We start from the raw sequence: 216,747 nt of genomic DNA on the forward strand, positions 1-216,747 counted from the left end.
CAGTGATCACGGGTGTTTAACCTCGGTGGTTAATAAGGCAATGCCAATCATCAACCAGGCAATTAGTAGCAGTACTAGCCCAATTATTATCGGCGTCAGTACGGCACCCACTATATAGAGTGAACCGCCAATTCTGACGTAATCACTACCCGTATATGTATAGGTCCTCCTGGCAATACGGTACATGAACACCGACGAAGCAATTAGTGGTATAGACGCGAAGATGCCCACGGCCATTATCAACTCCATAAACTGTAGAAACTCAGTGAACGGAGTATACACAAACCCAGACACACCATTACGCCCATAATACACACCAGGCACGCCAATGGCGTGGGTTATAATCATAACAAGCATGGAGAAGGTGGGGGTTATGAATGAGGAAGAGCAGGAAAAAGCTAAATTATGAATACGGCGAATGCCACAACGGTTAATATGAACCAGATAATCGCATTATTCCTTAATGAATTATCATGAAGATTATTGGCGACCTCAATAATTCCCACCAGGAATATAACCATACCAACAACACCCAACACGCCATAGCCAAGAAAACCAACACAAGCAAGTATCGCACCAACTCCTGCCATAACCCTGGCACTACCCAAGTCCATGACCATTAATGACACAGCGAGCCATTATTTAAGCAATGCATTAATCATATATTTGATAAGGCTAAAATACATGAAATGCTAAGTAATTAAAATATGGCAATAATAGCTATGCCTAATTGAGATTGCGCGTAGTCCTATCTATATGTAATTGAAATAAAGCCCTGTGTGAGTAGGTGCGGGCGCGCGCATTGGGCTATGGCATAAATACTATATGTATAATTATTGATTAATTAAATAGATTATTTATTGATTAACTAATCGAGAGCCTGAACTGTAATTTCCACGGGATATATAGACCGCAGCCAGATAGAGCGGTTTAGTCGCTCTTAGCTTACTTACACTGTGCTAGGTCTATGAATTCCTCCTTAACTAGTTCCCGGTATATGGTTGCCATGTCACTTAGAAATTTACAGATGAATTCCTTAGCATCATCATCGCTTCTAAATACGCTGAATATACCCTCCCTATCAGGCCCATTATACTGATACCTATGTAATTCAAGGGACGCCAGGGTTAGGTATGGCATCAAGGGATTGAGGGCGCTGAGTATCTTTGATACTTCAAACATCCTAATCGTTGGCATGAAGGCAGCAACATACAGTGCCTCATTAATCCTTTCCCTCAATCCCCCCTAACCTTAACCCTACGCCTATACACCTTGCTCAATTCATTAATTTCGCCTGCAGATATTGCCGCGAGAAATGATTTCCATGCCTGAAATGCCTTACCGGCGGCGTTTCTGACCAATCCCTCTCTAAGCATGCTAATCGCTATCTCAGCCTCGTACTTAGTCTCAAGAAGTCTCGTCCTCCTATAACCATCAACGTCAAACCAGGGCTTTGGAAGCTCCATGGCTAAGCATTAATTAGTCTCATGAACTAATAAACTCTATGCAATGCCAGCAATAGCTAGCACCAGTTATAGTGTCTGATCACTCAATCCGCGTTTATAACCAGGTCCGTAGAAGCCATGAATAATGCACTATAGAGTCCTGGGTCGTACCGGCATTAAGGTTTCGGAGGTTAGCTTTGGCGCCTGGGTCATTGGTACGGGCATGTATGGAGTGCATGACCGCAATCATGACATGTCCCTAATAAGGATGGCCCTAGACCTCGGCATTAATACCTTTGATACCGCGGACATGTACGGCGATGGACTTAGCGAGAAGATACTCGGCGAGGCTCTTAGGGTTATGACGTTAATGTATTCACAAAGGTTGGTTATGAGGTTGGTAAAATAATTAATGGTAGGCACATCCAGAACTTCAGCGTTAATTACATAATCAACGCTGTCAGGGAATCCTTCAATAGGCTGGGTAGGAGGATAACACTCCTTCAACTCCATAACCCACCGATCAATGTAATTAGGGATAGGGAGTTGCATAGGGCTTTGCTAAAGCTTGTGGAGGATGGGTACGTTGAGCACGTGGGCATCGCCCTCGGCCCTGAAACGAACATACTCGATGAAGGCTTGGCAGCTATTGATGAGGGTTATGAATCAATAATGTTCGTATTCAATATTCTGGAGCAGGAACCCGGCAGGACATTGATAAGGCGTGGTGCTGAGAGATCTATTGGCTTAATAACTAGGGTTCCGCATGCCTCAAACGTATTAACGAGTAGGCAGGACATAAACTTCAGGCCAAATGACCATAGAAACCTAAGGGATAGGGGGGGCTGGTTAATTAAGGCACTTAATTTCACGAATACGAGGATTAAGCCCATAGCCCAGTCCCTGGGCATGGACCTGGAGACCCTAGCCATTAAGTACGTGCTTTCTTACCCAATAAGCACGGTAATGATTACAGCAACAAGCATTGAGGAATTGATGAAGTACGTGGGCGCCGCCGACGGCAATTACCTAAATGATGATGCTGTAAGGGCCCTAGAAAGCCTTTACGCGGAATTCACGAAATCGCTCAATGAGTGAGGCATCAAGAACCCAAGTTCCTCATCACTCGCCATCAGTCATGGCGGTCATCTTCACACGGTATATAACCACCGCAGCATTTATATCCATTTCTAGCTGGGATCACGCATTACCACGTATTACGGCATCAACGAATTCCCTAAAGCTAATGGCGTTACTCGTTGACTTAAGCATCTGCTATCCTCAGTCACCAATACCAAGCCCATGCTCTCCGCGGCATATACATAGCTCGCATCGTAAAAAGTCAAACCTCTACTTACTGACAACCTTAGCACCTCGGCAATTGGCGGATCGGCAAGTATGTTAATCTGTCCTAAAATCTCCTGAATCAACTCAGCGGCTTTATCAAGGTCCTTAATGCGCTTGAATATATATGCCTCCTTCCATAGCACATTACCTATTTCATATATTGTTAAGTGCAGTATGTAAATATTCTTAATTATCCCTCCCTGAGAAATAATATCGCCCCCCCGTTGAATCAATAGGAATAAGGCTGAGGCATCGAGTAAGTATTTACCTTGCATCCCTATCCTCCCTTATTAACCTAACAACCTCCTCCTCACTAATACCACTAAGCAATTCCCTAAGCTCATCAGCCATTCTCCTCAACCTCTCCCTCTCCTTCTCCTCAATCGCTTCCTCAAGCGCTCTCTCGACAACCTCCCTAATATTTATACCAAGCCTCTCAGCTCTCTCCTTCAACTCTCTCCTAACCCTAACGGTGAGAATAACGGTAGAGCCCACGTATGTAATACCGAATACCATAATATAAATCTTTCGTAATATTAAATTCGTAATACGAAAACCAACATATTAATCCTCCTCTGAACCACAGATCTCGTCAATCACCTCATTAATGTCACCATTAGTCTCAAAGTCAATAATCTCAGGCTTATCACCACCAAGCAGCGCATAAGCCATGCCGTCACTACTCAGTAACACGTATGTGCAGGACTTAATGAGTATGTAATCACCAAGCTCTACATAACCCATTGTGTAGAGAGCCTTCCTATAATTATCCTCAACAAACCTAATCAACTTCATGAAGGACTCCACATCACCATCCTCAACACCAACCAACAAATCCTCAATCGAGTCCTCCACAGGCTAGGAAACCCAAAACAAAATATAAAACTCACTCTAGAGTCGATGACCAAACATTTAAAGGAAACTAAATGATGAAGGAATTCTAGTAATCATTATCGTATCAATACTCATAGGCATAAACTACGTATTTGCGACGTCGGCTATGTATGTAGGGAAGGGTCCATGGTCACTGAGGGCACGCTTTGGACACCAATTGCATTACTGAATTCCCCCCCATACAATGGATATGCAAGCGTGCAAGGCGCCTACACGGCCACCTACGTATTTAGCTCAGGTCCCCCCCTAATCCTAACAAGTCAGGTCTTGTCTCAATCATTTACGGTTATTTACGCAAGTAATGGTTCAGCAGTTGGTCTCTTCAGGCTGGATAAGTGGGCCATCCATAGTACGAGGATGGTCCCAGTTATTGGTGGTTGGTACGAACCATGCACGTAACAATATGTCGCTCAAGACCTAGGCCCTGTCTTAATAAACAATGCACCATATTATAAAATCATTCCGGTATTACCGCCTGGAACAATCTCAGACCAAAATGAATCACGTCAGGTATATGCAATGATCCTAAACGGAACCGGTTATTACTCGGTGATCTTCAATAATGGCTTCAGTAATAGCAGCGTAATTGATGTAAGGTACATGTGCAATGCCTCATCACAAATAGGTTACTATACGGTAAATTACTACATTAAGTCGCCGATACTATTGATTACGAATATCACAGTACCGATAAATGGGTATGTAAGTAATGGCCTCGCTATAATATGGACGAGCTATACAAAGATCACACTTAATTACACGTTATTACCTGGGTACGTATATGTAATATCGAGGGCAGGTGGTCAGGGGCCGGCATACGCCTTTGCGGCAAAGCCCTGCTCAGGATAAGTGATTACTAGCTATTACTGGGTCATAAAGTTGAGCCGCAATGCTAAATAAGATCAAAGGCTTCATTATCTTGTTCATGGATTCCTCAAGGTTCATAGGGCTTGTGCTGGACTTGCATAATAGGTACGGTAGTGCATTGGGCATTAGTGATGTCTATGCCTACAGCGCCCTGGGCAGGGTGATTAAGGCGGTGGGCACGGTAATAATATCCCCCCCAAACTCACCGATACTCCTCACTAAGACCCCCCCAAGGACGATATCAATGTACCTACTGGGCAATGGCTCAATCCTCGCGTTGGCCGACCTACCAATAAGTGTGGAGGTGCTCAAGAATTGCGTGGGCGAGAGGGTTGAGGTTACGAACGACCTGTATAAACCACCAAGCACCTTAACAGCCATCAACGTTACTAAGTGCCAGGACGCCATATACAGGGCTGTTAAGGATGTTGGTAGGAAGTACGGCATCAACCTAGAGGTTTGGATTACGAGTGAGTTGGGGGGGATGGAGGGCATTAAGGTGGTTTATAGAGGTGGTATCAAGGATTTAAAGCACTTGGTTAGGCTCATCATTTTAATGGCTGCCTTAACGAATGTGAAGAGTGACGGTGATATTGAACCCGTGACTAAGTTAATAGGTGATTTAATGAGGAAGTACTGAATCACCAAACCTCCTTCTCCCTGAGTATATCCTCGATGTTAACTATTGTCGAGCCGTCAGGACCATAGAGCGGGCTCAGGGCTGGCGGCGCCTTTAGGTAGTTGGGCATTTGCTCCGTAATTCTCTCCTCATATGTTGGTACGTACTCATTCTGGTAGAATATGCCAATGGGTATCTTATCACCCCCCCACTCCATGCCCCCCCTAAGGAAGGCTTGCGTGAGCTTCTTCGTAACCTCCTCCTCACTCGGACTCCTAACCACGGGGGGGTCCCAATCCGGCTCATTCTCAAGCTTGTAAATCCTAGCCTCATACCACTCCTTGGTATTCACATCATTATACGTTGGGCACGGCTGCAGTATATCGATGAATGCGGAGCCTTATGCCTAATGGCCTCCCTAATTAGGTATGCGAGGTGCTTAACATCGTAGGCGTAGCCCCCCCTGGCCACGAACGTGAAGCCCACAGAAAGCGCCAAAACCACTGGGTTAATCGCATCATAAATATTCGGCCTGGCAAGGGCCTTAGTCTTAACACCTCTCCTAAGCGTTGGGCTCGCCTGACCCTTAGTCAGGCCGTAGACGCCATTATCGAACATCAGAACCGTCAAATCCACATTACGCCTACCGGCATGCACGAGGTGCTCAGCGCCAATACCCATTAAGTCGCCGTCACCACCAATCACTATGACCTCAAGGTTCGGATTAGCCAATTTAATGCCGGTCGCGTATGGTATGGGCCTACCATGGAGTGTATGGGCACCATTAGCATTGACATAGTGAATCGTCTTAGCAGAACAACCAATACCGGAAACCAGGAACACGTTGTGCGGGTCAAGATTTAAATCGGCCAAGGCTGATAAAGGGCTTGGAGTATTCCATAATCGCCACAGCCAGGGCACCAATCAGGTCTCCTCCTTTTCTCAACGTAGTCCATCGGCGTCCTCTTCACCGTGATCTTGACGGTGTTAGACACGATACAAATGTCAAATGAACCAGCTTATAAAGCTTTTGTGAGGCGCGTAAGATATAGGCTAATTAGTCCTAAACCTGACACTTCCGCTCACCCCCCCACAATACGCAGACCCACCAGACTTTCCACAACCATGCCATACCAATACACCCACTTAGTCATACTGCAATCTTCACCCCCCCCATGCTCTCACCCTTCCCCCCCTAATAATTAACTAAAAACTAAGTGGGTAATCACCCACATATGCATCATTATTTCAACAATAACGCTGCGAAAAGCATTAGATTATTACCCAGTGGGTTAATCCGTGGGTTACTTCTACGGAGTATTCGTTAAGGATTTAGACATAACGCCACTGATTAAGGCATTACCCGTGATACCCATAGAGAGGGATAACATGCACATAACCATTGCATACATTGGCGATAGGAGACCAAGCCAAGAGGTTGATGATAGGGTTGGGATAAGCCTAAGCTCAATACCGTGCTTTCGGGTTAAGCTCGGGCAATTAATGCTGCTGCCAAGCACCCTCAAGCCCAGGTACTGGCTGTGAAGGTGATTAGCAATGGGCAATTGTGTAGGCTTAGGTCGATCATAATTAGCATACTGAGGGATTCAAGCGTCACAATGAGTGACAAGTACTCAGGTGAGTTTAAGCCACACATAACGATAGCCTACATAAAAACAAAGAAGGTGAATCCCCCAGGAAATACTTGAGACGGCCCGTGAAATGGGGGGGATTGAAAGAGAGCTTCAGGATAGGCCACTGCTAATCAACAACGTATCCCTAATACTGGCTAGGGAAAATAATTATAGGGAAATCTCAAGACATGAATTACAGTGCCCATTCCAATATTAAGTCATGAAAGCCTAATCACAGGATCAGCATTGCGAAACCCCACAACCCTAACCACAAGGCGCGTATTAGCCAGTGGACCCAATAAATAACGGCAGTCCTTGAAGGGACAAACACTGGACTTATGCCTCCTCAATTTATCATCACCATAACTCTCAGTCCTAATAAGCAATAAATCCCCCCCATCACGCGTATAAATAACCCTATACGGGTAATGAATAAAGACACCACTCACTGAATCCCTAATCACCAACTCCACGTAGTCAGCCATGGATAAATCAACAAATAACGAAGTATTACTACCCTTAACCTCATCCACGCGGTGCTCCCTAATCACCAGGTTACAATTATTGGCTCCCCTGACCAACCGCATGATTACTCACCAGGGAGACCCTAAATGATTCCCAACCCCCCCTCAACAACTCATTGAATTCTGCGATCAAATTCCTAAGTCTAGCCCTTCGATAAGCCCTCAACTCATACCTCAAATCCTCACTTAGGTAATTTATCCTAGCCCTTATCGAATTAATTATCGAATCCACAATACGCAGAGCATCATTAACGTTCACATATATTGGGTAAACACGAATGAAGGCATTGCCATACCTCGAAAAGACCTCCCTCCACCTATCCACGTTAAAGCACACCTCACGACCAATCCACGCATGGCCATACTTCGCAAAGCACCTCCTAACCTCCCTATGAAACTTCACGGATATACCCACGTCATTAGGAACCCTAAACTCAAGGATATACAACACAACACTACCACCATTACCAGGAGACACCCTACTAATTAATTGGTTAAATAAGGCGGGCAAGAATCTGGCGCCGTCACCACCAATATTAACGTCCACGATGTACGGCCTAGAATTAACGAAGTAACCCTTAACAACGGCATAATCACCACCCATCACCTGAGCTCTAACAACATTACCACCCTCGATAACCCTGACACCTTTGACATCATAAATCGCGATAAACGGCTTGTAAGAACTAAGATAGGGCAGGACAAACTCTACATACTGACCACTCCCCCCCGAACCAACGAGCCCCCCCAACTCCATAGTAAACACAAAGGAAAGGAATAATTTAAGCATAACAAACCGTGCGCACACACGCAAAATACCGTGCGCAGAAAATGCACTAAAAAAGGCGCAATAACAATCCATAAGGGGGGGAGAACCATGATAAGAGCACCAAACACGGTGCATTGAGAAATTAACGAGAACCACCACTTAAAGAGGTTTTAGGCATAATTAATAACGGTGATTGAGCATGTAGCCCTAACATGGCTTAACCGATGCATGAACCGCGAGGGAAATCCCCCCCAGGGTTAAGCCCTGGGGAAACCCTCGTAGGCGATTTAGGCGGTGAGCGACCCCCCCTGAAGTCGGGAGTTGAGTATCGATAAGAAACTAATGAAAATATTACTCGATCTAGGCGATAAGCATTAATGGTGATTGGCCCGCCAAGCTCTGGAAAAACCACGATAATCACTACATTGGGTTTAATGAGGCGTAAGCTCATGGGTTCATCAATAACCTACATGACTCATAAATTATCTGATGCCATTGGGGCTATGGCGAAGCCGCAAATACCCTGGAAATGCGTACGTGACAACCTATTCCTAATACTTGACTCATATGAGGAGCTAAGCACGAGACCTGGAATCTCGCTGTTAGTATCCACAGCATACAGGTTTAGAACCTATAGCAATTACGTTAGGTACCTTAGGTACCTCGCTAGAAACCCACGTAACGCCCACGCACTATGGCTTTTAGAACGAATAGCACTGCTACGCGACATCGTAACCGATCAAGACACTAACAATGAAGTTAGTAAGGTAACCACAATACTAAGTAGTAGGGATATTAAGGGGGGGACATACTTAGCAACTGCTCTAATAATCAACAGCATGTGCCAACAAGGAACAAATAACCTATTAATATTAGACGACATAACAATATTACCCATAAGAGAGGACGTACTACTAAGGGTTACTAGAATGGCGAGAGGCTTTACGAACATTTGGATGGCAATGCACAGCATAGGTAAGCTGAACCTTGAAGACCTAAACACACCAACGATAATAACAAGCCACAGCGGCCCCCCGCTAAATTATTATCGAGATTAAAAGACGTATTAAGCCGAATAAAACCAGGCGAAGCGCTTTACATGGGCGTTAACGAAGAACTGAAAATAAAAATAAACGAAACAAGAGAACTACGCAATAAACTACTTAACGAAAGCAATAACGGCACATAACCGTCACATCCACGGCAGGCGAACCCGTTAAAATCCCCCCCCTTCCTCTTTTCAATCCCCCCCCTATGCAGGGGGGAGGAGGAAGGGAGGATGATGGGCACGAGAAACCGAGCCGTTGGTTCGGTCCTCGGACGCCCTGAGTTCATAATGATGAATCCCCATAAAATGATTAATGATTAAATCGGAGAAGCTGATTAAGCCCATCACCTGGGTACCCGCGGGGGGGCGGGCCGCCCCGCCATCGAACTTAAACGAGGGGGGGCGGTGACTGTGGAAATCCACAGTCCCGCCCCGTGGGTATCTAGGTGATGGGTATGGGTAGGGATGGGGGGGGAAATAAGGATGGGCATGTGCCTGCCGTGGATGTGACGGTTGTCGGTGTTGATGTTGGTGCTAGGCGTTCTGTTGTGGCTTTTGTTGGTGTATGGGCTAAGTTGCTTAATGATTTAGCTGTGGTGTATGCTAGGCAAAATGGTGTTTCGTTAGTGCCGTTGGGTATTTATGATGCCATGACTAGGGCATACGTGGTTGAGGTTAATTATCCCGGAGTTGATAGATATAGAGGCAATGAACTAACAAGCAGCATAATTAGTAAGGCATTGGGTGCCGTGGTTAGGGCTGTCCATAGTGTTCAAAGGGTTCATAATGCGTTGGTTGGCTTGGCGTTTGAGGACCTTAGGTTGTTTAATGAGCGTAAGCGTGACTTGGCTAAGGCTAGGGTGGTTTGGGAATTGATTGTTAATAGGTTTGGTGAGGTTGTGAGTAAATGCCCTGCCGTTAAAACCTCCTGGTTCTGGATAAGCTATAGGGGGGGTGAGGTGGTAGTACCAGTTAGGGATTTCATACCTATAGTGCTTGTTGAGCCTGAGTACACAAGTAGTATGTGCCCACGATGCGGCGCCTATTTAGGTAGGGCTAGGGGGGGTAAAGTGACGTGTAGTTACTGTGGTTTTGAGGGCGATAGGGATGTTATTGGTGCTATGAATGTGGCGTTACGTGGTTTCTTAATACTCGTGAAGTGCGTTAGGGAGGGCGTGATTGGGGTGGCCCGAGAACTTCGGGGGTCGGCTCACCGCCTCTTTAGTTGATCTCCTTACTGGTTTTGTGTGGTGTAGGTTTTGTATGCCCTTGTTAATGCTTCATGTACTGCGTGGGTTATGGCTTTGCCTATCGTTGTTGCCAGCCCTGCATATGGTTCCTTATTGCCGCTGGTTGGCGTTATTATTGCCACCGCGTCTGATGTTGTTCCGTGCATTCTATTTCCAGTTAGCTCTGCCAACGTTAACGCCTTTACCTGCGAGCTTAGTGCAATGGCGTCTATCATTACCTGTAACGTCAATGGCTTACTTATGATTATCGCCATGTTTATTGTTGATTCGTGAAGGCCCCACGTCTCTATATTACCCCCTGTCTATCTTATATGGATTCGTCAATCCTATAGTTATTGATACCTCGATTTCTATGCCGTAAATTGTCTCTCTGTGTATTGTGTGGTTTCTTGGTAACTCTGTGGCTGTTAGGAAGGTTATTGCTTCATTATCGCTTATCAGTAGTTCCCTGTGCGTTTTAATTGCTTCCTTAATTGGGTCGTTATTGAAGTTCCTGGGGGACTTGGTGGTGTATTATGTATTTGATGCCGTTTCTTAGTCCTCCGTCTACGGTGTTGGCTAGTGCCGTTGTTTCCTGGTTTATTGTGATTATTATGTTTCCGTTTAGGTACTTTATGTCCTGTATCATATTATTTGGGAGGGTTTCATAGATTATAATTATTTTTGATTTTGTTACTATTATTGATAATTGTGGATATTTAGGGGGGGCGTGTCATGGTTGTAGACGTTGAGTGTGTTAAGGGTGAATAGGTCTCCATGGTTAATACGGATGCCAATGAGGTCGTTGCTGGGCGTGGTGAGTCTGTGAACTGTGGCATAAATGGGCTTGTTTATGAGGAGTTTTATAGGGCTGTGAACGCGGGCATAAAGGGCGTAAGTAGGAGGTAGGTTTGAAGGGGGGGCGTGAGGTTAAACCTGGTTTCCTAGGCATTATCTGCTCATGAATGGGTCATCACTTCCTCAGCTAACTCTGACCTCTTCACTCGTTTTGTTGCCGGGGGGGCACTTCTTTAAAGGGGGGGTTTTGCCATTAGCGCTTTGTGCTATTAATTAGGGAGTTTGAGATTAATGAGTTGGTTTCGTTTGATGATGCCATAGGGGGGGCTGTGGAGGATGGCTTTAGGTTGTTGGGTAGTGGTGGTGCGGTTAACCTGCCTAGCGTAGGGCCATCGTTAGTGGCGCCGTGCTTCACGTACTTCAGGGCATGGTTCTTGGGAATTATAGGGTTGCTGGGCTTAAGACGTACCTGAGTACGAGGCATGGTACTAGGTTTGTGGTTGTCTTGTTTAGCTCGATAGTGGTGAGTTGTTGGCTGTCATTGAGGCTGATAGGCTTGGACAGCTTAGGACTGGGGCTGCGTCTGCCGTGGCCACCAAGTACATGGCCAGGAGGGGGGGCTCGTCCGTGCTCGGCATCGTCGGCGCTGGTACCCAGGCTAGGGCCCAGTTTGAGGCCTTGAGTAGGGTCTTGAACCTTAAATTGGTTAAGGTCTTTAGTAGGACTCGTGGGCATGCCGAGGAGTTCGCCAGGTTCATAATGTCTAGGGGCTTCGACGCAGTGGTTGCCAGTGATTATGAGGAGGTTTGTAGGGATGTCGATGTCTTGGTCACGGCCACTAATTCGAGGGACCCATTCATACGTGGTTCGTACCTGAGACCTGGGATGCACATTAACGCTATCGGTAGTAATTGGGCTAATAGGCTGAGTTGGCGCCTGATGCGGTGCTTAGGGCAGACGTTATTGCGGTTGATGACGTGAGCCAGGCCAGGGAGGAGGCTGGGGGGGACTTGATAATGGCTGGCGATGCCGCTTGGTCCAGGGTTGTCCCGCTGGCCGACATCGTGGTTGGTAAGATTAAGGGCAGGCGGGGGGGTGATGACTCAGTAACCATCTTCAAGTCCCTGGGCATTGCTGTGGAGGATTTGGTGCTCGCCAAGTTGATCTATGATAGGGCTGTTAGGGAGAGGAGGGGGGGCGTTGAGGTTGAGTTTAGAGGCGTTTTTAGGTAGGAGTGGTTATGTGGTTCATGAGCACTTGCTGGTGCCATATATAGCGTTATACGTACTACCTAAGGGGGGGTAGTTAATTGATAGTTTTGACGGTCCAAGGCGTGCCCAGTTGGTACTCGAGTATGAAGTAAACGACGCTACTAAAAGTACTCTCATGGAGGCCGTAGCATTTAATGCTTTAAACCGCAGCTATGGCTTTCTCGAGCATGAATGTTTTATATGAATTTTCGCTGATTATGATCACTAGGTCGTTCTTACCCGTTGGAGTCTTTAGCGTCCTTGCTTGTTCATTACGACTCATGCATAGCGTCTTATTTGCATAGTTTTAATCAATTGTTATAGTCGAACCATTAGGCGTAGAGGATAGTTCGTTAGGATTAACGAGATTGATCTTACTTGACGGCACTTTCTGTTCTATCAGGTTGTTAATTAATGATTGAGGGCCTATCGTAAAGACGTGAGTGCCTGATAGTAGTGAGAGGCAGGCTGATTAGTACTAGGGATTCGCTATGTCTAAATGTAGGTATGTATTAAAGTAGGTAGCCTCCCTCTGGCCCTATTTCCTCGAGCTCTCCAGTCCTTGGATTCACCTTAAATCCAAGTGATTCTAGGGCGTATACGCCGAGTAATGGTGTTGGCGTCTTTAAGGCGGCTATCATCACCGGCCCTCTTCTGCCCTTGACCTCGGCTTCGCCCACGTATATTCTCGCCTCCTCTCTAGTGCCATTGGCCATTATTAATTCCACGGTGTATGGCGTTTCAACTAGGCCGAGTTCCCTGGCTAGGTCTGGGTCTAGGACTATGTACGTTGAGCCTGTGTCTACGATCATCCTAAGGGTCCTTGAGCCTGCCCTACCCTTGATTGTTACGTCAACGTATACGTGGCCCATATCAAATGTTATTGGTGTAAGTTAAATATAAGTCTTCATGTTGTTGTCTTTCTTTGGCTTTTTCTATTCCCTATGCTTTTTAACCCGGCGCAGGTAATTATTGTTATGCTTAACCGTGGACTTATTAGGTTTGGGCTTATTCTGGAGTTCATAGCTGAGTTCCTGTACTTCATACTCATCCTGTTCCCGAGGTACTTTGGTCTTACTTTCACCCTGTTGATCATGCTGACTTACCTATTGTCGTCAATAATGATGTACCTGGGCTTCAATGAGTATTTCCCCCCCTCGCCGGGTGTTGGGTCTATTGGCGCTGCCTTGTTAATGCTTGGTTCATTAGTAATATTGTTAACGCACGTAGTGTCAACGCCATACTTAATCTCCATGGTTGGTATGGGCATCGCCTTCCTTGGGGGACATCTCTATTTCCCTATTCTTCTGGAGAGCTACGCAGCGAGGGTTCCTCATTAGGGTTGGTGCCGTGCTTAATGCAATCCCAATCATAACGTTCATTGGAAGCCTATTACTGGCTATTGGTATTGACCATGTTGAGGATCCTGGCCAGGTCACTCGCCGTGTCTATGTCGATTAGGACCTCGGGACCACACTCCACAGTGCACACGTCAGCCCTACCCCTCAATATCTCCCTTGCACCAACATCACCGCTTAACCTCATTAATTCCGGGAATAGGGTCCTATGAATCAGCACTGGATTCCCCCTGACGCCATTGTGCGTTGGCACAACGGCACTGCATCCATCGCGGTACGCACTCACTATCTTTGATACCACCTCGTTGGTTATTAGGGGGCATGTCCGCGAGCACTATGAGTACCGCGTCGTAGTCCTGAAAGAAGCGTAGGCCGAGCCTTATTGATGTGCTCATTCCATCTTTATAATGTGGATTATAGATGACGACCTCATTGGATAGGTGGGGGGGCATTAACTCACTGGCGTAGGCTCCAACAACGACGACCCTCTCAAACCCACTTAACGCCCTCAAAACCCTCAGTATAACTGGCTCACCACCGACCCTAACCAATAATTTATTACCACCAAATCTCCTGCCCTCGCCGGCGGCAAGCACTATGGCGCCAATCCTCATTATTCAATCAATATCATTAATGAGTAAGCAAAATATTGATTTCGCCGTAATTCATGTTCATGAGTTCATTATTTACATCAAAAGCGCCATGATTAACTATGGTGGTTATGATTAGTGAGGCATCGCCGTACTGCTACCGTGCCGTTACTGCCATGATTAGTACCGTGGACGTAATTATATACTTACTGATCCTACATCAGACATTGTGCATGTGGATATGTTAGTTGGCTTAATTGGAACATTGTACGCTTGAATAATACACAGCATACTCCGCACAACCCTTATTAGGGCCTTGCCAGTCTCGTCAACGATGCTTGAGTACGCGTTTAAGGGACATACGGTTATGCCCTGGTGTTTACACTGATGGTTCTTGAGGGTATGTCGCTACCAATACCCAGCGAGGTCGTTATGCCATTGGTTGGTTATTACGCGTCGCTGGGCTTCATAGATCCCGTGCTCGGCGTGTTGATCAGCACGTTTGGAAGTTTGATTGGTTCATTAATTGATTATTACATTGCTTACTACCTCGGGATACCGTTCCTACTTAGGTATGGCAGGTTATTCGGCCTTGATAAGAGGAGACTTAATTCATTGAATAGGTGGTTCAGTAGGTATGGTGCAGCGGCCGTGTTTGGCTTTAGGTTTCTGCCTGGCTTTAGGGCGCTCATATCATTCCCGGCGGGCCTAGCTGGTATGAGGGTTGTGAGTTTCATTGCCGTTACATTCCTCGGGCATTTGATCTGGGACTCAATCCTCGTGTATATTGGTTATGAATTTGCAACTCAGTGGTCGTTAATTATAGGATTAATCGATAAGTATTTGTACGTCGTTGCCATTATGGTGGCGATTATAATAGTAGCGTACATAGCGCTGAAGCTTCGTACAAAGCCAGGGTATAGTGATTCAGCCGAGGTATAACTTGTTATTACAGCCGTTACTCGCCTGACGTTCCAATACTTTCCTCCCTGCCGTGTCTCACAATCCTTATCCTGGTCCTCAATGGCACGTGGAGTCCAACCCTCTCGAGTATTTGGTAGAGTTCGTAATCCTGAAGCTCACTCAACCGGCCATTTAAGTAAAGCTCAACCAACTGCTTGAATACCTGGACCGCGGTGTCACCATATAGTTGCAGGGCGTTGTCTATTATCTCGCCAGCTCTATCACCCTTCGTTATCTCCCTAATCACTTGGATGATTTCATCACGGGTAAGCTCACGCTTGGCAACTTTCTGCTGTGTTTTATTCATTAATTCCATCATCATCTTCATCATTATCCTCCTCCTCTCTGCTTCATCAATATCAATGCTCATCGCGGTCACTAAATTACTTATTGGGCTTAAAAAGCTTGGTTCCTTGCTCATTATCGATAGTTTTATTAATTAATCCTGCATTATCGATGTTGTGGAGCTACTCATTAGTGTTAAGCCCATTAGGGACCTACCCAAATTGAATACGCAGGCGGAGCTCGACATTAGGGGCTTCCCAGACGTTGATAAGTTCCTGCCAGCCCTAGCGGTGGAGCTTGAGGATCTTGGGCTTAGGATTAGCCAGGTTAGGGTTGGTTACCTAAGGAGGAGGGGTGATGCGGAGAGGTTTATGGCATTGCTTGATTACCTTAACGTGGATTCCATGGTAGCCAGGCCCGGCATTAATGATGTCAATACCCTAGCGGAATTACTTGATGAGGCTTCAATGTACGGTGTCAGGGTTATCTGGGAGTTTGGTGTTGGGGGGGACTTCCTGAGGAGTCCCGGTGAGGTCACTGAGCTTGCTAATGAGGTTTCACCACATAGGCTTAGCCTTGCCCTTCACGTGGCTAGGGAGAGGGGGGGTTTGAGGGATTTCGTTAGGAGGTTTGTTGAGTTGAGTGGTTATGTTAAGGCTATTTACTTTAGTAATAAGCGGGGGGGTGGTTCCTTTGGTTTGCCCATATTCGAGGGCTCGATAGACTTCCTGAAGCTAATGAAGGTTCTCCAGGTGCTTAGGTATGACGAGAACGTAGTCCTTCACTACCTACCGAGTTATTACGGCAGGTATGGCGTGGACCTTGAGGTTCTGAACTCCTTCATTAACTCCCTGGGTGGTGGCGGTGCTGATAGGAGGTTGGTCAAGTCGATAGAGAGGATAGTTAGTGAGGTGCTTGGTCAGGGGGGGCAGGAGTAATTCTATCCTCGCTGCTATGACATGAGCGCCTTAACCTGCGCGTTGCGCTTAATTGTTCCTTAACTTATTCTTACTCATTACCGCTTGATTAAAGGCTTAATAACTAACCCGGGGGGGGTTAGTAACTAATGGGGGGGGAGTTAGTCATGCTATTCAGCGTGGAGCCTAAGACAACTAGAAGGGATCTTTATGATAGGGAGGTTGAACTCGATGAACTAAGGAATAGCGTGCTTAGGGGGGGTGATAAGCTCATCGCTGTTTATGGTATTAGGAGGATTGGTAAGACGAGCCTGGTCAGGGCTTTCTTAAGTGATCTCCTTCAACCATACGTACTTGTTGATGTGAGACAGATATACTTCATTGATGGTAATGTTAATGTTGGTAACCTAGTTAGGCATATCCTCAACGGATTTAGGGAATTCATAGAAAGAGGCGAAAGGCTTTGGGAGAGCCTTAAAGACGCGTTGAGGGGCATAAGCTGGGTTAGGGTTGGCGCAGGTGGTATTGAGGTTAGGCTTACCAGGAGGTCGAGAATAGATCTGGCGGGGCTGTTTAACGCAATTGATGAGTGGTGTTGGCGTAATTCCACGAGGTTTATACTGGTGTTTGATGAAGCTCAGTACATGAGGTTTTCAAACGTTAGGTATGATGGTGTGTTGGCGTGGGCTTATGATAACTTAAGTAATATCACTTTTATAGTGACTGGGAGCGAGGTTGGTGTTTTGAGGGATTTCCTGAGAATCGATGATCCGGAGGCACCACTTTATGGTAGGTACATCAGGGAGATTTACGTGGACAGGTTTAGTAGAGAGGTGAGCCTGGACTTCCTAAGGAGAGGCTTTACTGAGTTGGGAATTAACGTTAATGTGGGTGAGTTGGATGAGGTTTATGATAAGTTGGACGGTATTGTTGGTTGGTTGACGTTATACGGTTACTTAAGGGGGGGTATCGATAAGTTGAGCACAGGGAGGCCTTGGACAAGGTATTCAGTGATGGTGTTAAGCTGGTAATCAGTGAGCTTGATGCCGTTGTTAAGCCATCAAGGGCTAGGTACCTGGCCATACTTAATGCTGTGGCTCGTGGGTTAAATACGTGGAGTGAGATTAGGAGGTATGTTGAGGTTAGGACGGGTGAAGTCTCTGATGCAGTGTTTAATAGGCTTGTGAAGAATCTCACTAGGTATGGCTACCTGAGTAAGATCAACGATACGTACGTCATACCTGACCCAGTCGTTGCTAGGGCCGTTATGGAGGTTCGCATCGGTTAGAAGGGTTTTTATGGCTGGAGGGGGGGTTGTAGTTAACTAAAGGGGGGGTTGTAGTCATGCTCCTTGATGAGAGGCCGAAGACGAGTAGGGCTGATCTCTATGATAGGGACGAGGAATTGAATGATATCCTAAGCAACATTGATAAGCCCTTGATTGTGGTTACCGGCATTAGGAGGATTGGCAAGACGTCAGTGATTAATGTGGCGTTGAATGAAGTTGGCGTACCCTATGTATTAATTGATTGTAGATCATTGAGGGATAACTATGGCAGATCTGATCTTTATCGATTAATATCCAATGCCCTATCATCGAGTCTTGATAAACTTATTGATATTCTAAGAAGGATCAGGGGGGGTATTTCAATCATGGGTAATGCCGTCGAGATTAGGTGGAGGGGGGGTAGGGAGCAGATCAACCTCGCTGAGTTATTTGATAGGCTTAATGAGAGGAGGATTGTGATAGCATTTGATGAGGCTCAGAGGTTAAGGGGGGGTCCGTTGTCGGGTGAGGTGCTTAATGCCCTAGCCCACGCCTATGACTTTGATAGGAACATAACGTTTATACTCACGGGTTCCGAGGTTGGCTTGCTTTATGACTTCATCGGTGTTGAGGATCCAAACTCACCATTGTTTGGTAGGTATTTCCATGAGGTGAGGATTGATAGGTTCACCCGTGATGAGTCTATAGACTTCCTGAGGAGGGGATTTAGGGAGTTGAACATCGATGTTCCTATGAGTATTATTGAGGAAATCGTGAATGCGTTTGACGGTATACCCGGTTGGCTTGTTTATGCAGCCAACGCCTACATTAGGGGGTGTTGGGGATCTATCCATGATTAGGGAGGCAGCAATTAATGAGGCCTTAAACGAGCTTGAGAGACTCATAAGGGCTAGGGCGAATTATTCAGTCATTAACGCTAGGAGAACGGCCCTGGTACTTAGGTGCATCGCTAATGGTAGCAATACGTGGTCTAGGGTGACCAAGTGCGTGGAGGATGTTGAGGGTGTAACGGTGTCACCGACATCACTGAGTAATGTAATAAGGACCCTAGAGAGATTAGGCGTAATCAGGGATTACGAATTCCTTGACCCAATGTATAGGGAGGCGGCCATGAGATTAAGCGTCCCTAATTACTAAGGGTTTATTTTTAAATTCGCAATGATGTGAGTGAGTGAGTAGCGGGTGGGTCACGTATTTGTTAGCATTCGCTTTAGGGGGGGTAGGGATGAGTTCACAATGGAGAGGGTGCTAGTGGATACAGGAGCCTCATTCACGGTAATGCCCCTGGAATTGGCTAAGGAACACTTCATAGAGACTCCCTTCGAGGTTGAGGTTAGGCTGGGTGATGATAGGATGGTGAAGGCTAGGGTGTTCATTGCTGAGGCTGAGATTGAGGGTAGGAGGGGGGGCCCGGTCAGGATACTCGCGTTCAGTGGCGCAATGCCCGTGATCGGCGTTGATACCTTGGAGACCCTTGGGCTCAGGGTCGACCCAGTGACTGGTAAAATTGAGAAGACGGAGTACTACATGCTATTTGTATGATGATTTACGTGAGTGCTAGGGTCATCACCATCTAATTTAGGCATTACTTAGGAAGTCCTCCTCGGAGAGAACGTTATTGATTGGTTCACCCTCACGCATTAGGAATTGTATGAGACTTTTATCCCTGGTTAATAACTTTAAATCCCTGGTGACGGCTGTGGCATATAGAAGCAAGTCTATCAAGTCATTGAATCCCCCCCTGCGCTTAAGCTTGAGGGCCTTAATGTAACCATCAATTGTTGGTTCAGTAAGTATGAATTCATCACTTATGATTTTTAACCCTCCTCACCACGGTATCCTAATCATAATTAAGTCTGGAGAGCTTACCCAGGATCTCAATAATGCTGTACTGCGTATAATAAAACTCAGCCCTAAACCTCTTCCTAACCCTTGATAGTGCAATTAATACCTCATCCACACCCTTAACATTAACACCCACAATAGGTAAGAGATAAGTCGTATCAAGAAGTATCCGAATCCCCCCCGCCCCCCCAATACTCATTCTGCAACTCCTCGGACTCCCTTTCAAACTCCTCAAAGGTCACCTCAGCGAACTTTTTAAACTTCAATGCATACTCAAATGGATCCTCAACACGCTCAATGATTATCCTACCACCATCAACCCTTAAAACAACGTAATCACCCTCAGAAATACCCACCGCCTCAGAAATTGCCTTGGGTATGTAAATAGTATTCTTCCTAGAAACCCTAACCCTAACCTCCAGCATACCTTAGCTATTAATAACTTAAGCCTTAAATTATTTCTCACAGAAATAATTAAGTCTCAGGTACTTATTAAGCCCTGTACTGCCCAAGCAACCTCCTTAACTCACTAACCTCCTGTTCTAGCCTCTCGTCCCAGACGTCTAGGAATAACTCCTTAATCGTTAAGACCCAGTTAACGATCTCGGTGATGTCATCCTTAACCTCATCAGGGTCCCTATAATCGACTAAGTTCGGGTCGAAGCCGTTGTAGGAGAATCTATGAAGCATCAATGCGGTTTTTACTATGACTTCCACTTCTATGCCCAGTCTCTTCAGGTCCTTAGAAATACCTACTAACCCAGTGGTTGGTGCCGAGTAACCCACGTCCTCATACCAAGCCCTCCTCCTCTCATCAACCCCCCCCTCTATGATCTTGACGAAATTCTTAACAACCAATGCACTGACTATAGACTTAACGCTCATGAACGCCTTAGCCGAAGCATTCTGAATCATGCCCCTACCCAGCATCTCCAGCGCTAGTCTAGCCTCGGTTAAGCCGTCAAGGACCTTGGCATAGACATATGCCCTGGGGGGTCCCTCTTATAATCTAAGTAACCAACCTCCACATTGAAAACACCGCAAATTACTTAATAACGCTTTTTAGAAATTCTATCCCTAAACACCCTATAATACACATGATCCAAGTCGGACTCACCCAGAATCCTCACGTACATGTGGGCGATCAACCTACGTGCTAGCTCCCAATCAATGGCGTAAATGGGCACGCCATCCCTTAAAACCACGTACACCAACTCATTGGGTGCCCTGCCTAGGTCTACGAGGTCCACCTTATCCACAGGTACACCGAGCGCGTCAGCTAAATCCTTGACCAAGCCAACAACCTCCTCATGGTTAAGCGGGTTCTTTGCGAGAACCGCAATATCGTAATCACTATCCTCCCTAGCGCTACCCCCCCTGGCGCGACTACCAAAGAGAATCGCCAACACCACGCCATACTTAACGAAGACCCTATTAAGTAACTCATTAAGTGTTGGCGGGTCAATACCACTCCTATCAATTAACGATAACAACTGATTCACCAAAGTGGGTATATTCCTAAGAACCAAGCCCTCAAACCCAGCAGTTCATCCCTGCTAAAGGACCTATATGCATGGGCAAGCATATTCCTATTAACGGCGACACCCTTAATTAACTCCCTAACCTCATCACTTATTAACCCACGCTCATAAAGGACATCAGCCAAGCCAGCATAGCTAGGGGGGGCTTCCTAAGACCAAGCTCGGCAACCACCATGGCTAGCACGTCAAGCACATCCTGATGCACCGCGTAGAGCAACCACCTAATGGCATACTCCTGAAAAACATCGTTAACTTCAGCTAACCTACTCAAGTCATTCAACTCCTCAGAAATTCTGGAGATCAAAGCCCTAATCTCCATGTTAGATTATTAAGCCACGGACCAGGTAATAAATACTTCATATCATAATGCTAGTTTAAGGAGTCTAAGGTTTATAGGCTATGAGTCCTAAGTCAACTCGCAGCATAATTAACTAAGGGAGATTAAGAGTATCTATGAAAACCTGTATTTTATTTTACTTAAGGTTATTGCCTCCATGGTTCTACTAAGCCAAACCTAAGGTATCTCCAAAACGCATTTGATAACATTAATTTTAAGCTTAAAATGGGAAAAATTATTTATTTTTTAAGGTAATAATCTGAGTGAGCGTTGAACAATGATGATAATCTCGAATTAGCCCTGGTAGTTAATGTAGGTGGTGGCCCAATTAGCGTAATCGCCTTTTTCTGTTTCGGCTTCAATGCCAAAGGCGTACAATTGATTTGGGGGGGTGAAGTAATAGCTCGTTAATTGATAACTGAAGTAGGATTCCTGGCCATTATTGAGGTCGATGGCGTAACCAATAAAGGTCTTGTTGCTCGGGTAGTAAGTGACGCAGATGAGTATGTAATCACCAGGGCTGGGCTTTACAACACCGGTACCCGTTAAGACATGGGATTTTATGTTTCCATCCCACTCCTGGATAACGTATACAACCCATTGATGGGGATTTCCCTGGGGTGTCCATTGAATGACAACGTAGTAATTACTCACACCGCCGATTACCGGGTTCAGCATGCCATACAGTGTTGGGCCGGTATTCCCCCCCGCTATAGTTCCTGACTTAAATGACGTATTCTTGCTTGTATAATTAACTGGATGCCAATTCTTTGATGCCGTGTTATTTTCCATTACGAAGAAGTATGTGTAATAGCCCGTACCTGGTGGTGAAGTACCTGAACTATACGTGCCCAGTATGGTTATGGTCACGGGATTACCCGCGTAAGTTTCGTTCCAAAACATACCAGCAGCAACGTCAGGTGTTGTCGGGGGGGTTAAATCAAGCACTGGTTGAGTGATACTGCTCGTACTACCCCCCCAGTAATTACTTGTGCTCCCTGGCCCGTAATAAGTGGGGGGGTAACCCTTCGTATTAGTCACGTAATAATGCGTGACGTGCCAAGTCTGCTGTCCATTTAGTAGGTTCATTACGTTTGATGTGGGTGGGTTTATGGTTTCTGTGAATCTGTAGTAATAAGTAACCCCACTGGTTGGTGAGTAGCTGTATTGACCGTTGAGTGTGATGGTGCTCGTTACCGGACTACTTAGCACGAGCTTCTGTATTAGCAGGTTTTGACCAGTCCTTAGGTTTATGCTTCCCTGGCCTGGGTATATCTGTGTGCCATTAATGTAGTCGTAGCTCACAATGGTGTTTGTGCTGAGGGTCATGGTTATGTTACCTGCCGTGCTCGCATTTAGTACCACAAGTGGTGTGGTCAATACGTAACCACTCGTTGTGCTCATGGTATACGCGGTTATTGTGGAGGAAAATCCGCTTGAAGTTGGGCCCCCCATGACACACTACCACATGGATTTGAGCTGCTCAATGCAGTTATTGGGGATTTTATGGGAGTTGCACGTACGGAGTTATTGTATAATACTATTACGTCGGCGAGTACTGACATACTCAGTATAAGTGATAGTAATATTATTACTAAGGTCAATGGCACTTTCGTGGAAAGGGCGTTATTCCTCCTCATACTCACTCGCCTGAGACATTATTGGTGAATTCCTCAACCCGGTCCTAACCAACTCCGCGATAGCATCCTCAATGCTAACCTCCCTCCTCTCTATCGACTTACCATTAGTCTTTATCAGGACTAACTTACCATCATCCATAAGTACCCGTGCATTACCAACGCTTAAGCTACTATCTTCCTCAACGTAATAAACACCGACGCTCCTCAATATAGCCTTAACCGTGATTAATGGATTCTCATTAAGTGCATGCCTATGCCTCACCATAATTACTACCTGTAGATCGAGCCAATGGGCCCTAGTTACCGCGTTCATGATTGTTAATGCCATAAATATTAACAGTAAGTATAGCGGAGGTCCCCATATAACCCTGTATGGTATTAAGACGTAGTCATAGCCATTTGGCGTCGGAATTATCATGTACCCACGAAACACTAAGTATCTCTCCTGGAACATAAATGTGGCAATTAGGAGGGTAATCACGATAACCAGGAATACCAGGGATAAATAAAGGGAATACACAGTCCTTCTATGAATAATGGGGGGTGACCGTGCTTGCGAGCGTGAACGCTACCACACCCCCCAAGTTAGCGGCAGCGGAATTAATGAAGATTCGCCGAATAAAGTTGTTACGAAACCCCCCCAGGGCATTAATCTCATTGAGTAATTAAGACCCTTCAGTGCCCAAATCGGTGTGAAAAACCACAGGGCGATGAAGGCAATCCCAAGCACCAGTGTTATTAGGACCTCAAGTCTCATTAACCATCACCCTGCATAATCGCATTACCTAATTGCACGTATTGCGTGATATTTCCACTTGGAAATACGTAAGTTAAGATGCTGGGCATGTAAAGCACGTAAATAAATCCCTGCTTAAGGTTACAGGAATGTACTTGATTTGTGTATTTCCTAATTGGTATCGTAATGTTGATGGTGCCGATACCCTGAGGTATGTAGATGGTAATGTTTGGATTTACGGCATCGAACACTAGGTAGCCAGGTATGGTATTTTTTGTGAACATGGAAATTGATTGAGGTTTGATTATGGCTGGGGGTCAATGTTGAGTAATTAATACCTATTGTTAAGTTGCAATCCTCATAATGTGCATAGGCAATAGTTACATTATTAACAACGTGGATCGGTGTAACGTCAAAGAACGCGATGTAGGCAGGATTACCATTGAGGTATCCCCTGATTAAACCCCTAACACCCGTACCCGATAAGGATAGGTACTGTGGGATTAATGGGAATTGAATAATTATTGTTCCATTATTGGCTATTGTCAAATTACCCACCTGCCCGGTACCGAGTAGTTCCACCCAACCATTAATTGGTGTGAAGTCCCAATTGCCAGGATCAATAATTTTAATGATCACCGTCACACCACTCGCCTGCGCATTTATTGATTCAACCTTAGCATATGGGGGGGCATCCTCCAACGTCCTATAATGCACTAGGGATGGGGCTAGCTGAGACGTGCCCCCCCAAATTAGGATTAGGGCAAGGATGATAGAGAGTATGGAGATAAGGAGGAAGATTTTAAAGGGTGATTTTAAAGCCACAACATGATCACCTTACGGTACCGGTACGGTGGCGTTGGATATTACGTTGTAACCAAGTAACACGTTAACAGTCTCGCTTGTTGTGCTTGTTATTGGGGCGTTGGGTATTACGTACATACTAATGCCATAGTTAGTATTAGCGCTTAATGAGCATGGAGCATTACTACTTGGCGTGCTGCCTGGCGCCACGTAACCATTGTAGTAATACGCTGTCCAGGTACCAGTGCTTGTTGAGTACGTAAGTACTATGGTACAGACTATGGCGCTGCTGCTCGTGATGTCCGTGTTATTTAGGTATATGTATAGCGAACTTATTGCTGAGGAGCCCGTGCTCGATACTGCATTACCACTAAGTGTTGATGGAACGTATAAGTACCCACTTGCAAGTGCTTTAGTACGCCAATATTCACGAAGTACGCACCACTTGAGTTGGTGAGCTTTATGTTAACCTGAAAACCCGCATAGTACGGGCTACTACCTGACGTTAATGGTAGGTCATTACCCGTGAAGGTTACGTAGGAGTTATTACCGTTAGGTCCTGTCAGGAATTTCAGTGGCACAGTTTGTGAGACATTTATCTGGCCCTGATAAACAAACACAACATCAGCCAGCGCCACGCCTGTCACTATGGCGAACGCTATTATTGCTAGCATTGCTATTCTCCTCTTCTGCATTCTACTCCCTAACTTCATACCTTTCTCTATTTTTTAATTCTGTTTAAAAGCCTTTCTTTCAATCTAAAATAATAACCCACACGAATTATTTTATCAATGAGGAAAGAATTAATGAGGTAATTAACCAATTATCTAAGAAATGCCGTGTAAATCCTCGTAATGAAGATCGTTAGGTTATCCAAGTTATAGGTGTACTTTAAGACAAAGCTTAAAATGCCCAGGTTGTAGTGGGTCCTGTGGTCATAAAGATTAAGCCACCAAGGGGGGGAACGCTTGCCGAGGACATTATTTATCATGCGAAGGCATTAATCACGGGTTTTAAGGAGGCTGTGGAACCGAATAGATTGACGATACAATACCCGCGCGAGATTAGGTGGGTTCCTGAGAGGTTTAGGGGTTGGATAATGCTGGATATTAAGAAGTGCATAAGCTGCTTCCAGTGCGCCTGGGCCTGTCCCGTGAACGCAATCCAAATGTATAGAGCTCCTAACGGTAAGTTTTACCCAGGTATTAGGTATACGGAGTGCATACTGTGTCACTTCTGTGTTGATGCGTGCCCAGTCGGTGCCCTGATCCCCCCCACGCCTATTCATGACATTGCCTACGTCGACTTTGATGAGGTTAAGTTTAAGCCCGAGGATATGTCTAGGCCTCCTGAGTATGTCTTTGATGAGTCTGAGAGGATTATTAAGTATGAGATTAAGAATGGCAAGTTGCTAAAGATAGCCCTTCCCAAGGATGAGATTAAGAAGAGACTTGAAGAGCTTGATAAGGTTATTGAGCAGTCTGGCGGTGCTACCGCCGCGGCTGAGTCATCAGCGTGATCAATGCATCGCCCCCAGTTTAGAGAGTAATTAGTTAATACCTTGTTTTTTATTTTCTCAATTAATGAGTATTAAGGTTAGGGTTGGTATTAGGGTTCCCAAGTTCCCCCAGCGTCATTAGTGGTGGTATTCGTATACTCAGTGAGTATAACTTTGACTTTGGTGTTCAGCTTGATAGGGCTAAGCTCCTCAAGCTCATTGCCTTTGGTGTGGCTAGCCCTACGGAGCTTATTAGGAGGTTGAACATGCCCAGGGCCAGGGTTTTCAGGTACTTAAACGCCCTCATTAGGCGTGGTTGGTTGGTTAGGAAGGATGGTGGTTATTACCTGGCGGCCACGATATTCCTAGTCTACAGGGTTAAGGAGCTTGGTGATTACGCGGTTCTCGAGGTTCTCAATGATAAGGGGGGCAATTGTTGATCAGAGGGCTGGGCTTGTAATTATTAATGGTAAGGAGTCACCAAGGGCCTGCCCAAGGTGCCCATTACTCCAGGAATGCACCAATAATATTAAGAGTATTAGCAGGTCGTTGGGCGTTACCATCAAGTCCATAACGCCTGCCGATGCGTACCTCGAGTTAATTAGTACAATAATTAATGAGGGTCTTGTTAAGATTCTTCTGAATGATTATATTGATCTTCACGTTAATAGTGATTCAACGTAGTTTTTATTTGATAAATATGGTAACTTAGTGTGTTTTAACGTATGTACTGCTTGATTAGTTTAACGACTTCGGTGGGCGTCTTGGCAACGGGGACGTTAACCTCCTGGAATGCCTTAACCTTGCTTTCGTAGGACCCCCCCATTCCCATGCTAACGATGGCTCCAGCATGCCCCCCCATCCTCTTACCTGGTGGTGCTGTCCTGCCCGATATGTAGGCCACCACAGGCTTCGTGACCTTCCCAGACCCTATGTACTGAGCGAGTCTCTCCTCCATTGTCCCGCCTATCTCGCCAATGACCACTATGTACTTCGTCTCCGGGTCCTCCTCGAACATCTTCACGACTTCAAGCATGTCCGTGCCAATTATTGGGTCTCCGCCGATACCGACGACAGTTGACTGCCCAATCCCCGCCTGGGTTAGGTGGTAGGATATCTCGTAGGTTAGGGTGCCGCTCCTCGATACGATACCGACGGGCCCAGACTTCGTGTATATGTGGTTTGGTAGTATCCCAACCTTAGACCTTAGTGGGCTTACAACTCCTGGGCAGTTGGGCCCTATTATCGTGACTCCCTTCCTTTTTGCGTAGTTTACGAATTTCAAGGCATCATGTATTGGTATGTGCTCTGTAATAATCACTATTAGCTTAATTCCAGCGTCAATTGCCTCATAGACGGAGTCAGCCGCGAATTGTGCTGGTACGAAGATTATTGACGTGTTTATGTCGGGGGGGAACTTCCTCAGTGCCTCCTCAACTGTGTCGAAAACAGGTACTCCGTGGACCGTCTGACCACCCTTACCTGGTGTGACTCCAGCCACAACCTTAGTGCCATACTGAAGCATGTACTGCGTATGTCTTGAGCCCTCCCTACCTGTTATTCCCTGGACCAGTACCTTCGTATTCTCATTCACGAGTATTGCCATGCCCATCACCTCGCCAGCGCCTTTGATAATGCATCCATCGCCTCCTCAGCGGTTTCATAGGTTTTAAGCCCTATCTCAGCCAGTATCCTCCTGCCCTCCTCCTCATTAGTGCCCTTTAGCCTAATGAATATTGGCTTGTTAGTCTTAACTTCATTCAATGCCTCAACAACTCCCCCTGGCAACCTCGTCGCACCTAGTTATTCCGCCAAATATGTTTATTAAAACGGCCTTTATCCTGTCGTCAGTTAATAGCATCTTCAACCCCTCCCTAACCGAGTCCTTACTAGCTCCACCACCAACATCAAGGAAGTCGGCTGGTTCATGGCCGAACTCCTTAACTAGGTCCATGGTTGCCATCGTTAAGCCAGCGCCATTGGCCATGATCCCCCCCACGTAGCCTGTCAACTCCACGTAGTGTAACCCGTACTTCCTTGCCTCAAGCTCCTCCGTCGTGTAGTCACTATCTTCAACGCTAATGTCCGGATGCCTATAGAGTGAGTTATCATCGATCATGACCTTAACATCTAAAGCCACTAGCTGGCCATCGGTTGTTAGTGCGAGTGGGTTTATCTCCACGAGCTCAGCATCGTATTCCGTAAATACCCTGTACATGGCCTTAGCTACTGTTACAAAGTCTTGGGCGGCGGAACCCTCCAAACCAAGCTTCTGAGCTACTCCCCTGATCATGTAGTCCCTAAGTCCCTCGTAATCATCTATGTAAAGCCTAATTATCTTCTCAGGGCTTCTCCTGGCCACCTCCTCAATATCAATACCACCCTCTGTGGACGCAAGCATTAGATAGCCCCCCCTATTCTCCCTGTCCAGGGTTATGGATACGTAGAGTTCCTTGGCCACGTTAACCCCCCCCTCCTCAAACAAGACCTTCCTAATTGGGTAGTCTTGAATCACCTTACCCAGGTAATCCCTGGCGGCGTTCTCCGCATCCTTAATTGTATCAACTCTCCTCACTAAACCCATCTTGGCTCTTCCTGCAAAGGGTACCTGGGCCTTGGCGAATAATGGGAATTTAAGGGTATTGAGTATGTCTATATCGTCAAGGCTCCTAACTATAGCACCCCCCCTGGGTATCTTAACGCCGTATTTATTCAGTAATTCCTTACCCTTATACTCAAGGAGTCTCACGTTAAACTACGCAAAATAGCCTTAATTTAAGCATTTACATTATTTATAAACGTGACTGAGAATTATGATTTCCTAATTAATTTCATAAACCTCGTGAACGCCTCATCAACCTCATCCCTCTTAGGTACGGCAATCACAATGGAAATTCCAGGCATTGAAAGGGCGGCATTCCTTGCCTTACTTAGATCCGTGAAATCAATTACATTACTGCCGTGTATTACGAATACCTTACCACCAAACCTGTTGGGGGGGTCCATGTATCTATTGACGTACTCCTTAATCGCGTCCTCGAGCCTACCCATGGCTATACATCAATCATTACTAGCTTAATTTTTATTTTACCTCAAAGCTTCATTAATTTAATGAGCTCAATGAATGAGTTAGTAAAGGAGTTAAGGGTTAATGAGATAATCAATGCATTAATAATGGCGTTCAGAGCAGGCAATAGGGATTACATATCATATACCGCAGAACTCCTACATGAGGAATTCACATATACGGTCTCGGAATCAACGGAGCTGAAAGGTGATATCCTCAAACGCGCGTCCACACTTCACGCACTATACTGCTTAGGCCTTGGCCTTCTCAGGTTAATGAGCAATGAGGCCTTAACCGCAAACCCAGGTGAGTTATTGAGGGTGGCTGTGAATGACGGAGATTTAACAAGCCTAACACAGTCATTAATTACCGCGTCAGCCCTGCTCGTTAAGGGCGATACGTCATGGATTAGGGACTTCAATGAATTAACCCAGGGAATCAATAATGAATTGTTCAGAGGCATACTCTCGTCATTTCTCGAAGTAATTAATAGCGTTAAGGCTGTAGGTCCCTGATCAACGTGACCATGTTCTTACCCTCAACCTTAGTGATCCTGACAAGGCCTAAGTCCTCAAGTCTTCTGACGCTCCTCCACACGGTAGTCCTTGGCATGCTAGTCCCTGGAAATGTCAATCTCAAATGCAGAGCCGCCCCCCCTGGACTTTAAGTACTCTAATATTGATAATTCGTAATCATTAAGATTTAGTGCCATTTGAGGTGTGGGTCCCTTCTTCGTAATCCTTCTTCGCCCCATCACTAATACGTATGATGCGGATGCAATTATGATAATGGCAATGATAATTGCCGTAATGACTTCGAAATTAACAGCATGAGTCGTCACGGTCATCATATGCTTTGTCGCGGGCATCGGCATTATTGTATATAGGAATTCGCCTGGTCCCCTAGCCGTTATTATTAATTCATTATCCACCATACTCATGCTAATTAACGACAATGTTATGTTGGCTATGAGTATGTTGCTAGGTATGACTATCTCAACCGTGGAGTTGCCCACGCTCATTCCGACAAAGTTGTTTTTCACGAATACCTTGGGTACATAAACTATGGACACATTCGCAGTGCCTAGGACTGGTATTATGATTGACGTACCATTAATCATGTACGCAGTTATGGAACCATTAACGAGAACCTCGACGTATGATTGAGGTTGCACGGGTAGTTGTAGTGTTACGAATTCGCCGGTTAACGTGGTATTTAGGCTAACGGTTGATGTACCATTGCTATACAGCGTTATTATCCAGATTAGCATTAATGGTGTTACTACCATTTTAATCAACGGTTTGATTAATACCCTATAAAAGTTTTTTCCTTATTAGCCTATGTACCGAGACCCCAACTACTTATGTAGCGCCTCTGCTCCTCGGTTAATTGGTCAATCCTTATGCCCATGGTCTCAAGCTTAAGCCTTGCAACCTCCATGTCGAGTTCGTCGGGTAACTTATGAACACCAAGCTGCAGCTTACCCCCCCTATTCTTGACTATATACTCAACGGCGAGCGCCTGATTACTGAAGGACATGTCCATGACCTCGCTTGGGTGCCCCCCCTCCGCAGCAACCAGATTGACGAGCCTACCCTCAGCGAGTAAGTAAACGCGCTTACCGTTTGGTAACCTATACTCAACCACGTAATCCCTAATCCTCCTCTTCTCGGCTGCAACCCTCTCGAGACCCGCTACGTCGATCTCCACATTGAAGTGACCGGCGTTGGCTAGGACAGCCCCATCCTTCATCTTAAGTATGTGATCCAGGGTTATTGCATTTATGTCGCCGGTGGCCGTTATGAATATGTCACCTATCTCGGCAGCCTCGCCCATCGGCATTACCTCAAACCCGTCAAAGACGGCCTCAAGCGCCCTTACGGGATTTACCTCAGTGACTATGACCCTACGTGCACCAAGCCCCCCCTTAGCCCTCATGGCTATTCCACGGCCAACCCAGCCATAACCCGCGACGACTACGACCTTACCCGCAACCAGGATGTTCGTAGCCCTAAGTATCCCATCCCAAGTTGATTGGCCTGTCCCATACCTATTATCGAATAGGTACTTGGTGTATGAGTCATTAACGGCAATTATTGGGTACCTAAGAGTTCCCTCTTTAGCCATTGCCCTCAACCTGATGACGCCGGTTGTCGTCTCCTCAGTACCGCCGTAAACACCGCTTATTAATTTAGCGAAGTCCCTGTCACCAGCCGTCTCCAACGCGTAACTTACCTCATTGCTCTTAACACCAAGAGCCAACTTATGTAGTGTCACTGTTAGGTCGGCACCATCATCCATTGTAACAACAGGCTCCTGGGATATCGCAAAACCAATTGCATTATAGTACTCCTTCTCATTCATTCCCTTCCACGCATACACGTGAACACCATCCTCAGCCAATGCGGCCGCCACCTCGTCCTGAGTGGAGAGTGGGTTTGATGGCACTAGGGTTACCGTGGCCCCACCAGCAATTAATGTCCTGACTAAAACGGCGGTTTCCTTAGTCACGTGTAGGCTAGCTGATATCCTAATGCCATCGAGTGGCTTCTCCCTGGCGAACCTCTCTCTAATCTTCATCAGAACTGGCATGTGTTTCTCAGCCCACTCAATAAGTAGGCGTCCCTTCTCGGCGAGTGATATGTCCTTAACCTTATACGTCATTCAGGTCAATACGTTGACTCACTGAAGTATTAAAATTTTAACAAAAGTTATTAACCATATAGTAACTTCTCTGTTTGCTTATCGAATATCTTCATCTTACGTGAATTGAAGTATACATGCACTGGCTCACCAAGCTCGAAGCTCGTTGACGAGACCACCTTAATCTCAGTACTTTGCAGCTTAACCATCACGTTGAACTTACCACCAGCAAACTCCGAGATCTCCACAATACCCTTGCCAACATAGGTAAGGTCATTATTGTTAATGACCTCCTTAGATAGCACTACATCCTCAGGCCTTATACCGAGAATTACACTCTCATTACCCTGTATGCCAATGTTCTGTGGTAATTGAACCTTCACATCACCCCCCCCATCGAAGTAGGTCTCATTACCCTTACCAACTATTGAGCCATCGAATAGGTTTATGTCACCTATGAAGTTCGCCACAAATACGTTGGCTGGCTTATCATAAATCTCATTGGGTAAGCCTATCTGCTGAATAACGCCTCTTCTAAGCACGGCAATCCTATCGGCTAGTGTCAATGCGTCGGCTGGATCGTGGGTCACGAGTATCGTGGTTATCCCGAGCTTCCTCTGGATGTCCTTCACAAACGCCCTAGCCGTAACCCTAATCCTAGCGTCTAAGTTACTGAATGGCTCATCCATGAGGAGCACCTGCGGCTCCTTAACCAACGCTCTCGCAATAGCAACTCTCTGTTGTTGGCCTCCGGATAGTTGCCTTGGATACCTATCCAGCGTTTCAGCAATGCCAAGGACCTCGGCTATCTCCCTAACCTTCTTCTCAATCTCGTTCTTCGGCATCTTCTTAATCCTGAGTGGAAAGGCTATATTATCAAAGACCTTCATGTGCGGGTAAAGGGCCCAGTTCTGGAATACCATGCCAACATTCCTATCCTTTGGGGGGGTATGAAGATGCCCTTCCTTGGCGATGCAACGAGGGTATCGCCAATCCAGACCTCACCATCCGTCGGCTCCTCAAGGCCAGCCACGACTCTAAGTAGCGTTGTTTTTCCATGGCCTGATGGACCCATTACAACCATGAACTCGCCAGACCTTACCTCAAGCTCCACCTTATCCAATGCCACTACACTCTTTCCGAATATCTTCGTAACCTCATGCAGGTAAACCCTCACCATGCCCCCTACAGTATTACTGGACTATTTAAGCAAAAATAAATTTTTCCAATAAGGCCGGGTATAACGGGTGCTAACTTCAATAATGGGTTGACTCATCATTACTTATTGTCAAGAGAACTTATTAAAAATGCTCAAATGAGTATGCCCTGAGCTGGGATGAGTCACGTTAGTAAACGATTTGAGCATGCGGCTAAGATGTGGGGGGGTAGGGATGTGGATAAGTTCGTTGAGTCGGCAATTAATGGGTTTGGGAGTTCCATGTTCATAATGGGTCTGTATTACAGGAGGCCTAATTGGGCCTGGCCGAGGTGGTTAAGACAACAGCTAGAGCCCGTGGGTAGGGGGGGCTTTGAACCTGCCCAGTTAATGCCGTTTAGGAACATTCACTTTAAGGATTGGGGGATGATTGGTACTGTTCAGGGTGTTAATGAGGCCGTAATAGACCCTGCCATGTTATTCGTTACGAGGAGAAATACGGCATTTGAGGTGTGGATTTACGATGGATCGAGATTATACACTCCAGGCCTGCACGGATCGTTTAGGCAATACCTCGAAAGACCTGGCTACCCAGTGATAATTAATGAGTGGGATTTAGGCGCTGTAAGGGTTGTTACTAGGTCGGTGGTCGCCAGTAAATCGGGGGGTTGACGTGTTAGTTACTGATCTCAGGCTGGTTGGATTACCAGGTAGTTACATTGTTTACCTTGTTACGAGGCCCTACAATGTTGATCACATGGTTGAGGTGAGAAACGCGGGTGTTGAGGGTGATGGATGGTTCATAACGGTAGATGGTGAATTGGCCCTAACTACAGATAGGGAGCCGACACAGTTTGGTTCGTACGATGCAAATAAGGATGCGAGTGAGGATGCGGCCCTTGGTAGGCTTAACGGCGAGCTTTACGTCAATGATGAATTGGGCTGGGCCCATGCAGCCCTTGGTTTTAATGCCATTATTAATGAGAGTAATGAGTGGAGACTCAGGATTAAGGCACCGATGGACCCCCTCAGGAATACCCCCGCATAATAGGGCCTTAGTCAAGGCCGTCAGCGATGATGACGTAGTTGCGGAATTACGTAATTGGGACTCAATAAATGGGAGGTCATTCTCGGTATTAATAAACGGTAGTGTCATTGGCGATATTCTCCGCCAATCAATCGCGAACCTGGTAATGCTTTGGGATGGGGGGTAAGATAACGCCGGGTCCATTGATATATCACCTCTTCTGGATAAGGGATGGTTCGTACATGGCCACAGCCCTCGCAATGTCGAACCTAGCAGACATGGGCAAAGCGTTATCGAGGAATTACTAAGGAGAGTTGACGCAAGTGGTTATTTCAGGGCTGTGGATTTCGAGGTGAGGGAGTATGATGCCAACGGGCAGGTCTTATGGGCTGCGAGTAAGTATGTACAGCTAACGAAGGATTACGATGCATTGAGGAGGTGGTACCCAGTGATTAGGCGTGGGGGGGTTGAGTGGTTGGAGACGAATAGGGAGATGGCTGGCGATGATTCGATAAGGGGGGGCTTGTTACCGCCATCCTGGTCTGCTGAGGACACAGGGCCCATGGACCACCATTACTGGGATGATATGTGGGCCATAGCTGGGTTGAGGGAGTTGGGCAGGGTGCTTAGGGATGCGGGGTCATGAGGATTATGAGTGGGTTGAGAAGTTGCATAGGGAGTTCGTGGATGCATTGATTAATTCGATAAATGTTGTTAGGGCGAGGCTCGGCGTTGATTACGTAGTGCCTGCGCCAGAGAGGGTTGCTGATTCGGCAATGACTAGGGTTATAGCGGTTGTGTGGCCAACAATGGCATTACCACTCGATAACCCATTGGTCAGGAGAACGCTTGAGGTCACTGAGGAGTTGTATGGGCTAAATGGTGGTCTAGTGAATACCCACCAGTGGGGGGGTACCTACGGTAGTTACCTAACGATGAACCTAGCGCACTCCTGGGCAATATTTGGTGATAGGGAGCGGGTGGGTAAGTACTTAACATGGATTGTTAATCATGCATCACCAACCTACGGCTGGGCTGAGGGAATATCAATAATAACCGAGAGGGGGGTGGGCAGGGCGATGCACCACATGGCTGGGCTGCGGCGGACTTCATAATGCTAATCAGGGACTTAATAATAAATGACTTGTTTGAAGCACCAATACTACTCAGGGGCATGCCCGCGGATTTACTAAGGCGTGGAGTTACGGCTAGCAATATATTGACAATACATGGGTTGGTTAAGAACGTGAGTGCATTAATGAAGGGTAAGGAGTTCGTAATTAATTACGAAGGACCAGGTAAGCCCATTGGGAATGGGCAGTACGAATTATTAATTGATTCACCAATTACACCCAGGGAGGTTCAATGCGGTGACTGTAGGTATGAAATGATATCAAGCAACACTATTAGGGTTATGCATAGTGGTAAATTCACCATTAAAGTAATAGGTCCATAGCGGTATTTCGCTCACTTTTTCGAAGAAACCTTTATTAAATTAGCTGTTGACGTCTTGGTGGGTTCCTTGACCTGGTTCAATCGGGATGTCATAAGCGTGTTAGATTTCGGTAGGGAGGATTTTGAGGCTTTGTTTTCTGAGGCTCTTAACATGGAGAGGTATGCCAAGTCTAGGCTTGACATCCTCAGTGATAAGGTCCTTGCCCTGGCCTTCTTCGAGCCGAGCACTAGGACTAGGCTTAGCTTTGAGACCGCCATGCTTAGGCTTGGTGGTAGGGTAATTGGCTTCAGCGGTACTGAGGCTACGTCAATGGCTAAGGGCGAGAACCTGGCTGACACGATTAGGATGCTTGATTCTTACGCAAACGCCATAGTGATTAGGCATAGCCTTGAGGGTGCTGCTAAGTTCGCGGCTGAGGTTGCGGAGTCGCCGGTGATTAATGCCGGTGATGGTTCCCAGAACCACCCAACTCAGGCAATGCTTGATCTGTACACTATTTGGCGGGAGTTTAAGGTTATTGATGGCCTATCCATCGGGATACTCGGCGACCTTAGGTATGCTAGGGTCGTCAACTCCCTGGTCCAGGCCCTGTCCTACTACAGGGTTAAGCTTCACTTGATATCGCCAGAACTACTCAAGCCTAGGCAGGAGCTTGTTGAGTTCATGAATTCTAGGGGGTATGAAGTATGACTGGACTGATGACCCGTACAGCGTGATTAATGACTTAGACGTGCTTTACGTCGTCAGGATTCAGAGGGAGAGGTTCCCTGACCCAATGGAGTACGAGAAGGTTAAAGGCGCCTACAAGGTAACACCTAAGTTAATCGAGAAAGGAAAGCCAAACCTAGTAATCCTCCACCCGCTACCAAGGGTTGATGAGGTTGACTTCGCCGTCGATAACATGCCGCAGGCCAGGTACTTCAAACAAGCCAGCCTAGGTGTTCCCCCCCTGCGCATGGCATTGTTAAAGCTCGTGCTTGCGGGTGATAAATCATGAGTAGTAAGAGGGAGTTGATAATTAGTAAGATTAGGGATGGCGTGGTGATCGACCACATACCAGCCGGTAGGGCACTTTTGGTGCTTCGGCTGCTGGGCATAAGTGGTCGTGAGGGGGGGTTTAGGGTGGCGTTGGTTATGAATGTGGAGAGTAGGAAGCTGGGCATTAAGGATATCGTTAAGATCGAGGGCAGGGAATTAACTAAGGATGAGCTTAATCTAGTGGCTCTTGTCGCACCGACGGCCACCGTGAATATAATAAGGGATTACGAGGTAATCAGCAAGTTTAAGGTGGCGATACCGGACGTTATTGAGGGATTACTCAAGTGCAAGAACCCGAGGTGTATAACGAATCAACAAAGGGAGCCAATAAGGAGTAGGTTCCGGGTACTGTCTAGGGAGCCACTAAAGCTTGTATGTGATTACTGCGGCACAATACACGAACTCAACGACATCGAGAAGTACTTTGGACTGGCGTGATGGCGATGCCAAGCGATGAATTGGCAATAGGTCTTTACAGGATAGGCGCAATCAAGTTCGGGCGATTCAAATTAACCAGCGGTATTGAGAGCCCATTCTATATTGACTTAAGGCTTGCAATAACCCACCCAGGCATTTATAAGCAGTTGGTTAGGTCTATGGCTAATTTACTATCGGGCTTCAACATTGATGCTGTGGCGGGTATAGAAACGGCGGGTATACCCTGGGCCTCGATGGTTGCTTATGAGCTTGGTAAGGGCGTGATATACGTTAGGAAGGAGGCTAAGGAGCATGGTATGGCGAGGCTTGTTGAGGGCGATTTGAGGCAGGGTATGAGGGTTGCCGTAATCGATGACGTAGTGACCACGGGAGGCTCGATAATTAGGGCTATTAGGGCTGTTAGGAGTCACGGTGGTGATGTGGTTGTGGCGGCAGCCTTCATTGATAGGGAGCAGGGCGGGCTTGATGCAATCAGGAGAGAGGGTGTTAACGCTGTTGCCCTACTTCGGATTACAGAGGTGATTGACATCCTCGTTAAGAATGGACTAATCAGTGATGAGTTACGTAATTCAATAATCAATTACCTGGTGAGCACGCGTGTTAATCCGGGTACTCAAACTACTTAATTACCTGCCTCCTGAGCTCACTTACGAGACCTCACATGCACTCATTAGGAGTGGTATTGTTAATTACCGTGGTTATGAACTTGAAATGCCCGTTGAGGTTAATGGTAAGTCCATTAAGAATCCGCTAGGGCTTGGTGCGGGTATTGACAAGGATGGATTTCTAGCTCCATGGATTGCGCGGGTAGGTATTGGCTTCATAACCATTGGCTCAATCACGCTTAAGCCACGCCCTGGTAATCCCAAGCCGCGCATCGTTAAGTACCCTAGTTTTAAGGCAATGGTTAATGCCATGGGTTTACCATCGAGGGGCTTCATAGACTTCATAAGTCGATTACCGAGTATTCTCAATAGGCTGCGCGGACTCGGTACTTACGTAATTATTAGCCTGGCGGGATTCTCAATTGGTGAGTTTATGTACATGCTTAACAATTTGAGGGGGGTATGGTGTTGACGCCGTGGAATTAAATATTAGTAGCCCTACTTACCGTGGCTCATGGATATCGGATAGGGAGTACCTAGGTGAATTGCTTAGGGGTGTTGAGGCATTTCCAGGTACGTTGTTCATAAAACTGCCCCCCCTTGGGGTTAATATTGAGTTTTACAGGTGGATTGTGAACATGGCTGGTAAGCGTGGGTTTGGATTAACGATAGCCAATACCCTGCCAACTAAGGAGCCTGGGATTTCCGTTGGCTATGGCGGATTAAGTGGCTATCCAATCTACCCAATTGTTAAGTCATTGATTGTTAAGGTTAGGAGGTGGGGGGGCTTTAGGAACCCGATCATTGGGCTTGGCGGCGTCTTTCATGGGTGGCAAGTGATCGATTTAATGAGGAGTGGTGCGAACATTGTTGGTGTGGTTACGGCATTTGCGTACGAGGGTCCCTTCGTGTTTAATAGATTGTTTAAAGAGGTATTGATGGGTCTGAGTGAAAGACTTTAATAATTATTTAGTCAGTACGTTTCGATGGGCCTTAATTACTATTGGGGGGGTGGTGGTTATGGAGTGCCGTTTAGGCCGTATAGACATGAGGTTAGGGATATCGTGGTTGCCTTAGTTGCAATGACGATAGCATTCGCACTACTCTTTAATACGTTACTTAGTATTGGCGGTTTAGTGGCGACATTTATCGCAGTGTTGACTGGATTCCTCGGCCATGAGCTAATGCATAGGGAGGTGGCGAGGAGGTTGGGTTACATAGCCTATTTCAGGGCTTGGTGGATAGGCTTATTGCTGGCTCTCGTTACGGCTTTAACGAGGTTCTTCATAATAGCCACGCCTGGCGCCACGGTAATAGGCCCAAAGGTTTGGGGGGGTTACCCATCAAGGAGTGATGAGTTGAAGATAGCCCTTGCCGGTCCAGCCACAAACATAGCCTTCGCAGTGGTATTCCTGCCACTTTGGTTATTACTACCCAGCCCCCCCTTCTCCTTCTATGCCAACATAATATACGCGACTAATGCATGGCTCGGCTTCTTTAACATGCTACCGCTCGCGCTACCGGGTATTATGCTTGATGGTTTTAGGGTGTTTAGGAGGGACATTAGGGTTTGGGTCATAGCCTTTATAATATCTGTTGCGTTATTGATACCCAGCTTTATCCTGTAATGCCATGGCAAGGATTATACCTAGCTCACTGTTGCGGTAACTGTGAAGTTTAATTATGAAGTAATTAATGAGGAATCCAACATAGCCATCGTAACCCTCTGGAGCAGTGTAAACCAGGTTAAGGGGCTTCTCGGTGATTCAATAAGCCTTGTTGGTGTTATAGGCAATCTATACACGCCAGTCGGCATCAATTACATGATAGCCACCCTAGCCAGGATGAATTGGATCGATACGTTGATAGTCTATGGCCTTGATTATAATGGCGTTGGTGATTTATTAATTCGTTTCTTTAGGGATGGTGCATTAGACGTACTGCTTGTGAGTAAGGATGTTGCGGATAGTGTTAGGTCTACGGTGAGGGTGATAGACCTTAGGGAGGCATTTAAGGTGCGTAACGCCGACTTATTAATAAGGATCGTCCATGAAAACTATAGGTCTGGGCGTAGGCCTGTTAGACCATTGATGAACGTGGAGGTTCGTGAAAATGAGCATGGTGGTGGTTGGGTGTTACCGTTGGTCGGCGGTTTCATTTATGAGAGGGACACCTATAGGTCCTGGGTTAAGCTCGTTGATTTAGTATTAAATTATGGCTTTGATAAGGGTGATTATAGGGAGTTGATAACGCCGCTCGTGGTCATAGATTCGATGGGTAAGCCGCACCCATTCAGGAGACTCAACGAGGCTGGGCTTAGGGGGGGTTTTGAGCCTCCTGCCGAGGTGGTTGATGCCATGGTCAGGGAGTTGAGGATTAATCCGTATTCGATCAACGCTGTTTATTACGGAAGTGATTACTTGGTTCAGGGTGTTATAAGTGGCGACTATTATAATCAAGTGGTTTATTTGAGGAGTGTGGACGTGCTCAATGACTGGTGCAGGCAGTTATATAGGTGGTGGTCTCTTGCGAGGAGAATCGTCGAGACCCTGAATAGCGAGTTCAATGCCTGGTATAGCGTGGGTTCCATAGCCGTAATGCCGTTCTCAGCCAGGATATACGCCAAAGACCTAAGTAGGGCTGAGGAGTTCGTGAGGAGAAACGCCAATGTGTTCAGCGAGTTCGTCGAGGATCCAAGGGGTAACTTCCTGGTTATGAGGGAGGGCGAGTCCGTGGTTGTTGAACATAGGTTGCCAATCACTAACTCACTACATAGGAGATTCTCGTTTAAATCCCTTGAGGAGGCATATAACACGCTCAAGAACAGCAATCACTTCACTAATTACTCACACGCAATGTACCTCGGCAAGGAGTTGGCGAGGGCGTTCCTTCTCAGGAATTATGAGCAGGATAAGTTATGAGAGAAAAGTTAATCCGTACCTATGCAACGATGAGAATATGGTTAGGAAGAAGCCATACCCGCATAACAATGACATACTAAATGCAATGCTTAGGGTGTTTTCCAGGGAACCCTTCGTAAAGCCGATAGACTTTCCGGACAAGGTCCGTGAGGAACTTGAGAAGGAGGGCTTCTACGTAGGCCTTGTTTCTACAAAACGCATCTGGAGGATTTATGAGGAGGCGGTCAGGAGGGGGGGCTTAATCTATGACTATCTAGGCGTGGTAATTGGCTATGGTGAGTACTGGGAGGAATAGGTATTACGGTGATGCCGTGTTAATAGCCATGGTTAGAAATTTCTAAGTGAGGGCTAGGCGATGTGTTGTTTCATGGGCGTGATTTAAACGTAATCATCTCTATTGACCTTATTCATGGGCGTCTCTCCCCCCCTAAGGTACCTAATTACGTTCTCCACGGCCCTAATCATCGCGTACTCAGCAATCTCCCTCTGAGCCCCCCCACCAGCTATGTGTGGTGTACCCAGGAAATTAGGTAATGCCGTCAATGGCGTCCTCGGTGGTATTTCCTCATGCCCATCATGTACCCACCAAACATCAGTGCCAAACCTAATGTCCTGCCTCTCCTTAAGAACCCTGTATAGGTCCTCCTCCTTAACCACGTCACCGCGGCCGACATTCACAACAATGGCGCCACGCTTTAATGCCCTAAGCTCCCTCTCGCCTATTAAGCCTTCGTATGCTTATTCAGTGGTAACGCTATTGCACTATGTCAGCTCTTGGCAGTACATCGAGTAATTTACTCGTTGGGTAGACCTCATCAAAGTATTCGGCTGGTCTACCGCTTCTATTAATTCCGATATTGTAGGTCCTGAACCCCCCCTCCTTACCGATCCTCGCAATCTCCCTACCAATACCGCCAGTGCCGAGGACGAGCAGTGTTGACTCAATGATTTTGCGCGGGCTCGTTAATTCATTACTTAGGTACTCCCTGGCATTTAGTACGGGCTTGTGCAATCCCTTGGCAAGCGTTAGTATCATGGCCCATGCATGCTCAGCAACGGGCACCGAGTAAGCCCCCCCTGCGTTGCTATAGATCTCTACATTGCTTGGTATTGCGGTGAATGGTAGGTGGTCAACACCTGCTGAGAACGTCTGTATCACCCTTAGCCTAGGCATGGATTTAATGTTACTAGTCAGGTCAAACTCCCTACCGCACCAGCACATTAGTATCTCGGCGCTGGATAACGCGCTTGATTGTTCGTCCTTACCCAACTTCGGTAGTTCGTAGAGGTTGACATTATAACTCCTTAGCATTTCCCTAGCCTTTTCAGGTAATTCCACCGTACTGACTATCGTTGTTGTCATTTAAATTGAGGCAGATTGCTAACTATTTAATTTTTCACGGGCAAAAATACTTTTAACTGGGCTTTCTTCCGGTAACGCGAATGGCGAAGATAAAGCCACCTAAGGAGCGTAAGTATGGGAGGGCCGTAATTAGGTGTCAAAGATGTGGTACTCATGAGGCTGTCATTAGGAAGTACGGGCTTTACTTATGCAGGAGGTGCTTCAGGGAGGTGGCACCGCAACTAGGGTTTAAGAAGTATTACTGAGTATTCATACTCATTACGATTGCTTAGGGATTATAAGCACCAATGCGACTAATTAACTATGGCTAGGATACCCGCAACACTTAACCTGGACAAAATTATCGAAGTAGCCAAGGCACTGGCATCGCTGGACCTGCGCAGGTCCAACGCCTTCGATCCAAGGTTTTACCCGCCTAAGGATGCGGATATTGAGGCCACGTACAATTACTTCCTGGCGATGGTGGCGATCGACCATAGGACGAATATTGGAGATTGGCAATTCATTAGGCGAGTTGGCGATGAGGTTTTCACGGGCTCCGACCTACTTTGGAGGTTGGGTATGGAGATGTTTAGTAGGGATAGTTCCTTCTTCAGCCCAGCCAGCCTAAGGAGGCTTGATCCCACGGTGGTTAAGGACTGGCTCGTTGGTGATTATGGACCCGTTTGGGATTATGGTGTTAGGGCTTACCTACTTAGGGATGTGGGTTCTTACGTGCTTAGGAATTATGGTACAACGATTAGGCTTTTCCATGTCTCAAACGTTGAGGAGTTGATTGATAGGTTATCCGGTATGGCAGCCTATGAGGACCCCCCCGTAAAGAAGAAGGCTTACCTATTGATTAAGTTCTTGGTGCTACGTGGGTTGCTGAAGGCCAAGCCGCAGGAAATTAAGCTACCAATTGATAATCACCTCACGAGGATTGCCTATAGGCTCGGCATCGTAAGGCTTGAGGATTGGGTTCTCGAGTTAATGAGACGTGATGTGCACTTTAGTAGGGAGCTTGACGTTGAACTTAGGTTGACAGTTCGTGATGCTTGGGACGCGGTGATTAGGATTGGTAAGCTAGACCCAATAGCGTTGGATGACTTCCTATGGAGGTTTGGAAGGACTGTATGCATTAGGGACAAGCCGCAGTGCGATAAGTGCCCATTGAAGGATGTTTGTAATGCGTATGCAAGGGGGGGTTCGTTTATTAACGAGCACAATCACTACCTAACATATTATTACTAATTAATGACAATACTTAAATGAGAATAGGCCACTGCTAAGTTAATGATTATTCGCGCAGTTACGTTGTTTTATCCCGTGGAGAATGGCAGGGTTAATGCCGATGAGCTTAGGCAGGAACTGGTTAAGCTACGTAATGTGGTAAGCAATGTTAGTGGCAGGAGGGGGGATTGAGATAAGGACCTGGAGGGTTACACTACCCTTCACCGAGCCGTCCTGGGACTTCGAGGAATTATCAACAATAATGCATAAGGTAAGTGCCGACCTTGGGTACATTCATGCATCGCTAAATATAGCCATGGAGTCAAGGTTCGAGTTAAATAAGTTGGTTAATGCATTCATTGAGTCGGGGAGTTACCTGAGTATTTGGGTTGGTAATTTCAATGAATTGAATGAGTACAACACTGAGTTATTTACGAACGTGCTTAAGAAACTTGTGGAGCTAAATCAATGGGCTCTATCCAGAAGGATCGCCGCATTAATCGGCGATGCGATACTCACGCCGTACTACCCAGACTCAATAAACCTCGGCAATAACCATGGTATAGCCCTATCAATACTATACCCGAGCGAATTAAGTAATGAGCGTAATCTACGCAATGACCTCACCAGGGTATTTAGGACTGCCGAGGACATTGGTAAGGAAATTGCAAGTGAATTGGGCATTGATTACCTGGGTATCGACGTCTCACTATCACCCTGGGGGGGTGAGGAGTCCGTTGTCAATGCCATTGAGAGGATTTATGGGATTAGGTTCGGCGGGCCTGGCACGTTAAGTGCCATTTATAAATTGAACAAGGCCATTTGGGAAGCATCCAATCAATTTAAGGTAACAGGATTTAACGAGGTGATGCTGCCGCTTGCTGAGGATGAGCAGTTGAAGGCGAGGGCTAGGGAGGGCTTAATCACATTCTCCAAGCTTGTTAAGTACACGATGACCTGCGTAGCCGGTGTTGACATGGTACCAATACCAAGCAGTCAATTATCGCTCATTAAGGCTTAATCAATGATTTACATGCGATAGTCAGTATTAAGCGCAGGTCGATTGGGCTTAGGTTAATACCATACCCAGGCAGTGAGGCTGAGGTTGACCTTGGAGACTTCGGTAAGACACCGGTACTTGACATGGTGAGGTGATTTTCATGCCAATACACCTAAGGGTTAATCCTGGGGGGGATATTGCCGAGAGGGTGGTAATAGTCGGTGACCCAGAGAGGGCGAGACAATTAAGTGAGTTACTCGTTGGTGCGAGGCTCGTTAATGAGAATAGGGGGGTTAATAACGTACACAGGCAAGTACAATGGTGTCGACATCACGGTGGCGACCCACGGAATCGGAGCCCCCATCGGCCGCCATAGTGATTGAGGAGTTGATAAGCATGGGCGCCAGATTCATTGTTCGCCTTGGAACCGCAGGGGGGGCGCTTAGGAGGGAGATAGGCATTGGCGATGTGGTTGTACCCACAGGCTCTGCATACAACTACGGAGGAATATACACGCAGTACCTGGGCAGTTTCATAGCTACCCAGCAATACCTGATTACCACCTAATGAGTGAGTTAGTGAGAAGTCTCGAATCGATGAATATAAAGCCCTGGGTTGGTCCGGTGTATAGTAGCGACGCATTCTATGCGGAGGAGGATCTAGTCAACGTACTTGGTTCGAGGGGCTTCCTGGGCGTTGAAATGGAGACCGCAATACTATTCCTACTGGGCCTTATGAGGGGGGGCGTAAAGACGGCGGCCGTGCTCATAGTAAGTAACAACCTGACCGAGGGCAGGGCTGGAAGGTTCTTAATAGCGAGTGAGTTAAGGGATGCCGTGCTCAGGGTTGGTAGGGCTGTGTTAAATGCGTTAATTATGGTTAAGGATTAAGCACGGTATCATAGTACTGAGTAAGTCTTGGCTTAAAGTCCAGGAACTCCCTAATAGTCTTAACTTCAAAGTCAACCCTTCTTTCTGGATCCCTATCAAAGATCAAGACACCCTTGCTCACAACTTCATACGCCAGTAACAACGGCGCTTTATTAAGATGTACGAGATCAACTCTCAACCCTAACGAGTCCTCTAGGTCCATTGCCATGCTCACGAGTTCCTTCCAACTTAATTCCCTGCTAGTGAATATGGCGATATCCACGTCACTCCCTGGGGGGGACGGCTTACCAATTACCCATGAACCAAATACGTAGGCGAATAGCACAGAGTTAGATCTCTCTAGTACCTGCCTAGCCCTATTAATTATGTTAATAAATCCTCTATCGCTGGTAATAAATTGATTATTATCGGGATCTATTGACCTATCCCTGACAAAATTACTAATCTCATTAATTACCCTATCTAACTCATCGATTTCATTTAAAGCCTCAATCAATCTCTCGGGATCTATCACGGCATAGCCGTGGACAAGCACATTCCTAAAGCTAATCCACAACTCGAATAACTTACCAGTTTCATCACTAAGGACATTGGCGCTCACCAATATTCTCGCAACATCCCTATACCTCTCGGGTTTACTAAGATTAAGAATTGAGCACAGTCTCATACCAACATCAATGAGGGATTCAACGGCTAAGTGTAGGTAACGCTCAACGGCACCCCTAAGCACCAAATCCCTACTTAAATCATCAACAGTCCTCGCTCTATCCCTAATCGACCTTAGAATATTTACATAACTCCTAGCCATCGCCAATTTATCATTAATTATCACACTACCACGCCAAAATTGTACACTCCTTACCCAAACTAAAAACCTTGCACATATTACCTACAAGGACTTAACGAAGACGCATCAGCGCGCAGGTCTTGGGTCCTCACCCATCAGATCCGTCCCCCCCGCTTAACATCATCAAAGCATGGTCTACTAACTTGTTAATAACCCTTAACATGTAATAGGAAACCGCGGGTTAGGGCTACAAGCCCTTTTCATTGGGCCAACCAGCCATTTTCATTACATGCTGTGCCTTATCGCTAGCCGTACACATACTATGGCGGTTCTTAGGGACTTAATTTTATAATGGCTTCTGTAATTAAACCGTGAACATAATGAACAATTCCAGCGTCATTGACCTACTGATTAGCGCTAATCCCGTGGAGTTAGAGAAGGATTTCGACTCCAGGGTAATTACTAACATTGTTAAGCCGCCGATAGTCGTTAGGCTTGATGGGGGGGCCGGCTTTGGTAAGGCACTTAGGGACTTTAACTGGCCCAGGGATGAGAGGGTTCATAGGGCATTGATTAAGGCTGCCGTTGAGTTAATGAGGGTCTTCTCCGGTGAGTACGCGCTCGTGATTAGCGATGAGATTAATGTCTTCCTCCTTAGTTATGTGCCGTTTAATGGGCGTGAGTATAAGCTAATTAGTTCAATGGCTGGCCTCGCATCGGCCATTGTTAGTAATGCCCTTGGTAGAGTCCTCTACTTTGATGCCAGGGTTATTCCGCTTAATGATGATTGCCGTGATGTTGCCAGGTACATGCTTTACCGCGTTAGGGTTGGTTTCAATAATTATCACGTTGAGGTAGCCCAAAGGAGTAGGGTGGTCCCGCCAGAGAGTACTCCGCACATAGGTGACGTAATAAAGGCCTTGGGCGGTCCAAGGCTTACCTGGGAATCCCTTGGTACATGCCTGGTTAGGACTAGGGTTGAGCTTGAGGGCATTGACAGGAGGAGTGGTGAAAGGATTAAGTATGTTAGGAAGAGGATTGTTGAGAGGAACCCAATCGATGTCATTAACGAACTTAGCAGGTGCGGTCCTAATGCTCAATAAACTTGTTAATAATATTTAATAACCAGATAATTGCGAAATTAAGCATATGGTCAATACCCACGAGAAGCTCAGGGAATTAGTGGGTGACTTATGGAGTAAATATACTAGGCATGAATTCGTTGAGAGGCTCAGATGGTTCATTACCAATGGACGTCTTTAGGTATTACCTAATTCAGGACACGAAGTACGTGAGAGAAATGCAGAAGGCCGTGATTGAGGCTGCGAGTAAGGCTCCGCTTAATGAGGCCATTGACGTGTTAACAGCGGTATTCAGCAATGTGGAGAGGGGTGCGGAAGTTCATGAGAGGTTATTCCGTGACTTATCAATAACGGAGGAGGAAGTTAACAATACAGGGTTCAACCTAGTTAATTACGCGTACACTAGGCATCTACATTACTACGCATCATTGGGCTGGCCCCAGTTCCTCGCGGCATGGGCACCATGCATGTGGGGGGGCTACCACGAGATTGGTAAGTACGTTGTTGGTACTGGCAACGCCATATTCAATGCATGGGCCGAGTTCTACGCATCGAGCGATTACTGGTCTAGGGTTGAGGCCATCCTAAGGACGCTGGATAAGTACGGGGGGGTAACGCCTGATATGGAGAGGGCATTTAAGGACAGCGTTAATTTCGAGATAATGTTCTGGGAAGCCTCGCTCAGGAAGGACCCAACAATACTTTACTAAATGCCCACGTCACGGGGCATAATCAATTACGTGCTTCACATATTGATTACCACCTAACGATTTCACTAATGTATCATCAGCCGTGTACATAACTGTGTTAAGTCTCATGGCTAAGTCCACGTATATTGGCGTCGTATATCGAAATGCCGTACTTAATGGATAGTTCGCTTGCACTAATTATGGATTCCCACGTAATGCCATAGATATTTAATAGGCTATCCTTCAGTAGGTTTAATGCCCTCCTTAAGTAATCCTCACTTATCAACCCACGTAGGTAATACTTCCTTAGGGCATCAGCCACTTCGGCAATCGCTATTGATGGAATAACAACCGTAATACGACCATTGAGGCAATCAATACGTATTCTCTCAGCGTAGTCGCTGTAATCCTCCTTAATAACCCACTTAACTATAACGCTTACGTCACATACGATCTGCCTACCTGGCATTCCTATTCTCCCTAATGAATTCTACGGCAAGGTTACCCCCCCTTATCAGCGGTGAATCCCTTAAAAGCTCCTCATACCTAGCCTCAAGCCTCTTCGCCAATTCCTCACGAACCCTCCTCTCAAGGAATTCTCTAATCTCCCTCGAGTAGTCAATACCAAGCCTGTCCAACTCCTCCTTCAACCACCTGGGTATCCTAACGGACAGTACTACGCTCATTGTAAACTATTAATCGAATACAATTATAAGCTTACTGTAAATAAATACTGCAGATATATTCGTTATTCAAAACGCACTAAAAATAAGGTTTAAAATTAAAGCTTAAGGCCAACTTAATGAGTATGGACCTAAGCGAGTTAATGAGCCTACTCCTCAGTAAGGGTGTGGACTACGTTATTGCTCAATTACCCAATTGGATTAGTAGGAAGGAGGTCTCGAGGGAGGATGCGGAGTTAATACTCATGTATGCAATGATGAATAAGCTTGACGAAATGAGTAAGAAAATTGATGATTTACGCAAAGAAGTAGATAGTATGCATAAAGAGATGATTGATAGGCTCGACTTCATAAGTAATCAGTTGAGGGTCCTGAACTCAAACATAGCCGCAACATACGAATTGACGTCAAAGGTAATGACCAAGTTAATGGAGAGCAGTATCGCACCTGCACGTACATAATGCATAAGACGAGTATTAACCACCGTAGAGCTGGTTCACGTATTGGTTCTTAAAGCCCATTACCTGGACTCCGGAGCTTAGGAAACCGCTGGGATGTTTTGTGTTGGTTGTTTATTGTTGTTTTTGAGTGTGGGTTTCGTGGTTATTGCGTAGGCTGTGTGGTTAAGTAAGGATAAACTTGTTGGTGAGGTTTGTTCGTTGAAGTTATTGTTGTAAAGGGCTATGCTATGCACAGAGACACGGCCAGATCCATGATTACCAAACACCCTCACTGAAACGTGAAAACCTACTAATGTATTAAACCTAAACAAAGCAACTAACATGAACATTGATTAAATAATTATTGTTCAATACTAATCCATAAACCTGTTGAAAATGATGCGCTTTGCATATTCAGTAAAGCGATCAACGTTATTATTAGGACCATGCCGATGGCAACGAGTACCGCGGTTAGGTCCTTAATGCTCATATCAACTTGTAGTTTATGGTTAAACTTGGTATAAGTTTATTTCTTGCTGACTATATCCTTATTAACGTTAACGTTTTTATTGTTGGTCGTGACTTAATTTTATTAAGAATAATGTTTATTAAGGGGGGGAATTGAAACTTAATAAACACGATGAGTGAGGGGTTGAGCGATACAATAACGACAATAATACTCGTGGTAGTGGCAATAACATTAACCATAGCAATAGTAATTTGGGTATTTGGGATAGCCGGCAATGCATCAAGGTCATTTGGCGTTAGAGTAATGATAGAAGGCCCAAGCATGTCACAGAATAACGCGACATTTATAATCATTAATTCAGGCACGGAGTACGTAGAACTGGCGTACATAGTAATCAACAATGCCGAGTTCACGCCAAACAATAGATGCGTCATACCGCCTGGGAACTCAGCGTTATTAACCATAATTAGTAATGGGACGCATTACGTAGGTGCGGTGCTGAGGGTTGGGAATTGTACCGTGAATTACAACGGCGATTCGAGGATCTACGGTATAAATACTGCAGAGGTTGTATTCACAAACGGTCAGCGGGTTCTTTACGAAACACTGAACTTACAGGGTCAATAAGGCTCGCTAGGCCCTTAACTGCGATATTAAGACGCCAGTGAGCGTTATCGCCGAGCCTATTACCTCCATCTCCGTGGGTACCTTACCAAGTATTAATAAGGCGAATAAGTATGCAGATGCGGGTACAAGTATTGATATTGAGCTCGCCGTTACGGGACCGAGGTCCCTAACACCTAGGAACCAAAGTAGGAAGCCCATCACCTGGGCCACCAACGCGACGGTTATGCCCCCCACGCAACGGCATTCAATGTTAATTCCATGTGTGGGTTTATGATGAGTGTTGGTGCTGCTATTAGAGTCGATATTACTGCCATGGAGGCATTCAACTTAATGAGATCCTCATGAACAAGGTTCCTCCTGTAGTAATGAGTGCCTAACGCCCAAATGAAACCACCAAGTATCGCAATGGCATCACCAACGTCAAAGCTGTACACGCCAACCGCAATCAGCAATCCGATAAATGCCATTGCGATACCAATTACCTGCAAAATGGTTGGTTTCTCACCGTAAAGCACTATCGAGAGTATTAGTACAAAGATTGGTTGTGTATAGACGAGTACGGAGACCAGGGCTGGGTTTGAACTATACTTAATGGCGAGGTTTAGGAAGACCACGAATAAGGTCCCATTAAGTAATGCGTTTATTACGTACTTACGATTTATCACTAAGCCCCCCCTACCGATTAGGTACAGCAGTAAACCGCCAAAGCCGAACCTATACATCGTGAGTACGAAGGGGGGGGACATGTAATACATGGCAACCTTAGAGATGGAGTAGGATGAGCCCCCCCAGGCGGCTAGGACGCCAATCATTGCTAGGTAACCGCGGAGTTTACTATTCATAACCTGCCACGTGGTTAAGTATGGAGTGTTATAAGGATTACTATGTGCAACTTATTTAATTTAAGGAATTTAAGTATGCCTCAGGGGTGCATTTGTAGTATGGATGTGGATACGAAGATGCTTAATAGGCTTGTTTGGTTTTATGTTGGTTTTGTTATCGTGAATTTTGCGTCATTGCTATGGCTTTTCATAACTAGTTACCTAACCATATACACGGACATACCGCTGCCATACTTCATGCTATACATACCCAGCAACATAGCCATACTAGCCCTAATAACCCTGGCATTAATACTGGGCCTATACACTTACCTAGGTATTGTACTCATACGCGACGGCCTTGAGAGGGGGGGCTACGTACCTGCAGCTTTTGTAGCCGCGATAATCATCGGCATAGTCCTACTATTCACTAAGCAGTTTATGGCCTCAGTGATATTCCTAATAATTGCCCTGGCACTCATGGTCGGCGTATACGCAGTGCTAACGAGCATTGCAACGCATAGGGCATCGAGGTACATGTGGTTAGCAAGTGCCTTGCTCATCATAGTGGCCGTGATATTGGCATTTGTAAGTAGGCTGGTCGTAAACTACGTGGGAGCTACAATACAGTCACTGTCAATACTCGCCTGCGCAATTGAGGTGTGGTCAATAATGGGTAAGCCAAGCAAAGGGCAGGGATCCTAATGCCCACCGTGGAGGTAATAGTCGTTGGGCCTCTTGAAACCAACTGCTACCTTGTATGCAATGGTGACTCCTGCGTAATAATTGACCCTGGGGGGATGAGGCTAAGACCATACTAAATGCCCTAGGCAGTAGGAGGGCCTTAGCCGTAGTTGCAACGCACCTACACTTTGATCATGTGGGCGCAGTTAAGGAGTTAACCGAGCACTTAGGCGTTCCATTCATGGCGCATAAGCTTGATTGGGAATTGAAGGAATTATTTAATGAATTAGCCTCAGGGTGGGGGGGATTCGCGAAACCGGAGTTGCCGGAGCCCGTGTTCGTTGATGAGGGGGGGTCACAATTACCGCTTAACCTGAGGGTTATGCACACTCCAGGGCATACGCCGGGCTCAATATCGATAATCGGTGACGGCTTTGTAATCACGGGAGATACGCTCTTCGCGGGTAGCGTCGGTAGGACAGACCTACCTGGAGGTGACATGGATAGGCTCAGGGATTCCGTGTGCAGGCTATACAGGGAACTACCCGATAACTTCATTGTCTATCCAGCCATGGGCCATCAACCACGATTGGCGAAGAGAAGATAAGCAACGTAGTGATTCCAATGGAGGCTTGCCCGAATGAGGCAGGGCGCATTAGTTATGAAAAGCCGAAGTAAAAAAGCCCATGATTAAGGTAACCACTATGCCCAGGCAGGTAGGCAGAGCACGCATAATCACCCTGGCAATACTCTCAATAGCGGTCCTCTCAATAGCCCTAGCAGTCCTAGCCCAAACACAGGCCCAGCCAAAGCCATTCATGACAATCACGGGCGAGGGATCACGCATAGATTACTACAACGTGAGTAGCACCACAGCACCGGCACTAGTAATACGCGCATACCTAAATAACACGCCCGTACCAGTGACGGTGAGCCTATTCGCATTCGCACCAACGAAGATATACACCGTGGGTTATTACTACGGAATAGGCATGGTAAGTATAAACCTAACAAGCCCCTTAATCAAGGAAATAGCCGGAGAATGGCAAGTGACTGGACTATGGCCATCACTACTGGCATTCATCACGTACACGTCCAATGAGACGCGCACGATTAGGTTCATAATACTGGCAATACCCTACAACCCAAGGTGGATAACAAGCAATGAGCACATAGCGATAATAGCAACAGTAAACCTAACAATGGCAAGGCAACTACCAATACCGAGAAACCTAACGAAATCAACAACCACACAAATAACCAATACTAAGATAAACGTAACAGATCTATACGGATACACCTATGTGGGTTCATGTATGGGAAATAATGTTGTTCTAAATAATCCGCCGGGACTACCTGGTGCATCATCGTGGCAATTAGAGAGTTGTTATGAATTTAATGGACCGGTACCATTTTTCTTCATAAGTTGGGGCTCGGGAGTGTGGAATAATGGCGTTACTAGTATCGGCTTTGTTATTGAAAATGCCATAGCTCAGGCAAATAGCGGACTTTACGCGACGTACGCAATATATAATTACTCAAATGATAACTATATAACTACGATAACATCCGCATCGCCTACAATTATATTCTCAAATCAAATAAACATGGTACTTAGTAATTCATACTGTGGCGTGGTAGGTGGAGTTGAGGTTAAGTATGGTTCATCATTAAGTATTGGTTGTTCCTCTAACGATATTATATATTACGTACCTGGTAGTTCTGGTACAGTGTTTGTAGGGCCCGTTGATAATATTGCTGCTGTTACATTTTACGACTGCTTATATCAAAGTGGTTCTTGTATACCAATTTATGTGGCTAATGGTACTATGGTACTAAGTCTAAGTGGATTATCGTCAAGTTCCTTAGTTATTTATCCGTTCATTGATTTAGGTAATGGCTCAATAACAAATACATTAACATTACTAATAAATCAAGGTTTAGCAGGTGAAGCATTCACAGTACTCGATGGCCAATATTTTTCGTATAATCCATCCACCGGGTCAGTGTCATATTCATCTGCTTGTAGTAATTCACCAACCCCCCCAGCAAGTGTGGAACCTTATAGGGTAGCTTATTATCTCAGTAATGTAATTACAACTTATAAAGCCGTCTTACCTGGTTGGGCACCAGATGTTGGTAGTGCAATTGCTGAGATAATAGCTGATTTTATCACTGATGATCCGATAATCTCACACTTCATTGGTTTTGGCATATCCTATTTGCTTCAACAATATGCCTCAAGCAGTAGTATTTACCAGTCATACATAGTGGGAATTGAAACTAATGATAACGTTGCATGGCAACTCTACACAACATTTGTGGGTACACCAGCTATAGAAACTACACAAGATGTTGAATCTTACTGGCCAATGGGTATTGTGATTAATGGTAGTGGTTATTACCTGGATTATCTGCCCTATCTATATCCATGGCCTGGTGCTACCGTGTGCCAGGGCTGAGCATTACTGAGTAGGTTCATTGTCTGATTAAAACGTTCTGAGTAATTCCTTAACCTTACTTATTACCTCTTCAATGTTGGTTACTGAGCCCTGGCTTAGGATTAGCCATAACTCCTTCACCATCGGTAGTTTATCTGATAACCGCATTACGGCGCTCGTCACTAACCGACCTGTTCAACGACCTATCCTCACTGCATCCTAAACCTCAGGTAGCCCTCCCCTAATTGCCAATGCCTTAACTGCATAGTTGAATGCACTCCTTAAATTATCAATTGAATAGGCGCTAGTCCTCGCCATGTCCAGCTCGTGCTTCGCATTGAGTATTAGCGCGTCTGCGTCGCTGCTGCGCTGAGATACTTTGTGGTTGAGCTGTAAGCGAGTAGTAACCTATAGACATTGGGTAAACGTAAATACTTTAAGTATGTATATAATCCTTAGATTGAGTTTAATGCTTGATAAATCAATAATTGGCAAGTTGAGGATGTTTTCATGGGGGGGTAGCTACGGTATTTACTATGCGGTTCTCTTTGGTTCCATAGTTAGGAGGGGGGGTTTTGGTGAGGATGTTGATATTGCGGTGGAGTTCATGGGAGGCCTTGACCTAGGTAGGTATTCACGGTTACTCTTTGACCTGTTTGATTACCTGGGTACGGATAAGGTGGATTTGGTGCCCATTGGTGACAATACTGATTGTTACCTGATTCATGAGGTTTTTAGTGATGGTGTGATACTGTACATGGCCGGTGATGATGCTTGGTTGAGGATGCATAGGAGGGCTTCTATTTGTGAGGACTTCCTTATTGATGCCAGGAAGTTGGACCTAGTGGTTAATGCGGGTAAGGCGTTGGTGATGAGATGGCGATCCTAAATAAGTTGCTTAGCATTATTGAGGATATGACTAGGAAGCTCGATGAATTGGTCGACCATGGCTATGACCTAAACAATTGGCGAGACCAACTGGCATCAATACATGCACTCCAGGTTCAGGCCCAGGCCTTCATTGACCTGTGCCAGCGATTATTATCAAACATGGGTATTGCAGTTGAAGCTACTCGGGAATTGCCAAGAAGTTAAGGGAGAAGGGCTTAGTGACGGGTGAGGAAGAGGCCCTAGTTAAGTCGTTGGTGGCTTTAGGAACGTGGTGGTTCACGGTTACGCCAACTTAGACCTCAACGTGGTCGATAAGATACTCAAGTCGAGGGATTATAGGAAGGTCCTCGAACTAGCCCTGGCACTTAGGGATAGGGCTAGGCAGTACTGGGACCCTTAACCTCAGGGTATTGCATTTAAGGCATTGCCAAATCACTGATTAATGCGTTGGTGGGAACTCACCTGGCCTGAGTTCGAGAAGGTGGATAAAACAGTGGCCTTACTACCGACGGGTATTGTCGAGGCTCACGGACCACACCTACCACTGGGCACTGACGCGTTAATGGCTACCTACATAGCCGAGGAAGCCGCCAAGAGGGCCAACGCACTCCTACTACCCACTGTTTGGTATGGGAATACGTACGTACTCGATAAGTTCCCCGGCACAATATCCATAAGCAATGAAACACTCTATATGCTATACAGGGATATATTCAGGGAAGTTGCCAGAAACGGCATTAAGTACCTAGTCGTCATTAACGGGCATGGAGGAAACACGGACGCCCTAAACATGGCGGCTAAGGACGTGGCTAAGGAGACGAACCTAGTCATAATAATCATAAACTGGTGGATAGACCTGGCCAAGGAAGCCAGGAAAAAGGTTTTGGAAACGCCGGAAGGCCACGCTGCCGAGGATGAGACAAGCGAGGTCTGGGCAGCATACCCAGACCTAGTCAAGTGGATACCCAGGGATGGCTCTGCTGATGAGTGGGTTGAGGCGAGGTTCAGGGTATATGGTAAGGAGCCTACGCAATGGAGTACACGAAGGCCGTACAGGGATACCCATCAAGAGCAAGCCAGGAAAAGGGCAGGACAATACTGGAGGCAGCAATAAGCGAGGTCGTTCAATTGATAAATGACCTAAGGAATGGGAAACTACCAATAACAAAGATTAAGTGAAGGTAACTTACGAATAGTATCGATTGCCTTTAAACCAATCATCCTGACCGTGAAATGAATACCACGCTTTTAGTTAGTAAGTCATTAATTAATCAATGGCCTATAAGCGTTAAACCGTGAAGGTAACCCTACCTGCTCGTTTCACTCCTCTTAATACCCAAAGAAAGAAAAATCTGTGGATAAGAGGTTATGTGAGGATTATGGGTCTGGGTTTGAGGTGGTTGGTGGCTGTGTTGGTTGTGGCGGCTCTGGTTGTTTCTTTCCTTGTTATTAAGTTTGTCCTTATTGGGCATAGCCACGCGTCTGTTGGTGCAAGCTCTTCGAGGCATTTACCCGCACTTCCCGTTCCTCAGTTCATTTATTATGGTGGGTTAGCGTGTAATGGTGGTGTTGTAATTCCAGGCAACTCACTCATTGTGCTTGTTTATCATGTTCATGGAAACATGATTATCAATTACGTAAACATACCCATTGATGTACCACTCACAGTAATCAACTACTCACTGCCAGGCCCGTCACAGCCTGGCATGGTTATGGGTATGGGTGTTTACTTAAACGGCACCTTAATAGCCACGAGCACAGCCTCGCCAACACTGACAATAGCCACCATCGTAAACACGGCATACCCACTCGGCAATAAGACCCTAACCTTCTGGCAGTATGCCAAGGCTATGAATTGGTCGGTAGTGCACACAGGCTTTGTGGCTGTGTTCCCACCAATTAATGCCACGCCAAGCGACGTGATAGAGGTCGCCATATACTCATCAATACCATACATCCTACCATCATGCAACGTGAGCAGTGAGGGTGAGGAGGTTGGGTTAATGGTTAATAATGATTGGATTGGGTTCGTACCCCCCAAACCGAATGCAACGCCAACCGCGGAACAGCTTTACATGGAGGGTACTTACATAACCGAGGAGCCAATAATCTACATAGCCATGGCCCAGGGGGGGCTACCCAGGGTTATAAACATGAACAACTTAACAATATTCATGAAAAACACAGCACCAGACTACATAATATCACGCTACTGGTAATTAACGTAGTGATTAGGGACCTGAAAGTAGCAATAGTGAACCAAAACCTCAAGCCCTGAACAAAAATCCCAAACATCCAGGAAACAGAAAGCACTATAATTCACTACCGAAGCAATCATAAATTAATCCCAAGCCAACGATCATGCAAAGAGACAAAACCCACAAAACAAACCCCCCCAAATCATAACAAGGATCAATACCCTGATGGTGCCCCCCCGGCCGGGATTTGAACCCGGGACCTACCGGTCTTCAGCCGGTCGCTCTCCCAGAGCTGAGCTACCGGGGGGTCGTTTTTTGTTCTTCTTGTCGGGGGGGGATTTAAGTTTTTTGTCCTGCTTTATGATTTTGGTAGATCGTTGATTTTTCTTGGGTTGGTTTTGGTTGTTATTGATATGTTTGCGTATTTTTGTTACGTGTCTGTGCTTATTTGTGTCATGTTAATATTAGATTAATGACCATTATCTTCTATCTAGCATATTTCTTAAGAATATTATATTATTAATAGAGATTCTGAGGAAAGCTAAGGAGAGTGGTTATCTGTAAGTGAATTGATCTCAGCTTCAGCAGCAAGTCTCTTAAGCCTTTGCCACTTTTCAAAAGAAAGTATATCCAATAAATCTTTCATTAATGGTGGTATCGCTTCAATAATTCTTTTAGTGAGAATTGCTGCATTACCTCTAAATACTATTGTGTCGCCCTCTTCCTTCCAGCCATTCAGCTCTTTTAGTACACTTACCCACCACTTACGTTTAGATTTTGCGACAAGGTATATCGTTTTTTCCTTTTCTATTTTCTTAACAGTACCATCGCCTAAGATTCCACCGAATAACGTTAAAAGAATGGTCTTCTCATCATTCGTGTTAAGGACGGCATCTTTTAATGAGCAATACTGCGTCGTGTGTAATCACATAGTTAATGTGATATTCGTTTTATTTAAGTTAATACTTTGTAATGTTATGTGTATTGAACCAGGATATAACAGAGACCATATTAACCACTGCCAAGGTTGTGTACTTGCCATATATGGGTAGCATTTAATCCTTCCTTCATCAGAATGCGCAAAACCATACCTAATTGGTATTATTTCATTATCATTGAATAGTGCTGGCACACTAAGATCAACTCCTCCAAATCCTCTAAATGAAATCTTTAATATACTGCCTTTTCTTAGTTTTTGCTCTCTGAAAACAAAGTTTTCGGTATAGATTGATACTACGGTATTGCTATATTTTATTTGCAATATATTAGAACGCTCTTCGATATGCTTTATAAGGAAATTCATCCCATCATTAAGATATTGTAAAATATCATTGATTATTTCACTAACCTGCTGTAATTGTGAATTTCTAGCATTGATATTAAGTCTATATCTCCAAAGTTCATTTTTATATTTATTAAATGTATTAATAATATTATCAAGGTTTAAATTTAATCTTTTGATGATTTCTTCTGTTATCTTTTCTTCGTTTAAAGTAACAATCGTATTATTAAATGGCTTAATCAACATCTTACTAGCCTTGTTATTCTCTGGGCTATATAGGCTTCCCGTTATCGAAATCAAATACTAAGGTCATATTACATTATGGTGTATGTTAATTTAGTTCTTAATTTCAGTTGTCTAATCTTAAGGTGAGAAGGTTAATGGGTTCCTACTATTTAACGTATTGTATGTTTTAGCTAGACAATGTTTTTAATAATCATTTTGCTTATCCTTGTCCTTATTGCTTCAATCAGTTTCCTAATGTCTATTAGTGCGTCTTCATCGTTTCTGTATATGGATGGTGCTTCCTCTGGGTCTGGTCCGTTGTGCTGATACCTATGGAGTTCCAGCGCCAGTAACGTGTTTGTGTATGTGCCGGGGGGGTGCCTTGTTTCGATTATTCTGGCTATTTCCCTCATCCTAGTGGTTGATATTAGGGCTATTACATAATCGACCTCCTTAATTACCCTATTCTCAAGCTCGACATCTCTATTAAACACCTTGGCCAGTTCATCCCTAGTATCAACGGCTAGGGCCCAAGCAGCGCCTTCCATGCTTGGAACGCCTTACCTGCGGCATTCCTTATGAGCCCAATTCCATGAATTTCTCAGCCAGTTCGACCTCGGCGGTTGCCTCCTTGATCCTGACCTCCCTGTACCTGTTTAAGTCGATCCAGGGCTTAGCCACCGGATTTAATACCTCATCAAGCCTTAAATACTTGCCTTAACTCATTAATTTGGTGATTTGGATCTCGAGTGCTGAGTGCCGTGATGATGGCTCGCAAAGATGATCTCCTCATACCCTGCTGGTTACGTAGCCGTATTGCAGCGCCTTCCTGTTTATCCACACGGCGAGCATGGTCAGTGGCACCAGGCTTATCTTTACCGAGAGCTGTGAAGCCATCAATAGTAGCAGTACGTTGTTTGGCACAACGCCGTAGAAGGCGATTGGTATGAATACCAGGGTGTCGATGGTCATCGCCACCGGGTCCGAGTAACCAACCCTCCTAAGCACACCACCCCCTAGCCTACTCACGAGGAATACGTCGTAGGTTTCCGAGATTAGGAAGGCAGTTATTGAGGCTATGGCAATCCTCGCTGACTGACCCATTATGCTCGTGAAGGCACCCTGCAAGTTCCAGAATGGGGGGGCTGGTGGGTACACTATGACCAGCCAGTTTATGATGAATACCAACGCCTGCAGGTAGGCAGCGAGCCTCACAATCCAATAACCAACCCTCCTACCGAACCTAAGCGTTAGGAAGTCGAGCATGGCAACGCTGGCGCTGTATGTGAAGACGCCCATGGGTATCACCAATGGCCCCACGAACGCGCCGATCTTCGATGCCGTGTATTGGCTAATTGTGAGGAGGAGCATATAATTCATTGCAGCAACAGGGAGTAGCAAGTCATCCCTACCAAACCTATGCAGCAACCACAGCACACCGGCGATGGCTATGTACGTTAATAGGGCATAGCCATAAAGCTCAGGCATGCCTGTCAGGTTATTCAGAATCATACAGGTTATTCCTGACTGGCAGGTATTAAAGCAATACCACAATGCACCAAATTAAGTGCGTTGCCGGGTTTGATTTATTGGGGGGGGATTGATCGGTTGACCTCATCATGATTAATACGGCACTACCCAACGTTGTTTAGATAAACACTTTTATATCCGTGCGGAGGTTAGTTTACTGTTGAGTAACGGGGTCTGTGATTGGTCCAGTCATTGATAGGGCTTTAGATGCTGTAATGAAGAAGGTGGAGAGTGGTAAGAAGTTAACGACTGAGGACTTAGTGGTGCTGATGCTAGGCATGTTCAGGGAGACCAACAAGAGGATTGATGACTTAAATAGGAGGGTTGACACATTATTCGAAGCGCTCAGTAAGAGGATCGATGTGCTGGAGAATGAGATTAATGAGAGGTTCAATGCGTATGATGAGAAAATAGTGGCACTCGATAAGAAGATTGATGATAGATTCGCAATACTTGATAAGAAGATAGACGAGAAATTTGCAATATTAGATAATAGAATTAATGAATTGAATAAAAAGGTTTATGAGAAGGTTAGTGAGCTGATGAGGAGGATTGATGAGATGGATGGTAAGGCTGAGTCACGTAGTAACTCATTAAGTGCTAGGATTGACTCAGTAAATGCCAGGATTGACGCAATATATAGTGAGTTGAGTAGACGCATGAACGAGTTGAGTGATAAGATGGATGCCGGCAATAAGGCGTTAGGCGAGAGAATCGATAGGCTTTATGAGTTGTTGGGCAAGATATACGAGACCCCAATTAAGCAGGCAAGTAATGCATAAAGTCAATACAGCATCTCCCGTGGATCACAATTACTTCTTGCTGTTGAGTCGAGCCTTTAGCTCGCTAAGTAGTGGTATTTCCCTGAGCATTTCGTTCGTGACGAAATCCCAGTAAATACCGCGTGGCTTGGGATCAACCCTCTTAACCCTAATCACCCTACCTGGAGTGACTATTACGTCTACAGGTAGGTCAAAGGGTTCCTTAGGTATCTCATCACTCACCAATTGTAGTTCGTGAACGGTGGTTACCACCGGTGTATCCTCATTAACCTTACCCAGGGCGCTGGCTATTCCCCACTCAATCTCCGCATAACCATGTGACTTACCCAGCCTACGCCCATTGCTTGGGTTGACGGCTACCGAACCTATTATGACAAGGTCTATGTTAGGCATATCCCAGGCTTAATCGGCAAACCCCCCCACTTAAACGCGCCTCTTATGGTCGAAGCCTCGCCATAGTACTGCCTCGGTATTCTACTCGGATCAAGCATTAGGAAGCCCTCCTTAATCCTAGGCGTGGGCATTATCAGTAACTTCCCATTGATCAACGTTAACTCCCTACACCGGCGTTGTGGGCTGTCAGGGTTTATCTTTACTACGCGGGCCTTAACGAACTCAGTAAGCGCTGTCATTAACTCGCAGGCCTTATCCGCACCTACGAAGTTAGGTATCCTGCCATAGACAGGCCTTGGGAATGACGCTATGTTCTTCTCCTCAAGCAATCTCCAGATTCGCTCCCTAATTAATTGCTTTGTATCCTTAATGCTCTTGTTCATAATTATTGTTATTTGTTTTCGGGGGGTGTTTTATTTATTTAAGCAATAAGGTTATTTATGAACAATACCATGAGTAGGCAGTATCTGCATTATAACTATGTATTCGTGATTTATGTCAACGGCACGGCTATTTTAATGAGCTATTTAATCAGTGGTACATTCATTGTGGCTCATCATGTCAATGGCGTCTTCGGTTTTATAGACAATATTTACTATGATAATTGCCTAGGCATTACGCCACTTGGTTTTAATAACGATAGTGTCGTCCTAACGAGCCCATTAATTGGTTCATTGCTTAGAGTGAGTAAGTATGTTGGTTTGAATAATTCAATTGTTCAATTAATGAATGAGGTTGTTTCTGAGTATCGTTAAGTATATGGGGGGGAATTTGGTTTTTATAGGGATTTGTTTTTGATATCGATTGTGCCTAATTGGGATAGGGATGTTTGGTTGCTTCTTGTCTCTAGGGGGGGATTGAGGAGTGTGGCTGGTGGTGCGCTTGGTGTGGTGACGGGCTTTACCTGTATTATTACCTGCACCTAACATTAACTGATGTTGGCGTTTTCTTCGGTGTTGGTGCATTCACGGCACCCCCCCTTCTTTCGCTATTGTTTGGTAGGTTGGGTGATAAGTATAGTAGGAAGGCGGTTCTATTACTGACGCTTGCCTTTCTGCCGATAGCCACGGCAATACTCCTAATCACTAAGTATTACCCATTGCTCCTACTTGCAGCCGCATTAGGCGGTTTCGGTACCGCTGGGACGTTAGCCAGTGGTAGTGTTGGTGCTGTGGCTGCACCAGTCCAAACGGCGATATTGGCTGATAAGACGGAGGACATGGATAGTCCATAGTATACGCAATATTCAACTTGGTATCTGGAACGGCATCGGCAATCGGGGCATTACTGGCTAACCTCAGCTATCGAGACGCATTCTACGCGGCCCTTGCATTATCAGCGGTTAGCCTATTCGTGGTATTACCAATTAGGGAGGAGCATAGACCCAAACAACGCGTTAATGATGATCCAAACACTAATTCTAAGGCCATAGCCCAAAAGGTAAGGAGGGATTTAACGTACATAAAGAGGTTCGCGATTGTTGGTGCATTAAATGGCACAGCCCAGGGATTAATAACGCCATTTCTACCTATAATATTTAAGATGGTCCTCCACGTGAGTAATGGCGTTGTTGGCGACATATTCTTCATCGGCGGTCTTGCAGCAGCCTTCGCATCGCTCACGGCGCCAGTCCTCTCGAGGATTTTCGGGCTTAGGGATGCCATAATTATTCCAAGGGTAATATCGACGATCGCCTTAATCCTCATACCATTCTCAACAACCCTTTACCTAGCCGCAATAACGTATGTTGTTTACGTGATGTTTAGGGTATCATCACTGGCTCCACAGCAAGCCTTAATGATGGAGCTCGTGGGCAGGGGGCAGTAGGTCAACGGTCTCTGGGGGTTAACCAAGCGGCGCGATTGTTGCCATCGGCAACGGCGACGATGGCGGCAGGCCCAATGCTCGACTACCTACCAATCCCCCCCGTACCGTTTACCATAGCCTTCATCGTGAATGTTATAAACATAGCCCTTTACAGGAGGTTCTTCCCTAACCCAAAGCCAACGCGTGGAGGAGTAACGGTAATTGAGTAATGACTAAACAACTTCAGAAGCCCTAACCTCAACACCCAACTCCCTAGCCAACTCAAGAGCCCTCCTCCTAATTACCGGACCAACAATGAGCAACCTCGGCTTCACCTTATTAACCCTCTCGTAGAGGACTCCCTCCCTATATAGTTCAGCCACGTCACCACGGTCAATACTCGCCTTATACTCAACGAGTACGTGCTCATTATCCCTAACGAGAACATCTACATCAATAACCGAGGGGTGACCGAGTACTACGCCGTCATTGTCGTAGTACGTCCAACGCCTAACCTCATAAACCTTAAGCAGGTCACTGACGAGGTACTTAATGGACTCCCTGAAGGCTTTTTCCGCGAAAAGCCCATACCTATAGCCCAACGCCGTTACTGAGGATGTTAACTTCTCAATGCTGGTCTGCATAACGATTATGACCTCACCATGCCTCCTAACGTCTTCACTCAACGTCTCTACAATCTTCTTAAGCTCATCATGAGATTTAACAAGTGCCTCCACGGCTTTCCTTAATTCGCCTATCTCCTCGCCCTGCCTGGCAACGATATTCTTCAAATCAGATATGGCCTTAACTAGGTTGTCCACTGAGGACTTAAGGTCGCTAATGCCCAATAGTCCCATTACCGCATACCTGAATTCCTCATCCTCCTTAAGTAACCTCAAGAGTTCCTTCCTTAGATCAAGGCCCATAACCTATTTGAAGTTCGCACCTAATTATTTAAATCCACCCATGGCAATGCTTTATTAGGGGGTTTGAAGCTTATCCTTAGGATGGTTTCGTGGGAACTCGTGTTTAGAGCCTCGGTGTTTATTGCTGAGGAGATGGGCGTTGCTCTGCGTAGGTCGGCCTTCTCACCAAACATACGTGAGAGGATGGATCACAGCTGTGCGATAACGGATTCGGAGGGTAACATTGTGGCTCAGGCGGAGCACATACCGGTGCACCTGGGCTCATTCAGGGTGGGCGTTAAGAATTTACTCAATTGGCTTAGTAATGAGGGTGTTGAGCTTAGCCCTGGCGATGTAGTGATTCTCAATGACCCATACATATCCGGTACGCACTTAAATGATGTCATGGTCATGGAACCGATATACGTAGGTAATAGGCTCATTGGCTACGTCGTTAATAAGGCTCACCATGTGGACGTTGGCGGGCCTGTGCCGGGTAGTATTAACCCCCCCAGCGCTAAGACGATTTATGAAGAGGGTTTGGTAATACCACCGGTTAAGGTTGCGATTAGGGGTGAGTTACAGCGTGACATACTAAATATGATACTCAGTAACTTCAAGACCCCGGAGACCGCGATTGGTGACATAACGGCTCAACTCGCCGCGAACAGAGTTGGAGTTGCCAGGGTTAGGGAGTTGGTGGAGAAGTACGGCGTTGATAACGTCGTTAATGCGTGGAGAGAGGGTATTGAGTACGGCAGGAAGTTAGCCCTGATGGAGATTGGCAAGTGGCCCAGGGGGGGCATTTACGACGCCGTGGACTACATGGAGCTTGGTGATGAGTTATTACCAATTAAGGTGTCTATTGAGATAGGCGAGGAGGGTGTTAAGGCCGACTTCAGTGGTACGCATGAACAGGTCGAGGCGCCAATAAACGCTGTTTATGGCGTGACATTCTCAGCCGTATCATTTGCGATAAGATCATTGATGCAAAGTGACATACCAACCAACGAGGGCTTCTATAGCGTTATAAGCGTCATGGCGCCCGAGGGCACGCTCGTTAACCCAAGGAAGCCCGCACCAGTGAGTGGCGGTAATGTCGAGACGACGCAGAGAATTGCGGACGTGGTCTTTAAGGCATTGGCTAAGGCACTACCTAATAGAGTACCGGCGGCTGGGTCTGGCACTATGATGAATGTAATGATAGGCGGGACATTGCCCAATGGCGGTTACTGGGCATACTACGAAACAATTGGCGGCGGGACTGGCGGTAGGCCAGGCAAGCCTGGTGTGAGTGGTGTTCATGTGAACATGACGAATACGTTAAATACCCCCATTGAAATCGCCGAGAGACAGTACCCACTGCTATTCACGGGTTATAGGATTAGGGAGGGGGGGAGTGGTGGTGATGGACTATACCGAGGCGGTGATGGCATTATTAGGTCATTTAAGGTGCTGACTAAGGCGAGGCTATCGATAATGGCTGAGAGGTTTAGGACAAGGCCGTGGGGGGGTCTATGGGGGGGCGGTGGTGATGGAGCGCCAGGTAGAGTCACTATTAGGAGGGGGGGTAATGCTGTGGTCATTAATTTACCGAGTAAGGCGACAATAGACCTGGAGCCAGGTGATGAGGTAATAATTGAAACGCCGGGGGGGGTGGGGGGGGATACGGCTCAAGAAGGTGATTTTTATTAAATTCTTAGTGAAAAAAATTGTTAAATAAAGTAAATGAGCACCAGGGAGGAAATCAATACGCTAATTAGGAGGGCCAGGGACTTCTTAAGGACGGCAAATTTTCAGATGGAAAATGAGATGTATGACTTAGCCGTTTTCAACCTTGAACAAGCCCTTCAATTATTCTTAAAAGCGAAGATTCTTGAGTATGGTGCTCAGTATCCACGGACACACAGTGTGCGCTACTTACTTAAGTTTTTACGTGATGTCGTGCCAGGTGATAAAAAAGCAAATTGTAAGTGAGTTGTTAGACAGGTATTTATTTGAACTAGGCGTGCTTGAAGATGCTTATATTGGTGCTAGGTATGTGCCAAGGGAATATACGAAGGAGGAGGCTGAAAGGTTAATTAAGGTTGTTAGTGAAATAATGAGCAGTGAATTATGATTACTTAATTGAGGATGCCAGGAGGAGACAGGATGTATTTAGGAATCTCAATAAATACTTACGCATTATTAAGGAGGTTATTAAGTCCTTAGATCCTAATGCCGAGGTTTATTTATTCGGTTCTGTTGCTGAAAATAAGTACGCATTATCGAGCGATATTGATGTTTTGGTGATAACCAGTGTTGATCCAGGGATTGTTCTCGAGAGACTGTGGAGAGCAGGTATTGGACCTCCCTTTGAGATCCATGTGAGAATGCCGGATAAGCTGGCTTATTATAAGAGGTTCAGTAAGTTGATTAGGGTGTGAATACTTCATTCCGCATAATATCTACTTTTATCCTTATTCATGAATAAGGTTCCTGTGTTCTTAGATAAATTAAGGCCATTAGTATTTTGAATGGGTGCTATCTTTAAAAGTTCAGGGATAAGAACTTAACTAGGAATGAGGTTTCTTATGAATACGGGTTATGGTTTACGGCAGTTATTAATTGTCTCAGCAATTACCGTAATAATCATTAGCGTTTTATTCATCATAACCCTACCGAGATCATGTACAAAACCTTCAATGGCAAATGCAATTAATAATACGAGAAACATAAAATTAATAATCAATGCTCAGGGGATTAACGAGCCATCAATGGAAGTTATTAAATCCCTTAATTTCACGTTATCATTAACTGAAGGGCAGATAACAAAAGACCCAAGCGATTTATGTTCTTACCTGGGCTTTGTGCTTCTGGGACCTACGAATCGACCAATTAATTTTAATGGTACGTATATAATCATTTATGGTCAACATGGTTACAGCGACTCACTTGGTAATGTTGTGGTTGATTTTTGTCTCATATGGAATGGATTAGTCTATAGAGATTTGAATGGTTTCTCAGTGGGTTATGCTCAGCTTTATAGTGTGGTTGTATATGTTCCAGGGTCCGGCGCGTATATTAAATACTTAGAGTTGTTCCAAGATGCCTACGCCTCATACGTGGCTTATGAATATGAGATGAATAAGATAAGCGCTTCGCAATTACCTGGAGATGTTAAATGGGTAGTAAGTGGTAATAATTATAGTGTGGGTTACTGGACGATTGATTATTATACGCCATACCCAATGCAGTGCATGGCGGTAAAGAAGTATAGGACCACCTTAACCCTAGGCTATGCAATCCAAGCGCCCTCGATCTCCTCTACATATTATTGTTCACAAAACACAATATCATTATCAGTAAAGGCATCTAGCGTAATAACGCCGTTGAATTTCGCCGTGTATAATATAACATGGGTCTTTAAGCCCATGAGTAGGTATTGGGCATCTCAGGAAGTAATGTATGGTGTTGAGAGTGAGGGTTATACGTATATGGGTCCTGCCAATAACCCGCAATCATTGATGTACGTGATTCCTGTGGGTGTCTCGGTTGTTGCCTATAAGCCGTTTGGGTGTACGTACTACTTGCTCGGCTTCATACCAATACCTGGCGTATTAGTTGGTCATATTGTTTACGATGTTGATTGGTACATATGGGTGAACTCTAATGGATCAATGGGCATTCAAAGCCACGGCATGTACATACCACCGCCAGGTATAAACAAGGACTGGAAAGAAAGCCAAAGCCCATACATGGGACTCCAGGGATTTTATTACACAACGCAATGTCAACCAATCTGGTGGCTATGGTGGTAAGCATTGTTAAATGCGGGATTATTTATTTTATTTGTTTTCTTAATTAATGGCTCATAGTAATTCAATCATTGATAATGTATAGTAGGTTTGGGTTTATTGATAGGCCGTTGAATCCAAGTGGAGTTCCGCCTATTGAGCGTAGGTACTCGCCGGTGGGTTTTGAGGGTGAGCTTGAGAGGGTTAAAGCTGCGATCAATGCTTTCCTTAGGGGGGGTAGTGATAATATTGCGGTTGTCATTGTTGGGCAGTATGGTTGGGGGGGTAAGAGTGAGTTGCTCGATGCCGTGGAGGCCGTGGCGCAGGGCCTTGGGCTCAAGGTTCTTAGGCTACCGCTTACCTTTGGTCTTGACATTAACGTGGTCATAAACTCACTGCTTAAGGCGCGTGGCAATTCTAATGAGCCTCTGCTCCTGCTTATTGATGAGGCTGATGAGGTTAGTAGGGCTGTTGAGCTTAGTAATGCGCTTAGCCCTGGTGATGCTGGTAAGGTTAGGGACTTGGTCATTAGGCTCGGCTCACTAATTAGGGCCTTGATTGAGCCCAGGAATTATAGGGATGTTCTTGGTGTTGATCCAAGAGGCTTGGCAAGGTTATGATGGTCCTAGCCTTCACACCGCAACTCTACTATAACATACTCAAGAACATGGTGCCTGACGTATTCGACATAACGAGGGGGGGTAGGGTATACATGGAGATAGTGCTTGATGAGAGGATGCCCCCCCTATGGCTCTACGAGGCAATGCTACTGCAGCGCTTCAATGCCTACTCCACGGATGAAAGGCTTGACTTAGTAAGAAAGGGCTTGATAAATGGCCTTCACCCACTGAGGCGTGAGTACCTGGCCACGCTTTATGAGTTAGTGGCTAACACTGAGGGTGGTAAGGCTTCGCCGAGGGCCTTGGTTAAGTTCACGTCTAAACTCCTTGATATGGTTGTGGAGAGGGGTAAGGAGCTTAATTACGAGTTATTTGAGGAGTTCCTGAAGAGCGAGGTCTCCAGCGGTGAGTTGAAGGCATACCTTGACGTGATTAATGAGGGACCTAATGATGAGAGAGGATCCAGGGTATTTAAGGCATTGTTACTATCAGGCATACCAAGAGGTATTGGTGATTTAAGTTCAGAGCTTGGGTTTGATGTTACATCGTATATCAATGCGATGGTTAAGGCTGGGTTAGTTGAGGAGGTTCAAGTCGCTAGGTTTAGGCTTGATAATGATGGATTAGGTAGGGTCAATAATGAACTGATTAAGCTAAGCATGGCGCCTATTGAGGGTGATCTTAGGGATATATCGATAAGCTACGGCTCGTATTACACGGCGTATGAGGGTGAGCCCATAATCTACGTGGTATTTCCAAGTAATGCTAAGGTTTCATCAACCACAAGCATAACTAAGGCATACCAGGTATCGCCCAGGTTACATAGGATGCTCGTTTTTGGTAAGGAGCCTGAGGAGGTCATTAGGGCTAAGGAGGAGGTTGGTAAGGCCATAGGCATTGTTAATGCGTTTCGTGAGGACTTGGCAATGGAGATAGTTAGGGCTGCGCTTGGTTCGCAAGTAACGCTTTATCCATTATCAGGTGCTTTGTTTGGCGTTATTGAGAATCCGCTCGATGTTAGGATTGGTGTTATTGTGAGTATGGATGGAGAACCCAATCAACTCATTAAATTGTTGAGTAAGGTTGTTAATGAGGGCATAATTACGGTTAATGGTCAGGAGAGGGTTATTGACTCGTTATTAGTCATTGTAATATCCAGGACTTTACTCACCAATGATATAGCGAAGAACGTTGTTGAGCCTATCAGTAAGTTATCCTGGAAGCTCGTGCTTGGTCCAGCGACTGACTTTACGTACTTCTCCATATTTGGTTCTGATAGGATTGATGAGCTTAGGTCCATAGTAATTGGTTCCAGGCTTGAGAGGTTGGATAGGGTTCCTAGGGAGTACTCGGTCTTTCTCGAGAGACTTAATGACTATAGGGATGAGGTGTTGGCGTTTAGGGATAGGGTTAGGCAGAGGGTTCTTCAGTACACGATGGCCATTAGGCGCGGCGCTAAGGAGTCAAAGGATGCCGTGATCAGGCATATCGTTGAGGCTTGGGTTAAGGGTGAAGGTCTTGAGGATCAGCCTGAGGTTTTTAGGGATGAGAGTGGTAAGGCTAGGGTTAGTCCTGTTGAGTCGAGCTTCATAAATTACCTAAGGTCATTGGGTAAGCAGAGCTTTACGGTGAAGGAGCTTGAGTATCTCATAAGGAGGTTATACCCTACGCACCTGTGGAGGGAGTTTAAGGAGGGCGATTTAATTAAGTTACTAAGTCTTAGGGGATTATTATTGCCAGTTAATGATAACCTGACTGAGTATGCCCCCCCATACTCACCCGAACTCGTGCCTAAGGTACTAACCATACTCAGTGAGCATATGGGGAGACTTAGTGAGTCTCTCCGTAAGCCATTATCGATAAGCATTGATGAGTTGAATATGAGTATTGAGGTTCAACTTGGGATCAATGTTCAGGATAGCGAATGCGAAAGGGCATTTACATTGTTGAAAGCCGTGCCTGAGACATCAAGCGAGTTCCTAAGGAGGTATTCATTATTTATGCTATGTATTGATAGGTTGGAGGGTGAGGTTGATCAGAGACTTGAGGAATTGAATAAGGAATTATCGGCGTTATCATTATCATTAAACAATACGATTAAGGACATATTGAGTAAATTAGGCAGTGCAGGAAGGGCATTAATGAGTATTTACCTGGGCTTTCAAACGAAATTGACTCAAGAATTAACAACTTAATCGAGAGGGTTAAGTCATATATTTTGAGACTCAATGGTCTTGAGTTGGAGAATATTAAGGAGAGCTTACCAACAATACTCGAGACAATTAACTCCGAGGTTAATGGCATGATTGAGCTAATGAATATTCTGAGAGGTATTGAGGATAGGATTAAGGAGTACGTAGAATTAACGGGCATATTAAGAAATGCATCAGTCATAGTGGGTAAGGGCATTCCTGAAATGACCATTGAGGACTTTGTAAACGACTTGTTACCATTAATAAGGCATGGTTCATTGGACCTATTGAATAATTACTTAAACGAACTAACGCGCATCGTTGAGTTAAGGCGTAAAGAGCTTAGTGAGGTTCTGGGCAATGTTAATGCGTTGATTGATAAGTACGCTAGGATAACTGCATGGCTTAAGAAGAGAATCAGCAATAAATTGGTTAGCAAGTTATTAGGTGATAGTGTTCCCGAGATTCCAAGCCCATCACCCACATTCGACAATGCTAAATATATCAGCGATGCAATTAGGAGCATCGATGAGGTAATTAGTGGGATTGGTAAGGAGCTTAACATACCCAGGGACTTACTCATTAAGGTTGCATCGCTGGGACCTAATGTGGGTATTGACGAGGAGTCCATAGCCAGGGAGCTCAATATTGATACTTCCACGGTTAATAAGTACCTGGAGAGTATGTGGAGGGCAGGTCTAATTGATAGGAGGTATGTAACGTGAGGTGGTGCTCATGAAGATTGCGATTCTCGGGCTAGGGAGGAATTGCATACCCAATGAAGTATTTAGTTGCGAAGATACTAACGATGCGACTGTAATCATTGACTTAATCGGTGGTCTTAGGTCATTGAATGTTAAGGCTCAGTTAATAGTCTCATCGAACCCTGAACCTCTCGTACCGGTTAAGAGGCGTGTGTTGATGAGATTGCGATTGGTAATTCCGTGTTACGGACTTTAATAGGTCTTGGAGAGCTCGATGGTGATGCCGTTATTAAGGGTGTTAGGGGGTGAGGTATTTGGTGTTTCAGTGAGTGGTAAGGTCGTACTCTTCGCAAGGCCATTACTCATATACCTAATTCATGACCCTGAACCATTTATTAATGAGCTGAAGTTACTGCTTAGTAATGCACCACCTAGTGTTAGTATTGAGGATGTGGTTAAGGAGTTGGCGTCCTTAATAATTTCTGAGAGACGTAGTAAGAAGGTTTCGCGCACGTTGGCTTACCTGGAGGAGTTTCTCCAAGACAACGATGTCGGTAAGTTACCGCCATACATACTCGACTTACTGACTAGCGTTGGTGCTGTGCAGGGTGATAGGGTTAATAGGGAATTGATTGAGAGAATAATAAGCGAGGTGAAGGCCAGGATATACCGAGGAGGGGGGCTAGGATGTTTAACGACGTAATAGTAGACATGCTCGAGCTCATTGAGACCAGGATAGCCCAAATGAGGGATAGGGCCCTAGAACTACTTAACAATGCCGGTAATTACATGGACTACGTAATTGAGGTTGCACCTAACAGGGAGTTCACGAGGTTCATAGCCGTTGATTCTGGTTTCACCGAGATAACGTACTTAGGTTTTAGAATAGCCGTTATCAACGTGGCCCTATTAATGAATGTTGATGGTAAAGGACACGTAATAAATAGGTTCGACGCATTACTTGGAATTTCCAGTGAGGAATTGGAGAGAATGGCGCTGGACATGGAGGCTCAATACGCCTTGGAATACTCAAGGTCCTTTCCCGTGGATATCGTATTGCTTGATGGAGCGTTAATAGGGAGGAACTACGTAAATAGATTCACCATTCCAATACTTGCTCATGCTAAGGATGTTAAGGTCAATAGGTATTCGCAGGGAATAACCAACGATGAGTTTAGGAATTATGTTGATAGGGCGTTGCAGATAATGGAGGAACCGTTGGTGATGCATATGATTATGGAGACTTACAGGGCGAGGAATAAGTCGGTTAATGCTCTGATCACCAAGCCTTATGTTGTTGGTAAAGTTGGTGATAATGAGGTTTATGGGTTCTACGTTCAATACCTGCCAGCGACATTGCCAATATACACCGAGTACATGGGTGAGCCTGGCATGATTCGGCATGTGATATCGCGTATAGCCCCCATTATCGACAATGCCGAGACTTGGTTATCCAGCCCCCCCACTGTACATTGTTGATAGGGTTGCTAAGGTGAATGCGGACTTCAGGGGATGGTTAGGTTAATAATGGAGAAGTTGGGCGGTGAGGTCTTGAGCGAGTTAAGGGGTATGTACTTAAGGATTGGGCTTAATGAGTATGTGAAGAGTAAGTGATGAAGTTACTTAATGCCGTGGTGAGGATTGTCATCCCGGGTTCATCTCATCAAAGCAGGTGCTCAGCAGCGTCCTAGACCTAATCATCAAATGTGATGTATTTTTCCAGTAATTTAACTCTTTATTTCCACAATGACCATTAAGCAAATAAAGTGCTAAAGGCTTTGTTTGTTGGATGTTGATTTACATTGTGCGAGCCATGAATGAGCTTAGGAGGTGCCTAGCTCTCTATGACGAGTTTGAGTGTTCGGCATACCTTAATAGGACATATGGCACATGGATGGTTAGGCTTAGTAGTGATGAGGCCAATTCAATACTTAACGAGGCATCGAAGGCATGCACGCAGGTTGAGAGCAGCTTTCTATACTGTATATTTTGTGTTGGCTCACAGTGCAGTATGGAGCCCTCGGAATCCGTGACCAAGTACATAATTGACTGCTCGATAAGCTCAACATAAAGCAGGGTGTAAAGGATGCACTGAGGAGCATGCTTAATAAGGCTGTGGAGATTAATTCCGAGGTCGCCTGCACCGGTGAGTAGCTAATGCTTAAGCAGGTGATCTTTGGAGGAATCTTTGATAAATTGCCACAGGACGTTTACAGGAGGTGGTTTGTTTACCAAATGAGGGTTTCTCAGGCGTTATTAATAATCTCCATGGCATCCTTCATAATTGGTTCAGCAGTTTTGGCGCTGAGGTATGGTCGCTTACATGGGGGGGATTTAATGCTCGGTGGCTTGGTATTGTTCTACATAGGCATAATGTTTAGTCAACACCCTGGCTTCACGAGGGTTATGCCAAGCCCATTTGCGTCAATATTAATTGGTTTATTAGCCATTGCCTGGTTCGTGATTTACGCATTGGGGGGGATGTGGTTCAGCTGGGTAGTGGGCATTATCCTAGCATTATACTATGCATTACTGTTAATTATCAGGGGGTGGCTTAGGCAGGAAGCCCCCCCTTTACTGGCCCAACACGTTTTTCCTGAGCGGTTTGATTAGCTTAATGATTGCCCTATACCTGGGTGGCTTTAGACTGGTGGTATTCCCCGTGGCGTCAATTACAAGTCTCATGAGACGTGTTGAGAGTAGGCAAAGACCCATCTACGTCATTGATGTGCCATACGCGGTCCTACTCCCTGTGATGACGTACTACCTCAATAACCCCCCCATAGACCTGGCGATTCTCTCACTACTCACGTTAATAGTCATTGGTGTACCCAGGAAATTCGGACCCGCGTTTAAGACTATATACTCAAGGGCATACCCAATCGGTTCATCGCTTGGCAGGGCAATGCTAATAATTACCGCAATCCTGGCATTAATTGGAGTTCCGCTGGGTGATGCCATTCACGCACTTTTCATAGGTTTCATAGCCGTAATAATGTCCTCACTATGCATACCAATGCTTAACCCAGGCATTCTCTGGTTCTCAATGAGGCGCTATGGCATTGTTGGCTTCGAAATACCAATGCTCCTCTTCATATCAGCCATATTAAGGGCAATCTACTACCTGGTTGGCCCACAACTAATTGCTGCATCCCTAATCCTCGCATTCATAGTATATATCGAGGTCGCGGCATCATACCTAAGCGGTGAGAGAGTCAAGGTGCTCTAACGTAGTTAAGTAGTGCATTCGCTATCAACCTTGCAACCCTAATTGGCTCAGGTCTCTTACCCTCCTTAACGAACTTCCTAATTATCGTCCTAGCCGTCCTATAGTCAATCCCGGTAAACCTCACGTAAATCCTCAAACCACCGGGTAGCAGCATTTCCTTAGGCTTACCCAACTTCTCATAAAGCCTCACCCTCACGTCCGAATCGCTCGGAAACAACTTCCTCAGCGCATTTACGACATCACCCTCAGGCTCCTCAAAGGTCAGGCACATTATGGGTAGGCCCAACTCATTCGCTAGTCTCTCCAGGTCAATTATGTTGTACCAAGATATTATACAGCCATCAATCATCAACAACTGAATATCATTCCTGTTAAATGACCTGTATAGGCTTATTACGGCATCAGTAGCGTCCAAACCACCAACCGTAGTCCTACCCAGCGATACACCATCAATAACGCCATCACTCCTCATGACAACGCCAACCAATATCGAGTACTTAAGGTCAAGCCTAAAGCTCTCGGCTATACCAAGGGCCCTCACGCCAGACTTACTAACAAGAGAGTCAGTACCCATACTGATCTAATCACGTAATGTTCCATAGTTTAAATTATAATACTTAACACTCACTATGAATTAATTGATCCCTGGAATTACAGTGTTGTGGTAGTAAACCTGATATGCGTCGGTACTAATCGTTAATATCGGCTTGGGTTCAGCGACGGAATAAATGTACTTAGTGCAATGAGTATGATAATGGCAGTAATTGATATAGCAAACACCGTTATCGCAATATCCCTCCTATTGATATTCATGGATGTTAAATAATCATTAATTGCCAAGATTTTATACTTCGGGTATTCTTAAAGGATAAATCAAGCTAAATTGAATGAAAGTCTTAAATTTAATGACATTATACCCTGGGCTTTAGTCCCAACCTTATTAATCCATCCCTGAGCCTCTGCACCTCTGAATCACTCAGTGGCCTTAGGTATGGTTCCTTAACGGTTCCGAAGTCATAACGCAGCAGATGCACGAGTTTATAGTAGCCATCAACCCCCCCTGGATACTCCTTAATCAACTCCCTAACCCTGGCTATTAAGTCCTGCTTCTCCATGGCCGATTGAAGCTACCGGCCCTGAAGTCATTGAACATTTCCCTCATGACCTCCGGAAGCACGTTGCCATCGCCGAGATACAACCCTTTGCCCCAACCATGAGCGCCGGCAGTATTGTGGAGTCTGCTCCATTGAGCACCGTTATGCCTAGCCTAACGTGGCCCATTATCTGCGTTATATCGCCAGTACTATCCTTAACACCGGCTATTTTAACGCCATCACTGAGAAGCCTCGCTATTAGGTCTGGCGTTACGTTGAAGCCCGTGTTCTGCGGTATGTTGTAAATGAATATTGGTAACTTCGTTAACTGGGATAGCTTCTCGTAGTATCTCCTCAGAGTCTCATAATCTGGCCTGTAATAGATTGGTGGTATTGACGAGATAGCCACTGCACCATACCTCTCGGCAAGTCTCACAGTCTCCACCACATCCTGCCAATCAAATGAGAAGACATGAACCATCAACTGCTTATTCGTATTCCTCGAAATAACCTCCAAGGCCTCCCTCCTCTCCTCAAGCGTTAGGTACGGTCCCTGGCTAGTCGTACCAAATGGGTAGAAACCATCAACGCCGGCCTTCGTTAGCGAGTCAACGTGCCTCGCAAGGGACTCCTCATCCAATTTACCGTTTTTAAAGGGTATTGCCAAGGCTACGAATATTCCCTCCATCGAGGTTATTCGGCATAAAGCCTTAATAAAACTATTTACTTACATATCATAATTAATTCAGTTCACTGGACAATCCTCCTCTCATTACCCTCCTTGACAAGCCTAATAACACTATACTTAACATTAGCCTCCTCGGCCGCCTTCACTATGTCATTAACCAAATCCTCTGATTGAGTCGTGATTATTACCTGACCAACCAAGCCCTCATTAACGAACCTGGTTAATAACGCCGCGAAGGCCCTCCTAATGTTCACGTCAACGTACGGTATTGGTTCATCCATTAGTAGGAAGTCAACATTGTGGTTAGTGGCTCTATAGACACTTAGCAGGAATGAGAGGGCTATCGTCAGTCTCTGTCCATCGCTCAACCTGGATATTGTAACCTTCCTACCGCCAGGCCTAATTGCATAGAGTGTGTATTCACTGACTACTCCGACAACGCCCCTATCCCTAACCGTAACCTCAATACCCGCACCCTCAAGGTCATTGTATGGGTATAGTAGCTTGAATATTGAACCAACGTTATCCCTAACAATCCTAATCATTTCATCCCTAACCCTGGCCTGAACCTCCCTGATACCAGCCCTAATCCTGACCAACCTGTTGTAGAAGTCCTCAAGGAAGTCAAGTCTCCTCCTGAGCACTGAGGGGGGGTCCTCCTTATCAAAGCCAAGACTTGACAGTGCAAGTTCAAGCCTACTTAGCTCCGCCGAGTCATCACTCAACCTAGCCCTAACCTGAGACAACCTCTCATCAAGATACTTAATTTGGTCTTCAATACTCGTTACAGCCCTCGTATCAACACCAAGACTACTGAGTTGTTGCCTAAACTCCTCCTCCTGCTGTTTCAGGGAGTTAAGTTCCCTATACTTTCTTAGGTATGAAATCGCCTTATCAACATCGTCAATTTCAGCCCTAAACTCGTCAATAAACCTCGTAAGTACCTGAATTCTCCTATCAATATCCCTAATGGACTTCTCAATAGTCTCAAGCTTCGAGACCACAGCCTCAAACCTAGACCTAACATCACGTGCACGTTCAACGGTGGTCTCATAATCATTAACGATGGGCAATAATGTCTCCATATTAGTTAAGGCCTTCTCCAGTTCATTCAGTTTATTCCTCATCTCCTCAATTTCGTCACTACGACCCCCCCTCGATAATTCCTCAATCCTTCTCTTAATGTTTTCATAATCCTCCTCACTCAACGGCCTATTACAGACAGGGCACCTCTCCTCATGATTGCTCAGTATGTATTGTAAAACGTTTAGTAATGATACCCTAAAGCTCTCCTCAGAACTTAACTTCTCAAGCCTACTCTTTAATTCCTCAATGTCCTTCCTAACCTTAATTGGCTCACCATACTTATCAACTAACGCCCTATACTCCCTAACCCTGGGCTCCTCCTGGGAAAGTCTCGTCTCCAGCTCCTTAAGTGATGCCTTTAGTGACTCGACCTGGATCTCGAGGTCATTACGAACATTACTAAGGTACTCCCTATCCTCAACCAGCTTATCCTTAAGTTTTGTGAGTCCCTCGAAGGCTTTGTATATATTCTCGCAGCCTCAGCCATGTTATCATTAGTTATCACTAACTTACTAACCTCATCAGCCTCCTTAACAAGTGCGTACTCCTCAAGCTTCTCAACCAATGAATCCCTAAGCCTCTCAAGCCTAAGCCTAATGCTCGTCTCATTAACCTCCTTAATGCCCGCCCTCTCAAGCTCCTGCTCAAGACTCTCCCTCCTAATCCTAGTAGCGATATAGTTACTGTATACCTCCTCAACACCCCCCCCTGAAGTTCTTCAGTATTTCCTCCCTCTTTCTCAATAAGTCATTATACGCGTTACCGAGTTCCTCCTCCTCCTTCCTCAATTTATCAATTTCCTCCCTCAACTCCCTAACCTTTTCCCGCGCCTTCTCAATGGAGCCATACTTAACAATTATTTCAGGAAGCTCCTTAACACTGGCGAGTCTCTGCCTAAGTCTATTAATCAATTCCTCAAGCTGGGACATGGGCAACGACTTATTTAAATTATCGAGAACCTCAAGCCCAAACAACTTATCAATGAATAAACTCCTCTTCGTGATACTACCATAGACTAGCGCCTCAAGGGTCCTATGCGTAACTAGTACAAACCTCTCGAAGTCGTCATCGTCAACGCCCAGGAACTCTATGACCTTAGGATTGACATCATCACCCTTATACCTAGTGCCTTCAATCATGGCAGTAGGACTCTCCCTTGCAGTTTCACCAGACCTCTTAAGCTCCCTAGTAATTTCAATACCATCAGTAAGCACTAGCCTAACGAGTGAGGAATTCGAATCCTCATTTATTAGGTCAGCCAACTTTGAAACCCTCTCCTTAACCTCTAACTGAGTTCCATAGAGCGCATACTCAATTGCCTGAACAATACTCGTCTTTCCAGAACCAACAGGACCGTGTATAACATTAATACCATCACCAAAGACAACCCTATGCTCACCTCTAAATCCCCCCCTGAAGTCCCTAATGATTAGCTCATTAATCCTAACCTTCACCCTCACTCACCTCAACGCCAACATTACTCAACTCCTCATTAATCGCCTTAATAACGCCCCCCCTCCTACCACCCTCCTTATAAGCCATGTAAAGCTTAATAGCCAATTCAGCATCCTGCCCAAGCCTCTCCCTCAGGAACTTAATTATTAACTCATCAAGTTCACCCATTCCCACCACCCCCCTCCTTCTCAATACCTCAATCCATGGATTATTACTGAGGAAGTCGGGTAGCTCATTACCAATTGTCGAGCCCTCCTGCACGGCGGTATTAGGCGTTCTTGCGCCCTGCAGTCCAACGCTTTCGAGCCTATTGACACGTTCAATTAATTCATTAATTGTTTGTTCAATCCTCATCACCCTATCCCTCAACTCATTAATGTCCTTGGCCAATGGCTGAATGTTGATGCCCGATAAGGAATTCCTCACATCATTAATTGCCTTCTCGAGGTCATCAATCCTCTTCTTAATACTCTCATCAACACCCTGCTGTAGCTGTATTGGTATGCTTGGTATTAACTCCTCCACGGCCCTTTCAGGATCACTTGATGATAGGTCGTATATGTAGACACCAACCCTATTACTCCTGAATAATTTGCCATTGATTAATCCCCCCCTGGCGCTCTGCGGAAATGCTATATATGCCTTATTGTAATTAAACCTATTCCTCATGACATTACTAAGCTCATCAATTATGTAGGACTCCGTTGGGAACTCCTCAGTGGATATTCTGAGGTAAACCGTGTTATTACCCTCCATGAGCACGATCTCCCTCTCACTCAATTTATCCACTACCCTGAAGCCCCTCTGTAATAGCCACTCCTCAAGAAGCTTCCTCGCAATTTCAATACTCATTACACCTACACATTACTAATTAACAACTCACTTTTTAACCTAATTGAATCATAAGATTAGAATGAAAGGGGGGGTCTATTGATGAAGGTAATACCAACCCTCCTTAGTCCTCTCATTCCACTTCACGTTACTGGGCAGCGCATAGCCGTATATAATGGCCCCCCCTTCCAAACACTAAACTGTGGATCCTTAACAATGCTAATACTTAGCTTGCTTGCCAGGTCAGGCAACCTCTCAGAGACCATTAATCTAATCTTATCCACACTATTAACAGCCACATCCTCGAGACCAGGCGGCACAGACCAATTAAATGCACCACCACTAAGTATTATCGTGCTCATTATCTTATCCTGAATCTCCACAGGAACCTTCCTAATACTCGTTATTAACGCCTCCGCAATATCCATCTCGCCATAAAACACCATATCACCAACCGTGGCATCCTCAATCACGAGCCTACCCTGCTGAATGTAGCTGGTGAATATGTCATGCCTTGGGTTAAAAACAACCTCACCAATTAGGAACCTCATCCACGCGGTATCCCTCAACTCAACCTCAACCAGTGGGTTAACCCTAACCTTAACTGCAAACCTATCTGGGTCCTCCCTAGCCTTTTTAATCGCTTCATCAAGATTCTTGGGCACCAAGCCCACAGCCCTCTTCACGACCTCAACCACATACTCATCCTTGGCGAGGTCACCATAGCCCGAGTCCTTAAGGACCTCCCTAGTAACTGTATTGGCCTCGGCACCACCCCCCCTATTGAGCGCCACAATTCCCTCCCTAATGTCCGTAGCTTATTGGCACGAGTTGTATATTGCCATGCCCAGCCTCAATCACGGTGCATGTTACGGCCTTCTCAGCAATTGCAACGGCGAATGGCTGGTCTATTATGGTCACTGCCTGAAGCAATTTACCGCCAAACTCCTCATCAACCTCCTTATGAACCTCAATCATCCTATCCCTCATGTAGTCAGGCGCCAAAGCCGATAAGGCAACCACTAGGAAGAACCCCTTAAAGTCAGGCCTTCTAGTGAAGTCTGAAAAGAATTGTGAGAACCGTACCTAGCGAGCTCCTTAATTATCTTCCAGGAATCCTCATCCTCCTTCCTAATAACGCCATCCTTAAGTGGGTATCGCAGATTCCTAATGGCATCCCTAATCGAGCTTAAGTACTTAGGTATGTCGTCGCCAACCACGACACCTCTCTCAAGAACTTCCCTGGGAACGAGCAACTTAATACTCTCAGGTAAATCTCTTAGGAATAACCCACGGCTCTGTATCATGTATGGCTTATCCCTCAGGGTTATCGGACCATACTTAAAATACCCAGTGCCAAAGTCCTCCGCATACACGTAGTTAAGCTTATACTTACTCTCATCAATCATGCCGAATCACCAGATCGCCTTAATCGTAATGAACTCATTATTAAACATTATTACGTACGTATCATCAAAAGACTTAACCCTAGGTTTCAGGTAATCCCTTAACTTATCGGGTAATGAGTTAATGGTCTCGTTAATGCAATTAAGCACTTGATCGAGAACTCCCTTCAAGTGCTCATTCGTGGTCTCCACATAGTACATAGCCTGATACTTAACTCCATTGTCTATGGCTATGAACTTAAGGTTAAGACTACTTAATATGCATGTTATGAACTTACGCCCCCCCTCCCTAACCACATCATCCTCACTCTTTATCTCGCCAACCTTACATTCTTGACAGCTCACATGATTTTATTAGCAATAAGGTTTATAAGGAGATTGCGCCTCTTGTGGCGAGATTATAAGGTGCATAGTATTATGGAGAGTGAGTTAATCCTTGAGGTTAAGGATCTTGGAAACATCGTAGTTAGGTTAGAGCCAGCCCTATCCCCCCCACTGACGTATGCCAGGTTAGGTAAATCATTACCAATTAGATCAAATGCAATTAAGTACAGCCAAGTCATACTAATACCCCTGGATTTGGGCCTCGTCAGTGAGGGCAAGAGGACTAGCCTAAAGCCATATGAAGTTGGCTACTGGGTTAAGAAGAGAAGCTTAGTAATTGCACTGGGTAATGTTGATCTTGGTGAGCAGGTAAACGTACTTGGTTACGTGGTTAATGGTGCCGAGCTTCTTAGTAAATTGAATGGTGGTTACTCCATAAAACTCTCGATTAGGTAACTAGGATTAAGCTTTTAAAGGGTTGGGGGGGAGGTACCGAATACGGCGAAAGAGGTATGAGCACGCCACAGCAGGAGACCACAATACTAGTTGGTAAAAAACCAACCACAAGCTACGTAATAGCGACGGTAATGAGCTTCAACGCAGGAGCCAAGAAGGTAATACTAAAGGCTAGGGGGGGCGGTGCAATAGCTAGGGCGGTCTCAACAGCAGTAATGATAAGGGATAGGTTCCTACCAAACCAGGTAAGGATAAGCGACATAAAGCTACTAACCGACAAAGTAACTGGCCAGGGAGGAAAGGAGAGGTCTGTGGCCGCTATTGAGATAGTGCTTGAGAGGGTATAAGCAAATAGCACATAAGCTGCTTCAAAAATTAAGTAAAATAATTACAATATCAATTATTTATTACCGTAACCTAGACATCTCAATAAGATAACTCCTAATTTCCTCAAGTAAGGTAACGAGAACGAATAATGCGCTCCTCCTGTTAGTGGCTATTAATGGCATGACCTTAACCTCATAGGGAACCTTCAAAATACTCTTAATGGTTGGTATGTCCACTGCGGTGGGTACGTCCTGCTTATTCGCAGCAACAACGTGGGGTGTTGATGGGAAGTTCTCCCTAAAGAAGTTATACATGCCCAAGGCCTCCTTAACCCTCTCCTCACTTGAACTATCAACTATGAATAAATAACCATGCATGCCCCTGGCAATTATCTTCCACATGAAGCTAAATCTTTCCTGGCCAGGTATGCCGAATAGATGCACGACAAGATCCTCTCTAACCTTCATTCTGCCATAATCAAAGGCCACTGTCGTACTTTTCTTACCATCAATGGAACTCTTCATTATAGGTACATCAGTCTCAATGGGTAATACCTCACTTAACGTTTTAACGAAGGTTGTTTTTCCAGCACCATATGGTCCAGCTATCACAATCTTTATGGTCTTTATCGGCATCGTCCTCACCCTACATGACGGCCTTACTCTTTATGAAATTGATCACATCCTCAATGTCCTTAGGCGTTATCTCAACATTAATAACCTCTATAACCTCCTCCTCACTAACGCTGAGTAGCTTTCTCAATAAGTCATACAGTCTATCGGTATACTTCTCGAGTATTATCCTTATCAAGCCTATTGATGCCTCAGAATTAATTATAACCATAATATAGCCTGCATCCCTAATATTCATTAATTGAATAATTCCATCAACACCCTGCATTAATATGTAATTAACATCGCCAATGGGTAATGTAGATACCAACCCCCCCTTCAATGATGATATAAACCTCGGGGGGGCAGCGAAAAATGTATTTCCCGCATTGATTAGGATTGTGTTTGTGACGTATGTAATTACCGTGCCTTCCCGATCCATTATATAAACAGCCCTTATCTGATCTGGACTTTCCGAAATAATCTCCTCAGCCGATGAACGAACCTCATTTATGATTCTTTGAATATCACTATTCACAGTCCTTTCTATTTATTATAATTTTTAAATCTTTCGATTTCTCTTATACAGATAAGGGTGATCGGTATTTCAACTCCGTTAGCATTCACACCTAAGTGCATAATAAGTTTTTTAAATGCATGATGTGGATTAATACGGATGATAACAATAAAGGGATACGTGGTAAGTAAGACGTTGGTTAATGATCCTACGGGCGGTAGAATGATAGCAATACAGATTGTTGAGGAGAGGGAGACACCAGGCCCCCCCGTCATTACTGGCACTGATGAGACGTCACAGATGATGAGGGATGTAATGCCCCCCCTTGTGCAGCAGTTGCTTAGGTCGATGCCCATGGTTGGTCCATTAATGAGCGGTAAGGTTCCAATACCCAGACTCCTGATTTGGCTTAATGAGGATGAGGCCGAGGCATTAGGCCCTAAGTTAGATGTTGGTGATGCTGTGGAGATTAGGATAGATAATGGGAAGTTGGAGTTGATCAAGGTTTAATGGTCATATTTTAACATCAAATTCCTTACTTAAATTAAGTAGATCCTTAAGCCTAATCCTTACATGCTTCCCATTTGGCAATGTCCTAACTATAATGAATGGGAGCAATCCCCCCCTACGAACCTCCTCCATTGCTATGTCTATTGGGTCATACGTACCTAATTCCTGCGGATTAATGAGTGGCTGAGCACCCATTGCCAATTGCTTTGCCCTAGCCGCCACTATCCTGGCAAGTTCATACTTAGTTATCCTGGGTGGATAAGTCAATTTACCCTTAACCAAATCATTAATGGTATTTAGAATACCGGCTAGCGCGTCCTCCTTAAGGATTGAATTTGAGGCTTGATTTGATGATGACATTGGAGAATACGGAAATAAAATCGTTTAAAAATCTAACTATATGAACGCCAAAATTTATTATTCAGACTTTGATTCGCTCTCCTCGCCACCGCCCTCAGTCTTTGACTTACCGGTGCCGCCTGTCTTTGTTTGGGCTGCAGCCACGATATCGTCAATCCTAAGTATCATTATCGCAGCCTCAGCTGCGCTCCTAATCACGTGGGTCTTAACAAGTAGTGGATCAACGACGTTTATCTTAGTCATATTCGCAACCTTGCCGCTCAGCACGTCAACGCCTGCATCAACCTCACCAGCATCATGTCTCCTCCTTAGCTCAGCAATTGCGTCGACCGGGTCTAGACCAGCGGTTAGGGCTAGTATGGTTGGTATGTGCTCAAGGGCCTCAGCGAACTTAAGCACTGCAAGCTGTTCCTTGCCAGGTAACTTCCTACCCCCAGTCCCTGAGCTTTCTCGCTATCTCCATCTCAAAGGCTCCACCGCCAGGCACAATCTTAGGCTCCCTGTATAGGTCCCTAATTACATGGAGCGCGTCCTGCATTGACCTCTCAGCTTCATCAAGTATCCTATCCGCCGCGCCCCCTGAGCAGTATGGTGACTGCCCTTGGGTTGGGGGGGCACTGCTCAACAAAAACCATCTTCTCCTCACCAACCTTCCTCTCCTCAACGAGTCCAGCAGTACCAAGGTCCTCGGGTCTCATGTCCTTAATGCTCGTGACTATCTTAGCCCCCCCAGTGGCCTTGGCGAGCTTCTCAATGTCGCTCCTCTTAACCCTCCTAACGGCCATAATGCCCTTCTTAGCCAGGTAGTGCTGGGCAACCTCATCAATGCCCTTCTGCGTTATAACAACGTTTGCACCAACCTCAGCAAGCTTATCAACGTAGGACTTCAGTATGTTTGACTCCTCCTCGAGGAATGCCTTTATCTGCTGTGGTGATGAGACTGATATCTTCGTGGTCCACTCGGGCTTCTCAATCTCCAGCGGTGCGTCTAGGACTGCGATCTTGGCGTTAACAACCCTCTTGGGCATTCCTGGATGCACCACCTCCTTATCAAGTACGATACCCTGTATCAACTGAGTCTCAAAGAGTGACTGTCCCTTCTTCTTCTCGATCTTAATCCAGTCCAGGTCAAGGTTATACTTGTCGCCCACTTTCTCGACGGCTATGGCTGAGGCGTCAACAGCTATCTTGGCGAGGTAATCCCTCGCCTCAGCGACGATCTTACTACTTAGTGAGTTCATTGCGACAAGCGCCAGTTGATTCTTATCCTCAACATTTATTGGCTGGGCGATCTCATTAGCGACTTGTATTGCGTAGTCCATGGCCTTCTTGTAACCGTCAATAATTATTGTTGGGTGAATGCCCTCATCCAGTAGCTCCTCAGCAAGCTCCAGCAACCTACCGGCGAGCACAACGGCTGTTGTTGTTCCATCACCGACCTCAGCGTCCTGAGCCTTGGCAACCTCAATGAGTAACTTAGCGGCTGGATGCTGAACCTCCATCTCCTTGAGTATTGCAGCTCCATCGCCGGTAATCGTTACATCGCCGAAGGCGTCAATGAGCATCTTATCCATTCCCCCCCTAGGTCCCAGGCTTGTTGATAGTATTTCTGCAATCACCTTAGCAGCCATTATGTTGCTCCTCCTGGCATCAGCGCCAGTTGTTCTTTGTGAACCCTCCTTAAGGACCATTACTGGTACTCCTCCCCCCCTTTGCTGTGTACCGCTGCTCATCGGCGACTCCGTAAAGCACTTCTATAAAAACCTTTCTTCAAATGATGTGAGTAAAAAATAAGTACTACAGTGATCTTGCCGATCTAATGAACGTGATACACGTATTAGCCATGCTTATAATAACGTCATTATTCGTAATACCGTGGGCAGTCGTTAGCTCATACTCCATGGAACCAACGCTTGAAGTGGGGGGGATTTAGTCGTAATGATACCGCCAAGTCAACCCTGCAGTTCATTACTGAATCACGTAGCAATATACTACTCACCCGAATTTAATGATTACATAGTACATAGGGTGATCGCCATTAACAATGTGCAGGGATGCACGTACGTCTTTAAGGGTGATGCAAATCCAGTGCCTGACCCGTACCCAGTACCTTATGGCAATGTTGTTGGTGTCGTTATTTTCGTAATACCCCCCCAACTGGGCCTCCTAAGTCTTTCCTATAGAACATTCACTGCGGCCTTATACATACTGGGTCTCATTATCCTGGTAATTATTCCAGCATACATACTTGATAAGTAATTACTCCTTATGAGGAAAAATGTATTAAGTCTCATGAGTCAGGTCTTTAGATGAGTGAGGAGGTTCGGGACATAACGACTAAGTTAAGCGGTCGTGAGTATATAAGGGGTAAGGACGGTAGGGTATTTGTGCTTAGAGAGTTTGAGATAACGGACTTAAATACTGTGGTAATGATAAATAGGAGGGTACTGCCTGAGAACTATCCTGAGTTTTTCTTCGTGGAACACTATAGAAGCTTCCCCAAGGCCTTCATAGTGGCTGAGCTTAATGGCAATGTGGTTGGTTATATGATGAATAGGGTTGAGTTTGGCTGGAGCTACATCTGGAGAGGTAAACCAACCAGGAAGGGTCATGTAATATCCATTGGCGTACTACCTGAGGCCAGGAGGTTGGGCATTGCGTATAACATGATGATTAGGGGGGGTATGAGAGCTATGAAGCACTTCTACGGCGCTGAGGAGGTTTACCTTGAGGTTAGGGTTTCCAACACGCCCGCTATTAACCTTTACAAGAAACTGAATTATAAAATAGTTGACTTAATAAAGGGTTACTACCATGACGGGGGGGAGGATGCATATATAATGGCCAGGTCACTTGAGGATTTTGAATAATGAGGTCTTACTCACCAAACTTCTCAAGAGTACCCAGGTAATTAGCTATAATATTCATCACATCAATACCCCCCCTAATCCTACTCCAAAAGCCCTTAGCGCAAGCCCTCTCACTGAATTGGGCAACATCATCCTTCATAACGTCAGGCCCCCACGCCATGAATGGTACTGGGTCACCCGTGTGATCCTTAACCGTTATTGGTGTTGCATGGTCACAGGTTATGAATATGTAAGTATCGCTGGGTGCCTCCTCAAGGAACCTCCTAATGCCAGCATCAACTCTCTCAATAATCATTGCCTTACCCCGGGCATCGCCATCATGTGACATTGAGTCTGTGGGCTTTACATGGACGAACACAAAATCATAGTTATTTAAGGCCCTAGCCGCTGCCTGGAATGCTGCCGTGAAATCATCATCCTTAGAGCCTATGTAGTTATCAACACTAATAACGTCCATACCCAATGCCCTACCAATACCCCCCCTAATTAACGCGACCCCCCCAGCATTATCGCTGGCTTAATCCTATACTTAGTACTCAATGGTTCGAAGTTCCTCAGAGAGCCAGCACCCCCCCTGAGGAGGACCATGTTTATTGGGCCCTTACCTTCCCTTCTCCTCCTCTCATTGAATTCTGCCTTGCTTAGTTTTTCATAAACGAGTTTTGTGAATTCATTGATGTAATCAGCCGTGGTCCTGGCGTCATCGCTCAAAGCCCTAGCCTCTAAAACCTTAACGCCGGTGGCGTGTGGATCGGTATCGCTGACATGTGGCGATACATTGCCTCTAAGGACTAGGGTACCCCTATGCTCACAGTCTGCTTATAAACAGCCTCAAATGCCATACTTACTCCTTAATATGGGCAACACCTCGTTATTAATTATATTCTCTATTTCCCTAACCTCATCGGGATTTATGTACCTGCCACCCCTCCTATCAATGACCACTAAGTCATTATTGACGGTGGCTACGTTCGTCCTAAAGGCAACATCCCCGGGATTAAGTGTTAATCCTGCGCCCAATGCCTCAAACGGTCCCCCCCTGCCAGGGTAATATTTATACGGGTCGTAGCCAAAGATTGCTAGGTGAGCCGTGTCACTACCTGGCCTAATGCCTGGCGATATTACGTCCATAAGACCACAGGACCCCCCCTCAGCAACTAACCTATCAATTGTGGGTTTAACGGCAAATTCCAACGGAGTCTTTCCACCAAGCTCCTTAACTGGTCGGTCAGCACAGCCGTCTAAAATAACCAGTAATGCCCTAGGCATAGGACTAAAGCAATACTGAGGCGTTAAAAGTATTTGCCTTAAGTGGAGTTAACTTCGGTTCAGCGTTTCATCAATCCACCTTAAGTACTCATCAAAGCCACCAATTATTGGCAATGCAATGATCTCAGGGACCTTATATGGATGCTTCTCCCTGATTGATCTTATCAATTCACTAAGTTTATCTCTCCTCGATTTGATGATGAGTAATGCCTCATTATCCTCCTCAACCCTCCCCCCCTCCCAATAATAAATACTCCTTAACCCATTAACTATGTTTATGCAAGCAGCTAACTTATTGTTAATAAGAGACCTAGCTATTTCAACACCAACGTCGCTGTTAGGCACAGTAACGAGGACTACTATGTAATTATCTTCAATCATAACCCCCCCACCCACACCTAAGAATTTGGGTACTAAAAAGTGTTATTCCTGCTACGAGTTAAGTCAACGAGTGATGAACATCATAATAATGCTTAAATGTGAGGTTTAACGCCCCCTCTTGATGGAGTACATAAACCTTGGCAAGACCGAGCTGAAAATTTCAAGGATAGGCCTTGGTGCATGGCAATTTGGTGGTGATGCATGGGGGGGTCCTTATGAATATGGTGTTGCTAAGGAGGTTATAGCCAAGGCGATTGAGCTCGGTATAAACTTCATAGATACTGCAGCTGTCTATGGGCGTGGACGTAGTGAGGAGTTTGTGGGTAGGGCAATTAAGGAGTTGGGGGGGATTAGGGACCATGTTGTTATTGCCACCAAGATACCTGGTGATTGGCATAGGTATGATGATGTCCTCAAGGCAGCAAGGCGTAGTAGGGAGAGGCTTGGTGTGGATGTTATTGATCTCCTTCAACTTCATTGGCCGGCCTGTTGGCATAATGTACCAATTTGCGAGACTATGAGGGCGATGGAGAGGTTGGTTGATGACGGCGTAATTAGGTACATTGGCGTTAGTAATTATCCACTTCAGCTCCTTGAGGCTGCCCGTTCGTGCCTTAAGAAAAATGATATAGTTAGTTCCCAGAATAGGTATAACCTAATTGAGAGGGATGTTGAGAAGGAGTTATTGCCGTATTTACAACGTGAGGGAATCACGCTCATTGCATGGAGTCCACTGGCAAAGGGTGCGGTCACCGGTAAGTATAGCCCAGAGAATAGGCCCAGGGGGGGTGACTTGAGGGAGAATGAGCCGGTGTTTTATCCCGACAACCTTAAAGAGATAAGTACGAAGTTAACACCAGTGATTAAGGAGTTGGCGAGTAAGTACGGCAAGACGCCAGCCCAAATAGCGCTTAATTGGCTCATAATGCATGGTAACGTCGTACCAATACCAGGAGCTAAGAACGCGGCGCAAGTCGTAGAAAATGCCGGTGCGGCCGGTTGGAGATTAAGCGAGGAGGACTTTAGAAGACTTGATGAGGTTAGTAGGTCCTTGGTCATAACGTATGTTACTTGGTAATTAGCTAAAACGGTTAATGAATTTAATTTTATTAGTACTTAAAATGGGTATATCAATGTATGAAACTCCCCAGGGGGGGAATCTACGGAATAACGGATACCAGCTACACCATAAAAAATCACGTGGAGGCAGCCAGGGCATTCCTTGAGGGTGGAGTTAGAATTGTTCAGTATAGGCGTAAGGAGGGTAGCATTAGGGTCATGCTTGAGGAGGCCAGGGCTATTAGGAGACTTTGTAATGAGTATGGGGCCGTATTTATCGTTGACGATAGAGTTGACATAGCCGTATTAAGTGACGCAGACGGAGTTCACGTAGGGCTTGATGACGCACCTGTGGATGAGATTAGGCGGAGGTTTGGCGGTTTAATAATTGGTGCGAGTGCGAGTACGGTTGATGAGGCATTACAAGGCGAGAGAGCGGGTGCCAACTACATAGGCGCTGGCTCTGTATTCCCAAGTCCCACAAGGCCTGATTATAGAATAACTGGTCTGGATGGGTTAAGGAACATCGTTAAGTCGGTCAATATACCGGTTTATGCCATAGGTGGTATAACGCTTGAGAGTATACCAGCAATTAAGGCAACAGGTGCCTGGGGGGGTGCCGCAGTTATCTCGGGAATACTCGCCGCCAAGGATCCTGTTAAAATGGCTAAGGCATTCGTTGAAGCTTGGGAGAATGCCTAAGTTCTTTCTATACAGGTAATTCTATGCTTAATACATGAAAATTTACACTGGAAATAATTTAGGTAATGCTTATTAATACTTGATATTTAGCAAATAAAACGTGGCAACTACTACACCTGAAATGAGTAAGAAGGAGATTGCTAGGCATTACGCCAATGCCATAGTTAAGCTCGTGATATACATAGTGGTATACGTTATAGTGGCAGCAATAATTCACTGGATAATAGTATCATTATTACCGATGTTCCACGTGAATATTAAACCATATGAGGGCTATGTAAATGTACTACTCGCACTGGCCTTTGGCTACTTAATTGTGTCGGCCTTTGCAGACGTTATTTACTGGTCAATGAGGTTTAGGTACGATCACCCAACTGCCCGAGCAATGAGAAACGTATTTCTACTAATTGGTATTGGCGCGTTAGTTGCGGGTATCGCAGGCGCTATTGGAGGTGGAATTGCTGGTGTGGCTGTTGGTGGCTTCCTCGGTATTGTAATTGGCTTCGCCGTGCAGCAGGTTCTTGGGCAGGCAGTGGCTGGCCTATTCCTACTATTGGCTAGGCCATTTAGGATACGTGATCATGTGAATCTACTTGGTGAGGATGGTATTGTGAATGACGTAGCCATACTATTTACTGAGGTTCTTAAAAGCGATGGTAGTAAGGTGCTAATTCCGAATAATGCGATAATTGGCAATAAGATATACTTATTGCCCAAGCAACAACCCCCCCAGACTCAGCAGCAACAACAGAAGTAATTACGATTAATTACAATTTAAAATTAAATTTTAATATATGGTTATATTTCATTATTCCCGTGCCATTACAGAGCCATGTTCAGATTGGTATTGTTGGTAAGCCTAATGTTGGTAAGTCCACGTTCTTCGCTGCAGCGACTATGATTGACGTTAAGATTGCGCCATACCCATTCACCACCATTGAGCCTAATGTGGGTATTGGTTATGTTAGGATACCCTGCGTATGCAGGGACTTAGGTGTTAAGGATAATCCTAGGAATTCGATATGTATTGAGGGTAATAGGTTCATACCAGTGGAGTTAATTGATGTTGCTGGCTTGGTCCCTGGAGCCTGGCAGGGTAGGGGCTTGGGTAATCAATTCCTTGATCACTTGAGGAGGGCCCCCCCGGTGCTCATTCACGTGGTTGACATGGCTGGTGCTACGGATGAGGAGGGTAGGCTTGTTAAGCCTGGTTCTCATGATCCATTGGTTGATATTGAATTCCTTAGTAATGAGGTCACCATGTGGATGGTTCAGATGCTCAGTAAGGATTGGGATAAGCTGGTTAGGCTTGTGGATTACGCAAAGAAGCCGATACTGGATGTATTATATGATAGGTTCAGTGGGCTTGGTATAACCCAGGCTCAGATAAGCGATGCCTTAACTAAGCTGAGCCTCGATAAGAAGCCACTCAGTAAGTGGGGGGGCGATGATGATATTAAGGGCTTCGTATCAATGCTCAGGGAGTTAAGTAAGCCCATGGTCATCGCAGCAAATAAGATGGACATCCCCCCGAAGCCGAGGATAATTATAAGAGGGTCGTTAAGGAGGTTGGTAGTAAGTATAGGGTTATTCCCGTAAGTGCTGATTACGAACTTGCACTTAGAAGAGCTGCTAAGGCAAATTTAATTAAGTACATACCTGGTGATGACGACTTCGAGATCACCTCAAACAACTTAACGAAGGCCCAGAGGGACGCCCTGGAGAGGATCAGGGACTTCATGCATAGGTGGGGGGCGGTACCGGAGTCATTAAGGCATTAAATACTGCTGTGTTTGATGTCCTAGGCATGATCGCGGTTTACCCAGTGGCTGATGAGAGAAGGTTTACCGATACAGAGGGTAATGTGCTACCGGATGTCTTATTACTACCTAAGGATGCCACTGTATTAGACTTAGCCAGGGAAATCCATAGTGAGATTGCCGAGAAGGCCGTCACGGGCGTTGATGCCATTACCGGTAGAAGGCTTGGTGTTAATTCAAAGCTTTGGCATAGGGCTGTCGTGAAGATTTACATATCAAAGTAATGTAATCCTTCACATCCTCCTTAATCTAGGTATTCCAAGTATGTCCATGGCATTACCAAGCACTACTCTCACGGCATTCACAAGGTTTATCCTAAACTCCCTAATTCCAGGCTCGGCATTTAGCACGGGGTACTTCTCATAATAACTATTGAACACTAGGGATAGCCTATTCACGTACTCAATAATATTCTCAAGCCTTAACTCCTGGGCGGCCCTAGCGATTACCTCGGGATACTCACCGAGCAATAGTATTAATTCCCTCTCCTCATTGGCGATGCTGTCAGGTATTTGCGTAAGTTTAGGAATCTCCCCCCCAGCCTTTTCGAGTATTCCATTTGTTCTAACGTATGTGTACTGAACAAAGGGACCGCTATTCTGTCTTAAGTTCAGCACTTTATCCCACGAGAATGTTAATGGCTTATTCGGGCTTACTGAGAGGAATGAGTATCTAATCGCGCCAACAGCCACGGCCTCTGCCACCTTACCTGCCTCGTCAGGTGAGAACCTGCCTTTCACTATCTCCATAACCCTATCCCTAGCCTCATTTAATAATTCATCAAGTGATACGTAAACCCCCCCCTTTCTACCACTCATCTTCATTCCAGCCAGGTTAACCATTTCATAGGAGTAATGAATGAGCTTCCTAGCCAGGTCCTGATACCCCCCCATTGCATATAGCGCCAGCCTAAGTTGAGCCTGGGGGATGAGCCTGCTCAGAGCCAATAACCCTTATCAACTTATCGAACTTAAAGTTATCCCAGAACCAGAGGGCGTAGGCAATGTCTCTCGTTAGGTATAAACTCGTTCCATCACTCCTAAGAAGTGTGGCCTTTGGTATGTACCTGGGCAGCTTGAGTTCATCCCAAAGCCCAAGGTCCTGGGCATACTTATCGGATCTAAACACTAACGCTCCATTATCCCTCTCAACATATTGCGGAGCCTTCCTAAGTAATTCATTAATCACCCTGGACACGCCACCATTATCAACGGCAACCTCGCTCTCAAAATCCCATGAATCAAAGCTTATGCCAAGCCTATCAAGGGTTATCCTAAAGCCCTTGAGCACGATATCCACGGCTTCCCTAATGACCTTCCTAACGAATTCATCACCCTCCTCATAAGCCCTAGACCACTGCTTAACCATTAATGGAAGATCCTCGAACTTACCCAACCCCTTAAGTAAGGCCTCGGTTAATTCCTTGTCCCTTTCCATGAAGTTATTGATTACGGAGACCCACTCATCCCTCTCATTAATTAGCTTATTAGCATCCTCATACTTGCCCTCATTCTTAAGTTGCTCAATTTGCTTGCTCAATCTCTTAATCTCGCTTACCGCATATGTTACTGAGTAAATAATGCCCATCACATCATCAGGTTTCCAACCACCATTAATCCTACTTAATACCAGGTCCTTAGCCACGTAATAACCAATACCAACGTATGGCATTTGATCTCCGCAATCATTAACGTAGAAATGAACCTTAACAGAGGCACCGCAGAACCTTAATAGCCTAGCCAGTGAATCACCAAGTACGGCATTTCTACCATGGCCTATATGCATGGGTTTAGCAGGGTTTGCGCTAGTATGTTCTATTATGTAACTGCCCGTTGGGCACTTATTACTAAGCCCATACTTATCGCCTAAATTAGTAATTGATGATAATACCATACCGGCATAGCTCTTTATATTAATATCAATATTCAAATAGCCATTAACTAATGTGGCCTTATTTATTAATTTTAATTGATGTATTATTTTACTATTTATTATCTCATCGATATTTCCATGCTCCCTTATAATGCCGTGCATTGGAATTGCTAAGTAACCGTACTGCGGTGGCGCCCTTATTACCTCACTAACGTACTTGGTCACGTCAGTTCCAATTTCCATACTTAAAAGTTCAAGGAGTCTCTGAATGTCCTTAATTACCTCATCATATGGATTACTCATTCAAGAATTGCTTTAACTCCTAGATTATTAAATGTTTTAATGCTGTTGATTATGTATCGGTGTAAGGCTTATATAGCCTTATGATGAGTGTAGTGCCGTGAGTTCAGGAAGTAGGAGGAGGAAGACTGAGGAGCGCTTTAGGAGAATTCTTGAGCATGAGTATATGCCTAAGGCCGAGATCGTACCTAAGGAGGAGGTTAAGGAAATACTTAGGCAATTGAATGCTAAGGTTTTTCAGCTCCCATGGATTAGGGCGAGTGACCCATTGGCTAGGGCTATAGGCGCCAAGCCTGGCAATGTAATTAGGATAATTAGGAAGTCAGACACGGCCGGAGAGTTCGTCACGTACAGATTCGTGGTTCCAGGCTAATATACAAAGCAATTTAAATAGGCCCTTTATAAGAGGGTAAGAACCATGATTATTCAATCTATGGACGGGTATCCTGGAAAAAAGAGTTTAAATATTGATTTTGCATGGGGGGGTGATTAATCATGCCAATGGATAATCCTGACATTGAGCATGGCAAGATGCTGGACTCAGTGTCAATACCAATCCTAAGGTCTAAGAGGGCATACACGGCATTTCCATCATCAGACGACAGGTGGGAGCTGGTAAGGGCATTCATTAGGGAGGGCGGCCTTGTTAGGCATCAGATTGACTCATTCAATGACTTCGTTGAGAAGAAGCTGCAGGAGATAGTTAATGAGAATAACATAATTGAGACGGAGGTTAAGGGCCTCTACATAAAGCTTGAGAGGATCGAGGTTGGGAAGCCAAGGGTTAGGGAGCAGACGCCAGTGAGCACATTCTATACCCAATGGAGGCCAGGCTCAGGAATCTGACCTACGCGGCGCCGCTTTACCTAACAATGGTGCTTTACGTAAATGATGAGGAGGTTGATAGGCAGAAGGTCTACATAGGCGACTTACCAATAATGGTCAGGTCCAAGTTCTGTAACTTATACGGACTAAAGCGGCAGGAATTAATTAGTAAGCTTGAGGATCCGGACGACCCAGGCGGTTACTTCATAATTAATGGTAGTGAAAGGGTCATCGTGTCCCAGGAGGATCTAGCCCCGAATAAGCCATTTTACGATAAGGGCGACAAGGCCAGCATTACTCACGTGGCTAAGGTAATATCGATTGGCGCTGGGTATAAGACCACGGTCACTGTTGAGAGGCATAAGGATGGAATTATATACGTGACATTCCCAGCAATAGCCACTAGGATACCATTCCCAATAGTGATGAGGGCGCTTGGCCTAGAGACGGATGAGGACATAGTGCTTGCGGTGAGTGATGATCCTGACATACAGAATGAGTTATTGCCATCACTACAGTTCTCCGTGCAGATAGCTAGCACTGTTGATGATGCATTGGACTTTATAGGTAGTAAGGTGGCTATTGGCCAACCCAGAGAGGTTAGGATTGAGAGGGCTAAGCAGGTGCTTGATAAGTACTTCCTACCTCACCTAGGCACTACCGAGGATGCCAGGATAAAGAAGGCCTTAATGGTTGGGCAGATGGTTAAGGGCGTTATTGAGATGTACCTTGGGCGTAGGCAGCCGGATGATAAGGACCACATAGCTAACAAGAGGGTTAGGCTCGTTGGTGACCTAATGGCTCAATTATTCAGGGCTGTGTTTAGGCAGGTGCTTCAGGACATTAGGCAGCAATTGGAGAGGCATTACTCGAGGGGGGGTAAGATACCGAGTCTTGTCACGTTGGTTAGGGCCGACATAATAACTGAGAGGATTAGGCATGCCTTGGCCACAGGTAATTGGATAGGTGGTAGGACGGGGGGGGTATCGCAGATGCTTGATAGGACCAACATTATGTCGACATTAAGCCACTTAAGGAGGGTCGTGTCAAACCTAAGCAGGACACAACCTCATTTCGAGGCCAGGGACCTACACCCAACCCAGTGGGGTAGGCTTTGTGCAATTGAGACTCCAGAGGGTCAGAATTGCGGCTTGGTGAAGAACCTGGCATTACTTGCTACGATTACAGTCGGCGTCGATGAAAATGAGGTAGAGAAGATGCTCTATGACCTGGGTGTTGTGCCGATATTAAAGGCTAGGAAGGAAGGCGTTAAGGTACCGAGGTTTACTTAAATGGTAGATTAATAGGAATACATACCGACCCAGACAAGCTAGTAAGTACCATTAGGGAGATGAGGAGGAGGGGCCAAATTAATCACGAAATTAATGTTGCTAGGATAAGGAATGGCTACCTTGATGAGGTCAGGGTTAACTGTGACGGCGGTAGGCTTAGGAGACCGCTAATTATTATTGAGAACGGAAAGCCAAAGCTAAGGCCGGAGCATATTGAGAAGTTGAGGAAAGGCGAGTGGACTTGGAATGACTTAATTAGCAATGGCATAATTGAGTATCTTGATGGCGATGAGGAGGAGAATGCACTGGTGGCTATTAACCCTGAGGAGGACATGAGCAGGTACACGCACATGGAGGTCATACCATCAGTCATGATCGGTGCCGTGGCCTCAATAATACCATACGCAGAGCATAACCAATCACCTAGGAACATATATGAGGCCGCAATGGCAAAGCAAAGCCTTGGATTCCCAGCAGCCAACTATAGGTTTAGGATGGACAGTAGAGGCCACCTACTTATTTATCCTGAGAGGCCGTTGGTAATAACGAGAGGAATAGAACTTAACGGCTACCTTGAGAGACCCGCTGGACAGAACGCGGTGGTTGCATTATTAACATACACAGGTTATAACATGGAAGACGCGGTCATCCTAAATAAATCAGCCATTGAGAGGGGGGGTATGTATAGGAGTGTATTCTTTAGGACGTACGAGACAGAGCAAATGAGGTATCCTGGCGGTGAGGAGGATAGGATAGAGATACCATCGGCTGAGGTTAGGGGCTATAAAGGACCTGAGGCCTATGCGCACCTGGACGAGGATGGTATTGTATCCCCTGAGGTATTTGTATCGGGTGGTGAGGTATTGATAGGTAAGACGTCACCACCAAGGTTCTATGGAGTATATACAGAAACAGTGGTGTCCAGCGCCAGGAGGGATTCATCAATAACCGTTAGGCGTGGTGAGAAGGGCATTGTTGATAGTGTGGTGGTTACGGAGACTAATGAGGGTTATAAACTCGTTAAGGTTAAGGTCAGGGAGTTGAGAGTGCCAGAGCTTGGTGATAAGTTCGCCAGTAGGCATGGCAGAAGGGCGTCATGGGGGGGATGATGATACCAATGCAAGACATGCCATTCACGGAGGACGGAATAACGCCAGACATAATTGTTAATCCGCATGCATTACCGAGTAGAATGACTGTTGGTCAATTACTCGAGTCCATGGCAGGTAAAGTCGCAGCGTTGAGGGGCGTGATGATTGACGCAACACCATTTGAGGGCGTAACCGAGGAGGAGCTCAGGGACTTACTCATTAAGTCTGGTTTTAGGTGGGATGGTAAGGAAGTGATGTATAGTGGGTTAACTGGTAGGAAGCTTGAGGCTGACATATTCATTGGCATTGTTTATTACCAGAAGCTTCATCATATGGTTGCTGATAAGATCCATGCTAGGGCGAGGGGGGGTCCAGTGCAAATATTGACCAGGCAACCAACGGAGGGTAGGTCTAGGGAGGGTGGTCTCAGGCTTGGTGAGATGGAGAGGGACGTGTTGATAGCTCATGGCGCAGCAGCCTACTTAGGGAGAGGCTTGTTGAGTCTAGTGATAAGTACGTTATGTATGTCTGTGAGGATTGCGGAATGATTGCTTGGTACGACTCCAATAAGGGTAAGCCTGTCTGTCCAATACATGGTGATAAGGGCAGGATAGTTAGGGTTACTGTGCCATATGCATTTAAGTTGTTGCTTCAGGAGTTAATGAGCCTTGGCATTTATCCAAGGATTGAGGTGGGTGATCTAATTGAGGAGAGGAGGGCCTGATAAGGTTTATTTAATGGTTGGTCAGGGAGGTGGTGAGGGATGGTAGCCCAGACCGAGAAGGTATCCGTTAAGGAGGAGGAAATACCGCTTAAGGCTATAAAGGCCATTAAGTTCTCAATTCTTTCACCAGACGTCATAAGGTCGATGTCTGTCATGGAGATAACGACATCGGAGACCTACGATGAGGCAGGTAGGCCAATGGTCGGTGGGTTAATGGATAGGAGATTGGGCGTCGTTGAGCCTGGCGCTAGGTGTGAGACCTGCGGCAATCCACCTGATAAGTGCCCTGGTCATTTCGGTAGGATAGAGCTTGCAAGGCCGGTAATACATGTTGAGTATGCCAAGTACATCCATGACCTACTCAGGACGACCTGTAGGGAGTGTGGTAGGATATTATTAACGGATGAGGAGATTGAGAAATATAGTAAGAGGTTGGCTAGGTTGAGGGTTAGGTGGAAGTTACTTGCTGATAGGCTTATTGAGAGGATTAGGAAGAAGGCCATGGAGAGGACGGTGTGCCCGCACTGCGGTGCTAAGCAGTATAAGATTAGGTTTGAGAGGCCGTACACCTTCTATGAGGAGAAGGAGAATGGTGTATTGGAGAAGCTTGATCCAATGAAGATTAGGGAGAGGCTTGAGAAGATTCCGGATAGTGACCTGGAGTTATTGGGCTGGGACCCGAAGTTTGCAAGGCCTGAGTGGGCCGTTTTAACGGTGTTACCAGTACCGCCACCGCAGGTTAGACCCTCAATACAACTGGAGACTGGGCAGAGGAGTGAGGATGACTTAACGCATAAGTTAGTTGATATTGTTAGGGTTAATGAGAAGCTTAGAACGGCCATTGACTCGGGCGCACCAAGTAGCGTGGTTGACCAATTATGGGACCTACTTCAGTATCACGTGGCCACCTACTTCAATAATGAATTACCGAACCTACCACCTGTTAAGCATAGGAGTGGTAGGCCTCTGAAGACCCTAGCCCAGAGGCTTAAGGGTAAGGAGGGTAGGTTCAGGGGAAGTCTATCAGGTAAGAGGGTTGACTTCTCATCAAGGACTGTGATCAGCCCAGACCCTAACCTAAGCATTAATGAGGTTGGCGTTCCAATTGATGTTGCTAAGATACTGACGGTACCAATGACGGTTACTGAGTGGAACCTTGAGTTGGCGAGGCAGTTGGTACTTAATGGACCTGAGGTGTGGCCGGGCGCTAATTACGTGATTTACCCGGATGGTAGGAGGGTCGACCTTAGGTACTTCAGGGATAGGCGTGAGTTGGCCAATAAGTTAGCCCCAGGATTTGTCGTTGAGAGGCATTTAATGAATGGTGACATTGTATTGTTCAATAGGCAGCCAAGCCTTCATAGGATGTCTATGATGGGTCACATAGTTAGGGTATTACCTGGCAGGACATTTAGGCTTCACTTAGCGGTTTGCCCACCGTATAACGCTGATTTTGATGGGGGGGATGAGATGAACCTACATGTGCCTCAGAATGAGGAGGCCAGGGCAGAGGCAAAGACGTTAATGCTTGTCCAGAATCACATAATAACGCCTAGGTACGGTGGTCCAATAATAGGCGCTAGGCAGGACTACATAACGGGTGGTTACCTACTTACTAGGAAGGATACGTTCATAAACAGGGAATTGCTCATGTACTTATTAGCCGCGGCTAACTATGACGGTGAAATAGATGAACCAGCCATAATGCATCCGAAGGAGCTTTGGACTGGCAAGCAGGTAATATCGATGCTCCTACCCAAGGACCTAAACTGGGTTCAAGCGACGGCAATTAAGGAGAGCTGTAAAGATCCCTATAACTGCTACACTGATGAGTACATAGTCGTGGTTAACGGTTATATGGCAACTGGAGTCCTTGATAAGAAGTCCATAGGTGCTGAGCAGGTTGACTCGCTATGGCACGTGATAGTTAAGAGATACGGCAATGACTATGCAAGGAGGTGGGTTGACTCGATATTAAGGGCGCTGCTTAGGTTCCTAGACCTTAGGGGATTCTCAATGGGTATTGATTCGTTGGAGATGCCACCCGACAGTTATAAGGAGCTTGAGAAGCTGTATGAGGAGAGTGAGAAGAAGGTCCTTGATTACATACAGAGGTTTAGGGAGGGTAAGCTCGAGGCTGAGCCTGGCTTAACTGTTGAGGAGACGTTGGAAAATGATGTAACGATTGAGTTAAGCCGCGTGAGGGAGGCCGCGGCCCGTGTTGCGGAGAGGTACATTAATAAGGATGGTGAGGCCTACATAATGGCGAAGACCGGCGCTAGGGGGGGTAGTATCGTTAATATAACGCAGATGGTCGCCATGATTGGGCAACAGACAATAAGGGGGGGTGAGCGCTTCAAGAGAGGATTCATTGGAAGGACTACGGCGCACTTCGAACCTGGTGATCTCGGCCCAATAGCTAAGGGATTCGTTAGGAGCAACTTCAAGGTTGGTCTCTCACCACTTGAGTTCTTCTTCCATGCGGCCGGCGGTAGGGATGGCCTAGTGGATACTGCCGTAAGGACTGCCCAAAGTGGTTACATGCAGAGGAGGCTCATTAATGCGTTGCAGGATATTTACGTTGCTTATGATGGGACAGTTAGGAATGCCTCAGGCTCCATAATACAGACTAAGTACGCTGAGGATGGCATTGACGTTAGTAAGAGTGATCACGGCAGGCTTAATCTAGATGAAATATTTAGGAGGGCGGGTATAAGTAGGTGATGGTTATGTCCGAGGTGAATAACGTAGTATCACAGGAGGAATTAAATAACGTATTAGTTCAATTAGCCAATATATTACCTCCAAGGATTATTGATGAACTAAAGAGTAAGCTATCGGGTATGAAAATAACTAGGGAGCAATTAGCGAATCTAGTCAAGATACTAGTCGATGAGTACTATAAAATGCTTATTGATCCTGGGGGGGCGATAGGCATAGTCACAGCGCAGTCCGTTGGTGAGCCAAGTACTCAGATGATCCTCAGGTCATTCCACTTCGCGGGGGGGCTTAGGGAGTTCTCAATGGCGCTTGGCTTACCAAGAATGATAGAGCTGGTTGACGCCAGGAGGAAGCCCTCGGTACCCATGATGACGATATACCTAGATGAGGAGCATAGAAGCGATCCGAATAAGGCTCAGGAGGTTGCCTACAAGATTCAGTTAACAACAATAGAAAATGTAGCTAAGAGTGTTGAAGTTGATTACATCAATTCTCAAATAGTCATTGAGATTGACGAGGATGAGCTCAAGCAAAGGGGGGGTTTAAGCATGGAGGATGTTAGGAAGGTCGTTGAGAGGATCAAAGGTAAGGGTGCCCAGGTGGAGATTGAGGGTAATGTCATTAGGATTACGTTGGAGGAGGCCGACATAATAAAGCTCAGGAGGATTAGGGATAAGGTAATGCAGACGAGACTAGCGGGCATTAAGAATGTTAAGAAGACGTTGGTTAGGTATAAGGATGGCGAGTGGATAATAGAGACTGAGGGCACAAACCTGGAGGCCGTCCTCACGATAGACGGTGTTGATTATAGGAGGACGATATCTAACGATATTCATGAGGTTGCCGAGGTATTAGGAATTGAGGCTGCCAGGACCGTCATAATGAGAGAGTTAAAGAAGGTCCTTGACCAACAGGGTCTGGACACAGACATTAGGCACTTAATGCTCATTTCTGACGTAATGACGTGGACCGGTAGAGTCAGGCAGGTTGGTAGACATGGTGTTGTTGGTGAGAAGGAGAGTCCATTGGCCAGGGCTGCCTTTGAGGTTACGGTTAAGAATCTCGTTGAGGCTTCAATTAAGGGTGAGTTGGAGAACTTCAGGGGAGTTGTTGAGAGTGTTCTTGCTGGTAAGTACATACCAATTGGCACTGGTATTGTTCAGTTGCTAATGGAATTTGAGTAAAATAATACTTAAGCCTATCGTTGGCATTAGGTTTAAATAGGGTTTTTTCAGGGCTGTCTTGAATGATTGATATTTCACGAGAACTACAGGTAGCGTTAAACACGGGTAAGGTGACCCTTGGTTATAGGGAATCACTTAAGGCAGTAATTGATGGATCAGCAAAACTAGTAATATTGGCATCTAATGCGCCGGCTGAGGTCATGAACACCATACAGTACTACGCAAAGATTTCAAACGTGCCAGTGTATGTGTTTCAAGGATCAAGTTGGGACCTTGGTGCAGCCGTTAGAAAGCCCTTCAAGATCTCAACAATAGCCATAATTGATCCAGGAGAAAGCAATATATTGGCTTTAGCAGCACAACGTACTGGGTGATCATAATGCCTAGCATTAGATTAACAGAAGAGGAAATTAGATACGTGGCATTGTTTGAAAAGATAACTGGAATAACACCGAGAGATACAGTAATTGATCCTCAGTATAATAGGATAATATTCATCGTTGATAAGAATTTCGCGCCGCTCGCCGTTGGTAAGAATGGCGTTAACATTAGAAAGCTTAAGGAATTAACAGGTAAGGATGTTGAGGTTGTGGAGTATGGAGAGACTCCCGAGGAACTTATTAAGAATAGTCTATATCCGGCGAGGGTTCTTTCCGTGAAAATAACAAAATTACCTAATAATGGTAGTATAGCCATAGCCACTGTGCATAACGAGGATAAGGCAATAGCAATAGGTAGACAGGGAAGGAACATTAATAGGGCTAAATTACTGGCTAAGCGGTACTTCGATATTGATAAGATAAAGATAGTATCGCCAGAACAAAGCCAGTGACGTGAGGAAAAAGTAAATAAGCACTTAAATCAACGGTGATAACGATGCCCGGTAAAAAATCACCGCTTGGCATGTTCGCTGCCAGGGGGGGATTGAGAGAGAAGAGGAAGAAGTTTAGATGGAGTGACACGTATTATAAGAGGAGGATGCTAGGCATAGCCAAGAAATTCGACCCACTTGAAGGAGCGCCAATGGCTAGAGGAATAGTCCTTGAGAAGGTCGGTGTTGAGGCAAGAAAACCAAACGCAGCCGTGAGGAAGTGCGTCAGGGTCCAAATAACTAAGAATGGTAAGGTGGTTACGGCATTCGTGCCATGGGACGGCGGGTTAAACATAATAAATGAGCATGATGAGGTTATAATCGAGAGGATAGGCGGTCCTGAGGGTAGGGCTTATGGAGACCTACCCGGCGTTAGGTTTAGAGTCATAATGGTTAATGGCGTTAGCTTAAAGGCCATTTTGCAAGGTAAGAAGCAGAAACCCGTTAGGTAATTTTAACTTAAGATTTAGGACTAATTAATTAATCCTCAGATCCTTGGCTATCATCATTACCCTGATTGTTATTACCTTCATGTTCTTTCTCATGCTCACCAACGGGCTTTATCGTTATTAATGGCTTATTAATGACATTGGGTGGCCCCCCCTTAGGGTTAGGCTTGACCGTGTAGTAAACGGTTATTGATACTGTGTAATTACCTGGTGTTAAGTACACGGTATACTCGTCCCTATGTAGGTTAAGCGTTACTGTTTGATTGCCAATGGTAATAATAACCGTGAAATTACTAAAGACATCATCCAAGCCTTCATGGTGAAGTTTAACCTTGAAGTATCCCGAGGAGTTAACGTATAGATATGCCGTGGCCTTAGCGGTGCCGCTCATTCCTGGCGTCAGGTTACCGAGGTTTATGTAGGCAGCAACGGTACTGTATGTAGGAGGTGGTGGCAGGATTAGGTGATAGCTTAAGTAGGCGAGTATGCCATTCATGTTGGCGGCAACAGCCATTCCACTGAGTCCTGCTAGGAAGGCCAGTGCTATTAGTAGCCACGTCTTCATATTAAAAAGAGGAATTGATCGCTAATTAATAAAAGTTGCGCGACATAAGTATTTAAAGAGTAGTGTCTCGGCATATTTTTAAGTGATGTAAAGGTTTCCGGCCTGACAAATTGATGACATCACCCCCCCTTACTGACATTGAACTAACCAACCCTATAATCCCTTAACTCATCATTAAATATCCTATTAAATACGTTGAATGCCTCATCGCCATAAAGGCAAATAATTATCCTCCTCACACTCTTAAGGCCCAATGCCTCTCTCTTAATTGCCCGCGCCATTATCCTCGCCGCATCCTCATATGGACACCCAAATATACCAGTACTAATTGCCGGGAAGGCTATACTAGCCAGCCCTAATTCCTCAGCCTTCCTAAGCGAATTTGTTACTGCATCATCGAGTTTCTCAATGGGTTCAACGCCGCATCTGGGTCCAACGGCGTGAATCACGTATTTAGCCTTTAACTTACCTGCACCGGTAACGGCAACGCCACCAACTGGAACAGGGCCATACTTCCTAACCCACTCCCTGGACTCCTCCTGAATAACCCAACCACCCTTCCTAACGATGGCTCCGGCAACACCACCGCCGTGTTCAAGATATGAATTAGCGGCATTAACAATAGCATCAGCTTCAATTTCTGTTATATCGCCCTTAGTTAGCTCCACAGTGACTCCATTGGGAAATCTGAAGCTGGGCATATACAATGTTTAATTCAATAAAGCATCCTTATATGCATTAAAGTGTAAACTTTATAACTGGCTACCTACCCAGTTACTGTAGGTAGCCAGTGCTCTTTGATCCGAAGCCTAAGGAAAGAAGGAGGATTTGTTTGATCGGGATGATGAATTGAACAAGCTCAGGACTGGGCTTGGTTATCCGGTCACTTTATTGCTTGGTATAAGGAGGAGTGGTAAGTCGTCATTAATTAAGGTGCTTATGAGTGAGGAGAAGGACGTAATATGGATATACCTTGACCTGAGGAAGTATGAAGGCTATGCATACATAACCTATAAACATCTATTGAACGAATTTGAGAGGGCATTAAATACTTGGCCGAAATTCCTGAGGGAATTACTGCGTGGAATTCGTGGGGGGGTGATTATTTCAGGGTCTGGGTTTGAGATTAAATTAAGTTGGAGTAAGGATAGAGTTGAGCTTGCTGATTTATTTGATAAGTTGTCTAGCATTAGTGAGCGTGAAGGCCGTAGAATTGTAATCGTGTTTGATGAGTCCCAGGAGCTTAGGAAGCTGAAGGGGTTTAATATATTGTATCCACTTGCCTATGCATACGATAATCTTAAATTGAGCTTCATATTTACTGGGTCTCAAATCGGCATGGTTTACAGGTTTTTAAGACTTAAGGATCCAAGTTCGCCATTGTTTGGGAGAGCGATGTTTGAGGTTCGCGTAAATCCATTTACGAGAGAGCAATCGATTGAGTTTCTTAGGACCGGGTTTAGGGAGGTTGGTATTTCCGTAAGTAATAACTTACTTGAAAGTGTATATGATGAGTTGGGTGGTATACCTGGTTGGTTAACATACTACGGCTTTAATTATCTGCAATTCGGCGATCATGAGGAGGCGATAAAGAGGACACTGGAGTATGCGGTACAACTTATTAGGCAGGAATTTGAAAACTTCCTGAGGGGGGGTAGGGAGGAGGCTAGGGAACGTTACTACGCATAATGGGTCTATGCAAGAATGGATGCAGGTGGAGCGATGTTAAGAGAATGCTGGAGGCTAAGGAGGGCTATCGCATTGATGATAAGAAGGTAACGGAGTTACTACAAAACCTAGTGGATTCATCATTTCTGGTTAAGGATGGTGACATCTATAAGCCAAGTGACCCATTAATTACTAGGGCATTTTAATTCATTCATCCAAATAGAGGTACCTTGGTGCGCTTCGGTGGCTTGGGCACGGCAATCCATAAAGCACCTGATATAAATGCTAGTATAAGCACTATTAGCAGGGCGTGTTCTAGGGCGCCGATCTCGCCATAAATGGGCACGTAGTACTGCGCGAGCAATCCCGTTATTAATGAGCCAAGGACATTACCACCTGTAACCGCGCCATTCCAGACAATAGACGTCGCCCAACTAACCTGTTCCCTCGGGAATAAGTCTCCAAGTACAGCCATTATCAATGGGAAGTTACTGAGTACGAATAGTATGGCGAAGAATGCGAAGATTAGGTTGCCAGTGTATATGAAGGCTATGAATAATATTGCAAAGGCAAACGTAGATAAAGATGCAATGAGTCTCCTGCCTACCTTATCGCTTAACCAGCCAAGTACTGGCTGACCCACTATGGCTGAGGCGAGCAATACTGATAATACCTCGCCATAAGTTACACTAAGCTTTATGCCAAGCACCTTATTTATGTATATCCCGAGGAACGTCTGTATACCCTGACCAGCCGTGTTTCTTAGGAGTGTTATCAGGAATAGAAGTGCGATTAGCATTATTGATGCCTTAAGAGCCCTAGAATTACTAGGTGGGTCACCCTTATTTTTCCTCTCGTAGGCATTAACATCAAATATGTAAATTCCGTATAACAATACCACAAGACCCACGATAAACGTTACCAAGGCTAATATCCATAGGTTGAAAACGGCACTCACCGCGCCTGCAAAGACAAGTACCGACCCAATGAGTGGATAAAGAGTCCTACCTAGACTCCCAAATGCGCCATTTATACCTAGGGCTGAGCCAGCCGTTCCGCCGTAAGTTGCTGATAATAATGCACTGCCTATTGGATGATAATAGGCGGCACCGACGCCAGCTAATACCACGCTTATGTATACTAGGTATAAGTCATGTATTAGAAAACCTATTGAGGTGAGTCCAATGGCGAATGCCCATAGGAACATGCCGAGCGCCATGGCTCTCATGTGACCGCCAAGCCACCTAATACTAAGTGGTACTAGGGGGCTTGCTATTGCTGATATAGCTGCGTAGAGTGCGGATAGTAGGCCTATTATTGCGTAGTTAACACCCATTTGATTTAATACTGGGAGTATTATTCCGGGTATTAGCCACATATTTCCATCATTAATGAAGTGGCCAATCGATGTTAATCCAAGTATTGTCGCCCTATCTTTGCTCCTTTCTCCCTGTATCATTAGCGTTAGGGCTACCCTAATGCTTTTTAAACCAATCGCGCCTAACAAGAATTCATGAAATGATTAATGAATCACCAACAGGCGCGAAATGCTCATAAATTAAGCATAGCGTTAAGCGCGATGGCGAAGGTAGTCTTCCTAATAATGAGTGATGACGTTAAGATGGATTTAGCACTAACAATGGCTGCAAACACCGTCGGCACAAATAGGTATGAGGACTTCAAAGTCATATTCTGGGGTCCTGCCCAGGAAAGGCTATTGAGGCTTGAGGGTCCTGCCAGAGATAATTTCGAGAAATTGCTAAGGGCGGGTGCAATTGATAGTGCATGCATTAATTATGCGAGGAATAAGGGAATAGAGCAAGAGCTAACCAAGATAGGTATTAAGTTACATCCTGCCGGTGATAGGGTTGCGTACTACATAAATAATGGGTATCAAGTGTTGGTGTTTTGAATTTAATCAGAAAATGAAAGGGTAAATTTCTCAAACTTTCCTTAACCTCTCAGTTACTAAGTTTAGAAATAAGTGCTAATTACTGGTATTAAATGACTTAATCAATACCAATTTTTACCAATTGTTAACGGGATGAGACCTACCAATTAATTGATCCTTGAGATCAGGTAATTCTAATGGCGTTAAGTATTGAATTCTTAATGCAGCAATCCTATTGCCTAAATCGCAGGAATCAGCAGGGCTTAGGCCGTACATGATGCCCGCTATGTAGGCTGCATTAAATGCATCGCCAGCGCCTATCGTCGTCACAATATTACTCACGTTATAGGGCTGGCATTGTTGAATCTCGCCATTATTCACTAGGGCAGCGCCATTACTGCCTAGCTTTACTACGGCAATGACGTTAGTGCCGTATATAGCATTTCTCAAACCATTCATATTGCTAAATAATCTCTTCATCTCCTCCTCATTCATGAGAACAGTATCCACGGACTTAACCAGGTTAATTATGAGGTCCCTATTGCTGATGGAGGGACCCGTATCGAGGAATATTTGGATTGAATATTCGCGGGCAATTTTAATTAACTCAGTAAATGTGTTAATGATATCCCTCGTAAACGATGCGTAAAAACCATTAATGAATATAGCCCTTGAATTCCTAATGATACCTTCATCAATATCATTAATCACTAACTCCCTACCAACGCCTAGATAACCCATGAAGGCATGGCCATTGATGCCGATTATGTTGTTGGATATTGTTACGAATCCACGCACTCTCTTCATAAACCCTGTGTGCGCGCCGGCGTCGTTAAGGTATTTAATGAGCGCGTCAGAGAACGGGTCGTCGCCTACCCTATCAATGACGGCGACCTTAAGGCCCAGTTTACGGGCTATTAAGGCCGTGGTGCACGCACCACCTGGTGATAACGCGATTATATCGGATACCGAAACGTCACCAGCCCTAATTGGTAATTCCCTAACCCTATAATAAATATCCAATACACAGTCAGAGATTATTACCAGGTCAAATTTATCCTCATTACTTCTCATGCTCCCACGCACTAATGCTAATTCCCTTACCAGTCTCAACACCGATCAAGTACCAAGCAAGGGAGGCTGCGAAACCAACACCGAATATCGTAACCGCCAATGCTAGATATAAACTCACTGGCAGGTAAGACGACAGGAATATCACCGGTATTGAACCACCCAACGACATAACCCTAACAGCCGCGGTATAGGAACCCCCCCTGCGCCTCGTAACCCAATACTCAGATTTTAGCGTATCTTCAGTTAGGAAGTACGTATTTACGAGCATTGAGAATAATATGAAGAGCACCCAAAAGATGTATTGGTCATTTACGAGACTACTAATTAATGATAGTATAAGTACTGAGATAACCAGGGATCCTAACGATGAGATGAGCAATAGCAATTTCCTGCTAACCTTGTCAGCGAACATACTTACTGGTATTCCGGAGATGAAGGATGCTGCCGAGAAGGCGAAGATAAGCCAATTGGTGAGACTGGGGAAGTAGTAGGGCCCGAAGGTTAATACCATTAATGTGAAACCGGCGGTATACGACCAGCCAATTAAGCCCCCCCAATCACTACCCTAACTGGTAATGGTGGTAACCTTATGGATGCTCGATTACCTTCCTTTAAATTAAGTCTCTGATCCTCAGTAATTGTTCTCCTAGCCCTGAGCCAGTATGGTGATTCGGGAATTAATGACCTAAGTAGGTAAAGCACTGGGATTATTACGAGTATCGTCAATCCAAGCGCAAGTTTTTGAAGCGTCACTGACGTTATGCTGGCCAGGGCCAAGGCCGCGGCTAAAACGCCGCCGAAGTTTGTGAAGTTAAGTATTAAGTAGACAGCACGGCTCCTAACACCGCTTGGGAAGTATTCATGGGATGAAATCATAACCGTATTATACTCACCACCAACGGCGAGCATTAATATGGCTATGGAAAATAGCAAGAATGCATAGTTAATACTAAGTATTAGACTCAGGGAACCTACTACGTACATAATCAACGATAAGTAAAGGCTCCTTCTCCTACCAATGGCGTCCGATATGGGTCCCATTATAGCGCCGCCGATTAGTAGCCATAGAGGTGGCAGATGGATAGTAGGGCAATTAGGGTCCTCGGTACTGAGACCCAGTTGGAGGCTATGTAGGCTATGGAGTATATGTAAGCCTCAATCGTGGTGCTTATGGAAAATACCGTGAAAATCAACGCATGCACCCTATCCCATTTTTCGTTATTCATCATGATAGGATATCCATCCTATTTATAAAGAATTCCTATCATGAACCCACGAATGAATTAAAGCATGATTTGCGCAAGGAATATTAACTAATCACGATCATTAATAAATGATGGATTTATCGTTAATTTTGGGTATTATTGGGCCTATAGTTACTATAGTCACGATTTTGGGTACGACGCTTTACTGGCTCGGTGGCAAGTTTAAGGAGATTGACATGAGGTTTAAGCAGATGGATGAAAGGTTCAAACAAATCGATGAGAGGTTTAAGCAAATCGACGAAAGGTTCGAGCAAATTGACAGAAGGTTCGAGGAAATAGATAAGAGATTCGAAAAGATAGATGAACGCTTTAATGAAATAGATAAGAGGTTTGACGTACTCGAGAGAGATTTAAAGGGTTACGTGGACACCAGGTTTGGTGAACTCAAGGGTTATGTTGATTTAAGGATTAATGAGTTTAGGAATTATATGGATGGACGATTTAATAGGCTCATTAATGTTATTTCCGGCCAGAATGAGTTCATCACAGAGTTTCTCGGTTTTAGGGGTGTTCTTGATAGTAAGGATGTAAGTTTCGTTAAGGCTACGCTGCGCAGTATGATTACAATGGCTACTAATCCACTTACAGAGACTGAGAAGAAGAGGTTGCTTGAGCTCATTGATAAGGATGAGTTAACGCTTGAGGAGGCCGATGAATTACTGCAATTGGCTAGGAAGTTCGTCATAGAGTATGGTGATAAAGGGCCTGATGTTTGGAAGTTATTATGGTATGCGGCGGCAATGCACGGTATAACGCTTAGGAAACTTGAAGAGAAGAAGGCGAGGGAGGGTCAGGGAAGGGGGGGTTCCAGTGAATAGTTAGGGTTTTAATTGCCTGGGTTCGTTGGTTCTCTCGTGAAGATTAATCTTGGTAAGGATTGGATCGACTTCGTGGTTGAGAATGAGGATGACCTATACGTAATTTACCTATTGATTGATCCTGGCGATATTCTTTATGGCTGGACTGTTAGGGAGTTTAGGGGGGGTAAGGAGGGTTCCAGGGGGGGCGAGAGAGTTAGGATTTACGTTGGTCTTAGGGTTGAGGGACTTGAGTACCACGCCTTCAGGGGGGGTACGCTTATTAGGGGGGGGCGTGCTTATTGAGGTTCCTGAGTGGTTTGAGGGTGCCCGGGGGGGTAGTCACCACACGATGGAGTTGTCCTATGGGCTTGAGTATAGGTTGGTTAAGCCTAATGGGATTGATAGGGAGTTCATTGGCAAGGTTCTGGATATGTTCAGTGGGGGGGCTTCAATAAGTGTGCTACTGGTTTCGGTTTCCATGGAGGAGGTCGCTGTTGCTCATATTCGTAGGTTTGGTAGGGAGTTGCTTGGGACGATACCAATACAGGGCAGTGGTAAGGAGGGTGAGGATTCGCTTGATAGGTTTAGGAGGTCGCTTAGGAATGCGCTTACTCAGGTTAAGCAGTGGGTGCAGGTTAGGAGGCCGACGCACATTGTGGTTGTTGGTAATCATATGACGCTTTCAATTGCTAAGGACATTATTAACGATGAACTGAACAAATTAGGCATATCGATTATTTACCATGAGCAGGGTGAGGGTGGTTTGGCAGGTGTTTATGAGTTTGAGAGGGTTGGCGTTGATGTTCTTAGGAAGTTGAACATAAGTCTTGGACAGGAATATGTGGATGAAGTATTCAGTAGATTAGGTATGAATAATGGATTAGTCGCAGTGGGCATTGACGAGGTTAGGAAGGCACTTGAGTTTGGTGCCGTTGAGACGATGATAGTCCTTGATGAGACGTATAAGGAGAGGGTGATGAAATGAGGAATTTAATAAGCATGGTGCTTAGGACCAGGGCGAACCTCGTAATAATACCGTCAAGTACCGAGGGTGGTGAGAAGTTGAGGAGTATTGGTGGTATTGCCGCACTACTTAGATTCCCTATTTCTTCTCAGCCTTAGTGCTGGTTCCTGGCGATCCCTGGTTTATTATCTGCGTTATCTTGTCGTAAGCCTCTAGGATAAGAACCATGGACTTGACGAGTTCATTTATCCTATCTATGTCCTTAGTCTCCTTAAGCTCGTTATTGATCATCACCAACCTCTCATAGAGCGTGTCCCTAATGTCCATGAGACCGTACTTAATCATGACCTCCTTCTCCTCAGCATCAGACCTAACAATCACAACAGGCCTGTCACAGTTAGCGCAGTAATACTCGCCAGTCTTGAGTCTAAGCAGTGGAGTACCGCAGACCGGGCATGTGTAACTAGTCAGCGTCGCCCCCCCAGCCCTAATTAACTGAGCCATCTTCTTGGCAACCAAGTCCCTACTACTGACACTCACGTTGCTAAGCTAATGCTACCTGCTTATAAACCCAACGAAGCAATGCCCAAGTTAAGTATTTTAAAGCCTTGATTAGGTTCTTCGCTAAGTGATGAGTGACATGCCATGTGACTGGTGATCGATCCTGGGGGGGTACCTGATTACATTTACACTAAGAAATAAGGTTAATAGAGTCTGAATGCATGCGGCATCCGTGGAATATAGGGTATTTAGTAAGACCGGCGTTAAGATATCCATAATAGGCATGGGAACGTATTATGACCCAGGCTGGATAATACTATCAAGACTCGGTATAAGACCTGGCTACGCGAGAAAGCTCAGGCTTTAAAGGTTGGCCTGGAGGGGGGGGCATTAACTTCATAGATACGGCAGAGATTTACGGCTCAGAACCACTGGTCGGCGAGGCTATCAAGGATTTCAATAGGGAGGAATTGTTCATAGCCACTAAGGTCTGGCCAACGCATCTCAAGTACGACGCCGTCATTAAGGCTGCGAAAAGAAGCCTTGAGAGACTGGGTGTTAAGTACATAGACCTATACCAAATACACTTCCCAAATAGGAGAGTTCCAATTACGGAGACCATGAGGGCCATGGAGTACTTAGTCGATAATGGATTAATAAGGTTCATAGGACTTAGCAACTTCAGTCTTGAACAAATTATTGAAGCTCAGAACGCATTGAAGAAGCACGAGATCGTTTCCATTCAAATGCCCTATAGCCTAATGGATAGGAGAATTGAGAATGATATAATACCATACGCGAAGAAGAATGGTATAGCTGTGATAGCGTATTACCCACTTGGTCATGGAAAGCTCATTAGTAGATTTCCAAGAGATGCCCTGGAAATGATAAGTAGAAACCATGGTACAAAGACCGCGGCCCAAATAGTGCTTAATTGGATAATTAGTAAGCATGAGCATGTATTCCCAATACCTAGAGCCTCGAACCCCCCCAATCACGTCAGAGAAAACCTTGGCGTTGCAGGTTGGAGATTAACTGATGAAGAAATTAGGTATCTTGAGGGTATTAGATTTTCTTGAGTTACAGTCTTCGAATCAGCGCTGGCAATAATTAATTAAACAATTGATTCAGTGAGTCATGGAAGGTGCATAATAATCATATAAGTATTTCATGAGTACCTTGGTTCAGTAAGGTTATACGATAATGAGAAAAGGACCTTTAAGCTAAAGTTTTGATACGGTGCTTACGAGCAAGCCTTGAAAATTGCGCCATTATTAGGGAGTTGAGGCCTATGCAGTTAGATTATGGTAATTATTAGGATAGTTGTCGTTAATTCTCCTAAAGGTACCTAATAACTTTATAATTAGCACTATTTTTAATCCCTAGTAGTAATTACGTATATTCAATGCCGACAATGGCCTTTAAGGTGTTTTATGATGGATCATTATTTAGTGGATTTACCGGCAGTACTAACTCCATTGAGTATTACCTGAGGAGGGCCATTAGGTACTTCATTAAGGACTTTAAGTTAAGTAAGGCCTCAAGGACTGACCCAGGGGGGGTTAGTGCCATCGGTAACGTAATCTCAATAAAATATGGCGATAGTATTAGGTTAGTACCTGGTATGTTAAATTCTAGGTTGCCGAATGGAATTAGGATATGGGCCTGGGCTAAGGTTGGTGATGATTTTCGTGCAAGGGCTGCGGTGTCTAGGACCTATGTCTATGTAATGCCCTGGCTCTATGAGGATGTTGATTTAATGAGGAAGGCGGCGGAATTATTTGTGGGTGTTCATGATCTAGCTAATTTCCAGGTTAGGGAGAGGGGGGGTGTGCCGACCACGGTAATGGTAAATAGCGTTAACGTTGAGAGGCTTGGTGATTATTTGGTTTTTACCGTTGTTGGTCGTGGGTTTAGGAATAAGATGATTAGGAAGATTGTCAACGCCCTTAGAATGGTTGGTTCTAATGTATTGACTATTGATGAATTACGGGACTTAATAGAGATGAGGATTAGAAGACCAATACCGCCTGCGCCACCCTATGGATTATTATTGCTGAATGTGAGTTATGGCGATAGGGAGCCAGCCTGGATCTCTAGTATTAATGATGTTTCCTACGTAGTTAATTACTTGGTAAGTAGGTGGTATAATTCATTATCTAGTTCCTTTGTTATTTCAAAAATTCTTCATGATTTTATGGATATAAATAAATTATTTAGCCGTATTTAAACATAACATGGACCAAATGTTTAAATAATAAATAAAATAATATGCATACGGGAGTTTTGTGACATATTTCGACATTGATATAGCATGCAGGGAGGGTTTTGGCGAACGTAAGCTAGTCTCCATGATTCAACAGCGGATTAACTCCCTACCCTGGGATTTGGATCTTAACGAGCAGGATTTCCTGACAGATTATGCCTATCAGGATTTGAGGTATTACTTATTGTATAAGTTTGGATTGTTTAATTTGAGTAATGAGGATGCATCGTATGAATTGTGCAGGAGGATTTTAAGGAATGAGGAGCAGGTGACGAGGATCGTTAATGAGTGGTTTAATTGGTGGGTTATTAAGTGGAGACAGAGGGTTAAGCTTGTCTTTAGTGAGAATGAGCAACTGAGTAATGAGAGTAATAACAATGCCAATCCTCAGGCTGATGCTGATGAAATACTTAAGAGTATTCCCAAGAACTTAGTTGATAAGTTACGTAGGGAGATAATCGTGGAATTAATAAGGCAGAATGAGGTTTGCAGCCTTGATGTGGTTTCAGATTTCATATTAAGGACAACACTTAGTGAGTTGATTAATGAATATGGGAAAGATGGCACGTTGAAATTAATGTCGACGAATATAACGAGCATACGCTTAAGGCTATTAAAGAAGATAATGGAAATAAGAGATTCCAATCAACCACTTGTGATTCTCAGGGTTAGAATTAGTCCATCACAGCCATACCAGGGAATCTCATAACGCCAATGAACGCGTACCAAAAGTCCTACAGGAAGGGAATGATTAGGGTAGCCATTGCCTATCCATCAAATGCTAGAGTTGCCCTCCAATCACTATCAATACACATAATCAGGAAACTACTAAATGAGTACCCCAACGTGTATTCGGACTTCGTATTTATAAGCGATGATGGTAAATCCCTAACCAGGTCACTTAGGGATTTTGACATAGTGATATTCTCAGTACATTATGAACTTGATTATCCACGTATACTAAAGATGATGGAAATGAGCGGCATAAATCCATTCGGCTCTCAGAGGGTCGTTAATGATCCATTAATTGTAATGGGCGGGCCAACATTAATGGCTAACCCTGAGCCCATGGCGCCATTCGCAGACATGGTGCTTATCGGCGATGCTGAGGTACTAATTCCAGCGCTTATTGATTATTATCCAGAGTATGGTAAGAATATTGAGGAATACGCAAACTTGGTGGGTTTTTACGTACCATCGCTTGGCAAGCATGTTGTAACTAAGGCATTTGTAAGGGACTTGTCATACTCAATTAAGCTCATCCATGATACAGCAATTGAATTAAGTCTCAGTAATGCCAAGTCCATATTTAGTAATCCAGCCATTCTCGAGATTATGAGGGGTTGCCCGAGAGGTTGCTTATTCTGTATGGAGGGCTTTGTCGGAAGGCCTGTTAGGTTTGCGGATATTAATTCCATTAAGGAACTGGTCCTTAGGGATTTAGGTAAGGGTGAAAGGTTAGTTAATGGGGTATCCTTGATCGGTCTTTCCGTAACTGATCATCCAGGTTTTAAGGAGCTAATGAGCTTTTTAGTGAATGAGCTAAGCCTTAATGTTTCTGTTCCTTCCTTACGTGTCGACTCATTAGACGGAGATATCATTAGATTAATTGCGAAGGGTGGTCAAAGAGTCCTCACGATCGCTCCGGAGTCAAGTGAAAGATTGAGGAGGGCATTGGGTAAGGGCTTTTCAGATGACGATATTGTTAGGGTGGCAATGGACGCAGCTAATGCGGGTATTGATCACCTAAAGCTATACTTCATGGTGGGGTTGCCGGGTGAGGGTGATGACGATGTGAAGTCAGTAATTAACCTGTTATCAAGGCTTAAGAGACTGGGCATTAAGCACTCGCTCTCTGTTAATCCATGGATACCCAAGCCACATACACCATTACAATGGCTACCAATGGCTAATGACGACATAATCAATGCCAGGGTTAAGGCATTGAGAAACGCACGGACATACACCGAGTTCTCGACATACAACGTACTTGATGCAAAGGTTCAAGCATTACTATCGCTTGGCGATAGAGATGTTAGTAACTTAATATTTGAGGCCTCATTAACAGGGCTCGATAGGGGGGGCTCCTGGAGAAGACTGCTTAGGAAGTATGAAGACTTACTTAATAAGTATGTATATTCATGGAAACCACTTAACGGTGAATTACCCTGGAGCCACATAAGAATTCCAGGTGCTGATGAGGAAAACCTTAAGTCATTGATGCTCAAGTACGTTAATGAAGTTAATATAAGCCTTCCTGCTTAATTAGGCCACTTAATAATATTTTGATATTTTCCAAATAATACTTATGGTATATAATTTTTTAGATAATATAATTACATTATTTACGTAAATCTTTTTAAATAAGATCATCAATATTTTTTGGTGAATATATGGTTTGGAATGGTGTACACTTTAACCTGAACACCATAATACCCTGGTACGTCATACTCATATGGACACTGCTATACTTCGCATTACTTGCATGGGCCTGGAGACCAAAGGAGGGTAGACCCTTCGGCAATTTCAAGACCATAGACTTCGTTTACATAGCACTAATAGCAGCATTACTCATTGTTTATAACTTCTTTATATCACCGTTAATACCCAAGGTTGGTACCGTAACTACGTACTTCTACTACCCAATCATCGGTGAGACCTTCCTGGTGATGCTGGCCGCTGCCCTAGTTGGTAAACCTGGCTCGGCGGGGGGGTTAACAATGTTCATATACACACTACTCTCTGATATTATTCATTATGGCTTTGGCGGAGAACCATTCTGGTTCATTTACGAGGTTACGTCGTACGCCGCAATAATAGATCTATGGCTTATCTACAGGGGGGGTAAGTACTACATGATACCATTCAGGGGAATCTTTAAGGGCGCGACAGACTCTAAGACATCAGGTGGTGAATCCGTAACTACTGAGGAATTAGAGGAGGAGTTGAAGCTGCTAAGGCGTTGTTTATTGTCGATGCATTGCTGGGTGGAATTACAATATCGATGGCATACCCATTCTGGTGGAGAGGCTTTTGGGGGACCATTCGTACTTGGAATCTCGTTCACACCAAGCTTTTGGTTAATAACGAGCATAGCCAGTATAGGCGCTGGTGCTGTGCTTGGTCTTGTGGTTTCTCCATTCATTTACTACATTAAGAAGGTATTGACCTAGGGGGGATATATGGCAAAGATTATTAAAATCAATAATCTCTATGTTCGTTACTTCGGCTCGGACAAACCTGTTCTTAAGGGCTTATCGCTTGAGATTGAGGAGGGCGAATTCGTACTTCTCGTTGGTAGGACGGGCTCTGGGAAGTCCACGTTACTCAATGTAATTAATGGCGTCATACCAAATATAATTAGCGCAACCGTTAGGGGGGGTTCCATCAATGTCGCTGGTCGTGACCCTAGGAAGACCCCTGTCCATGAGATGGCCATGGTTGTCGGCACGGTCTATCAAATACCGGAGAGCCAAATATTCTCGTTGATTGTTGATGATGATGTGGCCTTTGGACTTGAGAATAGGGCTATTGAGCCTGAGGAGATGAGGGAGAGGGTTGTTGAGTCACTTAAGTTGGTTAACTTGCTTCATAAGATGAAACACCCAACATTCCTACTGAGCGGTGGTGAGAAGCAGAGACTTGTAATCGCCGGCGTTCTTGCGGTTAAACCAAGGATCTTAATACTCGATGAACCCACTTCAATGCTCGACTCAATTGGCGCCGAGCAGATTTTTAACCTTGTTAAGAAGTTGAATGATGAGGGATTAACCATTATCATGAGCGAGCACAGGGTTGAGAGGGTTATAGGCTTGGTAGATAGGATTATAGGCCTTAAGGACGGGGCAATATACATTGATGATGAGCCGCATAGAGCCGTAGCCAAAGACCTGACAAAGCTGGGTGTTGAGGAGCCTCAGGTAACTACGCTTTATAGAATGATCAATAAGAACTCGGATTACTACCCAATATCAGTTGATGAATTCCTAGAGCTTGGTATTGCCGATAAGCTGGATGTTGTTAGTAGACATAAGGAGGATGATGGTGAGATCGCCATATCGGTAAATAATGTGAGATTCACATACCCAGGCAGTGCGCAGGAGGTTCTAAAGGGTGTTAACTTGGCAATTCATGATGGTGATGTCGCCAGCGTGATAGGTCCTAATGGGAGTGGCAAATCAACATTGATGTACCTACTCGCGGGCATTTATAAGCCGAGCAGTGGCAGTATTCAAATATTTAATCATGACTCAGCAAAACTCGTTGGTAAGGACAGGGTTAGGTTAATTGGTTATGTGTTTCAAGACCCTGACCAAATGCTTTTCTCAAGTACAGTTAAGGGTGAGTTGGAATTTACGCTTAAATTAGCCGGCATTCATGGTAGGGAGGCTGAGGATAGGATTAGGAGGGTTGTTAATTACCTGGGCATCAACGACTTACTAAGCCAAAGCCCGCATAAGCTTTCCGTGGGGGGGCAGAGAAGGCTTGTTAGTGTTGCTTCGGTACTCGTGGCTGAGCCGAGGATTTTAATACTCGATGAACCAACGAGGGGTCTCGATAATGAGATGAGTACGGCCTTAATGGACTTAATACTAACAATTAAGGAGGAGAGGGGTATGACGCTTGTCATGGTTACACATAATATGAGACAGGTTGGGGAATACAGTGATAAGGCCTTTATTATGTATGATGGTAAAGTGGCATTTAGTGGAACGCCTGAGGAGGTCTTTGAGGAATCACATAGACATCCTGAGTGGGGGCATTTCACCACCACAGGTCTTTGAGGTTACGAGAAGCATAGGTAAGCCAACAGCAAGCATCAGGAGGGTGGGGGTGAATGCTGCTTAATCAAGTACTGTATAACCCAGTCATTAACTGGATAATAACGTTGATAATACTGTTTTATGGACCTGTACTAGTTGTTTACCTGATATTTAAGCTCATTGGCTTTCAGGGCTACATGTCACTGTTTAGGTTCATTGAGGGTAAGTCAATAATATATAGGATGGACCCGAGGACAAAGATATTGCTCTCAATAGTAGTTACCACCGTCGCTGCGATAACGATTTGGTGGATATCGGCAATAATGTTCATAGCGGTCATGGCACTATACGCATTGTTAAGTAATGTTAAGGAGAAGCTCAGGGTGGCGCTACCGCTTATACTGGCCTCGTTCATAGGAACCGCATGGACTGAGTCAATATTTGCGCCGTACTCATACCTACAGGTAATATTCCATCACGTAACGTTCCTTTACGTATTCCCACAATCACTGGCGGTTTTGGGGATAACACAGGGGGGGTCGGGTATGTTCTATGTACCTTACCTAGGCTATGTCAATAATCCAGTTGGTCTGACGTGGGAGGGTATCATATATGGCTTACAAATAACGTTTAGAGCCGTGGCAGCAATAGCCTCTGGCTTACTGCTCATATTCAGTACACCGCCATCAGACATACTTAGATCTCTCGAGAAGAGTGGATTACCTATCGAGCTTGGATTCACGCTATTGTTGGCTGTTAGTTCCGTGCCTAAGGTACTTGAGAATTCGATGGTCGTACTTAATTCATTAAAGGCTAGAGGGGGGGTTGACTTTAGACCTAGGAGTAGGAACCCAATAAAGTTCATTGCCGAGTCCCTATTCATAATTAGGGTTGTGGTTATGGCCCTTGTTAGTATCGTAATACTAACACTTAGAGATGCTAGGCAAATAGCTATTGCTGCTGACATAAGGGCGTTTAGGGCTTATAGGAGGAGGACGTACTATAGGGATATTAGGATGAGCAGGATTGATTATATAACGGTTGCATTATTAATAGCGTTGCTTATCGCGGGAATATACATATCTGGGCTCCCTGGGATGGGGGGGCCGTGCCGTATAACCCATGATAATTATTTAAATATTTGCTAAGTTAATTAGGTCGAGAGAAATGAGTAAGCGTAGGTTTGAGGTGGCGCCATTAAGTATTTATGGGACGTCAACAATAGGTGTTTATGTATTCACAAATAATGCCCTGACAATAGTGCCGATGGACGTACCTGACAAGGTTGTTAATTCAATAAGGGATACCCTCAGCACGAACGTGATTAAAGCATCACTTGCGAAATCACCATTAATAGGAATTTTCATGGTTGGTAATGACAATGGCGTATTAGTGCCGAGCATAGTCACGGAGGATGAGATAAACGAATTGAAAAAGAACGGCCTTAACGTGTCGATAATACGCACGAGATACACGGCCATCGCTAACCTAGTACTTACGAATAATAGGAAGACAATCGTGTCGCCAATAATTGAGAAGGAATACGTAGGGTTGATAAGGGATACATTGTACTGAAGTCATAGTTGATGAGGTTTGCGGCACTTACCTCGTGGGCTCGATCGCGGTGGCTAATGATAAGGGTGTCTTGCTAAGCCCTGAGGCTAAGGATGAGGATGTAAAGAAGGTGAAGGAGTACTTTGGCTTACCGGTTAATGTTGGCACGGTTAATAGGGGTAGGAGCTTCCTCAGGGGGTGGATTGGTCGTTAATGATAATGGCGGTTTAGTTGGTAGTGACACCACAGGTTTCGAGATAGTGAGGATAATGCAAGTGTTCGGTGGTGTATGAAGTTACTCAGCGAGTTCCCTGGCCTTGGTAAGGCACTCCTCACCAAGTCTATGGGCGCTTGCTAATAAATCACTTATTAACTTCTCAACCCTAACCCTCAACCTACTTGGTATTACATCCATGCTTACATATGACATGTACTCATCATAATCAACGACCTTAGCCTCACTTGAATCCCACCTCTTCACAACATCGACTGCTAAGTCGATGTAGAGAATATTACTGCCCGTGAACTCAATTGGCGTGTTAATATTTATGTAGATACCCTTGGGTCTCCAGGCATGGTCAACATAGACATGAGTTAAGTACTCATTGCCTATTGAGGAGCAGGATATCGCCATGTCACCCTCCTCCTTAGGAAGACCGAGACCATCAAGATAACCACCACCCCCCCTCAACCTACGCATTAAAACGATGTCATTAGGATCAAGTTTAAGCACATCCGCACTACCGAGCCTGAGAACCTCACCACTAGGCTTAATATGCACAATACCAACTCTATACTTCCTACTCATCAACTGTCTCATAAACTCGGCACTGAACCCAGCCCTATCGCTACAACGACTAAGCAATGCCTCAACGAGATCCAACAACGCGGTATTCCTCTTTAAGGTCTTATACGTGTGATGACCAATTATTGTTGGCATGACATTATTCCTGACATTATCAAGAAGGAGCTTAGCCCTGCCATTAAGCATAACCTCAACAATGCACTCACCATCCTGGAGCACCGTGTAAGGAGTTGACGACTTACTAGCTGACTCAACTTCATTAAGCATATTTATTGCTCTCTCAATTTCCTTAACGGCCTTATCCTCATCCAGGAATTGAGCACTACTCCTCCACTTAATGCTATAACCACTCAACCTACCAACGTACTTAAGACCAACCTTAAGCAGCGCTTGCTTAGCCTCATAATCCTTAATATGCCTACTAAATAATACGGTACCACTGCCCGGCACTATGGAGACATACTCAGTATCAACTAACGCCAGGCACAGCAACCAACTCATCACTTGGGTAAACCCTAGTCCTACTTATAATGACGGGAATCACATCACCATCATTATACGCGCCACCTATCGCCTTAAGTACGGCCCTAACGCCATTACCAACGTCAACGAAATAATTACTATTAACAACATTGACGACACCTATGACGACCCTATGAAGTGGAACCACCGACCTCCAAACCAACGCCTCCTCCTCAACAACCCTAAGCAGGTTATTAACAACATCATTAACCACACCGCACTTGCCCATTACCGTTAACGCCCCCAGGAACCCTCTCGGAGTCCTTAATCGTAACGTCAGGCGCAGAATTATCAACATTAATACCAAACCTACTGATTATCACGTCAGAGGCCTGCACAATGGTATAACCAAGATCAAGCACTAACTTACTAATTGCAGTCGCGTACTTACCCCCTAATCCTAACCCTATAGCTATTTTTACTCACAGAAAATCGACTTATTAAGGGCTAAAATAATTTACGACCATGTAGCTTAACGGCAAATACCATACTTAGCATACGAGGCGATTACTAAGCCGAGAAACAACACAGATATAGCTAATGGGAATGTAAGTATAAGCGTTGAGCCAATGACCGGCTGCCTAACGGCCATGTAAACAGATAGTGGCAAACAAACTATGAAAAATAGAACCATAAGCACACTAAATATGATGCTCCATTTACGCTCTTCAACACTCGGTATCCTTGGTGGCTTAACTGCAACGAAGGAAAACACTAGGAATACTAAGAATGCCACCAACCCTATGAAATTAGACGTGTTGATTATCCACGTAATTAAAAAGAACACGGCAATGACTAAGTAAATAATCATAAACCTCCTACTCATTACGGCATTACCGCAACTAAACTCTTGACTATTCATATACTAAAGTAATGCGTAATATCCAATTAAATGTTTTCCATTAACTGGTTCCCGAAATGCTCCTTGCAAGGTTCACGAGAGCCTCAATGTCGGGTAAGTCCCTCCTGACCTGGTCAGGCCTTAGCCTCGCCTCATGGAAACCCTCAACATGCAAAAACCATGCACTCTTCCACCACCACCTAACCTCCCTCCTGCCAAGCCTATCGGCAGTATTATCCACCGCATCAAATAATAGTTGTGCCGTCCACCTACCAATCTCGGAGGCCTTCTTTGCCTCATCTAGGCCCAGTGCAATGGCCATTGCCTTGATGGCCTCCTCGGCAGCCTTGTAGAGCTTCTCGCTGGCTTGCACGGGGGTCCTTATCAATGAGTTCCTTACCTTCATCTAGGAATTTCTCGGCGAGTTCAAGGTGAGCTTTGCTTGTTGTTGATGGGTCAAGTGATAGTGCCTTAGCTATTAGGTCCACTATGTCTATTCCCTTTCTCTCTGCCTCGTCGATTATCAGCTTTGGTATTTCCACGATTTACATTGTTGATGCGGAGTTAAAAATGTTTATTCGCAGTAACGTTAGTGCCTTATTAATTGAAGTGTTACTATATTGACGTGAGTATTAAGTGCATTGCCTCAGGCCAGAAGGGTGGTGTTGGTAAGAGCACGCTGACAATACTGACGGCTAGGGTCGCACCTGCGCTTGGCATTAGGCTAGCCATTATTGACTTAGCCATGGGTAATCCAAGCACGTCCCTCAACCTACTTGGTAATATACCGAGACATACCCTGGCCACCTACGTAATTAATGCGTCTAAGATTAATGAGGTCATTCACGTAGTTCCAACAGAGCATGGACCTGTTTACCTAGTGCCTTCAGGATACGGGGATTTAACGCTTATTAATGAGTATGGGGGGGATTTTAAGGAGAGGTTGGGCTCCTTGATTAAGTATTTGATTGATAGGGTGGTTGATCATGTGGTTATTGATTTCCCATCGTTTGAGCCAAGCTAGATAACGTGCTAAATGAGGCATTGAGTGAGTGCGATATTATTTATCCAGTGGGTATTCAGGACCTCGGCTCGGTGGTTGCCTGAGGAATTTAGTGCATTTTGTTAGGAGGTTTTCGATTAATGTCGGTCGACCCGTGATTAATATGTTTAGGGAGTCCTTGGGTAGGCAGTGGGTTGCCGCCGTTGGTAAGCTCGTTGGTTTGGAGCCTAGCGTGGTTCATTATGATCCCTGGGTCATTAGGTGGGTTCATGATGGTGCTGGTCAGTATGGTGTTGGTGTTAAGGAGGCTTTGTCATACGTAATTAGGGAGATTCTAAGTTAGTAGTTGTTACGCAAAATGGTTTTAAGGCATTAATTACTAATCATTAATGCGGTGTCCGTTGAGGAATTTCGAGGCATCACCGTGGATTCTGAGGATGGTGAGAGGTGGCTACTTATTGCCGACACTCACGTCGGCCTGGAGGTTGAGCTTGGTAAGAAGGGTGTTCGGATACCTAGCCAATCAGCCAGGATAGCACAGCTAGTCCTGGACTTCGCCGAGAGGACCGGGGCAACTTCGCTGGCTATACTCGGTGATGTTAAGCATGAGATAGCGAGCATTGTCGAGAGCGCCAGGGAGGTTAGGGAATTCCTAAATAGAATTAGCAGCAGATTCAATAAGGTGGTTTTGGTTAAGGGTAATCATGATGGGAATCTTGACTTAATATTGAGTAGCGACGCAAAGCCCAATGTATACCTCATAGACTCCAGGGGGGGCTTCATAATAAGGAGTAGGGATGGCAAAAACCTCCTACTGCTTCACGGAAATTCAAAGCCTAGGATTGAGGATTTCATGAATGCTGACGTAATAATAATGGGACACACCCACCCAGCAATACTCATACAAGACGTAACTGGTTACGTAATGAGGGCACCCGTCATCGTTAAGGTACGTGTCGATAAGTCCGTGTTCGGTAAGAACATGTATAACACCGAAATAGGCGCCACGGGGGGGCCCATGAACATAATAGTACTACCAACCTTTAACCCATTGACCGTGGGCATGGACGTATTCGAGATATTCCCAAAGGACCTCGTCGAGGTCGAGACAATACTCCACTACGCACGCACCTGGGAAATACTGAGCAACATAGAGGTTTACCTAACCGACATGACATACCTCGGTACAATGGATGTACTAGCCAGGATAAGGGAGGAGTTTGGTGAGGGTGGCTACGATGTTAATTGGTTATGAATGTTATTTTACACGTGCTTAAAGAAGCCTATGAATTTAAGGATTTACCGTTAAGAGAGCTAATTAAGTGGTTTTATGATAGGTTGTTGGCAGGGATTTTTAAGGCTATTATCATTAGCTCTACCGTGTTTGGTATTGTATTACTTATTTCCGCATTAGTCTTGACTGTGAAACAGTGTGTACACACTTCTTTCCTTATACTATATTATCCTAATAATGGCTATCGTGTTAATGGCGAACTGCTCATTAATCGTGTAAGTAAGCCTTAAATTATTGTCACCGTTAATCATTATGTTATGAAGAACTTAAGGTCTCTTGTATTGAGTAGAGAGTTTAGGTTTGGTGTTGCCTTTTTAGTTATTGGTATAGTATTGTTTATGATAACGGTGTTCCTTAAGCCTACTAGTGTGTTAAATGATGGATTTTATGGAGGGCTTATTTCATTATCCATTGAATTACTGTTAATAGGCTTGATGCTTATATTAAGCATGTATATTACGGCTGGAGGAAACGCATTAATCATTAACTGCGGTATGGCTAAGAAATTAATTGATGGTATTTCCGGCACCACAGCATTGCTGGTTATTTGGGTCCCAATTATTTTATCAATATATCATATAACGATAAACTCACCAATAGCTATAGTACTTATTACACTAACTGGCGTAAGCTTCTTTGCCTGGGCCTATGTATATGGCTATACGAGGAAACATTGCTGGGGGGGTAAACCTTAAAGTATTTTTGTTTAGATTATGAAATATGAGATGGTGCGCCCTTAAGAATGCGTTCAATTGGTTCATTAGGTATAGTATTGGTTTTATAGTGACCGGTATTGTATTATTCATGGCGCTACCATACCTTAAGCTGATCTTAAGTTCCTCAATACTCATTATCACTATATATACTTACTCAGTAATATTCATGGGAATCGGTATTATGCTAATTATTATGTACTTAATAATATACACACTATGCAAATGCGAAAAGAAAAACAGGGTAAGCCTTAAGTAATGATGCGCGATTTTACTATTAAGTTAAGGTTATGAGAAAATGGCTCGGGGGGGTCCTAGTAATCATTGCCATAGGGCTTGGACCAATTAGTATTGGTTTTGCCCTGAGACTACTCGGCCTAATAACGATAGGTATTTTCTATGGACTGGCCTTAGCCTCCCTCGAGATTTTCTTAATATTTACAGCACTTGCCATTGGTTCAATAATTAAGAGGAAATATGGAATTAATTGCAAAGTCGTCAATAGACTTTATGGCTTTACTGGCTTTTACATATCAATATCAATGCTTGCAGCGTTTACACCATTAGTATTTAACATACATACGCCTCAATGGGTCAATACTACAATAACCATGGCATTAATTGTTGATCTTGGCTTAATGCCAGTTTGGTTCTTAATGATGACCTTCGAGGAAAGCTGCCGAAGGACCTCTAAATTAATCAATAATACTTAATACTTGAGATATGGATCTTCATCATGAATAAGATAATAAAAGTATTATAAAAATTCATAATAACCCTAAGCATTTTAATAAATCACCATAATGCTAACTGAATATTCATACTATATGCGTAAATCAATGCACTCCTGACCCCCCCTTTACGCATTGCCTTTGATGTTTATTAGCTTACGGCCTAATTGTGTAATCATTATTACCATTAAACCCTAACAATTTAATAACTAGTTGATAACTGCCAATCATTGTATGAGACTTCCAATATTAATTATAAACATGAAAGTGTACACTGAGGTACTCGGTAAGAGATCCCTTGAACTTGCTAAGGTTGCCGAGGCGGTTTCCAAGGAGTTGGGCGTGTCAATTGCGATAGCCCCGCCAATCACTGAGCTTAGGCTTGTGGCTGAGAACGTGGGAATACCCGTTTATGCCCAGGGCGCTGACCCGGTTGAACCCGGGGGGGCTAGGACAGGGCATGTGCCGCTTGAGTTCATTAAGGAGGCTGGGGCGTCGGGGGGGTAATCCTTAACCACAGCGAGAATAGGCTTCTCCTAAATGACCTTGGTTGGCTCGTTAATAGGGCGAAGGGTCTCGGTCTGGAAACCCTCGTGTGCGCGCCAGACCCATACACAAGCGCTGCTGCCGCGGCTCTTGAGCCGACTGCGGTGGCTGTCGAGCCGCCTGAGCTGATTGGTACGGGTAAGGCCGTGAGTAGGGAAAAGCCTGACGTAATTGTGAAGACTGTAGAGCTTGTTAAGAGGGTTAGTCCAGGCATTCCCGTGATTACGGGGCTGGTATTGAGAGTTATGAAGACGTTAAGAAGGCCCTAGAGCTTGGTACGCAGGGTGTGTTGGTGGCGAGTGCGATAGTTAGGGCTAAGGACTGGAGACAAAAAATAATGGAACTCGCGAATGCCCTGCATTAATTGACTTACTTATTACGACTATTCCCAGCCATCTTACGTGGGAACCTTAATCTACCAACGTAATTAATCACCCACTGTACAAGCGTTAAGTATGTTTCCTCACCCTTCCTTGTTAGCCTGACATAACCATCACCATTAATTATGATCAATTCTTTACTACTCATCCATGTAAGGTATTTCATTGCTCTATCGTAAGACAAACCAATCGCTGTGGCTAAGTTTGTGCGGTTCATGGGTCCATGTTCGTGAAGTACGGTTATTATCCTGGCTATGACGTATAGGTCCGGCTTAAATTCCGTAGAGTCTCCTGAGGTCATGTTCAATCCACCTTAATTCCCACATCACGGAATCCATCATCCATAGGGTCCTAATACTATTGCTTATTCTATCCCAGCTAATCCTCATAACAACTATGAAGCCCAATATTAGGCTAATTGGTATTGAATATTGCACTAACTGCGTTGGTATTGGGAATATGAACATGGGAAGTAGTACCAGAAATAATAATCCAAATACCGTGAACCCTGCAACCAACGTAAATACAACTATGTAAATAAGCACGGATGCTAGGTAGCCGAGCCTAGCCCTATGAATTTTGACGGCAAGCTCGTCGTAATTTATGCTCTCAAGTATGGCAATAATACCAGGTAATCCCTCGCTTAATAAACCATCCTAATGGGCGTATTTATCCATGGCATCCTTACCTGCATTCTGTATTTTTCTATAAATCCTTGTAGCAAATACGTAAATTACATATACCAAAAGCAAGAAATATATTACGGCTATGACCATGTTTGTCGTCATTAAGGTACTATAGAGAAGTACGTATGTGAATTCATAAAATATCGTGATGCCCAGTAGGAGCGCTACGGCGAGGAGTGCGTCAATGGCAATGCTGGGTAATGCATCGGCCATTGCATTAGCCCTATCAACATTAACTAAGAAGTCCCTGAATTCGAGGATCCTCACCTTAGCCTCATCAAGGCTCATAACCTAATCACCCAATAACTGATGTACGTAAATACATCGCCACTAATACGTATGTCTAAAGTCCTCGCATAATCATTACTAACCATGACATGCGTAGCATTATCCCGGATAACCTCTACGATATCCTCATTATTAACAATTGATGAGCACAATACGTATGACTTAGGCAGTAATAGCAATGAAATGCCCTTAGTCTGTCCTGGGCTTAGCAGTATTACGGAGCTATTCATTAAATAAATAATTGCTGGCGACGAGCCGACATTCGCGAAATTAATGTTTATCCTGACGATAGTTCCACATGGAACATTAATCATGATAAAGCCACTACCGTTTATTAATTCACCAATGTAATGCCCAGTAGGTGGATTAATTAATAGAAATATTATCTCGAGGCATGTAATTATCATGAGAATCAATATGGCATCTCTATGGCTTATCTTCATAGCATACCTAACTGTTATCATAACTTAAAAACTAAACTCATTGGGAATGAGTACGTCGAAAATAAGTAATGAATTATGTCAGCATTAGGTTTTAGTTCCGGGGGGGCAGAACTTAGTTCTGGTGCGGAACTTATTCGATCCAAGACCTAAGAGTTCCAGGAGTGAGCTCTTTGATAGGGTGGATGAGCTGGAGATTCTTGATAAATCCATTGGTAAGCCCCTTATTGTTGTTCTTGGTATTAGACGTATTGGTAAGACATCCCTTGTTAAGTCCTTTCTTGAACCATATAATGGTGTTTACGTTGATTTACGTGGTGTGGTTACGCATGTAGATCTTTATGAGAGATTATCTGAGGGTTTAAGTAGCGGTCTTAATAAGTTGAGGAGGGTTATCGAGGGTATTAGAGGTATTAAGATTATGGGATTTGGCGTTGAGATTAAATGGAGGGGTACGGATTCCATAAGTTTATTGGGCTTTCTTGAGGAATTGAATCGTAGAGGTCAATTCATCGTTGTGCTTGATGAGGTTCAGGATACAAGGCCACCCGTATCGGCTGAGCTTAGGAGGGTTTTGGCGTATACATACGATCACTTAAGCAATATAACGGTGATCCTCAGCGGCTCTGAGGTAAGGTTATTAAGTGATTTCATGGGCATTAACAACCCGGAGTCCTCATTGTATGGTAGGTACTTTGTTGAGGTTGATGTTCGTAGATTCACAAGAGATGAGTCGTTAGATTTCTTAAGGCTTGGCTTTAAGCAGGAGGGTGTTGAGCCACCTGTTGATGTGCTTGAGGATGCTGTTGAATTCTTTGATGGTATCCCTGGGTGGTTAGTTCAATTTGGCAGGAGCTACATAGATGGGGGGGTTCGTGACATTGGTGCCATTAAGGAGCAAGCCATCTCCATGGCTCTCAGTGAATTACTGAGACTATCTCAAAGGGAGAGAATGGTGCTTAGGGCTATTGCTGAGGGTGCGAAGACGTGGGGGGGTCAGGTTAGGAGGTTCGTCGAGGAGAGGCTTGGCGTGTCTATCCCTAAGTCTAGCTTAACAAGAATCATTAATAAGCTGGAGTCCCTTAGTATAATTAAGGATTATGAATTTTTAGATGGTATTTATCGAGAAGCGGCTAAGCGATTATGATTGTTTGCCCTCCTGCCTATGCCTCTTAATTATTTGTCTAAGCACGTACTGCAGTATTCCTCCATTAAGGAAGTACTGAACCTCCATCGGCGTGTCGAGCCTCACAAGTAGTTTCGTCTTAATAACCCTACCATCGGGTTTATGGATGACCAAGTCAACGGTCTGCCTAGGCTTTAATCCCTGGGACAGCCCCACTATGTCGAAGGTCTCATCACCGGTTATACCCAGCTTATCCACGTCCTCACCCTCCATGAACTGTAGCGGTAGTATACCCATCTCAACCAGGTTACTCCTGTGTATCCTCTCAAAACTCTTCGCAATGACTGCCTTAATGCCCAGGAGCTTTGGACCCTTCGCAGCCCAGTCCCTCGAGCTACCGGCACCGTACGTCTGCCCAGCGAGTATTATTAGTGGCACCTTCTCCTCCTTATACTTCATGGCCGCGTCAAACACGGTCATTAACTGCCCATCAGGCCAGTGAATAGTGTACCCACCCTCAATGACCTTACCACCCATCCTATTCCTAACGCCCTTACTCCAGAACGCGCCTCTCACCATAACCTCCCAATTGCCCCCCCTCCTAGTACCAAAGGTGTTGAAGTCGCTTGGTTTAACACCAAGCGATATTAAGTACTTACCTGCAGGTGAGTCGGCAGGTATTGAGCCTGCCGGTGATATGTGGTCCGTGGTTATGTTATCGCCAAGCACCAGCAATGCCCTGGCACCAACTATGTCCTTAACCTCCACAAGCCTATCCGGATCGAAATCTTCAAAGAATGGTGGTCTCCTTATGTACGTATTATTTGGATTCCACTGATATAGATCCCCCCCACTCGGCGCCTTCAACGTGTTCCACTCATCAGGCACTAAGTCACCAATCCTGGTGTACTTCTCCGTGAACTCATCAGGCGTTACATACCTCTCAACATAACTCCTAACCTCATCATCACTGGGCCATAGGTCTTTCAGGTAAACAGGCTTACCATCGCTGGTGTACGCCACAGGTTCCTTCGTTAGGTCCTTATTGATGGTACCCGCTAATGCATAAACCACGACCATGGGCGGCGAGGCCAGGTAATTAGCCCTAACATCTGGGTGAATCCTACCCTCAAAGTTCCTGTTACCGGAGAGTACTGCCGCCGCCACTAGGTCATTCTCCCTAATTGCCTTAACAACGGGCTCTGGCAATGGGCCTGTATTGCCAATACAGACCATACAGCCAAAGCCAGTTATGTAGAAACCAATCTTCTCAAGGTACTGAAGCAGCCCTGACCTCCTTAAGTACTCCTCAACAACCCTAGAGCCCGGCGCCAACACGGTCTTAACGTATGGAGGTGGCGAGATTCCAAGCTCCACAGCCCTCTTGGCAACTAAGCCTGACGCCATTAATAGGTATGGGTTACTCGTGTTGGTGCAGCTTGTTATTGCGGCAATGGCCACAAAACCATCCTCGAGCTCTACCTTCTTACCGTCAAGCTCTATGATTACCTTCTTCCTACCACTTATGTTCCTCTTCTTATTCCTATCCTCGATGACTGGTTCAAGGCTCTTGGGCACATCGCTCAATGACCTCCTCTGCCATGGGAGTGAGGGGGGGCCAGCGAGACTCGGCTCTATGGCTGATAAGTCAATATTAATCACCTGGCTATACTCAATATCGCCCTCCTTCGGCGAGCCAAAGACTCCCTGTTCCATGAAGTACCTCTCAACGAGCGATATTAACCATTCATCCCTACCCGTAAGCCTTAGGTAAGCCAGTGTCTGCTCATCCACTGGGAATAACCCGGTTGTTGCGCCATACTCAGGCGCCATGTTGGCTATTGTTGCCCTGTCAGGGACGGGCAATTCCTTAACACCCTCTCCGAAGAACTCAACGAACTTATCAACCACGTTATACTTCCTAAGGGTCTCGGTTACGTATAGCACTATGTCCGTAGCCGTGACACCAGGTCTCGGCTTACCATAAAGGTGAACACCAACGACCTGCGGTGGTAATACCGCTATTGGTTGACCGAGAAGTGCGGCTTCAGCCTCAACACCACCAACACCCCAACCAACAACACCAAGTCCGTTAATCATCGTGGTGTGGGAATCCATGCCAACGACAGTGTCGAAATACGCAAGCTTCTCGTTAGGCCCGAGGTCCTCAGTCATCACAACCCTAGCAATATGCTCAAGGTGCACCTGGTGTATTATACCAGTGCCTGGCGGGAAGACCCTGAAGTTCCTAAAGGCGTTCTGAGCCACTTAAGGAATTCATACCTCTCCGCATTCCTCTCAACCTCAAGCTTAATGTTCAATCTAACCGCATCAGGCCTACCCCAGTAATCGGCTTGTACGCTGTGGTCAATTATTAGGTCTGTCGGTACCTGCGGATTAATGACCTTTGGGTCAATACCATACTTAGCTACTATCTCCCTCATCACCGCCAGGTCGACTAGCAGGTACTCCCGTGTAGTCCTGCATTAGGACCCTCGCCACCTTTATCGGGACCTCCTTAGTCCCTGGGTTCTTCGGGTTCCAATGCAGTAAATTCTCAATATCCTCCTCAGTGATTGCCTGCCCGTCGTAATTCCTTAGCAGGTTCTCTATGAAGACCTTGATTGTGTATGGGAACCTGGCAATGTCAAAGCCCTCCCTCTCAAGGGCCTTTAATGAGTAATAACGAACCTTGATGCCGCCTACATCCATTACGCTTAAAGTATTCCATAAGTTGGGCAGGTTCTTGGCCACGAGGGTTTAATTAATTCATTGATTTTTAATATTTGCCCTTTAATTAACGAAATCACTTCGCGAATTGGTTATATCCAGAGGCATTGACGTTATAGTAAGTTAAGTCCCAGGTGGGTGGTGCACTTAATTCGAAGGGTATCATGTAGCTGGCGGGTAACGTAGCTGTGGTTCCGTTTAGGAATGTAACCTCTATATCGAACATGGTCCCATTAAACACATAGTCATATATTGGGTATTTAGTATATGCGTACTGGAACTCAAGCTGCGTATATGTCGCAAAGAATGGCGTCCCGCTATACGGTATTGCGTGTATCCATAGCGTGCTCGTGTTATAATCATAAATCTCAAAGACTATCTCCTTAGCCGTCATGTTATAGTAAATCATTAATTTAAGTAATGTGTTGTTCGGCGTTGGTACGCCAGATAGCACGGCTGGGTTCATCGTGGTCTCGTTGAAGTAGTAATGGGCTATGCAGTTCTTGCCAGGCACGTACCAGGGAGCAATGGTACCATTCGGGTCCAGGTCAACACCTATCTGGAAGAAGCCTACGCACGATGACCTGGTGGCTCCGTAATAATTCATGGCATTTATCTGGAAACTCAGTATACCGACCTGCGGCGTGTTCCAGTACCTAAGTAATACTAGTGCGGTTAGGTTATAGAATGGTGGTAATAGAGTGACGAGGAGACCTGATCCCTGTCCGTAGCCCTCCATATTATTGTACTTCTGCAGGTATATGGGTATCTCAAGGCTTGTGACTATTATGTCAGTGTAATAGACAGTCCCGCTTGTCGTGATTATAGCCGCCGTGTAGTAATTACCTGCGTCCGGCACAGAAACCTCAAAGGGTGGCTCATCGGTCTGGTCAACAAATACCTGCATAACCCAGCCAGCGGTTTTATTATATGGAGTGCTGGCGTTGAATACGTTAACCATTATGAAGACCCAACCAGGTGGGTAAAGCGCGTTTGATAGGCTTGATAAGGAAACCACGGGCTTTAGGTCCGTTAGATTTGGACCAGCCCACACATAACCATTAGCAACACCGACTACGGCGACAGGCTCATACTTACTATTCACCAAGCCAAAGAATCCACTACCACCATCACCGTAATAAATCGCCACCTGGAAAGATAGGAATTGATCACCCCTAACTATTAATGATGGATTAACAATATCAACCTGGGGGGGCTCGCCACTCATAGCCGTAGACTCAAGTGCAGGTTCACCCCAATAATTGGGTTGAGTAACTATTACCGGCGTTTGCCCACTAATGTTTATCCACCCATAATAACTAAGCGGTTCGCTAACGTACTCAAAGTTAGACACGTAGCGAAGGCGCCAACGAGGGATGCCGCAGGTGCCATCCTCGGCAATGGTTCATGTATGCGTACTTGTTCATGATGAGGCACGTAGGTATATATCATTAGTATGGTCGTAAGTATTATCGCTGTTATTATCATTATTTTTATGGTTTTCCGGTTGCCCTTTGTCATAAATTAAGTTATTATTTGGCTATTATTTTAAAATTTACTATTTTGAATTCAATCGCCAATCATTGATTTCTCCTCAGCGGTGACCTCCTCCTCTGAGTCAACGTGTAGTCTCCTTGTTTGTATTCCATCAGGTGTTAATAGTACCATCTTTACCGATGCTCCATCCTCGCCAAACCTCGTTAAGTACCTAAGAAGTACCTTGTTTGCTAGGACTATGCCTATGTGCTGTGTCTTACCATTTAGCGAGACGCTTTGGTGGTAGTGCCAAATCTCCTTCTTAGTTATTATATTGAATTGCTTAACTATGGAGTCCTTATAATCATCGAGGACTAGGTTATAAATGCTTAATACCCTCCATATCCTCTTCGTCGGGTTTATCTCCCCCCCGTAAATCACCACGACAGGTCTCTCGGTCTTCTTATCCTTAACCCTTGACTGATAAATTGCCGTTATTACGGGTTTCGAATCGAGCATTAGTAAATCCTTAATTGGTTGCCTATACCTAATTACGGCGGCCATGAATGGCATTAATAGTCTAAATCTAAACTCCACGCCATTCGGTATCTTCACACTGTCGAAATTACAGTTATAGCAGTGAATTCTCACGATGGCCGGTGATGGTTCTATTAACCTCCTTATGAAATCCTGACCTTCCTCAATGAGTTCCTCGTTGTTCACCTTCTTAGATTCATCATTAATAGCCATCAATATTCTATCACCTTTAGAATTTATTAAATTTATGGTTCATAATGATAATACTGTTCTATGGAAAATATGCAGATTTTGCACCTTACAAACTACTTTTTAATTGATTCACGAATTAATATTTGTATGGTGGAGTACGAATTAAGGAGGTACATAACCCATGGTGAAGTAATAATGTGGCCTAGATTAATCGTGAATATTAAGGATCACGTAAGGATAATACTTATCACCAACATATCAAGTAAGGATGAGGTTAGGAGCATTAGGTGTTCAAGGATTGAATTAATAAGGCACAGACCTATTGCCCAGTGGGCTTCAGGGAATATACAATAACCTCCTTATTACCCCTAATAATTACCTGTCTCTGAATCAAACCCTTCCTAATTAGAATGTTCAACGCATTCCTAACAGTCCTACCTGGTAACATCGTCTTCTCAATAATCTCCTTCTGCGTTAATTGACCCTCATACTCAAGGATCTTAAGTATGAACTTAGCACTTGGTGGCAAATCCATGTTAGCTAATAAACTTATCTTCTTCTCGTAGCGCCCAATGGCGCTTGAGACCTCACCAATCCTAATGAGCTTGAGAGGCTTTCCAGATGTTATCTTAACCTCATTACCTACGTAGGTCCTAATACTACCATCAATTATCACCTCAACCTAGACCTGGAAATCAAGTCCCTTATTGCGATTATAGAGTCACTGGGCACGATTACCGGCACGCGGGCTAGGTTCGTACTATTAACGGGCACAATCTCAAAGACCTGGGCCCTCGAGTGTATTAATGGGCCTCCCGCCGACATGGCATATGCCGTGGAGCCCGTGGGCGTCGATATTATTAGGCCATCGGCGACATCATGCCATAGGTACTCATTATTCACGTACAGGCTATACTCAAGAGTTATCGCGCTCCTAGCCGGGAAAATGGCAACCTCATTTATTGCATTTGGTAGTTTCTTCCCCTTCACGTTCACAGAAAGCCTGAGTATCTCCTCAACATCGTAATTACCACTCATTATCGTCGATAGGGCCTTATCCAGGTTTGCGATATCCACGGAATTCAGGAAGCTCAGTCCAAAACCCACGGTGAGGACTGGTCCCTCCCATGAATTCAATTTATGAAGGTTCATGATTATGAACCTGTCCGTCCCAACAATGCCTATAACATCGTAACTACCAACATCATCGCTCAGCTCAGTGACTACGTTAAATGATGAGTAGTTATTAATTAACTTCTTAACCTCATCAACAACGCTAGGCATCGTTATCAACAGACCTCTCATCTTTGTTAATTATAGAATGCTACAGGAATTTATTTTTTACTATGATCACCTAGGTAATGTATGCCTTAAAAATGCGAGTAATTACTCATGCAGGATGCTAACAATGATTGTGGGTGTACTCGGACTACTATTCATCGCAATAGGCTGGGTACTCGCACTAGGTGATGTGCCACCGCTTAGGTTAACAATACCATACCTAATAGGCAGCGCCCTACTGACGGCGTACTCAGCACTTAATTGGAACCTCATATTCCTAGTACTAAACGGCGCCGCGACAATCCTATCAGCCATCAATTTAATAAGGAGGGTTAGAATGGGTAAGGTTAATGTTGAAGATCATGGATAACGCCATAAGCTCAAGCACCAAATCGCCCTTTGCAACGTATATATCGCCACCATTACTTAGTAATAAGGTTATTGATGAATCAAGAATCAACGTCCCCCCCTAGCAGTACCCCCCCTACCTAACGCTACCGCGCATCTGCCTTCACTAGTATTTAGTGCCGCGATTGTATATATCGAACCCGGGATTACCTGATCCTTAACAATTACCTCAGTCACGCCAATAGCGCTGACCACCTCGGCTTTAACAAAGCCTAACAATGATAACGCCTCATCAACACTCCTCGCATTACCAATTCTCTTAACGAGACTTATTACGGCCGATAATACGCCCCCCCTCGCAGTACCCCCCCTTTGAATAGGTATTGCCCCCCCTCCATAAGGTAGTAGGGATAAGACGACGGAGCCTTTAACCGTGCATGGCTTACTCACGGAAATTATAACACTACGAGGAGACACATTACAATCATTAACCCTAACGATATCCTCACCTAACTCCCTAACCACATCAACCAACCATTGAGGCGGTTCGCCAAATACATAAATCAATTATGGACCACCACCCTCAACTATTTTAATCGCCCCCCCAAGCATTTACGGTGATCCTAAGAATCCCTTCTCTAACTCCTCAACGTCCTTCAATATTTCATTTACCGCCTCCTTAATAACATCAAGCGGTGGCTTCCCCTTAGTCTTTATCCTAAACCGAACATTCTGAGTCAATGGGTGGTCTACATCGTACATCGCATACTCAACATCGGGCCTCTTAAGTAGGTACTCAATTAACGGCGCAAACAACGTATACGTCTCACCCTGCACCACAGCCTCCAGGTAATTGTCCTCAGCCTTAACAATGCTTATCTTAATCACGAAAACAATGTGGAATAGTAGCAAAATAAAAGCTTTAGCTCTAGCTTAAAAATAATACATTGAGCGAATAACAAAGTGATGACAACCCCCGGAACAGACCAATGAAGAATTCACGTACCGACTGACCACGCCTAACCCAGTTTTATGAGTTCATTGTTTGCTTTGTCAATTCATAACTTAGGAACACTTAATTGCATCTGCTTACTAGTTCCTGCGAATGGTTTATGCTTATTCGTGAGTTGAGGAGGGGGGGCGGTACCCGTGGCTCTGAGTATGCCTACGTTCTCATTGGTAATGAACTTGTTCATGTCTCTGAGGTTGGTAAGCTTGTTGGGCGTGGTGATGATGAGTACGTATATGAAGTACCGAGCAATGTCTCGCCTTGGATATACATATTCCGCTTCAGCAGGAGTGGTTATGGTAGTGTCGCTAGATGTCTATCTAGTAGTTACGTGGATATGGTAGATTATACAAAGTGTGAGAGTAAGGCTATCGAGGATGCGGTAAATAATTGGCTGAGCAATGTTAGCTTCAGAATTAGAAATCCCGAGTTGAGGGACTTACTGAGTGAGTTATTTGGCGAGTTCGTGACGATGGCTAATGAGGCAAGGAATTATTGGAGGTCAGTTAATGGTGAATTGAGCTTCATGGGTCATGCCTCTAGGTGCATGAATTCTTCACTGACCCGAGGATTTACTACTTCACGGAGTTAAGCATACCGAGTGATGCCGGTAGGGTTAGAGGTGTTAAAACAACAATGTCCCTAATCTACGAGAATTGGGTAGCCACAAAAGTCGCCGAGGCATTGGGTACGAGGAGGTTGATAAGGAGGAGTTGGGAGACGATTGAATCATTTGTCAATAGACCAGTAACTATTTGGTTTGAGCAGGGTGGTGAAACAAGCTTCGCAATACTCGACACGCCACATGGCGAATTTACAATGTGGCTAGAATTCCAGGTAAACCCAGCCATTCATGTATTTCTGGATGCCAATATTGTTCGTGAAAGCGGTAAGTTAGTGTTTGTTAGACCATCAGGTAGAAGGGCTGTTAGGCCTGACATCATTGTTGTTAGGGGCAGGTTTGACAACGTCACCGACCTCATTAAGTCGGATAAGGAGATTGACCTGCTGATTGAGTGTAAGGCATTACCCTATGGAAATTGGGAGAATGATATTAACGAGCAAGTCATACAATATATTAAGCAGTTCAGCCTAGGAGGGCAATACTCGTTACACGCTATACCGTGCCGAATAGCGTAAGAGAGAAACTACGTAACAACGGAATTGACACGGCAGAAGACGTAAGACCAGGAGGGGGCAGGTGTTGCCAAGCTTATGGAGTTAATTAAGGGTGTTGATACGTAAGTGTACGGCATTGCAATGCTTTAATATGGGTCTCTTTGTTTTCTTTTGTATGCGTTTTCGTACTTTGGTTTTGATTTTTATGGTTATTATTGTTGTGGCCCTGGTCCTCGTGTTTTTGTACCCATACATTACCTTTAAGCCTCCTGAGCTCGTCTCGGCTAATTGGGGGGTGTTTCGAGCCAGAGTTCGCTGGTTGATGCTGTTATTTACTTCAACCTGTGGCTTGAGAATCCAAACCCGTATGCAATAAGTATTGTTTCATCAAGCATCACCGTGTCGTATGACAATGGCGTCACAGTAAGCCTACAGCCGGAGTACCTGCCGGTTGAGATAATGCCTCACTCGATTAATGTCACGGCATACATGGGAAGTATATCATTAAGCCAAGCAGCCCAGTTCGTTCTCTCACCACCAACCAGTTATGTAGTCACTTGGCAAGCAACAGTACAGACACCACTCGGCACGAAGACGGTAACATGCACAGCAACGACATACATACAAACAAACCAAACAACACAAACATGCACAGGCTGAATAATTAGAAATTAGAAATAAGACTGAAGTTGATTGACAGTGCATGAAGTTGGTGCATGGGTTAGGAATTAAGGTAATGAGGTCTTAATGATTATCATGCTTGTTTTGTGAAATGTAGTGATATTCTTTTGTTATGTGTCAGTCGTTGGCGAAGTAATCACCAGTCATTAAAGGGTGCATTCATCATGGGCAAATTAATTACTCGCTGGGTGGTCCTCCGCGTAGTCTTCCTCTCCTCTTTATGTCCCTTGTTCTGTTTATTTCCCTTTCGATTCTCTTGATTAGGGTTTCAAAGGCGTACCTAACGGCGTTTACTGGGTCCCAATCAACCTCGTTGACCGTGTACGTATTTGCGTTGTCCTTAAGCATTATGTGGACGGAGTACTTACTCCTCTTCTCCTCACCTCCCCCCCTCTCATACTTCTTAATGTTTATCTTCATGTCAATTACGTTAGTCATCCTATTAATCTTAGCGATATAATTCGAAATCACCTTCTCAACTAGTGGCTTAGCATCCTCATCAATCTCAGTGAGCTTTGCCTCAACAGGTATCTCCTCGTAGGGTTTAAGCACAGCCCTTATTACGTCGTAGCTCGAAACAACACCCACCACGGACTCCCCCCCTGAAACCACGGGCATTCCCGAAATGCCCTTATCAAGCATTAAATTGACCGTCGTGTAAACATCATCGACTTCATTAACGGTTATTACCGGAGTAGTCGCTATCGCCTTTACAGGGGCCGCGAGTATGTCGTCCTCGGTACCGACAACGTCACCCCTCCTGCTACGCCGTGGTATTGACGCATAGTATAATCGCTCAACTATGTCGCGCATTGAAACTATGCCGTAAAGCTTCCCTGAATCAAGCACCGGTAGGCGTGTTATTCCATGCCTAATCATGAGCCACTTAGCCCTCGCCACGGCCTCATTGGCGTCAATCGTAATTGCTGGCTTAGACATCACCGATGAAACCGACGTGCGAGGCAGCATCTTATTATCAAGTAGGTACCTCAATATCTTCTCCCTTGTCAGGATGCCGACAAGCTCATGCTTGAGTCAACCACGGGTATCGCCCTAACCCTCAGGGTTAATATCTTAGTCATTGCCTTAACGAGGTCCGAGTCCTGGCTTACTGAGTATGGTGGTGACATGGCGCTTGAGACCTTTGATCTAAGGCTAATCCTTCTCTCAAGCAAATCCCTGTAGCTTAGTACGCCCACTAATTTGCCGTTCTCGTTAATGACTGGGACAACCCAAGCTTTATAATCCCTCATGTCCGAAATTATCTTGGAAATAATGTCCTTGGGCTTTGCAATAACTACTACGTTATCCATGAGTTCACTGACCAGTGGTGTACTCATCAGGAAGTTGATTTGTAAGGCCCTTTAATAATTTAATTGGGTTATAGTTTTATAGGAGGCGCTGGGTTGTGGCGTGATGGATTGTCAGCAAGCCGTTAACAACGTAATACCCGTAATCCACAACCCAGCCAGTGTGCAGAAATTACTGGATGCGGTGAAGGTCTCACTTGGCTTTGGCTTGAAGACCATAGTGGTCACCAAGGCCGTGGGTACCGCAGCCCAGCAGGGCGTGCCTGAGGCCTTTAGGCTTGTGCTCAGGTCTGGGGCCACATTGATCGTACTGCCCGACATTAAGGATGCTGTTGAGCTTCTTCACCCAGACTCTGTATACTTCTTGAGCACTAGGGGGGGTGATTCCATGGGAGATGAGATTAGGGGGGGTAGGGCGTTGATCGTGATTCAAGCGTCTGATCAGCCATTTACGCAGAGTGAGTTGAGTTTGGGTCGGCAGGTTAAGGTTATTGGTAGGGATGTGGGTAGCACGGCACTGCTAACACTGGCACTTAATAAATTGCTTGGGCAGTGTGTTGAATGAGGTTATTACTTAAAAATGTCTCATTACTAGTTCTTTCGGTCACGATGTCAGCCTTCATTGATGCATTGGCAATACTGATAGTGATTGTAATAATAGCCTTGATAACCGATGCCGCGATAATGTACGTATCAAGAGACTTGCCGCAAGAAACCCAAATATATCTAAGCTCCAGAGGTATGAGGCTGGCAATCCACCGGTTGGTGAGGCTAGGTATGTCTTCCCAATACAGTACGTGGGCTTCCTACTAATGTTCCTGGGTATGGAACCCATAATAGTAATATTGTTAATACTATCGTCAGCCGCCGTAATCGCGCTACCAATAACCTACATAATATTGGCAATACTCGTAATAACCCTGCCAAGCATCTATGTTGGTTATAAATACGCGTTAAAAATGGCGTATCCCAAAGAATTTATAAGAAGGTCAAGCGGTGGGTGACGCAGATGTCACTTGACAAATATTTAGAGCCCTACAAGAAGTGGGGCACGAAGTACTCCCTATGGCCGATACATCTCGTTACTGCGTGCTGTGGTGTTGAGATGGCGCATACCTGGAATCCGGCATATGATGCGGAGAGGCTTGGTTCATTACCATGGCATGCGCCAAGACAGACAAACCTAATCCTTATTGAGGGTACAATAACCTTCAAGATGGCCAGGTCCTCAGGTATATTTGGGAGCAAATGAGTGATCCTAAGTACGTTATTGCCATGGGCTCCTGCGCCGCCGAGGGAGGTATATTCTGGAATAGCTACCACACCGTACCCGTCAGTAAGATAGTACCCATTGATGCCTACGCGATCGGTTGCCCACCACGCCCGAGGCCGTTATCCAAATGATTAGGATTGTTCAGAGGAAGATAGAGACGGGCGAGGCCAAGGCCAATGTTAAGCCAAAGACGATTGACTTAACGAAAATATTCACACCATCACCAACTAAGCAACCTGCACCAAACCCACCGCACAGGATAACCCCCCCCAATCCACACATACCCATTTGCCAGGAGAAGAAGGTGGAGTGGCCCTTCGGTTATGAATTAATAAACAATCAATTAATGCCCGCACTCAAGGAATCGGCTAAGAAGATCGTTGTAACTGACGTTAATAGAATATGCGTTGATGCAGAACCCAATAAGTTAAAGGATGCCGCATTATCGTTGTCAAAGCTTGGCTTTGACCATGTTAAGTCCGTCAATGTCATTGACGCGCCTCACGAGAATAAGTTCTACGTTGAGTACTGGATCTCAAGCTACAGTAAGAAGGAGTTAATGCCGGTACTCATATCATTAACGACGGAGATACCCAGGGACAATCCCAGGGTACCAAGCCTAATTGATATTTGGCCGAGTGCGGACTACATGGAGCGTGAAATGTATGACTTCTTCGGCGTTTGGTTTGAGGGTAACCCATGGATGGGAAAGAACTTCCTACTTGACCCAGACACCCCCCTGTTAAGTTCCCGCTTAGGAAGGATGTACCAATAGTTAGGGAGTTCTACATAGTCGATAGGGAATTCCCAGGACTACCGGTGGCACCACCACAGCCGAAACCGACTGCTGCACCGCAGAAACCAGTCCAGGCACCAGCCCAACCAAAGCCTGCGCAGCAAGCTCCACAACCAAAGCCCACAGAAGCTGCACCGCAATCAAAGCCAGCTCAGGAAAAGCCAGGTGAGGGTAAGCAGGAGGTGGGTAGCACCGGGTGATTGGCATGGGTAGTAATGAGAGGTATGCTGAGCTGCCCGTTAGGATGGAGGTGCCTGAAGAGTTCGTTAGGAACTTTGTGCCGATACCAAAGGAGTACGTTGAGGAGGCATATAGGAGTGATGAGTACCTGGTCTTCATAGGTCCTCAGCACCCAGGTAGTGGGCATATGAGGATAATACTTAGGCTTAAGGGTGATTACATAGTTGATGCAATACCGGATCCGGGCTATGTTCATAGAGGCGTTGAGAAGCTCGCCGAAACTAGATTATACATTCACATATTGCCGCTGATTGAGAGGCCCACGATTCAGGACTCGGCAAACTTCGACCTCGGCTACTCACGTGCAGTGGAGAAGTTGGCTGACTTAGACGTGCCTAAGAGGGCCCAGTACATTAGGGTTATATTGGCCGAATTAAGTAGGATAGCCACGCACCTATACGATACAGGCATATTGGCAGTATTCATTGGTCACAGTACGGGCTACATGTGGGCCTTTGGACTTAGGGACGTGATTAATGAGGCTTCGTGAGAATAACAGGTGCAAGAACAACACTTAGCTATACAGTGCCGGGTGGTGTTAGGTGGGATGTTAAGCCCGATGTCCTCAACTTCGTATATGAATTAACGAATTACCTGGAGAGGAAGATGAAGGATATGGAGTCAATATTCGTAAAGAATCCAGTGACGATACATAGGCTTAAGGAGGTTGGTGTACTAACGAAGGAGGAGGCAATCAAGTATGGTTTGGTTGGCCCATTCCTTAGGGCATCTGGTGTTGAGTATGATGTTAGGAAGGTTGAGCCATACGAGGTTTATAATGAGTTTGAGTGGGACATACCGGTGGCTGATGAGGGTGACTCATATTCTAGGTTCCTGGTTAGGGTCGAGGAGATTAGGCAGAGCATTAAGATAATTAGGCAGGCTGTTAAGAACATACCAGACACACCAATATTAAGCGAGAAGATATTATCAAGAATACCGCCGAAGGATAGACCACAGGCAGCCAGGGACGTGAGGACATTCTTAACGAAGACTCACGTTGGATTAACGCCGGGCGCTGGCGAGGCAACAACATTGACAGAGGCCTCAAGAGGACTCCTTCTATTTACGTTAATATCTGACGGGCATAGCAATGTGCCATATAGATTAAGGATGGTTACACCATCATGGTTACTACTCAGAGGTTCATGGAAGCACTAAAGGGCTATAGGCTAGCTGATGTACCGGCCATATACGGAAGCTTCGGCTACTTCCCACCGGAGGCTGATCGATGATTATGAAATTAAGTCATTAAGTCATTTGATAAGGTTTACAAGTCAGTTTCATTGACATAGGTAGTATTAATGTTGTAATAACGAAGTGTAACTTTATTAGGTATTTTAATGATGTATTGGTGATGTAGTATGGAGGAGTTGATTAAGGTCGCTAGGGAGCGTGGTATCGATATTGAGGACTTGATAATAAGTGCGTTGTCAAAGATTGATCCTCAGGAAGGGCTGAGGATAAGGATGGAACTCGCCAAGAGATATCTAAACGAGATGGATGAGTACTTAAGAAAGGGTGATGCTGTTCAGGCCAGTGAGAGGCTTTACAAGGCTGCTGAGGAGTGCGTCAAGGTTTTGGCTGAGAAACTCAACATACCTGAGTATCAGCAGGCTATAAGGGAGGGTAGGTGGTATACTTACTTATTAACGAGGGCTGCTGGCACGCTTTCCACGAGATTGGGTGATTGGGTGTCTAACGGATGGAGTAGTGCCTACGTGTTACATGTGTGGGGGGGTTTTCATGAGGCTAAGTTGGGTGTGAATGATTTAATGCCATACATTGATAAGGTTAGGGCATTAGTTAGAGAGACCGAAAATGTATTGGGTCAGTAAGGCCCAGGAAATAATTGCAGACCTTGCTCATTAGTGCTTTATATACCTACCTGTAATCATACTTTGAGATGCTACCTAGTGACTATGGGCCTGGGGGATATTGAGTTTTGGATTGAGCCCCCCCATTACTACTTTCTATACAATCTGATGTTAAGAAAATGCTTGATGAAGGCGTTGATTCACAGGTACTCGTCCTGGTCCGTGAGTTGAGGAAGGTCATTGAGAATAAAGGATTAATTAAGGGCATTGGTTCATCAACAAAGACCTTCAATGCCTATGCGATTGATTCGAGTTATCCAACGCCACCTCTTGAGCTTATTGGCGGTGTTATGACAGTACTCTCCTATGGCTATGTTGGTTACCTCAATGGCTCTTACGATAGATACATGACTGGCGAGGTTGTTTTTGAGGATGTTGGTGAGTTTGAGAGGGTAATTACGAGGAGGGCCCAGGTTAGGGAGAGGGAGTTGGCAATTAAGCTTCTTCGCGAGAAGACTAAGGGCAGGAAGGGTGTTGACTTAGTAATACTTGATGGTGAAATACCGGTACACCCGCTGCCGTATAACCTACCTGTTGAGGGTGGTGTGCTTGCTCGCGTGACTAACGTGATTGGCGACTTACTTGATCTGGCCATGAAGACTAAGACCCCCCCAGTGGTTGGTGTTGTTAAGAGGGTTAGGTCTAGGTTCCTATCGGTACTAGTTAATGAGTGCTTGCCGATGAATGATAAGCTCATTGCAAGCCTAGTCCTAAATAATGGTGAGTACATTGTGCTTGGGAGTTATGGCGATATCCTTCCTCAGTGGGTTAAGATAAACTATAGTGATTGTGAATTAAGGAAGAGGTGTAAAGGTTCAAATTGTAACGATGTTAAGGAGTTAATGAATAGAAGACTTAGTGAGGGATTGGCAAATCTCGATAAGGTATTTAGTGGCTCTGATCATCCTGGTCTGAAGATGCTGCGGGACATATACGTGGTGTTTTATAAGCCACGTAATGGCGCACCTGCGGTTAAGCTAGAAATTTTCAATCCAAATAATGGAGTGAGTATTGAGGAATTAGTGGCTTATCTTGAGTCTCAAACAACCGATACTGGTTACCCCCCCTTCCTACTTGATAGGTTGATGAGTATGTGAGGCTTGATCCCAGGATACTGGATTATGTGAGGAACTTGATAATTAAGGGCTCAAGGGATTTAAACCCAGCCCTATTAACGATGCTTCAGCTAACTAATCCGCAGAAGGCTTACCTTGTGAGGAGGCTTGAGGCGTGATTTCTTACTGCAGTGAGCTATCTTTAATAATGCTGGAGAAACCACTCATTTTGTAATGAGGATTGGCATTAAGATGATGGGCTTGATAATAAAGGTTTCGGTATTTCTGTCATTGGCAATAACCGCGGTTATTGGTATGAGGTTTGTTAATCCAATCTTTGCGCCGATAATAATACTTACGCTACTCATACTGATAATATTCCTTAATAAGGTGATAAACAGAAAAATATCTAATATGTGGGGGGGTCCGCAGTTAGTAAGTATTGATAATTACACGATTTATGAGAAGGGCATTTACATAAAGCCTATGGACATTTTCTACCCATGGAGTGAATTAATTACGGTGCGCAATGAGCAATCAACGCTGACATTCGTGTTTAATGATGGCACGGAAATTTCATTATCGGGAAGCATTATCGAGCATTTACAGGGTTGTCCCTGTATTAATAGAATTGATAGTGTAGTGGGTAAATAATAAATAGTACTGACTCAGCACTAAGGAGCGGTGATTCCTCATTGCGGAGGGTAATAATACTGGGTGCGGGCGGTCGAGACCTGCACGTATTTAACATGTACTTCAGGCATAATCCGGAGTATAAGGTTGTGGCTGTCGCCCAGGTTCAAATACCGGGTATTGGTGGCAAGCGCTACATAAAGGGTGCCGGAGATCTCTATCAACCAGGTGGTATACCACTCATTGGCCTTAAGGATCTTGAGGATCTCGGCCGCTTAATAAGGGATTTAGGCGCTGATGAGGTTATTCTAGCCTACAGCGACTTGCTCTATAACGATGTGGGTAGGATAATAAGTATTGTGCTGGCTAACGGTGCGAGCTTTAGAATTCTTGGTCCTAGGGATACCATGATAAAGTCCTCAAAGCCCATGATAGGGGTAGTGGCCACTAGGACTGGTGCCGGCAAGTCAACGGTATCTCATGAAGTAACGCTCGAACTCGTTAAGAGGGGTTTGAAGGTTGCTGCGATTAGGCATCCAATGATTTACATGAACCCTGACGACATGATGGTACAGATCTTCAGGACTAGGCAGGACTTGATGAAGATCACGTTCGAGGAGAGGGAGGAGTATGAGCACTATGTAGATATCGGTGTGCCGGTACTTGCTGGTGTTGATTATGAGATGATACTTAATGAGGCTGAATCCATGGCAGATGTACTACTATGGGATGGCGGAAACAACGACTTCCCATTCTACTACACGGACTACCTAATAACGGTTACTGACGCCAGAAGACCAGGGCATGAGATTGGGAGCTTCCCGGGCGAGGTGAATACAAGGCTTGCCGATGCTGTAATTGTGACTAAGGTTTCGGACTCAACCCCTGAGAATGTAAGGACCATAATCAATAATATAAAGGCTGTTAATCCAAGGGCGTCAATAACGCAAGCAGATCTCGAGGTATACCTAGAGGATCCAAATGCTGTGTCTGGCAAAAGGGTAGTGATAATCGAGGATGCGCCGACGGTAACGCATGGCGGCTTACCATACGCGGCGGGGGGGTACATAGCAGCTAAGAAGTATAATGCCGAGATAGTGGATCCTAAGCCTTATGCCGTGGGCATAATAAAGGAGACCTACGCAAAGTACACGCACATGGGGGGGCCCGTACTACCAAGCCTAGGCTACACGCCAGAGCAGATTAGGGATTTGGAGGAGACAATAAGGAGGATACCCGCTGACGTAGTTATTATGGGTACTCCAGCCCGCATCGAGGATGTGGTTAAGATCGATAAGCCCATCGTTAGGGCTCGGTGGAGGCTCAAGGTTCTTGAGGGGGCCAACGGTAAGTCAATTAATTGATGAATTCCTTGAGCGTGTAAGGCTTAAGTAGGTTTACGAGATGCGATCAAGTCCATCAAATATTTTGGTATTGGTTTATTATTCGTACTTATTGGCATGCCATAATTCATGATTATTGGAATTATACCCTCCCAATGCCTATCACTACTAATGACCGGCCCACCATCCCTCTTCTTAATTGCAAAGTCCTCAATCTTAATCCTAACAACGGCCACCGATTCCAACTCATTAGTTGTTGGTAACTCAGTATCGTTTAGCCTGCCAGGTACTAATCGATTAATTAGTAATTGAAATACACGGAGTTTTTCGTTTGAGTCGTTAATGAAGGATCCCCCCCTGCCATATATGATGGCTGATTCATAATTTATCGAATTACCGCATAGATTGCTCGAGAGCACTATACCATGAACCTCAGTAACCGCTATCACAATCGGAGAACCACTACCGATTATCTTAATCAACCTGCTGTCTGGTGAACCATGCATGTATATGTATTGATCATCATTAACATAAAGCATTGGTATTACGTATGGTTCACCCTCATCAATAAAGCCCACATGGCATATGAAATTCCTACTCAGTAACCTTATGAGTTCATCCCTATCATAAGAGGCTCTCTCGCTGTACCTCACTACCCTGACCTTACGGGTACACACGTGTTATTCGTAATTAAATAGTTATTTAGCATTACAGTATTATATCCGCCTCATCCCTGATTACGACAGGCTTCGTATGGGCACCCCCCCTCCCAAGTATTTAGTTGCTAGATCAATGATAAACTGAGCAGATTCGATTAATCTCTCATCATCTACTCCAGGAACGCCTGCCGTCACTATTAATACATTCTTTGTTTCGGGCCTTATTTTCGTAGTTTCAGAGTCCCTATATGGATAGACATGGAGTATTAAGCCGTCAATTGTTGATAGAATTATCTGATTACTGCTAAGGGTCTTCTGCGGTGAACCAATCGGGTTGAAGATTTCCCCATCCCTGGCATAGCGAATAATGAGGTCCTTACCGCCAAAACTATCAATGTCATAAAGCCCAATTGGTACTAAGTATCTTATGCTCGCAACATTGCCGATATCGACCACCGGATTAATCCTCGGCAAATCCTCGCCCCTAAGAATTCTCCTAAGTAAAGCCTCCTGGGCGGGTCTTTGCTTCGTTGGGTCTATACCAAGTTCATGCCAGTAGAAGTCCCTGTAATACCTAATGATTGGGTCATCCTTAAGCTTATCAAGGCTATACTTCGACCTAACCTCCTTAACTACATCATTGATTATAACTAATAACTCACTTGGGTACTCTCTATTCTCAACATTACGCACAATGCCAACACCAACGAAGACCTTACCCCTGAGCTTATCATCTATTGAGAATTTCACATGATACGCGGTAATCCGCGGTATTAATACTTTTACCCAGGTATCAGCTCTGGTGCCAGTCTTCACTGTTCAGAAATACCAGTCATCATCACTGAGGCAATATCAATTAAGGAAGTTTTTAATACCTACCTCAACGCATTTAATACGGTGATGACCACCTCGACCCCCTGAGCAATGAGGAGTGGTATTACGACTGACCTCAAGCCCAGTACTCAACAAGGCTAACCTTACGCCTAACCACAGCACCACAATTAGGGCATTGAAGCAACTCTCCACCCTTCCACTTCAATGGATGACCGCACCTAGGGCACTTGGCATAAACCACACCAAGCTGCGCATCCCTTAGGGTCAATGTATACGGTGGATCCCTCGATATTACCTTCGCCCTAATTATATCGCCAACCCCAAGAACCTCACTGGCACCGCTGGGTTTTCCATTTAATAGTTGGGATGGAGGTACTATACCTGTCACGTCATCCTTTAACACCACCTTATTGCCATTATTTTCAACACCAATTATCTTCACAATGACAACCCTATCATTTGGCATTGCCACAACCTTACCATAAACAATATCGTTTACTTTCAATAATGAATTACTACTCCTTATTGGCTTAACGCTGATAACATGCTCCCTATCATTACGTACGACTATCCCCCCCATAACCTGAGCCCTTAATTTACCATCCGCATCAACCTCAACATTCTCCCCCCCGGCAAGTACTCCTCAGCAACGCCAACAACATCTCCTGGAGCAACAATCTCCATACCCATGGCTCATCCACCACTCAAGCCCTGACTTATAGTCCTTGACTAATGAGCACGAAACCCTTTATAAACCTATACCCTAAAAGCCATTGTGGTTAAGATACTCGTAACAAACGACGACGGCATATACAGCCCAGGGCTCAGGATGTTGTATGAATACGTAAAGGATCTAGGCGAGGTATACGTTGTGGCTCCAGAAACGCCTAAATCGGCCTCTGGTCTTGGCATAACCCTTCATAAGCCGCTTAGGGTCTCTGTGATGGACCTTTGTGGCTTTAAGGTGTATGCGACTTCAGGTACTCCGTCTGACACAATATACTTGGCGGCCCTAGAGATAACGGGTAATGTGGACCTTGTCCTCTCTGGCATAAACATTGGTGATAATACTTCGATGCAGGTAATACTATCGTCAGGTACTCTTGGTGCTGCCTTTCAGGCGGCGCTGCTTGGTATTCCGGCTATTGCGTATTCTGTTGATGTTGAGAGTGGTGATGAGCTTGAGGGTAATGAGGAGCTTGAGCCCGTGCTTAAGGCTATAATTAGGGAGTCGGCGTTGTTCGTGCTTAGGCATGGCATGCCTAGGGGTGTTGATGTAATTAGTATAAACTTCCCGAGGACCGTTAGTAGGGATATTAGGGTTAAGCTTGTTAGGGCTTCGAAGCTTAAGTTCTCTGAGAAGATTGATGTTAGGGTTGACCCGCGTGGGGGGTAAGTATTACTGGCTGTTTGGTTCGTTACTTGAGCCTGAGGAGAATACGGACACCTACGTAGTGCATAGGGAAGGTAATATTGCACTTACGCCGCTTACGCTGGATATGAACGCCATAGGGCCGCGCCAGGATGTTGATGTGGATAGTCTCAATAGGCTTGTTAGTGAATTAAATGCGGTATTACTACGTTTCCGAGATTTGGGAAATAGAACTTAGATGTAACGTTGTACAATTAATGTATTCACGGTGCTGACGGGTAATCTTATTAATGAATTGATGAGAATTTATGGTAATGACATTGCGTGAAATTTTTAAATACTTAATATAGCTTATGACGGGTGTCCGTTATTGATTCACGCTTCACCCTGGAGACGCAATTCGATGTGAAAAGAATTGAGGAGGTTGTTAGGCAGTATTGGCGTGAGGCGAACATTGAGGGTAAGTGGCATGAAGGACCTGAAAACGCCAATAAGTGGTATACGTTCCTCGAGGGACCACCAACGACTAATGGCTTCCCACATGTTGGCCATATTAGGGGGGGTAGGACGTACAAGGACGTTGTCCTTAGGTACCATAGGCTGCTTGGTTATAGGGTTTGGGCTCAGGGTGGTTGGATGAGCAGGGATTGCCGGTGGAGATTGAGGTAGAGAAGAAGCTTGGGCTCAGGACTAAGAAGGATATTGAGAAGGTTGGCTATGATAAATTCAGCTTGAGTGCGATTCATTGGTTGATTACTACCTTGAGAAGTGGAGGGAGGTTGGGACGAGGAGGCTTGGTCTATGGTTGGACCTTGATAAGGCCTATGAGACTAGAAAGCCATACTACATAGAGCACGTCTGGGCCTTCCTAAAGAATGCCTGGGAGAAGGGATTGCTATTCGAGGACTATAGAGTGTTACCATTCTGCCAAGGTGCGAGACAGCCTTAGTGATGCTGAGGTTGACCAGGGCTATGAGGATAGGGAGGATCCGTCAATATACGTTAAATTCCCCGTTGAGGGTGCAAGCAACACTTACCTAGTTATTTGGACCACAACCCCCTGGACGCTAATTGATAATGAGGCTGTGGCCGTTAATCCCAACTTTAACTACGCATTGGTTAAGGTCAGTATTAATAACACTACGGAGTACCTATGGCTCGCTGAGCCCCCCCTTATACCTAAGTTAATGGAGAAGTTCGGTGTTAAGGATTATGAAATTGTTAGGGTTGTTAAGGGTTCAGAATTGGCTGGGACCAGGTATAGGCATATTTACATGGAGAAGGTGCCAATACATGCCAGTCACATTGATAGGCTCATTACGTGGTTCTTGCGGACTTCGTAACGCTTGAGGAGGGTACTGGGCTTGTTCACATAGCCCCCCCTGCCCACGGTCCTGAGGACTTTGAGGTTGCCAAGAAGTATGGTTTGCCTATTACTAATTCCGTGGAGATTAACGGAATATTTAATGAGAATGGCGGTGAATTCCGCGGTAAGTATTGGCTCGATGTTTCCCAGGAAGTAATTAAAGATCTGAAGGAGAGGGGCTTACTTCTTCATTACGAGACTATAGTACATGCATACCCACACTGTTGGAGGTGCGGTACACCGTTGATTTATAGGTCTGATAGGCAGTGGTTCATTAGGGTATCCGCATATAGGGATAAGCTGGTTGAGGAACTTAAGAAGGTGAAGATATACCCAGACTTCCTTAGGGATAGGTTTGATAACTGGGTTGCGAATGCCAGGGATTGGACGATATCGAGGAGTAGGGTCTGGGGTACGCCACTGCCTGTCTGGCGTTGTAAGGATGACCCAAGCAAGATTCTAGTAATAGGTTCTCTAGATGAGTTGAGGAAGTACGCCAAGTTCATACCTAATGTACCAAGTGAGATGCTTGTTCATAGGCCTTGGATTGACATGGTGAAAATAGAGACTGAAGACTGTAAGGAATGGGTTAGGGAACCATTCGTTGTGGATGTTTGGATGGATAGCGGTGTGGCCTGGATAGCCAGTATTGATGGTCTTAGGAATAAGGAGTTGTTTGATAAGTTATATCCGTATGACTGGGTTACGGAGGCGATAGACCAAACGAGGGGGGGTTGGTTCTACTCATTACTCGTTACCTCTGTCCTATGGATGGGTAGGGCGCCCTATAAGTCCATACTAATTAGTGGCCACGTTGTTGATAAGTACGGACAGAAGATGAGTAAGTCCAAGGGCAACGTGGTTTGGGCTGAGGACTTATTCAATAAGTGGGGGTGCTGACCCAACGAGACTCTACCTACTTACTAAGTCCGCTCCCTGGGATACCATGTCCGTTGATCCTGACGAGATTGCCGAGACCAGGAGTGTACTTTCAATACTTTGGAATGTGGTTAAGTTCGCGGACACGTACATGACCCTCGACAGGTTTGACCCAGCGGTGCATAGGCTTGAGGGATTAATTGATAAGGGGGGGTTGATTGAGGATAGGTGGCTACTCAGTAGGTTCAATAGTAGGTTGCGTAGGTTCATTGATTATATGAACAACATGGAGCTTCACATGGCCGCAAGGGAGTGGGTTAGCCTCATCGTCGATGACTTGAGCCATGGCTATATCAGGCTGATTAGGCGCAGGGTCTGGACTGAGGAGAGTAGGGAGGATAAGTACGCAGCCTATGCAGTGCTTTATTACGTGATTAAGGGTGCATTGATAATGGGCTCAGCCTGGTACCCCCACATAACTGAGTACCTGTGGAATGCCTTCATTAGAAAGTTTGAGAGGAATGAGTCGGAGAGCGTCCACCTCACGCTACTGCCTCAGGTAAATGAGAAGTACATAGATGAGAAATTAGAGGGTACCTTTGAGCTATTGTTTGCCATGTTCTCAGACATCGCGGAGATGAGGAATAGGATAAAGGTTAAGCTTAGGTGGCCATTGGCAAGGGCTGTTATTAAGGTTGAAAATGCCAGTAACCTGGAAATGCTTGGTCAGGTGAGGCACTTGCTCGAGTACCTCGCCAATGTTAAGGATGTGGAATTCGTGAGCAAGATTGAGCAGTGCAATGAGGAGGAGTATGCTAGGGCTCAGGGAAGGGGGGGTTACGAGATATGCCTTAGTAAGGTCATGGATAAGAAACTGTACTATGAGGCATTGGCTAGGGAGATTGTTAGGCGCATACAGACCATGAGGGCTAAGGCCAACCTTAAGGTTGATGAGAGGATAAGGGTTTACGTGAGTACGGGAAGTGATGACCTAGTATCAGCCATTAAGGAGTTTATGGGTTACATAACGAATGAGGTTAGGGCGATGGATATAGTGATTGGTAATATTCCAGCAAGCGCATTTGCCATGGATTGGGATATTGAGGATATGAAGATTAGGATAGGTATAGAACGCGTGGCTCAGTAATCCGTTATAACACCCATACGAATCAAATGCTTAAGTGCCCTCCTAACGATTCTCCTGATTACTACCCTACCCTTAAAGGAATTGAATAATTTAACCGCCACCTTACGAATACTACCCTCATTAACTAACTCCTGCAATACCCTCCTTTCCTCATCACTCATAGGTACATTATACCTAAGCGCAAGCCTGGCAATATCAACTGGGCTAAGGCCAACGGAACCATCATCTCTACGCCCAATCACTCTAGTGACCTCAAGCGTGAGTATCGTGACCCAATCATCATTAGACACATCACCATAGATATCCCTTAACTCCTCAATCAATGTCTCCCGGCTGGTGAAGCCATCAGCAATGGCATCCTCATCTGTCAACTCAGAAATCCTTTTGTAAAGAACATTCACTATGCGCGCCTTAGCAACGACCATACCGCCACTATGAATAAAGACCTCCCTGTACTTCGGCCTAATTATGCCGAGCCTAATCGTTGTGAACCTACCGTTACCCAGCTTGTCCAGGTACTTCGACTTAAGCATTAAATGCCTACCCAGGTAAACAATCCTACGCATCTTACGGTTAATGAGGGAGAGAGCACTTTTAAAAGCGTTTATTCGCGATATATACGTATGAACCTTGGGAGCATTGTTAAGTACGCAAACGCAGCCTATGCAGGTTTAATGATAGGACTAGCCGCCTACTTCGTAGTATTAATTAAGCATGGATACACGTTTGTGCCGTCAGGTTCAGTAAGTGTTTATCAACTATTCACATCAGGTGCGCTTGGGCCGTTGATGCTCGGTGTTATTCCCTGGGTCATTATGGTCATGATTATCGCGACAGTATTCATTGTCCTAATCAATATGGTTTACGAAAATAGTCTAAAGCCTAGGAGAGCGGAGAGGGAGATTGCGAAGAGGAGGGAGGAAAGGAGGAAGGGTAAGAGTAGGAAATAGAAATTTAAGGAATCACTTATTGAGACGAATCCCTCACTCAAGCTCCTTCTCTGTTAGCCTACGTTTTACGGCTCTATCAAAGACTATCCAATTCCTATACCACTCCTCATTGACCTTCTTAAGCTCGGTTAATATGGCCTTGGTTAGGTCCTTAGCCGTGACCTTATCAACATCCATGAACTGGCACTCGATCTTTCTGGCGATCCTCCTCGCTACATCGATTGGTGCGCCCGTCTTAAGTATGCTGACTATAACCTTCTCAATTATAAAATCCTCCTCGGAGCCATCCCTCTTAACTACCTTATTTACCATAGTGATTTATTAATAAATCCTTACCTAAAAATACCTTTCCCAAATAATAAACGTTTGTCTCAGCTATTACTTTTTAAGTATATTTTGTGAGGATAATAACGATTCAATCCTACCAATATAAAGCGTCTTCTCGATCTCCTCATAATTATCATTAACCCTAATCATGCCAAGCCTTATGTGGTCAATTAAATCTTCATTATTGAATGACTTGGGTATTGATATTACGGCCTTGCCCGTGTTATAGTAAATCTTACGTAGCACGCCCAATGATAATAGGTAATTATCCCTATCCTCCAGGGCCACGAGCAACCCCCTCTCCCAATTCATCGGCAATATCGCTATGTTCACATCACCTAAGCTCTTAACCTGGAACTCCTTAACATTACCTATGGCAACGGCAACCCCCCCTCCCCCCCACTGCTCAATGTAATGCAATGGTATGTTAAGACTTCTTTGAATGAGCCTCGTAATGTAATTATCATACCTCAACCCATTAAATAGCGGTAAATTCACGATAGGCTTCTCCCTCAAGTTCACACTTAATTCCCTGGAAGGCATTAAATACTTACTATAACCCATCTCTCTCCGTATCTTCCTATCATCCCTATCCCTAACCCTGGCATTAGGTGGTGATGGCAATACAATGGTATTCCTGGAAAGGCTTGCTAATTCTTTGAGTAACTCATTTACCTCATCACTACGTCTAATAACGATGATGTGATTTGCATTGGCACGTTTTATCATTTCAAGTTTAAACTTCACGGCGCGGGCTCAGAGACCCAGCCATCAGTATTAATTACTACCGTATCGACACTATAATTAAGTTTAAGCTCATTAATTAATTTCGAAATAGAATTCAATACATAATCCCATACATACTCTATACTTGTTGTCTTTACGAATATGGACCTCAAGTTCCTCAACTGCGTTAGATGTGTTATGAAGTTCGTAGCTATGGACGCCGATATTGTAGTTGGCGGTCCAATATCATTTTGTCCTGGATCACCATCAATAACCCCCCCAACCTTAAGTCCCTCCTTCACGCCCTTATTAACGAGCATTGCGGTTACTGTCGTTTTTCCAACGTCCATGGCGCCAAGCACCACTATGATTGAGTTCCTCAACTGTATGGTGGATAACTCCCTATCCCACGCATCAATCACCTCATTAGTACCGTCAATCTTTTCCATCTTTCCCTCAGGACCAAGCACAATATCTATCTTGCTCTCACTGAGTGACTTCACGATTATTCTTCTACCTCTCATTACCGTGAACGAACTACCAGGTCCATACTCAGCACCCAATACGTAGAGCTTGCCGTCGATTATTCTAACGCTTGCTGGGCCGTCAATACTCAAAAATTCATTGGGTCCCACTGATTGTATTTCCACAGTATAATTATTAATTACGTAATTATTTAAGCTTGATTACTCAATAAGGGGGGGTATAAAGTATTATTCCTTAATATAGTGCTAGATCCCTGAAATCATAGGGTATTGGCTTACCCTTCTTCTTAAGTTCATCATACCTACTCGCCAGGAATGCCTCGAGTATTGGGCAACCCTCATACCTACCCTCCCTTGGGCACTTATGATCCTCCGTATTAAACAGTATAAAGCAGTCGCCAGACCTTGTGTCGTAGTATGGGCATTTCTTGTAGTAATCCTTCATTGACCTAATTATCCTAACGATCCACCTCTGCTTTGGATCCTTTATCTCTCGCTTTAATTCGTATTCATTTAAATCTTCCTCATCCGAGTAGCCATACCTCACTAAAATCACCTTTTCGAAACGACTAAGGCGTTATTGAGTAAGGATATTAATACCTTTCTCCTCATGCATAGGCAAATTAGTTAAAACGATGTAGCACTAAAAATTTAAAGCTCAAGAGCTGCGTTTGTACTGAATGGCAACAGGTAAGGAATTAATGGCATTACTGCCGAGATTATCAGACCTGGTTAAGAGGGAGGAGATTCAGGTTAATAAATTGGTTGCGGATGCCATAAGGACTAAGGGCGTTAAGAAGATACTTACGGAGTTGGAGAGGGAGCTTAAGGGCTTAGATGATATAGCTATGGACGTACTAAGCAGCTTGGCTGTGGGTAGGCACGTGCTTATAATGGGACCCGTAGGCATAGGAAAAACAACACTCGCGGAGACGCTGGCTGAGGTGCTCCATATTTCTGAGCCTCCATACATTGAGGTTGCATGTCATAGCCACATGACGGCTACGGAATTAACAGGAGACATCGACATAGCCGTGGCACTTCAGGCAGGGCTTGATCACCCACTGGCCTATATACTGGTCCCCCCCTCGTGATGGCTCATGGTGGCATACTAATACTTGATGAGGTAAATAGGTTGAATCCATACAGCCAAGCGGCATTACTCCAGGTTCTGCAGGAACATTACGTATTCATTAGGGGGGGATTTAAGATAAGGAGTGACTTCCTGGTGATAGCCACGTCAAACCCAGCCGAGTACTCAGGCGTTTATGAACTCAGTGAGGCGTTGGCGGATAGGATGAAGGTTGTGGAGATTCCATACCCGGACAAGGACCTCCTCAAGTCAATACTATCCTGGAAGAGTAGCCTATACATGGAGCACCTAGCCTTAAGGCTCCTGATGCGTTGACGGAGGTTACGGCAACATTCATGACGTTGGTTGCTCAAGATAGTAATATTGAGGTTGGACCGAGCATTAGGTCCGCGATTTACGCAATAACCACGGCAATGTCTAGAGCATGGCTTGAGGGTAGGGAGGTTTCATTAAATGACCTGAAGAGGGAGATCATCAGTAACATGGTTAATGTTGTGCGTGGTAATTTCGCAAATGAGACTGAGAAGAAGGATTACCTTGCACGTAAGTTTGATGAGGCAGTGATGATGTATAGGAGATATTCAAGGAGATAGCCATTAATATGAACAGGCATAAGTAATTAGATGGGTAAGTTATTTAATATGGCGTATATTATCCATAGTGGGGGGGGTTAGGGCTTGAGCGCGAATGTTGATCCAGCGCAAATAATCACGAGAGTTCTTAGCAAGGTTTATGAGTATTTACAGGAGGATTCAAGGGTCATTAGACCTGGTTCGGTGAGGAGTTTTGAGGCTGCGGCTAATGACATAATGATGAGAATATTGATTGAGGGTGGTGTTGATTATGATAAATTTAAGGAGACCGTGATTAGGGTCGGTATCGAGAACCTATACCTATCAGTAGAGACTTCGAACCCAGATGATAAAAAGAGAGTGCTTGAGGAGGCATTTGAGAGGGCGTTTGAGGATGTTGAGAGGATGCAGGAGGAGACTGAGGAGGCTTCAACACAGCAGGTTGCTGGGTTCAACGTTAATAATGGCGGTGAGATTACTGAGGGCGAGAACATGGAGAGGAGTGATTATGAGAGGGGGGGTACGGGCAATATCAGCGGCGGTTTTGGTGCCGAATATAGTGCTGAGGAGAATCAAGAACTCTCAATGAGTAGGTCGCTAATTGCCAACGTCGATGAGCATAGCAAGGATGCAAAACTTGACTCAATAATATCAACGATATATGAAATACTGTATGGTGGCGTTGGTACTGTTAACTTCCTAAACCTAGCTCAATTAATAAATATGTTCATTGACCCATACGCAAACATTGTGGAGAAGGCTAAGGTCCTCAGGAAGATGGAGCCTTACCTCAGGAATTATGGCTTGTTACCCACGGACTTTAGAAGGAGTAGGGATGGGGGGAGAGGATGTTTGAGGCTTTGAGGAATGTGGTTAGGAATGCGATGAGTGGTATGGGGGGGCAGGTAAAGATTGTTAGGTTCACGGACATAGATAAGTACCCAACATACGTAGTCAGCGTTAGGGAGTACAAAATCGGCGATAATTACTTCGACGTTGACCTGCAGAAGACGGCTATGAACCTGAGTAGGAAGTCCATGATGCATAAACTATTCACTAACAAGGACATTGTGGTTAAGGAGTACGCGAATGTTAAGACCATAGATATTGTGCTTTGTTTAGACGTATCAGGGAGCATGAGGGAGCTTAGTAATGGAATGCCCAAGATAGAGATTGCCAAGGATGCTGTGCTCAATACATTCAGTTCCTATCAAAAACCAACGATAGGCTTGCCATGGTGCTCTTCAACTTCAGGGCAGACGTGCTTTGGGGGGGATTGCACCAGGTTAGGAGGTATTGGCAGCAAATGAATTACATGCTTAAGTACGTGTATGCAGGTGGCGGTACAAACCTGGCGAATGCCCTCGAGAGGTCTAGGGAGGTATTGACCAGGTCTAGGAGTAATTCCAAGCATGTTATTTGCGTAACTGATGGTAGGACGGTCAATTCAAGCATGTGCATTAAGGAGGCGGTTAGGCTTAGGAGGGGGGGTGGTACAACCATATCCACGATAGCCATTGGCGAGAATAGCGATGACGAATTGTTAATGAGGCTTTCGAAGATTGGCGGTGGTCTCTTCATAAAGATTAGTAGCATTCATGACCTGGGCAAGGCTTTGATAATGGATAAGCTACATAGCATGTGATCCTACTCTATAATACGCTGAGCATTAGCTTGATTTCTTTATATACCTACATGTGATTGTTAATTCGGTGACTTCAGTGCTTAGGTGCTTCAGTGATTTTGTAAGCTTTATTGTGAAGTATCCATTCAGTAGGGAGGGCCTCACCAGATTCAGGGAAATAACGAGCGAGAGGGGGGGGTTATACATCAACGACCTTGCAAACTCAGCAATAGGTAAACAACTGCTTCAACGAGCTTACGAAATACTCAGCGAAGCCATTATAAGGAATTCAATAACCGATGACCCCGACTTCGGTGAAGATGAGCTACTGGCTCATTACATAGCCATAATCCTTGCGGCACACCTTGATAGGGCCCTTTGGAGGAGGTTCGCAGATGTTGAGAGTAAGAGGTTCTCAAGTAGGTTAGCACTTGAGGATCCGGACTGCGTGATATACCTCGCTAAGGAATTTGGTATTAATGCCGCGAGATTAAGGGACCTCGACATATATGACGAGAACCTAGCATTGGCATTCGACGTAGGCGTCAGGGTTTGGGATTACCTGAGGTTCATGCCTAGGAACGATCCCTACTGGAAGCTCGTTAATAGGTACTTGCTTAAGGGTTGGGTATTAATGACGTATAAGGACCTTGTTAGGCTGGTGGAGGAGGCGGTTGAGAAAAGGTCCTTGAGCTAATAAGTAAGGCATCCGAAAATTTAGATGAGACGAAGCATTAATCGACGCATTAGGCGGTATGAAGGAGCTTATGGAGTACAGGACCGGGTCTGCGGCAAAGGTTAGGGTCCAAATAACGGGGTTAACACCACCATGCATGGATGCAATAATTAACGAGATCAAGTCTGGGGGTAACCCGAGTCACCAGGCGAGGTTTGCCGTGGCTGCCTACATGCTCAGGAGGTGCCATGACCTCGAGGGTAAGCCCGTGGAGGATTGCGTTGAGGATGTGGTTAACCTGTTTAGGACTGTGGCTGATTTCGATGAGAAGAAGACTAGGTATCAAGTGGAGCACATAGCCGGCCTTAGGGGGGGTGGGCATAAATTCTACATGCCCCCCCCATCCTGCCAGGAAATGAATAGCCTTGGTCTATGTCCAACAAACCTAGGGTGCGGTGTTAAAAATCCACTGCAGTATACGGCTAAGGCAATTAGGAAGTATCAATCAATGCAGAAGGCACAGAGTTAGGCGTACATCGTTGTCCCCTCACCCTGCCTCTGCTGTTGTTGTGGCGGAGGCGCAATCGGCATTGCGGGTGGAATACCCAACTCCTTAAGTAGTAGGTTTACTTCGAAGAATACGTATTGACCAATCATCATCTGAATTATTTGTGGGGACTTACCTGAATTCACGGACTTAGCTATATCCTCAACCTGCCTTGGATCACCCTGGATAATCAATGCACCCCCCCTAATCGATATATTAACTATTGATGGATTCGAACTAGCTGCCAGCGAAAATGGTATCTCAACGACATCACCCCCCCTAACCACGGCATTAGGACCAATGATGAGGTTAACATTAAACGCGACCTGTGCTTGAGGCGGTATTAATTGGAGGCGTTCAGCGTGTAGGTAGTCAAACCTTATACCCACGGCCTTAAACGATACTCCAGACATACTTGGCAAAACACTTAAATTTAAATGGTAATTTAAAGTCTACGCATGGGAAGTAATCAATACAGGGAAGTGGTGGATTTAATAAGGAAGGCATTGGTAAAGGTTGGCTCCGAATTACGTAAGAGGGATATTGATTTCATCCTCATTGGCAGTGCGGTGCTACCCCCCCTGCTTTATGGAATTGATTGGAATGTGCACGACATAGATATCTTTGTAATAAATAAATCAACGATAACAGAGCCGAGACATTTGAGGAAATCGCCAGGGAGAATGATTGGGACGTGGGCATGGACATGAACGGCATGATGTACTACGAAATACTTGTTGATGCCCAGGTTATTAGGGTTGACCTCATGGAAAACATCCTCGACATTTACATACCCGAGGAAATGATAAAAAATGCGGTTAAGGTGAAAGTAGATGGACTTGAAATAAGGAGCATAAGGCTTGAGGACCTACTGGTCCTAAAGGCCAGGGAGGCTAGTGAGGAGGGTGATGAATTCCTATCAAGGATTGCCGAAATACTCGCGGATCCAGAAAGTAAGGTAAGCATTGACAAAGAGTATCTGAAAAGAGCCATTAATTACTATGCAGATGATAAGGACTCAATAGAAAGGAGGCTCGAGAAATCCGGAATATACCTTGAATGAGCTTACTTCATGTGCTCAACGGCATAGACGTAAATACCGTCAAGAACGCCGGGACCACCCTCACGTCCATGTGGGCTAATCCTCTCGTCACCTCTCAAGGTCGTGGCCAATTCAATGTTTGCTGCGAATTGACTAACGATCTCCTTATCAATACCCTCAACAACAATGTCATCCTTAGTTGTTGAAACCTTAACGCCCTTGGGTATATTGAGGATTATCTTCGACCTTCTACCCATGAAATTCTCAATGACTAATTGATTACCCTGAACCTTAGCATTCATTGGGAAGTGGGAAAACACTATCTTAAGCTTGTACCTCCATCCCCCCCTCGTAACTCCGAGAATCATATTCCTAATGTGCCCAGCCACAGTACCAACAACAGCCTTCTCACTCCTACCCACGAAGTAGGATTCAACGATTATGGAACCGTCAGAAGACCTTATAATGACGGGTATGTTACCGAAGTCCCTCTCCAAAGTACCCAATGGCCCCTTAACAATGACCCTACTACCATTAACATCAACCTTAACACCCTCCGGAACCTCCACCTCCTCAAACACGTACGGCTGTCTGGCCATATCGAATTGATGATTGATTAAACCCCCTATTAAAGCGTTTAGTACCGTAAAGGTGTTAGTAAGCGATAATCTTATATTCAAGTTATTACGTGTCTCACGTTCAGCTAAGTTTAAAAACCTAACATTCAATTTATTATTAATGCTCAATTCCAAATTAAGCGCAAAGGGACAAACGAGCGCCATTGAAGTAGCAATAATAATACCAGCAATAATAATAGCAATAATCGTATTCATAGCCCTCATACCAAATTACTCCTACTCGGCAAGCTCTGAAGTAAACACATTCCAATTAAATGCCATGGCCCAATCATTACTTCAATACATAATTACAAATCCAGGTAATCCACCCAATTGGGGGGGATTGAACTCCAGTGGTCTATCCTCCTTCGGATTGGCCGAGCCAAACCAACCATATAGCTTAGACCCATTTAAGGTATTAGCCCTAACCTACTGGGATTACCAAAACGGAATAAACCCACTGCCACCACCATCAGGAACAACGGCAATATGTCAAATACCACAATCAAGTAGTGGCTTCTTTGGATACCTAAATAGTCTCAACATTACAAGCCTATACATAACGAATTACTTCATATTAATGCCAACAACCTTAGCAAGGGCATCCCTTAACTACACAAACGTAAAGGAAATGCTGGGTCTAGGTAATAATTACGACTTTAAGCTAATAATATACCCCCCCGTATTTAATGTCACGGTAGCAAATAACACATTAACGAATACAGTAACCGTGCAAGTGACCAGGTTCAATACAAATCCACCACAACCTGTGCCTAACGCGACAGTTCAAATAACATACACAATAATGTACTACAGCACCAGCTCAAGCGGTAACAAGTTTAGTTTCGCAATATGTGCGGGTACATCACCTCCAGAGACCACGAATAATAACGGAATAGCAGTCTTCAACATGGCGACCCTAAGCTGCACAAGCACCGCAGGCAACTTAACCGTGAGCCACCCATACATAAACAACGCATCAAGTATATATATAGACGCATACGCAAGCATAAGCGGGATTGGAGACCATGGCTACTTAGTGTGGCCAAATAACATAACGATACCACTATTAATGGTAATGATATTACCCAACAGCACAAACACCAACTCGATACTTTTCATAGACCCAAGCGCCCTCAACACAACTTGCCTAGAAATAATCTACAACAGCACTGGAAAACGTTCACTTGGACTAAGGGTAATGGCAATATATAAGTCAGTCTACGGTTATGTATTTCAAGAAACCAACTTTACATTAAACCCAGCAAACGGTAATAGTCAGCAATCATACCCAGTACCCTGCACAGCCACTTATCCTGGCAACGGTAATCCAAGTAGTGGTCAGAAGAGCTCTGTATGTTATTGGAACGTGCCCAGTTCGCCTATGTTCCTCGTAGTCACCGTTTACAGAAACTCCCAGGGACAGGCAGGCAATATACCTAAATCGCAAATCCTCGTAATACCCTACGGAATATCACCACAATTCTACCTAAGCAATAGAGTCATAGTCTTCGGAAAAACAATAAAGGACGCGCCAGTCGGCACAGCAACAGCCCTAGTCTACATCGGGGGGGACTCAGCCTACTACGCAACCCTATACCTATACTACGGAGGAAACATCTTCGGACCGATGGGGGGGTGATGGGTCATGGCTAACATAAGCAAGAGAGGTCAGGGATTACTAATTATTGCAATACTCCTCGTCCTCCTTATACTCGCTATAGCCCTCATCTACAGGGAATTCACAATGACCCCAGCATACATATACCAAAGGAGCGTGTACTACGCCCTCAAGTACGATCCGCAGGTAATAGTTGAACAGTTAATACAAGTGATGAATGCCGTGGTTACTGGCTACGCCATAAACTATAGCCAATTCCTAATGAATGAGGGAATTACCTTGTACCTACACGCACTAACCTCCATGCCAGTATCCTACTCGCTTTCAAATGTGATTGAATCGCAACTAAAACTAATGATAAATAGCATATACACACCAACAGGACTAGTAGTACCAGAAAGTAACTTAAAAACAAACATAACAGCCGTAACCGGATTCTACGGGGGGGCACTCAGCATACCAGGCATTAAGTACGTGTACTCAGGAGGCAATGAATCACTAATACTGGCGAGCGCCCAACAAACCTATGACCTACCAACCTAGGAATACAACACCTAACATTAAACTACGCCATAAACTTAACAGCATCAATAGCACCAAATGGCACCTGCAACATAAGCCCAAACACGATGATCTACAACACAACACTGGAGTGCATATTCAACTTCAAAACAAACACTTACACATGCACAGGACCCGGAATATACTCTACCGGACAAGCCAACTCACTATGGGCACCTTATTACGGGGCGTACTCAAGCCAGGAGAATTGGCAGAAGGGCATTGGTTGGGTAGTCTCCTCAGGCACATACCCACTGGTGTTTATATACCCAGTCGACGAGCTCATGGGACAGAGTGGCTTCGCGATATCCGCGACCTTCAACGTAACCCAATCACCAAATAACTACCTAGTGGGTATAAACTTCCTAACTCCAACACCGCCAACCAGCGGTACGGGTAATAGAGGCTACACTATCTGTATTACACCATCAACCTCACAATCCATCAATAATAAATGCACAGTCAGCTATACATCAAGTTCAACCATAATAAATGTGACGGTCATAGTAACGCCAAATGAACCAATCAACTTGTTTGGTGGAAGCACCATCGGAACAGCCTCTATCTATGTCAATGGTCAACCTCAAAAATCAATGTCTGTTTATTTACCTAACTTCCACTTAATACCAAACACAGTATTTGGCAATAATGCATATATATTAAGTGGCTATGACACTACTAACGGAGTATACGTGGGCTCCTGGGTAGCACTTATACTTAAAAACGCCGCGGTAATAAACGCCTCGGTAAAGTACTTCAACAGTTACAACCTGCCCACAAACATACCAATAGAGGTATCCATAAACAACAACCCAGCACTAGGCACAATACTCAGTGGACTAGCCGTAACACCAACATTGGGAGCAAAAAGCTTCGGCATTAGCTACACCGTATGCAACATAACAAGCAACGCAATAGTATTTAACGTACAAATGCCCTGGCCACCCACAGGCTACCCAATAACGCAGTACTTAGTACTTGTTAATTATAGCAATATAGTACTTGCACTAAATCCCTGGGCTTATCCTCAAAACTCATTAATCCCACAGGGTTATTCGGCCACCTCATTAGTGCCATATATGGCTTATGTACTTAATGAATCAAGTAACGAATTGATTGTTAATACCTATTTCGTAAACCTTGGCATACCTACACTACTATCAATATATGGATCAAGCACAGGCTTATACATTACAAACATAATTAATGGATATGATTATGCAGTAATGGGTCCAGTAACACCAATACTACCAATAAACATACTCAAGGTCAATAACGTATTCCCAATGCACGTCATGTCCATATTCACATTCAACGAAACACTGTACAACTTAGCCACAGGATACACGGTAATAAGCCAGATAGTGCCACCAGCGCAGACCCAAATAACCGGTTATGGCAACACTGCCAATTACCCAAGCGGGCTCTATAACTGGGTCACAGAGTACGAGCATTTCCCCAACCAAACATTACCCTACACGTATTTTAACTATACAATACTAAATTGCTATGGAACAGCGCAAAGTGGTAATACATACTATAATTATAATCTTTACTTCATATTCGCGAATAACCAGATTCAGTATGATGGGTATACACCAAGTTGGCAATTACCAGCATGCCAGGGGTGGTGATGATGCAGTCCGCTAGTTATGTTCGTGGGCAGGTGAGGATTATTGAGGCCATTGCGGCGACGATAATAGTACTCATACTAGCCGCGCTGCTCCCCCCCATAATCTTCAACTCGCCGACAACGACACTGAGAGGTCAAGTACAGACGAATACTGAGTGGTACACATACGACGTACTACTGACGGCCATCAGCAATCCGCAGTTCACGTACTATGTACAGCACGGTAACTGGAGTGCCGTTCAATCACTGCTCAATACAATTGTTGGTCCTCAGTATGATTGGTACATTGCCGTGGTTCCATATAGAGATATTGTGGTCTTAACGTCTATTGTGAATCGTGGAAATTACGTACTGATACCGCTGAGTATAATACCGAGTGTTTACTACGCACCTCCGCTGGGCATGCCGATATTTATGACTAGTACGAATACGTCCATGCTCTCGCTAAACATATACACAATAAACTCCCTACTTAGTGGTAGTTATTCAATAAACACTAGTATGCCATTATCGAATGTGGCCTTCATACAATGCAAAAACCCACTTAATACTAACATAACACAATGCATTGAGAACAATAACATTAGAATGCTCAGTTGGTGGCTTGAGTACTTTGATCCACGTACTGGCGTTGCCGTGGTTTGGCTCAATGCCACTGGTAATGTCTACATGCTCGTGTCTAATGGTAGTACTCCCTACAATGTGTTGAGTAATTCCTATTGTCAGTACCCGTATTGCTATCCAATCGGTGGCGTCAGTAACATCATGTACTCCTCATTCAATGTTCCATATAATAATGAACCACAATTCATTAACTACTACACGCAGCAATCGCTATCTCAATGCTATTCAAGTAACAATGGCATGTACAGTGGCAGCAATTACCTAGTTAAGATAAAAACAAGTGGCGGAACCGCATCATGCAAAGCCTAAATGCTCCAACGACAGCCAGCTGCACCTTACCAGTAAGCACTAGTAATAACGTAGGTGGAATTAACGCCTATCTAATTGGTCAATTAATGACATCGATACCAGATACGAACTTCACGCTAGGCTTTAATAATGTTAATGTCGAGCTAAATATTTGCTTCATTAATAATACGTGTGTAAATGACTATACTGGGTCAATTGCCGGTGTTTCATTCCCAATAAGTATTGGTAATATAAACGTGATTGAGACGTATGGAAATACCCATGAATATCTATCTCTAAATATTAATAATAACATTAATTACACACAACTGCCTAGTTATTACTACGTATACCTACTCACGTTATCGTTATCGCTAGATCCTACGAGATGTGGAATAGATGTAAATGCATCAATATATGACTTAGTCACGATGGGCGGTGCTTCACTTTCGTATTTCTATAATTTAACGAGCAATAATGGGCTCAACTGTACTCAATTAATGACGAATCCAAACATAACAAGTGTAAGCCTAGTTATTGTGCCCAGTAGCTTACTAATACAGCAAAGTACGCCACAAAATCCGAACAATGGTGTTTACTACGTCTATAATGCCACGACAATAGTCTATGATCTATGGGTTACACAAACACCAACTACGTCTTACTACATGCCAATTACGACTTCCTACAACTTTGAATTACTTAATAAGTATAACGTAGTTCCTCAGCAGTATAGGGAGAGGTTTTTCCTAAGTGGCTTTGCACCTACGGCCTCTGCCTACGCCATCATTCAGTTGCCCAATGGTACTTATTACCTGGTTTATCTGGGTTTAATGAGTGTAGCTGGTGGGTGATGGGTATGGCGAGGGGCTTGAGTGAGACTATCAGCATGGTCATCATGATGGGTGTGGTGATTGCCCTGGGCCTCATATTCTACTTAATCGTTGGGATCAACTTTAGTAAGGCATCTGCGGACGTGTCGGCCTCGCAAGTCGAGACATTATTCGACAACGTAGCCACTGACCTGGACAGTGCCTTGTCCAGTCCAATGCCATCTAATGTGCTTAGTTACCCGGTCTTTATGACTAATTACGGGACTTACAACGTTGTGTCATCCTTCTGTAATTTGACGATTAATGGGACAACCGTGTATAGTAGTGGCGGTGTAATTTTCGGTGTATCGCCAAGCTATGGTTCAATGCCCAGTGGGTACATTAACGTGTTGCTGGGAAATAGGAGTTTAATAGCTGTTAATGAGTCGAGTAATCTGTTTAATGTGGTGTTTTATGGGACATCGACAATCTCTGGCGTGACTTATGGCGAGTTCATCGCGTTATATCCCAGGGTTACCGTGTTTACCATGGGTGGCGGTCAGTACGAGTTGTTGGTGCCTGTTTTGGTTGGTCGTTTTAGGTCCAGTCTTAGTAATTTGCTTGTGTTTAATGTGACGTATCCGATATCAGTTAATTATAATTATAATAGCCCTGGAACGTACGTCATTAACTACACATGCGGCGTCAGAAATGAAATATTGACTGGCGGTGTTGTGCTTAGTGGAAAAATTGAAATACTCCCAGTATACATATATGTGTATTATGGGTGATTGAATGAGGATCACGCTCAAGCCAGTCCATACCTACTGGAGGCGCGGACAAAGCGATGTGCTGAGCATCGTCATTTTAATTGCCGTGATAATGGTGATGAGTGCCATATTCATTGTTTTCTCCATGGTGCAGTTCGGCAATGAAGTCTCTCAGTCATCTATTGAGTACGTTGCGTCATTCCTTACGAATGTCGCGGATGACATTGATACATTCATGTTCGTGCCAGGTGCAGTACTCACATACCAACTACCGAATACTAACTACGGAACATACAACTTTATGAACTCATTATGTAACATAACTATTAGTACGACTTCGAATAATATCATCAATGAAGTAAGCGGCGGATTAATATACGGTGTGCCACCCACCTATTTCTCATTACCACCTGGGTTTAGTAATGTGTGGAGGGGTTCCACATTTAATGGCGTACCCACATCATCACTGAGAGACCTCTCGCTAATTGTCAGCTACCAAACGCGCATCTTAATGGGCACCTCAATGGCCATTCTACAATTTGGTTATGGTAACTTCAATGGCGTTAACTATGGCACTTACTTAGTCATGGTTCCTAGGGTTATGACTATAAACGGCACTGGTCCCGCTGGGATCGGGTATGTGTACATACCCGTGCTTAACCTGATTAGCAATCAGGGTAGGGGGCAGGTTAATCATTAGCATTCAGAACATTAGTCTCAATCAGTAGTTCTTAGAAATGGTGGTATATTGAAGATTAGTGAGGTTTGTTACTTCGGTAATGGCGTTAAGCCAATAAGCTCAAGTGCCGTTGTGGTGGGTAATACCGTGTACGTAACCATAGTTCAGATAGGTGTTGGCTTCGGGTGATGGTTATGGACACGCTGGCCTTCATAATAATGACCGTGGTCCTCATGGTACTGGTCATAGCCTTCACCTGGTACATGAATTACTATATATCCATGAACCTGCTCAACACGGCTAATTACATAACCTCGTTAGTAACGTCGGCGTTGAAACATGAGATGGAAACCGCCGTATCGATAGCCTCCTTTAACGATGTTACTGGTGCCTTCAACTTCACTTTCATGCTGCCCACATCCTCATTCTCAACCCAGGGACTCGCCATAAATTACAATATAACGCTATACCCAGCAATACTTGGGTCTGGCAGTAATAAGGTTTATGAGTTAATGGCTAACATAACCGTGACGGCGAGCCTAGGGCCAGCAACGAGGATCATGAGGCCACTACCCTACTCTACTCATCAACACAGCCATACACAATCACGGCATACAATTGCGAGGAAGGGCAGCAGGTAACTCTAGCTAACCCATCATGGGTATATCAGGGATTACCAAGCCAGCCCCAATCATGTACCTGGAATAGCGCTGATATTCAGAAGGGCTATGCAATAATAAGTATAAGTAAGGGCTGATTCATTAAGGAATTAAATATGAGCGTTGGTGATTTAAGGTTATTTCCGTGGAGCAATTACGGTGTGGTCTTCGCAGTGCTATTTGGTTCTAGGGCGTGGGGGGGTAGGGTTGTTAAGGGTGATTGGGATGTCGCCGTTTGGTTAATCGATGTTGATAAGGACCTTGACCTTCAGTATGCATTGGCTAGGTTTCTCCATGTGCGTGACGAGGACGTAGACCTAGTGGTTCTTAATAATTATGAGTACCTACCCTGCTCATTAATAATAGACGCTTTGGGTAGAGGCAGGGTAATCTACTACAGGGACCTTGATGAGTATCTTGATATCAAGTTGAGGGTTTTAGCGCCCTGCTTTGACTTTATGATTGATGCCGAGAAACTTGACCTGTTGAGGACTCAGATAAATGCGGTGACCAAGAAATGGGCGCAATAGAGCGTCTATTGAAGCTTCTCCTTCATTACACATCTTTGCTGGATAACTTAAGTGTTAATGATCTGGGGGACGTGTATAAATACTTCTCCGCCGTATACCTATTACAGGTTCAAGCTCAGTCTCTCATTGATATGGCTGTTAAGGCTGCATCTGCTATGGGCTTTGAGGTTGAGGGCTACATAGATGCCGGTAATAAGTTAGTGGGTGCTGGATTGCTCAGTAATGAGGAGTTTAGTAGGTATAGGTCTATCGTTAGGTTTAGGAATATCGTGGTTCATCAGTATGGCATAATCGACATCAATGTGATCCGGAGAATAATAGGTAATAGGGAGTATAGGGAGGTTGCCAGGCTCGGTATCAAGATTGTGGAGGAATTACGTAAGCGAGGAATTGATTGTTAGGCATCCCTAACCCTAATCAGTATTGGCTTTCTAAGTGGGTTCATTAGGCCAGCCACGAAGAACTCCCTAGTACCAAGCTGAGCTAGGGTTGCCTCGCTCACGTCGGCCAAGTCCATGTACGCGGCTATCTCCCTGAGGTCACCCTGGGCGCTCAACCTACTGAAGAACACTGTGCCGAGGTTAGCCCTGATGCTAGCCCTAACATCCCTCGCAATCCTCTGGCTAGCAACGATAAGTGATAAGCCCCCCCACTTACGGCCCTCCCTAGCCGTAGTCTCAATGACGTCGCCGCATATCGTCCACTCATTCTCAGGCACGTAGTTCTGGGCCTCATCAATGACGAAGACCAGGTCAAGCGGTGCCTTATTATTCTTGACCAACCTCCAGGCGGCATCTATGACGTCAGCGACGATCGCCTGCTTAACCACAAGCTCAGGGTCAAGGCTTAGGTCAATGACTATTGGGCTTGACTTCAATGCCATGTTTACGATATCCATCGGCGATAAGGTCCTCCTATTAAGCTCATCGAAGAACTCATTTTCTATGAAGTAGTCAATGAAGAGCCTAGCCTTCTCAACAGTTGAATCCCTGGCGCCCAACCCCCTCATACTATCCACTAGGTGTTTCGTGAATAACGCCTTATCCCACTTAACCACTTGATTAGCTTGAGCGCTTGGCTGTTGATCAATTAGTTGAGTCGATTGTTGCTTCCTCACTTTCTTATCACCACTCACATATGTAATCACGGCGACTTCTAGGTACTCACCGAAGGTCTGCCAATTAAGCCTGGCCTTCTCAGCGATTACGGATGCTATTGTTGGTGGTGAGATGGCAATTTCCTTAGATGTTATTACCCTATCCCTGAAATGCGGCGCGTAATCTACGCCACTGTGGTCAAAGACAATTACGTGCTTTCCAACCCTAACCAGCTCCTCAATTAGGGCCTTAACAAGCCTGGACTTACCCACGCCAGTGGCTCCAAAGACGCCAACGTGCTGATTAACAAAGCTAGCATCTAGGTTAATGGGCCAACCACTGTACTTATGACTGCAACGTAAATTGGCAGGTTGGACTTTACGTAATCATTAAGGAACTTTCCATCCTTAATAACAAAGACCTTAGAACCTGGTGTCGGTACGTGCCTAACCTCAAGCACCGACTTCGTGCTTGGTTTCAACGCCGCATAAAGCCTAACGGCAGCTGAGGTGAAGGGCATGAGTATTGTTTGATCAAGAACCTCAGGCCTATCTACGAAGGGCGACCTAACCCTATCCCTAATGAGGGGCTCGAGCTTCGTCACATTCCTAACAACACCAAGTAATAGCTCATCCTCGAGGGATGGATCATGAATAATGACTAATTGCTCCTCCAAGGCCAGGTTCTCAGCCTTCTTATAGACTGAATCGGCACTAAACTAACCGATGCTCCACTTGTCGTAATACCAACCTCAACACAACACCTATCAAGCATTCAATGATTAATCTCAGGAGAGCTTATAAATAACTAATGATGAATGATTTTATCAATAAATTATAAAATTGAATGTAAAAACACGTTAATGCTATAAATAATATATTTGTAAAATGAAAAAATCATTTGATATATTACAAGCAACATTTTATATAAATATAAATATAAAGGGAAAAATTAATAAAGAAGAATAAAGTATATTATATTTCGTTATGTCTAACCCACCTGAGTTAGGTCCGAAGATTGGTGTTGAGAAGGCTGAGGTTACGGATAAGCAGCTCAGGAAGGCGTTAAATGTGTTCGATATTGCATACCTAGTAATAGGCGCAGTAATTGGTAGTGGTTGGTTATTCGGCTCATTCTATGCAGCGGCAACGGCGGGTCCTGCGGCGATAATTTCCTGGCTACTTGGGGGGGGTATATTCCTAATGTTCGTGGCATTCTCATTCGCGGAGTTAGGCGGTATGATACCAAAGTCTGGGTCTATAGTGAGATATCCACAGTATAGCCATGGCAGCCTCGCCTCATTCATACTTGCATGGGCCTACTTCCTAAGCGCAATAACAGTGGCACCCGCTGAGGCTGAGGCTGTGGTCACGTACATGTCATCCTACGTCCCTGGTCTCCTCACACCAACCGGTGTCTTAACCCTTGAGGGTGGGCTTGTGGCATTTGCTTTCCTAACATTCTTCTTCCTCCTTAATTACTTTGGTGTTCATGTTATGGGTAAGACGAATACTGGTGTTGGTTGGTGGAAGCTAATAATACCAATACTCACGGTGGTCCTATTACTCGGCTTATTCCTACATCCTGCGAACTTCACGGCAGTGCCTGGTGGTTTTGTACCATACGGATGGGCGCCTGTGTTCATGGCATTACCAACAACTGGTATTGTATTCGCCTATCTAGGTTTTAGGCAGGGTATTGAGTATGGCGGTGAAGCTAAGAATCCACAAAGGGATCTGCCACTAGGTACTGTGGTGGGCTTCTTGATATGCATGGCAATTTACGTATTACTTCAGGTTGCCTTTATTGGTGCCATTGATTGGTCTAAGCTTAGCCTTAAGCCTGGTGATTGGGCCGACCTAACATCAACAGTGCTAAGTAGTGGGCCGTTTTATGAGATAATGAAGATAAGTGGAATACCAATACTAATGGCCTTCGGCATAGTCCTACTAATTGACGCAATAGTCTCGCCATCCGGCACAGGCTGGATATACACAGGTACATCGGCAAGGACATTCTATGGAATGGCTGCCGACGGCCACTTACCCGACTGGTTCCTAAAGCTTAATAGGTGGAAGGTACCAATGTGGTCGACGATCGCTGCCTGGCTCGTCGGTGCGTTATTCCTAATACCATACCCAGCATGGGTATACATAATAACATTCATAAGCTCAACAACGGTATTATCATACGTCGTTGTTGGATCAACGCTTGTTGTGCTTAGAAAGACGGCGCCTGAAGCTCCTAGGCCGTTTAAGTTACCTGCCCATACGTGTTTGGTGCTTTAGCTTTCATATTTGCCTACCTAATACCGTATTGGTCTGGTTTTACGACTATGTGGGGGGGTGTTACGGCATTGGTTCTTGCCGGCTTACCTCTATTCTTCATGTATACCGCGTCCAATAGGTTTGGTGTTAAGAGGAGTAACGCCGCGATTCTCGGCATTATTTACTGGATTATCTTGGCATTATCTACGATATTCCTCATTTACTACGACATAATCACTCCATACAACTCCATAGGTCCACTACCACTGAGTATGAAGTATGTGCTGCCATTCGTGGCTTACGTCGTAATAATGCTTGCAGTTACCGTGGCCTTCATTTACGTGATCCGCATGTGGTCTAATGAGGAGGGTAGGCAGCACATTAGGGCTGGTTGGTGGGTCCTCGGGGTCTTATTCACTACGTTAATACTCGACTTCGTTGGACCATTCAGCGTCTGGAAGTCACCACCACTACCATTCCCATACGACACAATAACCGCAGCAATAATCGCCCTAATACTATTCTACTGGTCCGTAAGAAGCGGAATACCAACAAGGGACCTAGAGGTAGTGCTAAGGGAAATGGGGGGGGCGATAAAGGAGGAGAGAAAGTAAGCATTTTGCGTTAAAATTGTTAAATAAAACCATTTTTTAATTATTTTCTGATGATACAGAGACATACAGGGCTTATCCTGGCGTTTGACGTTGATTGGGATGCGGAGAGATCAATCATTTTCTTAAATGAAATTAGTGATTTAATTGATGCTGTTAAGATTGGTTGGCATCAATTACTAACTATTGGGCCTCAGGGAGTTAAGGAATTAACAAGCAGGTTGGTAAGTATTTCCTGGCTGATTTTAAGCTCGGTGATGTAGCGCATATTAATGAGTACGTGGTTAGGAGATCCCATGAATTGGGCATTAATGGCATAATAATGCATGCAGTAGCAGGTAGGGATAACTTAGCAGTTGCTGTGAGTACGGCGCATAAACTAGGCGTTGATTCTTATTTGCTGATTTCCATGAGTTCTGGCGGTGAGTTATACGATAAGAACCTTGATTATGGTGTAACACTTGGCATGAGTCTTGGTGTTAGTGGCTTCGTAGTTCCCGCAACGAAGCCAAGTATTATAAGGCAGGTTAGGTCGATGGTCGGTAATAATTATCAAGTGCTATCGCCGGGTGTTGGTGTTCAGGGTGGCAAGCCTGGATGTGCGATAGCCAATGGGGCTGATTTCGAGATTGTCGGTAGGTCAATAATCAATAGTGAGACACCGAGGAAGGCGGCGCTTAATATATTGAATGAGATTAGGAACCCAACTATTTGCTGATCCTAGTCAGGAAGCACCTTATCAATTGGTAACAACCTGTCCCTCCAATCAGACACAAGCTCCAGCACAAGCATGGTCTCCGTCTGTGCAATGTCGGGGTGCGTCGGCAAGTAATTAATTAGGAAGTAACTGAGTTGCTTGAGGTCCTTAGCCCAAACCTTAAGTAATAGGTCATAGTGGCCGGTTATTACGTAGGCTTCCTCGATCCAAGGTAGTCTGGGGTCATTATCGCTATCCTTCAGAATCTTCTCGATAAGAAGTACCTGGGCTGATTTACCACCACTTGGTGCGTTTCTCCTGACGCTAATTAGCACGAAGGCAAGGAGTGAGAAGCCGACCTTTAATGGGTCAATTACGGCTCTGTATGATGTTATCACCTTATCGCTTTCAAGCCTGGCTAATCTCGTGGCCACTGTAGTTCTTGGCCTATTAAGGATCTCCGCTAATTTACTTAATTGTAACCTACCATCTTTCTGGATTTCCCTGAGTATTTCCTTATCCAACTTATCGATTATCATCACGGTAGGCTTAGAAAGTGCACCACTGTTTTAATCTTTCTATCATGGAGAGAATAGTGAATTTAAACATTTGATTAAATGAAAAACCAAGCCTTATGCAGGTGACCAGGCGATCTTGTACTTAGCCTTCCAATCCTCAAACTCCTTCTTCTCCGCATCGCTCAAAGCCTTGCTGAACCTGTACCAATTGGCCTTACCCTTGGCTGAGTCCGGTGCCTCGCTGGTCTTCCATATACAATTCACTGGACATACTGGTACGCAGCTGAAGTCATCCTTACATAGATCCCATATTAGCCTCGCCTTGCCATTCTCATCAAGCTCCAACGCTTGGTATGGACACACACTCACACAGGCACCACAGCCGATACATATGTCCTGATCAACAACGACCTTCTGGAATGGTCCTGTCTTCTCTGCCATACGGAATTAAGCTTAATTGGGGTCTTAATAACTATTACTATTGATACTGCATGTACGTGGTTACGGACATAGAGTATCAATTAATAAATAGGTTAAGTATTACAGGTTAAACAATCTAGAGAAATTACTACCAACGGCATCCCACAAATCCTCAATACTAACACCCTTTATCTCAGCCACAATTCTCGCGGCATCCCTAACCATAGGAGGCTCAAGTGTAATGCCCCCCCTATACTCGTATGGTCCATCGCTCTCTAGGAGAATCATGTCAAGCGGCGCCTCTTTAGCCACAATTCTTGACTTCTCCTGAATCTTTATGGCCGCGTTGATCGATATGTAGTAGCCATAGTCTCTCAACTCCTGAATAAGGTTGAGAGGCCCAGTATACCAGTGAAATAGGACTCTATCCACGTCAGCTCTCCTAACCATCTCAAGAACATCCCTCCAGGCATCAGGTGCGTGAATGTTAAGTGGCAGATCATAATCCCTAGCCCAATTAACGAATGTTTGAAAGAACTCAACCTGCCTATTAAAGGTTTGAGGAACAAACCTCCTGTCAAGCCCAACCTCGCCAATGCACCTGGCCTCAGATAATAATTTCTCAACCTGCCTTAACTCATCAAGCCCAACCTTATCCACATTCCAGGGATGAATGCCTACGCATGGTATGATATTCTCGTAATTACTTGATAACTCAATTGTTCTCCTTGATGATGGGTAGTCATCAGAAACGGCTGCAATAGTTATCTCTTTAACGAACTCCGCGATCCTGTTGTCAAGGAATTCATGCAGGTGAGTATGTGCGTCATAGAGCATTAGGCGCATTGAGTCTGAGGGATTATTAAAGGGTTATTGCTGTTGCTCAAGCCTGAGAACTTGGGATTTAACCTCCGTAACATCCTCCCTCTTACCAATAACGACATGCCTAACCGTCTTACCCAAAGGCCTGGTCTCGCTAATATAAACAATGTCGCCAGGCTTAACATCGATGCATGGAGGAACCCTAACATGCATCTTCTTCCTCCTCCTCTCATACCTCTTATACTTAGGGTCATAATGCAGCCACTCATGGATAACGGTTGCAGTTCTGCCATGAACCCTCTCAACAACGACCGTGAAGACTTGATCTCTAACACTTAGGTGGCCATGCCATGGGCACTCAGGGTCATTACAAACCTTCTTAGGCGGTAGAAGCCAAGGAATGCCAACATGCCTAACCCTAATAGTCTCACCATTAGGCAATTGCACCTTCTCACCAGGCCTAGGTCTCTCAGGCAACTCCTTAACAATGACCTCAACCATCAAGCCACGTACAAATAACCCCCCCTTTAAAACAATTTCTTTTAAAGGAACCCAAAGACTTATAAGCATGGCCACTAATGCATTAATACCGCGACAGTCCCAGAGAGGACCGTGGCGGTCCCCCCCAATGAATGTGGACGGACGAACCGCGGGGATTCCGTACATCCACACTTTCTCTTTCAATCATTCATAATGAAAATCGTGAACTCGTATACCAGCAATTCTTCAACAATGAAATCTGAAATAATGCTTTTAAGGGACTAGTTATTCCTGCGGATTAGTATGGCAGGTGTTGGTATTTGCAGGCAGCGATGGTAATAATGTTTTTCCTAGTGTAGTTGATTTCATAAGTAGTTTTTACCCAACACCCCCCCTTGTTAGGCTTGATCGCTTTGGAGATGTATGGGCCAAGCTTGAGTTTTTCAATCCACTTAGTAGGAGTATTAAGGACAGAACAGTGCAATTCCTGCTCCGTAAGTACTTAAGTAATGATTTACGTGATCGCCTTGTCTTTGAGGCCTCCTCGGGTAATGTGGCGATTTCTTTAGCGGCTTTAGCTAATGTTTATGGGTTTAAGTACAGGGCTTATACTACGAAGCATTTGCCCGAAGCCACTGAGGTGCTTCTCAAGGTCTTGGGTGCTGAGGTTGTTAGGGTTGATAGGGATGTGATTGATGAGGAGTTTTGGCGTTGGGTTAATGAGGAGGCCGTTAGGAGTGGGGCGATTAATCTTAATCAGTTTGAGAATGTTGATAATCCTGAGGGTCATTATTACGTTACTGGTGAGGAAATTGTTAGGCAGTTCAGGAGTGTTGGTAAGGTGCCTAGGGTGTTAATCGCGGGTATTGGCACCGGTGGGCATATAACTGGTATCGCCAGGAGCTTAGGGATGAGTTTGGCCGTGTTTATGTCGTTGGTGTTGAGCCTACGGCAGGTAGTGCAATACCTGGCATTAAGCGCTTAGAGTCTGGGACTAGGTGGGTTCGTGAGGCTGTTGATGAGGTTATTGATGTTAGTCTTGAGGAGGCTATTAGGGGTGTCATTACCGTGGCTAGGAATACGGGCTTACTCGTTGGCCTTAGCAGCGGCGCTGTCTTTCAAGCCTTCCTAAGAGTTAGGGAGAGACTTGGTGATGTTACTTACCTGTTGATATTCCCTGATGATATTTATAAGTACGTGAGCATCATTAGTCGTTTCGTGAATTCTGCGTAAGTTCAGTGAAAGTTTCAGTGTACTCTTTAAATAAAAACCTGATAGGACTTTTTAACCTGTACACGTATACGTGATATGATGACTGGCAGGTATAAAGTCTTCATAAACAGGAGGATGGGTAGGATCCTAGTCAGTGGTAAGTCTGAGGACTTATCACTCATTGAGGAGGGTTGGAGAATAATCTATGAGGATAATGATTGGAAAAATGCCTTTGAATATGCCAGGAACTACGCGGATAGGCATGACTACGTACTCGAGTGGTACCTGGAGGAAGAGAAGGAGGTTTTGAAGGACGCGTTGGTAAATTAAAGAGGTTACTTAACGCGTTCCCTATCAACCTTCTTAATAACATCAATTATTATATCCACAGCCTTCTCAGCGAGCTCCATGGGTATGTTTAACGGTGGTGCGATCCTAATAGTAGACTTACCAGCACTAATCACGCAACGCCTCTCTTAAATGATTCATAAAGTACTTGTTCAATCTCCTTTGTTGCGTACTCCTTAGTCTTCTTATTCTTAACAAGTTCAACGCCGATCATTAGACCGAGACCGCGCACATCGCCAATCAATTCCACGCGGTCCATCTCCTCCATAAATCTCTTCTTAATGTAATCACCAACCTCTGTGCATTCACCAGCAAGTCCTCATCATTTATTACATTTATGACCTCAATACCTGCTGCCAAGCTACCGGGTTACCGCCAAAGGTATTTGCGTGAGATCCCTTTGGTAAGTCCATTATGTTTGCCCTACCAACTATGGCGCCAAGTGGTAAGCCGGCAGCTATCGCCTTGGCCATCGTTATTATGTCAGGTTCGACACCCCAATGCTCAATTGCAAACCACTTACCGGTCCTGCCAAATCCGGCCTGCACCTCGTCATCCACGAGTAATATGCCGTACTTATCAGCGATCTTCCTTAAACCAGGGAAGAAGTTTTTCGGTGGAACTACATAGCCACCTTCACCCTGTATTGGCTCGAAGAATATAGCCGACACCTCACTTGGGTCAACCATCTTTCCGAATATCCAATCCTCTAGGTAACCGAGAACGGCCTCACCGCACTCCTCCTCGGTTAAGTTCTTTCCGAATGGACACCTATAGGGGTATGGGTATGGTATGTGTATTACGTTAGGTAGCATCGGGTTGAAACCAAACCTCTGTATTGGCTTGCTGGCGGTTAATGCCATAGAGCCGTAGGTCCTCCCGTGGAAGGCGCCCAGGAAGGCAATTATGTATGGCCTCTGATTCCTGAAGTGTCCACGCGATATCTTCATTGCGCCCTCAATCGATTCAGTACCTGAGTTCGTGTAGAATACGCGCTTATCGCCACTTATTGGTACGATACCCCCTGAGCATTGATGCGTGCTTAACAATTAATTCATAATAGAAGTCGGTCATGCTGTAATGCGTGAATAACTCGGCCTGCCGCTTTATCGCATCCACAATCCGTGGGTGGCTATGCCCAACATTCATGACGCAATGCCAGCGTTAAAGTCAATGTATAGATTGCCATCAACGTCCTCAATAACAGGTCCATAACCCCGCTGAATAACCAGTGGGTACCACCGGCCAAAGGATTGCATTATTAGTGATTCATCCATCTTTATTATTTCCTGAGCCTTAGGACCTGGTGGTTCAACAACTATTTTGGGAACATTGCTTGGGTCTATTGGCCAGTACCACTTGGGTGGCATCGGCTTTACCAGGATTTATCTAATTAATAAATTCTTCTCTATAGGTTTTCATCATCAATAATTAAGTAAATAGGTTATATTTAATGGTAATAAGGCTTATTTAGCTATTAATAATTTAAGACCTGCCACGGTTGGTGTGACTATGGCTCTACCATCACTTAGATACCTAATTTTAATTAGGTTCATGTTTGATAATTTAATCAATTCCTTAATAACGTCATTCCTAGTCACCGCAGCTGATTGGGTTATCATATCAATTAGTGATGCCATGGTTGTAAAGCCAAGCTCATTAACCGTCCTTAAAATCTCTAAATCAATGTCGTTCAAGACCTCCCTACTGAACTCAAAGTTGTTACGTGCGGTGCTTAATCCAAGCCTATTCATTAATACCTCAGAACTTGAACCACTGCTTATCCTAATTAACTTGCCAAAGACTTCCTGAGGAATTGAAGATGATGTCACTATTAATTCATCAAATACGCCAACATCCCGTGGTATGTGATTAGAAAACACGTAGATATTACCAAGCCCCCTTACCTCCTGTAATACGTCTTTAACCTCATCTATAAAGTCCGTGGCTAGTAAGGCTGATCCCTTAATTATATTTGACGCAAAATGAGCTAGTACGACTGCAGCTACTAATGACTTTATTGGCTCTATCAATGGGACATTTATACAACCCTTGCTCATTGGTCTCCATATGTTTAGCATGCTCATCAACCTCATGAAGTAGTAAAGCCTTGATGCGTTGTAGTCCATGTATGTCTCGATCACGTAGTTCACGGCATCATAGAGCCTCGTTGAATTAGTGAGTGAATCAAGGAGTAGTCTTAGGTCATCATCCCTTAAATCAAGTATTTTACTCCACATTAATGCAACCCTCATGATAATCCCAGGCTTAACTCAACGTCTATACCGGTCTCATTACTACTTCCTGGGCATACCATGGATATTACCCAATCATCACTTGGCAGTACATTATGAATGAGGTAATCAAGCCCCAGCGATCCATGTACTAATATTAGCATTAATGAATAATCATTATCGTGATAGAAAAGATTTATGATTAAAATAACGTAACAGATTAATGTGAGGAATTTTTAAATTAGTAATTAATACGTAGATTCGGCGTTAATGGCGAGGAGCATAAGGACGATGGCTGTCCTGGCATCATTACTGGCTCTATTAAGTAGCTTTACATATAACATTGCCATCACGAGGAAGATACCAACGGCTGGTCTTGGTCTCCTATCATTACTTAATGCAACAATAGCCTTCTCAACCCTACCAACGGCACTGATAAGCTTTGCCTACCCAAGGTTGACGGCTAGGGATAATGGGCTGAATATTGTGGCTGCCATAAATGTATCATCAATCTTTTACCTAATTACATTTATCCTAACCATAGCCTACTTAGCGAGTGTTTGGTCTAAGATGGGGCCTTATGCCTGGCTTGTCTTAATTATAGCGGTGCTATCGGAAATAACGTCATACCTACAATCCATAACTAACTCCATATTGATGGTTAAGGATAGGAGTAGGTTCGTGGTAACGTCCATTATTCAATCAGTTACTAAGTTCATTGCCATACCAGTAATAATGGCTCTTGGATGGACTATAGAGGTGATTCTGTGGTCAACGTTCTTCATAGTGTTTATACCATCGCTGTACGCCTTCATATACTCATTGAGGTATAATATTCATGTTCATAACACCCACAGATACCTAAGGGAGGTCCTTAGCGCATCCTGGGTGCCTTTAATGGGCTACGCAATTAATTCCTTTAGGTCCCTTGATGCGATGTTCATAGGCATCTTCGGCTATGCTCAGTTGGGTATTTGGTACGTGATCTTCATACTCAGCAAGCCATTTGGCTACAGTGGTACGCTCATTAATGTCACCTATGGAGAGCTCCTTGAACGTGGGAGACTGAGCATAATCTATAGGGACCTCTTAATATTGCTCTTAATAACAACGTACGTGGCATTGGCGCTGTCGTTCTTCCCCGGTATCTACATAAATCTTGTTAGGCCAAGCCTACGGAGTGAGATAAACCTATTGGTACTACCCGTCATACTTCTTGCAGTGAATAGTGTCTTGGGCAATGTTAATCAATTCATTAGTAATGTGATGCAGGGTGTTGATAAGAGGGATATTCAGGATACCCGTGAAATAAGGCCCAGTGTCTACCTAAGGAGCCTTATCCTACATACGCACTTGGCTGAGCTTATCTTCACCGTTGTTTATTTATCGACGATGATACCACTAATTCTATTGTTTAGGGGGGGCTTGGGATTCACGTACTACGCAGTAATTGGTGCATTAGTATCATCATTATTCGCAAACACTGCTGCGCTGGGGGGGTTTAGATTCGTTAAGTTGGGTAGCCTTAAATCCGTGCTTAATGGCAGGGCATTAGTGCTGGATTACGCATTGCCATCATTACTTTCAATAGCTGTTTTAGCGCTTATTGTGCATGTGGTGAGGTTCACGCTTTACCCAAGCATTATTATTTCATTAATACAGGTGGTTGTTGTGTCATTAATGGCTTTGATTATTTACTTTGGGATTGCGATGGCTATGTCGGGGGGGAATGTGAGAAATATAGTGATGATTTTAATAAGGAGGATAATTAACGTAATTACTGCCTCTCAACCCTAAGCGTCTGTGGTGTCCACTTCCATGAGAGGGCGGCATAAATGACGTAAAGTAGCAACGCATTAAATAGGGCAAAGACAACAAAACTACCGTAAAGTAACCCGGGCTGCACGGACACTAACTGCACCAGGGCGTTTAATTCAGGTGTTAATAATGTGGAGACCTTCAATGTATTGGCGACCTGGAGTGTGAATTGTAAGCCGTACGCCTTAACAAGCACGGGTACCGCAGATAATGGCGGGACTATTGCGTAGGGTAGGTGAGCCAGCCCATTCATCACCTCGGCACTAACCATCAAGAGCAATACAAGGACTAGCTTAAGGGCTGAGATTGACCTATTAATGAACTTAAAGGATAGAGCTATCAGTATGAGTAGTATTAGGCCTAGGGCTATATCCATGTAGAATATGCTGGTCAATATCATGGTTGGTTCATAGACTGGGTATAGGCTTGATGGTAGGTATGCAGGTGGTTTACCGAATATGGACCAGGCAACCGTTGGCGAGTATTGGTAGACCTCATAGAGGTACAATCCAGCGAATATTGCATAGAAAACACCAAATACTAGGCTTATCCAATTACTGATTTTATACCCAACCAGCCTATACTCACTCTTATCGACTGAGTACCTCCACCCAAATATGGAGTTTATGAGTATCCCAGTCATTGCAATTGCGCCAAAAAGCGTCGCTAGGAATAACGGAGCATACGTCGGGTTTAGGAATACTTGGGACCAATTAATGCCTAGGGTAAAGCCGACAATTGATGAGGTATCCTTAAACACCTCAACACCGGCTGGGTAATTAATGAAGGCGAAGACGAGCCTAAACATGGCTGGTATAACCGTAAGTGCTATAGCCATGCCATAACCAACAGCAACATGCTTCATTGGGCTAATCCTACCAAAGCCCCCCCTGTAGTAGAAGCCAATGAAGGGTAGGGCTATGGCAACGCCAAAGACTATGGCAACGCCCCCAAACCGGCCATAGTAAGGCCCCAGCTATGTTCGTGAATATTGGCAATAGGCCTGCAAGGAACACGGTTATTATCGTACCAAAGAGGCCACCAATTGCGTAAACAGTAATTAGGTAATTAGCCATATTGTGTGCCAGGTCAACATAGACCTGCTTATTGCGCTTGTAACCAATCAACTCAAGCGTTGGTAATATCCACCCAAGGCCAAGCACTGTATAGACCAGGGGCAGGTGAACGGCGAAGGCCCAGGCGATTAAGCCCACGGCAATGTCTGTTGCCGAGACCATACCCACCACCTCAATACTCCACAGTCTTTACCGCAGCTTCTTCGTACTTAGGCGCTCTCTTTAGGTATAGGTAAACCATGAACACCGCTAATGACGGCATGGCAACTTCAACAATTAACACAAGCACCGCTAACCAAACCGGGAAGTAAAGCGTCGGATTTAGTAAACCGCCTAGTCCAACGGGTACGCCAGTAATTATTGGTGGACCACCATTTGGATTGGGATCCGCCTGAACAAGTATGAACGGATACCTACCTGACTCAGCCGCAACTGCGCCGCCAATTGATGCAAAGGCTGCGAAGAACGGCATTAAATAAACGCCACTCCTCTCAAAGAAGTTTGCCAATGTCCTAGCCCAGCCAAAACGACCAAAGTATCCTGGGAATAAGTACCAAAGCGATAATGCGCCGCTCCATATACCAAGTAATATTCCGAATATTACCATGAAGACCCAGTAGAAAACAAACACGAGGCCGGCGGCCTCTCATAAGCCGGCCAGCTATAATAGCCCCCCCAGAATGCGTGGTTGAATGTACCATAGGCAAAGAAGCTCGTTAATGGATCAACCCTGAGACCACTCCAGAACATGCCCTCTAGAGCCGCCAACTTAAGTGGGTCATCCTGCAGAACAAGTTCACCCTGTAGGTGACCAATTACGAATCCCTGTATTGCAGTTAGAATCGCCACTGTTGGCACTAGGATCTTAAGCATCATTAATCTCTCCGGTTTCCTATCACGTATGTATAGGTATAGGTATATCGCGGCTATTATTGACCAGGTAAGTATGACAGCCGCTAGTATACCGTGGAATATGAAGACGTTGGCGCCCCACCAAAACATATTCCAAGCATCAGCCGGCGAGGCCCACTTAACTACGTAATCCGTTAAACCAACCACATTCTGCCCAGTGGCCTGGTATAGGTTAATTACTTCGAGACCTGGCGGCCTCATGCTCAATGATGCCATGACCGCCAATATGTTGTAAGCACTCCAGTATCCACCAAATGCTGCGGCTATACCTATTATCCAGTGAAGGACTTGGTTCTTAATCTTATTCCACGTAAATACGTAGAGCGGCAATAGAATTACCTCAGTTAGGAATGCAAATAACTCCAAGTAAAATGGAAGCACTATGGCCTCACCAATAACTGATATGAAGTTGCTCCACAAAGTAACTAGGCCAAACTCAACAAGCGTGCCGAAGGCAGCACCAACACCAAAGAATATTGTTGATATCACCGAGAACGTCCTAGCAGTATTATACCAGAACTGATTATGGTTCCTAATGTATAGGTATTCAGCAACTACGGCTAATAAAATTGTACCTAAGAAACTTGATGCCATTGATACATGAGCCAAGACGCCTATAGCAGTCGCAATCCTAACATCAGTTGGTGCTCCAAGTATGGGTTGGTTTACCATCGCACATAACTAGTGAATTAACAATTTATATAGTGATGCGTCCTATATTTTTACTTAAATAGGCATATGTATGTTCACTAAAAATACTAGCATTTAGTTATAAATAATTAAATTTATTTAAATATAAAAGAATGCATCAACCCTGAGGAACTGCCTCGCGGCAATTATTAGTGGATCCCAGACCTGGGTTACGGCAGGTAAGTAGGCTAGGTCGCTCATGAATAGGTCCTCAACGGTTGCCCCCCTTAGCCATTAATGCCGCTAATGTATCGATTTTACCAAGCACATAGGAACCATCATCACCGAGCACTTGAGCACCTAAGATTCTCATGCTACTTTCATCAATTATTAGTTTTATCGTAACATAACCACCGCCTGGGTAATACCTCGCCTTAGTCCTAGCTGTTATTGCGGCACTTCTCGCTTTAAATCCATGCCTTATTGCCTCCTGCGTTGTTAAACCCGTGCTTGCTATGTATAGGTTCATGAACCTGGTCATTGAGGTGCCGACAACTCCAGGGAACGCCATGGGCTTACCAGCTATGTTACTACCTGCTACGAACCCCCCCATCTTATTAGCCGTAGTCCCAAAGGGGGGGTGCCAGTATGGCTCGCCAGTTATTAGGTTCTTGGTCTCAGCAACATCACCCGCGGCATAGACATTCTCAATGCTCGTCCTCATGCGGTTATCAACCCACACGGCACCTGTCTCGCCAATGCGCAGATCGAGTTGCTTCGCCAATTCCACATTTGGTTTTATACCCGTTGCGAGTACTACGGCATCAACAACGTACCTACCGCCATCAGTAATTACTATCTGCTTACCACCCTGGTAATCAATCTCGATTATTCTCTCATTCAATTGTAACTTCACGCCATGCCTAACTAACTCATTTATAACGATATTACCCATATCCTCATCCAGGGACTTACGTAGTGGATAATTAGACCTACCAATCATCAGCACCTCCTTACCCCTAAACCTAAGCGCTCGGCAACCTCAAGTCCAATGTAGCCAGTACCAATAATGCCAACGCTATGCATTGAATTAAGGGCTTCCCTCAACACAATGGCGTCTGCTGGGTGATGCACAGTAAATACGTGATCTCCCTTAATTGGTATGCTCGGTATTGCTGGTACGGCACCGGTGGCGAGTACTAGGTAATCCCACTCCACCTTATTACCCCTATTCGTGACTACGTAACCTGGGCCAACCTCAATGACGGTCTCATTAGTCCTAACATCAATACCCCTCTCCCTCCTGAAGTAGTCGGGTGTGTAGTGCATGAATAATTCATAATTATCAAATAACCCCCTCAAGGTAGTAAGGAATACCGCAGGGTGCATGACTAACCATGCCCGTCCTCTCAAAAACCACAATCTCAAAGTCGCGTTTCAATCTCCTTATTCTGGATGCCGCACTCATTCCAGCGGCACCGCCACCGATTATTACGACCCTCATACCGCGTGAATTAAGGAAGAAAAAATAAATTATACCCTTATAAATCAGCATACGTGAATGCAAATGCATAATGGCAATACTAATGATAAATTATCTAAGATAATTGATATGATGAGGGAACTCGAGAGGTACCTAGCCATTTTATACGGCATAGCTGCCTCAAGCACTAATGAACCGTTTATAAGCGCCATAATGAGGAAGATAAGCATTGAATCTGCAATGCATAATTACATATTGACCACAATAAAGGAGTTGATTCATGAATGCCCGCCAAAGAAGGTCTTTGATATGGAGACGTTAACCTCATTGCAGGGAAGTATTGAGGAGGCCATAACCCACACGAAGTCCCTAATTGACTACATAAGTTCCATGGAGAAGGTTCATTATGATGTCACGAACGTAATAATCGATAAGTTAAATGAATTGGAGGGTTATGAGGATAATGCGGTGAGGGTTTACAGCTTCCTATTAAGGAGTTACCTACCAATAACTAGTACTAGGATTGAAGCGAAGCACCGTGCAGCCTCAAAGCTTATTGTTAAGTTGCTTAAGGGTATATCGGATGATGAGAAGCATCATAGTGAGTTGCTGCAGGTTATTAGGGAGTACTCAATGAAGTCGTAATTTCACTTGTGCAGAAAAGAAATTAAAGTGCTTAGTCCAGGTCTGGACCGTGAAGAAACCAACGCCATTCCTTAGGGAGTCCACGGGACTCGTTAGGGAAATTGGTCCTTGGACAGCCCTACTAATGAATACTGCATTCATAGCCTTCCAATCAGGGTTTATACTGTTGATATCTAGCATGTTCAATTTCCCAAGAGGAAATCCATTAATTGCCATAGCCATTAGCGCATTATTATTTCTACCACTAACGATATTACTTAATAGGGTAGGCATTACATATTACAGGACAGCCAGTGACTACGTATTCATAACAAGGAATCTACACCCATCAATAGGCTTCGCAACCATGTTCATGTTTGCAGTAGATCAGATGTTCTTCAATGCCGTATTAATAAGCCTTGGATTAATCACGGGATTAGCACCTGCAATACTGGCAATAGGCATCTCAGATAATGCACCAAGCCTCGTATCCCTTGGTAACTCATTAATGAGTAGCCCATTAATGATATTCTTAATAGGCTCCGTGATATTTACAATTCTCGTATTAATTAATATCGTTTCATCAAGGGCAGGTACATACTTAGCATCCGCAATCTCGTTGTTTGGCATAGTAACATTCGCGTTAACAATAGCGCTACTCAGTGTTTATGCGCCGCAAATAATTAATGCCATAGAGACCACGGCACCCAATATACTTAGCCAGGCGATTTCTGTATCAGGGGAATTACCGAGTAATGGCATGATTATGGACACAATATACTTAATACCGTACCTAGCCTACGTATTTCCCTTCGTAAACTTCATACTATCGGTTGGTGGTGAGGTTAGGAGGGGGGGTAGCGCAATGCCTATAGCGATATTTGGAACCTATGCATTGAGTGCTGTATTTTTAATTCTCGGTGTCTGGATTACGATATCGTCAATAGGCATTAATAGGTTAGATGGATTATTCGCCATATACTACGGCGTCGCCAATGGTGTTTCCTGGCCGAGTTCATTACCACCTCCATATCCACAGGCCCTACTCATAATGGCATTGAGGAATCCGCTGCTTCAGTGGTTGATAGCCATTGGATCATTCACCTGGTACATAAATGTCGTCTCAGTCCTAATAATACAAATAGCCAGGTACCTACTGGCCCTATCCTTCGATAGGGTGTTGCCGTCATTCCTTGCTTACGTAAGTCCAAGGACCCACACACCCATTACAGCCCATATAACTGACCTTGTAATAACCCTCGTGATAATGTATCTCTACAATTTCAGTATTGTTCCGTTGCTATCGGCGACAATGGACGTGAGCACCCTGGTCACGATACTCATGTACTTCATGATAATAACAATAACGGCCGTAGTGCTTGGTATAAGAACAAAGTCGAAAGGAACGGCTGTGCTTGGCATTTACATGACCGCATTATTCGCGTGGATAGCCTATGAGGAGATAATGAATCCAATGGCATACCTATTTGTACCGTCAATAAACGCCTACATAATAGGGTTCTTCGCGGCATTATTTGCTATTGGCATTACGATTTACTACGCAGTTAGGCTTTACAGGCTTAGGAGGGAGGGCATTGATGTAAATATGCTATTTAAGGAGATACCGCCTGAGTGAGCTTAATTAACCTCCATTGTGAACGCATCAATTATTTTACTACCCCCTAATCCTAATGACCGTTTCAAGTGACTTATCCCTAACGATCACCGTTATTACACCATACTCATAATCAATGAACGAAGCCCTCCAATCATAATTAAGTTCCACTAACTCGCCATTCCTCCAAACACCAACCACCCTAGGATCGACATGAACTATGGACATACCATCACCAACAATACATCTCCTCTTAATCAACTTAACGAAATAACCAAATCCACTAGCCACCAAAACCTCCCTGCCACACCTCATTAATTCACCCAAGCCCTACTCATAGGTTTGACGTAGAAATTCACGAAGCGCCTTTTAAGGGTTCCCGCTCACGAAGAGAATAATCGAAACACCTATATACTGCTTTAAGGCTAGATTATCTGAGGTGCGGATAAACCCGGCACTATGCATTAGATGCAGAGGAGAATACAACCTATGTGGCCTATCTTACTGCCCAGTCCTGGCGGAACTACGCGCCAGGTACACGCTTAAGAATGCCGTTAATAAGGAACGCATTGATGGATCCTCACCACCAAGCATATTCATTGGGCGTATTGGTTACCCAAGGGTTAATGTATACCCAGCAGCACCGCCCATCCATGGCGATACCAGCAATCTCGAGAACCCAAAGACCTGGCTAAGCATGAGACTTGAGGACTTCATATCAAGTAGGCTATCGCTAATTAGGGGATCTATCAGGGCTAGGGTTGAGGATGCTAGGAACCCTTCCAGGACTTTACACGATATACAGGTTATGGCGTTATCGAACAAGCCGGTGGATTCCGAGTTAATACTTGAGAAACCTGTGGGCGCTAAGTACGTGTTTGATGAGCATTCACCACCCTTTGGACCATCAGCGCCATTGCAGGAATTAAGAATTAGCTCGTTACCACCACCGCCAAGGATAGTTGATAAGGTTTACGGCGACACGGATTTAAGCACTACGGAGGCTATATGGACGCTGTATAGCCACGGCATTGATGTGCACCACATATCAAGCTACTAAGCGTGGGTGCCCTTGGTGTTGGTAAGAGGAGGAGACTTGTGCCGACTAGGTGGTCGATAACCGCCGTTGATAAGCAGATCTCCGATAAACTGCTCGGTGAGGTTCGTGATTACCCACTCATAAGTGAGTATAGGGTCTACGTGAGGAGCTTCAAGGATAATACCTTCATAGGGATCCTGGCACCGCACACCTGGCTTTATGAGTGGGCTGAGGCCTGGTGGCCTGGCTCCACATGGAATGTGTGGGGTGGTGATGTGGTTCTTGAGCTTGACTATGAGGGTTACTGGGGGCGTGATGACTACCCGTCAATAGGTGGTTGTTACTACGCAGCTAGGATAGCCGTACTTGAGGCATTACGTTCAATGCGTAGGCAGGCGGCTGTCATATTATGGCGTGAGATTTACCCAGGCTTTAACCTGCCAATTGGTGTTTGGTGGGTTAGGGAGAACATTAGGGCGATGCTTAATGGACCGTATGAAAGGTTTTACGAGTTAAGTGACGCATTAAGGTACGTGGCAGGTTTCCTAAAATTACCGATAAGTACCTGGGTATCTAGGTCCTACGTAATTAGGGTTCTCACAAGGCAATCAAGCTTAGTCAATTGGTTAGGCGGTAAGTAGGATGAGCGGTATAACTAAGTTGGGTAACATAATCGTGAAGGAGATAAGGGTTAAGTCGGCACTATCCAGGTCTGGGTTACCTGAGTATGACTATGCATTAAACCCATACCTAGGCTGTCAGCATGGTTGCATTTACTGCTATGCCATGGACTTCACGAGGGGGGGCGAACCCGGCGTTAAATGGGGGGGTGAGGTGGTCTATGTTAAGGTAAACCTAATACAGGCGTTGCTAAGGGATATCAGGAGACTTAGGCCTGGCGTTGTCGGAGTATCCACAATAACGGATCCGTACCAACCCGTGGAGTCCAGGTATAAACTAACCAGGAGGTCAATCGAGGTATTGTGCAACGCTGGTTACCACGTTAGTATTCAAACGAAGTCGGCATTAATCATCAGGGACATAGACGTAATCAGCAAGTGCGGTAGGGCTGTGGATGTAGGTTTCACAATAACTACGATGAGGGATACGTACAGGGTGATAGAGCCCATGGCGGCACACCCCATGGCGAGGGCATCAGCACTTAGGAAGATAGCCAGCCTAGGCATTGAGACCTGGATATTCCTAGGCCCGGTGATACCCGGCGTTAATGATAAAGCAGAAGATTACGAACCTGTGATACGCCTAGCCAAGGAAACAAACTCCCAAGTAATAATTGACAGGTTTAGGCCAAGGCCTATCATAATCAAGTTCATGAATAGGAAGTTGAACCCATATACCCCGTGACCAGAAATTGGTGGAGTGAGACCTTGAAATCTATAATGAGACTATGCAGGGACTATGGCGTTAACTGCATCACGGCAGAGGATGAGTGGAAAACGAGGTAAAGGGGGGGGAAATAATAGGTTAATGTGGGAAGATTTAAATAAAAGGAGATTAATTAATGATATATGGGGAGCGTGGTTAAAATCGATAATAGAGGTAGAATAAGACTACCAGGAAGACTTGCTAAGTATGGTTCAGTAATTATAATTGATGTCGGTGAATACTTCATAGGTATCCCAATACCTAAGGACCCATTAATGGCAACATCTGGCATCATAAGCAGCGAAAAAAGCGTTGATGAGTTAAGGAGGGAGGCTGAGGATGAGGCGGCCAGGGATGCACTGATGAGGCTAAGAGGATGGGCCATGCTGATTGATACTGATGTATTAATTGCTCATCTAAAGGATAAGGATTGGCTTAAAGAGGTGGCTGATAAGTTACTGTCGCGAATTGTAAATGGAGATTTCGGTGTGGTATTAGTAAGTAGGGAGGTTATTCATGAGATATATTATGTATTAAGTCGAATAGGATTTAATAAACGTGAAATATTAAATAGAATTGGGGGGGCATTAACAAATATACCAAATCTTAAATGGATACCGACCACGGTTGATACTGACTTACTGGCCTTAGCATTAATGGATCAATACGGCCTTACATCAATTTTCGACGCGTATAATGCCGCAACGTGCCTGCTTTATGATAGGGATAGAAAAATAATATCAACGGACAATGCATACGATAGGGTTGTAGGGTTATCTAGAATTGATCCTAGGAGTCTCGTTTAGTGTTGCGTACTTAGAAACCTTTATTAATTGGGTCGTTGATTCACACTCGGCGAAATCAGTGGCTCAGGTTGGGAATGAGGAACAAATAATTAGGGAGATAATGAATGCGTTGTCCGGCTCTGCGCGTTATATGGCTGATGAGATTAAAGGAACGTTCTCCAAGTATGTGGATATTTATAGGAGCGTCTCTGGTTTCGAGACACAGCAGATCAGTCTCGGTACGGTGGAAAATAAGAGGGTCTTTCTCGTTCAATCATCAATCACCGAGCCTAATTACGACCCTGGCAACTACTTAGTCAATGCCTTTAAGGGGGGGTTCTTCAACATTAATGAGAATTTCTTCCCAACGTACCTAATGGGTGGTATTGAGTGCTATATGCAGTCGGCACCAAGCGAGTCCACGGGTGTTAAGGTTAGTGGTTCCATGGTGTCCATCTACAATGGTGTTGAGAGTGTTGAGGATAAGGATATGGGTCAGGTTGTTTGTGCTAAGAAGGCTAGTATTAAGTTCTCAGATAATGTAACGAGTGAGGTGAGTGCTAGCCCTGGCGATTTGTTTAGGGTTGCCTTCGATGTTATTAATAACGTTAGGAACAGGTTCAGCGGTATTCGTGATGATTTCGTCAATACGTATGGTTTCGAACCAGGCGACATAACCCTAACAGGTAATGAGGTCATGCTAAGCACACTCTTTGATTTGAGCATGTCGAGCACCATGAGGGATTACATACAGAGGGTGTTCTCGAGCATTGTTCCAGGGCAGGTACCGGAGTTAATGGGCTTGGGTTTACTCTGCGGTGCGCAGCCTGACCTGGTCTTCTCATACGATGACATGGAGAGGATACTCGTGCTTGGGCATCCGCATAAGGTTAGTTCTGGTGATTGCCTTAAGTACTCAATAATTAAGTATGCATGACTTCACCGAGATTAATTTCACCCAGTTAAAACTTCACCTCCCTTCTCCTTTATCGTCGATATTAGGAAGTTAAGGACCTTATTAATCTCATCCTCGGCACTCTTAACGTCCTCGGAACTAACATACACGTGAATCTCCACTAATGGTGACTTGATTTCATGTCCCTTGGGGGGGTGGCTCTTGATGTAGATTCTATTACTCATCTTCATACCCCTCTCTATTATCGGCGCCAGGTCAGCCTCGGGAACTCCCTTAACCGTTATTGACCTCTCAACAAAGTGCAGTTTAGGCCCTATCTCACGTAGTTTAGGTTCCACGTAGTTCTCGAAAATCGCCATCATCTCCGCCGGCACGCCGGGTAGCGCAATAATGATTGTGTTGCTCTCCTCAACCCAAATACCCGGTGCAGTACCAACGGGGTTAGGTAACGGCTTTGCCCCCCCTCGGGCATTTTTGCTGCTTAAGCCTAGGCTCAGTTAGCTCTAGACCCTTTGACTTAAATGTCTCAACCACGAGTCTCAGCGCATCGTCATTAATCACGTACTTCCTATTCAATGCCTTAGCCAGATACTCACTTGTCTTATCATCGAAGGTCGGCCCTAGACCACCTGTTGAGATAACAACCCTAATGCCCCCCCTTCTAATGGCATCTCTAAATACCTCAACCTCATCCTCCTCATTATCTGGCACAGTTATTATCCTCCTAACGTCATAACCGAGGAGTGTTAGCTTCCTTGCGAGCCAGGTGGCGTTTGTGTTCACGGTTTTTCCAATGAGTAGTTCATTGCCTATCGATATGATCCAAGCTGTGTAACTCATCATAATTGGCGCCTAAAGGGCTTGTTTAAATTGTCTTTGTACTTGGTTAACAAGGACATGTTAATAAATGGGTTAGCAATTTATGTACTTGATTTGGTATGAGGAGATTCGCAATAGTGATCCTGGACTTAGATAATGTACATCCTGAGGAGGATGATAAGGTTCGTCTAATCAGGATTATTGAGGAATCCCTGCAGTGGTGGCATGGTTATTTGGGACAGAGCGATAAGCTGGAGCTTGATAAGTGGAAGGTCTACTACGTTGAGTGGGGGGGTGATGAGCTCATGGTTGCCAGGGTACTCAACGCCCTTGGCAAGTTCAGGGAGTACATAAAGGGCGAGTTATGACGCTGGGTTAAAATTTACTCAATCCTAGTCTCCTCATAACCACAATTGGGGGGGCAGTGAAGCACGTACTTAATGCCGTACCTACCATCAACCTGTATCAACGCCTTATCGGCAATAACCATCCTATGCAGGCAGCGTGGGCACGTGTAATTACCCCCCCTATAACCATGCCTACTCAATATTCTCCTCACGGCATAAAGACTAATGCCTAACTTAGTCGATATAGCCTCTGACTCAAACCCTCACTATACAGTCTCAAGACCTCCCTAACCACGTCACTTGGCATTAAGTCGACCTTAGAAACAATCTTACCCTCAGCCTAAGTCTCTCCATGGCTGCCTTAGTCCTCTGCCTAATGAACTCCCTCTCCATGGAAGCCACGAAGGCCAATACGGTCCTTAAGAACTGCCTATAGGCACCATCTAGGTTTTGGAGCACAGCCTCCTTCTCACTGGTGCTAACTATGAGCAGGCCAAGCCTATTCTCGACAATATCCAAAAGCCTAAAGAGCTCCTGAAAATTCCTAACAAGCCTTGATGTCTCATAGACCAGGAGAACCATAGGCCTAGGGTTAAGTGCATTGCCTTCAATATCATGGATTAAGTCCCTAAAGGCAGGCCTATCCATTATTGGTGAAGCCCCACTAATAGCCTCATCAACATAAAACTTCAATATTTGAAAGCCCCTGGACTCACTCCACCGCTTTAGATATTCGATCTGATTAGTCGGGTCCTGCATCTCAGTCGATACTCTAACGTATGCTACGGCAGGAATCACAACAATGGGCTTATTGTAAATGCCTTTTAAATGATACACCAGGGTATTACCTCTGCACGGCCTTCTCGATTTATAGGCAATATAGATAATAATACTTAAAAACCATAACCTATTTAGGCAGTGAATGGTCAAGGCATTAATAACGGACCCAGTGGACGAGTACATAATTAATGAGTTAAGTAGGCATGGGGGGGTTATTGTTGATTATAAACCTGGGATCAATAGGGATGAGTTGCTAAGGATTGTTAGTGATTATGAGATTTTAGTGGTTAGGAGCAGGACGAAGGTCACTAGGGAGGTCATTGATGCTGCGAGTAAATTGAAGGTTATCGCGAGGGCTGGCGTTGGTCTTGACAACATTGATGTGAATTACGCCAGGCTAAAGGGCATCGAGGTAATTAACGCGCCGGAGGGTTCAACGCAGTCTGTGGCTGAGCTAACCATTGGGCTTATGATTGCCGCGGCGAGGCTCGTGGCTCTTCAGGACAGGCTTGTTAAGGGTGGTGATTGGCCTAAGGGTAAGTTCATGGGTACTGAGTTGTTTGGTAAGGTTCTTGGTATTATTGGATTTGGTAGGATTGGGCAGAGGGTTGCTGAGTTGGCTAGGGCTATTGGCATGAAGGTTCAGGCATACGACATTGTGGATGTTAGGGATAGGGCCGTTAAACTCGGCGTTGATTTCGTGGACTTCGAGACCATAATTAGAAGCAGTGACTTCATAACTATACATGTCTCCTTAACACCAAGTGCAAAGCACTTGATTGGTGAAAAGGAGTTTCAAATGATGAGGGATGGCGTAATTATAGTAAATACGTCTAGGGGTGAGGTAATCGATACGAAGGCATTACTCAAGGCGCTCAATGATGGTAAGGTGGCTGCCGCGGCTCTTGACGTGCTCGAGAATGAACCGCCAAGGGAACCTTGGGAATTGGAACTTATTAGGCATCCAAGGGTTATAATAACGCCACACATTGGTGCAGAGACTAGGGAGGCTCAAAGAAGGATTGCGGAGATACTCGTTAGTAAGGTGGTGAATTACATAATGAGTAATAACATTAAGTAGTGAGATGAGGATTGTGTTTGACAGGGGGGGACCTGACGACACGCATCATCGTGGGCTTTCAAGCCCTCTCCGCGGTCGCACTTAATGAATTATGGGAGGTTTATTTCCGTTTCTCCGTATTACTGTAAAAGTTTTATACCATGCTAATAAATGTGTATCAATGGTTGACGTAAATAGTATCGTGAATAAGGTACTGAGTATTGCCAGGGAATTAGGCATTTCAGCGTCAGTTGAGGAGTATGGGCGTGAGAGAGTTGTAATACTGGAGTTGGGTGAGGACTTTAGTGTTTATGTTTCCGTGGTATGCAATAATGAGTGCGATATTGAGTATGCCATTGGTGATGAGAATTTCACATTTAAGCCAGGTAATGTTGAGCAATTGAGAAGGGCTGTTGAGGTTATTGAGAAGTTGAATAGGGAACTCATTGGCAAACAACCATCATAACTTTAGGTATGCCCAGCCCTCCGCCTGTTTTCTAACAATCTCCGCAACGCCAGCATTGACTATTTTTCACACCATCTATTAATTGGTCCTCGGATATATCTCTACTCCTCATAGAATTTCTACAGGCAACCACGATAACCCCGCGCTTCATTAAATTCCTTATCCTACCCTCAACATTACTACCCTTAACCACAGCGCTTATTGCCGATTGATGAAAAACAACCTCAACTACCGCATCGGGTATTTCATTTATTAGGTTATTGCATGAGGTCAGTGCCTGATCAATATTGTTAATATCCGAAACCTGCACCACAACCTTAAGCATCAGAAGCCCATTGAGAAACCAACTTAAAGGGCTTCCTCGATTGACCGCAATTGATGAGTGGGGGCTAATATAACGTTACCTGGCTTTAACGTAATCACCGATGTGAGGGGTTCATTAAGTGGCGTTAAGATGAGCCTTGCCGGTAATCAATGGTTTGTAGTTGACGAATTAATGATGTTTTTGAAGTCGAGAGGGTTTACCGTGTATGTTGAAACCATACCACCAGGTCTCGTGCTAAGGAGGGCGTTGGGTGAGCCGTTGATTATTGGCGATTTAACAATCGATGCTAGGCCTGACATTGTGTCGTTGCCGTCTAACATGCTTAATGAACTGAATGTAAGAGACCACTTTGAGTATGTCGAGAACGACCAGCGATTGTTTACGTTGGTGAACCCATAAATGATTGGTGCGATTTAAGGAGTAAGAGGGTTGCAATTCCTAACCCTGTCACGGAGGGTATTGGTGCATTATTTAGGGAGATATACACTGAGTACTGTGGTGATTACTCGGAGTTTGTTGGCAGGGGGGGCTCGGTGTACCTAACGAGGATACACCATAGGGAAATACCTGAATTGCTCCGTAATGAATTAATCAATGCGGGTGTGGTTTGGTGAACCCGAGGGCGGTCTTTTACCGCCCTCAAGCAAACGGCTTTAAGTACACAGTGCCCAGTAGGAATAGGGTTGGTAGGCTTTCCTTCACATTAATGCCGTGGGCAGGTAATGAGGCCGTTAAGGTCTTTGAGTTATTACGTAGCGATTACGTTAAAGGATTATACGAGAAGTACGGGTTTAGGTGGATTGCGAAGCCATAAATTAGCCCATAAAATCCCTACTGGTTTTAATCGTTACTTCCCAACCAAGTATTTCGCGGATTTCTCTCCTCTTATCATTAATTCTCCTAATTAGTACTTCATCATCCGTCACCAATACTAAGCCCTTCTCTGACGCAGCGACAATGTAGGATGCATCATAATACGTTAAATTAGCCCTCACAGCTAATTTCAGTATCGCCTCTGCATTACTTGGTTTAATAACACTCATTCGATTAAGAATCTCTAGTATATTCTTATACGCAATTATTGCCTCATTCTCTGTTAAAATCCTAAATAGCGTTACATCTTTCCAAAGGGCATTACCGATTTCATACATCGTTAGATCAAGCACGTAATTTCCACGTAGAATACTTAATGCACCACGCTTCATGTGTTTAATTATATTCATGATTGATGAAACATCAAATAGGTAACTCATCTCTCATCACGCTCATCCTAACAGCCTTAACTATTTCATCATCCGGCACCTTACTAAGTATTTGACCGGCCTCATCAAGTAACTTAGCCAACTCCTCCTCAGTCTTCCTAACCTCCTCCTCAAGCGCCCTCCTTATTACATCACTAAACTAATTGAATTGATATGTTATACCTCCTCAATTTCTCCCATAACTCCCTCCTTATTTTTGCAGAGACGGTTACGTAATTCATATCCCCCCCGTACTACCTTAATCATTATTATAAATCTTACTTACAGTAAAGGTAATACAAGAACACGCGGTTTTCTAGCACTGCCTACTTTATTGAAGACCAACGAGCGTATTATTATACCTAAGTAGCATTTCCTTCATCTTGAGTGCGTCCTTTTCTAGGAGTGGTGATTCGTTTATTATCGTTATCTCAATATCCTCATTAGCCAACTCCTTAGCCAGCGGCTCGAATGGTGGGTTATTCGTGTCTATGGGCTCATGCTCATCAACCCACTCACCCTTCTTATACTTAACACATGTGAAGTGGGTGTGCATTGGCTGGTCACCGAAGTACTCATGCCACATGTTTAAAACAGCCCTATAATCTATTGAGCCTCCATTCCTGGCAAACACGTGACCCCAATCAATGACCGCAACAACCTGTGGATGATTTATTTCCTTAACGAGCCTAAAGGTCTCCTCTAAACTACCAAACTGGCTCTTCCTAGCCATGACCTCAAGGCCAAGCTTCACGTTCTTAATGCCATTCTCCCTCATCCAATCAACAACCCTAAGAACGCCATCCCTAACAGCATTGTAGCAACCCTCCGGCCCAAGCTTACCGTAATAGGCAGGGTGAAATACAACAACCGTAGCGCCCATCGCCTCACCCCCCCTATCCAGGGACTCCTCAAGCCTCGCTATGCTCGCCTCAACCTTCTCCTTCTCCTCACTGCACAGGTTTATGAAGTACGGCGCATGTACTGACAACCTAACACCGAGCTCTTTAGCAACCTCACCAGCCTCCTGCGCGGCTTCCCTACTCATCTTAACACCCTGTACAAACTCAACCTCCATGGCATTCAGACCAACCTCCCTAACATACCTAATACCATCTATTGTACCAGCACTCCTCTTCTTCTCCTTGGCACCTATTGGAATCCCAGCAGGCCCTAGGAATACCCTAGCCATCGAGACAAAGACCTGAAAACTAACTAAAGAGTTTTGCCTCAGTGACCAATAAATAAATCATGAGTAATACATCACCCCCCCAAGCACCTCCTGGCCTTACTCACCAACTCGCTTGAGATGCCTAGTTCATCCTTAAGGACAACACCAATAGCTAGGTCTAGTGCGAGGGGGGTAGCACCGGTCAACAATCCTCATTATCTCATTGACGTTGAACGCAAGAACCTCGACATTAGGTGGAACATCCAGGTCAAGAAGTCTCCTATGCGGTGGCTCATTAAAGCTGCCTATGACAACGATATCGATATCACTATCCTCAGCAAAATCGCCTCTGGCGTAAGAACCGACTAGGAACACCGTACCACGAACCCTATCAGCAACCTGTCTGGCTAACTCCAACGCCCTATTCCTCAACTCCTCACGCCACTTAATAATTCTCTCCATAAATCCTCGATAAACGTTATAATCCTCTCGGCAGCCTTAATAGCCATTTCTGCATCATTACGTGTAAAGTACTCATAGGGCACACCCTCACTCCAGGCATCAACGTACCTAGTCGGTACATAGAACTTATCAAGAAACTTACCCAAATCCATAATGTCAATGGGGGGGACCTGAACCATCCTACTTATTTCACTGAGTAAATGAGTGATAGAGTGACCTCTCGTGGGCCTACCAATTCCATAGAGGATAGCCTTCACGGCAAATTCCGACGCCTGATGCGCCTTGAAGCACGACCAATTATAATCTCCCCTCTCCTCATCACCTCTCGCTGACTCAAGCGTTCTCTTAGCCATTGAAATCCACCTACTGAACTCCTCAACATCAACACTAGTACTCATTATCCCTTAAAGACTTAGCTAAGACTAAGGTTAAAAGTGTATAAAGGTCCGAACCATGAGTATTACTGAAATGCCCATCTACTCATGGCCATTGAGAATTTATGAACCATCAAGCGAATTACTCAGACTACCCAACGTTAGAGAGAGCCCATTTAGTGTAAAGCTCGAGAATAACAAGGTCAAGTGCACCCTATGCCATAGGCATTGCACATTGTCAAATGGGCAGGTCGGTCTCTGCGGCATGAGATTCAACATAAACGGCAAACTCTACACAGCCGCGTACGGCCTACTAACGTCTCATGTTTATAAACCCCCCTCACCATACACGAATTTAGCTCTTATACCATTCTTGATTAATCGCGAACATATAAATCACGTGGTACCTTAATTTAAATATACATTACTCATTACCTATAGTGCCTTATTAATCAATTTGAGAACATCATTAATGGTATGTCTGATGCTCTAAGTCAACCTAAAGAATTTAACATGGAATTGTTGAAGTCTAATCATTTCTGCATGGGTAGGAAAAGTGATAATAAATACGTATGTGGTGACAATGTTAATGACCCTAAGGTAATTAATAATGCCGCCGAATTATTAGCTGTAGTAATTAAAAGGATGTGGGATTTATATGTTTGGGACCTATGGTGGCTTAACAAACATAAGGAAGAGTGGTTATTAAAGAAAAAGGCCATTGAAGAGAAGCTAAAGGGTAAGTATAATAATGAGGTTATTGATGTAGTTCTTAGCCATCTTGATAAATTCATTAGATACGTTGATGAATTCGGAGATTATTGGCTCCGTAACCACGTAAGCGATGAGATAGAGAGATTAATTGAGAATTTATTACACGGAAGGTCTGAGATCATTGTTTGGAGGAATGAGAATGGAGTTAGCGTCTACGGTGAACACGTAACGCTTAATGCGCAAAAAACTAGAACCGGCGTAATGGTTCATTTAATGCCTAAAGATTTTGATGGTATAACTATTGAGGTACCTAACATATTTAAAAGGACAATGGATAAAAGGGATTATAGGAAGTTCGTTCGTAAGGTACTCAAGGCATTAAAGGGTGGTTTTGAGGAGACGGATGGATTTAGAAAGCGTGGTAGAGCTGCAATGGGAACTAACCAGGTTTGGCAGGCCATTATTTGGTCATTACTTTACCCAGGTAAGGTGCATATCAACATAGGCACTGTTAATGTTAATAAAAGGGATGTAAAGATAACATGGTACCTAAGAGCTAATAGCCATAAGCCGCTCAAGGGCTTGTCTCTTAAAGACGCCAATAAGTTAAGTATGGAAGAAATTTTAGCATTCACATTAACCGCCGTTCTCGGCGATGGTAGCGCACATATTAAAAAGATTATTGAAATTGCAATATCAGGTAAAAAATTCGAAAAATGGAAGCCATTACTCAATAGGTTATGGGGCATGGGTTTTAAATGGAATACACATCCCAAAGATCCTAATGCAAATATCATAAAAGTGAGATTTTTAAGTAACTATGCCATTAACCTGGCCAGGTCAATGGTTATCGTTTTACCACCAATATTACGCGATATCTTAGATGCCCTAAATTTCAAGAAATGGACTAATATTAGGAGGATTGCTGAGATGGAGGTAAAGCGACGAAAGGGTGAATCTCAAATTGAAATTGTCGGCATAAAGTTCACGTTAAATGTCCAAAAGAGTACAGTAGTATTAGAACGTAAAGCTAAGAATGAAGTTGAGGTCAAAAGGATTCTTAATATGTTGAAAATTAAATACGGTGATGAATTTATTAAATATATACATATTAATAGGAGCGGCAAATATTTAGTTGTGGTAATACCGGTGAGACTCATTGAGAGATACGATGATATTAAGGAACAGGTTGTTGAGATACTATGTCGAAAGTACCATAAGGTCAAGGACGAAAGAAAAAGGAGGAAATAGCCAAGGCCATAATGAGATTGGCCATTCCTATAGAAGCAACCACGGCAGATCAAAGCAATGATTACCTAAAACAATGCTATAATACGAAGCCCTAAACACGAAAAAGTAAAATACCAATACTAGTGTCTAATAGAAGATGGAAGATTAATACAATATACATAATGTATCACGAGTTATTATTTGTCTAAATTTGCGAGCATTTGATGCGTCTACGTGCCTCTGAGAAATTGATTGAGCAGGTCATTGAGAAAAGTGACTCTGGAATTAACGTGAGTTTTAATGAGCTGACATTATTAACTGAGTATGCAATCGGCGTTTTTAGGCTTGCAAGGGCGAGGGGGGGCCTGCATGTCTCGATTAACACGAATGGTTACCTAATCCCTGAGGCTCTGAAGGCGTTGTTTGATGCTGGCATGGATGGCATGAACTCGGACATTAAGGGTGGTCGTGAGACGTATAGGCAGTGGTTGGCTGCTGATTTTGATAAGTTAATGAGTACTCTTGAGTATGCCGTTAAGTTGGGCATTCATCTGGAGGTTACGTACTTAGTAATACCTGGCATTAACGATGACGAGGCTGATGAGGTAATTAACGCAGTAGCTAGGTTGGGCAGGGATGTACCGCTTCACATAACGGCTTACTACCCTGCCCATAAATTGCATAACCCGCCAACGCCTGTTGAGTTAATTGAGGGTATTTGGAGGAGGGCTAAGAAGGAGCTTGATTATGTCTATGTTGGTAATGTACCTGGTCACCCAGGTCAGCACACGTATTGCCCAAGGTGTGGTGCTGTGTTGATTAAGAGGTTTGAGGATAGGGTCGTTGATGTTAAATTAGTTAATTATAAGTGCCCTAGGTGTGGTTATGAGATAAGGATTAGGGGGGGTTTCATTGGTAGGTATGGTAATCTATACAGGAGGTTTGTATAGCCAATACTAGGTCTTTTTTCTTGGATCATCCCCCCCAAGGCTTCGCCCTGGCTTAACCAGGGTGATCTACCTTGGGGACTCATTACTACTTCATTATTATTAATCCTCCCTAGGCTTAGTACGTGTATAATGCCTAGCTTAATAAGGGAGACCATTATTAATGGGCTATCAATACCCATGTCTTACCTAAGTATTACTTAACATACTCATAGACTAGGTTACCCTTATCGTTAAGTCTCTTCCTAATCCTACCCTTACTACTTAGGCTCTCTATAGCCCTGAGGATATCAGCAACCCTAAGACCCCCCCTGGACTTGCCCCCCCAGGCCATTAACTCATCCTTAGTAATAACACCCCCCCTACTCATTATGTGGCTTAACACCATATCCTCAACACCAGGTGATTGTTGAGGGGGGGTAGCCTTTTCGGTAACCTTAGCCTCTGCAGCCTTCACCTCAGCTGGCTTAGTTATGGGCTTCGTCTCGGCCTTCGGCTTCTCCTCCGCGCCATAGAGGAATGAGGTTATTGATGCCGTACTCTGCTCCTTGCCTTCCTCCTTCTTCCTAGCTCTTCTGGACACAACTTATTTTCATGAATTTAATTTAATAATACTTACTATTACCATTCATGGAGGTATTACGAAGCAATTACTTATAAGTGGGTTTCATTTCGATGCTCACGATGAGTAGTTCAGAGAGTAGGGTTTGGGCTGCGATTGCATGGGCTCCTGATAATCGGGGGGGCTATAGTGGCCTTAATCATTAGGCTAGGGATGATTATGTTAGGTACTGGGCCGTGGAGTCCATTGGATTCACGATAGTCATTATCATCGCGTGGATACTCGTGGAGATCGTATCGATAGTATTCGCATTCACGATAGTGATACCCCCCCTAGTACTGAAGGTGCTTTATGGACTTGGCATATTCCTAGCATGGATAATTGGCGTATTTAAGGCGTTGACAGGTGATTACTGGAGACCACCGATTATTCATGAAACCAGCGAGTGGGTTAGGAGGGCTTTGCGGCTATAAATCCTCATGTAAAACCCTAAGCCCAAGCAACCTGGCAAACTCCTCAAGCTCCCTCCTAAAGTCACCGTAAATCACCACCCTATGCCAACCACCACGGGGGCTTGCTATTGGCGTGAATAACAATGTCGACGTATTAACCTCTCATCGACGGCTCGGTCATGTACCTCATTGCCTTGCTCAGTGTTACTTCACGCTTGTTTATTTCACTACTGCACACATTTTATTTTAACTGTCTTCGGTTCGTTACTCATTATTATGTACGTGATCCTACACCTCAGCTAGGGCATGCCACTATTCAATGCCCTTTCAATTAGATGCTTAAGTTAATTCAGCACTTCTCTGGCAGTGATTTATTAGTTTGGTTGGGGTCAATTCCATGGATGTCTTTATGGCTCTTGAGAAGCCAAGGATTTGCTGGGGAGTTAAAGCTAAGGGCTCTAAACGACTAAGGTGCGGTGAGGAGGTCAATGATCCAAGAATCATTGAGGAAGTCAATAGGCTAATCAACGAATTCCTAGCCCGAGTCGAGAGACACAAAAACGTGTTGTTGGATGATGAGAGCACGCCGTTTAACTACGCAATTAATGCCTTGAGTGATTGGTTGCGTGAAATTAGGAGTAAGATTAAGGAGGGCGGTAATGAGGACATCGCCAGACTAAGGAGAGCAATGCTCAATGTTGGTGAGACAATGCTTAAACTAGCCAAGAAAGCCAGGGAAAAATGGCTGAGGACCTACAAGCAAGAGCTCGAGGAGTTAATCGGGAAGTTAGGGAAAGGCGAGACAACTATAATAATCAAGGGCGAACCGTTTAATAATGATAAGAGTTTTGGCGTAAGTCTCTACACGGAACACTTATCAATTGCGATAAACAAGGTCGCTAAGTCAAGTGATGTGACGATATTTATAACTCTTAACGACCTTAATAGTGTACATGTAAATACGCCAATCCTCTTTAACAATGACGTTCTTAAGACTATGCAGTACGGCTTAATGCTCACTGACGGAGCAATTAACAAGGAGGGCTACCCAGAGATGAGCACAAGCCATCTCTGGCAGGTAATCGTTTGGCTAATGGCTTGGCTTGGTAAGAATTATATGCGCATACACAGCTTAAACATCAATGATAGTGACGTGGGAATTACATGGCGATTAATAGCAATGGACTACATGGGCAAGTTCAGGAATAAGTCCGAGATCGCCAAGAACGTGCTTAATCTAGTCGATGAGGAGTTCCTAATATTTTTACTCTTCGCAATCTTAGGCGATGGAGATATCAATGCCAAGAAAAAAATTATTAGGCTTACGATCGGCAGCTCGAAGTATGAGTTGTGGAGCAACATTACTAAGAAAATGATAAGTTATGGCTTCAAGGAGCACGATCGAAAGTATAAGAAAGTAATGCAAATTTTCACCTCGAGGGCCGCTGCTATAGCCAGGAAAATGCTCGGTAATTCAGCGGTTAAGTCCTTAATCGAGAACCTTAGCCAACTGCCAGATACAGATAAATTAAGAGGTCTAATTGAGTTAGCTAACACAAGGATTAAGCCATTGGGCGGTTCATCAGTCGAGGTCGTCGATGGCATATCAATGAATGTGCACGTGAACAATACCGGCTATGTTAGGTTGAGGACCATGCGTAAGAATTATGAAGATACGATGATAATCCAGGAAAGACTGAAGCCGCTGGTTACGATGCCGAATTAAGTAAGTGGGGGGCAATAAGTTCGTGGTCTATATAGGCCAAGATGCAATCAAAAAGCACCCGGAGCTTGTTGTCAAGGTCTGTGAAGTATTGAGGAGGATACATGAGGAGACAGTTAACAAGGGAGACATGAAGAGGGTACAAAAGATACTCAAGGCAATTAAGTACCTAAACTGTCCCGCCTAGAGCCCACGGGTCAAAATCGTAAATATTTCTCGACTCGATACCGTGTTACTCAATGCTTAAGCCCTCGAATAGTCTGGTCGATATGCTATTGCCAATTACGAATAACATTGATCGCATTGCCGCTGCCTATTAGCTTTGTTGCGCAGGCCTGGGGGGGTGAATATTCATTACCTATTGACTTGGATACGTGAATCGTTAATAATCGTTCCTCAGGGTTAAAGCCTACAACCGTTACTGGTTCATTCGTGGGTAATTTAACGTGTATTGACGCGTGCTTAGTCCCTAGGTGTGCCTTCGTTATTACATAAGGCACTTCAGGCCTATCACCGCCATGTGGATTCGTTGGTGCGTAACAGTGGTGATATATGAACTCACCCCCCCTCTCCTCGTCAACGCCCACATTCACCACAAAGCCATTCCTATTAAGTAAGTACTTGGCAATTAGTATAGGCACTGTGGCGTATGGATCGGCCTCGCAAATCGGTATTATCCCATCATACCAGAGCTGCATGTAGCCAAGGCATGGCCATGCCCTCAAAAGGCCCGTGTTATAAAGCACTATGCAGTCAATAGCCACTGCATTGACGCCTAACTCCCTCACTGCATTTCTCATGGCTATGTAGAGCTTGGCCGAATTCCTAATTTCATCCATTGAATCATCATAGACAGCCTCAGCATTCCTAATCCACCTATCTGCCCACTCACTTGCTTCACTATCGCTCACCTTATCGAAGAACCTCGCCCTAAACTCATTGGCATCCATTACCACTGGCGTAATCCCCGTTATTGATTGAATAAGCCTAAACACGCTATACATGTCAGTATTAGGACCAAATTGCCAGTATAGGTGTGACTTAAGGCTCGGTGAGACAACGAATAACACCCTACTCATCCTCAGTCGGGCTAACGCCACTAAATACCTAACCTTAGCAATCACGACCTGGCTAGCCAGATTGCGTGTGGAAATTCCAATGACCGGGTAACCCTCGCTTAACGCCTTACTAATGCCAAGCATGTATTCACCAGCGCCTGCGTAGGCCTCTGAAATAACAACGACAGGCTTACCACTCCTAACTATTGGATCTATAAAGCCCATTAACGAGTTAAGGGTAACAACAACATAACCCACGGCATTACCCTCGGCATTTAAAAACGCCTGAACATCGGTCGGATCCCTAATGTCATAACTAATGAATTCAACTCCTGGGAATGAAGACTTAAGGGCATTAATAAGGGCATTCTTCTCCTTTTCAAGAATTTTCGATGATTCAGGCGGAGCACCTAAATCACCTATTTCAGGATCTATGAAGACCACGGGTATCCTTATTACGGAACCCATATTAACCAATCTCGATTATGCGTTTTTATTTTTATTTTCTTTAAATTAAGAATTGAGCATTAAAATTAGATAATTGAAAGAAACTTGAGCATCCTTAGAAAATTGAAGAAAAATTAAATAGGAGAGACTTGTTTCTTCATTTAATGAATTACAAAATAAATAGGGGGGGCAATATGGATCTTTCACACATATTCATGGTAATCACTTTGGTTGCTTTAGCAGTCGCAATACTTGCGCCGTTTCACTTCAATATTAATAGACTTGGGAATATGATATACTCCTTAATGAGTGGGTGGAGCGTCAATGAAGGTATTAACCCAGGTTATGTGAAAACTAACGCAACAATTAGTAAGTCCTATGGCATGCTCATTATAACAATAAGCATTAGTAATAATGGCAATAATCAGTTAGTATTAAGCGGAACAACAATAATTGGATCCACCCAGTGCAATCTGGAACCCTCAATAATAATACCGCCAAAGAGCACAGGTGAACTAACGCTATCAATCTATACAATGAATGGCACAATGATGGATCCAATAACAATAAATGTAGGTGACGGCGCATACTCAACAGGGATACCGCAGATCTTCTGTTATGGTACACGCCTTGACTTATCCGGAGGTAATGGATTTACGATTATATTCAGCACGATAAATAATGGCAATATATACGTAAACGTGAATCAAAACTAATTTTGAATACATTTAATGATTTAACTAATTATATCTCACCCGATGTAATTACAATGCTTATACCCTTACTGGTCTCAATACCCCAGACAAACCAGGCAACGGCCGCTACCAGACCCATTGTCCAGACACCCATGTTAAGTATTAGGAATTGACTTAGTGGGGGGGCTGAGACAGCCATATGGTCTCGGGTATTAAGGAGCCAATTGATATTAACCTAACGAGACTAACAAACGTACCTCTGCGTTCAGTTGGCCATAATTCACCCTTGAATGTGTCCATAGCTAGGTACTGAATACCAATGAATATGTTGAGTATGAAGTCCATGATTAGGAATAACGTAAAGCTACTAACTATGGGCTTCATTAATGCGACTATTACGTACGTTGTGATCGCCGCTCCACCCGTGGAGAAGAGCAGAACAATCTTCCTGCTAATCCTATCTGCAAAGGGCGCGATGAATAAGCCGCCGATGAACTCGGCCAATGCCGTTATAAGTATTATAAGGCTGTCTGACTACTGAAGTAGATGGGCCCAACCTCGTATGAAAGTAGGCCGAAACCTACGTCGTTTGCGGTCATCATCATTACCGCAACAATAAACCTAAACCAAAGTGGTGGATGCGTAACGGGTCTGCTTACCTGAACCTCGGCACTGGGTAGGTTTGTTGGGTCTAGTTTGACTCCGTAGTACTTCTCAACCTCCCTAATCGCGTCATTAATCCTGCCCTTCCTCTCCAACCACCTTATGGATTCAGGCATTTTCATCCTGCTAATTACCAATACTATGAGAATCACAATGCCTATGATCCAATGGCAAGTCTCTGATAGAAGGGACCGATTAATTGAGTATTTAGGCTTATGAAGGATACGAGCATTAATCCAATGTTTATGAAGTTTACCAGGAAGAAGGCAGCCTTACTCCTATGCCTTCTCGGCATCACCTCATGCATGTCAGTTAATATTACATTCATCTCACCACCAGCCGCAGCGAGCATTATGGCTAGGGTGATAAGCAGTGATATGTAATTCGGCATGACAAGCGTTGTTATTATAAATAGCGCAATACCAACTGCGTACATCGACATAGTCAAAATGAAGAGCCTCTTCCTACCAAACCTATCTGATAGAGGCCCAACAAATATTAAACCAACTATTAGCCATAGAAACGGCCATATCAAGGTCAGCGCAGTTAAGTATGAAGGCAATGAGAACCAGCCAGTGGCTATTGGTGCAATACCGACTAGGTACGCCTCAAAGAGAAGACCAAGGGCGAAGGCTATGAATGACCAAGTATGCGCACTTGACCATTTAAGGTCCTCTATTGCCCTAAAAACCGACACATTATTAGCCATATACACCTCCGGTAATTAATTAATTTTAAAGATTACCTAATAACAATGGTGGTATTATGAAAATTCATAATTGGTTTAGTAATGATAATTATAATATTTGAGCAAGCATCATTAAGGTTCAAGTTAAAAATAGGTTTTTATTCTTCAGTGTCTAATGAGTTTATAGAAAATAATGAGCCTAAGCCCTGATGAGAAGAAGAAACTCCTTAAGGCGCTGGAGGAGGATGAGGAATTTAGACTTGCAGTAATGGGACTTCTCGGAATTACCGATATTCAATCAATACTTAAAGAACTAGTTAATGCAGTCAATACGCTTGTAAATACGGTTCGCAGCCTTACTGACAATCAAGGCAAATTATTAGAAATTGCCAAACAATTACTTGAGGGTCAGGAGAGGTTGTGGGAGGAGAATAATAGGCTTTGGCAGGAGGTTAAGAGGTTGGCTGATAATCAGGAGAGGCTATGGCAAGAGAATAAGAGAATAAATGAGAACATAGAAAAACTTTGGCAAGAAAACAACAAAATATGGCAGGAATTGAGGTGGTTGCGAAGCGCCTTACTTGAAATTAGGGATGCTTTAGGTGGTGGTTTTGAGTATTATACGGCTAGGGTCGTTAAGGCGATACTTAAGGAGAGGGGGGGTATTGACTGCGATGTCATGGTTAACGTGACATTACCTATTGATGGATATAAGGAAGTTGATATATTCTGCCCAGAGCCTCTTGTTGTTGGTGAGGTTACGGTAACACTAAGGAGTATTGAAGAGGCCAATAATCAATTAGAGAAACTCAACACCTCCACCAGGGCTGCTGAGAAATTCACCGGTAAGAAAACATACCTTAAGGTACTTGCAGTTGAAAATGCACCAAGTGAGGTATCACAATACTTAACAAGTAAGGCCAAAGAGCAGGAGATTTACTTAATTATTGGCAGGGAGTATGAGAAAACATGATTTATATCTATTAATATATAGTTTATGAATAATTGTAACATAAGATAAATATATTATAATTAATGTAGAATTGAACATTGATTAGTAATAGAACATAATCGATAATTATGCGCGCGCCCGACCCCCCCACTCACACATGATTCATATAATTGTGAATAACCATTAATACTACTATTTTCATTAACTTAATTAATTATTATTTATCAGATGCTATTTTATTATATTGAGATCATTGTTGTCTTTTATGTTATGTTTTTTATCAATTGCTTTTTGAACATTATTTCAGATCTCTAGGAAATATTTTATGTTTCGTCTTTAATTATTTATAATGCTTTTCGCGAATTTGTGGAAGTAAAAATTTAAATATTGGGCTCTTTTTGATATAAAGTGTATGTCTAAGTTAAGTGCTGAGGTTGATATTGCATTGAGGGATTTCGTGAGTAATGTAAGTAATGAGGTTTTGGGAGCTATGCTTATTCATCGGAATGGCTTTATTGTTTCTTCGGTAACTAGAAATGGTGTTAATGTAAAATCCCTAGGTGCTGTGTTTGCCGCTGTTAAGGGTACCATTGATAAGATGTTTAGTAAGGCTGGTATTGGTAATACAAACCTTCTTCTTTTTAGGGCTGGGGGATTACCTCATTATCATGTCCCCAATAAACAATGAGGTTATTCTAGTTAGCCTTGCACGCCATGACTCAAACCTAGGCTTAATACTAATTGGTCTTGATCACGTTAGAGAGAGAATTGAGAAGGTATTTTACCATTGAGGACGTCGCTTATTAATTGCGGTTACGCAATACGCTTATAAACCGCGATTACTACCTGGCAAATAATGTGCAGGCTTGTCATTGCCTTTGGTAGATTTAATAATGCCAGGGAGATACTGACTGATATCGGTGATAGTTTGGTGAAGGCTGCTCCATGGATCCATACGGTAAGGACTTCCTCAATGAGGAGAAGCATAGTGATGGGTGGGGAACACTCCTCATTAGGGTTGGTAATGCATCAACGCTTTATCACAGGAGCGTTAAGGCAATATTTATGGATGATGCAGTGGGTATTATCAGGGGGGGATTCCTAAGTGGTATAAATAATGATGATGCCGTTCTAATGATGATGCATGCTAGGGCGGCGAGCATCGGTACGCCAATTAATGTATTCTCGACACACCCTGTTAGGGCTGAAACGAGGAATGGCTTTGAGCTTTACATGATTCATAATGGTTCATTTTACAGGGATGATATTGCTAAGGAGATTGGCATTGATAAGGATTACACGGCTAGGTTTAACGATACCTACATAGCAAACCTAGCCCTCGCGAGACGAATTAAAAATGATATTACGAAGGATGACCTTAGTTGGTTACTTAAGTTTGTAAGGACTGGAGCTAATTTGGGCATGGCATTAGTTAGGGATGACCTAATTACGTTAATTGTCGGTAGTTATTACAGGGCTTTTGACGATAATAAGAGGGTATTTAGGGAGAGGTATTACAGGCTGTATCAATGCGAATTACCTGGAGGTCTTCTTTACGCATCGTCAACGGTTATAGACTATTACAAGCCGGGTTTCGTCAGTAATTGCCGCGCACTTAGTAATGGGGAGTATCATAAGTACTACATTCATGGTGATGGCATAATCGAGTTCATTGAATCATGGAGGTTCTAATTAGACGAAATTGCTATACTTACGCTGATCCTCGGGTTTAACGATCCACCTATCAATATACCTACTCATGTTCTGAAGAACCACTATCCTACTTGGTTCATCCTCATCCATGTACCTGAAGTTACCACCAAGCTTATTAATCTCCTCGAGCAGCTTCAAGGCCCACTCCCTAACCTCCTCATGCCTAAGCATGTCACCTCTCTTTAGCCTGAAGGTTGAGTGGCCTAGGTGCATGTAGGACTTAACCTCAATGAAGTGTGGGTTGCCGATTAGCATGAGCTTTGCGAATTCGGGTATGTACTTGAAGTCGTAGTTGAGACTCCTTATCAGGGTTATCCTAATGACTGTCCTCGTATTCAACCTACTAAGTAACTCAAGGCTCCTCAACCACCTCTCCCACGCATCCTCCTATACATCACCGGCACATTAATCCTATAGAACAACTCCTTATTTGGTGCATTACAGGATAGGTATAGCTGTGTTGGTAATGCATCCTCACGCTGCAGTCTCTCGAGCATTTCTGGGTGTTCTCCATTCGTGACTATGAACACAGACTTAGTATTTGGCAGGCCCTTGAGGTACTTAACGAGCTGCGGTAGCTTTGGGTATAGTGTTGGTTCCCCCCAGACAGTGATATTGACCAGTGCGTTGGCACTAAGGCCTCCTTAGCCCTGTCCTTAGACTTTGGGTTACCGAAGTAGCCAGTCAATAACCTATACCTCTCCCTAAGTATTCCCTGTACAATTTCCTCTGGATCATCAACCAAGTCCTCACTCGGTATGATGGAGTCAAAGGACTCGGTCGGTCTCCAGCAGTAGACGCACCTATTACTACATATCATGCCCACCGGGCTAAATTCAGCGCATCTATGGGAACCGCCTGCCGGTGCGCCGTAAAACTTGAATTTATAGCAGCTTTGCCCCCCCTTTACCAACGCGCTCTTTGTCCAGTGGCATAGCTCAACAGTTGAGTGGTTGTAAATGCCATAGCCAGCCTTTATCAATTTGGCCTTCGCCTCATCGGTAATTCGTATCCTGATCCTACCATTAACCTCACCAATGAGGTGGTACTTCAATGACTCCTTAATTGTCTGCTCAATCCTTTCCATCACTACCAAGCTATAGTTGTCTTAATTTAGAATTATAAACTTTTATCTGAGCACAATTCAACTAAATAACACCGCCACCAATCCTCCTCCAAAGCATTGAGTACCAACCTGGGGGGGTCCTCAACTCATTAGCATTAATAGACCTATCAGGCGTGTACGGCTTAATATCCAGTATAGGCGTCCCATCAAATAGATCAAGCCCAGAAACCTGAGAAACCTACCATCCTACCAATGAACCTAACAATACTAAGGCCGATTGGGTTTGGCCTATGTGGCGAGTCTGTAGCAAACACACCAACCTCAGGTAATTCCTCAGGGCTAATCCCAAACTTAACGAGTCTTCTTGGCCTAACCACAAGGACATTCCTCTGCTCCCTATTGACCTTATTAAATAATGAAATTAATATTAAGTGTGAGAATCCATCAATACCCCTTAACCCATCGGCAAACTCCTCAAATACTTCTATAACGCCATCACGCCCGCGCTTGAAGTCCTTACTACATCATCGTTGAGTCCATGCCTAACAATGCCTATTGGTCTCAGGAATAGCCCGCCATTATTTATGGCGAAATACCTGGATAATTCATTATAAGAATCATTATCTCTAAGTAACTCGATCACCAGGGTACTTAGTAATCTCTTCTCCTTAATCGTATTTATTATTTCCCTAATATCCACAAAACCGTAATTAATACGCGCCACTTTAAGTATTATTTTATTATGTGAAGTTGAAATGGAGAGAAAAATTAAAAAGAAAATGCAATTAGGTGAATAAGATGTTCACAGAGAAAATTAAAGATGCAAAATATAATAGAATAGCATTAATAATCCTACTCTTTACATTAGCGGTAAGTGTATTAGTCTTGGCGGACGTAATTTACTACTATAAGGGCGTGATAACCGTCACAGTGTCTAAAGCGCCATTGACATTCTTCATAGGCCCCCCCAATGGTTATGTACCTCCATACGTAATAACTAGTGTCGCACCAACGGGGGGGTTCTCATTAACGATACAGTTAACCAACGTCTCATACGCCTATTACTACCAGGTGGTTGGAATGAATGTATATTCTTGGTGTTGGCTCTACGTAACTAACGTAACGGTGAGCAATGAGTTAATAAGCAATTTATGGCTATACATAACAACACCGCAAAACCAAACATACTGCATATTACCAGTGATTTACAAGGCAATGCCCACACCATTAGAGACCTATCAATCATGCACAGCCGGCTATTGGAAGAACCATGCCTCAGTACCGCCCTGGTCGTCGCAATATCCACCAAATGCAACACTTGGCTCTATATTCACCGCATTAAATCAATACTGCACAGAATTAAGCAACTACACACTGCTTCAGGCGCTTTACTTCCCACGTAAGGGTCCATACAGAGAGAATACTTATTGCGGTAAGGTTGAATTGTTACTGTTTCAGGCAGTGGCTGCATTGGAGAATTCTGCCACAATGAATTACCCACTAACGCCGAGTGAGGTCATTACCATGACGAATAACGCAATATCAAGCAATAACACAAATGAGGTCACTACTTTACAAAATTACTTTGACCAATTAAATGAGGAGTATGATTATGCCTGCTCGCCAGGTACTCATTACACGTTCATATTACCAACAACTGGTTGCGCATTACAGCCGGGTACCTACTACATCTCCGTATTTGTACAGCCAATAACACCACTATATATTGGGCAAAGCGAGACAATAAACTTTTATTTAGCATGTAACGTTGTTAGCAATGAATCGATACCATTACCACCGATTGTAAGTGGCTCCTAGGGTTTCATTCAATTTCTAATCAATAATAAATGAATAATACTAAAATAATAACCATAATTAAGAGAAAAATTTAAAAGAGAAAGCCTAATGTATCAATCATGATGAACAAGTTAAGAGTGGGAGGAAGAGTAAGGAAATACGCATTAATAGCGGTAATAGCCCTAATGCTGATAAGCGTAGTCGCACTAGCCGATGTAATCTACTACTATAAGGGTGTAATAACTGCTCAAGTATCACCACCGCCGTTAGTATTTTATAATGGCACATTCACATATACAACACCATCAGGCTTAAAATGCACAGCTCAATTAAATAGTTACGTGAGTAATTATGCTAACTTCACGGCAACATCATGGGGGCTTTACCGCCACCATACAGCTAACAAACGCAACATATGCATACTTCTACCACGCACTTGGACTAGTGGTTAACACACCAGGTTGGATTTATGTAACCAACGTCACAATCAGTGGTACGCCAATAATTGAACAACTAACGATAGTTATTCAGAACGCATACACCGGGCAACCAGTCTGTAGTTTTACGGTAATAACAAATGCAAAGCCAATACAGGGAACAACTAATTCCTGCGCATTAAGTACAGGGCCGTATTTCGTATCGGTGATTGCCCAACCAATATCATCCTTAAGTACTAGAGAAACAGAGACTGTGACCCTGTACTTTGGTTATAACGTTGTTAGTAATGCCACAGTGCCATTACCGCCAATTAGCGGTTAGTAATTCGGTTGATTAAAAATGACACCATTTAAAACATTCATTTTATTATCCATTATCCTAACGTTAATAGCCCTCATGGTAACGTATGCCGCAGTTAAGTTTACATCAAGTATACACCCAGCCACTATGGTTACGCCGTATGTCGATATTGAGAATGTCACGGTATCCGGTGAA

279 protein-coding genes, 1 tRNA gene and 39 pseudogenes (1 of these 319 only partly in view) are annotated in these 216,747 nt (G+C 44.7%); 183 read left to right on the forward strand and 136 right to left on the reverse strand.

Translation table 11 applies throughout. From position 1 onward, the window contains the following. Positions 1 to 6: 6 nt before the first annotated feature. The 4 genes from JCM11217_RS11960 to JCM11217_RS11975 all read right to left on the reverse strand — a co-directional run bounded on the left by JCM11217_RS11960 (position 7) and on the right by JCM11217_RS11975 (position 1,466). Positions 7 to 357, reverse strand: coding sequence for a DUF996 domain-containing protein (locus JCM11217_RS11960; protein WP_243677799.1), 351 nt, complete (start codon positions 355 to 357; stop codon positions 7 to 9). 41 nt (positions 358 to 398) lie between these two features. After that, a complete protein-coding gene (locus JCM11217_RS11965) occupies positions 399 to 620 on the reverse strand; it encodes a DUF996 domain-containing protein (protein WP_243677801.1) in 222 nt (73 codons plus the stop codon). Positions 621 to 945: 325 nt separating this feature from the next. Beyond that, positions 946 to 1,239: a hypothetical protein gene (locus tag JCM11217_RS11970; RefSeq protein WP_243677802.1), complete on the reverse strand. Its 294-nt coding sequence runs from the start codon at positions 1,237 to 1,239 to the stop codon at positions 946 to 948. Beyond that, on the reverse strand, positions 1,236 to 1,466 hold the full coding sequence (locus JCM11217_RS11975; protein ID WP_243677803.1) for a PaREP1 family protein: 231 nt from the start codon (positions 1,464 to 1,466) through the stop codon (positions 1,236 to 1,238). The genes JCM11217_RS11970 and JCM11217_RS11975 overlap by 4 nt, the downstream gene beginning before the upstream one ends. 232 nt (positions 1,467 to 1,698) lie before the next feature. Here JCM11217_RS11975 and JCM11217_RS00015 point away from each other — a divergent pair. After that, a pseudogene (locus tag JCM11217_RS00015) lies at positions 1,699 to 2,543 on the forward strand (aldo/keto reductase). A 119-nt stretch (positions 2,544 to 2,662) separates the two neighbouring features. Here JCM11217_RS00015 and JCM11217_RS00020 read toward each other — a convergent pair. The 3 genes from JCM11217_RS00020 to JCM11217_RS00030 form a co-directional block, all read right to left on the reverse strand. Then, positions 2,663 to 3,067, reverse strand: a complete 405-nt coding sequence (locus JCM11217_RS00020; protein WP_054841674.1) for a PIN domain-containing protein — start codon at positions 3,065 to 3,067, stop codon at positions 2,663 to 2,665. Continuing rightward, complete coding sequence (locus tag JCM11217_RS00025) at positions 3,057 to 3,287, reverse strand: type II toxin-antitoxin system CcdA family antitoxin (protein ID WP_243677804.1); 231 nt, start codon at positions 3,285 to 3,287, stop codon at positions 3,057 to 3,059. The genes JCM11217_RS00020 and JCM11217_RS00025 overlap by 11 nt, the downstream gene beginning before the upstream one ends. 69 nt (positions 3,288 to 3,356) lie before the next feature. After that, positions 3,357 to 3,647, reverse strand: coding sequence for a hypothetical protein (locus JCM11217_RS00030; RefSeq protein ID WP_054841676.1), 291 nt, complete (start codon positions 3,645 to 3,647; stop codon positions 3,357 to 3,359). Between the two features lie 165 nt (positions 3,648 to 3,812). Between JCM11217_RS00030 and JCM11217_RS00035 the strand changes: the two genes are divergently transcribed. From JCM11217_RS00035 to JCM11217_RS00045, 3 genes are all read left to right on the forward strand, one after another. After that, positions 3,813 to 4,085 (forward strand): hypothetical protein, encoded by a 273-nt coding sequence (locus JCM11217_RS00035; protein WP_054841677.1) that lies wholly within the window; start codon positions 3,813 to 3,815, stop codon positions 4,083 to 4,085. Positions 4,086 to 4,205: 120 nt separating this feature from the next. After that, positions 4,206 to 4,535, forward strand: coding sequence for a hypothetical protein (locus JCM11217_RS00040; protein WP_243677805.1), 330 nt, complete (start codon positions 4,206 to 4,208; stop codon positions 4,533 to 4,535). Between the two features lie 76 nt (positions 4,536 to 4,611). Next, positions 4,612 to 5,193 carry a hypothetical protein gene (locus tag JCM11217_RS00045; protein WP_054841878.1) on the forward strand — a complete coding sequence of 194 codons (582 nt, stop codon included), beginning with the start codon at positions 4,612 to 4,614 and terminating at the stop codon, positions 5,191 to 5,193. A gap of 1 nt (position 5,194) precedes the next feature. Here JCM11217_RS00045 and JCM11217_RS00050 read toward each other — a convergent pair. Next, positions 5,195 to 6,128, reverse strand: a pseudogene (locus JCM11217_RS00050) (2-oxoacid:ferredoxin oxidoreductase subunit beta). A 343-nt stretch (positions 6,129 to 6,471) separates the two neighbouring features. Between JCM11217_RS00050 and JCM11217_RS00055 the strand changes: the two are divergent. Together JCM11217_RS00055 and JCM11217_RS11980 are read left to right on the forward strand one after the other, a co-directional pair. Beyond that, a complete protein-coding gene (locus JCM11217_RS00055) occupies positions 6,472 to 6,717 on the forward strand; it encodes a hypothetical protein (RefSeq protein ID WP_054841679.1) in 246 nt (81 codons plus the stop codon). Between the two features lie 2 nt (positions 6,718 to 6,719). Further along, on the forward strand, positions 6,720 to 6,881 hold the full coding sequence (locus JCM11217_RS11980; protein WP_243677806.1) for a hypothetical protein: 162 nt from the start codon (positions 6,720 to 6,722) through the stop codon (positions 6,879 to 6,881). Between the two features lie 143 nt (positions 6,882 to 7,024). On the opposite strand, the gene JCM11217_RS00060 is transcribed toward JCM11217_RS11980, so the two are convergent. Further along, a complete protein-coding gene (locus JCM11217_RS00060) occupies positions 7,025 to 7,393 on the reverse strand; it encodes a hypothetical protein (RefSeq protein ID WP_054841680.1) in 369 nt (122 codons plus the stop codon). After that, a complete protein-coding gene (locus tag JCM11217_RS00065; RefSeq protein WP_054841681.1) occupies positions 7,368 to 8,087 on the reverse strand; it encodes a hypothetical protein in 720 nt (239 codons plus the stop codon). Before JCM11217_RS00065 ends, JCM11217_RS00060 begins: the two co-directional genes overlap by 26 nt. Positions 8,088 to 8,476: 389 nt before the next feature. Between JCM11217_RS00065 and JCM11217_RS00070 the strand changes: the two genes are divergently transcribed. Continuing rightward, on the forward strand, positions 8,477 to 9,157 hold the full coding sequence (locus tag JCM11217_RS00070) for a hypothetical protein (RefSeq protein ID WP_243677807.1): 681 nt from the start codon (positions 8,477 to 8,479) through the stop codon (positions 9,155 to 9,157). Between the two features lie 439 nt (positions 9,158 to 9,596). Continuing rightward, on the forward strand, positions 9,597 to 10,376 hold the full coding sequence (locus tag JCM11217_RS00075; RefSeq protein ID WP_054841682.1) for a zinc ribbon domain-containing protein: 780 nt from the start codon (positions 9,597 to 9,599) through the stop codon (positions 10,374 to 10,376). A 5-nt stretch (positions 10,377 to 10,381) separates the two neighbouring features. On the opposite strand, the pseudogene JCM11217_RS00080 reads toward JCM11217_RS00075, so the two are convergent. After that, positions 10,382 to 10,835: pseudogene (locus JCM11217_RS00080) on the reverse strand (adenosylcobinamide amidohydrolase). A 43-nt stretch (positions 10,836 to 10,878) separates the two neighbouring features. Continuing rightward, positions 10,879 to 11,025: a hypothetical protein gene (locus JCM11217_RS11985; RefSeq protein ID WP_243677808.1), complete on the reverse strand. Its 147-nt coding sequence runs from the start codon at positions 11,023 to 11,025 to the stop codon at positions 10,879 to 10,881. A 412-nt stretch (positions 11,026 to 11,437) separates the two neighbouring features. Between JCM11217_RS11985 and JCM11217_RS11990 the strand changes: the two genes are divergently transcribed. Further along, positions 11,438 to 11,647, forward strand: a complete 210-nt coding sequence (locus tag JCM11217_RS11990) for a hypothetical protein (RefSeq protein ID WP_243677809.1) — start codon at positions 11,438 to 11,440, stop codon at positions 11,645 to 11,647. A gap of 58 nt (positions 11,648 to 11,705) precedes the next feature. After that, positions 11,706 to 12,406, forward strand: a pseudogene (locus JCM11217_RS00085) (ornithine cyclodeaminase family protein). Positions 12,407 to 12,936: 530 nt separating this feature from the next. Here JCM11217_RS00085 and JCM11217_RS00090 read toward each other — a convergent pair. After that, positions 12,937 to 13,296, reverse strand: coding sequence for an aspartyl protease family protein (locus tag JCM11217_RS00090; RefSeq protein WP_054841683.1), 360 nt, complete (start codon positions 13,294 to 13,296; stop codon positions 12,937 to 12,939). A gap of 105 nt (positions 13,297 to 13,401) precedes the next feature. Between JCM11217_RS00090 and JCM11217_RS00095 the strand changes: the two genes are divergently transcribed. After that, positions 13,402 to 13,764, forward strand: coding sequence for a hypothetical protein (locus tag JCM11217_RS00095; protein WP_054841684.1), 363 nt, complete (start codon positions 13,402 to 13,404; stop codon positions 13,762 to 13,764). Between the two features lie 52 nt (positions 13,765 to 13,816). Here the strand turns inward: JCM11217_RS00095 and JCM11217_RS11995 are convergent, their stop codons facing one another. Beyond that, on the reverse strand, positions 13,817 to 14,068 hold the full coding sequence (locus JCM11217_RS11995) for an NTP transferase domain-containing protein (protein WP_243677810.1): 252 nt from the start codon (positions 14,066 to 14,068) through the stop codon (positions 13,817 to 13,819). Next, the gene (locus tag JCM11217_RS00100) at positions 13,989 to 14,396 is read right to left on the reverse strand and encodes an NTP transferase domain-containing protein (protein WP_243677811.1); all 408 of its coding nucleotides are present in this window, start codon (positions 14,394 to 14,396) and stop codon (positions 13,989 to 13,991) included. Before JCM11217_RS00100 ends, JCM11217_RS11995 begins: the two co-directional genes overlap by 80 nt. 363 nt (positions 14,397 to 14,759) lie before the next feature. Between JCM11217_RS00100 and JCM11217_RS00105 the strand changes: the two genes are divergently transcribed. After that, positions 14,760 to 15,314, forward strand: coding sequence for a DedA family protein (locus JCM11217_RS00105; protein ID WP_054841685.1), 555 nt, complete (start codon positions 14,760 to 14,762; stop codon positions 15,312 to 15,314). 16 nt (positions 15,315 to 15,330) lie between these two features. Here JCM11217_RS00105 and JCM11217_RS00110 read toward each other — a convergent pair whose 3' ends face one another. Continuing rightward, positions 15,331 to 15,756, reverse strand: coding sequence for a DNA-binding protein (locus tag JCM11217_RS00110; protein ID WP_243677812.1), 426 nt, complete (start codon positions 15,754 to 15,756; stop codon positions 15,331 to 15,333). Between the two features lie 40 nt (positions 15,757 to 15,796). Between JCM11217_RS00110 and JCM11217_RS00115 the strand changes: the two genes are divergently transcribed. The 6 genes from JCM11217_RS00115 to JCM11217_RS00135 all read left to right on the forward strand — a co-directional run bounded on the left by JCM11217_RS00115 (position 15,797) and on the right by JCM11217_RS00135 (position 19,367). After that, entirely contained in the window at positions 15,797 to 16,558 is a 762-nt protein-coding gene (locus JCM11217_RS00115; RefSeq protein WP_054841686.1) for a hypothetical protein, read from the forward strand. A 128-nt stretch (positions 16,559 to 16,686) separates the two neighbouring features. Continuing rightward, positions 16,687 to 17,568 carry an ATP-binding protein gene (locus JCM11217_RS00120; protein WP_054841687.1) on the forward strand — a complete coding sequence of 294 codons (882 nt, stop codon included), beginning with the start codon at positions 16,687 to 16,689 and terminating at the stop codon, positions 17,566 to 17,568. After that, positions 17,532 to 17,825 (forward strand): hypothetical protein, encoded by a 294-nt coding sequence (locus tag JCM11217_RS00125; protein WP_054841688.1) that lies wholly within the window; start codon positions 17,532 to 17,534, stop codon positions 17,823 to 17,825. The genes JCM11217_RS00120 and JCM11217_RS00125 overlap by 37 nt, the downstream gene beginning before the upstream one ends. A 56-nt stretch (positions 17,826 to 17,881) precedes the next feature. Beyond that, entirely contained in the window at positions 17,882 to 18,664 is a 783-nt protein-coding gene (locus tag JCM11217_RS00130; protein ID WP_243677813.1) for an ATP-binding protein, read from the forward strand. After that, positions 18,657 to 18,962, forward strand: a complete 306-nt coding sequence (locus JCM11217_RS12000) for a hypothetical protein (RefSeq protein ID WP_243677814.1) — start codon at positions 18,657 to 18,659, stop codon at positions 18,960 to 18,962. Before JCM11217_RS00130 ends, JCM11217_RS12000 begins: the two co-directional genes overlap by 8 nt. A 45-nt stretch (positions 18,963 to 19,007) precedes the next feature. Continuing rightward, positions 19,008 to 19,367 (forward strand): aspartyl protease family protein, encoded by a 360-nt coding sequence (locus JCM11217_RS00135; protein WP_054841689.1) that lies wholly within the window; start codon positions 19,008 to 19,010, stop codon positions 19,365 to 19,367. Positions 19,368 to 19,403: 36 nt separating this feature from the next. Here the strand turns inward: JCM11217_RS00135 and JCM11217_RS12005 are convergent, their stop codons facing one another. The 13 genes from JCM11217_RS12005 to JCM11217_RS00185 form a co-directional block, all read right to left on the reverse strand. Next, positions 19,404 to 19,592 (reverse strand): hypothetical protein, encoded by a 189-nt coding sequence (locus JCM11217_RS12005; protein WP_243678020.1) that lies wholly within the window; start codon positions 19,590 to 19,592, stop codon positions 19,404 to 19,406. A 73-nt stretch (positions 19,593 to 19,665) separates the two neighbouring features. After that, positions 19,666 to 19,806, reverse strand: a complete 141-nt coding sequence (locus tag JCM11217_RS12010; RefSeq protein ID WP_243677815.1) for a hypothetical protein — start codon at positions 19,804 to 19,806, stop codon at positions 19,666 to 19,668. A 22-nt stretch (positions 19,807 to 19,828) separates the two neighbouring features. Further along, positions 19,829 to 20,095: an AbrB/MazE/SpoVT family DNA-binding domain-containing protein gene (locus tag JCM11217_RS00145; RefSeq protein WP_054841690.1), complete on the reverse strand. Its 267-nt coding sequence runs from the start codon at positions 20,093 to 20,095 to the stop codon at positions 19,829 to 19,831. 67 nt (positions 20,096 to 20,162) lie between these two features. Then, positions 20,163 to 20,585, reverse strand: a complete 423-nt coding sequence (locus JCM11217_RS00150) for a PaREP1 family protein (RefSeq protein ID WP_243677816.1) — start codon at positions 20,583 to 20,585, stop codon at positions 20,163 to 20,165. A 134-nt stretch (positions 20,586 to 20,719) separates the two neighbouring features. Continuing rightward, positions 20,720 to 21,172 carry a nucleotidyltransferase domain-containing protein gene (locus tag JCM11217_RS00155; RefSeq protein WP_054841691.1) on the reverse strand — a complete coding sequence of 151 codons (453 nt, stop codon included), beginning with the start codon at positions 21,170 to 21,172 and terminating at the stop codon, positions 20,720 to 20,722. Further along, entirely contained in the window at positions 21,169 to 21,336 is a 168-nt protein-coding gene (locus tag JCM11217_RS12015) for a hypothetical protein (protein WP_243677817.1), read from the reverse strand. Before JCM11217_RS12015 ends, JCM11217_RS00155 begins: the two co-directional genes overlap by 4 nt. Then, on the reverse strand, positions 21,306 to 21,530 hold the full coding sequence (locus JCM11217_RS00160) for a hypothetical protein (protein WP_054841692.1): 225 nt from the start codon (positions 21,528 to 21,530) through the stop codon (positions 21,306 to 21,308). Before JCM11217_RS00160 ends, JCM11217_RS12015 begins: the two co-directional genes overlap by 31 nt. 312 nt (positions 21,531 to 21,842) lie before the next feature. Next, positions 21,843 to 23,003: a hypothetical protein gene (locus JCM11217_RS00165; protein ID WP_054841693.1), complete on the reverse strand. Its 1,161-nt coding sequence runs from the start codon at positions 23,001 to 23,003 to the stop codon at positions 21,843 to 21,845. 171 nt (positions 23,004 to 23,174) lie between these two features. Then, positions 23,175 to 23,708 carry a hypothetical protein gene (locus JCM11217_RS00170; RefSeq protein ID WP_243677818.1) on the reverse strand — a complete coding sequence of 178 codons (534 nt, stop codon included), beginning with the start codon at positions 23,706 to 23,708 and terminating at the stop codon, positions 23,175 to 23,177. Positions 23,709 to 23,756: 48 nt separating this feature from the next. Continuing rightward, the gene (locus JCM11217_RS00175) at positions 23,757 to 23,945 is read right to left on the reverse strand and encodes a hypothetical protein (protein WP_054841695.1); all 189 of its coding nucleotides are present in this window, start codon (positions 23,943 to 23,945) and stop codon (positions 23,757 to 23,759) included. Then, positions 23,945 to 24,208, reverse strand: coding sequence for a hypothetical protein (locus JCM11217_RS12020; RefSeq protein ID WP_243677819.1), 264 nt, complete (start codon positions 24,206 to 24,208; stop codon positions 23,945 to 23,947). The genes JCM11217_RS00175 and JCM11217_RS12020 overlap by 1 nt, the downstream gene beginning before the upstream one ends. Positions 24,209 to 24,761: 553 nt before the next feature. Further along, on the reverse strand, positions 24,762 to 24,938 hold the full coding sequence (locus tag JCM11217_RS12025) for a hypothetical protein (RefSeq protein WP_243677820.1): 177 nt from the start codon (positions 24,936 to 24,938) through the stop codon (positions 24,762 to 24,764). A gap of 122 nt (positions 24,939 to 25,060) precedes the next feature. Further along, positions 25,061 to 25,441, reverse strand: a complete 381-nt coding sequence (locus JCM11217_RS00185; RefSeq protein ID WP_054841697.1) for a hypothetical protein — start codon at positions 25,439 to 25,441, stop codon at positions 25,061 to 25,063. 218 nt (positions 25,442 to 25,659) lie between these two features. Here JCM11217_RS00185 and JCM11217_RS00190 point away from each other — a divergent pair, with 218 nt between their 5' ends. From JCM11217_RS00190 to JCM11217_RS12035, 3 genes are all read left to right on the forward strand, one after another. After that, positions 25,660 to 26,247 carry an NADH-quinone oxidoreductase subunit I gene (locus JCM11217_RS00190; RefSeq protein WP_054841698.1) on the forward strand — a complete coding sequence of 196 codons (588 nt, stop codon included), beginning with the start codon at positions 25,660 to 25,662 and terminating at the stop codon, positions 26,245 to 26,247. 83 nt (positions 26,248 to 26,330) lie between these two features. Next, positions 26,331 to 26,666 (forward strand): helix-turn-helix domain-containing protein, encoded by a 336-nt coding sequence (locus JCM11217_RS12030; RefSeq protein WP_243677821.1) that lies wholly within the window; start codon positions 26,331 to 26,333, stop codon positions 26,664 to 26,666. Then, positions 26,644 to 26,910, forward strand: coding sequence for a hypothetical protein (locus tag JCM11217_RS12035; RefSeq protein ID WP_243677822.1), 267 nt, complete (start codon positions 26,644 to 26,646; stop codon positions 26,908 to 26,910). Before JCM11217_RS12030 ends, JCM11217_RS12035 begins: the two co-directional genes overlap by 23 nt. A gap of 34 nt (positions 26,911 to 26,944) precedes the next feature. On the opposite strand, the gene sucD is transcribed toward JCM11217_RS12035, so the two are convergent. From sucD to JCM11217_RS00210, 4 genes are all read right to left on the reverse strand, one after another. Next, positions 26,945 to 27,832, reverse strand: a complete 888-nt coding sequence (gene sucD, locus JCM11217_RS00200; protein ID WP_054841880.1) for a succinate--CoA ligase subunit alpha — start codon at positions 27,830 to 27,832, stop codon at positions 26,945 to 26,947. Between the two features lie 5 nt (positions 27,833 to 27,837). Next, positions 27,838 to 28,014 (reverse strand): hypothetical protein, encoded by a 177-nt coding sequence (locus JCM11217_RS12040; protein ID WP_243677823.1) that lies wholly within the window; start codon positions 28,012 to 28,014, stop codon positions 27,838 to 27,840. Continuing rightward, positions 27,995 to 28,975 (reverse strand): ADP-forming succinate--CoA ligase subunit beta, encoded by a 981-nt coding sequence (locus JCM11217_RS00205; protein ID WP_243677824.1) that lies wholly within the window; start codon positions 28,973 to 28,975, stop codon positions 27,995 to 27,997. Before JCM11217_RS00205 ends, JCM11217_RS12040 begins: the two co-directional genes overlap by 20 nt. A gap of 62 nt (positions 28,976 to 29,037) precedes the next feature. After that, a complete protein-coding gene (locus JCM11217_RS00210) occupies positions 29,038 to 29,277 on the reverse strand; it encodes a hypothetical protein (RefSeq protein WP_054841699.1) in 240 nt (79 codons plus the stop codon). Positions 29,278 to 29,346: 69 nt separating this feature from the next. Between JCM11217_RS00210 and JCM11217_RS00215 the strand changes: the two genes are divergently transcribed. Further along, positions 29,347 to 29,808 (forward strand): hypothetical protein, encoded by a 462-nt coding sequence (locus tag JCM11217_RS00215; protein ID WP_243677825.1) that lies wholly within the window; start codon positions 29,347 to 29,349, stop codon positions 29,806 to 29,808. Here JCM11217_RS00215 and JCM11217_RS12045 read toward each other — a convergent pair. From JCM11217_RS12045 to JCM11217_RS00230, 4 genes and pseudogenes are all read right to left on the reverse strand, one after another. Next, positions 29,789 to 29,932, reverse strand: coding sequence for a hypothetical protein (locus JCM11217_RS12045; RefSeq protein WP_243677826.1), 144 nt, complete (start codon positions 29,930 to 29,932; stop codon positions 29,789 to 29,791). The genes JCM11217_RS00215 and JCM11217_RS12045 overlap by 20 nt on opposite strands. Further along, positions 29,907 to 30,581 (reverse strand): transcriptional regulator, encoded by a 675-nt coding sequence (locus tag JCM11217_RS00220; protein ID WP_243677827.1) that lies wholly within the window; start codon positions 30,579 to 30,581, stop codon positions 29,907 to 29,909. The genes JCM11217_RS12045 and JCM11217_RS00220 overlap by 26 nt, the downstream gene beginning before the upstream one ends. Before the next feature lie 50 nt (positions 30,582 to 30,631). Further along, entirely contained in the window at positions 30,632 to 31,957 is a 1,326-nt protein-coding gene (gene ahcY, locus JCM11217_RS00225; protein WP_054841701.1) for an adenosylhomocysteinase, read from the reverse strand. A gap of 50 nt (positions 31,958 to 32,007) precedes the next feature. Continuing rightward, positions 32,008 to 33,116 (reverse strand): annotated as a pseudogene (locus JCM11217_RS00230) (ABC transporter ATP-binding protein). Between the two features lie 156 nt (positions 33,117 to 33,272). Between JCM11217_RS00230 and JCM11217_RS12050 the strand changes: the two are divergent. The 13 genes and pseudogenes from JCM11217_RS12050 (at position 33,273) to JCM11217_RS00270 (ending at position 40,872) form a co-directional block, all read left to right on the forward strand. Next, complete coding sequence (locus JCM11217_RS12050; protein WP_243677828.1) at positions 33,273 to 33,764, forward strand: hypothetical protein; 492 nt, start codon at positions 33,273 to 33,275, stop codon at positions 33,762 to 33,764. A gap of 1 nt (position 33,765) precedes the next feature. Next, positions 33,766 to 34,140: a hypothetical protein gene (locus tag JCM11217_RS12055; protein ID WP_243677829.1), complete on the forward strand. Its 375-nt coding sequence runs from the start codon at positions 33,766 to 33,768 to the stop codon at positions 34,138 to 34,140. Beyond that, positions 34,082 to 34,306 carry a hypothetical protein gene (locus JCM11217_RS12060; RefSeq protein ID WP_243677830.1) on the forward strand — a complete coding sequence of 75 codons (225 nt, stop codon included), beginning with the start codon at positions 34,082 to 34,084 and terminating at the stop codon, positions 34,304 to 34,306. The genes JCM11217_RS12055 and JCM11217_RS12060 overlap by 59 nt, the downstream gene beginning before the upstream one ends. Positions 34,307 to 34,459: 153 nt before the next feature. Further along, entirely contained in the window at positions 34,460 to 34,765 is a 306-nt protein-coding gene (locus JCM11217_RS12065) for a hypothetical protein (RefSeq protein ID WP_243677831.1), read from the forward strand. After that, on the forward strand, positions 34,752 to 35,234 hold the full coding sequence (locus JCM11217_RS12070; protein WP_243677832.1) for a hypothetical protein: 483 nt from the start codon (positions 34,752 to 34,754) through the stop codon (positions 35,232 to 35,234). The genes JCM11217_RS12065 and JCM11217_RS12070 overlap by 14 nt, the downstream gene beginning before the upstream one ends. Beyond that, positions 35,234 to 35,575, forward strand: coding sequence for a hypothetical protein (locus tag JCM11217_RS12075; RefSeq protein WP_243677833.1), 342 nt, complete (start codon positions 35,234 to 35,236; stop codon positions 35,573 to 35,575). Before JCM11217_RS12070 ends, JCM11217_RS12075 begins: the two co-directional genes overlap by 1 nt. 66 nt (positions 35,576 to 35,641) lie before the next feature. Further along, positions 35,642 to 36,572: pseudogene (gene pyrB, locus JCM11217_RS00240) on the forward strand (aspartate carbamoyltransferase). Then, the gene (pyrI, locus tag JCM11217_RS00245) at positions 36,569 to 37,051 is read left to right on the forward strand and encodes an aspartate carbamoyltransferase regulatory subunit (RefSeq protein WP_054841702.1); all 483 of its coding nucleotides are present in this window, start codon (positions 36,569 to 36,571) and stop codon (positions 37,049 to 37,051) included. The pseudogene pyrB and the gene pyrI overlap by 4 nt, the downstream one beginning before the upstream one ends. Beyond that, positions 37,051 to 37,677, forward strand: a complete 627-nt coding sequence (gene pyrE / locus JCM11217_RS00250; RefSeq protein ID WP_054841881.1) for an orotate phosphoribosyltransferase — start codon at positions 37,051 to 37,053, stop codon at positions 37,675 to 37,677. The genes pyrI and pyrE overlap by 1 nt, the downstream gene beginning before the upstream one ends. Positions 37,678 to 37,762: 85 nt before the next feature. Then, positions 37,763 to 38,618: pseudogene (locus JCM11217_RS00255) on the forward strand (dihydroorotate oxidase). 24 nt (positions 38,619 to 38,642) lie between these two features. Beyond that, positions 38,643 to 39,284, forward strand: coding sequence for a peptidase M50 (locus JCM11217_RS00260; RefSeq protein WP_054841703.1), 642 nt, complete (start codon positions 38,643 to 38,645; stop codon positions 39,282 to 39,284). Positions 39,285 to 39,326: 42 nt separating this feature from the next. Next, positions 39,327 to 40,577, forward strand: a complete 1,251-nt coding sequence (locus JCM11217_RS00265; RefSeq protein ID WP_054841704.1) for a hypothetical protein — start codon at positions 39,327 to 39,329, stop codon at positions 40,575 to 40,577. Beyond that, positions 40,558 to 40,872, forward strand: a complete 315-nt coding sequence (locus tag JCM11217_RS00270) for a hypothetical protein (protein WP_243677834.1) — start codon at positions 40,558 to 40,560, stop codon at positions 40,870 to 40,872. Before JCM11217_RS00265 ends, JCM11217_RS00270 begins: the two co-directional genes overlap by 20 nt. An 83-nt stretch (positions 40,873 to 40,955) precedes the next feature. Here JCM11217_RS00270 and JCM11217_RS00275 read toward each other — a convergent pair. Continuing rightward, positions 40,956 to 41,889 (reverse strand): annotated as a pseudogene (locus JCM11217_RS00275) (2-hydroxyacid dehydrogenase). Positions 41,890 to 42,020: 131 nt separating this feature from the next. Between JCM11217_RS00275 and JCM11217_RS00280 the strand changes: the two are divergent. From JCM11217_RS00280 to JCM11217_RS00295, 5 genes and pseudogenes are all read left to right on the forward strand, one after another. Beyond that, entirely contained in the window at positions 42,021 to 42,185 is a 165-nt protein-coding gene (locus JCM11217_RS00280) for a 30S ribosomal protein S14 (RefSeq protein ID WP_054841706.1), read from the forward strand. A gap of 58 nt (positions 42,186 to 42,243) precedes the next feature. Continuing rightward, complete coding sequence (locus tag JCM11217_RS00285) at positions 42,244 to 43,173, forward strand: hypothetical protein (RefSeq protein WP_054841707.1); 930 nt, start codon at positions 42,244 to 42,246, stop codon at positions 43,171 to 43,173. A gap of 145 nt (positions 43,174 to 43,318) precedes the next feature. Next, positions 43,319 to 44,173: a DUF711 family protein gene (locus tag JCM11217_RS00290; RefSeq protein WP_243677835.1), complete on the forward strand. Its 855-nt coding sequence runs from the start codon at positions 43,319 to 43,321 to the stop codon at positions 44,171 to 44,173. A 139-nt stretch (positions 44,174 to 44,312) separates the two neighbouring features. Next, complete coding sequence (locus JCM11217_RS12080) at positions 44,313 to 44,528, forward strand: hypothetical protein (protein ID WP_243677836.1); 216 nt, start codon at positions 44,313 to 44,315, stop codon at positions 44,526 to 44,528. A gap of 20 nt (positions 44,529 to 44,548) precedes the next feature. Further along, a pseudogene (locus JCM11217_RS00295) lies at positions 44,549 to 45,042 on the forward strand (hypothetical protein). On the opposite strand, the gene JCM11217_RS00300 reads toward JCM11217_RS00295, so the two are convergent. Further along, positions 45,032 to 45,874 carry a DUF86 domain-containing protein gene (locus JCM11217_RS00300; RefSeq protein WP_243677837.1) on the reverse strand — a complete coding sequence of 281 codons (843 nt, stop codon included), beginning with the start codon at positions 45,872 to 45,874 and terminating at the stop codon, positions 45,032 to 45,034. The pseudogene JCM11217_RS00295 and the gene JCM11217_RS00300 sit on opposite strands and share 11 nt — an antisense overlap. A gap of 335 nt (positions 45,875 to 46,209) precedes the next feature. Between JCM11217_RS00300 and JCM11217_RS00305 the strand changes: the two genes are divergently transcribed. Both JCM11217_RS00305 and JCM11217_RS00310 read left to right on the forward strand, forming a co-directional pair. Further along, on the forward strand, positions 46,210 to 46,932 hold the full coding sequence (locus tag JCM11217_RS00305) for a tRNA(His) guanylyltransferase Thg1 family protein (protein WP_054841883.1): 723 nt from the start codon (positions 46,210 to 46,212) through the stop codon (positions 46,930 to 46,932). 110 nt (positions 46,933 to 47,042) lie between these two features. Then, positions 47,043 to 47,621, forward strand: a complete 579-nt coding sequence (locus JCM11217_RS00310; protein WP_243677838.1) for a TenA family protein — start codon at positions 47,043 to 47,045, stop codon at positions 47,619 to 47,621. A 97-nt stretch (positions 47,622 to 47,718) separates the two neighbouring features. On the opposite strand, the gene JCM11217_RS00315 is transcribed toward JCM11217_RS00310, so the two are convergent. Together JCM11217_RS00315 and JCM11217_RS00320 are read right to left on the reverse strand one after the other, a co-directional pair. Next, on the reverse strand, positions 47,719 to 48,069 hold the full coding sequence (locus JCM11217_RS00315) for a type II toxin-antitoxin system VapC family toxin (protein WP_054841709.1): 351 nt from the start codon (positions 48,067 to 48,069) through the stop codon (positions 47,719 to 47,721). Beyond that, entirely contained in the window at positions 48,059 to 48,286 is a 228-nt protein-coding gene (locus JCM11217_RS00320; RefSeq protein WP_054841710.1) for a hypothetical protein, read from the reverse strand. Before JCM11217_RS00320 ends, JCM11217_RS00315 begins: the two co-directional genes overlap by 11 nt. A 122-nt stretch (positions 48,287 to 48,408) precedes the next feature. On the opposite strand from JCM11217_RS00320, the gene JCM11217_RS00325 reads away from it, so the two are divergent. Next, a complete protein-coding gene (locus tag JCM11217_RS00325) occupies positions 48,409 to 48,744 on the forward strand; it encodes a hypothetical protein (protein WP_054841711.1) in 336 nt (111 codons plus the stop codon). A 77-nt stretch (positions 48,745 to 48,821) separates the two neighbouring features. Here the strand turns inward: JCM11217_RS00325 and JCM11217_RS12085 are convergent, their stop codons facing one another. After that, a complete protein-coding gene (locus tag JCM11217_RS12085; protein ID WP_243677839.1) occupies positions 48,822 to 49,073 on the reverse strand; it encodes a hypothetical protein in 252 nt (83 codons plus the stop codon). Positions 49,074 to 49,363: 290 nt separating this feature from the next. Between JCM11217_RS12085 and JCM11217_RS00330 the strand changes: the two genes are divergently transcribed. Next, positions 49,364 to 49,819, forward strand: a complete 456-nt coding sequence (locus JCM11217_RS00330; RefSeq protein WP_054841712.1) for a hypothetical protein — start codon at positions 49,364 to 49,366, stop codon at positions 49,817 to 49,819. A 6-nt stretch (positions 49,820 to 49,825) separates the two neighbouring features. On the opposite strand, the gene JCM11217_RS12090 is transcribed toward JCM11217_RS00330, so the two are convergent. Next, on the reverse strand, positions 49,826 to 50,053 hold the full coding sequence (locus JCM11217_RS12090; RefSeq protein WP_243677840.1) for an EamA family transporter: 228 nt from the start codon (positions 50,051 to 50,053) through the stop codon (positions 49,826 to 49,828). Beyond that, the gene (locus JCM11217_RS00335) at positions 50,041 to 50,661 is read right to left on the reverse strand and encodes a DMT family transporter (RefSeq protein ID WP_243677841.1); all 621 of its coding nucleotides are present in this window, start codon (positions 50,659 to 50,661) and stop codon (positions 50,041 to 50,043) included. Before JCM11217_RS00335 ends, JCM11217_RS12090 begins: the two co-directional genes overlap by 13 nt. A 99-nt stretch (positions 50,662 to 50,760) precedes the next feature. Between JCM11217_RS00335 and JCM11217_RS00340 the strand changes: the two genes are divergently transcribed. The 8 genes and pseudogenes from JCM11217_RS00340 (at position 50,761) to JCM11217_RS00370 (ending at position 56,875) form a co-directional block, all read left to right on the forward strand. Then, positions 50,761 to 51,345, forward strand: a complete 585-nt coding sequence (locus tag JCM11217_RS00340; protein WP_054841713.1) for a hypothetical protein — start codon at positions 50,761 to 50,763, stop codon at positions 51,343 to 51,345. After that, positions 51,345 to 52,002 (forward strand): annotated as a pseudogene (locus tag JCM11217_RS00345) (MBL fold metallo-hydrolase). Before JCM11217_RS00340 ends, JCM11217_RS00345 begins: the two are co-directional and overlap by 1 nt. An 8-nt stretch (positions 52,003 to 52,010) precedes the next feature. Continuing rightward, entirely contained in the window at positions 52,011 to 53,786 is a 1,776-nt protein-coding gene (locus JCM11217_RS00350; protein ID WP_054841714.1) for a hypothetical protein, read from the forward strand. 448 nt (positions 53,787 to 54,234) lie between these two features. Continuing rightward, positions 54,235 to 54,654 carry a hypothetical protein gene (locus JCM11217_RS00355; RefSeq protein ID WP_054841884.1) on the forward strand — a complete coding sequence of 140 codons (420 nt, stop codon included), beginning with the start codon at positions 54,235 to 54,237 and terminating at the stop codon, positions 54,652 to 54,654. After that, complete coding sequence (locus tag JCM11217_RS12095; RefSeq protein WP_243677842.1) at positions 54,642 to 54,860, forward strand: hypothetical protein; 219 nt, start codon at positions 54,642 to 54,644, stop codon at positions 54,858 to 54,860. Before JCM11217_RS00355 ends, JCM11217_RS12095 begins: the two co-directional genes overlap by 13 nt. Before the next feature lie 64 nt (positions 54,861 to 54,924). Further along, positions 54,925 to 55,056: a hypothetical protein gene (locus tag JCM11217_RS12100; RefSeq protein ID WP_243677843.1), complete on the forward strand. Its 132-nt coding sequence runs from the start codon at positions 54,925 to 54,927 to the stop codon at positions 55,054 to 55,056. A gap of 42 nt (positions 55,057 to 55,098) precedes the next feature. Continuing rightward, positions 55,099 to 55,835: pseudogene (locus JCM11217_RS00365) on the forward strand (creatininase family protein). A 200-nt stretch (positions 55,836 to 56,035) separates the two neighbouring features. Then, entirely contained in the window at positions 56,036 to 56,875 is an 840-nt protein-coding gene (locus tag JCM11217_RS00370) for a hypothetical protein (protein WP_243677844.1), read from the forward strand. 211 nt (positions 56,876 to 57,086) lie between these two features. On the opposite strand, the gene JCM11217_RS00375 is transcribed toward JCM11217_RS00370, so the two are convergent. The 4 genes from JCM11217_RS00375 to JCM11217_RS00390 all read right to left on the reverse strand — a co-directional run bounded on the left by JCM11217_RS00375 (position 57,087) and on the right by JCM11217_RS00390 (position 59,873). Next, positions 57,087 to 57,161: transfer RNA gene (locus JCM11217_RS00375), tRNA-Phe, on the reverse strand. A gap of 618 nt (positions 57,162 to 57,779) precedes the next feature. Further along, on the reverse strand, positions 57,780 to 58,382 hold the full coding sequence (locus tag JCM11217_RS00380; RefSeq protein ID WP_243677845.1) for a hypothetical protein: 603 nt from the start codon (positions 58,380 to 58,382) through the stop codon (positions 57,780 to 57,782). A gap of 170 nt (positions 58,383 to 58,552) precedes the next feature. Then, positions 58,553 to 58,909 (reverse strand): PaREP1 family protein, encoded by a 357-nt coding sequence (locus JCM11217_RS00385; RefSeq protein WP_054841717.1) that lies wholly within the window; start codon positions 58,907 to 58,909, stop codon positions 58,553 to 58,555. Between the two features lie 241 nt (positions 58,910 to 59,150). Then, positions 59,151 to 59,873, reverse strand: coding sequence for a queuosine precursor transporter (locus JCM11217_RS00390; RefSeq protein WP_054841718.1), 723 nt, complete (start codon positions 59,871 to 59,873; stop codon positions 59,151 to 59,153). 194 nt (positions 59,874 to 60,067) lie between these two features. Between JCM11217_RS00390 and JCM11217_RS00395 the strand changes: the two genes are divergently transcribed. Continuing rightward, positions 60,068 to 60,673, forward strand: coding sequence for a hypothetical protein (locus JCM11217_RS00395; RefSeq protein ID WP_054841719.1), 606 nt, complete (start codon positions 60,068 to 60,070; stop codon positions 60,671 to 60,673). 30 nt (positions 60,674 to 60,703) lie between these two features. On the opposite strand, the pseudogene JCM11217_RS00400 reads toward JCM11217_RS00395, so the two are convergent. Then, positions 60,704 to 61,449, reverse strand: a pseudogene (locus JCM11217_RS00400) (5-formyltetrahydrofolate cyclo-ligase). A 69-nt stretch (positions 61,450 to 61,518) separates the two neighbouring features. Here JCM11217_RS00400 and JCM11217_RS00405 point away from each other — a divergent pair. From JCM11217_RS00405 to JCM11217_RS12115, 4 genes are all read left to right on the forward strand, one after another. Then, positions 61,519 to 61,821 (forward strand): hypothetical protein, encoded by a 303-nt coding sequence (locus tag JCM11217_RS00405; RefSeq protein ID WP_054841720.1) that lies wholly within the window; start codon positions 61,519 to 61,521, stop codon positions 61,819 to 61,821. Positions 61,822 to 61,982: 161 nt separating this feature from the next. Continuing rightward, positions 61,983 to 62,300, forward strand: a complete 318-nt coding sequence (locus JCM11217_RS12105) for an MFS transporter (RefSeq protein WP_243678021.1) — start codon at positions 61,983 to 61,985, stop codon at positions 62,298 to 62,300. Positions 62,301 to 62,317: 17 nt separating this feature from the next. Beyond that, on the forward strand, positions 62,318 to 62,893 hold the full coding sequence (locus tag JCM11217_RS12110) for an MFS transporter (RefSeq protein ID WP_243677846.1): 576 nt from the start codon (positions 62,318 to 62,320) through the stop codon (positions 62,891 to 62,893). A gap of 38 nt (positions 62,894 to 62,931) precedes the next feature. Further along, on the forward strand, positions 62,932 to 63,102 hold the full coding sequence (locus tag JCM11217_RS12115) for a hypothetical protein (RefSeq protein WP_243677847.1): 171 nt from the start codon (positions 62,932 to 62,934) through the stop codon (positions 63,100 to 63,102). 3 nt (positions 63,103 to 63,105) lie between these two features. On the opposite strand, the gene JCM11217_RS00415 is transcribed toward JCM11217_RS12115, so the two are convergent. After that, positions 63,106 to 63,798, reverse strand: a complete 693-nt coding sequence (locus JCM11217_RS00415; protein WP_054841721.1) for a DUF3782 domain-containing protein — start codon at positions 63,796 to 63,798, stop codon at positions 63,106 to 63,108. A gap of 81 nt (positions 63,799 to 63,879) precedes the next feature. Here JCM11217_RS00415 and JCM11217_RS00420 point away from each other — a divergent pair, with 81 nt between their 5' ends. The 13 genes and pseudogenes from JCM11217_RS00420 (at position 63,880) to JCM11217_RS12150 (ending at position 74,298) form a co-directional block, all read left to right on the forward strand. Next, positions 63,880 to 65,472: a hydantoinase B/oxoprolinase family protein gene (locus JCM11217_RS00420; protein WP_054841885.1), complete on the forward strand. Its 1,593-nt coding sequence runs from the start codon at positions 63,880 to 63,882 to the stop codon at positions 65,470 to 65,472. A gap of 117 nt (positions 65,473 to 65,589) precedes the next feature. Next, positions 65,590 to 65,896: pseudogene (locus tag JCM11217_RS00425) on the forward strand (HEPN domain-containing protein). Further along, complete coding sequence (locus JCM11217_RS00430) at positions 65,886 to 66,203, forward strand: nucleotidyltransferase domain-containing protein (protein WP_054841722.1); 318 nt, start codon at positions 65,886 to 65,888, stop codon at positions 66,201 to 66,203. Before JCM11217_RS00425 ends, JCM11217_RS00430 begins: the two are co-directional and overlap by 11 nt. Before the next feature lie 258 nt (positions 66,204 to 66,461). After that, positions 66,462 to 67,577: a hypothetical protein gene (locus JCM11217_RS00435; protein ID WP_243677848.1), complete on the forward strand. Its 1,116-nt coding sequence runs from the start codon at positions 66,462 to 66,464 to the stop codon at positions 67,575 to 67,577. A gap of 74 nt (positions 67,578 to 67,651) precedes the next feature. Next, entirely contained in the window at positions 67,652 to 68,173 is a 522-nt protein-coding gene (locus JCM11217_RS12120; protein ID WP_243677849.1) for a hypothetical protein, read from the forward strand. Beyond that, positions 68,170 to 70,368, forward strand: a complete 2,199-nt coding sequence (locus tag JCM11217_RS12125) for a hypothetical protein (RefSeq protein ID WP_243677850.1) — start codon at positions 68,170 to 68,172, stop codon at positions 70,366 to 70,368. Before JCM11217_RS12120 ends, JCM11217_RS12125 begins: the two co-directional genes overlap by 4 nt. Positions 70,369 to 70,391: 23 nt before the next feature. Next, entirely contained in the window at positions 70,392 to 71,090 is a 699-nt protein-coding gene (locus JCM11217_RS12130; RefSeq protein WP_243677851.1) for a hypothetical protein, read from the forward strand. A 10-nt stretch (positions 71,091 to 71,100) separates the two neighbouring features. Then, positions 71,101 to 71,325: a hypothetical protein gene (locus tag JCM11217_RS12135; protein ID WP_243677852.1), complete on the forward strand. Its 225-nt coding sequence runs from the start codon at positions 71,101 to 71,103 to the stop codon at positions 71,323 to 71,325. A gap of 24 nt (positions 71,326 to 71,349) precedes the next feature. After that, complete coding sequence (locus tag JCM11217_RS12140) at positions 71,350 to 71,772, forward strand: hypothetical protein (protein WP_243677853.1); 423 nt, start codon at positions 71,350 to 71,352, stop codon at positions 71,770 to 71,772. Continuing rightward, on the forward strand, positions 71,757 to 72,548 hold the full coding sequence (locus JCM11217_RS00450) for a single-stranded DNA endonuclease (RefSeq protein ID WP_243677854.1): 792 nt from the start codon (positions 71,757 to 71,759) through the stop codon (positions 72,546 to 72,548). Before JCM11217_RS12140 ends, JCM11217_RS00450 begins: the two co-directional genes overlap by 16 nt. A gap of 334 nt (positions 72,549 to 72,882) precedes the next feature. Further along, positions 72,883 to 73,140 (forward strand): hypothetical protein, encoded by a 258-nt coding sequence (locus JCM11217_RS00455; protein ID WP_243677855.1) that lies wholly within the window; start codon positions 72,883 to 72,885, stop codon positions 73,138 to 73,140. Positions 73,141 to 73,226: 86 nt separating this feature from the next. Then, positions 73,227 to 73,682 (forward strand): hypothetical protein, encoded by a 456-nt coding sequence (locus tag JCM11217_RS12145; protein WP_243677856.1) that lies wholly within the window; start codon positions 73,227 to 73,229, stop codon positions 73,680 to 73,682. 4 nt (positions 73,683 to 73,686) lie between these two features. Continuing rightward, the gene (locus JCM11217_RS12150) at positions 73,687 to 74,298 is read left to right on the forward strand and encodes a hypothetical protein (protein WP_243677857.1); all 612 of its coding nucleotides are present in this window, start codon (positions 73,687 to 73,689) and stop codon (positions 74,296 to 74,298) included. Here JCM11217_RS12150 and JCM11217_RS00465 read toward each other — a convergent pair. From JCM11217_RS00465 to JCM11217_RS00495, 9 genes and pseudogenes are all read right to left on the reverse strand, one after another. Continuing rightward, positions 74,285 to 74,872: a DUF99 family protein gene (locus tag JCM11217_RS00465; protein ID WP_054841725.1), complete on the reverse strand. Its 588-nt coding sequence runs from the start codon at positions 74,870 to 74,872 to the stop codon at positions 74,285 to 74,287. The two genes, JCM11217_RS12150 and JCM11217_RS00465, sit on opposite strands and share 14 nt — an antisense overlap. Before the next feature lie 337 nt (positions 74,873 to 75,209). Next, complete coding sequence (locus JCM11217_RS12155; protein WP_243677858.1) at positions 75,210 to 75,413, reverse strand: hypothetical protein; 204 nt, start codon at positions 75,411 to 75,413, stop codon at positions 75,210 to 75,212. 43 nt (positions 75,414 to 75,456) lie between these two features. After that, positions 75,457 to 76,080: a dihydrodipicolinate synthase family protein gene (locus JCM11217_RS00470; RefSeq protein WP_243677859.1), complete on the reverse strand. Its 624-nt coding sequence runs from the start codon at positions 76,078 to 76,080 to the stop codon at positions 75,457 to 75,459. A gap of 62 nt (positions 76,081 to 76,142) precedes the next feature. After that, positions 76,143 to 77,288, reverse strand: a complete 1,146-nt coding sequence (locus JCM11217_RS12160) for a hypothetical protein (protein ID WP_243677860.1) — start codon at positions 77,286 to 77,288, stop codon at positions 76,143 to 76,145. A 236-nt stretch (positions 77,289 to 77,524) separates the two neighbouring features. Beyond that, entirely contained in the window at positions 77,525 to 77,731 is a 207-nt protein-coding gene (locus JCM11217_RS12165) for a hypothetical protein (protein WP_243677861.1), read from the reverse strand. Positions 77,732 to 77,861: 130 nt separating this feature from the next. Beyond that, a complete protein-coding gene (locus JCM11217_RS12170) occupies positions 77,862 to 78,626 on the reverse strand; it encodes an AAA family ATPase (protein WP_243677862.1) in 765 nt (254 codons plus the stop codon). Continuing rightward, positions 78,610 to 79,473, reverse strand: a complete 864-nt coding sequence (locus JCM11217_RS00485) for a biogenesis of lysosome-related organelles complex 1 subunit 2 (protein ID WP_243677863.1) — start codon at positions 79,471 to 79,473, stop codon at positions 78,610 to 78,612. The genes JCM11217_RS12170 and JCM11217_RS00485 overlap by 17 nt, the downstream gene beginning before the upstream one ends. Before the next feature lie 75 nt (positions 79,474 to 79,548). Further along, positions 79,549 to 80,861, reverse strand: a pseudogene (locus JCM11217_RS00490) (heat-shock protein Hsp70). 6 nt (positions 80,862 to 80,867) lie between these two features. After that, a complete protein-coding gene (locus JCM11217_RS00495; RefSeq protein ID WP_054841726.1) occupies positions 80,868 to 81,203 on the reverse strand; it encodes a hypothetical protein in 336 nt (111 codons plus the stop codon). Positions 81,204 to 81,263: 60 nt separating this feature from the next. Here JCM11217_RS00495 and JCM11217_RS00500 point away from each other — a divergent pair, with 60 nt between their 5' ends. Both JCM11217_RS00500 and JCM11217_RS00505 read left to right on the forward strand, forming a co-directional pair. Then, positions 81,264 to 81,638: a cyclophilin-like family protein gene (locus JCM11217_RS00500; RefSeq protein WP_243677864.1), complete on the forward strand. Its 375-nt coding sequence runs from the start codon at positions 81,264 to 81,266 to the stop codon at positions 81,636 to 81,638. A 56-nt stretch (positions 81,639 to 81,694) separates the two neighbouring features. Further along, the gene (locus JCM11217_RS00505) at positions 81,695 to 81,985 is read left to right on the forward strand and encodes a DNA-binding protein Alba (RefSeq protein ID WP_054841727.1); all 291 of its coding nucleotides are present in this window, start codon (positions 81,695 to 81,697) and stop codon (positions 81,983 to 81,985) included. 60 nt (positions 81,986 to 82,045) lie between these two features. Here JCM11217_RS00505 and JCM11217_RS00510 read toward each other — a convergent pair whose 3' ends face one another. Both JCM11217_RS00510 and JCM11217_RS00515 read right to left on the reverse strand, forming a co-directional pair. Next, complete coding sequence (locus JCM11217_RS00510; protein WP_054841888.1) at positions 82,046 to 82,600, reverse strand: ATP/GTP-binding protein; 555 nt, start codon at positions 82,598 to 82,600, stop codon at positions 82,046 to 82,048. 10 nt (positions 82,601 to 82,610) lie between these two features. After that, complete coding sequence (locus JCM11217_RS00515; protein ID WP_054841728.1) at positions 82,611 to 83,114, reverse strand: hypothetical protein; 504 nt, start codon at positions 83,112 to 83,114, stop codon at positions 82,611 to 82,613. A 138-nt stretch (positions 83,115 to 83,252) separates the two neighbouring features. Between JCM11217_RS00515 and JCM11217_RS00520 the strand changes: the two genes are divergently transcribed. Continuing rightward, positions 83,253 to 83,603, forward strand: a complete 351-nt coding sequence (locus JCM11217_RS00520; RefSeq protein ID WP_054841729.1) for an arcadin 1 — start codon at positions 83,253 to 83,255, stop codon at positions 83,601 to 83,603. A gap of 3 nt (positions 83,604 to 83,606) precedes the next feature. On the opposite strand, the gene JCM11217_RS00525 is transcribed toward JCM11217_RS00520, so the two are convergent. Together JCM11217_RS00525 and JCM11217_RS00530 are read right to left on the reverse strand one after the other, a co-directional pair. Beyond that, positions 83,607 to 83,963: a DNA-directed RNA polymerase subunit K gene (locus JCM11217_RS00525; protein ID WP_243677865.1), complete on the reverse strand. Its 357-nt coding sequence runs from the start codon at positions 83,961 to 83,963 to the stop codon at positions 83,607 to 83,609. Positions 83,964 to 84,020: 57 nt separating this feature from the next. Continuing rightward, positions 84,021 to 85,528: pseudogene (locus tag JCM11217_RS00530) on the reverse strand (thermosome subunit). Positions 85,529 to 85,782: 254 nt separating this feature from the next. On the opposite strand from JCM11217_RS00530, the gene JCM11217_RS12175 reads away from it, so the two are divergent. Genes JCM11217_RS12175 through JCM11217_RS00540 form a run of 3 tightly spaced genes read left to right on the forward strand, consistent with a single transcriptional unit; the run spans position 85,783 to position 86,833 of the window. Further along, complete coding sequence (locus JCM11217_RS12175; RefSeq protein ID WP_243677866.1) at positions 85,783 to 85,896, forward strand: S26 family signal peptidase; 114 nt, start codon at positions 85,783 to 85,785, stop codon at positions 85,894 to 85,896. A 5-nt stretch (positions 85,897 to 85,901) separates the two neighbouring features. Then, positions 85,902 to 86,222 (forward strand): signal peptidase I, encoded by a 321-nt coding sequence (locus JCM11217_RS00535; RefSeq protein ID WP_243677867.1) that lies wholly within the window; start codon positions 85,902 to 85,904, stop codon positions 86,220 to 86,222. A gap of 50 nt (positions 86,223 to 86,272) precedes the next feature. Next, positions 86,273 to 86,833 (forward strand): GNAT family N-acetyltransferase, encoded by a 561-nt coding sequence (locus tag JCM11217_RS00540; RefSeq protein ID WP_054841730.1) that lies wholly within the window; start codon positions 86,273 to 86,275, stop codon positions 86,831 to 86,833. A gap of 7 nt (positions 86,834 to 86,840) precedes the next feature. Here JCM11217_RS00540 and JCM11217_RS00545 read toward each other — a convergent pair. Together JCM11217_RS00545 and JCM11217_RS00550 are read right to left on the reverse strand one after the other, a co-directional pair. Next, positions 86,841 to 88,102, reverse strand: a pseudogene (locus JCM11217_RS00545) (2,3-bisphosphoglycerate-independent phosphoglycerate mutase). A gap of 48 nt (positions 88,103 to 88,150) precedes the next feature. Continuing rightward, positions 88,151 to 88,483 (reverse strand): divalent-cation tolerance protein CutA, encoded by a 333-nt coding sequence (locus tag JCM11217_RS00550; protein WP_054841890.1) that lies wholly within the window; start codon positions 88,481 to 88,483, stop codon positions 88,151 to 88,153. A gap of 121 nt (positions 88,484 to 88,604) precedes the next feature. Between JCM11217_RS00550 and JCM11217_RS00555 the strand changes: the two genes are divergently transcribed. From JCM11217_RS00555 to JCM11217_RS00570, 4 genes and pseudogenes are all read left to right on the forward strand, one after another. Beyond that, on the forward strand, positions 88,605 to 89,561 hold the full coding sequence (locus tag JCM11217_RS00555; protein WP_054841731.1) for an aldo/keto reductase: 957 nt from the start codon (positions 88,605 to 88,607) through the stop codon (positions 89,559 to 89,561). Positions 89,562 to 89,620: 59 nt separating this feature from the next. Next, entirely contained in the window at positions 89,621 to 90,244 is a 624-nt protein-coding gene (gene thiE, locus JCM11217_RS00560; protein WP_054841732.1) for a thiamine phosphate synthase, read from the forward strand. 100 nt (positions 90,245 to 90,344) lie between these two features. Beyond that, positions 90,345 to 91,001, forward strand: a complete 657-nt coding sequence (locus JCM11217_RS00565; RefSeq protein WP_243677868.1) for a mechanosensitive ion channel — start codon at positions 90,345 to 90,347, stop codon at positions 90,999 to 91,001. A gap of 59 nt (positions 91,002 to 91,060) precedes the next feature. Beyond that, positions 91,061 to 92,288 (forward strand): annotated as a pseudogene (locus JCM11217_RS00570) (redox-regulated ATPase YchF). Between the two features lie 9 nt (positions 92,289 to 92,297). Here the strand turns inward: JCM11217_RS00570 and JCM11217_RS12180 are convergent. Next, complete coding sequence (locus JCM11217_RS12180; RefSeq protein WP_243678022.1) at positions 92,298 to 92,768, reverse strand: DALR anticodon-binding domain-containing protein; 471 nt, start codon at positions 92,766 to 92,768, stop codon at positions 92,298 to 92,300. Continuing rightward, positions 92,748 to 94,179, reverse strand: a pseudogene (locus JCM11217_RS00575) (arginine--tRNA ligase); the annotation flags it as partial. The gene JCM11217_RS12180 and the pseudogene JCM11217_RS00575, both read right to left, overlap by 21 nt. Before the next feature lie 157 nt (positions 94,180 to 94,336). Between JCM11217_RS00575 and JCM11217_RS00580 the strand changes: the two are divergent. The 7 genes and pseudogenes from JCM11217_RS00580 to JCM11217_RS00620 all read left to right on the forward strand — a co-directional run bounded on the left by JCM11217_RS00580 (position 94,337) and on the right by JCM11217_RS00620 (position 103,396). Next, the gene (locus JCM11217_RS00580; RefSeq protein WP_054841733.1) at positions 94,337 to 94,609 is read left to right on the forward strand and encodes a DNA-directed RNA polymerase subunit H; all 273 of its coding nucleotides are present in this window, start codon (positions 94,337 to 94,339) and stop codon (positions 94,607 to 94,609) included. 158 nt (positions 94,610 to 94,767) lie between these two features. Then, positions 94,768 to 98,168 (forward strand): annotated as a pseudogene (locus JCM11217_RS12185) (DNA-directed RNA polymerase subunit B). Positions 98,169 to 98,207: 39 nt separating this feature from the next. Beyond that, the gene (gene rpoA1, locus JCM11217_RS00600; protein WP_054841736.1) at positions 98,208 to 100,892 is read left to right on the forward strand and encodes a DNA-directed RNA polymerase subunit A'; all 2,685 of its coding nucleotides are present in this window, start codon (positions 98,208 to 98,210) and stop codon (positions 100,890 to 100,892) included. 5 nt (positions 100,893 to 100,897) lie between these two features. Then, a complete protein-coding gene (gene rpoA2 / locus JCM11217_RS00605) occupies positions 100,898 to 102,073 on the forward strand; it encodes a DNA-directed RNA polymerase subunit A'' (RefSeq protein ID WP_054841892.1) in 1,176 nt (391 codons plus the stop codon). A 62-nt stretch (positions 102,074 to 102,135) separates the two neighbouring features. Further along, positions 102,136 to 102,447, forward strand: coding sequence for a 50S ribosomal protein L30e (locus JCM11217_RS00610; protein ID WP_054841737.1), 312 nt, complete (start codon positions 102,136 to 102,138; stop codon positions 102,445 to 102,447). 5 nt (positions 102,448 to 102,452) lie between these two features. Further along, entirely contained in the window at positions 102,453 to 102,905 is a 453-nt protein-coding gene (locus tag JCM11217_RS00615; RefSeq protein WP_054841893.1) for a NusA-like transcription termination signal-binding factor, read from the forward strand. 71 nt (positions 102,906 to 102,976) lie between these two features. Beyond that, positions 102,977 to 103,396: a 30S ribosomal protein S12 gene (locus JCM11217_RS00620; RefSeq protein WP_243678023.1), complete on the forward strand. Its 420-nt coding sequence runs from the start codon at positions 102,977 to 102,979 to the stop codon at positions 103,394 to 103,396. A 28-nt stretch (positions 103,397 to 103,424) separates the two neighbouring features. On the opposite strand, the gene JCM11217_RS00625 is transcribed toward JCM11217_RS00620, so the two are convergent. Together JCM11217_RS00625 and JCM11217_RS00630 are read right to left on the reverse strand one after the other, a co-directional pair. Continuing rightward, positions 103,425 to 103,958, reverse strand: coding sequence for a hypothetical protein (locus JCM11217_RS00625; RefSeq protein ID WP_054841738.1), 534 nt, complete (start codon positions 103,956 to 103,958; stop codon positions 103,425 to 103,427). A gap of 143 nt (positions 103,959 to 104,101) precedes the next feature. Continuing rightward, positions 104,102 to 104,659 (reverse strand): ADP-ribose-binding protein, encoded by a 558-nt coding sequence (locus JCM11217_RS00630; protein ID WP_054841739.1) that lies wholly within the window; start codon positions 104,657 to 104,659, stop codon positions 104,102 to 104,104. A 127-nt stretch (positions 104,660 to 104,786) separates the two neighbouring features. Here JCM11217_RS00630 and JCM11217_RS00635 point away from each other — a divergent pair, with 127 nt between their 5' ends. Beyond that, complete coding sequence (locus JCM11217_RS00635) at positions 104,787 to 105,647, forward strand: ATP-binding protein (protein ID WP_243677869.1); 861 nt, start codon at positions 104,787 to 104,789, stop codon at positions 105,645 to 105,647. Next, positions 105,647 to 105,832, forward strand: a complete 186-nt coding sequence (locus JCM11217_RS12190) for a hypothetical protein (protein WP_243677870.1) — start codon at positions 105,647 to 105,649, stop codon at positions 105,830 to 105,832. Before JCM11217_RS00635 ends, JCM11217_RS12190 begins: the two co-directional genes overlap by 1 nt. Before the next feature lie 5 nt (positions 105,833 to 105,837). Here JCM11217_RS12190 and JCM11217_RS00640 read toward each other — a convergent pair whose 3' ends face one another. Next, positions 105,838 to 107,085: an MFS transporter gene (locus tag JCM11217_RS00640; RefSeq protein ID WP_054841895.1), complete on the reverse strand. Its 1,248-nt coding sequence runs from the start codon at positions 107,083 to 107,085 to the stop codon at positions 105,838 to 105,840. A 120-nt stretch (positions 107,086 to 107,205) separates the two neighbouring features. On the opposite strand from JCM11217_RS00640, the gene JCM11217_RS00645 reads away from it, so the two are divergent. Continuing rightward, positions 107,206 to 107,538, forward strand: coding sequence for a hypothetical protein (locus JCM11217_RS00645; RefSeq protein WP_054841740.1), 333 nt, complete (start codon positions 107,206 to 107,208; stop codon positions 107,536 to 107,538). A 114-nt stretch (positions 107,539 to 107,652) separates the two neighbouring features. Here JCM11217_RS00645 and JCM11217_RS00650 read toward each other — a convergent pair whose 3' ends face one another. Beyond that, positions 107,653 to 108,591, reverse strand: a complete 939-nt coding sequence (locus tag JCM11217_RS00650) for a carbohydrate kinase family protein (protein ID WP_054841741.1) — start codon at positions 108,589 to 108,591, stop codon at positions 107,653 to 107,655. Then, positions 108,581 to 108,880, reverse strand: a complete 300-nt coding sequence (locus JCM11217_RS12195) for a hypothetical protein (protein WP_243677871.1) — start codon at positions 108,878 to 108,880, stop codon at positions 108,581 to 108,583. Before JCM11217_RS12195 ends, JCM11217_RS00650 begins: the two co-directional genes overlap by 11 nt. Between JCM11217_RS12195 and JCM11217_RS12200 the strand changes: the two genes are divergently transcribed. After that, on the forward strand, positions 108,870 to 109,079 hold the full coding sequence (locus JCM11217_RS12200; protein ID WP_243677872.1) for a hypothetical protein: 210 nt from the start codon (positions 108,870 to 108,872) through the stop codon (positions 109,077 to 109,079). The genes JCM11217_RS12195 and JCM11217_RS12200 overlap by 11 nt on opposite strands. 55 nt (positions 109,080 to 109,134) lie before the next feature. On the opposite strand, the gene JCM11217_RS12205 is transcribed toward JCM11217_RS12200, so the two are convergent. Both JCM11217_RS12205 and JCM11217_RS12210 read right to left on the reverse strand, forming a co-directional pair. After that, a complete protein-coding gene (locus JCM11217_RS12205; RefSeq protein WP_243677873.1) occupies positions 109,135 to 109,632 on the reverse strand; it encodes an MFS transporter in 498 nt (165 codons plus the stop codon). 14 nt (positions 109,633 to 109,646) lie between these two features. Next, complete coding sequence (locus JCM11217_RS12210; RefSeq protein WP_243677874.1) at positions 109,647 to 109,820, reverse strand: hypothetical protein; 174 nt, start codon at positions 109,818 to 109,820, stop codon at positions 109,647 to 109,649. Positions 109,821 to 109,924: 104 nt separating this feature from the next. Between JCM11217_RS12210 and JCM11217_RS00660 the strand changes: the two genes are divergently transcribed. The 3 genes and pseudogenes from JCM11217_RS00660 to JCM11217_RS12220 all read left to right on the forward strand — a co-directional run bounded on the left by JCM11217_RS00660 (position 109,925) and on the right by JCM11217_RS12220 (position 111,778). After that, positions 109,925 to 110,674 (forward strand): hypothetical protein, encoded by a 750-nt coding sequence (locus tag JCM11217_RS00660; protein ID WP_243677875.1) that lies wholly within the window; start codon positions 109,925 to 109,927, stop codon positions 110,672 to 110,674. 12 nt (positions 110,675 to 110,686) lie between these two features. After that, positions 110,687 to 110,959: a hypothetical protein gene (locus tag JCM11217_RS12215; RefSeq protein ID WP_243677876.1), complete on the forward strand. Its 273-nt coding sequence runs from the start codon at positions 110,687 to 110,689 to the stop codon at positions 110,957 to 110,959. A gap of 565 nt (positions 110,960 to 111,524) precedes the next feature. Beyond that, a pseudogene (locus JCM11217_RS12220) lies at positions 111,525 to 111,778 on the forward strand (hypothetical protein). Here JCM11217_RS12220 and JCM11217_RS00670 read toward each other — a convergent pair. After that, the gene (locus JCM11217_RS00670; protein ID WP_054841742.1) at positions 111,759 to 112,160 is read right to left on the reverse strand and encodes an Sjogren's syndrome/scleroderma autoantigen 1 family protein; all 402 of its coding nucleotides are present in this window, start codon (positions 112,158 to 112,160) and stop codon (positions 111,759 to 111,761) included. The pseudogene JCM11217_RS12220 and the gene JCM11217_RS00670 sit on opposite strands and share 20 nt — an antisense overlap. A gap of 407 nt (positions 112,161 to 112,567) precedes the next feature. Between JCM11217_RS00670 and JCM11217_RS00675 the strand changes: the two genes are divergently transcribed. From JCM11217_RS00675 to JCM11217_RS00710, 8 genes and pseudogenes are all read left to right on the forward strand, one after another. Beyond that, a complete protein-coding gene (locus JCM11217_RS00675) occupies positions 112,568 to 113,200 on the forward strand; it encodes an aldo/keto reductase (protein ID WP_243678024.1) in 633 nt (210 codons plus the stop codon). 326 nt (positions 113,201 to 113,526) lie between these two features. Then, positions 113,527 to 114,351, forward strand: coding sequence for a pseudouridine synthase (locus JCM11217_RS00680; protein WP_054841743.1), 825 nt, complete (start codon positions 113,527 to 113,529; stop codon positions 114,349 to 114,351). A 58-nt stretch (positions 114,352 to 114,409) separates the two neighbouring features. After that, positions 114,410 to 115,096, forward strand: coding sequence for a hypothetical protein (locus JCM11217_RS00685; protein WP_054841744.1), 687 nt, complete (start codon positions 114,410 to 114,412; stop codon positions 115,094 to 115,096). 5 nt (positions 115,097 to 115,101) lie between these two features. After that, positions 115,102 to 116,652, forward strand: coding sequence for a radical SAM protein (locus JCM11217_RS00690; protein WP_054841745.1), 1,551 nt, complete (start codon positions 115,102 to 115,104; stop codon positions 116,650 to 116,652). A gap of 128 nt (positions 116,653 to 116,780) precedes the next feature. Continuing rightward, positions 116,781 to 117,560, forward strand: coding sequence for a hypothetical protein (locus JCM11217_RS00695; RefSeq protein WP_243677877.1), 780 nt, complete (start codon positions 116,781 to 116,783; stop codon positions 117,558 to 117,560). A gap of 9 nt (positions 117,561 to 117,569) precedes the next feature. Then, positions 117,570 to 119,171 carry an energy-coupling factor transporter ATPase gene (locus tag JCM11217_RS00700; RefSeq protein ID WP_243677878.1) on the forward strand — a complete coding sequence of 534 codons (1,602 nt, stop codon included), beginning with the start codon at positions 117,570 to 117,572 and terminating at the stop codon, positions 119,169 to 119,171. Positions 119,172 to 119,224: 53 nt separating this feature from the next. Continuing rightward, positions 119,225 to 120,298: an energy-coupling factor transporter transmembrane component T gene (locus JCM11217_RS00705; protein ID WP_243677879.1), complete on the forward strand. Its 1,074-nt coding sequence runs from the start codon at positions 119,225 to 119,227 to the stop codon at positions 120,296 to 120,298. A gap of 19 nt (positions 120,299 to 120,317) precedes the next feature. Further along, positions 120,318 to 120,997: pseudogene (locus JCM11217_RS00710) on the forward strand (translation initiation factor IF-6). 2 nt (positions 120,998 to 120,999) lie between these two features. Here the strand turns inward: JCM11217_RS00710 and JCM11217_RS00715 are convergent. From JCM11217_RS00715 to JCM11217_RS00725, 5 genes and pseudogenes are all read right to left on the reverse strand, one after another. Continuing rightward, positions 121,000 to 122,010 carry a DUF402 domain-containing protein gene (locus JCM11217_RS00715; RefSeq protein ID WP_243677880.1) on the reverse strand — a complete coding sequence of 337 codons (1,011 nt, stop codon included), beginning with the start codon at positions 122,008 to 122,010 and terminating at the stop codon, positions 121,000 to 121,002. Then, positions 121,979 to 122,260: a hypothetical protein gene (locus tag JCM11217_RS12225; protein WP_243677881.1), complete on the reverse strand. Its 282-nt coding sequence runs from the start codon at positions 122,258 to 122,260 to the stop codon at positions 121,979 to 121,981. The genes JCM11217_RS00715 and JCM11217_RS12225 overlap by 32 nt, the downstream gene beginning before the upstream one ends. After that, positions 122,238 to 122,393: a hypothetical protein gene (locus JCM11217_RS12230; RefSeq protein WP_243677882.1), complete on the reverse strand. Its 156-nt coding sequence runs from the start codon at positions 122,391 to 122,393 to the stop codon at positions 122,238 to 122,240. The genes JCM11217_RS12225 and JCM11217_RS12230 overlap by 23 nt, the downstream gene beginning before the upstream one ends. Positions 122,394 to 122,503: 110 nt before the next feature. Then, complete coding sequence (locus tag JCM11217_RS00720; RefSeq protein WP_054841746.1) at positions 122,504 to 122,893, reverse strand: hypothetical protein; 390 nt, start codon at positions 122,891 to 122,893, stop codon at positions 122,504 to 122,506. 40 nt (positions 122,894 to 122,933) lie between these two features. Then, positions 122,934 to 123,414: pseudogene (locus tag JCM11217_RS00725) on the reverse strand (PaREP1 family protein). A 62-nt stretch (positions 123,415 to 123,476) separates the two neighbouring features. Between JCM11217_RS00725 and JCM11217_RS12235 the strand changes: the two are divergent. The 7 genes and pseudogenes from JCM11217_RS12235 (at position 123,477) to tpiA (ending at position 127,523) form a co-directional block, all read left to right on the forward strand. Beyond that, positions 123,477 to 123,896: an AAA family ATPase gene (locus JCM11217_RS12235; protein WP_243677883.1), complete on the forward strand. Its 420-nt coding sequence runs from the start codon at positions 123,477 to 123,479 to the stop codon at positions 123,894 to 123,896. A gap of 91 nt (positions 123,897 to 123,987) precedes the next feature. After that, positions 123,988 to 124,218 (forward strand): hypothetical protein, encoded by a 231-nt coding sequence (locus JCM11217_RS12240; protein WP_243677884.1) that lies wholly within the window; start codon positions 123,988 to 123,990, stop codon positions 124,216 to 124,218. 51 nt (positions 124,219 to 124,269) lie between these two features. Then, positions 124,270 to 125,130, forward strand: a complete 861-nt coding sequence (locus JCM11217_RS00735; protein ID WP_054841747.1) for a metallophosphoesterase family protein — start codon at positions 124,270 to 124,272, stop codon at positions 125,128 to 125,130. 296 nt (positions 125,131 to 125,426) lie between these two features. Beyond that, complete coding sequence (locus JCM11217_RS00740; protein WP_054841748.1) at positions 125,427 to 125,864, forward strand: hypothetical protein; 438 nt, start codon at positions 125,427 to 125,429, stop codon at positions 125,862 to 125,864. Positions 125,865 to 125,889: 25 nt separating this feature from the next. Further along, positions 125,890 to 126,141, forward strand: a complete 252-nt coding sequence (locus JCM11217_RS00745; RefSeq protein WP_054841749.1) for a hypothetical protein — start codon at positions 125,890 to 125,892, stop codon at positions 126,139 to 126,141. Positions 126,142 to 126,172: 31 nt separating this feature from the next. Beyond that, entirely contained in the window at positions 126,173 to 126,595 is a 423-nt protein-coding gene (locus JCM11217_RS00750) for a hypothetical protein (RefSeq protein WP_054841750.1), read from the forward strand. Between the two features lie 252 nt (positions 126,596 to 126,847). Next, positions 126,848 to 127,523 (forward strand): annotated as a pseudogene (gene tpiA / locus JCM11217_RS00755) (triose-phosphate isomerase). Positions 127,524 to 127,528: 5 nt separating this feature from the next. Here tpiA and JCM11217_RS00760 read toward each other — a convergent pair. The 4 genes from JCM11217_RS00760 to JCM11217_RS00775 form a co-directional block, all read right to left on the reverse strand. Next, the gene (locus JCM11217_RS00760; protein ID WP_054841751.1) at positions 127,529 to 127,840 is read right to left on the reverse strand and encodes a winged helix-turn-helix domain-containing protein; all 312 of its coding nucleotides are present in this window, start codon (positions 127,838 to 127,840) and stop codon (positions 127,529 to 127,531) included. Then, a complete protein-coding gene (locus JCM11217_RS00765) occupies positions 127,812 to 128,084 on the reverse strand; it encodes a hypothetical protein (RefSeq protein WP_054841752.1) in 273 nt (90 codons plus the stop codon). The genes JCM11217_RS00760 and JCM11217_RS00765 overlap by 29 nt, the downstream gene beginning before the upstream one ends. A 111-nt stretch (positions 128,085 to 128,195) precedes the next feature. After that, the gene (locus JCM11217_RS00770) at positions 128,196 to 128,513 is read right to left on the reverse strand and encodes a hypothetical protein (protein ID WP_054841753.1); all 318 of its coding nucleotides are present in this window, start codon (positions 128,511 to 128,513) and stop codon (positions 128,196 to 128,198) included. Further along, positions 128,510 to 128,977 (reverse strand): hypothetical protein, encoded by a 468-nt coding sequence (locus tag JCM11217_RS00775; RefSeq protein WP_054841754.1) that lies wholly within the window; start codon positions 128,975 to 128,977, stop codon positions 128,510 to 128,512. The genes JCM11217_RS00770 and JCM11217_RS00775 overlap by 4 nt, the downstream gene beginning before the upstream one ends. A gap of 100 nt (positions 128,978 to 129,077) precedes the next feature. Between JCM11217_RS00775 and JCM11217_RS00780 the strand changes: the two genes are divergently transcribed. Then, a complete protein-coding gene (locus JCM11217_RS00780; RefSeq protein WP_054841755.1) occupies positions 129,078 to 130,100 on the forward strand; it encodes an ATP-binding protein in 1,023 nt (340 codons plus the stop codon). Here JCM11217_RS00780 and acnA read toward each other — a convergent pair. The 3 genes and pseudogenes from acnA to JCM11217_RS00795 all read right to left on the reverse strand — a co-directional run bounded on the left by acnA (position 130,095) and on the right by JCM11217_RS00795 (position 135,035). Continuing rightward, positions 130,095 to 132,791: pseudogene (acnA, locus tag JCM11217_RS00785) on the reverse strand (aconitate hydratase AcnA). The gene JCM11217_RS00780 and the pseudogene acnA sit on opposite strands and share 6 nt — an antisense overlap. A gap of 94 nt (positions 132,792 to 132,885) precedes the next feature. Beyond that, positions 132,886 to 134,163 carry a hypothetical protein gene (locus JCM11217_RS00790; RefSeq protein WP_243677885.1) on the reverse strand — a complete coding sequence of 426 codons (1,278 nt, stop codon included), beginning with the start codon at positions 134,161 to 134,163 and terminating at the stop codon, positions 132,886 to 132,888. Between the two features lie 215 nt (positions 134,164 to 134,378). After that, entirely contained in the window at positions 134,379 to 135,035 is a 657-nt protein-coding gene (locus JCM11217_RS00795; protein ID WP_054841756.1) for a hypothetical protein, read from the reverse strand. A 126-nt stretch (positions 135,036 to 135,161) separates the two neighbouring features. On the opposite strand from JCM11217_RS00795, the gene JCM11217_RS00800 reads away from it, so the two are divergent. Then, the gene (locus JCM11217_RS00800; protein ID WP_054841757.1) at positions 135,162 to 135,368 is read left to right on the forward strand and encodes a hypothetical protein; all 207 of its coding nucleotides are present in this window, start codon (positions 135,162 to 135,164) and stop codon (positions 135,366 to 135,368) included. On the opposite strand, the gene JCM11217_RS12245 is transcribed toward JCM11217_RS00800, so the two are convergent. Beyond that, complete coding sequence (locus JCM11217_RS12245; RefSeq protein WP_243677886.1) at positions 135,334 to 135,690, reverse strand: helix-turn-helix domain-containing protein; 357 nt, start codon at positions 135,688 to 135,690, stop codon at positions 135,334 to 135,336. The genes JCM11217_RS00800 and JCM11217_RS12245 overlap by 35 nt on opposite strands. Then, entirely contained in the window at positions 135,687 to 136,319 is a 633-nt protein-coding gene (locus JCM11217_RS12250; RefSeq protein WP_243677887.1) for an NAD(+)/NADH kinase, read from the reverse strand. Before JCM11217_RS12250 ends, JCM11217_RS12245 begins: the two co-directional genes overlap by 4 nt. Positions 136,320 to 136,413: 94 nt before the next feature. On the opposite strand from JCM11217_RS12250, the gene JCM11217_RS00810 reads away from it, so the two are divergent. After that, entirely contained in the window at positions 136,414 to 136,665 is a 252-nt protein-coding gene (locus JCM11217_RS00810) for a hypothetical protein (protein WP_243677888.1), read from the forward strand. An 86-nt stretch (positions 136,666 to 136,751) separates the two neighbouring features. Here the strand turns inward: JCM11217_RS00810 and JCM11217_RS00815 are convergent, their stop codons facing one another. Together JCM11217_RS00815 and JCM11217_RS00820 are read right to left on the reverse strand one after the other, a co-directional pair. Next, positions 136,752 to 137,210, reverse strand: coding sequence for a hypothetical protein (locus tag JCM11217_RS00815; protein ID WP_243677889.1), 459 nt, complete (start codon positions 137,208 to 137,210; stop codon positions 136,752 to 136,754). A gap of 45 nt (positions 137,211 to 137,255) precedes the next feature. Further along, complete coding sequence (locus JCM11217_RS00820; RefSeq protein ID WP_013605457.1) at positions 137,256 to 137,531, reverse strand: DNA-directed RNA polymerase subunit L; 276 nt, start codon at positions 137,529 to 137,531, stop codon at positions 137,256 to 137,258. Between the two features lie 224 nt (positions 137,532 to 137,755). Here JCM11217_RS00820 and JCM11217_RS12255 point away from each other — a divergent pair, with 224 nt between their 5' ends. From JCM11217_RS12255 to JCM11217_RS00830, 3 genes are all read left to right on the forward strand, one after another. After that, positions 137,756 to 138,244 (forward strand): hypothetical protein, encoded by a 489-nt coding sequence (locus JCM11217_RS12255; RefSeq protein WP_243677890.1) that lies wholly within the window; start codon positions 137,756 to 137,758, stop codon positions 138,242 to 138,244. Next, on the forward strand, positions 138,196 to 138,792 hold the full coding sequence (locus JCM11217_RS12260; RefSeq protein WP_243677891.1) for a hypothetical protein: 597 nt from the start codon (positions 138,196 to 138,198) through the stop codon (positions 138,790 to 138,792). The genes JCM11217_RS12255 and JCM11217_RS12260 overlap by 49 nt, the downstream gene beginning before the upstream one ends. 267 nt (positions 138,793 to 139,059) lie before the next feature. After that, positions 139,060 to 139,431 (forward strand): hypothetical protein, encoded by a 372-nt coding sequence (locus JCM11217_RS00830; RefSeq protein WP_054841759.1) that lies wholly within the window; start codon positions 139,060 to 139,062, stop codon positions 139,429 to 139,431. Between the two features lie 198 nt (positions 139,432 to 139,629). Here JCM11217_RS00830 and JCM11217_RS00835 read toward each other — a convergent pair whose 3' ends face one another. Continuing rightward, a complete protein-coding gene (locus JCM11217_RS00835; RefSeq protein ID WP_243677892.1) occupies positions 139,630 to 140,391 on the reverse strand; it encodes a CBS domain-containing protein in 762 nt (253 codons plus the stop codon). A gap of 68 nt (positions 140,392 to 140,459) precedes the next feature. Then, on the reverse strand, positions 140,460 to 140,792 hold the full coding sequence (locus JCM11217_RS12265) for a CBS domain-containing protein (RefSeq protein WP_243677893.1): 333 nt from the start codon (positions 140,790 to 140,792) through the stop codon (positions 140,460 to 140,462). A 76-nt stretch (positions 140,793 to 140,868) separates the two neighbouring features. On the opposite strand from JCM11217_RS12265, the gene JCM11217_RS00840 reads away from it, so the two are divergent. From JCM11217_RS00840 to JCM11217_RS00875, 14 genes and pseudogenes are all read left to right on the forward strand, one after another. After that, positions 140,869 to 141,327 (forward strand): RecB-family nuclease, encoded by a 459-nt coding sequence (locus JCM11217_RS00840; protein ID WP_054841760.1) that lies wholly within the window; start codon positions 140,869 to 140,871, stop codon positions 141,325 to 141,327. Between the two features lie 44 nt (positions 141,328 to 141,371). Continuing rightward, positions 141,372 to 141,575, forward strand: coding sequence for a hypothetical protein (locus tag JCM11217_RS12270; RefSeq protein WP_243677894.1), 204 nt, complete (start codon positions 141,372 to 141,374; stop codon positions 141,573 to 141,575). Next, positions 141,485 to 141,766, forward strand: a complete 282-nt coding sequence (ndhC, locus tag JCM11217_RS12275; protein WP_243678025.1) for an NADH-quinone oxidoreductase subunit A — start codon at positions 141,485 to 141,487, stop codon at positions 141,764 to 141,766. Before JCM11217_RS12270 ends, ndhC begins: the two co-directional genes overlap by 91 nt. Positions 141,767 to 141,771: 5 nt before the next feature. Next, on the forward strand, positions 141,772 to 142,014 hold the full coding sequence (locus tag JCM11217_RS12280) for a hypothetical protein (RefSeq protein WP_243677895.1): 243 nt from the start codon (positions 141,772 to 141,774) through the stop codon (positions 142,012 to 142,014). Beyond that, a complete protein-coding gene (locus tag JCM11217_RS12285; protein ID WP_243677896.1) occupies positions 142,011 to 142,166 on the forward strand; it encodes a hypothetical protein in 156 nt (51 codons plus the stop codon). The genes JCM11217_RS12280 and JCM11217_RS12285 overlap by 4 nt, the downstream gene beginning before the upstream one ends. After that, a complete protein-coding gene (locus JCM11217_RS12290; RefSeq protein WP_243677897.1) occupies positions 142,133 to 142,810 on the forward strand; it encodes an NADH-quinone oxidoreductase subunit C in 678 nt (225 codons plus the stop codon). The genes JCM11217_RS12285 and JCM11217_RS12290 overlap by 34 nt, the downstream gene beginning before the upstream one ends. Before the next feature lie 44 nt (positions 142,811 to 142,854). Then, entirely contained in the window at positions 142,855 to 143,031 is a 177-nt protein-coding gene (locus tag JCM11217_RS12295) for a hypothetical protein (RefSeq protein ID WP_243677898.1), read from the forward strand. Next, positions 143,028 to 143,561 (forward strand): hypothetical protein, encoded by a 534-nt coding sequence (locus JCM11217_RS12300; RefSeq protein ID WP_243677899.1) that lies wholly within the window; start codon positions 143,028 to 143,030, stop codon positions 143,559 to 143,561. The genes JCM11217_RS12295 and JCM11217_RS12300 overlap by 4 nt, the downstream gene beginning before the upstream one ends. Next, the gene (locus JCM11217_RS12305) at positions 143,558 to 144,232 is read left to right on the forward strand and encodes a hypothetical protein (RefSeq protein ID WP_243677900.1); all 675 of its coding nucleotides are present in this window, start codon (positions 143,558 to 143,560) and stop codon (positions 144,230 to 144,232) included. The genes JCM11217_RS12300 and JCM11217_RS12305 overlap by 4 nt, the downstream gene beginning before the upstream one ends. 203 nt (positions 144,233 to 144,435) lie before the next feature. Beyond that, positions 144,436 to 144,909, forward strand: a complete 474-nt coding sequence (locus JCM11217_RS00860) for a PaREP1 family protein (protein ID WP_054841761.1) — start codon at positions 144,436 to 144,438, stop codon at positions 144,907 to 144,909. Between the two features lie 158 nt (positions 144,910 to 145,067). After that, positions 145,068 to 146,045: a DNA double-strand break repair nuclease NurA gene (locus tag JCM11217_RS00865; protein ID WP_243677901.1), complete on the forward strand. Its 978-nt coding sequence runs from the start codon at positions 145,068 to 145,070 to the stop codon at positions 146,043 to 146,045. After that, positions 146,042 to 146,182 carry a hypothetical protein gene (locus JCM11217_RS12310; RefSeq protein ID WP_243677902.1) on the forward strand — a complete coding sequence of 47 codons (141 nt, stop codon included), beginning with the start codon at positions 146,042 to 146,044 and terminating at the stop codon, positions 146,180 to 146,182. The genes JCM11217_RS00865 and JCM11217_RS12310 overlap by 4 nt, the downstream gene beginning before the upstream one ends. A 55-nt stretch (positions 146,183 to 146,237) precedes the next feature. Continuing rightward, positions 146,238 to 146,657: a hypothetical protein gene (locus tag JCM11217_RS00870; RefSeq protein ID WP_054841762.1), complete on the forward strand. Its 420-nt coding sequence runs from the start codon at positions 146,238 to 146,240 to the stop codon at positions 146,655 to 146,657. A 41-nt stretch (positions 146,658 to 146,698) separates the two neighbouring features. Beyond that, positions 146,699 to 148,031: pseudogene (locus JCM11217_RS00875) on the forward strand (cyclic 2,3-diphosphoglycerate synthase). Here JCM11217_RS00875 and JCM11217_RS00880 read toward each other — a convergent pair. From JCM11217_RS00880 to JCM11217_RS00890, 3 genes are all read right to left on the reverse strand, one after another. Further along, positions 148,024 to 148,656 carry a pyridoxamine 5'-phosphate oxidase family protein gene (locus JCM11217_RS00880; RefSeq protein WP_054841763.1) on the reverse strand — a complete coding sequence of 211 codons (633 nt, stop codon included), beginning with the start codon at positions 148,654 to 148,656 and terminating at the stop codon, positions 148,024 to 148,026. The pseudogene JCM11217_RS00875 and the gene JCM11217_RS00880 overlap by 8 nt on opposite strands. 60 nt (positions 148,657 to 148,716) lie before the next feature. Beyond that, positions 148,717 to 149,388: a phenylalanine--tRNA ligase beta subunit-related protein gene (locus JCM11217_RS00885; protein WP_054841764.1), complete on the reverse strand. Its 672-nt coding sequence runs from the start codon at positions 149,386 to 149,388 to the stop codon at positions 148,717 to 148,719. Between the two features lie 199 nt (positions 149,389 to 149,587). Continuing rightward, a complete protein-coding gene (locus tag JCM11217_RS00890) occupies positions 149,588 to 150,052 on the reverse strand; it encodes an exosome complex RNA-binding protein Csl4 (RefSeq protein WP_243677903.1) in 465 nt (154 codons plus the stop codon). A gap of 249 nt (positions 150,053 to 150,301) precedes the next feature. Between JCM11217_RS00890 and surE the strand changes: the two are divergent. Continuing rightward, a pseudogene (gene surE / locus JCM11217_RS00895) lies at positions 150,302 to 151,082 on the forward strand (5'/3'-nucleotidase SurE). Between the two features lie 122 nt (positions 151,083 to 151,204). Next, positions 151,205 to 154,236: pseudogene (gene ileS / locus JCM11217_RS00900) on the forward strand (isoleucine--tRNA ligase). Here ileS and JCM11217_RS00905 read toward each other — a convergent pair. Then, a complete protein-coding gene (locus tag JCM11217_RS00905) occupies positions 154,230 to 154,802 on the reverse strand; it encodes an ASCH domain-containing protein (protein ID WP_054841765.1) in 573 nt (190 codons plus the stop codon). The pseudogene ileS and the gene JCM11217_RS00905 sit on opposite strands and share 7 nt — an antisense overlap. Before the next feature lie 57 nt (positions 154,803 to 154,859). Here JCM11217_RS00905 and JCM11217_RS00910 point away from each other — a divergent pair, with 57 nt between their 5' ends. Further along, entirely contained in the window at positions 154,860 to 155,186 is a 327-nt protein-coding gene (locus JCM11217_RS00910) for a hypothetical protein (protein WP_054841766.1), read from the forward strand. A 33-nt stretch (positions 155,187 to 155,219) separates the two neighbouring features. Here JCM11217_RS00910 and JCM11217_RS00915 read toward each other — a convergent pair whose 3' ends face one another. From JCM11217_RS00915 to JCM11217_RS00930, 4 genes are all read right to left on the reverse strand, one after another. Next, on the reverse strand, positions 155,220 to 155,498 hold the full coding sequence (locus JCM11217_RS00915) for an ATP cone domain-containing protein (RefSeq protein WP_054841767.1): 279 nt from the start codon (positions 155,496 to 155,498) through the stop codon (positions 155,220 to 155,222). Between the two features lie 66 nt (positions 155,499 to 155,564). Then, entirely contained in the window at positions 155,565 to 156,260 is a 696-nt protein-coding gene (locus JCM11217_RS00920; protein ID WP_054841768.1) for a hypothetical protein, read from the reverse strand. Next, complete coding sequence (locus JCM11217_RS00925; protein WP_243677904.1) at positions 156,257 to 156,889, reverse strand: Clp1/GlmU family protein; 633 nt, start codon at positions 156,887 to 156,889, stop codon at positions 156,257 to 156,259. Before JCM11217_RS00925 ends, JCM11217_RS00920 begins: the two co-directional genes overlap by 4 nt. Positions 156,890 to 156,959: 70 nt before the next feature. Next, entirely contained in the window at positions 156,960 to 157,271 is a 312-nt protein-coding gene (locus tag JCM11217_RS00930; protein WP_054841770.1) for a hypothetical protein, read from the reverse strand. Between the two features lie 388 nt (positions 157,272 to 157,659). Between JCM11217_RS00930 and JCM11217_RS12315 the strand changes: the two are divergent. The 7 genes and pseudogenes from JCM11217_RS12315 to JCM11217_RS12330 form a co-directional block, all read left to right on the forward strand. Beyond that, positions 157,660 to 158,129 (forward strand): annotated as a pseudogene (locus JCM11217_RS12315) (hypothetical protein); the annotation flags it as partial. Next, the gene (locus JCM11217_RS12320) at positions 158,129 to 158,410 is read left to right on the forward strand and encodes a hypothetical protein (protein ID WP_243677905.1); all 282 of its coding nucleotides are present in this window, start codon (positions 158,129 to 158,131) and stop codon (positions 158,408 to 158,410) included. The pseudogene JCM11217_RS12315 and the gene JCM11217_RS12320, both read left to right, overlap by 1 nt. 84 nt (positions 158,411 to 158,494) lie before the next feature. Then, positions 158,495 to 159,253 carry a hypothetical protein gene (locus tag JCM11217_RS00940; RefSeq protein ID WP_054841771.1) on the forward strand — a complete coding sequence of 253 codons (759 nt, stop codon included), beginning with the start codon at positions 158,495 to 158,497 and terminating at the stop codon, positions 159,251 to 159,253. Beyond that, on the forward strand, positions 159,238 to 159,699 hold the full coding sequence (locus JCM11217_RS00945; protein ID WP_243677906.1) for a DUF58 domain-containing protein: 462 nt from the start codon (positions 159,238 to 159,240) through the stop codon (positions 159,697 to 159,699). The genes JCM11217_RS00940 and JCM11217_RS00945 overlap by 16 nt, the downstream gene beginning before the upstream one ends. Beyond that, positions 159,624 to 160,034, forward strand: coding sequence for a VWA domain-containing protein (locus JCM11217_RS00950; RefSeq protein ID WP_243677907.1), 411 nt, complete (start codon positions 159,624 to 159,626; stop codon positions 160,032 to 160,034). The genes JCM11217_RS00945 and JCM11217_RS00950 overlap by 76 nt, the downstream gene beginning before the upstream one ends. Before the next feature lie 52 nt (positions 160,035 to 160,086). Continuing rightward, positions 160,087 to 160,710 carry a hypothetical protein gene (locus JCM11217_RS12325; protein WP_243677908.1) on the forward strand — a complete coding sequence of 208 codons (624 nt, stop codon included), beginning with the start codon at positions 160,087 to 160,089 and terminating at the stop codon, positions 160,708 to 160,710. Between the two features lie 58 nt (positions 160,711 to 160,768). Further along, positions 160,769 to 161,218 (forward strand): hypothetical protein, encoded by a 450-nt coding sequence (locus JCM11217_RS12330; RefSeq protein ID WP_243677909.1) that lies wholly within the window; start codon positions 160,769 to 160,771, stop codon positions 161,216 to 161,218. On the opposite strand, the gene JCM11217_RS00960 is transcribed toward JCM11217_RS12330, so the two are convergent. Next, entirely contained in the window at positions 161,215 to 161,649 is a 435-nt protein-coding gene (locus JCM11217_RS00960; RefSeq protein WP_054841774.1) for a hypothetical protein, read from the reverse strand. The two genes, JCM11217_RS12330 and JCM11217_RS00960, sit on opposite strands and share 4 nt — an antisense overlap. A gap of 45 nt (positions 161,650 to 161,694) precedes the next feature. On the opposite strand from JCM11217_RS00960, the pseudogene JCM11217_RS12335 reads away from it, so the two are divergent. Continuing rightward, positions 161,695 to 162,299 (forward strand): annotated as a pseudogene (locus tag JCM11217_RS12335) (nucleotidyltransferase). Positions 162,300 to 162,301: 2 nt separating this feature from the next. Here JCM11217_RS12335 and JCM11217_RS00975 read toward each other — a convergent pair. Beyond that, the gene (locus JCM11217_RS00975) at positions 162,302 to 162,877 is read right to left on the reverse strand and encodes a 50S ribosomal protein L6 (RefSeq protein ID WP_054841897.1); all 576 of its coding nucleotides are present in this window, start codon (positions 162,875 to 162,877) and stop codon (positions 162,302 to 162,304) included. A 139-nt stretch (positions 162,878 to 163,016) separates the two neighbouring features. Between JCM11217_RS00975 and JCM11217_RS00980 the strand changes: the two genes are divergently transcribed. From JCM11217_RS00980 to JCM11217_RS01025, 10 genes are all read left to right on the forward strand, one after another. Next, positions 163,017 to 164,537, forward strand: a complete 1,521-nt coding sequence (locus JCM11217_RS00980; RefSeq protein ID WP_054841777.1) for a hypothetical protein — start codon at positions 163,017 to 163,019, stop codon at positions 164,535 to 164,537. Between the two features lie 6 nt (positions 164,538 to 164,543). Further along, positions 164,544 to 165,059, forward strand: a complete 516-nt coding sequence (locus JCM11217_RS00985) for a hypothetical protein (protein ID WP_054841778.1) — start codon at positions 164,544 to 164,546, stop codon at positions 165,057 to 165,059. Positions 165,060 to 165,145: 86 nt separating this feature from the next. Next, positions 165,146 to 166,711: a hypothetical protein gene (locus JCM11217_RS00990; protein WP_054841779.1), complete on the forward strand. Its 1,566-nt coding sequence runs from the start codon at positions 165,146 to 165,148 to the stop codon at positions 166,709 to 166,711. Continuing rightward, positions 166,711 to 167,643: a hypothetical protein gene (locus tag JCM11217_RS00995; protein ID WP_243677910.1), complete on the forward strand. Its 933-nt coding sequence runs from the start codon at positions 166,711 to 166,713 to the stop codon at positions 167,641 to 167,643. The genes JCM11217_RS00990 and JCM11217_RS00995 overlap by 1 nt, the downstream gene beginning before the upstream one ends. An 86-nt stretch (positions 167,644 to 167,729) precedes the next feature. Further along, a complete protein-coding gene (locus JCM11217_RS01000) occupies positions 167,730 to 168,476 on the forward strand; it encodes a hypothetical protein (protein WP_243677911.1) in 747 nt (248 codons plus the stop codon). Continuing rightward, positions 168,476 to 169,225 carry a hypothetical protein gene (locus JCM11217_RS01005; RefSeq protein WP_054841782.1) on the forward strand — a complete coding sequence of 250 codons (750 nt, stop codon included), beginning with the start codon at positions 168,476 to 168,478 and terminating at the stop codon, positions 169,223 to 169,225. Before JCM11217_RS01000 ends, JCM11217_RS01005 begins: the two co-directional genes overlap by 1 nt. Before the next feature lie 4 nt (positions 169,226 to 169,229). Next, entirely contained in the window at positions 169,230 to 169,904 is a 675-nt protein-coding gene (locus JCM11217_RS01010) for a hypothetical protein (RefSeq protein ID WP_243677912.1), read from the forward strand. Positions 169,905 to 170,071: 167 nt separating this feature from the next. Next, positions 170,072 to 170,524, forward strand: a complete 453-nt coding sequence (locus JCM11217_RS01015; protein WP_054841784.1) for a hypothetical protein — start codon at positions 170,072 to 170,074, stop codon at positions 170,522 to 170,524. A 134-nt stretch (positions 170,525 to 170,658) separates the two neighbouring features. Beyond that, positions 170,659 to 171,072: a nucleotidyltransferase domain-containing protein gene (locus JCM11217_RS01020; protein ID WP_054841785.1), complete on the forward strand. Its 414-nt coding sequence runs from the start codon at positions 170,659 to 170,661 to the stop codon at positions 171,070 to 171,072. Positions 171,073 to 171,107: 35 nt separating this feature from the next. Continuing rightward, positions 171,108 to 171,473: a DUF86 domain-containing protein gene (locus JCM11217_RS01025; protein ID WP_243677913.1), complete on the forward strand. Its 366-nt coding sequence runs from the start codon at positions 171,108 to 171,110 to the stop codon at positions 171,471 to 171,473. Here the strand turns inward: JCM11217_RS01025 and JCM11217_RS01030 are convergent. Further along, positions 171,470 to 172,943 (reverse strand): annotated as a pseudogene (locus JCM11217_RS01030) (ATP-binding protein). The gene JCM11217_RS01025 and the pseudogene JCM11217_RS01030 overlap by 4 nt on opposite strands. A gap of 212 nt (positions 172,944 to 173,155) precedes the next feature. Between JCM11217_RS01030 and JCM11217_RS01035 the strand changes: the two are divergent. From JCM11217_RS01035 to JCM11217_RS01045, 4 genes are read left to right on the forward strand one after another with little or no spacing between them, the layout of a single operon-like run. Further along, complete coding sequence (locus JCM11217_RS01035) at positions 173,156 to 174,457, forward strand: APC family permease (RefSeq protein ID WP_243677914.1); 1,302 nt, start codon at positions 173,156 to 173,158, stop codon at positions 174,455 to 174,457. Next, positions 174,442 to 175,050 (forward strand): hypothetical protein, encoded by a 609-nt coding sequence (locus JCM11217_RS12340; protein ID WP_243677915.1) that lies wholly within the window; start codon positions 174,442 to 174,444, stop codon positions 175,048 to 175,050. Before JCM11217_RS01035 ends, JCM11217_RS12340 begins: the two co-directional genes overlap by 16 nt. Positions 175,051 to 175,100: 50 nt before the next feature. Further along, a complete protein-coding gene (locus JCM11217_RS01040; RefSeq protein WP_054841787.1) occupies positions 175,101 to 175,310 on the forward strand; it encodes a hypothetical protein in 210 nt (69 codons plus the stop codon). 5 nt (positions 175,311 to 175,315) lie between these two features. Further along, positions 175,316 to 175,765 (forward strand): orotidine 5'-phosphate decarboxylase / HUMPS family protein, encoded by a 450-nt coding sequence (locus JCM11217_RS01045; RefSeq protein WP_243678026.1) that lies wholly within the window; start codon positions 175,316 to 175,318, stop codon positions 175,763 to 175,765. Between the two features lie 2 nt (positions 175,766 to 175,767). Here JCM11217_RS01045 and JCM11217_RS01050 read toward each other — a convergent pair whose 3' ends face one another. From JCM11217_RS01050 to JCM11217_RS01065, 4 genes are all read right to left on the reverse strand, one after another. After that, the gene (locus tag JCM11217_RS01050; protein ID WP_054841898.1) at positions 175,768 to 176,283 is read right to left on the reverse strand and encodes an Lrp/AsnC family transcriptional regulator; all 516 of its coding nucleotides are present in this window, start codon (positions 176,281 to 176,283) and stop codon (positions 175,768 to 175,770) included. A gap of 93 nt (positions 176,284 to 176,376) precedes the next feature. Next, positions 176,377 to 176,703, reverse strand: a complete 327-nt coding sequence (locus tag JCM11217_RS01055) for a 4Fe-4S binding protein (RefSeq protein WP_054841789.1) — start codon at positions 176,701 to 176,703, stop codon at positions 176,377 to 176,379. A 99-nt stretch (positions 176,704 to 176,802) separates the two neighbouring features. Continuing rightward, positions 176,803 to 177,519, reverse strand: a complete 717-nt coding sequence (locus tag JCM11217_RS01060; protein ID WP_054841790.1) for a TatD family hydrolase — start codon at positions 177,517 to 177,519, stop codon at positions 176,803 to 176,805. Between the two features lie 33 nt (positions 177,520 to 177,552). Then, positions 177,553 to 178,005 (reverse strand): 30S ribosomal protein S17, encoded by a 453-nt coding sequence (locus JCM11217_RS01065; protein ID WP_054841791.1) that lies wholly within the window; start codon positions 178,003 to 178,005, stop codon positions 177,553 to 177,555. A 292-nt stretch (positions 178,006 to 178,297) separates the two neighbouring features. Here JCM11217_RS01065 and JCM11217_RS01070 point away from each other — a divergent pair, with 292 nt between their 5' ends. The 3 genes from JCM11217_RS01070 to JCM11217_RS01075 all read left to right on the forward strand — a co-directional run bounded on the left by JCM11217_RS01070 (position 178,298) and on the right by JCM11217_RS01075 (position 179,526). Beyond that, positions 178,298 to 178,969 carry a pyridoxal-phosphate dependent enzyme gene (locus JCM11217_RS01070; protein WP_243677916.1) on the forward strand — a complete coding sequence of 224 codons (672 nt, stop codon included), beginning with the start codon at positions 178,298 to 178,300 and terminating at the stop codon, positions 178,967 to 178,969. A gap of 83 nt (positions 178,970 to 179,052) precedes the next feature. Next, positions 179,053 to 179,217 (forward strand): hypothetical protein, encoded by a 165-nt coding sequence (locus JCM11217_RS12345; protein ID WP_243677917.1) that lies wholly within the window; start codon positions 179,053 to 179,055, stop codon positions 179,215 to 179,217. A 75-nt stretch (positions 179,218 to 179,292) separates the two neighbouring features. Continuing rightward, entirely contained in the window at positions 179,293 to 179,526 is a 234-nt protein-coding gene (locus JCM11217_RS01075) for a hypothetical protein (RefSeq protein ID WP_054841792.1), read from the forward strand. Positions 179,527 to 179,531: 5 nt separating this feature from the next. Here JCM11217_RS01075 and JCM11217_RS01080 read toward each other — a convergent pair. From JCM11217_RS01080 to JCM11217_RS12350, 3 genes and pseudogenes are all read right to left on the reverse strand, one after another. Beyond that, a pseudogene (locus tag JCM11217_RS01080) lies at positions 179,532 to 180,914 on the reverse strand (acetyl ornithine aminotransferase family protein). Between the two features lie 96 nt (positions 180,915 to 181,010). After that, on the reverse strand, positions 181,011 to 181,799 hold the full coding sequence (locus JCM11217_RS01085; RefSeq protein ID WP_243677918.1) for a hypothetical protein: 789 nt from the start codon (positions 181,797 to 181,799) through the stop codon (positions 181,011 to 181,013). Next, on the reverse strand, positions 181,796 to 181,942 hold the full coding sequence (locus JCM11217_RS12350) for a hypothetical protein (protein WP_243677919.1): 147 nt from the start codon (positions 181,940 to 181,942) through the stop codon (positions 181,796 to 181,798). Before JCM11217_RS12350 ends, JCM11217_RS01085 begins: the two co-directional genes overlap by 4 nt. Positions 181,943 to 182,048: 106 nt before the next feature. Between JCM11217_RS12350 and JCM11217_RS01090 the strand changes: the two genes are divergently transcribed. Further along, positions 182,049 to 183,575: a hypothetical protein gene (locus JCM11217_RS01090; RefSeq protein WP_054841793.1), complete on the forward strand. Its 1,527-nt coding sequence runs from the start codon at positions 182,049 to 182,051 to the stop codon at positions 183,573 to 183,575. On the opposite strand, the gene JCM11217_RS01095 is transcribed toward JCM11217_RS01090, so the two are convergent. From JCM11217_RS01095 to JCM11217_RS12370, 6 genes and pseudogenes are all read right to left on the reverse strand, one after another. Further along, positions 183,556 to 184,461, reverse strand: coding sequence for a cytochrome ubiquinol oxidase subunit I (locus tag JCM11217_RS01095; protein WP_243677920.1), 906 nt, complete (start codon positions 184,459 to 184,461; stop codon positions 183,556 to 183,558). The two genes, JCM11217_RS01090 and JCM11217_RS01095, sit on opposite strands and share 20 nt — an antisense overlap. 10 nt (positions 184,462 to 184,471) lie before the next feature. Beyond that, positions 184,472 to 184,840: a hypothetical protein gene (locus JCM11217_RS12355; RefSeq protein WP_243677921.1), complete on the reverse strand. Its 369-nt coding sequence runs from the start codon at positions 184,838 to 184,840 to the stop codon at positions 184,472 to 184,474. Positions 184,841 to 184,844: 4 nt separating this feature from the next. After that, entirely contained in the window at positions 184,845 to 185,303 is a 459-nt protein-coding gene (locus tag JCM11217_RS12360; RefSeq protein WP_243677922.1) for a hypothetical protein, read from the reverse strand. Then, positions 185,273 to 186,256: a cytochrome ubiquinol oxidase subunit I gene (locus JCM11217_RS01100; protein ID WP_243677923.1), complete on the reverse strand. Its 984-nt coding sequence runs from the start codon at positions 186,254 to 186,256 to the stop codon at positions 185,273 to 185,275. Before JCM11217_RS01100 ends, JCM11217_RS12360 begins: the two co-directional genes overlap by 31 nt. A 229-nt stretch (positions 186,257 to 186,485) precedes the next feature. Beyond that, entirely contained in the window at positions 186,486 to 186,743 is a 258-nt protein-coding gene (locus tag JCM11217_RS12365) for a hypothetical protein (protein ID WP_243678027.1), read from the reverse strand. Between the two features lie 198 nt (positions 186,744 to 186,941). Then, positions 186,942 to 187,682, reverse strand: a pseudogene (locus tag JCM11217_RS12370) (FAD-dependent oxidoreductase); the annotation flags it as partial. A gap of 144 nt (positions 187,683 to 187,826) precedes the next feature. Here JCM11217_RS12370 and JCM11217_RS01110 point away from each other — a divergent pair. Together JCM11217_RS01110 and JCM11217_RS01115 are read left to right on the forward strand one after the other, a co-directional pair. Beyond that, a complete protein-coding gene (locus JCM11217_RS01110) occupies positions 187,827 to 188,342 on the forward strand; it encodes a hypothetical protein (protein WP_243677924.1) in 516 nt (171 codons plus the stop codon). A 49-nt stretch (positions 188,343 to 188,391) separates the two neighbouring features. Beyond that, complete coding sequence (locus JCM11217_RS01115) at positions 188,392 to 189,957, forward strand: amino acid permease (protein ID WP_054841794.1); 1,566 nt, start codon at positions 188,392 to 188,394, stop codon at positions 189,955 to 189,957. A gap of 39 nt (positions 189,958 to 189,996) precedes the next feature. Here the strand turns inward: JCM11217_RS01115 and JCM11217_RS01120 are convergent, their stop codons facing one another. Beyond that, entirely contained in the window at positions 189,997 to 190,251 is a 255-nt protein-coding gene (locus JCM11217_RS01120; RefSeq protein ID WP_243677925.1) for a hypothetical protein, read from the reverse strand. 124 nt (positions 190,252 to 190,375) lie between these two features. Between JCM11217_RS01120 and JCM11217_RS01125 the strand changes: the two are divergent. The 4 genes and pseudogenes from JCM11217_RS01125 (at position 190,376) to JCM11217_RS01145 (ending at position 194,083) form a co-directional block, all read left to right on the forward strand. Continuing rightward, positions 190,376 to 191,616: pseudogene (locus tag JCM11217_RS01125) on the forward strand (Nre family DNA repair protein). Position 191,617: 1 nt separating this feature from the next. Further along, positions 191,618 to 192,441, forward strand: a pseudogene (locus JCM11217_RS01130) (radical SAM protein). A gap of 63 nt (positions 192,442 to 192,504) precedes the next feature. Next, complete coding sequence (locus JCM11217_RS12375) at positions 192,505 to 193,167, forward strand: type II toxin-antitoxin system VapC family toxin (RefSeq protein ID WP_243677926.1); 663 nt, start codon at positions 192,505 to 192,507, stop codon at positions 193,165 to 193,167. 58 nt (positions 193,168 to 193,225) lie between these two features. After that, positions 193,226 to 194,083 carry a hypothetical protein gene (locus JCM11217_RS01145; RefSeq protein WP_054841795.1) on the forward strand — a complete coding sequence of 286 codons (858 nt, stop codon included), beginning with the start codon at positions 193,226 to 193,228 and terminating at the stop codon, positions 194,081 to 194,083. A 17-nt stretch (positions 194,084 to 194,100) separates the two neighbouring features. Here JCM11217_RS01145 and JCM11217_RS12380 read toward each other — a convergent pair whose 3' ends face one another. Together JCM11217_RS12380 and JCM11217_RS12385 are read right to left on the reverse strand one after the other, a co-directional pair. Further along, on the reverse strand, positions 194,101 to 194,436 hold the full coding sequence (locus JCM11217_RS12380) for a hypothetical protein (RefSeq protein ID WP_243678032.1): 336 nt from the start codon (positions 194,434 to 194,436) through the stop codon (positions 194,101 to 194,103). 6 nt (positions 194,437 to 194,442) lie between these two features. Then, a pseudogene (locus tag JCM11217_RS12385) lies at positions 194,443 to 194,902 on the reverse strand (molybdopterin-binding protein); the annotation flags it as partial. A gap of 98 nt (positions 194,903 to 195,000) precedes the next feature. On the opposite strand from JCM11217_RS12385, the gene JCM11217_RS01155 reads away from it, so the two are divergent. Continuing rightward, the gene (locus tag JCM11217_RS01155; RefSeq protein ID WP_054841796.1) at positions 195,001 to 195,249 is read left to right on the forward strand and encodes a hypothetical protein; all 249 of its coding nucleotides are present in this window, start codon (positions 195,001 to 195,003) and stop codon (positions 195,247 to 195,249) included. Between the two features lie 14 nt (positions 195,250 to 195,263). Here JCM11217_RS01155 and JCM11217_RS12390 read toward each other — a convergent pair whose 3' ends face one another. Together JCM11217_RS12390 and JCM11217_RS12395 are read right to left on the reverse strand one after the other, a co-directional pair. Further along, a complete protein-coding gene (locus JCM11217_RS12390; RefSeq protein WP_243677927.1) occupies positions 195,264 to 195,440 on the reverse strand; it encodes a hypothetical protein in 177 nt (58 codons plus the stop codon). 94 nt (positions 195,441 to 195,534) lie between these two features. Further along, positions 195,535 to 196,065, reverse strand: coding sequence for a recombinase family protein (locus JCM11217_RS12395; RefSeq protein ID WP_243677928.1), 531 nt, complete (start codon positions 196,063 to 196,065; stop codon positions 195,535 to 195,537). Positions 196,066 to 196,150: 85 nt separating this feature from the next. On the opposite strand from JCM11217_RS12395, the gene JCM11217_RS01165 reads away from it, so the two are divergent. Together JCM11217_RS01165 and JCM11217_RS01170 are read left to right on the forward strand one after the other, a co-directional pair. After that, positions 196,151 to 197,089: a D-2-hydroxyacid dehydrogenase gene (locus JCM11217_RS01165; protein WP_054841797.1), complete on the forward strand. Its 939-nt coding sequence runs from the start codon at positions 196,151 to 196,153 to the stop codon at positions 197,087 to 197,089. 160 nt (positions 197,090 to 197,249) lie between these two features. Beyond that, complete coding sequence (locus JCM11217_RS01170; RefSeq protein ID WP_054841798.1) at positions 197,250 to 197,534, forward strand: hypothetical protein; 285 nt, start codon at positions 197,250 to 197,252, stop codon at positions 197,532 to 197,534. Between the two features lie 31 nt (positions 197,535 to 197,565). Here JCM11217_RS01170 and JCM11217_RS01175 read toward each other — a convergent pair whose 3' ends face one another. Beyond that, positions 197,566 to 197,859 carry a DsrE family protein gene (locus JCM11217_RS01175; RefSeq protein WP_243677929.1) on the reverse strand — a complete coding sequence of 98 codons (294 nt, stop codon included), beginning with the start codon at positions 197,857 to 197,859 and terminating at the stop codon, positions 197,566 to 197,568. Between the two features lie 57 nt (positions 197,860 to 197,916). Here JCM11217_RS01175 and JCM11217_RS12400 point away from each other — a divergent pair, with 57 nt between their 5' ends. After that, positions 197,917 to 198,258 carry a hypothetical protein gene (locus JCM11217_RS12400; RefSeq protein ID WP_243677930.1) on the forward strand — a complete coding sequence of 114 codons (342 nt, stop codon included), beginning with the start codon at positions 197,917 to 197,919 and terminating at the stop codon, positions 198,256 to 198,258. Positions 198,259 to 198,469: 211 nt separating this feature from the next. After that, positions 198,470 to 198,673 (forward strand): hypothetical protein, encoded by a 204-nt coding sequence (locus JCM11217_RS12405; RefSeq protein WP_243677931.1) that lies wholly within the window; start codon positions 198,470 to 198,472, stop codon positions 198,671 to 198,673. Between the two features lies 1 nt (position 198,674). Here the strand turns inward: JCM11217_RS12405 and JCM11217_RS01185 are convergent, their stop codons facing one another. The 4 genes and pseudogenes from JCM11217_RS01185 to JCM11217_RS01200 form a co-directional block, all read right to left on the reverse strand. Then, positions 198,675 to 199,112, reverse strand: a complete 438-nt coding sequence (locus JCM11217_RS01185) for a type II toxin-antitoxin system VapC family toxin (protein ID WP_054841799.1) — start codon at positions 199,110 to 199,112, stop codon at positions 198,675 to 198,677. 319 nt (positions 199,113 to 199,431) lie between these two features. After that, entirely contained in the window at positions 199,432 to 200,292 is an 861-nt protein-coding gene (locus JCM11217_RS01190; protein ID WP_054841800.1) for a TIM barrel protein, read from the reverse strand. Positions 200,293 to 200,363: 71 nt separating this feature from the next. Continuing rightward, positions 200,364 to 200,733 (reverse strand): annotated as a pseudogene (locus tag JCM11217_RS01195) (nucleotidyltransferase domain-containing protein). After that, complete coding sequence (locus JCM11217_RS01200; protein ID WP_054841801.1) at positions 200,700 to 201,131, reverse strand: HEPN domain-containing protein; 432 nt, start codon at positions 201,129 to 201,131, stop codon at positions 200,700 to 200,702. The pseudogene JCM11217_RS01195 and the gene JCM11217_RS01200 overlap by 34 nt, the downstream one beginning before the upstream one ends. A 55-nt stretch (positions 201,132 to 201,186) precedes the next feature. Between JCM11217_RS01200 and JCM11217_RS01205 the strand changes: the two genes are divergently transcribed. The 3 genes and pseudogenes from JCM11217_RS01205 to JCM11217_RS01215 all read left to right on the forward strand — a co-directional run. Further along, a complete protein-coding gene (locus JCM11217_RS01205) occupies positions 201,187 to 201,519 on the forward strand; it encodes a hypothetical protein (protein WP_054841802.1) in 333 nt (110 codons plus the stop codon). Positions 201,520 to 201,584: 65 nt separating this feature from the next. Beyond that, complete coding sequence (locus JCM11217_RS01210) at positions 201,585 to 203,072, forward strand: hypothetical protein (protein WP_243677932.1); 1,488 nt, start codon at positions 201,585 to 201,587, stop codon at positions 203,070 to 203,072. Between the two features lie 221 nt (positions 203,073 to 203,293). Then, positions 203,294 to 204,001: pseudogene (locus JCM11217_RS01215) on the forward strand (radical SAM protein); the annotation flags it as partial. Between the two features lie 193 nt (positions 204,002 to 204,194). Here the strand turns inward: JCM11217_RS01215 and JCM11217_RS01220 are convergent. Further along, entirely contained in the window at positions 204,195 to 204,581 is a 387-nt protein-coding gene (locus JCM11217_RS01220) for a hypothetical protein (protein WP_054841805.1), read from the reverse strand. A 215-nt stretch (positions 204,582 to 204,796) separates the two neighbouring features. Here JCM11217_RS01220 and JCM11217_RS01225 point away from each other — a divergent pair, with 215 nt between their 5' ends. The 3 genes from JCM11217_RS01225 to JCM11217_RS12410 all read left to right on the forward strand — a co-directional run bounded on the left by JCM11217_RS01225 (position 204,797) and on the right by JCM11217_RS12410 (position 206,922). Then, complete coding sequence (locus JCM11217_RS01225; RefSeq protein ID WP_243677933.1) at positions 204,797 to 205,033, forward strand: hypothetical protein; 237 nt, start codon at positions 204,797 to 204,799, stop codon at positions 205,031 to 205,033. Positions 205,034 to 205,391: 358 nt separating this feature from the next. Next, positions 205,392 to 206,738: a hypothetical protein gene (locus JCM11217_RS01230; protein WP_243677934.1), complete on the forward strand. Its 1,347-nt coding sequence runs from the start codon at positions 205,392 to 205,394 to the stop codon at positions 206,736 to 206,738. A gap of 4 nt (positions 206,739 to 206,742) precedes the next feature. Continuing rightward, positions 206,743 to 206,922, forward strand: a complete 180-nt coding sequence (locus JCM11217_RS12410; RefSeq protein WP_243677935.1) for a hypothetical protein — start codon at positions 206,743 to 206,745, stop codon at positions 206,920 to 206,922. Positions 206,923 to 207,007: 85 nt separating this feature from the next. Here JCM11217_RS12410 and JCM11217_RS01235 read toward each other — a convergent pair whose 3' ends face one another. Then, the gene (locus tag JCM11217_RS01235; protein WP_243677936.1) at positions 207,008 to 208,261 is read right to left on the reverse strand and encodes a fucose isomerase; all 1,254 of its coding nucleotides are present in this window, start codon (positions 208,259 to 208,261) and stop codon (positions 207,008 to 207,010) included. A 143-nt stretch (positions 208,262 to 208,404) separates the two neighbouring features. On the opposite strand from JCM11217_RS01235, the gene JCM11217_RS01240 reads away from it, so the two are divergent. After that, on the forward strand, positions 208,405 to 208,956 hold the full coding sequence (locus JCM11217_RS01240; RefSeq protein ID WP_054841806.1) for a hypothetical protein: 552 nt from the start codon (positions 208,405 to 208,407) through the stop codon (positions 208,954 to 208,956). A 28-nt stretch (positions 208,957 to 208,984) separates the two neighbouring features. On the opposite strand, the gene JCM11217_RS12415 is transcribed toward JCM11217_RS01240, so the two are convergent. The 4 genes from JCM11217_RS12415 to JCM11217_RS01255 are packed head-to-tail and all read right to left on the reverse strand — an operon-like array spanning position 208,985 to position 210,295. Next, entirely contained in the window at positions 208,985 to 209,134 is a 150-nt protein-coding gene (locus JCM11217_RS12415) for a hypothetical protein (protein WP_243677937.1), read from the reverse strand. Continuing rightward, the gene (locus tag JCM11217_RS01245; protein WP_054841807.1) at positions 209,110 to 209,439 is read right to left on the reverse strand and encodes an MFS transporter; all 330 of its coding nucleotides are present in this window, start codon (positions 209,437 to 209,439) and stop codon (positions 209,110 to 209,112) included. The genes JCM11217_RS12415 and JCM11217_RS01245 overlap by 25 nt, the downstream gene beginning before the upstream one ends. Positions 209,440 to 209,453: 14 nt before the next feature. Next, on the reverse strand, positions 209,454 to 209,750 hold the full coding sequence (locus tag JCM11217_RS01250; RefSeq protein WP_054841808.1) for a hypothetical protein: 297 nt from the start codon (positions 209,748 to 209,750) through the stop codon (positions 209,454 to 209,456). A 5-nt stretch (positions 209,751 to 209,755) separates the two neighbouring features. Then, a complete protein-coding gene (locus JCM11217_RS01255; protein ID WP_243677938.1) occupies positions 209,756 to 210,295 on the reverse strand; it encodes an MFS transporter in 540 nt (179 codons plus the stop codon). 184 nt (positions 210,296 to 210,479) lie between these two features. Here JCM11217_RS01255 and JCM11217_RS01260 point away from each other — a divergent pair, with 184 nt between their 5' ends. From JCM11217_RS01260 to JCM11217_RS01270, 3 genes are all read left to right on the forward strand, one after another. After that, on the forward strand, positions 210,480 to 211,259 hold the full coding sequence (locus tag JCM11217_RS01260; RefSeq protein ID WP_054841810.1) for a hypothetical protein: 780 nt from the start codon (positions 210,480 to 210,482) through the stop codon (positions 211,257 to 211,259). 391 nt (positions 211,260 to 211,650) lie between these two features. Then, positions 211,651 to 211,926 carry a hypothetical protein gene (locus JCM11217_RS01265; protein ID WP_054841811.1) on the forward strand — a complete coding sequence of 92 codons (276 nt, stop codon included), beginning with the start codon at positions 211,651 to 211,653 and terminating at the stop codon, positions 211,924 to 211,926. Positions 211,927 to 212,183: 257 nt separating this feature from the next. After that, on the forward strand, positions 212,184 to 212,930 hold the full coding sequence (locus JCM11217_RS01270) for a hypothetical protein (protein WP_243677939.1): 747 nt from the start codon (positions 212,184 to 212,186) through the stop codon (positions 212,928 to 212,930). Here JCM11217_RS01270 and twy1 read toward each other — a convergent pair. The 3 genes and pseudogenes from twy1 to JCM11217_RS12425 all read right to left on the reverse strand — a co-directional run bounded on the left by twy1 (position 212,931) and on the right by JCM11217_RS12425 (position 214,717). Further along, a pseudogene (twy1, locus tag JCM11217_RS01275) lies at positions 212,931 to 214,038 on the reverse strand (4-demethylwyosine synthase TYW1). 61 nt (positions 214,039 to 214,099) lie between these two features. Next, positions 214,100 to 214,466 (reverse strand): annotated as a pseudogene (locus tag JCM11217_RS12420) (TrmO family methyltransferase). A gap of 35 nt (positions 214,467 to 214,501) precedes the next feature. Next, complete coding sequence (locus JCM11217_RS12425; RefSeq protein WP_243677940.1) at positions 214,502 to 214,717, reverse strand: hypothetical protein; 216 nt, start codon at positions 214,715 to 214,717, stop codon at positions 214,502 to 214,504. A 98-nt stretch (positions 214,718 to 214,815) separates the two neighbouring features. On the opposite strand from JCM11217_RS12425, the gene JCM11217_RS01285 reads away from it, so the two are divergent. The 4 genes from JCM11217_RS01285 to JCM11217_RS01300 form a co-directional block, all read left to right on the forward strand. Then, the gene (locus tag JCM11217_RS01285) at positions 214,816 to 215,835 is read left to right on the forward strand and encodes a hypothetical protein (protein ID WP_054841812.1); all 1,020 of its coding nucleotides are present in this window, start codon (positions 214,816 to 214,818) and stop codon (positions 215,833 to 215,835) included. A 98-nt stretch (positions 215,836 to 215,933) separates the two neighbouring features. After that, positions 215,934 to 216,266, forward strand: coding sequence for a hypothetical protein (locus tag JCM11217_RS01290; protein ID WP_054841813.1), 333 nt, complete (start codon positions 215,934 to 215,936; stop codon positions 216,264 to 216,266). Continuing rightward, positions 216,259 to 216,573: a hypothetical protein gene (locus JCM11217_RS01295; RefSeq protein WP_054841814.1), complete on the forward strand. Its 315-nt coding sequence runs from the start codon at positions 216,259 to 216,261 to the stop codon at positions 216,571 to 216,573. The genes JCM11217_RS01290 and JCM11217_RS01295 overlap by 8 nt, the downstream gene beginning before the upstream one ends. A gap of 75 nt (positions 216,574 to 216,648) precedes the next feature. Further along, positions 216,649 to 216,747 carry the 5' portion of a hypothetical protein gene (locus JCM11217_RS01300; protein WP_243677941.1) on the forward strand. It continues 630 nt past the right edge of the window, so only the first 99 of its 729 coding nucleotides appear in the window; its start codon is at positions 216,649 to 216,651; the stop codon falls past the right edge of the window.

Origin of the sequence: Vulcanisaeta distributa JCM 11217 (assembly GCF_001316005.1) — an archaeon.
Lineage (GTDB): Archaea > Thermoproteota > Thermoprotei > Thermoproteales > Thermocladiaceae > Vulcanisaeta > Vulcanisaeta distributa_B.

What these genes read in the sequence shown, in the direction of transcription:
- JCM11217_RS00975 (WP_054841897.1), bottom strand. Translation starts at nt 162,877, where the DNA reads ATGGCCAGACAGCCGTACGTGTTTGAGGAGGTGGAGGTTCCGGAGGGT.
- JCM11217_RS00745 (WP_054841749.1), top strand. Translation starts at nt 125,890, where the DNA reads ATGAGATGGTGCGCCCTTAAGAATGCGTTCAATTGGTTCATTAGGTAT.
- JCM11217_RS00215 (WP_243677825.1), top strand. Translation starts at nt 29,347, where the DNA reads ATGAATGAGTTAGTAAAGGAGTTAAGGGTTAATGAGATAATCAATGCA.
- JCM11217_RS00715 (WP_243677880.1), bottom strand. Translation starts at nt 122,010, where the DNA reads ATGAGTTGGTTGCTGTGCCTGGCGTTAGTTGATACTGAGTATGTCTCC.
- JCM11217_RS01040 (WP_054841787.1), top strand. Translation starts at nt 175,101, where the DNA reads ATGATACAGAGACATACAGGGCTTATCCTGGCGTTTGACGTTGATTGG.
- JCM11217_RS00720 (WP_054841746.1), bottom strand. Translation starts at nt 122,893, where the DNA reads ATGAATAGTCAAGAGTTTAGTTGCGGTAATGCCGTAATGAGTAGGAGG.
- JCM11217_RS00690 (WP_054841745.1), top strand. Translation starts at nt 115,102, where the DNA reads ATGAACGCGTACCAAAAGTCCTACAGGAAGGGAATGATTAGGGTAGCC.
- JCM11217_RS00455 (WP_243677855.1), top strand. Translation starts at nt 72,883, where the DNA reads ATGAATGAGCTTAGGAGGTGCCTAGCTCTCTATGACGAGTTTGAGTGT.
- JCM11217_RS01085 (WP_243677918.1), bottom strand. Translation starts at nt 181,799, where the DNA reads ATGAGGGTTGCATTAATGTGGAGTAAAATACTTGATTTAAGGGATGAT.
- JCM11217_RS00990 (WP_054841779.1), top strand. Translation starts at nt 165,146, where the DNA reads ATGATCTACAACACAACACTGGAGTGCATATTCAACTTCAAAACAAAC.
- JCM11217_RS12085 (WP_243677839.1), bottom strand. Translation starts at nt 49,073, where the DNA reads ATGTTCATGTTAGTTGCTTTGTTTAGGTTTAATACATTAGTAGGTTTT.
- JCM11217_RS00280 (WP_054841706.1), top strand. Translation starts at nt 42,021, where the DNA reads ATGGCGAAGATAAAGCCACCTAAGGAGCGTAAGTATGGGAGGGCCGTA.
- JCM11217_RS00795 (WP_054841756.1), bottom strand. Translation starts at nt 135,035, where the DNA reads ATGGCTATTAATGATGAATCTAAGAAGGTGAACAACGAGGAACTCATT.
- JCM11217_RS12270 (WP_243677894.1), top strand. Translation starts at nt 141,372, where the DNA reads ATGTCAGCCTTCATTGATGCATTGGCAATACTGATAGTGATTGTAATA.
- JCM11217_RS00660 (WP_243677875.1), top strand. Translation starts at nt 109,925, where the DNA reads ATGATGGATTTATCGTTAATTTTGGGTATTATTGGGCCTATAGTTACT.
- JCM11217_RS12255 (WP_243677890.1), top strand. Translation starts at nt 137,756, where the DNA reads ATGCTTATTCGTGAGTTGAGGAGGGGGGGCGGTACCCGTGGCTCTGAG.
- JCM11217_RS00385 (WP_054841717.1), bottom strand. Translation starts at nt 58,909, where the DNA reads ATGGAAGGCGCTGCTTGGGCCCTAGCCGTTGATACTAGGGATGAACTG.
- JCM11217_RS00610 (WP_054841737.1), top strand. Translation starts at nt 102,136, where the DNA reads ATGATTGATATTTCACGAGAACTACAGGTAGCGTTAAACACGGGTAAG.
- JCM11217_RS00800 (WP_054841757.1), top strand. Translation starts at nt 135,162, where the DNA reads ATGGTGGAGTACGAATTAAGGAGGTACATAACCCATGGTGAAGTAATA.
- JCM11217_RS00120 (WP_054841687.1), top strand. Translation starts at nt 16,687, where the DNA reads ATGGGGGGGGAGTTAGTCATGCTATTCAGCGTGGAGCCTAAGACAACT.
- JCM11217_RS00020 (WP_054841674.1), bottom strand. Translation starts at nt 3,067, where the DNA reads ATGCAAGGTAAATACTTACTCGATGCCTCAGCCTTATTCCTATTGATT.
- JCM11217_RS00915 (WP_054841767.1), bottom strand. Translation starts at nt 155,498, where the DNA reads ATGGTAAATAAGGTAGTTAAGAGGGATGGCTCCGAGGAGGATTTTATA.
- JCM11217_RS00185 (WP_054841697.1), bottom strand. Translation starts at nt 25,441, where the DNA reads ATGAAGTTAGGGAGTAGAATGCAGAAGAGGAGAATAGCAATGCTAGCA.
- JCM11217_RS00150 (WP_243677816.1), bottom strand. Translation starts at nt 20,585, where the DNA reads ATGATTCAGAATGCTTCGGCTAAGGCGTTCATGAGCGTTAAGTCTATA.
- JCM11217_RS00045 (WP_054841878.1), top strand. Translation starts at nt 4,612, where the DNA reads ATGGATTCCTCAAGGTTCATAGGGCTTGTGCTGGACTTGCATAATAGG.
- JCM11217_RS00305 (WP_054841883.1), top strand. Translation starts at nt 46,210, where the DNA reads ATGAACAATTCCAGCGTCATTGACCTACTGATTAGCGCTAATCCCGTG.
- JCM11217_RS01020 (WP_054841785.1), top strand. Translation starts at nt 170,659, where the DNA reads ATGAGCGTTGGTGATTTAAGGTTATTTCCGTGGAGCAATTACGGTGTG.
- JCM11217_RS00220 (WP_243677827.1), bottom strand. Translation starts at nt 30,581, where the DNA reads ATGGTAGTAACACCATTAATGCTAATCTGGATAATAACGCTGTATAGC.
- JCM11217_RS00550 (WP_054841890.1), bottom strand. Translation starts at nt 88,483, where the DNA reads ATGATTGAAGATAATTACATAGTAGTCCTCGTTACTGTGCCTAACAGC.
- JCM11217_RS00810 (WP_243677888.1), top strand. Translation starts at nt 136,414, where the DNA reads ATGCTAACAATGATTGTGGGTGTACTCGGACTACTATTCATCGCAATA.
- JCM11217_RS01000 (WP_243677911.1), top strand. Translation starts at nt 167,730, where the DNA reads ATGACATCGATACCAGATACGAACTTCACGCTAGGCTTTAATAATGTT.
- JCM11217_RS00750 (WP_054841750.1), top strand. Translation starts at nt 126,173, where the DNA reads ATGAGAAAATGGCTCGGGGGGGTCCTAGTAATCATTGCCATAGGGCTT.
- JCM11217_RS11965 (WP_243677801.1), bottom strand. Translation starts at nt 620, where the DNA reads ATGGTCATGGACTTGGGTAGTGCCAGGGTTATGGCAGGAGTTGGTGCG.
- JCM11217_RS01120 (WP_243677925.1), bottom strand. Translation starts at nt 190,251, where the DNA reads ATGAGGTGTGGCAGGGAGGTTTTGGTGGCTAGTGGATTTGGTTATTTC.
- JCM11217_RS12225 (WP_243677881.1), bottom strand. Translation starts at nt 122,260, where the DNA reads ATGGGCAAGTGCGGTGTGGTTAATGATGTTGTTAATAACCTGCTTAGG.
- JCM11217_RS01165 (WP_054841797.1), top strand. Translation starts at nt 196,151, where the DNA reads ATGGTCAAGGCATTAATAACGGACCCAGTGGACGAGTACATAATTAAT.
- sucD (WP_054841880.1), bottom strand. Translation starts at nt 27,832, where the DNA reads ATGGCAATACTCGTGAATGAGAATACGAAGGTACTGGTCCAGGGAATA.
- JCM11217_RS12000 (WP_243677814.1), top strand. Translation starts at nt 18,657, where the DNA reads ATGATTAGGGAGGCAGCAATTAATGAGGCCTTAAACGAGCTTGAGAGA.
- JCM11217_RS00705 (WP_243677879.1), top strand. Translation starts at nt 119,225, where the DNA reads ATGCTGCTTAATCAAGTACTGTATAACCCAGTCATTAACTGGATAATA.
- JCM11217_RS00535 (WP_243677867.1), top strand. Translation starts at nt 85,902, where the DNA reads ATGATACCGCCAAGTCAACCCTGCAGTTCATTACTGAATCACGTAGCA.
- JCM11217_RS00110 (WP_243677812.1), bottom strand. Translation starts at nt 15,756, where the DNA reads ATGAGCAAGGAACCAAGCTTTTTAAGCCCAATAAGTAATTTAGTGACC.
- JCM11217_RS12265 (WP_243677893.1), bottom strand. Translation starts at nt 140,792, where the DNA reads ATGAGTACACCACTGGTCAGTGAACTCATGGATAACGTAGTAGTTATT.
- JCM11217_RS01270 (WP_243677939.1), top strand. Translation starts at nt 212,184, where the DNA reads ATGGATCCATACGGTAAGGACTTCCTCAATGAGGAGAAGCATAGTGAT.
- JCM11217_RS01185 (WP_054841799.1), bottom strand. Translation starts at nt 199,112, where the DNA reads ATGAGTTACCTATTTGATGTTTCATCAATCATGAATATAATTAAACAC.
- JCM11217_RS00210 (WP_054841699.1), bottom strand. Translation starts at nt 29,277, where the DNA reads ATGGGTAGGCTCGAGGACGCGATTAAGGAGTACGTCAATAGATACATG.
- JCM11217_RS00130 (WP_243677813.1), top strand. Translation starts at nt 17,882, where the DNA reads ATGCTCCTTGATGAGAGGCCGAAGACGAGTAGGGCTGATCTCTATGAT.
- JCM11217_RS01235 (WP_243677936.1), bottom strand. Translation starts at nt 208,261, where the DNA reads ATGGGTTCCGTAATAAGGATACCCGTGGTCTTCATAGATCCTGAAATA.
- JCM11217_RS00650 (WP_054841741.1), bottom strand. Translation starts at nt 108,591, where the DNA reads ATGAGAAGTAATGAGGATAAATTTGACCTGGTAATAATCTCTGACTGT.
- JCM11217_RS12280 (WP_243677895.1), top strand. Translation starts at nt 141,772, where the DNA reads ATGTCACTTGACAAATATTTAGAGCCCTACAAGAAGTGGGGCACGAAG.
- JCM11217_RS00350 (WP_054841714.1), top strand. Translation starts at nt 52,011, where the DNA reads ATGATTAAGGTAACCACTATGCCCAGGCAGGTAGGCAGAGCACGCATA.
- JCM11217_RS12150 (WP_243677857.1), top strand. Translation starts at nt 73,687, where the DNA reads ATGATTGCCCTATACCTGGGTGGCTTTAGACTGGTGGTATTCCCCGTG.
- JCM11217_RS00860 (WP_054841761.1), top strand. Translation starts at nt 144,436, where the DNA reads ATGGAGGAGTTGATTAAGGTCGCTAGGGAGCGTGGTATCGATATTGAG.
- JCM11217_RS00485 (WP_243677863.1), bottom strand. Translation starts at nt 79,473, where the DNA reads ATGAGTATTGAAATTGCGAGGAAGCTTCTTGAGGAGTGGCTATTACAG.
- JCM11217_RS01265 (WP_054841811.1), top strand. Translation starts at nt 211,651, where the DNA reads ATGTCTAAGTTAAGTGCTGAGGTTGATATTGCATTGAGGGATTTCGTG.
- JCM11217_RS11985 (WP_243677808.1), bottom strand. Translation starts at nt 11,025, where the DNA reads ATGATACAGGACATAAAGTACCTAAACGGAAACATAATAATCACAATA.
- JCM11217_RS00035 (WP_054841677.1), top strand. Translation starts at nt 3,813, where the DNA reads ATGGTCACTGAGGGCACGCTTTGGACACCAATTGCATTACTGAATTCC.
- JCM11217_RS00320 (WP_054841710.1), bottom strand. Translation starts at nt 48,286, where the DNA reads ATGAGCGTAGTACTGTCCGTTAGGATACCCAGGTGGTTGAAGGAGGAG.
- JCM11217_RS00865 (WP_243677901.1), top strand. Translation starts at nt 145,068, where the DNA reads ATGCTTGATGAAGGCGTTGATTCACAGGTACTCGTCCTGGTCCGTGAG.
- JCM11217_RS12095 (WP_243677842.1), top strand. Translation starts at nt 54,642, where the DNA reads ATGGCGATCCTAAATAAGTTGCTTAGCATTATTGAGGATATGACTAGG.
- JCM11217_RS00465 (WP_054841725.1), bottom strand. Translation starts at nt 74,872, where the DNA reads ATGGGTACTGACTCTCTTGTTAGTAAGTCTGGCGTGAGGGCCCTTGGT.
- JCM11217_RS01175 (WP_243677929.1), bottom strand. Translation starts at nt 197,859, where the DNA reads ATGCTTAAGGTTGTGGTGCAGGTTTCGGATATTAACAATATTGATCAG.
- JCM11217_RS01060 (WP_054841790.1), bottom strand. Translation starts at nt 177,519, where the DNA reads ATGCTCTATGACGCACATACTCACCTGCATGAATTCCTTGACAACAGG.
- JCM11217_RS00870 (WP_054841762.1), top strand. Translation starts at nt 146,238, where the DNA reads ATGAGGATTGGCATTAAGATGATGGGCTTGATAATAAAGGTTTCGGTA.
- JCM11217_RS00700 (WP_243677878.1), top strand. Translation starts at nt 117,570, where the DNA reads ATGGCAAAGATTATTAAAATCAATAATCTCTATGTTCGTTACTTCGGC.
- JCM11217_RS12120 (WP_243677849.1), top strand. Translation starts at nt 67,652, where the DNA reads ATGTATAGTAGGTTTGGGTTTATTGATAGGCCGTTGAATCCAAGTGGA.
- JCM11217_RS00165 (WP_054841693.1), bottom strand. Translation starts at nt 23,003, where the DNA reads ATGGGGGGCCCAACTTCAAGCGGATTTTCCTCCACAATAACCGCGTAT.
- JCM11217_RS01210 (WP_243677932.1), top strand. Translation starts at nt 201,585, where the DNA reads ATGTCTGATGCTCTAAGTCAACCTAAAGAATTTAACATGGAATTGTTG.
- JCM11217_RS01190 (WP_054841800.1), bottom strand. Translation starts at nt 200,292, where the DNA reads ATGGCTAGGGTATTCCTAGGGCCTGCTGGGATTCCAATAGGTGCCAAG.
- JCM11217_RS00340 (WP_054841713.1), top strand. Translation starts at nt 50,761, where the DNA reads ATGGATGTGGATACGAAGATGCTTAATAGGCTTGTTTGGTTTTATGTT.
- JCM11217_RS00640 (WP_054841895.1), bottom strand. Translation starts at nt 107,085, where the DNA reads ATGATACAGGGAGAAAGGAGCAAAGATAGGGCGACAATACTTGGATTA.
- JCM11217_RS12205 (WP_243677873.1), bottom strand. Translation starts at nt 109,632, where the DNA reads ATGGGACCCATATCGGACGCCATTGGTAGGAGAAGGAGCCTTTACTTA.
- JCM11217_RS12145 (WP_243677856.1), top strand. Translation starts at nt 73,227, where the DNA reads ATGCTTAAGCAGGTGATCTTTGGAGGAATCTTTGATAAATTGCCACAG.
- JCM11217_RS01035 (WP_243677914.1), top strand. Translation starts at nt 173,156, where the DNA reads ATGTCTAACCCACCTGAGTTAGGTCCGAAGATTGGTGTTGAGAAGGCT.
- JCM11217_RS00905 (WP_054841765.1), bottom strand. Translation starts at nt 154,802, where the DNA reads ATGCGTAGGATTGTTTACCTGGGTAGGCATTTAATGCTTAAGTCGAAG.
- JCM11217_RS00555 (WP_054841731.1), top strand. Translation starts at nt 88,605, where the DNA reads ATGGAGTACATAAACCTTGGCAAGACCGAGCTGAAAATTTCAAGGATA.
- JCM11217_RS00945 (WP_243677906.1), top strand. Translation starts at nt 159,238, where the DNA reads ATGTTTGAGGCTTTGAGGAATGTGGTTAGGAATGCGATGAGTGGTATG.
- JCM11217_RS00910 (WP_054841766.1), top strand. Translation starts at nt 154,860, where the DNA reads ATGAACCTTGGGAGCATTGTTAAGTACGCAAACGCAGCCTATGCAGGT.
- JCM11217_RS00075 (WP_054841682.1), top strand. Translation starts at nt 9,597, where the DNA reads ATGGGTATGGGTAGGGATGGGGGGGGAAATAAGGATGGGCATGTGCCT.
- JCM11217_RS00370 (WP_243677844.1), top strand. Translation starts at nt 56,036, where the DNA reads ATGGGTCTGGGTTTGAGGTGGTTGGTGGCTGTGTTGGTTGTGGCGGCT.
- pyrI (WP_054841702.1), top strand. Translation starts at nt 36,569, where the DNA reads ATGAGTAGTAAGAGGGAGTTGATAATTAGTAAGATTAGGGATGGCGTG.
- JCM11217_RS00680 (WP_054841743.1), top strand. Translation starts at nt 113,527, where the DNA reads ATGCCGACAATGGCCTTTAAGGTGTTTTATGATGGATCATTATTTAGT.
- JCM11217_RS00835 (WP_243677892.1), bottom strand. Translation starts at nt 140,391, where the DNA reads ATGTCTAAGCCAGCAATTACGATTGACGCCAATGAGGCCGTGGCGAGG.
- JCM11217_RS12050 (WP_243677828.1), top strand. Translation starts at nt 33,273, where the DNA reads ATGAGTCACGTTAGTAAACGATTTGAGCATGCGGCTAAGATGTGGGGG.
- JCM11217_RS00405 (WP_054841720.1), top strand. Translation starts at nt 61,519, where the DNA reads ATGAGTAGGCAGTATCTGCATTATAACTATGTATTCGTGATTTATGTC.
- JCM11217_RS01285 (WP_054841812.1), top strand. Translation starts at nt 214,816, where the DNA reads ATGTTCACAGAGAAAATTAAAGATGCAAAATATAATAGAATAGCATTA.
- JCM11217_RS01205 (WP_054841802.1), top strand. Translation starts at nt 201,187, where the DNA reads ATGAGTATTACTGAAATGCCCATCTACTCATGGCCATTGAGAATTTAT.
- pyrE (WP_054841881.1), top strand. Translation starts at nt 37,051, where the DNA reads ATGGCGATGCCAAGCGATGAATTGGCAATAGGTCTTTACAGGATAGGC.
- JCM11217_RS01200 (WP_054841801.1), bottom strand. Translation starts at nt 201,131, where the DNA reads ATGAGTACTAGTGTTGATGTTGAGGAGTTCAGTAGGTGGATTTCAATG.
- JCM11217_RS00095 (WP_054841684.1), top strand. Translation starts at nt 13,402, where the DNA reads ATGCTTAACCGTGGACTTATTAGGTTTGGGCTTATTCTGGAGTTCATA.
- rpoA2 (WP_054841892.1), top strand. Translation starts at nt 100,898, where the DNA reads ATGTCCGAGGTGAATAACGTAGTATCACAGGAGGAATTAAATAACGTA.
- JCM11217_RS00985 (WP_054841778.1), top strand. Translation starts at nt 164,544, where the DNA reads ATGGCTAACATAAGCAAGAGAGGTCAGGGATTACTAATTATTGCAATA.
- JCM11217_RS12080 (WP_243677836.1), top strand. Translation starts at nt 44,313, where the DNA reads ATGCCAATACACCTAAGGGTTAATCCTGGGGGGGATATTGCCGAGAGG.
- JCM11217_RS00160 (WP_054841692.1), bottom strand. Translation starts at nt 21,530, where the DNA reads ATGGAGATTAGGGCTTTGATCTCCAGAATTTCTGAGGAGTTGAATGAC.
- JCM11217_RS12060 (WP_243677830.1), top strand. Translation starts at nt 34,082, where the DNA reads ATGAGTGGAGACTCAGGATTAAGGCACCGATGGACCCCCTCAGGAATA.
- JCM11217_RS12250 (WP_243677887.1), bottom strand. Translation starts at nt 136,319, where the DNA reads ATGAGAGGTCTGTTGATAACGATGCCTAGCGTTGTTGATGAGGTTAAG.
- JCM11217_RS01075 (WP_054841792.1), top strand. Translation starts at nt 179,293, where the DNA reads ATGATGACTGGCAGGTATAAAGTCTTCATAAACAGGAGGATGGGTAGG.
- JCM11217_RS12155 (WP_243677858.1), bottom strand. Translation starts at nt 75,413, where the DNA reads ATGGAGAAGCAGGACTTAATAGCCAGGGTTAGGGAGTTGATTAAGGAG.
- JCM11217_RS00450 (WP_243677854.1), top strand. Translation starts at nt 71,757, where the DNA reads ATGTTTAACGACGTAATAGTAGACATGCTCGAGCTCATTGAGACCAGG.
- JCM11217_RS00525 (WP_243677865.1), bottom strand. Translation starts at nt 83,963, where the DNA reads ATGTCATCATCAAATCAAGCCTCAAATTCAATCCTTAAGGAGGACGCG.
- JCM11217_RS00625 (WP_054841738.1), bottom strand. Translation starts at nt 103,958, where the DNA reads ATGAAGACGTGGCTACTAATAGCACTGGCCTTCCTAGCAGGACTCAGT.
- JCM11217_RS01170 (WP_054841798.1), top strand. Translation starts at nt 197,250, where the DNA reads ATGGTTGACGTAAATAGTATCGTGAATAAGGTACTGAGTATTGCCAGG.
- JCM11217_RS00890 (WP_243677903.1), bottom strand. Translation starts at nt 150,052, where the DNA reads ATGGGGGGGATAGTCGTACGTAATGATAGGGAGCATGTTATCAGCGTT.
- rpoA1 (WP_054841736.1), top strand. Translation starts at nt 98,208, where the DNA reads ATGGTAGCCCAGACCGAGAAGGTATCCGTTAAGGAGGAGGAAATACCG.
- JCM11217_RS00620 (WP_243678023.1), top strand. Translation starts at nt 102,977, where the DNA reads ATGTTCGCTGCCAGGGGGGGATTGAGAGAGAAGAGGAAGAAGTTTAGA.
- JCM11217_RS01155 (WP_054841796.1), top strand. Translation starts at nt 195,001, where the DNA reads ATGAGGAGATTCGCAATAGTGATCCTGGACTTAGATAATGTACATCCT.
- JCM11217_RS12075 (WP_243677833.1), top strand. Translation starts at nt 35,234, where the DNA reads ATGCTAATCAGGGACTTAATAATAAATGACTTGTTTGAAGCACCAATA.
- JCM11217_RS01110 (WP_243677924.1), top strand. Translation starts at nt 187,827, where the DNA reads ATGATGAGGGAACTCGAGAGGTACCTAGCCATTTTATACGGCATAGCT.
- JCM11217_RS00420 (WP_054841885.1), top strand. Translation starts at nt 63,880, where the DNA reads ATGGTTTCGTGGGAACTCGTGTTTAGAGCCTCGGTGTTTATTGCTGAG.
- JCM11217_RS00285 (WP_054841707.1), top strand. Translation starts at nt 42,244, where the DNA reads ATGGCTAGGATACCCGCAACACTTAACCTGGACAAAATTATCGAAGTA.
- JCM11217_RS11960 (WP_243677799.1), bottom strand. Translation starts at nt 357, where the DNA reads ATGCTTGTTATGATTATAACCCACGCCATTGGCGTGCCTGGTGTGTAT.
- JCM11217_RS00325 (WP_054841711.1), top strand. Translation starts at nt 48,409, where the DNA reads ATGGACCTAAGCGAGTTAATGAGCCTACTCCTCAGTAAGGGTGTGGAC.
- JCM11217_RS12350 (WP_243677919.1), bottom strand. Translation starts at nt 181,942, where the DNA reads ATGCTAATATTAGTACATGGATCGCTGGGGCTTGATTACCTCATTCAT.
- JCM11217_RS12285 (WP_243677896.1), top strand. Translation starts at nt 142,011, where the DNA reads ATGAGTGATCCTAAGTACGTTATTGCCATGGGCTCCTGCGCCGCCGAG.
- JCM11217_RS00415 (WP_054841721.1), bottom strand. Translation starts at nt 63,798, where the DNA reads ATGGGCCTTGATCTAAGGAAGGAACTCTTGAGGTTACTTAAGGAGGAT.
- JCM11217_RS00290 (WP_243677835.1), top strand. Translation starts at nt 43,319, where the DNA reads ATGTTAGTGGCAGGAGGGGGGATTGAGATAAGGACCTGGAGGGTTACA.
- JCM11217_RS00470 (WP_243677859.1), bottom strand. Translation starts at nt 76,080, where the DNA reads ATGGAGGGAATATTCGTAGCCTTGGCAATACCCTTTAAAAACGGTAAA.
- JCM11217_RS00175 (WP_054841695.1), bottom strand. Translation starts at nt 23,945, where the DNA reads ATGAGACTTGAGGTCCTAATAACACTGGTGCTTGGGATTGCCTTCATC.
- JCM11217_RS00995 (WP_243677910.1), top strand. Translation starts at nt 166,711, where the DNA reads ATGATGCAGTCCGCTAGTTATGTTCGTGGGCAGGTGAGGATTATTGAG.
- JCM11217_RS01050 (WP_054841898.1), bottom strand. Translation starts at nt 176,283, where the DNA reads ATGATAATCGATAAGTTGGATAAGGAAATACTCAGGGAAATCCAGAAA.
- JCM11217_RS12415 (WP_243677937.1), bottom strand. Translation starts at nt 209,134, where the DNA reads ATGGCTGTCTCAGCCCCCCCACTAAGTCAATTCCTAATACTTAACATG.
- JCM11217_RS11975 (WP_243677803.1), bottom strand. Translation starts at nt 1,466, where the DNA reads ATGGAGCTTCCAAAGCCCTGGTTTGACGTTGATGGTTATAGGAGGACG.
- JCM11217_RS00760 (WP_054841751.1), bottom strand. Translation starts at nt 127,840, where the DNA reads ATGACCTCAGGAGACTCTACGGAATTTAAGCCGGACCTATACGTCATA.
- JCM11217_RS00695 (WP_243677877.1), top strand. Translation starts at nt 116,781, where the DNA reads ATGGTTTGGAATGGTGTACACTTTAACCTGAACACCATAATACCCTGG.
- JCM11217_RS01005 (WP_054841782.1), top strand. Translation starts at nt 168,476, where the DNA reads ATGGGTATGGCGAGGGGCTTGAGTGAGACTATCAGCATGGTCATCATG.
- JCM11217_RS00355 (WP_054841884.1), top strand. Translation starts at nt 54,235, where the DNA reads ATGCTTGATAAATCAATAATTGGCAAGTTGAGGATGTTTTCATGGGGG.
- JCM11217_RS01095 (WP_243677920.1), bottom strand. Translation starts at nt 184,461, where the DNA reads ATGAAGCATGTTGCTGTTGGTTATGGCATGGCTATAGCACTTACGGTT.
- JCM11217_RS12125 (WP_243677850.1), top strand. Translation starts at nt 68,170, where the DNA reads ATGATGGTCCTAGCCTTCACACCGCAACTCTACTATAACATACTCAAG.
- JCM11217_RS12135 (WP_243677852.1), top strand. Translation starts at nt 71,101, where the DNA reads ATGAAGATTGCGATTCTCGGGCTAGGGAGGAATTGCATACCCAATGAA.
- JCM11217_RS00540 (WP_054841730.1), top strand. Translation starts at nt 86,273, where the DNA reads ATGAGTGAGGAGGTTCGGGACATAACGACTAAGTTAAGCGGTCGTGAG.
- JCM11217_RS01090 (WP_054841793.1), top strand. Translation starts at nt 182,049, where the DNA reads ATGGCGAGGAGCATAAGGACGATGGCTGTCCTGGCATCATTACTGGCT.
- JCM11217_RS00950 (WP_243677907.1), top strand. Translation starts at nt 159,624, where the DNA reads ATGGTGCTCTTCAACTTCAGGGCAGACGTGCTTTGGGGGGGATTGCAC.
- JCM11217_RS12210 (WP_243677874.1), bottom strand. Translation starts at nt 109,820, where the DNA reads ATGATGAATAACGAAAAATGGGATAGGGTGCATGCGTTGATTTTCACG.
- JCM11217_RS01010 (WP_243677912.1), top strand. Translation starts at nt 169,230, where the DNA reads ATGAGGATCACGCTCAAGCCAGTCCATACCTACTGGAGGCGCGGACAA.
- JCM11217_RS12070 (WP_243677832.1), top strand. Translation starts at nt 34,752, where the DNA reads ATGCGGGGTCATGAGGATTATGAGTGGGTTGAGAAGTTGCATAGGGAG.
- JCM11217_RS00645 (WP_054841740.1), top strand. Translation starts at nt 107,206, where the DNA reads ATGGCGAAGGTAGTCTTCCTAATAATGAGTGATGACGTTAAGATGGAT.
- JCM11217_RS12330 (WP_243677909.1), top strand. Translation starts at nt 160,769, where the DNA reads ATGAAGGAGCTTATGGAGTACAGGACCGGGTCTGCGGCAAAGGTTAGG.
- JCM11217_RS00775 (WP_054841754.1), bottom strand. Translation starts at nt 128,977, where the DNA reads ATGATAACAGTTAGGTATGCTATGAAGATAAGCCATAGAGATGCCATA.
- JCM11217_RS00840 (WP_054841760.1), top strand. Translation starts at nt 140,869, where the DNA reads ATGGATTGTCAGCAAGCCGTTAACAACGTAATACCCGTAATCCACAAC.
- JCM11217_RS00105 (WP_054841685.1), top strand. Translation starts at nt 14,760, where the DNA reads ATGGTTCTTGAGGGTATGTCGCTACCAATACCCAGCGAGGTCGTTATG.
- JCM11217_RS00330 (WP_054841712.1), top strand. Translation starts at nt 49,364, where the DNA reads ATGAGTGAGGGGTTGAGCGATACAATAACGACAATAATACTCGTGGTA.
- JCM11217_RS12200 (WP_243677872.1), top strand. Translation starts at nt 108,870, where the DNA reads ATGAAGAGCACCCAAAAGATGTATTGGTCATTTACGAGACTACTAATT.
- JCM11217_RS00380 (WP_243677845.1), bottom strand. Translation starts at nt 58,382, where the DNA reads ATGTTGATTAAGCCATTTAATAATACGATTGTTACTTTAAACGAAGAA.
- JCM11217_RS01015 (WP_054841784.1), top strand. Translation starts at nt 170,072, where the DNA reads ATGGTTATGGACACGCTGGCCTTCATAATAATGACCGTGGTCCTCATG.
- JCM11217_RS00770 (WP_054841753.1), bottom strand. Translation starts at nt 128,513, where the DNA reads ATGAGCCTTGATGAGGCTAAGGTGAGGATCCTCGAATTCAGGGACTTC.
- JCM11217_RS00630 (WP_054841739.1), bottom strand. Translation starts at nt 104,659, where the DNA reads ATGCCCAGCTTCAGATTTCCCAATGGAGTCACTGTGGAGCTAACTAAG.
- JCM11217_RS12190 (WP_243677870.1), top strand. Translation starts at nt 105,647, where the DNA reads ATGGGTCTATGCAAGAATGGATGCAGGTGGAGCGATGTTAAGAGAATG.
- JCM11217_RS00315 (WP_054841709.1), bottom strand. Translation starts at nt 48,069, where the DNA reads ATGCCAGGTAGGCAGATCGTATGTGACGTAAGCGTTATAGTTAAGTGG.
- JCM11217_RS00310 (WP_243677838.1), top strand. Translation starts at nt 47,043, where the DNA reads ATGAATTCGTTGAGAGGCTCAGATGGTTCATTACCAATGGACGTCTTT.
- JCM11217_RS12140 (WP_243677853.1), top strand. Translation starts at nt 71,350, where the DNA reads ATGCCGTTATTAAGGGTGTTAGGGGGTGAGGTATTTGGTGTTTCAGTG.
- JCM11217_RS00390 (WP_054841718.1), bottom strand. Translation starts at nt 59,873, where the DNA reads ATGATTCTGAATAACCTGACAGGCATGCCTGAGCTTTATGGCTATGCC.
- JCM11217_RS01290 (WP_054841813.1), top strand. Translation starts at nt 215,934, where the DNA reads ATGATGAACAAGTTAAGAGTGGGAGGAAGAGTAAGGAAATACGCATTA.
- JCM11217_RS00335 (WP_243677841.1), bottom strand. Translation starts at nt 50,661, where the DNA reads ATGAATAGTAAACTCCGCGGTTACCTAGCAATGATTGGCGTCCTAGCC.
- JCM11217_RS12020 (WP_243677819.1), bottom strand. Translation starts at nt 24,208, where the DNA reads ATGTTCACAAAAAATACCATACCTGGCTACCTAGTGTTCGATGCCGTA.
- JCM11217_RS00065 (WP_054841681.1), bottom strand. Translation starts at nt 8,087, where the DNA reads ATGGAGTTGGGGGGGCTCGTTGGTTCGGGGGGGAGTGGTCAGTATGTA.
- JCM11217_RS12175 (WP_243677866.1), top strand. Translation starts at nt 85,783, where the DNA reads ATGAACGTGATACACGTATTAGCCATGCTTATAATAACGTCATTATTC.
- JCM11217_RS12035 (WP_243677822.1), top strand. Translation starts at nt 26,644, where the DNA reads ATGATAAGGGGGGCAATTGTTGATCAGAGGGCTGGGCTTGTAATTATT.
- JCM11217_RS00060 (WP_054841680.1), bottom strand. Translation starts at nt 7,393, where the DNA reads ATGCGGTTGGTCAGGGGAGCCAATAATTGTAACCTGGTGATTAGGGAG.
- JCM11217_RS00040 (WP_243677805.1), top strand. Translation starts at nt 4,206, where the DNA reads ATGATCCTAAACGGAACCGGTTATTACTCGGTGATCTTCAATAATGGC.
- JCM11217_RS00145 (WP_054841690.1), bottom strand. Translation starts at nt 20,095, where the DNA reads ATGCTGGAGGTTAGGGTTAGGGTTTCTAGGAAGAATACTATTTACATA.
- JCM11217_RS00100 (WP_243677811.1), bottom strand. Translation starts at nt 14,396, where the DNA reads ATGAGGATTGGCGCCATAGTGCTTGCCGCCGGCGAGGGCAGGAGATTT.
- JCM11217_RS12365 (WP_243678027.1), bottom strand. Translation starts at nt 186,743, where the DNA reads ATGAACCTATACATAGCAAGCACGGGTTTAACAACGCAGGAGGCAATA.
- JCM11217_RS01100 (WP_243677923.1), bottom strand. Translation starts at nt 186,256, where the DNA reads ATGGTAAACCAACCCATACTTGGAGCACCAACTGATGTTAGGATTGCG.
- JCM11217_RS01065 (WP_054841791.1), bottom strand. Translation starts at nt 178,005, where the DNA reads ATGGTTGAGGTCATTGTTAAGGAGTTGCCTGAGAGACCTAGGCCTGGT.
- JCM11217_RS00740 (WP_054841748.1), top strand. Translation starts at nt 125,427, where the DNA reads ATGAAGAACTTAAGGTCTCTTGTATTGAGTAGAGAGTTTAGGTTTGGT.
- JCM11217_RS12375 (WP_243677926.1), top strand. Translation starts at nt 192,505, where the DNA reads ATGGGGAGCGTGGTTAAAATCGATAATAGAGGTAGAATAAGACTACCA.
- JCM11217_RS00270 (WP_243677834.1), top strand. Translation starts at nt 40,558, where the DNA reads ATGAGCAGGATAAGTTATGAGAGAAAAGTTAATCCGTACCTATGCAAC.
- thiE (WP_054841732.1), top strand. Translation starts at nt 89,621, where the DNA reads ATGAAACTCCCCAGGGGGGGAATCTACGGAATAACGGATACCAGCTAC.
- JCM11217_RS01055 (WP_054841789.1), bottom strand. Translation starts at nt 176,703, where the DNA reads ATGGCAGAGAAGACAGGACCATTCCAGAAGGTCGTTGTTGATCAGGAC.
- JCM11217_RS00090 (WP_054841683.1), bottom strand. Translation starts at nt 13,296, where the DNA reads ATGGGCCACGTATACGTTGACGTAACAATCAAGGGTAGGGCAGGCTCA.
- JCM11217_RS00960 (WP_054841774.1), bottom strand. Translation starts at nt 161,649, where the DNA reads ATGTCTGGAGTATCGTTTAAGGCCGTGGGTATAAGGTTTGACTACCTA.
- JCM11217_RS00520 (WP_054841729.1), top strand. Translation starts at nt 83,253, where the DNA reads ATGATAACAATAAAGGGATACGTGGTAAGTAAGACGTTGGTTAATGAT.
- ahcY (WP_054841701.1), bottom strand. Translation starts at nt 31,957, where the DNA reads ATGACGTATAAGGTTAAGGACATATCACTCGCCGAGAAGGGACGCCTA.
- JCM11217_RS00510 (WP_054841888.1), bottom strand. Translation starts at nt 82,600, where the DNA reads ATGCCGATAAAGACCATAAAGATTGTGATAGCTGGACCATATGGTGCT.
- JCM11217_RS00435 (WP_243677848.1), top strand. Translation starts at nt 66,462, where the DNA reads ATGGCAAATGCAATTAATAATACGAGAAACATAAAATTAATAATCAAT.
- JCM11217_RS00980 (WP_054841777.1), top strand. Translation starts at nt 163,017, where the DNA reads ATGCTCAATTCCAAATTAAGCGCAAAGGGACAAACGAGCGCCATTGAA.
- JCM11217_RS00505 (WP_054841727.1), top strand. Translation starts at nt 81,695, where the DNA reads ATGAGCACGCCACAGCAGGAGACCACAATACTAGTTGGTAAAAAACCA.
- JCM11217_RS00615 (WP_054841893.1), top strand. Translation starts at nt 102,453, where the DNA reads ATGCCTAGCATTAGATTAACAGAAGAGGAAATTAGATACGTGGCATTG.
- JCM11217_RS01240 (WP_054841806.1), top strand. Translation starts at nt 208,405, where the DNA reads ATGAATTACAAAATAAATAGGGGGGGCAATATGGATCTTTCACACATA.
- JCM11217_RS00070 (WP_243677807.1), top strand. Translation starts at nt 8,477, where the DNA reads ATGGTGATTGGCCCGCCAAGCTCTGGAAAAACCACGATAATCACTACA.
- JCM11217_RS00260 (WP_054841703.1), top strand. Translation starts at nt 38,643, where the DNA reads ATGGGCCTTAATTACTATTGGGGGGGTGGTGGTTATGGAGTGCCGTTT.
- JCM11217_RS01260 (WP_054841810.1), top strand. Translation starts at nt 210,480, where the DNA reads ATGAGCCTAAGCCCTGATGAGAAGAAGAAACTCCTTAAGGCGCTGGAG.